187 protein-coding genes, 1 tRNA gene and 3 pseudogenes (1 of these 191 running past the window's edge) are annotated in these 226,209 nt (G+C 53.2%); 118 read left to right on the plus strand and 73 right to left on the minus strand.

What is annotated here, in order from left to right; translation table 11 throughout:
* Together NMC31_RS01375 and mntS are read right to left on the minus strand one after the other, a co-directional pair.
* Positions 1–1,450, minus strand: partial view of a phosphoethanolamine transferase gene (locus NMC31_RS01375; RefSeq protein WP_253896815.1) — the 5' portion only. Its footprint begins 134 nt before the window's first position; only the first 1,450 of its 1,584 coding nucleotides appear in the window; the start codon lies at positions 1,448–1,450; its stop codon lies off the left edge, out of view.
* A 270-nt stretch (positions 1,451–1,720) separates the two neighbouring features.
* Positions 1,721–1,846, minus strand: coding sequence for a manganase accumulation protein MntS (mntS, locus tag NMC31_RS01380; protein WP_015965200.1), 126 nt, complete (start codon positions 1,844–1,846; stop codon positions 1,721–1,723).
* Between the two features lie 181 nt (positions 1,847–2,027).
* Here mntS and mntR point away from each other — a divergent pair, with 181 nt between their 5' ends.
* The 4 genes from mntR to NMC31_RS01400 all read left to right on the plus strand — a co-directional run bounded on the left by mntR (position 2,028) and on the right by NMC31_RS01400 (position 5,837).
* On the plus strand, positions 2,028–2,501 hold the full coding sequence (mntR, locus tag NMC31_RS01385) for a manganese-binding transcriptional regulator MntR (protein ID WP_015965199.1): 474 nt from the start codon (positions 2,028–2,030) through the stop codon (positions 2,499–2,501).
* On the plus strand, positions 2,498–3,616 hold the full coding sequence (locus tag NMC31_RS01390; RefSeq protein WP_253896698.1) for an anion transporter: 1,119 nt from the start codon (positions 2,498–2,500) through the stop codon (positions 3,614–3,616). The genes mntR and NMC31_RS01390 overlap by 4 nt, the downstream gene beginning before the upstream one ends.
* Before the next feature lie 107 nt (positions 3,617–3,723).
* The gene (locus NMC31_RS01395; protein ID WP_253896699.1) at positions 3,724–5,100 is read left to right on the plus strand and encodes a glycoside hydrolase family 1 protein; all 1,377 of its coding nucleotides are present in this window, start codon (positions 3,724–3,726) and stop codon (positions 5,098–5,100) included.
* 20 nt (positions 5,101–5,120) lie between these two features.
* Positions 5,121–5,837, plus strand: coding sequence for a GntR family transcriptional regulator (locus tag NMC31_RS01400; RefSeq protein WP_253896700.1), 717 nt, complete (start codon positions 5,121–5,123; stop codon positions 5,835–5,837).
* Positions 5,838–6,012: 175 nt separating this feature from the next.
* Here the strand turns inward: NMC31_RS01400 and ldtB are convergent, their stop codons facing one another.
* Positions 6,013–6,933 (minus strand): L,D-transpeptidase, encoded by a 921-nt coding sequence (gene ldtB, locus NMC31_RS01405; protein WP_149464550.1) that lies wholly within the window; start codon positions 6,931–6,933, stop codon positions 6,013–6,015.
* A gap of 217 nt (positions 6,934–7,150) precedes the next feature.
* Here ldtB and NMC31_RS01410 point away from each other — a divergent pair, with 217 nt between their 5' ends.
* Together NMC31_RS01410 and NMC31_RS01415 are read left to right on the plus strand one after the other, a co-directional pair.
* Positions 7,151–8,743 (plus strand): ABC-F family ATPase, encoded by a 1,593-nt coding sequence (locus tag NMC31_RS01410; RefSeq protein ID WP_253896701.1) that lies wholly within the window; start codon positions 7,151–7,153, stop codon positions 8,741–8,743.
* Positions 8,744–8,956: 213 nt separating this feature from the next.
* Positions 8,957–10,867: a M48 family metallopeptidase gene (locus tag NMC31_RS01415; RefSeq protein ID WP_253896702.1), complete on the plus strand. Its 1,911-nt coding sequence runs from the start codon at positions 8,957–8,959 to the stop codon at positions 10,865–10,867.
* A 67-nt stretch (positions 10,868–10,934) separates the two neighbouring features.
* On the opposite strand, the gene NMC31_RS01420 is transcribed toward NMC31_RS01415, so the two are convergent.
* The 3 genes from NMC31_RS01420 to NMC31_RS01430 form a co-directional block, all read right to left on the minus strand.
* Positions 10,935–11,444 carry a hypothetical protein gene (locus NMC31_RS01420; protein WP_253896703.1) on the minus strand — a complete coding sequence of 170 codons (510 nt, stop codon included), beginning with the start codon at positions 11,442–11,444 and terminating at the stop codon, positions 10,935–10,937.
* A 431-nt stretch (positions 11,445–11,875) separates the two neighbouring features.
* The gene (locus NMC31_RS01425; protein ID WP_253896704.1) at positions 11,876–14,245 is read right to left on the minus strand and encodes a glycoside hydrolase family 31 protein; all 2,370 of its coding nucleotides are present in this window, start codon (positions 14,243–14,245) and stop codon (positions 11,876–11,878) included.
* A gap of 14 nt (positions 14,246–14,259) precedes the next feature.
* The gene (locus NMC31_RS01430; protein WP_253896705.1) at positions 14,260–15,561 is read right to left on the minus strand and encodes an MFS transporter; all 1,302 of its coding nucleotides are present in this window, start codon (positions 15,559–15,561) and stop codon (positions 14,260–14,262) included.
* 299 nt (positions 15,562–15,860) lie between these two features.
* Between NMC31_RS01430 and NMC31_RS01435 the strand changes: the two genes are divergently transcribed.
* A complete protein-coding gene (locus NMC31_RS01435; protein WP_253896706.1) occupies positions 15,861–16,964 on the plus strand; it encodes a LacI family DNA-binding transcriptional regulator in 1,104 nt (367 codons plus the stop codon).
* Here NMC31_RS01435 and NMC31_RS01440 read toward each other — a convergent pair.
* The 5 genes from NMC31_RS01440 to NMC31_RS01460 all read right to left on the minus strand — a co-directional run bounded on the left by NMC31_RS01440 (position 16,931) and on the right by NMC31_RS01460 (position 23,746).
* The gene (locus NMC31_RS01440) at positions 16,931–18,196 is read right to left on the minus strand and encodes a DUF1479 domain-containing protein (protein ID WP_253896707.1); all 1,266 of its coding nucleotides are present in this window, start codon (positions 18,194–18,196) and stop codon (positions 16,931–16,933) included. The two genes, NMC31_RS01435 and NMC31_RS01440, sit on opposite strands and share 34 nt — an antisense overlap.
* Before the next feature lie 162 nt (positions 18,197–18,358).
* A complete protein-coding gene (locus NMC31_RS01445; protein WP_149461423.1) occupies positions 18,359–19,174 on the minus strand; it encodes a Cof-type HAD-IIB family hydrolase in 816 nt (271 codons plus the stop codon).
* A gap of 96 nt (positions 19,175–19,270) precedes the next feature.
* Complete coding sequence (locus NMC31_RS01450; RefSeq protein ID WP_149461424.1) at positions 19,271–20,161, minus strand: Rpn family recombination-promoting nuclease/putative transposase; 891 nt, start codon at positions 20,159–20,161, stop codon at positions 19,271–19,273.
* 248 nt (positions 20,162–20,409) lie between these two features.
* Positions 20,410–22,842, minus strand: coding sequence for a formate C-acetyltransferase/glycerol dehydratase family glycyl radical enzyme (locus NMC31_RS01455; protein ID WP_253896708.1), 2,433 nt, complete (start codon positions 22,840–22,842; stop codon positions 20,410–20,412).
* A gap of 4 nt (positions 22,843–22,846) precedes the next feature.
* A complete protein-coding gene (locus tag NMC31_RS01460; RefSeq protein WP_253896709.1) occupies positions 22,847–23,746 on the minus strand; it encodes a glycyl-radical enzyme activating protein in 900 nt (299 codons plus the stop codon).
* A gap of 133 nt (positions 23,747–23,879) precedes the next feature.
* On the opposite strand from NMC31_RS01460, the gene fsa reads away from it, so the two are divergent.
* Together fsa and NMC31_RS01470 are read left to right on the plus strand one after the other, a co-directional pair.
* Positions 23,880–24,542 (plus strand): fructose-6-phosphate aldolase, encoded by a 663-nt coding sequence (gene fsa, locus NMC31_RS01465; protein WP_253896710.1) that lies wholly within the window; start codon positions 23,880–23,882, stop codon positions 24,540–24,542.
* 164 nt (positions 24,543–24,706) lie between these two features.
* Positions 24,707–25,192, plus strand: coding sequence for a hypothetical protein (locus NMC31_RS01470; RefSeq protein WP_253896711.1), 486 nt, complete (start codon positions 24,707–24,709; stop codon positions 25,190–25,192).
* A 55-nt stretch (positions 25,193–25,247) separates the two neighbouring features.
* Here the strand turns inward: NMC31_RS01470 and NMC31_RS01475 are convergent, their stop codons facing one another.
* Positions 25,248–27,239 carry a heparinase II/III domain-containing protein gene (locus NMC31_RS01475; RefSeq protein ID WP_253896712.1) on the minus strand — a complete coding sequence of 664 codons (1,992 nt, stop codon included), beginning with the start codon at positions 27,237–27,239 and terminating at the stop codon, positions 25,248–25,250.
* Positions 27,240–27,258: 19 nt separating this feature from the next.
* Entirely contained in the window at positions 27,259–28,488 is a 1,230-nt protein-coding gene (locus NMC31_RS01480) for an alginate lyase family protein (RefSeq protein ID WP_436649184.1), read from the minus strand.
* 501 nt (positions 28,489–28,989) lie between these two features.
* On the opposite strand from NMC31_RS01480, the gene NMC31_RS01485 reads away from it, so the two are divergent.
* The 6 genes from NMC31_RS01485 to NMC31_RS01510 all read left to right on the plus strand — a co-directional run bounded on the left by NMC31_RS01485 (position 28,990) and on the right by NMC31_RS01510 (position 35,399).
* Positions 28,990–30,279, plus strand: coding sequence for an ABC transporter substrate-binding protein (locus NMC31_RS01485; protein ID WP_253896713.1), 1,290 nt, complete (start codon positions 28,990–28,992; stop codon positions 30,277–30,279).
* Between the two features lie 32 nt (positions 30,280–30,311).
* Complete coding sequence (locus NMC31_RS01490; RefSeq protein WP_253896817.1) at positions 30,312–31,229, plus strand: carbohydrate ABC transporter permease; 918 nt, start codon at positions 30,312–30,314, stop codon at positions 31,227–31,229.
* Between the two features lie 9 nt (positions 31,230–31,238).
* Positions 31,239–32,078: a carbohydrate ABC transporter permease gene (locus NMC31_RS01495; protein WP_149461431.1), complete on the plus strand. Its 840-nt coding sequence runs from the start codon at positions 31,239–31,241 to the stop codon at positions 32,076–32,078.
* A gap of 10 nt (positions 32,079–32,088) precedes the next feature.
* Entirely contained in the window at positions 32,089–33,180 is a 1,092-nt protein-coding gene (locus tag NMC31_RS01500) for an ABC transporter ATP-binding protein (protein ID WP_253896714.1), read from the plus strand.
* Between the two features lie 10 nt (positions 33,181–33,190).
* On the plus strand, positions 33,191–34,342 hold the full coding sequence (locus NMC31_RS01505) for an alginate lyase family protein (RefSeq protein ID WP_253896818.1): 1,152 nt from the start codon (positions 33,191–33,193) through the stop codon (positions 34,340–34,342).
* A gap of 376 nt (positions 34,343–34,718) precedes the next feature.
* Positions 34,719–35,399, plus strand: coding sequence for an oligogalacturonate-specific porin KdgM family protein (locus NMC31_RS01510; protein WP_253896715.1), 681 nt, complete (start codon positions 34,719–34,721; stop codon positions 35,397–35,399).
* 262 nt (positions 35,400–35,661) lie between these two features.
* Here the strand turns inward: NMC31_RS01510 and moeB are convergent, their stop codons facing one another.
* Together moeB and moeA are read right to left on the minus strand one after the other, a co-directional pair.
* Positions 35,662–36,411 carry a molybdopterin-synthase adenylyltransferase MoeB gene (gene moeB, locus NMC31_RS01515; RefSeq protein ID WP_149461434.1) on the minus strand — a complete coding sequence of 250 codons (750 nt, stop codon included), beginning with the start codon at positions 36,409–36,411 and terminating at the stop codon, positions 35,662–35,664.
* Positions 36,411–37,646 (minus strand): molybdopterin molybdotransferase MoeA, encoded by a 1,236-nt coding sequence (gene moeA / locus NMC31_RS01520; RefSeq protein ID WP_253896716.1) that lies wholly within the window; start codon positions 37,644–37,646, stop codon positions 36,411–36,413. Before moeA ends, moeB begins: the two co-directional genes overlap by 1 nt.
* 163 nt (positions 37,647–37,809) lie before the next feature.
* On the opposite strand from moeA, the gene iaaA reads away from it, so the two are divergent.
* The 6 genes from iaaA to NMC31_RS01550 all read left to right on the plus strand — a co-directional run bounded on the left by iaaA (position 37,810) and on the right by NMC31_RS01550 (position 45,704).
* Entirely contained in the window at positions 37,810–38,748 is a 939-nt protein-coding gene (gene iaaA / locus NMC31_RS01525; protein WP_253896717.1) for a beta-aspartyl-peptidase, read from the plus strand.
* 11 nt (positions 38,749–38,759) lie between these two features.
* Positions 38,760–40,607 (plus strand): glutathione ABC transporter ATP-binding protein GsiA, encoded by a 1,848-nt coding sequence (gene gsiA, locus NMC31_RS01530; protein ID WP_253896718.1) that lies wholly within the window; start codon positions 38,760–38,762, stop codon positions 40,605–40,607.
* A 32-nt stretch (positions 40,608–40,639) separates the two neighbouring features.
* Positions 40,640–42,178 (plus strand): glutathione ABC transporter substrate-binding protein GsiB, encoded by a 1,539-nt coding sequence (gene gsiB, locus NMC31_RS01535; protein WP_253896719.1) that lies wholly within the window; start codon positions 40,640–40,642, stop codon positions 42,176–42,178.
* Positions 42,179–42,218: 40 nt separating this feature from the next.
* Positions 42,219–43,139 (plus strand): glutathione ABC transporter permease GsiC, encoded by a 921-nt coding sequence (gsiC, locus tag NMC31_RS01540; protein WP_253896720.1) that lies wholly within the window; start codon positions 42,219–42,221, stop codon positions 43,137–43,139.
* Positions 43,140–44,051: a glutathione ABC transporter permease GsiD gene (gene gsiD, locus NMC31_RS01545; RefSeq protein WP_253896721.1), complete on the plus strand. Its 912-nt coding sequence runs from the start codon at positions 43,140–43,142 to the stop codon at positions 44,049–44,051. It abuts the gene before it with no gap.
* 417 nt (positions 44,052–44,468) lie between these two features.
* Entirely contained in the window at positions 44,469–45,704 is a 1,236-nt protein-coding gene (locus tag NMC31_RS01550; RefSeq protein WP_149461440.1) for a hypothetical protein, read from the plus strand.
* A gap of 130 nt (positions 45,705–45,834) precedes the next feature.
* Here NMC31_RS01550 and NMC31_RS01555 read toward each other — a convergent pair whose 3' ends face one another.
* The 4 genes from NMC31_RS01555 to rimO form a co-directional block, all read right to left on the minus strand.
* Positions 45,835–46,374, minus strand: coding sequence for a DUF2058 domain-containing protein (locus NMC31_RS01555; RefSeq protein ID WP_253896722.1), 540 nt, complete (start codon positions 46,372–46,374; stop codon positions 45,835–45,837).
* A 45-nt stretch (positions 46,375–46,419) separates the two neighbouring features.
* A complete protein-coding gene (locus NMC31_RS01560; protein ID WP_149461442.1) occupies positions 46,420–46,902 on the minus strand; it encodes a cold-shock protein in 483 nt (160 codons plus the stop codon).
* A gap of 158 nt (positions 46,903–47,060) precedes the next feature.
* Positions 47,061–47,459 (minus strand): hypothetical protein, encoded by a 399-nt coding sequence (locus tag NMC31_RS01565; protein WP_253896723.1) that lies wholly within the window; start codon positions 47,457–47,459, stop codon positions 47,061–47,063.
* A 179-nt stretch (positions 47,460–47,638) separates the two neighbouring features.
* Positions 47,639–48,946: a 30S ribosomal protein S12 methylthiotransferase RimO gene (gene rimO, locus NMC31_RS01570; RefSeq protein WP_253896724.1), complete on the minus strand. Its 1,308-nt coding sequence runs from the start codon at positions 48,944–48,946 to the stop codon at positions 47,639–47,641.
* 228 nt (positions 48,947–49,174) lie between these two features.
* Between rimO and NMC31_RS01575 the strand changes: the two genes are divergently transcribed.
* Both NMC31_RS01575 and NMC31_RS01580 read left to right on the plus strand, forming a co-directional pair.
* Positions 49,175–49,558, plus strand: coding sequence for a biofilm formation regulator BssR (locus tag NMC31_RS01575; RefSeq protein ID WP_188016803.1), 384 nt, complete (start codon positions 49,175–49,177; stop codon positions 49,556–49,558).
* Positions 49,559–49,665: 107 nt separating this feature from the next.
* Positions 49,666–50,778 (plus strand): PQQ-dependent sugar dehydrogenase, encoded by a 1,113-nt coding sequence (locus NMC31_RS01580; RefSeq protein ID WP_253896725.1) that lies wholly within the window; start codon positions 49,666–49,668, stop codon positions 50,776–50,778.
* Here the strand turns inward: NMC31_RS01580 and NMC31_RS01585 are convergent.
* Complete coding sequence (locus NMC31_RS01585; protein ID WP_253896726.1) at positions 50,775–52,064, minus strand: ABC transporter substrate-binding protein; 1,290 nt, start codon at positions 52,062–52,064, stop codon at positions 50,775–50,777. The genes NMC31_RS01580 and NMC31_RS01585 overlap by 4 nt on opposite strands.
* A gap of 24 nt (positions 52,065–52,088) precedes the next feature.
* Complete coding sequence (locus NMC31_RS01590; protein ID WP_253896727.1) at positions 52,089–53,177, minus strand: glycoside hydrolase 5 family protein; 1,089 nt, start codon at positions 53,175–53,177, stop codon at positions 52,089–52,091.
* Between the two features lie 142 nt (positions 53,178–53,319).
* On the opposite strand from NMC31_RS01590, the gene NMC31_RS01595 reads away from it, so the two are divergent.
* Positions 53,320–54,330, plus strand: a complete 1,011-nt coding sequence (locus tag NMC31_RS01595; RefSeq protein WP_149461450.1) for a LacI family DNA-binding transcriptional regulator — start codon at positions 53,320–53,322, stop codon at positions 54,328–54,330.
* Positions 54,331–54,336: 6 nt separating this feature from the next.
* On the opposite strand, the gene NMC31_RS01600 is transcribed toward NMC31_RS01595, so the two are convergent.
* Positions 54,337–54,963: a glutathione S-transferase family protein gene (locus NMC31_RS01600; protein WP_253896728.1), complete on the minus strand. Its 627-nt coding sequence runs from the start codon at positions 54,961–54,963 to the stop codon at positions 54,337–54,339.
* Between the two features lie 240 nt (positions 54,964–55,203).
* Between NMC31_RS01600 and dacC the strand changes: the two genes are divergently transcribed.
* Complete coding sequence (gene dacC, locus NMC31_RS01605; RefSeq protein ID WP_253896819.1) at positions 55,204–56,406, plus strand: serine-type D-Ala-D-Ala carboxypeptidase; 1,203 nt, start codon at positions 55,204–55,206, stop codon at positions 56,404–56,406.
* 32 nt (positions 56,407–56,438) lie between these two features.
* Here the strand turns inward: dacC and deoR are convergent, their stop codons facing one another.
* Positions 56,439–57,197, minus strand: coding sequence for a DNA-binding transcriptional repressor DeoR (gene deoR, locus NMC31_RS01610; protein WP_149461452.1), 759 nt, complete (start codon positions 57,195–57,197; stop codon positions 56,439–56,441).
* A gap of 69 nt (positions 57,198–57,266) precedes the next feature.
* Positions 57,267–57,875, minus strand: coding sequence for an undecaprenyl-diphosphate phosphatase (gene ybjG / locus NMC31_RS01615; RefSeq protein ID WP_015965162.1), 609 nt, complete (start codon positions 57,873–57,875; stop codon positions 57,267–57,269).
* Positions 57,876–58,142: 267 nt separating this feature from the next.
* Between ybjG and NMC31_RS01620 the strand changes: the two genes are divergently transcribed.
* Complete coding sequence (locus NMC31_RS01620) at positions 58,143–59,378, plus strand: MFS transporter (RefSeq protein ID WP_149461453.1); 1,236 nt, start codon at positions 58,143–58,145, stop codon at positions 59,376–59,378.
* Positions 59,379–59,412: 34 nt separating this feature from the next.
* Here NMC31_RS01620 and NMC31_RS01625 read toward each other — a convergent pair whose 3' ends face one another.
* Together NMC31_RS01625 and NMC31_RS01630 are read right to left on the minus strand one after the other, a co-directional pair.
* Complete coding sequence (locus tag NMC31_RS01625) at positions 59,413–60,225, minus strand: Cof-type HAD-IIB family hydrolase (protein ID WP_253896729.1); 813 nt, start codon at positions 60,223–60,225, stop codon at positions 59,413–59,415.
* A complete protein-coding gene (locus tag NMC31_RS01630) occupies positions 60,222–61,388 on the minus strand; it encodes an MFS transporter (RefSeq protein WP_253896820.1) in 1,167 nt (388 codons plus the stop codon). Before NMC31_RS01630 ends, NMC31_RS01625 begins: the two co-directional genes overlap by 4 nt.
* Positions 61,389–61,505: 117 nt before the next feature.
* Between NMC31_RS01630 and NMC31_RS01635 the strand changes: the two genes are divergently transcribed.
* Positions 61,506–62,054: a TetR/AcrR family transcriptional regulator gene (locus tag NMC31_RS01635; protein WP_253896730.1), complete on the plus strand. Its 549-nt coding sequence runs from the start codon at positions 61,506–61,508 to the stop codon at positions 62,052–62,054.
* Positions 62,055–62,214: 160 nt separating this feature from the next.
* Here NMC31_RS01635 and NMC31_RS01640 read toward each other — a convergent pair whose 3' ends face one another.
* Positions 62,215–63,900, minus strand: a complete 1,686-nt coding sequence (locus NMC31_RS01640; protein ID WP_108474643.1) for an aspartate:alanine antiporter — start codon at positions 63,898–63,900, stop codon at positions 62,215–62,217.
* 274 nt (positions 63,901–64,174) lie between these two features.
* Here NMC31_RS01640 and NMC31_RS01645 point away from each other — a divergent pair, with 274 nt between their 5' ends.
* Complete coding sequence (locus NMC31_RS01645) at positions 64,175–64,582, plus strand: inner membrane protein YbjM (RefSeq protein ID WP_149461457.1); 408 nt, start codon at positions 64,175–64,177, stop codon at positions 64,580–64,582.
* Here NMC31_RS01645 and NMC31_RS01650 read toward each other — a convergent pair.
* On the minus strand, positions 64,579–64,842 hold the full coding sequence (locus tag NMC31_RS01650; protein WP_015965155.1) for a GrxA family glutaredoxin: 264 nt from the start codon (positions 64,840–64,842) through the stop codon (positions 64,579–64,581). The genes NMC31_RS01645 and NMC31_RS01650 overlap by 4 nt on opposite strands.
* 182 nt (positions 64,843–65,024) lie before the next feature.
* On the opposite strand from NMC31_RS01650, the gene NMC31_RS01655 reads away from it, so the two are divergent.
* From NMC31_RS01655 to NMC31_RS01710, 12 genes are all read left to right on the plus strand, one after another.
* Positions 65,025–65,315: a DUF1418 family protein gene (locus tag NMC31_RS01655; RefSeq protein WP_149461458.1), complete on the plus strand. Its 291-nt coding sequence runs from the start codon at positions 65,025–65,027 to the stop codon at positions 65,313–65,315.
* A complete protein-coding gene (gene nfsA, locus NMC31_RS01660) occupies positions 65,299–66,021 on the plus strand; it encodes an oxygen-insensitive NADPH nitroreductase (RefSeq protein ID WP_253896821.1) in 723 nt (240 codons plus the stop codon). Before NMC31_RS01655 ends, nfsA begins: the two co-directional genes overlap by 17 nt.
* A gap of 162 nt (positions 66,022–66,183) precedes the next feature.
* The gene (rimK, locus tag NMC31_RS01665) at positions 66,184–67,086 is read left to right on the plus strand and encodes a 30S ribosomal protein S6--L-glutamate ligase (protein WP_253896731.1); all 903 of its coding nucleotides are present in this window, start codon (positions 66,184–66,186) and stop codon (positions 67,084–67,086) included.
* 118 nt (positions 67,087–67,204) lie between these two features.
* Positions 67,205–67,687: a type III secretion system chaperone family protein gene (locus tag NMC31_RS01670; RefSeq protein ID WP_253896732.1), complete on the plus strand. Its 483-nt coding sequence runs from the start codon at positions 67,205–67,207 to the stop codon at positions 67,685–67,687.
* Positions 67,688–68,092: 405 nt separating this feature from the next.
* Positions 68,093–69,205: a spermidine/putrescine ABC transporter substrate-binding protein PotF gene (gene potF / locus NMC31_RS01675; RefSeq protein WP_149461461.1), complete on the plus strand. Its 1,113-nt coding sequence runs from the start codon at positions 68,093–68,095 to the stop codon at positions 69,203–69,205.
* A 106-nt stretch (positions 69,206–69,311) separates the two neighbouring features.
* Positions 69,312–70,445: a putrescine ABC transporter ATP-binding subunit PotG gene (gene potG, locus NMC31_RS01680; RefSeq protein ID WP_149461462.1), complete on the plus strand. Its 1,134-nt coding sequence runs from the start codon at positions 69,312–69,314 to the stop codon at positions 70,443–70,445.
* 9 nt (positions 70,446–70,454) lie between these two features.
* Positions 70,455–71,408 (plus strand): putrescine ABC transporter permease PotH, encoded by a 954-nt coding sequence (gene potH, locus NMC31_RS01685; protein WP_253896733.1) that lies wholly within the window; start codon positions 70,455–70,457, stop codon positions 71,406–71,408.
* Positions 71,405–72,250 carry a putrescine ABC transporter permease PotI gene (gene potI / locus NMC31_RS01690; protein WP_015965147.1) on the plus strand — a complete coding sequence of 282 codons (846 nt, stop codon included), beginning with the start codon at positions 71,405–71,407 and terminating at the stop codon, positions 72,248–72,250. Before potH ends, potI begins: the two co-directional genes overlap by 4 nt.
* A 48-nt stretch (positions 72,251–72,298) precedes the next feature.
* The gene (locus NMC31_RS01695) at positions 72,299–72,796 is read left to right on the plus strand and encodes a YbjO family protein (protein ID WP_253896822.1); all 498 of its coding nucleotides are present in this window, start codon (positions 72,299–72,301) and stop codon (positions 72,794–72,796) included.
* 42 nt (positions 72,797–72,838) lie between these two features.
* Positions 72,839–73,972 (plus strand): 23S rRNA (uracil(747)-C(5))-methyltransferase RlmC, encoded by a 1,134-nt coding sequence (gene rlmC / locus NMC31_RS01700; RefSeq protein ID WP_253896734.1) that lies wholly within the window; start codon positions 72,839–72,841, stop codon positions 73,970–73,972.
* A gap of 73 nt (positions 73,973–74,045) precedes the next feature.
* A complete protein-coding gene (locus tag NMC31_RS01705) occupies positions 74,046–74,753 on the plus strand; it encodes a response regulator transcription factor (protein ID WP_253896735.1) in 708 nt (235 codons plus the stop codon).
* Complete coding sequence (locus tag NMC31_RS01710; protein WP_253896736.1) at positions 74,750–76,228, plus strand: sensor histidine kinase; 1,479 nt, start codon at positions 74,750–74,752, stop codon at positions 76,226–76,228. Before NMC31_RS01705 ends, NMC31_RS01710 begins: the two co-directional genes overlap by 4 nt.
* 90 nt (positions 76,229–76,318) lie before the next feature.
* On the opposite strand, the gene artJ is transcribed toward NMC31_RS01710, so the two are convergent.
* The 6 genes from artJ to NMC31_RS01740 form a co-directional block, all read right to left on the minus strand.
* Positions 76,319–77,050, minus strand: coding sequence for an arginine ABC transporter substrate-binding protein ArtJ (gene artJ / locus NMC31_RS01715; protein WP_253896737.1), 732 nt, complete (start codon positions 77,048–77,050; stop codon positions 76,319–76,321).
* 181 nt (positions 77,051–77,231) lie between these two features.
* Positions 77,232–77,900, minus strand: coding sequence for an arginine ABC transporter permease ArtM (gene artM / locus NMC31_RS01720; protein WP_149461469.1), 669 nt, complete (start codon positions 77,898–77,900; stop codon positions 77,232–77,234).
* Complete coding sequence (gene artQ / locus NMC31_RS01725; RefSeq protein WP_149461470.1) at positions 77,900–78,616, minus strand: arginine ABC transporter permease ArtQ; 717 nt, start codon at positions 78,614–78,616, stop codon at positions 77,900–77,902. Before artQ ends, artM begins: the two co-directional genes overlap by 1 nt.
* A gap of 6 nt (positions 78,617–78,622) precedes the next feature.
* Entirely contained in the window at positions 78,623–79,354 is a 732-nt protein-coding gene (artI, locus tag NMC31_RS01730; protein WP_149461471.1) for an arginine ABC transporter substrate-binding protein ArtI, read from the minus strand.
* Positions 79,355–79,374: 20 nt separating this feature from the next.
* Positions 79,375–80,103, minus strand: a complete 729-nt coding sequence (gene artP, locus NMC31_RS01735) for an arginine ABC transporter ATP-binding protein ArtP (RefSeq protein ID WP_149461472.1) — start codon at positions 80,101–80,103, stop codon at positions 79,375–79,377.
* Between the two features lie 362 nt (positions 80,104–80,465).
* The gene (locus tag NMC31_RS01740; protein ID WP_149461473.1) at positions 80,466–80,981 is read right to left on the minus strand and encodes a lipoprotein; all 516 of its coding nucleotides are present in this window, start codon (positions 80,979–80,981) and stop codon (positions 80,466–80,468) included.
* A 306-nt stretch (positions 80,982–81,287) separates the two neighbouring features.
* Between NMC31_RS01740 and NMC31_RS01745 the strand changes: the two genes are divergently transcribed.
* Positions 81,288–81,611: a heavy metal-binding domain-containing protein gene (locus NMC31_RS01745; protein ID WP_108474624.1), complete on the plus strand. Its 324-nt coding sequence runs from the start codon at positions 81,288–81,290 to the stop codon at positions 81,609–81,611.
* Positions 81,608–82,438: an N-acetylmuramoyl-L-alanine amidase gene (locus NMC31_RS01750; protein ID WP_253896738.1), complete on the plus strand. Its 831-nt coding sequence runs from the start codon at positions 81,608–81,610 to the stop codon at positions 82,436–82,438. The genes NMC31_RS01745 and NMC31_RS01750 overlap by 4 nt, the downstream gene beginning before the upstream one ends.
* Before the next feature lie 88 nt (positions 82,439–82,526).
* Here the strand turns inward: NMC31_RS01750 and NMC31_RS01755 are convergent, their stop codons facing one another.
* From NMC31_RS01755 to poxB, 4 genes are all read right to left on the minus strand, one after another.
* Positions 82,527–83,540, minus strand: coding sequence for a 3-beta-hydroxysteroid dehydrogenase (locus NMC31_RS01755; protein WP_253896739.1), 1,014 nt, complete (start codon positions 83,538–83,540; stop codon positions 82,527–82,529).
* Positions 83,541–83,625: 85 nt separating this feature from the next.
* On the minus strand, positions 83,626–85,068 hold the full coding sequence (locus tag NMC31_RS01760) for an SDR family oxidoreductase (protein ID WP_253896740.1): 1,443 nt from the start codon (positions 85,066–85,068) through the stop codon (positions 83,626–83,628).
* A gap of 10 nt (positions 85,069–85,078) precedes the next feature.
* Positions 85,079–86,080, minus strand: coding sequence for a low-specificity L-threonine aldolase (ltaE, locus tag NMC31_RS01765; RefSeq protein WP_253896741.1), 1,002 nt, complete (start codon positions 86,078–86,080; stop codon positions 85,079–85,081).
* A gap of 36 nt (positions 86,081–86,116) precedes the next feature.
* Entirely contained in the window at positions 86,117–87,835 is a 1,719-nt protein-coding gene (gene poxB, locus NMC31_RS01770; protein WP_253896742.1) for a ubiquinone-dependent pyruvate dehydrogenase, read from the minus strand.
* Between the two features lie 137 nt (positions 87,836–87,972).
* Here poxB and NMC31_RS01775 point away from each other — a divergent pair, with 137 nt between their 5' ends.
* Positions 87,973–88,407, plus strand: a complete 435-nt coding sequence (locus tag NMC31_RS01775) for a DoxX family protein (RefSeq protein ID WP_253896743.1) — start codon at positions 87,973–87,975, stop codon at positions 88,405–88,407.
* 74 nt (positions 88,408–88,481) lie between these two features.
* Here the strand turns inward: NMC31_RS01775 and hcr are convergent, their stop codons facing one another.
* From hcr to aqpZ, 4 genes are all read right to left on the minus strand, one after another.
* A complete protein-coding gene (hcr, locus tag NMC31_RS01780; RefSeq protein WP_253896744.1) occupies positions 88,482–89,450 on the minus strand; it encodes an NADH oxidoreductase in 969 nt (322 codons plus the stop codon).
* Between the two features lie 10 nt (positions 89,451–89,460).
* The gene (gene hcp, locus NMC31_RS01785) at positions 89,461–91,113 is read right to left on the minus strand and encodes a hydroxylamine reductase (protein ID WP_253896745.1); all 1,653 of its coding nucleotides are present in this window, start codon (positions 91,111–91,113) and stop codon (positions 89,461–89,463) included.
* Between the two features lie 145 nt (positions 91,114–91,258).
* Positions 91,259–92,158: a LysO family transporter gene (locus NMC31_RS01790; protein ID WP_149461483.1), complete on the minus strand. Its 900-nt coding sequence runs from the start codon at positions 92,156–92,158 to the stop codon at positions 91,259–91,261.
* Between the two features lie 311 nt (positions 92,159–92,469).
* The gene (gene aqpZ / locus NMC31_RS01795) at positions 92,470–93,165 is read right to left on the minus strand and encodes an aquaporin Z (protein WP_015965127.1); all 696 of its coding nucleotides are present in this window, start codon (positions 93,163–93,165) and stop codon (positions 92,470–92,472) included.
* A gap of 480 nt (positions 93,166–93,645) precedes the next feature.
* Between aqpZ and NMC31_RS01800 the strand changes: the two genes are divergently transcribed.
* Positions 93,646–95,304, plus strand: a complete 1,659-nt coding sequence (locus tag NMC31_RS01800; protein ID WP_015965126.1) for an ATP-dependent endonuclease — start codon at positions 93,646–93,648, stop codon at positions 95,302–95,304.
* Here NMC31_RS01800 and NMC31_RS01805 read toward each other — a convergent pair.
* Positions 95,301–96,251 (minus strand): VirK/YbjX family protein, encoded by a 951-nt coding sequence (locus NMC31_RS01805; RefSeq protein WP_253896746.1) that lies wholly within the window; start codon positions 96,249–96,251, stop codon positions 95,301–95,303. The two genes, NMC31_RS01800 and NMC31_RS01805, sit on opposite strands and share 4 nt — an antisense overlap.
* Positions 96,252–96,413: 162 nt before the next feature.
* Between NMC31_RS01805 and macA the strand changes: the two genes are divergently transcribed.
* Entirely contained in the window at positions 96,414–97,529 is a 1,116-nt protein-coding gene (gene macA / locus NMC31_RS01810; protein ID WP_253896747.1) for a macrolide transporter subunit MacA, read from the plus strand.
* Positions 97,526–99,466: a macrolide ABC transporter ATP-binding protein/permease MacB gene (gene macB / locus NMC31_RS01815; protein WP_253896748.1), complete on the plus strand. Its 1,941-nt coding sequence runs from the start codon at positions 97,526–97,528 to the stop codon at positions 99,464–99,466. The genes macA and macB overlap by 4 nt, the downstream gene beginning before the upstream one ends.
* 65 nt (positions 99,467–99,531) lie before the next feature.
* Here macB and cspD read toward each other — a convergent pair whose 3' ends face one another.
* Positions 99,532–99,756, minus strand: a complete 225-nt coding sequence (gene cspD / locus NMC31_RS01820) for a cold shock-like protein CspD (RefSeq protein WP_015965122.1) — start codon at positions 99,754–99,756, stop codon at positions 99,532–99,534.
* A 309-nt stretch (positions 99,757–100,065) separates the two neighbouring features.
* On the opposite strand from cspD, the gene clpS reads away from it, so the two are divergent.
* Together clpS and clpA are read left to right on the plus strand one after the other, a co-directional pair.
* Positions 100,066–100,386 carry an ATP-dependent Clp protease adapter ClpS gene (gene clpS, locus NMC31_RS01825; RefSeq protein ID WP_015965121.1) on the plus strand — a complete coding sequence of 107 codons (321 nt, stop codon included), beginning with the start codon at positions 100,066–100,068 and terminating at the stop codon, positions 100,384–100,386.
* 30 nt (positions 100,387–100,416) lie between these two features.
* Entirely contained in the window at positions 100,417–102,696 is a 2,280-nt protein-coding gene (gene clpA, locus NMC31_RS01830) for an ATP-dependent Clp protease ATP-binding subunit ClpA (protein ID WP_149461488.1), read from the plus strand.
* A 123-nt stretch (positions 102,697–102,819) separates the two neighbouring features.
* On the opposite strand, the gene infA is transcribed toward clpA, so the two are convergent.
* From infA to trxB, 5 genes are all read right to left on the minus strand, one after another.
* Complete coding sequence (gene infA, locus NMC31_RS01835) at positions 102,820–103,038, minus strand: translation initiation factor IF-1 (protein WP_002211347.1); 219 nt, start codon at positions 103,036–103,038, stop codon at positions 102,820–102,822.
* A 271-nt stretch (positions 103,039–103,309) separates the two neighbouring features.
* Positions 103,310–104,014 carry a leucyl/phenylalanyl-tRNA--protein transferase gene (aat, locus tag NMC31_RS01840; RefSeq protein ID WP_253896749.1) on the minus strand — a complete coding sequence of 235 codons (705 nt, stop codon included), beginning with the start codon at positions 104,012–104,014 and terminating at the stop codon, positions 103,310–103,312.
* A 39-nt stretch (positions 104,015–104,053) separates the two neighbouring features.
* Positions 104,054–105,775, minus strand: coding sequence for a heme ABC transporter ATP-binding protein/permease CydC (cydC, locus tag NMC31_RS01845; protein ID WP_253896750.1), 1,722 nt, complete (start codon positions 105,773–105,775; stop codon positions 104,054–104,056).
* Positions 105,776–107,542 (minus strand): heme ABC transporter permease/ATP-binding protein CydD, encoded by a 1,767-nt coding sequence (cydD, locus tag NMC31_RS01850; protein WP_253896751.1) that lies wholly within the window; start codon positions 107,540–107,542, stop codon positions 105,776–105,778.
* Positions 107,543–107,658: 116 nt separating this feature from the next.
* On the minus strand, positions 107,659–108,627 hold the full coding sequence (gene trxB, locus NMC31_RS01855) for a thioredoxin-disulfide reductase (protein ID WP_041686280.1): 969 nt from the start codon (positions 108,625–108,627) through the stop codon (positions 107,659–107,661).
* A gap of 548 nt (positions 108,628–109,175) precedes the next feature.
* On the opposite strand from trxB, the gene lrp reads away from it, so the two are divergent.
* From lrp to NMC31_RS01900, 9 genes are all read left to right on the plus strand, one after another.
* Entirely contained in the window at positions 109,176–109,670 is a 495-nt protein-coding gene (gene lrp / locus NMC31_RS01860) for a leucine-responsive transcriptional regulator Lrp (protein ID WP_000228469.1), read from the plus strand.
* A 120-nt stretch (positions 109,671–109,790) separates the two neighbouring features.
* Complete coding sequence (gene ftsK, locus NMC31_RS01865; RefSeq protein ID WP_253896752.1) at positions 109,791–113,891, plus strand: DNA translocase FtsK; 4,101 nt, start codon at positions 109,791–109,793, stop codon at positions 113,889–113,891.
* Positions 113,892–114,011: 120 nt separating this feature from the next.
* A complete protein-coding gene (lolA, locus tag NMC31_RS01870; protein ID WP_253896753.1) occupies positions 114,012–114,623 on the plus strand; it encodes an outer membrane lipoprotein periplasmic chaperone LolA in 612 nt (203 codons plus the stop codon).
* Between the two features lie 9 nt (positions 114,624–114,632).
* Positions 114,633–115,976: a replication-associated recombination protein RarA gene (gene rarA / locus NMC31_RS01875; protein ID WP_253896754.1), complete on the plus strand. Its 1,344-nt coding sequence runs from the start codon at positions 114,633–114,635 to the stop codon at positions 115,974–115,976.
* A 91-nt stretch (positions 115,977–116,067) separates the two neighbouring features.
* Positions 116,068–117,360 (plus strand): serine--tRNA ligase, encoded by a 1,293-nt coding sequence (gene serS, locus NMC31_RS01880; RefSeq protein WP_253896755.1) that lies wholly within the window; start codon positions 116,068–116,070, stop codon positions 117,358–117,360.
* 200 nt (positions 117,361–117,560) lie between these two features.
* The gene (gene dmsA, locus NMC31_RS01885) at positions 117,561–120,005 is read left to right on the plus strand and encodes a dimethylsulfoxide reductase subunit A (RefSeq protein WP_253896756.1); all 2,445 of its coding nucleotides are present in this window, start codon (positions 117,561–117,563) and stop codon (positions 120,003–120,005) included.
* Positions 120,006–120,015: 10 nt separating this feature from the next.
* A complete protein-coding gene (dmsB, locus tag NMC31_RS01890; protein ID WP_015965110.1) occupies positions 120,016–120,633 on the plus strand; it encodes a dimethylsulfoxide reductase iron-sulfur subunit DmsB in 618 nt (205 codons plus the stop codon).
* 1 nt (position 120,634) lies between these two features.
* Positions 120,635–121,498: a dimethyl sulfoxide reductase anchor subunit family protein gene (locus NMC31_RS01895; protein ID WP_253896757.1), complete on the plus strand. Its 864-nt coding sequence runs from the start codon at positions 120,635–120,637 to the stop codon at positions 121,496–121,498.
* Positions 121,499–121,774: 276 nt separating this feature from the next.
* On the plus strand, positions 121,775–122,923 hold the full coding sequence (locus tag NMC31_RS01900) for an MFS transporter (RefSeq protein ID WP_149461499.1): 1,149 nt from the start codon (positions 121,775–121,777) through the stop codon (positions 122,921–122,923).
* Between the two features lie 51 nt (positions 122,924–122,974).
* Here NMC31_RS01900 and NMC31_RS01905 read toward each other — a convergent pair whose 3' ends face one another.
* A complete protein-coding gene (locus NMC31_RS01905) occupies positions 122,975–124,048 on the minus strand; it encodes a linear amide C-N hydrolase (protein ID WP_253896758.1) in 1,074 nt (357 codons plus the stop codon).
* A gap of 88 nt (positions 124,049–124,136) precedes the next feature.
* Here NMC31_RS01905 and NMC31_RS01910 point away from each other — a divergent pair, with 88 nt between their 5' ends.
* Entirely contained in the window at positions 124,137–125,036 is a 900-nt protein-coding gene (locus NMC31_RS01910) for a LysR family transcriptional regulator (RefSeq protein ID WP_366938198.1), read from the plus strand.
* 28 nt (positions 125,037–125,064) lie between these two features.
* Here NMC31_RS01910 and pflA read toward each other — a convergent pair whose 3' ends face one another.
* The 4 genes from pflA to ycaO form a co-directional block, all read right to left on the minus strand.
* Positions 125,065–125,805, minus strand: coding sequence for a pyruvate formate lyase 1-activating protein (gene pflA / locus NMC31_RS01915; protein WP_149461501.1), 741 nt, complete (start codon positions 125,803–125,805; stop codon positions 125,065–125,067).
* A 207-nt stretch (positions 125,806–126,012) separates the two neighbouring features.
* Positions 126,013–128,295: a formate C-acetyltransferase gene (gene pflB / locus NMC31_RS01920; RefSeq protein ID WP_253896759.1), complete on the minus strand. Its 2,283-nt coding sequence runs from the start codon at positions 128,293–128,295 to the stop codon at positions 126,013–126,015.
* 56 nt (positions 128,296–128,351) lie between these two features.
* Positions 128,352–129,209: a formate transporter FocA gene (focA, locus tag NMC31_RS01925; RefSeq protein WP_149461503.1), complete on the minus strand. Its 858-nt coding sequence runs from the start codon at positions 129,207–129,209 to the stop codon at positions 128,352–128,354.
* A 400-nt stretch (positions 129,210–129,609) separates the two neighbouring features.
* Complete coding sequence (gene ycaO / locus NMC31_RS01930) at positions 129,610–131,376, minus strand: 30S ribosomal protein S12 methylthiotransferase accessory factor YcaO (protein WP_253896760.1); 1,767 nt, start codon at positions 131,374–131,376, stop codon at positions 129,610–129,612.
* A 373-nt stretch (positions 131,377–131,749) separates the two neighbouring features.
* Here ycaO and NMC31_RS01935 point away from each other — a divergent pair, with 373 nt between their 5' ends.
* The 14 genes from NMC31_RS01935 to NMC31_RS02000 all read left to right on the plus strand — a co-directional run bounded on the left by NMC31_RS01935 (position 131,750) and on the right by NMC31_RS02000 (position 147,617).
* Positions 131,750–132,442 carry a DUF421 domain-containing protein gene (locus NMC31_RS01935; protein ID WP_253896761.1) on the plus strand — a complete coding sequence of 231 codons (693 nt, stop codon included), beginning with the start codon at positions 131,750–131,752 and terminating at the stop codon, positions 132,440–132,442.
* A 189-nt stretch (positions 132,443–132,631) separates the two neighbouring features.
* Complete coding sequence (gene serC, locus NMC31_RS01940) at positions 132,632–133,720, plus strand: 3-phosphoserine/phosphohydroxythreonine transaminase (protein ID WP_149461506.1); 1,089 nt, start codon at positions 132,632–132,634, stop codon at positions 133,718–133,720.
* 67 nt (positions 133,721–133,787) lie between these two features.
* Positions 133,788–135,071, plus strand: a complete 1,284-nt coding sequence (gene aroA / locus NMC31_RS01945) for a 3-phosphoshikimate 1-carboxyvinyltransferase (protein ID WP_253896762.1) — start codon at positions 133,788–133,790, stop codon at positions 135,069–135,071.
* Between the two features lie 142 nt (positions 135,072–135,213).
* Positions 135,214–135,981 (plus strand): metalloprotease LoiP, encoded by a 768-nt coding sequence (loiP, locus tag NMC31_RS01950; protein ID WP_149461508.1) that lies wholly within the window; start codon positions 135,214–135,216, stop codon positions 135,979–135,981.
* A gap of 174 nt (positions 135,982–136,155) precedes the next feature.
* Positions 136,156–136,839, plus strand: a complete 684-nt coding sequence (gene cmk / locus NMC31_RS01955; protein ID WP_253896763.1) for a (d)CMP kinase — start codon at positions 136,156–136,158, stop codon at positions 136,837–136,839.
* A 114-nt stretch (positions 136,840–136,953) separates the two neighbouring features.
* Positions 136,954–138,627: a 30S ribosomal protein S1 gene (gene rpsA / locus NMC31_RS01960; protein WP_015965095.1), complete on the plus strand. Its 1,674-nt coding sequence runs from the start codon at positions 136,954–136,956 to the stop codon at positions 138,625–138,627.
* A gap of 153 nt (positions 138,628–138,780) precedes the next feature.
* Positions 138,781–139,065 (plus strand): integration host factor subunit beta, encoded by a 285-nt coding sequence (gene ihfB / locus NMC31_RS01965; RefSeq protein WP_015965094.1) that lies wholly within the window; start codon positions 138,781–138,783, stop codon positions 139,063–139,065.
* A 238-nt stretch (positions 139,066–139,303) separates the two neighbouring features.
* Positions 139,304–141,571, plus strand: coding sequence for a ComEC family protein (locus tag NMC31_RS01970; protein WP_253896764.1), 2,268 nt, complete (start codon positions 139,304–139,306; stop codon positions 141,569–141,571).
* Between the two features lie 36 nt (positions 141,572–141,607).
* The gene (gene msbA / locus NMC31_RS01975; protein ID WP_149461511.1) at positions 141,608–143,356 is read left to right on the plus strand and encodes a lipid A ABC transporter ATP-binding protein/permease MsbA; all 1,749 of its coding nucleotides are present in this window, start codon (positions 141,608–141,610) and stop codon (positions 143,354–143,356) included.
* Positions 143,353–144,333, plus strand: a complete 981-nt coding sequence (lpxK, locus tag NMC31_RS01980) for a tetraacyldisaccharide 4'-kinase (RefSeq protein WP_253896765.1) — start codon at positions 143,353–143,355, stop codon at positions 144,331–144,333. The genes msbA and lpxK overlap by 4 nt, the downstream gene beginning before the upstream one ends.
* A gap of 41 nt (positions 144,334–144,374) precedes the next feature.
* The gene (locus NMC31_RS01985) at positions 144,375–145,604 is read left to right on the plus strand and encodes a winged helix-turn-helix domain-containing protein (RefSeq protein ID WP_253896766.1); all 1,230 of its coding nucleotides are present in this window, start codon (positions 144,375–144,377) and stop codon (positions 145,602–145,604) included.
* A gap of 53 nt (positions 145,605–145,657) precedes the next feature.
* Positions 145,658–145,840, plus strand: a complete 183-nt coding sequence (gene ycaR, locus NMC31_RS01990; RefSeq protein ID WP_015965089.1) for a protein YcaR — start codon at positions 145,658–145,660, stop codon at positions 145,838–145,840.
* On the plus strand, positions 145,837–146,583 hold the full coding sequence (gene kdsB / locus NMC31_RS01995) for a 3-deoxy-manno-octulosonate cytidylyltransferase (RefSeq protein ID WP_149461514.1): 747 nt from the start codon (positions 145,837–145,839) through the stop codon (positions 146,581–146,583). Before ycaR ends, kdsB begins: the two co-directional genes overlap by 4 nt.
* Positions 146,584–146,723: 140 nt before the next feature.
* Complete coding sequence (locus NMC31_RS02000; protein WP_149461515.1) at positions 146,724–147,617, plus strand: YcbJ family phosphotransferase; 894 nt, start codon at positions 146,724–146,726, stop codon at positions 147,615–147,617.
* Here NMC31_RS02000 and elyC read toward each other — a convergent pair.
* Positions 147,594–148,373, minus strand: coding sequence for an envelope biogenesis factor ElyC (elyC, locus tag NMC31_RS02005; protein WP_149461516.1), 780 nt, complete (start codon positions 148,371–148,373; stop codon positions 147,594–147,596). The two genes, NMC31_RS02000 and elyC, sit on opposite strands and share 24 nt — an antisense overlap.
* A 122-nt stretch (positions 148,374–148,495) precedes the next feature.
* Here elyC and cmoM point away from each other — a divergent pair.
* The 7 genes and pseudogenes from cmoM to NMC31_RS02040 all read left to right on the plus strand — a co-directional run bounded on the left by cmoM (position 148,496) and on the right by NMC31_RS02040 (position 159,141).
* Positions 148,496–149,282 (plus strand): annotated as a pseudogene (gene cmoM, locus NMC31_RS02010) (tRNA uridine 5-oxyacetic acid(34) methyltransferase CmoM).
* The gene (gene mukF / locus NMC31_RS02015) at positions 149,279–150,601 is read left to right on the plus strand and encodes a chromosome partition protein MukF (RefSeq protein WP_149461518.1); all 1,323 of its coding nucleotides are present in this window, start codon (positions 149,279–149,281) and stop codon (positions 150,599–150,601) included. Before cmoM ends, mukF begins: the two are co-directional and overlap by 4 nt.
* Positions 150,582–151,286 carry a chromosome partition protein MukE gene (mukE, locus tag NMC31_RS02020; protein WP_149461519.1) on the plus strand — a complete coding sequence of 235 codons (705 nt, stop codon included), beginning with the start codon at positions 150,582–150,584 and terminating at the stop codon, positions 151,284–151,286. The genes mukF and mukE overlap by 20 nt, the downstream gene beginning before the upstream one ends.
* Positions 151,286–155,734 carry a chromosome partition protein MukB gene (gene mukB / locus NMC31_RS02025; protein ID WP_253896767.1) on the plus strand — a complete coding sequence of 1,483 codons (4,449 nt, stop codon included), beginning with the start codon at positions 151,286–151,288 and terminating at the stop codon, positions 155,732–155,734. The genes mukE and mukB overlap by 1 nt, the downstream gene beginning before the upstream one ends.
* Before the next feature lie 210 nt (positions 155,735–155,944).
* Positions 155,945–157,744: a L,D-transpeptidase gene (ldtD, locus tag NMC31_RS02030; RefSeq protein WP_149461521.1), complete on the plus strand. Its 1,800-nt coding sequence runs from the start codon at positions 155,945–155,947 to the stop codon at positions 157,742–157,744.
* 182 nt (positions 157,745–157,926) lie between these two features.
* The gene (mepK, locus tag NMC31_RS02035) at positions 157,927–158,478 is read left to right on the plus strand and encodes a peptidoglycan L,D-endopeptidase MepK (RefSeq protein ID WP_253896768.1); all 552 of its coding nucleotides are present in this window, start codon (positions 157,927–157,929) and stop codon (positions 158,476–158,478) included.
* A 15-nt stretch (positions 158,479–158,493) separates the two neighbouring features.
* Positions 158,494–159,141, plus strand: a complete 648-nt coding sequence (locus NMC31_RS02040) for an MBL fold metallo-hydrolase (RefSeq protein WP_231827821.1) — start codon at positions 158,494–158,496, stop codon at positions 159,139–159,141.
* A 199-nt stretch (positions 159,142–159,340) separates the two neighbouring features.
* On the opposite strand, the gene NMC31_RS02045 is transcribed toward NMC31_RS02040, so the two are convergent.
* From NMC31_RS02045 to pncB, 4 genes are all read right to left on the minus strand, one after another.
* Positions 159,341–160,531 carry an amino acid aminotransferase gene (locus NMC31_RS02045; RefSeq protein WP_149461524.1) on the minus strand — a complete coding sequence of 397 codons (1,191 nt, stop codon included), beginning with the start codon at positions 160,529–160,531 and terminating at the stop codon, positions 159,341–159,343.
* 185 nt (positions 160,532–160,716) lie between these two features.
* Positions 160,717–161,799 carry a porin gene (locus NMC31_RS02050; protein ID WP_149461525.1) on the minus strand — a complete coding sequence of 361 codons (1,083 nt, stop codon included), beginning with the start codon at positions 161,797–161,799 and terminating at the stop codon, positions 160,717–160,719.
* A 598-nt stretch (positions 161,800–162,397) separates the two neighbouring features.
* Positions 162,398–163,798 carry an asparagine--tRNA ligase gene (asnS, locus tag NMC31_RS02055; RefSeq protein WP_253896769.1) on the minus strand — a complete coding sequence of 467 codons (1,401 nt, stop codon included), beginning with the start codon at positions 163,796–163,798 and terminating at the stop codon, positions 162,398–162,400.
* A 165-nt stretch (positions 163,799–163,963) separates the two neighbouring features.
* Positions 163,964–165,166 carry a nicotinate phosphoribosyltransferase gene (gene pncB / locus NMC31_RS02060; protein WP_253896770.1) on the minus strand — a complete coding sequence of 401 codons (1,203 nt, stop codon included), beginning with the start codon at positions 165,164–165,166 and terminating at the stop codon, positions 163,964–163,966.
* 265 nt (positions 165,167–165,431) lie between these two features.
* On the opposite strand from pncB, the gene pepN reads away from it, so the two are divergent.
* On the plus strand, positions 165,432–168,044 hold the full coding sequence (pepN, locus tag NMC31_RS02065) for an aminopeptidase N (protein WP_253896771.1): 2,613 nt from the start codon (positions 165,432–165,434) through the stop codon (positions 168,042–168,044).
* Between the two features lie 39 nt (positions 168,045–168,083).
* Here the strand turns inward: pepN and ssuE are convergent, their stop codons facing one another.
* Entirely contained in the window at positions 168,084–168,653 is a 570-nt protein-coding gene (gene ssuE / locus NMC31_RS02070; RefSeq protein ID WP_253896772.1) for an NADPH-dependent FMN reductase, read from the minus strand.
* 346 nt (positions 168,654–168,999) lie between these two features.
* Here ssuE and NMC31_RS02075 point away from each other — a divergent pair, with 346 nt between their 5' ends.
* The 9 genes from NMC31_RS02075 to zapC all read left to right on the plus strand — a co-directional run bounded on the left by NMC31_RS02075 (position 169,000) and on the right by zapC (position 177,566).
* Positions 169,000–169,551 carry a fimbrial protein gene (locus tag NMC31_RS02075; RefSeq protein ID WP_253896773.1) on the plus strand — a complete coding sequence of 184 codons (552 nt, stop codon included), beginning with the start codon at positions 169,000–169,002 and terminating at the stop codon, positions 169,549–169,551.
* A gap of 68 nt (positions 169,552–169,619) precedes the next feature.
* Complete coding sequence (locus NMC31_RS02080; RefSeq protein WP_253896824.1) at positions 169,620–170,303, plus strand: fimbrial biogenesis chaperone; 684 nt, start codon at positions 169,620–169,622, stop codon at positions 170,301–170,303.
* Between the two features lie 24 nt (positions 170,304–170,327).
* Positions 170,328–172,922, plus strand: a complete 2,595-nt coding sequence (locus NMC31_RS02085) for a fimbrial biogenesis usher protein (protein ID WP_253896774.1) — start codon at positions 170,328–170,330, stop codon at positions 172,920–172,922.
* Positions 172,919–173,986, plus strand: a complete 1,068-nt coding sequence (locus tag NMC31_RS02090; RefSeq protein ID WP_436649308.1) for a fimbrial protein — start codon at positions 172,919–172,921, stop codon at positions 173,984–173,986. The genes NMC31_RS02085 and NMC31_RS02090 overlap by 4 nt, the downstream gene beginning before the upstream one ends.
* A 12-nt stretch (positions 173,987–173,998) precedes the next feature.
* Positions 173,999–174,541, plus strand: coding sequence for a fimbrial protein (locus NMC31_RS02095; protein ID WP_366938200.1), 543 nt, complete (start codon positions 173,999–174,001; stop codon positions 174,539–174,541).
* Between the two features lie 10 nt (positions 174,542–174,551).
* Positions 174,552–175,061 carry a fimbrial protein gene (locus tag NMC31_RS02100; protein WP_253896825.1) on the plus strand — a complete coding sequence of 170 codons (510 nt, stop codon included), beginning with the start codon at positions 174,552–174,554 and terminating at the stop codon, positions 175,059–175,061.
* Positions 175,054–175,737 carry a fimbria/pilus periplasmic chaperone gene (locus NMC31_RS02105; RefSeq protein WP_253896776.1) on the plus strand — a complete coding sequence of 228 codons (684 nt, stop codon included), beginning with the start codon at positions 175,054–175,056 and terminating at the stop codon, positions 175,735–175,737. Before NMC31_RS02100 ends, NMC31_RS02105 begins: the two co-directional genes overlap by 8 nt.
* Positions 175,738–175,847: 110 nt before the next feature.
* Positions 175,848–176,858 (plus strand): quinone-dependent dihydroorotate dehydrogenase, encoded by a 1,011-nt coding sequence (pyrD, locus tag NMC31_RS02110; protein WP_149461530.1) that lies wholly within the window; start codon positions 175,848–175,850, stop codon positions 176,856–176,858.
* Between the two features lie 165 nt (positions 176,859–177,023).
* Positions 177,024–177,566 carry a cell division protein ZapC gene (zapC, locus tag NMC31_RS02115; RefSeq protein WP_253896777.1) on the plus strand — a complete coding sequence of 181 codons (543 nt, stop codon included), beginning with the start codon at positions 177,024–177,026 and terminating at the stop codon, positions 177,564–177,566.
* Here zapC and NMC31_RS02120 read toward each other — a convergent pair.
* On the minus strand, positions 177,563–178,672 hold the full coding sequence (locus NMC31_RS02120) for a YcbX family protein (RefSeq protein WP_253896778.1): 1,110 nt from the start codon (positions 178,670–178,672) through the stop codon (positions 177,563–177,565). The two genes, zapC and NMC31_RS02120, sit on opposite strands and share 4 nt — an antisense overlap.
* A gap of 98 nt (positions 178,673–178,770) precedes the next feature.
* Here NMC31_RS02120 and rlmKL point away from each other — a divergent pair, with 98 nt between their 5' ends.
* The 6 genes from rlmKL (at position 178,771) to rmf (ending at position 186,693) form a co-directional block, all read left to right on the plus strand.
* Positions 178,771–180,876: a bifunctional 23S rRNA (guanine(2069)-N(7))-methyltransferase RlmK/23S rRNA (guanine(2445)-N(2))-methyltransferase RlmL gene (rlmKL, locus tag NMC31_RS02125; RefSeq protein WP_253896779.1), complete on the plus strand. Its 2,106-nt coding sequence runs from the start codon at positions 178,771–178,773 to the stop codon at positions 180,874–180,876.
* A 12-nt stretch (positions 180,877–180,888) separates the two neighbouring features.
* Positions 180,889–182,796, plus strand: a complete 1,908-nt coding sequence (locus tag NMC31_RS02130; RefSeq protein WP_253896780.1) for an ABC transporter ATP-binding protein — start codon at positions 180,889–180,891, stop codon at positions 182,794–182,796.
* Positions 182,797–182,811: 15 nt separating this feature from the next.
* Positions 182,812–184,065, plus strand: a complete 1,254-nt coding sequence (pqiA, locus tag NMC31_RS02135; RefSeq protein ID WP_253896781.1) for a membrane integrity-associated transporter subunit PqiA — start codon at positions 182,812–182,814, stop codon at positions 184,063–184,065.
* A 4-nt stretch (positions 184,066–184,069) separates the two neighbouring features.
* Entirely contained in the window at positions 184,070–185,710 is a 1,641-nt protein-coding gene (gene pqiB, locus NMC31_RS02140) for an intermembrane transport protein PqiB (RefSeq protein ID WP_149461536.1), read from the plus strand.
* Positions 185,707–186,270, plus strand: coding sequence for a membrane integrity-associated transporter subunit PqiC (gene pqiC, locus NMC31_RS02145; protein WP_149461537.1), 564 nt, complete (start codon positions 185,707–185,709; stop codon positions 186,268–186,270). The genes pqiB and pqiC overlap by 4 nt, the downstream gene beginning before the upstream one ends.
* A 255-nt stretch (positions 186,271–186,525) precedes the next feature.
* The gene (gene rmf / locus NMC31_RS02150) at positions 186,526–186,693 is read left to right on the plus strand and encodes a ribosome modulation factor (protein WP_015965056.1); all 168 of its coding nucleotides are present in this window, start codon (positions 186,526–186,528) and stop codon (positions 186,691–186,693) included.
* A gap of 57 nt (positions 186,694–186,750) precedes the next feature.
* Here rmf and fabA read toward each other — a convergent pair whose 3' ends face one another.
* Positions 186,751–187,269, minus strand: a complete 519-nt coding sequence (gene fabA / locus NMC31_RS02155) for a bifunctional 3-hydroxydecanoyl-ACP dehydratase/trans-2-decenoyl-ACP isomerase (RefSeq protein ID WP_010429339.1) — start codon at positions 187,267–187,269, stop codon at positions 186,751–186,753.
* A gap of 69 nt (positions 187,270–187,338) precedes the next feature.
* Positions 187,339–189,102: an AAA family ATPase gene (locus tag NMC31_RS02160; protein WP_253896782.1), complete on the minus strand. Its 1,764-nt coding sequence runs from the start codon at positions 189,100–189,102 to the stop codon at positions 187,339–187,341.
* Between the two features lie 183 nt (positions 189,103–189,285).
* Here NMC31_RS02160 and matP point away from each other — a divergent pair, with 183 nt between their 5' ends.
* Positions 189,286–189,738: a macrodomain Ter protein MatP gene (gene matP / locus NMC31_RS02165; RefSeq protein ID WP_253896783.1), complete on the plus strand. Its 453-nt coding sequence runs from the start codon at positions 189,286–189,288 to the stop codon at positions 189,736–189,738.
* A 67-nt stretch (positions 189,739–189,805) separates the two neighbouring features.
* On the opposite strand, the gene ompA is transcribed toward matP, so the two are convergent.
* Both ompA and sulA read right to left on the minus strand, forming a co-directional pair.
* A complete protein-coding gene (gene ompA, locus NMC31_RS02170) occupies positions 189,806–190,855 on the minus strand; it encodes a porin OmpA (RefSeq protein WP_149461540.1) in 1,050 nt (349 codons plus the stop codon).
* 351 nt (positions 190,856–191,206) lie between these two features.
* Positions 191,207–191,716: an SOS-induced cell division inhibitor SulA gene (gene sulA / locus NMC31_RS02175; protein ID WP_253896784.1), complete on the minus strand. Its 510-nt coding sequence runs from the start codon at positions 191,714–191,716 to the stop codon at positions 191,207–191,209.
* Between the two features lie 208 nt (positions 191,717–191,924).
* Between sulA and NMC31_RS02180 the strand changes: the two genes are divergently transcribed.
* A complete protein-coding gene (locus NMC31_RS02180) occupies positions 191,925–192,548 on the plus strand; it encodes a TfoX/Sxy family DNA transformation protein (protein WP_253896785.1) in 624 nt (207 codons plus the stop codon).
* Here the strand turns inward: NMC31_RS02180 and yccS are convergent.
* Together yccS and NMC31_RS02190 are read right to left on the minus strand one after the other, a co-directional pair.
* On the minus strand, positions 192,545–194,671 hold the full coding sequence (gene yccS, locus NMC31_RS02185) for a YccS family putative transporter (protein WP_253896786.1): 2,127 nt from the start codon (positions 194,669–194,671) through the stop codon (positions 192,545–192,547). The genes NMC31_RS02180 and yccS overlap by 4 nt on opposite strands.
* Positions 194,672–194,689: 18 nt before the next feature.
* Complete coding sequence (locus tag NMC31_RS02190) at positions 194,690–195,136, minus strand: YccF domain-containing protein (protein WP_149461544.1); 447 nt, start codon at positions 195,134–195,136, stop codon at positions 194,690–194,692.
* Between the two features lie 120 nt (positions 195,137–195,256).
* On the opposite strand from NMC31_RS02190, the gene helD reads away from it, so the two are divergent.
* Complete coding sequence (gene helD / locus NMC31_RS02195; RefSeq protein ID WP_253896787.1) at positions 195,257–197,311, plus strand: DNA helicase IV; 2,055 nt, start codon at positions 195,257–195,259, stop codon at positions 197,309–197,311.
* Between the two features lie 34 nt (positions 197,312–197,345).
* On the opposite strand, the gene mgsA is transcribed toward helD, so the two are convergent.
* The gene (gene mgsA, locus NMC31_RS02200) at positions 197,346–197,804 is read right to left on the minus strand and encodes a methylglyoxal synthase (protein ID WP_253896788.1); all 459 of its coding nucleotides are present in this window, start codon (positions 197,802–197,804) and stop codon (positions 197,346–197,348) included.
* 168 nt (positions 197,805–197,972) lie between these two features.
* On the opposite strand from mgsA, the gene NMC31_RS02205 reads away from it, so the two are divergent.
* Positions 197,973–198,386 carry a CoA-binding protein gene (locus NMC31_RS02205; protein WP_188016811.1) on the plus strand — a complete coding sequence of 138 codons (414 nt, stop codon included), beginning with the start codon at positions 197,973–197,975 and terminating at the stop codon, positions 198,384–198,386.
* Positions 198,387–198,445: 59 nt separating this feature from the next.
* Here NMC31_RS02205 and NMC31_RS02210 read toward each other — a convergent pair whose 3' ends face one another.
* Positions 198,446–199,423 carry an NAD(P)H-dependent flavin oxidoreductase gene (locus tag NMC31_RS02210; RefSeq protein WP_253896789.1) on the minus strand — a complete coding sequence of 326 codons (978 nt, stop codon included), beginning with the start codon at positions 199,421–199,423 and terminating at the stop codon, positions 198,446–198,448.
* A 137-nt stretch (positions 199,424–199,560) separates the two neighbouring features.
* Here NMC31_RS02210 and NMC31_RS02215 point away from each other — a divergent pair, with 137 nt between their 5' ends.
* The gene (locus tag NMC31_RS02215; RefSeq protein ID WP_253896790.1) at positions 199,561–200,454 is read left to right on the plus strand and encodes a LysR family transcriptional regulator; all 894 of its coding nucleotides are present in this window, start codon (positions 199,561–199,563) and stop codon (positions 200,452–200,454) included.
* Positions 200,455–200,522: 68 nt separating this feature from the next.
* Here NMC31_RS02215 and hspQ read toward each other — a convergent pair whose 3' ends face one another.
* Both hspQ and rlmI read right to left on the minus strand, forming a co-directional pair.
* Positions 200,523–200,840: a heat shock protein HspQ gene (hspQ, locus tag NMC31_RS02220; RefSeq protein WP_108474540.1), complete on the minus strand. Its 318-nt coding sequence runs from the start codon at positions 200,838–200,840 to the stop codon at positions 200,523–200,525.
* A 60-nt stretch (positions 200,841–200,900) separates the two neighbouring features.
* Entirely contained in the window at positions 200,901–202,091 is a 1,191-nt protein-coding gene (gene rlmI, locus NMC31_RS02225) for a 23S rRNA (cytosine(1962)-C(5))-methyltransferase RlmI (RefSeq protein WP_149461550.1), read from the minus strand.
* Between the two features lie 156 nt (positions 202,092–202,247).
* On the opposite strand from rlmI, the gene yccX reads away from it, so the two are divergent.
* Entirely contained in the window at positions 202,248–202,529 is a 282-nt protein-coding gene (gene yccX, locus NMC31_RS02230) for an acylphosphatase (RefSeq protein ID WP_253896791.1), read from the plus strand.
* Here yccX and tusE read toward each other — a convergent pair.
* The gene (gene tusE / locus NMC31_RS02235) at positions 202,526–202,855 is read right to left on the minus strand and encodes a sulfurtransferase TusE (protein WP_108474537.1); all 330 of its coding nucleotides are present in this window, start codon (positions 202,853–202,855) and stop codon (positions 202,526–202,528) included. The genes yccX and tusE overlap by 4 nt on opposite strands.
* 86 nt (positions 202,856–202,941) lie before the next feature.
* On the minus strand, positions 202,942–203,601 hold the full coding sequence (gene yccA, locus NMC31_RS02240) for an FtsH protease modulator YccA (protein ID WP_015965039.1): 660 nt from the start codon (positions 203,599–203,601) through the stop codon (positions 202,942–202,944).
* Positions 203,602–203,802: 201 nt separating this feature from the next.
* On the opposite strand from yccA, the gene NMC31_RS02245 reads away from it, so the two are divergent.
* From NMC31_RS02245 to NMC31_RS02325, 17 genes and pseudogenes are all read left to right on the plus strand, one after another.
* Entirely contained in the window at positions 203,803–205,425 is a 1,623-nt protein-coding gene (locus tag NMC31_RS02245) for an ABC transporter substrate-binding protein (RefSeq protein ID WP_253896792.1), read from the plus strand.
* A gap of 144 nt (positions 205,426–205,569) precedes the next feature.
* Positions 205,570–205,657, plus strand: a tRNA-Ser gene (locus tag NMC31_RS02250).
* A gap of 357 nt (positions 205,658–206,014) precedes the next feature.
* Positions 206,015–206,314, plus strand: a complete 300-nt coding sequence (locus tag NMC31_RS02255; RefSeq protein WP_253896793.1) for a DUF2502 domain-containing protein — start codon at positions 206,015–206,017, stop codon at positions 206,312–206,314.
* A gap of 394 nt (positions 206,315–206,708) precedes the next feature.
* Positions 206,709–208,316 (plus strand): ShlB/FhaC/HecB family hemolysin secretion/activation protein, encoded by a 1,608-nt coding sequence (locus NMC31_RS02260; RefSeq protein ID WP_253896794.1) that lies wholly within the window; start codon positions 206,709–206,711, stop codon positions 208,314–208,316.
* 11 nt (positions 208,317–208,327) lie between these two features.
* Positions 208,328–219,514, plus strand: a complete 11,187-nt coding sequence (locus NMC31_RS02265) for a hemagglutinin repeat-containing protein (protein WP_253896826.1) — start codon at positions 208,328–208,330, stop codon at positions 219,512–219,514.
* A 3-nt stretch (positions 219,515–219,517) separates the two neighbouring features.
* Entirely contained in the window at positions 219,518–219,982 is a 465-nt protein-coding gene (locus NMC31_RS02270) for an SMI1/KNR4 family protein (RefSeq protein ID WP_253896795.1), read from the plus strand.
* Positions 219,983–220,156: 174 nt separating this feature from the next.
* Entirely contained in the window at positions 220,157–220,636 is a 480-nt protein-coding gene (locus NMC31_RS02275) for a hypothetical protein (protein WP_253896796.1), read from the plus strand.
* Positions 220,637–220,646: 10 nt separating this feature from the next.
* Positions 220,647–220,946 (plus strand): hypothetical protein, encoded by a 300-nt coding sequence (locus tag NMC31_RS02280; protein ID WP_253896797.1) that lies wholly within the window; start codon positions 220,647–220,649, stop codon positions 220,944–220,946.
* Positions 220,947–221,486: 540 nt separating this feature from the next.
* Positions 221,487–221,705 (plus strand): hypothetical protein, encoded by a 219-nt coding sequence (locus tag NMC31_RS02285; protein ID WP_253896798.1) that lies wholly within the window; start codon positions 221,487–221,489, stop codon positions 221,703–221,705.
* Positions 221,706–221,714: 9 nt separating this feature from the next.
* The gene (locus NMC31_RS02290) at positions 221,715–221,912 is read left to right on the plus strand and encodes a hypothetical protein (protein WP_253896799.1); all 198 of its coding nucleotides are present in this window, start codon (positions 221,715–221,717) and stop codon (positions 221,910–221,912) included.
* A 194-nt stretch (positions 221,913–222,106) separates the two neighbouring features.
* Positions 222,107–222,613: pseudogene (locus tag NMC31_RS26250) on the plus strand (VENN motif pre-toxin domain-containing protein); the annotation flags it as partial.
* A gap of 237 nt (positions 222,614–222,850) precedes the next feature.
* Complete coding sequence (locus NMC31_RS02300) at positions 222,851–223,048, plus strand: hypothetical protein (protein WP_253896801.1); 198 nt, start codon at positions 222,851–222,853, stop codon at positions 223,046–223,048.
* Entirely contained in the window at positions 223,045–223,320 is a 276-nt protein-coding gene (locus tag NMC31_RS02305; RefSeq protein ID WP_253896802.1) for a DUF6966 domain-containing protein, read from the plus strand. Before NMC31_RS02300 ends, NMC31_RS02305 begins: the two co-directional genes overlap by 4 nt.
* Positions 223,321–223,398: 78 nt before the next feature.
* Positions 223,399–224,064 (plus strand): annotated as a pseudogene (locus NMC31_RS02310) (VENN motif pre-toxin domain-containing protein); the annotation flags it as partial.
* A gap of 639 nt (positions 224,065–224,703) precedes the next feature.
* On the plus strand, positions 224,704–225,192 hold the full coding sequence (locus NMC31_RS02315) for a hypothetical protein (RefSeq protein WP_253896804.1): 489 nt from the start codon (positions 224,704–224,706) through the stop codon (positions 225,190–225,192).
* On the plus strand, positions 225,192–225,416 hold the full coding sequence (locus tag NMC31_RS02320; protein WP_149461555.1) for a hypothetical protein: 225 nt from the start codon (positions 225,192–225,194) through the stop codon (positions 225,414–225,416). The genes NMC31_RS02315 and NMC31_RS02320 overlap by 1 nt, the downstream gene beginning before the upstream one ends.
* Before the next feature lie 236 nt (positions 225,417–225,652).
* Positions 225,653–226,021: a hypothetical protein gene (locus NMC31_RS02325; RefSeq protein ID WP_253896805.1), complete on the plus strand. Its 369-nt coding sequence runs from the start codon at positions 225,653–225,655 to the stop codon at positions 226,019–226,021.
* Positions 226,022–226,209 lie beyond the last annotated feature (188 nt).

Below are 226,209 nucleotides of genomic sequence, written 5' to 3' on the forward strand. Positions count from 1 at the left end.
CTTTGATGCCCGTCCACTGGGCGAAGAACCCAAGGAAATCATTCGCTGAACGACGCGCTTTAATCACTTTATGCGCTTTGTCATCACTCGACAGCACCATAAAGGGCACCTGGAAATTCTGCTGGAATTTATCGTCGTGCGCCAGGTACTGCACCTCTTTTCCGCGCTCTTTAAACGCCAGCCCGTGATCGGAGAAGTACACCAGCGAGAAGCTGTCGCCGCTGTTGCGTAGCTGATCGTACAGCTGGCGCAGCAAATCGTCGGTTTGCGTCATGGTGTAGAGATAACAGGATGTCTCTTTCGATTGCACAAACACATCATACTTGCCGTGCGTGCGGTCGCAGGCCTGTGGGTGAGAACCCATCAGATGCAGCACGATAAGCTGCGGTTGAGTACGCTGTGACGCGAAGACCTGTGCGGTCATCTTCAACAGCGCGGTGTCCTGCGTATTCTTATCGGCTTCAAAATCGCCGCTTTTGAGGAACTGCACTTCATCTGCGCGTTTCGCGATGCTGGCGATTGCCGTGTCATATTCGCCGATTTGCCCCTGGTTGGAGAACCACCAGGTCTGGAAACCTGCGCGGTTAGCGAGAGTAACAAAGTTATCCTGATACTGTGGTTTGCCATCGACCACGCGGTTAAGGGTCAGCCCCAGGGATTTCTGCGTGGAACCGCTGGCGGCAATGTAATCGCTAAACAGATAGCCATTTACCGAGCTGGCAAACGGTGTGTTGTCCCAGTGGCCGCCAAACGCGCCGAGCGCATCGCGACGCGCGCTCTCGCCAATCACCACGACATAGGTGTGATATTTCGGCTTCACGGCGGTCACCGTCCAGGTATCCTTCATTTGCGCGAACTGCGCCATGCGCTGCTGCTCGTCAATCACCTCATTGTTGTTAACGATGACATCCTTCACGAAGCGAAATGCCGGGTAGCCGGTATCTTTGAATTTAAAAACGCCGCCCCATGCCAGGTTTTGAATCGGCTGCACGAAGAAGGCGCAGACGCTGAATATCAGACATAGGGTTTCCATTTTACCCCAGCGTTTTACCGGGCTGGCCTTGCGGCGCACGGCAATGACGCCAAGCGCAAAAATAAACAGCGCCACCAGATAGCTGTACCAGGGGAAGATGGTAAACATTTCGGTGGATTCTTCGACGTTCGTCGAGTGCAGCGCCAGCAGGGTATTAAAGTTCGGCGCGCCGTAGGCCTGGCTGAACGGGAAATAGAGCGCCGCCACCAGTGAATAAAGACCCAGCACCACTTTCTGGACTGTTGGTGCGGCTCGCCACACTAAATGGAGCACGCAGGTAAATGCCACCGCATACAACAGGCTGAAAGGGTAACCCAGCGCCAGGTTGATCAGCAGTGATTGCAGGAAATAGAGACCCGTCCACGGACTCAGGGTAATTCCACGGGCGGCGAGAGTTTCTTTCAGCGTGACATTCATAAATCGCAACTATAAAAACGCCATGTGCGTCCCCTGGCGTCAAGGGGCTTTTTTGCCGGACATTATTGCGTAAAGAGAAGGGGAAGCTCCGCATCTGCGAGCCGCAAAAGTGCAGGGCCGCACGAAGATAAAGCGCGCGCTGTTTTTGGTCAACTACCCATAACAAAATGTTTTGCGAAGGCGATTACAAAAGCGGAAGAAATGTGGGGTTTTTAAGCATGACAGGGAAGACTGCCAGAGAAAAATGAAGCGGCGTACCGCGACGCCGCGTTAATTGGGTTTGTTGTCCTGCTGAGGTTTGCTGTTGATCATGTCACACAGCATGTTAACCAGCATTAAGCGGACTTTAAAAGGAGAGTGACTAAACACGCGTAAACACCTCTTGAATTCGTTCATGATAACCTCCTGCTTTTGCGCTCGTCGTTCCGTGATGAGTGATTGCATTACATACAGATATAGCACAGGCTATATTTTATAGCTATGGCTAAACGTTAAATTTTTGTACTCAGAGCACGATCCATTACAATGGGGGCAATTTATAAGATGCTTTGACGCGTCACACCGATGAGGAAGTGCTATGAACCGCCGCGCAGGTAAGCCAACAACAAAAAAAGTGACGCAGCTGGTGAATGTGGAAGAACACGTTGAAGGGTTTCGTCAGGTGCGTGAAGCGCATCGCCGCGAGCTGATTGATGACTATGTCGAGCTGATTTCTGATTTGATCCGTGAAGTGGGCGAGGCGCGTCAGGTGGATATGGCCGCGCGACTGGGCGTGTCACAGCCGACTGTCGCGAAAATGTTAAAACGTCTGGCGGGCGTGGGGCTGATCGAGCAGATCCCATGGCGTGGCGTTTTTTTAACGCCTGAAGGCGAGAAGCTGGCTCAGGAGAGCCGCGAGCGTCATCAGGTTGTCGAGAGCTTTTTACTGGCGCTGGGCGTCAGCCAGGATACCGCCCGTCGTGATGCCGAAGGCATTGAACATCATGTCAGCGAAGAGACGCTGGACATGTTCCGTCAGTTTACCCAAAAACATGGGCAGTACGTTGAATGACACCTCCTTTTATTCGGTCGCTGGCGCGCGATCGTTTTCTGCATCTGTTGCTGCTCATTGGCATAATCCTCACGTTTCTGGTTCCGTTTGCCCCGGCGCGCTGGCCTGCCGCGATTGACTGGCACACCATCATTACCCTGAGCGGTTTAATGCTGCTCACTAAAGGCGTTGAGCAGAGCGGTTATTTTGATGTGCTCGGGCGTAAGATGGCGCGGCGTTTCGTTACCGAGCGACAGCTGGCTATCTTTATGGTGCTGGCGGCGGCGTTGCTATCGACCTTTCTGACCAATGATGTGGCGCTGTTTATTATTGTGCCGCTCACGCTGACGCTCAAAAAATGGTGCGCCATTCCGGTTAACCGCTTGATTATTTTCGAGGCGCTGGCGGTGAATGCCGGTTCACTGCTCACGCCCATCGGCAACCCGCAGAATATTTTGCTGTGGGGCCGCTCCGGCCTGAGCTTCCCGGCTTTTACATTGCAAATGTTACCGCTGGCGCTGGCGATGATGGCGACGCTGCTCGTTCTCTGCTGGTGCTGTTTTCCGGCGAAAAAACTGCAATTTCAAAGCAGCGATGCCACACCGTCATGGCGGCCAAAGCTGGTGTGGTGCTGCCTGGCCTTCTATCTGGTTTTCCTCGCGGCACTGGAGATGAAGCTCGAACTGTGGGGGCTGGTGTGCGTGGCCGTGGGCTTCCTGCTGCTGGAGCGGCGCGTGGTTTACAGTGTCGACTGGTCCCTGCTGCTGGTCTTTATGGCAATGTTCATTGATGTGCATCTGCTGACGCAACTGCCTGCATTGCAACATTCACTGCAAGGCGTTGGGCAACTGTCGAATGTTTCTTTATGGCTCACGGCGATCGGTCTTTCCCAGGTGATCAGCAACGTGCCGTCAACGATTTTGCTGCTTAATTATGTCCCGCCCTCCATTCTGCTTGCCTGGGCGGTGAACGTCGGTGGTTTTGGCCTGTTGCCCGGATCGCTTGCCAACCTGATTGCGCTACGCATGGCGAACGATCGTCGTATCTGGTGGCGCTTCCATCTCTATTCTCTGCCCATGCTGCTGTGGGCGGCGTTGACAGGCTACGGTCTGCTACATCTCCTCGGTCAACTTTAATCTTTCGGACAGGCTCACAAAATGTGAGCCTTTTCATTGCGCCGCACGCTGTCTTCTAATATGACTAGCCATATATATTATTTGACTAGTCATATTTTGAGGGCGTCATGATGAATACACTGCCAGCTGATTTTCTTTGGGGAAACTCTGTTTCCAGCATGCAAACCGAAGGCGCATGGAACGAGGGCGGTAAGGGGATGTCGGTGTATGACATTCGCGAGCCGAAAGAGCATGCCTCTGACTGGAAGGTCGCCACCGATAGCTACCATCGCTTCGACGAAGATTTTGATTTAATGCAGGATCTGGGCATGAACTGTTATCGCTTCCAGATTGCCTGGAGCCGCGTTTGCCCGGACGGCGATGGTGAGTTTAATGACGAAGGGATCGCGTTTTATCAACGCTTTATCGATGGGCTTGTCGCGCGCGGCATCGCGCCGATGATTTGCCTCTATCATTTCGACATGCCGCTGGCGCTGGCGGAAAAATACAACGGTTTCACCGATCGCCGGGTAATGGACGCGTTCATCCGCTATGGCAAGAAGATGATCGATTGCTTTGGCGACCAGGTGACCTGGTGGCTCACCTTCAATGAACAGAACCTTTACCATATGCCGGAAGCATTTTTGATTTCCGGTTATATGCAGGGTGAGAAAACGTTACGCGAGCTTTATCAGATTCAGCACCACGTGATGATGGCGCACGCACATCTCACACACTATCTGCATGAAACCAAACCCGGCAAGCTGATGGGCGGCATGCTGGCGCACGCCCAGGTGTACCCGGCAACCTGTAAACCGCGCGATGTGTTCTGCGCCCGTCAACTCGACGAATTCTTCAATCAGAATCTGTTACGCGCGTTTGCGGGGCAGGGCTACAGCCCGGAAGTGATGGCATTTGTCGAGAGAGAAGGTTTGCGTGATATTTATCGCGAAGAAGACCTCGCCGCATTGGCGACGCTAAAAAATGATTATATGGCCTTCAGCTACTATGCCAGCCGCACGTTGAGCAGCGATCCCATTCCGGAAGGCACTGCTGTCAATAACTATATGATCTTTGGCGATACCCCCAACCCGCATCTGAAAGCCACCGAATGGAACTGGCAAATCGATCCGCTTGGGTTCCGCAGCATCATAACGCGATACTATAACGACTGGCGTCTGCCGGTCTTCCCGATAGAGAACGGCATCGGGGTGATTGAATCCTGGGATGGCGAAACGCCCGTCGCCGATGATTATCGCATCGCCTACCATCGCGACCACATCAACGCTATGAAAGAGGCCATTTTTGAGGATGGCGCACAGGTGATAGGCTATCTGGGCTGGGGGTTAATTGATATTCTCAGCTCCCAGGGCGACATGCGTAAGCGTTATGGCGTGGTGTATGTGAACCGGGAAAACCATGATTTGAAAGATTTGCGCCGCGTGCCGAAGAAAAGCTACGCGTGGTTAAAGCGGGTAATTCACAGCAACGGCGAAGAGATGTAACACCTATTAAGGAGCGGAAGATGGCGGCGAAGTATCTCTCCATCGCACAGGAAATTAAGCAGCGTATTCTGAGCCAGCGCTACCCGGCGACAGAACCGCTGCCCGATCAGCTGGCGCTGGCGGCTGAATTCAACACCAGCCGCATGACCATTCAGCAGGCGATGCGGCAGTTGATTGTTGAAGGCATTATCTATGCGCGTCAGGGGCAGGGGACGTTTGTGCGTAAAAACTTTCGCCAGCTTTCGCAGTGGGATGTCGCAGGTAGTGACTATTTCGGCGCAACGGAAACCTGGCGACATCTTGGTGAAGTAACAAGCCAGGTGATTGCATTTGAGGTGCGCTTCCCGGATGAAAAAGAACAAACCTCGCTGCTGATCAGTGCCGATGCGCCGGTGTATGACTTTATCCGCCTGCGTTTAGTCAACGGTGAACCGATTTCGCTGGATATGACAGTAATGCCGGTCGCGTTGGTGCCGGGGTTCAATAAATCACATCTGGAAAGTTCGGTATTTCGCTACGTGCGCGAAACGCTGGGCTTAAAGATGATGGGCTCATATCGTGTGGTGCGCGCCTGTAAACCGAATGCCCGCGACAGAGAGTATCTCAACTGCGACGAGACTGACCCGGTGCTGGAACTGGAGCAGGTTATCTATCTGGAAGACGGTACGCCACTGGAGTACGCACACTGTCATTATCGTTACGATCATGGCGGGTTTGTGATGGTGAATAATGGGTGAGGGGAGTGCGCGCTGGTGCCCTCACCCTAACCCTCTCCCACAGGGAGAGGGAACCGAATGTGCTCGTTTTTCTCCCTCTCCCTGTGGGAGAGGGCCGGGGTGAGGGGAAAAAAACGCACCAATACCCAAAAAAATGGCGAAGCATCAGCTTCGCCATTTTCACATCTGAACCGAATCAGTTCAGACGAATCGGCACACCGGCACGGTTCTGAATCGCCTGACTCAGCACGTCCTGATCTACGTCAGACTGAGAGGTCACTTTCTGCACCGCAGAGTTCAGTGTAACCGGAACGGTTTCACCGCCTTCAAACTGGGCTTCAGTCGTTGACAGCGGATTGTGAACTTCAATGAAGCGGCTACCATCGGGTTCTGTGGTGGCTTTCACCGGCTCATCAATAAACTGGACGCGAGTACCGACTGGTACGCTTTCGAACAGGAACTTGATGTCTTCGTTACGCAGACGCACACACCCGTGGCTTACGCGCAGACCGATACCAAAGTTGGCGTTAGTGCCGTGAATCGCATACAGGCGACCGATGTACAGCGCGTAGAGACCCATCGGGTTATCCGGGCCAGCCGGAACCACTGCTGGCAGTGGGTTACCCGCGGCGCGATATTCCGCGTGCATTTTCGCTGTCGGCGTCCAGGTCGGGCCCGCTTTCTTACGTTCTACTTTGGTGGTCCAGTTAATCGGCGTGTCTTTGCCCAACTGGCCGATACCGATTGGCAGCACGATGACCGTGTTAGTGCCTTTCGGGTAGTAGTACAGACGCATTTCCGCGCTGTTGATCACGATACCTTCATGCACGGTATCCGGCAGAATCAGCTGCTGTGGAATGGTCAGTACGGTGCCGCCTTTTGGCAGATACGTATCCACGCCCGGGTTAGCTTCCAGCATGTTGGAAAGCCCCATCTGATACTGCGCCGCAAAGTATTCCAGCGGCTGCTTGTTGTTTTCAGGGATGGTGATCACCTGATTCTGACCAATGACACGACTACCATCCGTCGGTAACGGATATGTCACTGCGGATGCGGTTTTACAGAAGCCAACGACTGCAAGCGCCGCAGCGAAAAGTGTTGTTAATTTCATGTTCATGTTGTTCGAGATATCAGTGCCACTCAGGCTGTGGTTGGAAAATCGGATGTATGATGGAAGCGCATTATATGTGCATTCCCGGCAACAGGGAATTCAGATGTGTACGAAATCACATTTTTTTCACTTAGGTGACAGTTTAGCCCGTTACGAAGGCGGGCGATTTTAATTCGGAATTGTGGCATAATAGGCGGTTTGTCACATTCCTCAGGATACTTCCGTGTTAGTTACCAGCAACGTTACCATGCAGTTTGGCAGTAAGCCGCTGTTCGAAAACATCTCCGTCAAATTTGGCGGCGGCAACCGTTACGGCCTGATTGGCGCTAACGGGAGCGGCAAATCTACCTTTATGAAAATCCTCGGCGGCGACCTTGAGCCGACGCTGGGCAACGTCTCTCTCGACCCGAACGAGCGCATTGGTAAGCTGCGTCAGGATCAGTTCGCCTTCGAAGAGTTCAGCGTTCTGGATACGGTCATCATGGGACACGGTGAGCTGTGGGAAGTTAAACAAGAGCGCGACCGCATCTATGCACTGCCGGAAATGAGCGAAGAAGACGGCTATAAAGTGGCCGATCTCGAAGTGCTCTACGGTGAAATGGACGGTTACTCCGCTGAAGCGCGCGCCGGTGAACTGCTGCTGGGCGTGGGTATTCCGCTGGAACAGCATTACGGCCCGATGAGCGAAGTCGCACCTGGCTGGAAACTGCGTGTGCTTCTGGCGCAGGCGCTGTTCTCTAACCCGGACATTCTGCTGCTCGACGAACCAACGAACAACCTGGATATCGACACCATTCGCTGGCTGGAGCAGGTGCTGAACGAACGCGACAGCACCATGATCATCATTTCGCACGACCGTCACTTCCTGAATATGGTCTGCACCCACATGGCGGATCTCGACTACGGTGAGCTGCGCGTCTACGCCGGTAACTACGACGAATACATGACCGCCGCGACCCAGGCGCGTGAACGTCTGCTGGCCGATAACGCCAAGAAAAAAGCGCAGATTGCTGACCTGCAATCCTTCGTCAGCCGCTTTAGCGCCAACGCCTCTAAATCTCGCCAGGCAACGTCCCGCGCGCGTCAGATTGATAAAATCAAACTCGACGAAGTCAAAGCGTCGAGCCGTCAGAACCCGTTCATCCGTTTTGAACAGGATAAGAAACTGTTCCGTAACGCGCTGGAAGTGGAAGCCCTCAGCAAAGGTTTTGATAACGGCCCGCTTTTTAAAGGCGTTAACCTGCTGCTGGAAGTGGGCGAGAAACTGGCGATTCTGGGGACCAACGGCGTCGGTAAATCCACGCTGATGAAAACCCTGGTCGGCGATTTAACCCCCGACACCGGTACGGTGAAATGGTCCGAAAACGCGCAAATCGGCTACTATGCGCAGGATCATGAATTCGAATTTGAAAATGACCTGACCGTCTTCGAATGGATGAGCCAGTGGAAACAAGAAGGCGATGATGAACAAGTGGTGCGCAGTATCCTCGGTCGTCTGCTGTTCAGCCAGGACGATATCAAGAAACCGGCGAAAGTGCTTTCCGGTGGTGAGAAAGGTCGTATGCTGTTCGGTAAACTGATGATGGAAAAACCGAACGTGCTGGTGATGGATGAACCGACCAACCACCTGGATATGGAATCCATTGAATCCCTGAACATGGCCCTGGAAATGTATCCGGGCACGCTGATCTTCGTCTCTCACGACCGTGAGTTTGTGAGCTCTCTGGCGACACGCGTGATTGAAATTACGCCGGAGCGCGTGATTGACTTCACCGGTAATTACGAAGATTACCTGCGTAGTAAGGGTATTGAGTAATAGGAAGGCTGGAAGCGCAGAGCGCGATTTGTGTTTCCAGCCACTTTTTATTTTCCCCCGTTTCAACGCTATTCTTTTATAAAAACCAAATTTTAATTTCAACGCATTGCTGAGTTATAATAAATTTTGCAATGTGATTTATTTATTAAATATATAAAGCGATGCAATTGGATTGATTAAAAGTATTCTTCATTTAAATGGATGACGTTTTCTATGGAAAGAAAAAGAGTGTTTAATCTTTTTTATACCCCGCTGTTTCTCTTTATATATGGATTATGGAAATGCTGGCGGGCAAGTGATACTTCTGATGATATAGAAATCGTCCAGTTTGGATTAGCCATGCTGGCGCTTCTCTTAAGTCTGGTCGCGATGTTTATTCTGGGGAGCGCGGTGATAGCGTGTAAGGCCAGTGCACGCACTTCGCAACGTTCCCAGGATGTGCTCATCCAAAAGTTTACTCTCTGCCGACGACTACTGCCCTTCATGATGGTTGGTGAAATTCTTTTTTGTGGCCTCGCGTCCGTTGCCTTAGTGCTCTCAGAAATTATCTGGACTATGGGTCATGTAGAGATGAATGGCGGCGGTATGAAATTGCTGTTCGCCATGGTATTAGCGGTATTTGCCATACTCTGGATGATCATTAAAAGTTTCTTTTCTGTGCGTAAATGCTTTGCGCTATTTGAGCCTGAAGATTTGCGGGTGTCAGGCGTCAACCTGCCGGAAATGCAGGCGCCTGAACTTTGGCAGTGGGTTAGACGCCTTATCTCCCAGGGGCGGCTTACGCTACCGGATAACATCGTCGTCGGTTTTTTTGACGGCTTTTATGTCACGGCCAATCCCGTACAAATTGAAAAGGGCGAGCGCTTAACGGGTAATACACTCTATTTACCGCTAACATATTTGTCGCTCCTTAATGAAGCAGAGATTGCCGCCGTTGTGGGGCATGAGTTAGGTCACTTTACCGGCGAGGATACGCAGTACAGCCTGCGCTTCGCGCCACTCTACGCGGGCATGCAAAATAGCCTGCAACAGATGGCCAAAAATATGCAGGATGCCTGGATAGACCGCCTGGTACTGTATTCCGCCCTGGATATGGCGATGTGGTTTTTACAAACATTCCATGAGACGGTGAACCACTGGAGCCGCATCCGGGAACTGGCCGCAGATGAGGCCGGGGCTCGCGTATCATCCTCAGCGACCTTCGCCTGCGCATTGCTAAGAATTACGGCGCTAAGTGAACCTGTCGAACGCTACCTGGAAGCCGTCCTTCGCGGACGCGCGAACAGTGATAATTGGGCTAATGGGCTTGTACTTGCGTTGCAAAAGCAGGGGGGGCTTGATGTCCTTACCAGCATTGATAATGAAATATCGCATCCCATGGATAGCCATCCCACGACCCGCGCGCGTATCACTGCCCTGAATCTTTCTCTCAATGAAGAGCTGCTTTCCCGCGCTTCTCGTGTTATTACGCCAGAGGAGAACCTCTTCTTCCCTGCGTTGCTGGGGCCTGTGGCTACCGCTTTATCTTGCGAGATCTCTCAGGAGATTGAACCACTGCGCGCCGAGATACGCGAGGAACTCGAGGCAGAAGCATCACTGGCGACAGAAGCGAAGGCCATATGGTCCTCCTCATCGGTTGCATGGGCTATAATGATCGTGGGTATTGTGCTGATATTCGGTGGGGGCTATCTGGTGCTCTTTCAACACCTTAGCGCAATATGCTGGCTGTTTACCTTAATCGGGCTCCCGCTGGGTATACTGGGTAATGTGACATTAAACCGGGCACGTCAGCCGTTGTTCATGTTGACGCCGCAAAGTATTACCAGCCCCTATCTTACGCAGCCACTACCGCTGGAATACATTGAACGTTATGAGGTAGTCGTCATCTCCGGCGTCGCGATGCTTCATCTTTATGTGCGACATGGCGATAAGCTTAATATCACCACCAAACGCTTTATGCAGGTATTCCGTTATGAACCTCAGGAAAGCCGGGTCGTTGTCGTGGTGAACAGCCCCTGGTATGAAAAAGAGGGGCAAAAAGTTAAGCTTGATGCTGTAACGATGTCGCAGATCGTTGGGCAATATATTTCATCTGCGTATGCGCGCGCGGAATTGAGTAAATAGTAGAAGTGTTCTTGCTGTGATGCCGGACTGAGTCCGGCATTTTTTATTTGTAATCGATGAAACTATATCACGGTAGTGAGTAAAATTTTATATTATTCGCTTTTGCAAATTTTTCTTGCTCTTTGCTGAACACATCGGCTTGCTGGCTAATTTTCTCAAAAGATTGTGTTAGTTGTTCTTTCTTTGTCTGAAGTACATCATCCTTAATATTTTTATCACCGGCCAGTACAGTGAGTGCCTCCAGGCTTTCATCTGTTTTAATGACTTGTTCTAAGTAATGATAAGTCGCATTTTGAAGATCTCGGGCATCATTGGGCACACCCTTTCTTTCTTCAATTTCATGCCATGATTTCAGGGTGTCCTGGAAATTTTTTTTATGACGAACTACATAATCATGGGAATTCGCAAGATCTTCACGCGAGTCATTATGAGATAAGTTCGTAACCAGGTTTTCAATCTCACTACTGGTCGAATTCCACATTGCGACGTTCTCACTGAAATAGGTTTTAGGATCGGGCCCGCATCCCGTCAACCACAGACATGACAGGCTAATTAATAACATTTTTAGATATTTCATTAAAATAAATTCCTTTTATTTATGGGTTAATTAAAGTCGCAGCGTGACAAAGTGATAAAAGTTATCTTGATACGGGTGAGTTTTGCTTAAACATTAACTGCATTGATGGATTATAACTTTTCGCTTTTTATTTTCAATTTGCATTTTGCCTGGCATGTTTGGGATAAAGAGAAGTAATTAATTATATTGTTTGTATTGTTTTTTTATATGGCTTTGTCTCTGATCAGAGATAAGTCACTACACACGTGCCTTATCTCCATAATGATTGTGAGCGTTAGTTAATACCTGATTCCTGATCGGACGCGTCAGTATTGAGAGGATTATTTATAATTAACCCCGGCGATGGCTTTTGCCGGGGTTAATGGATGGGAAAAATGAAGGGTAGTGAAAACAGAACGGCCTACCATCGGGACGCTCTCTTTTTTACAGCGCTATTCCGCGAGTTTCCACGCGTCAATTAACTGACCGTTGACGCGCAGCTGGCGTTTCTCATCCTTCGGCAGAGAAATTGTTAACGTTTTCCACGCCGGGCGATAATCACCACGGGAGTTGATGTTCAGGTTAATAGTTGTGCCATCGCACACCATCTCCCATTCTACCCACAGCGCATTCCCGTTCTGATAACCCCACGATTCGCCATCATCTTCAAACAGCAGGCCGGATGTGGTGCCCACACCTTTTACCGGGAAGAGTTTCAGTTCACGCGTATCATCGTCTTTGGCGCTGACAAAGCTAATGCGCTCGCTAAACGGCAGGGCGGCCCCGGCGCGAACCAGCAGCGGCAATTTTTCCAGCGGTGCATCACGCGTAATCCACTGGCCGCTGCTAAACCACTCGCCGGTGTAAAAATCGTACCAGCCGGTTTCGTTATCAGGAAGCCAGACGCGGCGCTCGCGCTGGCCGGGTTCAACCACGCTTGCTACCAGTAAATCACGCCCAAGCAGGAAGTCATCACACTCCTCGAACGTTTGTGCGTCGTGCTCGTGGTCGAGGAACGTCGGGCGCAGCATCGGTTCGTCGTCTGCGTGAGACTGCCACAGCAGGGTGTAGAAGTAGGGCAGCAGACGATAGCGCAGTTCAATGGCGCTGCGGATAGCTGGGGTAATCGCCGGATACATCCACGGCTCGTTTACCGTGTGATCGTCATTCCATGAGTGAATGGTAAAGCGAGGATGCATCACGCCGTTCTGAACCCAGCGTACAAACAGTTCCGGATCCGGTTTATCGCCGGAGAAGCCACCGACGTCATGGCCCAGGTTATAGAGGCCAGAAAGGCTCATCCCCAGCCCCATCCGCGTGTTATAGCGTAGGGTGTCCCAGTTGGTGCGGTTATCGCCGCTCCAGGTTTGCACGTAGCGCTGCATGCCCGCACAGCCTGAGCGAGAGATAAGATAAGGGCGCTTGTTCGGCGCAAACTGCTGCTGCGCTTCCAGCGAGGCGCGCATCATCAGCAGCGGCATCACCGGGCGGATGTGTTTGATGGCAATCTGCTGGCCGAAGCCGTGACAGCGCGCTTCCCCGTCCCACACTTCAAATTCGTTATTGTCATTCCAGGTGGAATCGATCCCCATCTCCAGCAACTGGGTGGTGACGCCGTCTTTCCACCAGTTAACGGTTTGTGGGTTGGTGAAGTCGAGGTGGGAACCTTCGTCATCCCAGAAACTGGAGCGCTCCGGCGCATCGCTTTCTGAATCACCAATAAACAACCCTTTTGCCGCCACCTCTTCATAACGCGGATGATCCTGCAACAGACACGGTTTGATGTTGGCCGCCAGATGCTGCCCGGCATCGTGAAACGCCTGGCTCATCACTTTCGGCTGCGGCACCTTGTCATAGTTCCAGTTGAAGACGTAGCGCTTACCGTTGATCGAGGTATAGCCGGATGAAAGCTGGAACGAGTCGCACGGAATAGCGTGCTCGTCGCACAGGCGGATAAAGTTCATCAGCTGATTTTGCGCATCCGGCGCATCGGTGTAATGCATGGTGGAACCGCTGTAACCCAGGCTCCATTTCGGCCCGAACAGCGTTTTCCCGGTCAGGCGCACAAATGCTTTGGTGACGTCGAGCACGCGCTCGCCGGTAAAGATGTAGTAATCGATATCGCCCGCTTCCGCCTGCCAGCGACGGTACGCGGTGTGATAGTTATCGATCTCATTACCGAGGTCCAGCCAGCAGCTGCTCAGATTGTCGTAAAACAGGCCGAAACTGATATCATCGCGGCGCGTGATGGTGAACGGAATATGTTTATAGAGTGGGTCGGTACTGATGGCGTTATAGCCCATCGCGTCCAGGTTACGCATCTCATAGCGTTTACCGTTGCGTTGCAGGTCGCCCGCTTTATCACCGAGCCCATAAAAACGCTCACCTTTGCGACGGCTTTGATAGTGCGCCACGCCGTCGCCGTGGGCGTTCAGCAGATAGGCGCTGGTGGGGCGATCGTTGACTAACGGCTGCCATTCGCCTTCGGCATTGCGATAGTGCCACTCCAGCCACAACGGCTGGTGGACGGTCGCGCGCAGGGAGTCGGTGGCGACGATGACGGTGCCATCCTGCTCGGTCAGCGTCCAGCCGGGCAGGGTAAAGCCGTTGAGGTCTTCGCGTTGTCGGCCTTCCCATGGCACGTCCTGTTGCGGAGCGATGCTCCAGGTTCTGTCCAGCGACAGCTCGCCTTTGCGTTTAATCAGCACGCGGAACAGCGTGTCTTCCAGCACGTACAAACACAGGGTGTGCTGGTCATCGACCAGCAGTTCAATGTGGTGGTCAGATTGCTTTTGCAGGGTCCAGTTTTTCAACGTTTTCATTTTTACATCCACTCTCAGGCGCGTTTAGCGCGACGTTCAGCAATAAATGCCACCAGGAAACAGGCGCCGATCAGGTCGAAGAAACCCATGGCGACAAACAGCGGGTTGAAGCCGATTTTGTCGGCGGTCACCCCGATAATCAGGGAAAAGAGGAAGCTGGCGATCCAGGCCGCCGAGCCGCGCATACCGTTAACGGTTGCCATTTGGCCTTTATCGAAAGACTCCACCACCAGCGCGCTGAGCATGCAGGAGATGATCTGGTGGCCGAAGCCGCCGATGGACATCAGCACCACGGCAATAATCGGATCTTTAGTGAAGGCGACTACCGCCAGCGAAATCATCATAAAAGCGCCGGTAACGGAGCTGGCGACGGTCGAGTTGACGCGGGAGCAGCCAAACAGACGCGTATAAAGGCGGGTTAAATAGCCGCTCGCCACGCTGCCGAGGTCTGCCGCCAGGAACGGCAGCCAGGCGAACAGGGCGATCTGCTTGAGATCCATGTTGTACTGTTTTGCGAAGTAGAGCGGCATCCAGAAGCTGAACACGGCCCAGGCCGGTTCGGCCATAAATGCCGGGATGGCGATACCGTAAAAACGTTTGTTTTTACCGACGGTTTTCAGCGCGGTTAAGAAGGGAAGCTTCACCGGCGGCGCTTCGTTATCCTGGCGGATGTATTCCAGCTCGCTCTTGCTCAGATTCGGGTGCTTGTCAGGGTTATGGTAGAACGCCCACCACAGCACAACCCACAGCATCGCCAGCACGCCGGTAAACATAAACGCGCCCTGCCAGCCAAATGATGCGTGCGCAAAATAGATAATCGGTGGCGCCAGCATCGCGCCAATAGAGAAGCCCACCCCCGCCCAGCCAGAGGCAATCGGGCGCTCGGTTTTCGGGAACCATTCGCCGATGGTTTTGGCGTTGGCGGGTGTCGCTGCGGCTTCCGCGCCCCCCATGAAGAAGCGCAGAATCGCCAGATGCAGCCAGCTCCCGGCCCCGGCGTGCAGCAGGCAGGCCAGCCCCCACAGGGAGGCGCAAATCATAAAGCCGAGCTTCAGGCCGATAACGTCGATCAACCATCCGCACAGCGGCTGGAAGAGGGTATAGGCAATCTGGAACGCGCCGACGATCCAGGAGTATTGCTCGGTGGTGATGCCGAGGCTGGTTTTCAGCTCGGGAGCCAGAATACCCAGCGAATTACGGGTGATGTAGTTGACGGTTACGCCAAGTAAAAACAAGATCAGCATCCACCAGCGCAGGTTTTTCACCACCCGACGGGTTTTGCTGACGGTCATATCGTTATTGATGCCCTGACTCATAGGGAGCTCCACAGAATTTTGTAGGGAAAGGTGGGGCAACTCCGTGGAGAGTTATCACACCAATCTAATTAACCTTCTGATATCTATATTTATTAGTTTTAGACACTTCCGCTATTCTTGTATGGAAGTTGTTCTACCAATTCAGACTAAGAGACAAAAAAAGCCAGGGAAAGCGGGTTTTGTGCACGTTTTTTCATGAGTGGCTGAGTTACATTATGAATGACTTTCTCAGGCCTTATGACATAGGGTTTCTGCCTTATGAAAATTCTTTCATTCGCGAATTTGAATCGGATCACAAAATGGAAAAGAAGCTGAAAATCGCCGAAATTGCCCGGCGCACCGGGCTTTCCGCCAGCACTGTTTCGCGTGTGCTGGCGGGAAAAGCCAACACCAGCCCGCGCGCGCGTGAACTCGTACTGAACACGGCGCGTGAACTGGGGGTAATGGATGGAATGGCGGCGGGACGTTTGCTGCTCAACAGCCTGATGGTTTTCGCGCCCCCGCGTGCCTTCGACGAACGTTCGGATATCTTTTACTACCGCGTGATCCAGAGCATCAGCAAAGCGCTTGCCCCGCACGAAGTCCGCCTGCGCTATTGTCCGCTGGAAGAAAATGACAGCGACCCGACGCTGTTTCTCTCAAGGATGAATGAAGCGGAAACGCAGGCGGCGATCCTGCTCGGTATTGATGATCCGCATATCCACGATCTGGCCGCCGATCTTGGCAAACCTTGCGTGTTGATCAACTGTCGCGATGAGCGCATGCGTTTGCCGGCGATCGCCCCGGATCACCGTATGATTGGCGCATTTGCTGCACGCTATTTGTTTGAAATGGGTCATCGGGAAGTGCTGAATGTGATGTGCCTGCGCCGTTACACCATGGAACAGCGGCTGGCTGGCATTCGTGAGTCCTGGGCGCAGCATAATCTGCATTTTCAGCACCACAGAGATCTGCTTAATATCAACAGTTTCAGTGCCAAAGCCACGGAAGAGCGCGTGGGGGAGTGGCTGGATGCACATAAAGGGCAAAACCTGCCGACAGCGTTTCTGGTGGGAAGTGATTTTATGGCTGCCGGGACCATTAATGCGCTGCGTCTGCACGGCTTGCGCGTGCCGCAGGACATCTCGGTGATGAGTATTGATGGCTTTAATCTGGCGGCCATCGAAGATGTTCCGCTGACCGCAGTACACGTCCCCCGTGATGAGTTGGGCAGTGAAGCGGTGCAGATGCTGCAACAACGGTTGATTCGCCCGGATGCGCCGGTCGGTTCGCTGCTGCTACATGGGCGCTTAGTTGTGCGGGAATCGGTGCGGCGAGTGCGCCCCGGAAAAATGCACACCGCCGTCGATCGTGAAGGGCTCTACGATAATCAGGCTTCCATGCCCAGCGCCCGTCTGCCGTGAATATTCAGGTCGCTAAGGGTAAAGCGGCCCTCCCAGTTGACCTCGTAGTCTTCGCGCGGGAAATCGCCCGGCGAAGTACCTTTCTCCAGTGCTGCCCGCACTTTATGGGCGTAGGCGAGGTTTTTCTCACACATGGGCGCGGCGGGAATGTACATCACGTTGCCCCAGCCTTGCTGATTTTCCACAGGCGCGACGGCGTGAATAACATCGCAGTGCCACCATACCGAATCACCGGCCTCCACTGCCGGTATTGACGTCAGCGCCTTGATAAGCAATGGATGCCATTTTTCGGAAATTGGCAATACTCTGCCTGGCGCGACGCCACACAGCTCATCTTCCGGCACATCATCAAGCAGCGGACGCAGCAGCACGTAAGCCATCGCTTCCGGGATTGGCACTACGTGGAGCAGGCCTTGATCGGCAATCATATCCGAGAGCGCGGTCCAGCCCTGGAAGGTGCGGAAGACGGAGCATTTGGTGGTGTTATCGACGGTGTACTCTTCCACATCAGTACGGTGCGCCGCATTCCATGGATCGTATTCGTCAATCCTGCCGTTAAACACATTGGCAAACACCTGCTGATAAGCGGGCAGCAACCAGCGTTCCAGCGCGCCGGAATCCGTATGTGCGCCCAGACCTTTCGAGGTGGTGCCCGGCGGGCGGCGGCGGATGCGATCCGGATAAATCACGCTGACGTCCGGGTTAAACCACTGTTTGCCATCACTCTCGACCTGCCAGAGGCGGTTCAGGAACGACTGCACGGCGGCCATATTGTTGCTCTGTCGGGCTTGCATTTGCGCCTGCGACCAGTAGATCGGGTAGATTTCCGGGCGCGACGCTTCCAGCGAGCCGAAGAAGCTGTCGCCAGGGCCTTTGTAGATATCATCAAAGTGGTTGGCATCCAGATAATCCAGCATGGCGCGATCCCACGCCAGCGCCTGCTCACGCGGGAAGTGACCTTTGATCACCGCACAACCGCGTCGCTTGATCTCTTCGCGTGTTGCGTCGCTGACGCTACCCGATGCAATTTCAGAAAAAGGGATCTCCGGCCATATCGGCAGACCCTGCGCTTTTCGAGCCTCAATATCTGCAACACGGGCTTCAATTTTTGCGGTCAGCTTATCGAAAACCTGCTGTACGTCGCCGAGTTGAGCACGCAGCGCGGTTTTCATCTGGCGGATAGCCATTTGGGGATTATCGGGCAGCGTGTCGTGGGTAAAGGTAAGAGCCATATCAACCTCGCAATCTTTCATTCGAAAGTAAAAATGATTACAAGTGATACTTTAAGTTAAAAATAAGTTAATGCAAGTTTAAACTGTTGCTGGCTGATTCGGCAGGGATCGGTAGGCCGGATAAGGCAAAGCTGTTATCCGGCAATATACGAGGGCGCAGGTTTACGCCTGGAAGGGACCGGTTTTGTCCAGCACGGCCTGAATAACATTTAACGCGCCGTGATGGTTGTTATCATCCGTTTGATAATCGGCAATCGATTTAATGCTCTCGGCCGCATTTTCCATCGCAAACGCGTATTTCACCAGCTTCAGCATCTCGGCATCGTTGCCGCTGTCGCCAATGGCTACGCATGCCTGCGGGGAGATATCCCAACGCTTGAGCAGACGGCTGATGCCGTTGGCTTTGTGAAGGCCAGGAATAATCAGATCGATAAAGCCAAAGCCGCTGGTGACCGGCTTCATCACACCGTCAAGGGCGATGCGCAGTTTATCAATCAGCACAGGAATCTGTTCATCGGGCAAGTTGAGCGAGAATTTAAACAGCTTATCGTCGATATCCGTATAACGGGCGACGCGCTTGAGGCGGTAGTAGTGCTTTGACATCAGCGCCACAAACTCATCGGGCGCGTTTTCGCTGACATACGCGCTTTCCAGACCGCAGGCCACAAAGTTGAGCGTTTTATCCTTCAGCAGCTCGCCAATCACGGTTTGCGATTCGTGATGGGTCAGTTCACCGTGGAAAAGCTGTTGCCCGTGCTCATACACCAGCGCGCCGTTTTCAGCGACGAAAGAGATGCGGTTCTGGATTTCCGGGAAGAAGGTGATGAGCTGGTAATACTGATTACCGCTGGCAACGACGAACTCAATGCCACGCTGTTGAAGCTGTTCAAACTGCGCCAGAAAACGGTCACGATCGTACTTTTTGGCGTCATTAAGAAAAGTTCCGTCCATATCGGTGACGATAACTTTAACGGTCATACTCAGTGCTCCTGATGTAACTGCGACCAGAAACATTCTAATTACAATGTGACCGAAACCACAAATTTATTTCATATGAAAGTATGAGGGTGTGGGTTAATGTGCTTGTTGTTGCAATTCCTCCACCGCCACGCCGGTTATCGCACTGACTTTTTCACGATCGAGGCCTTCTTTGAGCAACGTTTGTGCGATGCGTTGCGCGGCGATTCGCTGGCCTTCTTCACGACCTTTCTGCTCAAGCTGTTCCGCAATTGTCATCAGAGTCTCCCTGTGCTTTGGCGCTCGCTGCGCCAGTTTCTCCAGCAGTGCGCTACAGTTCTCGGTATTGCCTTCCACGAACATATAGCTCACCAACGCTTTTAACTGCGTTTCCGTAGTGTATCCCAACAGCAAAAGGGTCACCAGTTGCTCAAGCAAACCTGAGAGGTCGCGCTGGCGAATATGTTTTTGTAGCAGCTCGAGCAGCGCCATTCTCCGGTGCTGCATGATGTCGTCATCCGGTGTGATAGTGATATCCACCAGCGGGAAGGCATTGTAGAAAACCTGGCGTGCCAGGTCGGGATCGTCAAACTCGTTAATCCAGTCCATTGAATGGGGATAGGGGCTTTCCTCGCCGTGATAAAACAGAATCGGAATGACCAGTGGAATAGTTTTATGGCCGATATCCAGATGACGTTGCATCGCCGCGATGGCGTAGCGCATCAGGCGAAAAGCCATATGATCGTCCGGCGAGCTTTGGTGTTCGATGATGACGTAAATATAGCCTGCACCGTTCCCGGTTTGCAGAGAGTAGAGCACATCGGAATAGCGCGAGCGCAGTTTTTCATCGAGAAAACTTTCGGGCTCGAGCTTAAGCGTATCGAGGTTGCAGTGGGGGCGTAAAAAGGGTGGCAGATGCGCTTCAAGAAAGTCGCGCGCGGTTTCACCGTGACGCAAAAACGTTTTGAAAATCGCATCATGAGGTGTAGCGGGAAATTTGGTTTTCATGGCTGTCCGTGCCGGTTGTTGAAGATGGGCGGACTGTAGCACTCGTGAAATGATATGTGTTTTTGGCGTGATTATCCTGCGAGGCGACTCGGAAAACGGCCCCGTAAGACGTAAAAAAGCCGGGTTTCCCCGGCTTAAAACATTGCCTGATGCGCTGCGCTTATCAGGCCTACAAAGATTCTGCAATATATTGAATTGGCAGTATTTTGAAGGCCGGATGAGGCGTTTGCGCCGCATCCGGCAAGGGCTTACAGCGTATGCTCCGTACGCGCGATGATATCGTCCTGCGCATCGGGTGACAGGGCAGTGAAGAACGCCGAGTAACCTGCCACGCGCACCACCAGATCGCGATACTGATCCGGGTGTTTTTTTGCCTCCAGCAGCGTTTCGCGCGACACGATGTTGTACTGAATATGCCAGCCTTTATGGACTTCGAAGAAGGTCCGCAGCAGCATCATCAATTTCTGTTTATCGCTCTCGTTATCCAGCGTCGCCGGGTTCAGCTTCTGGTTCAGCAGCACACCGCCAAGGATTGCGGAGGTCGGCAGCTTGCCCACGGAGCTAATAACAGCGGTCGGCCCCAGATGGTCAGTTCCCGAGGCCGGGCTTGCGCCTTCCGCCAGCGGGGTTTTGGCTTTACGTCCATCCGGCGTTGCCATGGTCTGCGCGCCAAACGGCACGTTTGCTGAGATGGACGACGTGCCTGCGTAATAGTTGCCGCCAATCGGGCCACGGCCATAACGCGGGTTGTGATACTGCTTCAGTTCGTCGATATAAGTCTGGTAAGCGCGAGCGAGAAGGGTATCGACGCTGTCATCGTCATTGCCGTACTTCGGCGCGCCGTTGATCAGGCGTTGACGAAGCTGCTCGTGCGTCAGGCCTTCGTAATCTTCTGCCAGCGCTTTTGCCAGTTCCTGCTGACCAATTACGCCCTGATCGAAGACCAGTTTTTTCACTGCCGCCAGGCTGTTGCCGAGGTTGGCGATACCCACCTGCAAGCCGGAAACCCAGTCATATTTCGCGCCGCCTTGCTTGATGCTTTTCGCGCGCTCGATGCAGTCATCAACCAGCGCCGAACAGAGAATATCGTGCACGTTCTCTTCAAGCATGGTGTCAACGACGTACTCAATTTCGATCGACTTGCGCGTGTAGTAGCGAATTTGTGTATCCCAGGCTTCCATCACTTCATCGAAGTTATTGAAGTTGCCCGCCGACAGCGCTTTCTGCTGACCGAGGAACACCTGCTGGCTGGTGGCATCGCGCCCGCCTTCCATTGCTGCCAGCATCACGCGAGCGAAGTTTATAAAGCTCATGCCGGTGCAGCGATAGCCCCATTTGCCGCCGACGGCGGTTTCGATGCAGCCGATGGCGGCATAGTCATACGCGTCCTGCTTTTCAACGCCCAGCTTGATAAATTCCGGAATAACGATCTCATCATTGTTAAACGCCGGCATGCCGAAGCCGCAGCGAATCACCTGTACGCAGGCGTCGAGGAAGTCGTTGCTCATGCCTGCGTGGTAGCGCACGCTCAGGTTCGGCTGGGTGGAGCGCAGGCGACCGCAGGATTCGAGAATAGCGTAAGAGAGTGGGTTCACCGCATCCTGCGCCTCGCCGTTGACCAGTTTCTGACCGCCAATGGTGACGTTCTGATACAGCGGGCTACCGGCAGAGGCTTTAGAGTGCGAGCCAGAGCGGATTTTGTTCACTTCCAGCAGCTTCAGCCAGCAGCAATGTAACAGTTCAATGGCATGCTCGCGGTCCAGCGTCTGTTCCAGCTCGACATCGCGACGATAGTACGGATAGAGATACTGGTCCATACGGGCGAAGGAAACCGAGTGGCCGTTGGATTCAATTTGCAGAATCAACTGTATGAAGTAGCACAGTTGCAGCGCCTGCCAGAAGGTTTTCGGCGGCTCATGCGCAATGACATCGCAGTTTTCCGCCATCGCCAGCAGTTCATCGCGGCGGTTTTCGCGGGTCTCTTCTGCGGCCATCTTACGTGCCAGATCGGCGAAACGCGCGATGTGCAGGCTTACCGCGTCGAGAACGATATCAATCGCTTTAAGGAACTGCTCGCCGTGCAGATCCTCCAGCACTGTCAGGTTAATGCGCGTGCGGCGCTCGGCCACTTTGGCGCGCATACCGTCGAGGCCTTTTTCCAGCAGCAACGGGAAGTTCACTGCCAGGTGCGCGTCGCCGGAGGTCATATTGCCTTCGGCTTTGATAATTCCGGTGGCCAGCAGGGCTTTTTGTTCATCGGTAAACATACCGTAACAGCGATCCTGTACGGTCTGGCCGCGCCACCACGGGCACACTTCGTGCAGCACACGTTTATTTTCTTCGCTCACCGCGAAACCTGCACCCGGGCGATCCGCCAGGTCGTCAATCTCTTTCTCAATCCAGCTTACGGTATATTCCGGGAAGATGGGGGCGGCGCGTACTTCGCTGGCCTGGTTGCCGATGATCAGTTCGTCGTGCTTGATCCAGATGGTACGTTCCGCCAGATGATGCGCCAGCGCCAGCGCGCGACGAACCGGAATCGGTTTATCCAGATGTTGCTGATAGGCTTCTGTGTAGTGGCGTGCACGTTCAGTACAGACCGGCGGCTTGACGATATTTACCAGCGCCAGTTTATGCGCTTTGATACGGTCGGTCAGTTTGTCGAGCGTCAGAGTGGTCATCAGATTATCCTCGTAGGGTCGCCGTTAAGCCTTTTTCGCGCGCATACTGCTGGGCAAAATCCAGCAATTCCGGGTCGTCGAGCGGCTTGTCGGGCGCATTGTAGGGTTGGCCAAGCAGCGAATATTTATTGATGCCCAGCGTGTGATACGGCAAAAAGTGAATCTCCTGCGCGCCCAGTTTGTCGGCAGCAAATTCGGTAATGGCTTTGATGGAATCAACATCCGCGTTAAAGCCCTGAATCAGCGGTACGCGAATGGTCATTTTTTTACCTGCCGCCGCTATACGTTGCAGATTATCGAGCACGCGTTTGGCGGAGCCATCGGTCCAGGTTTTGAAGCGCGTGTCGTCAACGTGTTTCAGGTCGGCGAGAAAGAGATCGATATAGGGCAGCGCAGGTTCCAGATAATGCCACGGTACGTGCAGGCAGGTTTCCACCGCCGTGTGAATACCTTGCTGATGCGCGTTCTTCAGCAACGCCAGCGCCAGTTCCGGGTTCATAAACGGCTCACCGCCGGAAAGCGTCAGCCCGCCGCCGCTGCGATCGTAAAACGGCTTATCGCGCAGAACCGTCGTCATAATGTCCTCGACGCTTTTCTCCTCACCGCACACGGTAAGCGCCTGGGTGGGGCAGCAATCGCTAAGCACGGCAAGATGCGTTTGATTAAGCTTCTCGCGATGGATAAGCACACCATTCAGCGCGCGTTCAATTACCTCAGGCACCGCCTGATGGCAAAGGTCGCATCCTTCAAGGCACAGACGCGGATCGAACAACAGATCCTGCTCGCGGGAGCGACTTTCCGGGTTCTGGCACCAGCGACAGCCGAGTGAACATCCTTTCAGGAAAACAACGGTGCGGATGCCTGGGCCGTCATGGGTGGAATAGCGCTGAATATTGAAAATCATAGGTCGCCCTCATCTTTCGTATAAAGATTTAAATACTTTCGAATGAAAGTTATTTTGACGCAAATCAACCAAACGTGAGGTTTACCCGTGGTAGTGTTAAAGCATGCTCAATCTCACGGTTTAAGGAACGGTGATGGAACTCTATCTCGACACTTCTGATGTAGCGGCAGTTAAAAAGCTGGCGCGGATTTTTCCGCTGGCAGGTGTAACGACGAACCCAAGTATCGTCGCGGCTGGTAAACAAAGCCTCGACGTTTTACTGCCTGCGCTGTACGAAGCAATGGGCGGTAAAGGTCGTCTGTTTGCACAAGTAATGGCGACCACTACCAACGGCATGGTGGCAGATGCCCATAAACTGCGGGCGATTATTCCTGATCTGGTGGTAAAAGTACCGGTCACCGCGGAAGGCCTGGCGGCAATTAAGCTGCTAAAAGAGGAAGGTATTCCAACTCTGGGCACCGCCGTTTATGGTGCGGCGCAGGGCTTATTGTCGGCGCTGGCGGGGGCGGAGTATGTCGCGCCTTATGTCAATCGTGTGGATGCGCAGGGCGGCAACGGTATTCAGACCGTGTGTGAATTGCAGGAACTGCTGACGCTGCATGCGCCACGTTCGAAAGTGCTGGCAGCGAGCTTTAAAACTCCGCGTCAGGCGCTGGATTGCCTGCTGGCGGGCTGTAAATCGATTACGTTGCCGCTGGATGTCGCACAGCAACTGATTAGCTACCCGGCAGTGGACGCTGCGGTGGCGAAATTTGAACATGACTGGCAAACAGCGTTTGGTCGTACTTCGCTGTAATCGTATTCTTCCCGACAGCGGGCGCTGTCGGGACTCGCTAAGCACTATTCCTGGTTTTCTTCGCTTCCCTATCAAACACTAGCCGCTGCATTCGCATTCGTTATCTAATGGATCTGTTCTTCTTTTTGTGTTCACAAAGACGTTAAAAGATAAGGAATATCTATATGGAGAAGGCGTACGCGTTTGTAGAGACTTTTATGCAGCAAAGAGACATTGAACAGATTTACGTAGAAGATAGCCCGGCGTTTTGGGTCGACTGGCGTGAGTATGATGAAGATATTGCCGACTACTGTCACATTGATGGCCTGACTGCCGAAGTATGTGATGCGGACAACGATCTAGGCTATGACCTGTTTTTTAGCTACAAAGACAGAAAAACCCAAGTGCTCTTTGAAGAAGAAGAAATTACCCGAGATCCTGCATTGCAGGCGATCAATCGGGTTATTATGCCTGATTACGAACTCCGTTTTATGACGGATACGCTGGGTGGCGATGGGCTGGCGTTTATTGTCCTGGAGGGACAAAGATGGCAGACATTAGCGGCTAAGTACGGTAAAGATGCGCTGGACTCACGCTTTTTGCCTATTACCGATGATACAACCATGTTTGGGCTGTCGTTTGATGAAGTGATGCAGTCGATTAAAGTGTGAATGCGTTAGGTAGAATAGAATGCCACCTCTTTTCAGGGAGGTGGCAATAAGCAGATCATGTCCGAATCGGTAGCAGCCCCGTCGATGCAGGCAGGGTGATTCGGCTGACCGCTTCACCCCGCCAGCAGCTAAAATAGCTACCTTCTGCATCCTGTGTGAGCTGGATATCGGTAATCGGGCTGGTTGTGTTGAAATCCCACACACAAACAAACTGCGCGTTTTTTTTCTGGCTGCGTAAAATCACGTAACTCAGGTCGCTAATTGCCGGATTTCCCGGCGCATTACCTTGCCATATCTCCCCATCGCCCGCGAACCAAAGGATGATTTCCCCCCGGGGATGGCGGAACTGACGCCGCTGAAAATCATTCAGCGGCGAAACCACGCCATTACGCAGGATGCTAAGCGGGCCGGTCGCCGCAAAGGTTGCCCGTTCCCCCTGACTATCTGTCGCCTGCGCATCCAGATGCAGCGTCCAGTCAAGCTGTTGCTCATGCGGATTCACCACATCAGAAATATCGAGCAGCGCATCCTCCACCCACAACACCCGGCGGCGGAACTGAATGTCTTTCCAGGCATCGACATCCCACTCCACGCGTGTGTGGCTGTTCAGCTGCGGCGCAGGTTCTCGCCAGTCGACGTGGCTGTCGAGCCAGAAATAATCGGCGCCCTGATGCCAGCCAGAAACCTGCGGCGTCGCGGGCGGTTGATTAGTTTGATTTACGCTGATCGTGTTATGCGTCGCACTATTTTTATAATACGCGTAATGCATCGCCGCGCCGTAGCCGGTGGTGCCGAGATCCGGCAGGATGGGGAAATGGTGATCCCAGATCATCACGCTCAAACGATCGTAATGATCGTGCTCGCCGCCATAGGGGGAGTGCTTGATCAGCACAGCCTGGCCGTTTTGCGGTTTACGCCACAGGCTTATGCCCGCGCCCGGCGCGTACAGAGAGGTTTCTGGAATCACCGACGTGAGGAACTCCGGCAGGGCATTATCACGCCAGAGCACCGTTTCCATATCCTGAGTCTCTTCGCCGAGGAAATGCAGTACCTGGGCGTAGCGCGGTTCGTGATACAAAAACCACGCGAATTCATAGACATCGCGATGGTGTAACGTCTCCTGTCCTGCGATGCAATCATTCAGGCGGGGGAAGGTGCCGTCGGGCATCAGCAGGGAAAGCGGAAAATCGAGCATCTGCCGATAGTAAGGGAGATGCCGCAGGCTCCAGTAGGTGCCATACGCCATTTTTTCAAAGGCCATAAAACCTTGTAGCGCGTAGTAGTGATAATGTATCGAACCTTCGAACCACAAGCCTTCCTCCAGCAGGCCATGTTCCAGCTGCCAGCGAAGCCCGTAGGGCTGATTGACGGCAAAATCAAGTAGCGTATCGTCTTCAAGAATAAAGCCGATCACCGCAATTGCCGCATTAATCTTGACCTCATGGTTATGAATTTGTGGGCTGCGGTGCGCCATCAAAAACGTGGCGGCTTCGCGCAGCAGGCGCTGGCAAATTGCGTGCCGCTCAGAGGGTGATAACGCATCGGCGATAAAATCGTAGCCCAGCGCCATGTCCAGTACACAGTTGGCTTCGCACAGGGTTTGTGCGTTCATCTTGCCAGGACCGTTGTGCGGAATATTGCCGTGTTCCTGATAGCCGGGATAGTACTCGGCGTAGCGGGTTAATATTTCCGCCGCTTTATCGGCATAGCGCCTTTCCCCGGTGAGTTGCCACAGCAGGCCCAACTGGTAACAGGCCTGTGCATTACGCCCATTCATCTCGCGCCACCACGCGCTGTCATAGGGTTCGCCGCCGAATATCTGGTTATCAATCGGGCAGCGATGCTGTGTCGGGGAGTAGCGATCCCATACCAGCCTTACGCCGTGTTCGGGGCAAAAGTAGTAGAGATTCCAGCTGGCAATTCCCGTCTCTGGCACTTGCGCAGGGGCGCTGATAACGGGGTTAAGCCCACGTATTAACGCTTCAACCTGGGAACCGCGTAAGGCGCGTTCGCGAATCGCATCCCAGCGATGAATAAATTGCTTCATGGTTTGCTTATCCTTTGCATTAATGCGCGAGCGGCAGCGGGCTGATGAGCGTGGTGATGTCGTCCGGGTATTTCGCCTGCAACCATCGTGCTTTCTGGGTAAAGGCCGCATCGTCAGGCCAGGCATGCGCGGCGGAAGAAACGTTGAACAGCGCCTTTTTATCATCCCATTTATCGATGTCTTTCCACGGCCACGCGGTTTTACCGTCAACGAACTGAGCAACGTAGGCGTAGCCCTTACGCAGGCTGTGATCGTCGAGGGAAAAGTTCCAGATATCGACGCCCACTTTCTCGCCCAGACGCCCCAAACGGCTATAAGCTTCGAGATTAAAGTTGCTGTAGTGCCACGGGCGGGTGCGTTCGAGTTCGGCGGTCTGTCGGCCCTGAATATCAAAATGCCCGGCGATGCGGCGAAGTTGGGTGATTTGCAGTTGTTTTTTCGCTTCTTCCGGTTTTCCGCTAAACCAGGCGAATGTCGCTGCCTGCAAATCAAACCAGGAGCCATGGTTGTTATGCCAGTTCTGCTCTTCAAAACCGTTCTGACTGGTCATCATCCAGTGCCAGAAATCGCCATACCACACCTGAAGTTTCTGATAATCGCTATCGGAAAGCTGATGTGTGCCATGCAGCAGTTCAATGGCATCCACGACGTCAACCAGTGCGCGGCTGTCGATGATGCCGATACCGCGGCCATTGTTAATGCCTGGAATCGCCTGCGCGTATTGCAGATTAGCGTTCATTTTGGTTTGTGAGTTGAGGAACCAACTGTTGATTTGCGCCACGGCTTTTTCGGCATAGCGTTTATCCTGTGTGAAGTACCAGGCCAGCGTCAGCGTATAGACATCGTTGCTCATTTTGACCAGACGATTTTTATCTGTGGCGTCACTGTTCGCCGCCGGGTTGGTTTCGCCATCTTTGCGGATGTAAGGCAGGCCATCTTTTTTGTCTGGATCGGGCCACCAGTAGGGCGGGAAACTGTAATAGTCATGTTTATCACCGCTCACCGCGACCAGCGTTTTATCCATCACCGAAAAAAGTGGATGCTTAAGCGCGGCGTCGGCACGTTTCACCAGCGTATCACGAGCCTGGATAAACGCGGGGGATTTTGCCGTAATCTGCTGTTGACTGTATGCCAGGTCATCGGGTGAGAGAATAGCCGGTTTTAGCGGTGTGACTGCGTGCAATGAGGCGCTCATGCTCAGGGAGAGCATCGTCAGACATAATATTCCACTATATTTCACAACTTTCATATTTATACCCTTAGTTAATGTCTGGGTGACTGCCGGAAAATATGTTCATGGCGTCACCGATTTGTTATGTGATGAGTAAAAAATAAAGACCCTGCAGTATTTAAATACCGCCTGAAACAATGTTCTGGATTTAATTTGTCGCAGTGTAAAAGAGCATGCAGGAAAAAATGTGATGCAGATCCAACCTGACGTTAGAACGTAAAAACGGGGATGAAATTGTGTTCTTCATCACAAAATATGACAGAAATCAAAAAAAGTGAAAAACATAAATAAAAAACATAATTACACAACCAATTGAAAATAAAACGTATTTTTCATTTGTATAAAATTTAACCGATTTTTAGTGTGATCGGAGACAAACTTTTCAATTTCGAAACGCTATTTCTATTTTGCCCCGTTGTATTTGAAAAACGCATTCTATTAAATGAGGGTTAATATTGAATCGGTCTGATTTAACTGAATCGGTAATACCACGCTGCCCTACAAAAAAAGGATATGAAAATGTCTGGAAATAAAATTCGCTCGATACTTCTGTTAACAGCTTTAGGACTGGGATGTGGGCAAACCTTTGCCAGTACAACGCTGAATGTCTGGATTCGTGCGGGCAATGACTCAAAAAATATCTATAAAAATGAGGCGCAAGCCTTTGAGAAAAAAACGGGCGTCAAAATTGAGTACTTCAACGCCACGACGGATTTTGAACAACGTCTGGCACGTGCCGCGGCGGGGAATGCACTGCCTGATTTGATCTTCAACGACGCCACGGCGTTGGGGCAATTTATTCAGCTCGGCATTGTCGAGGAAATAAAACCTGAGTCGATTGCCGGCAGTCAGGATCTGTTCCCCACGGCATGGGAAAGTACCCGTTATGCGGACGGCAAATACTACGGTGTGCCAACTTCCGCGCAAACTTTTGCCCTGTTTGTAAGAAAAGACTGGCGCGAAAAACTCGGCCTGCCTCAGCCGAAAACCTGGGACGACATCTTAGCGATGGCGAAAGCCTTTACCACGCAGGACCCGGACGGCAACGGAAAGCAGGATACCTACGGGTTTATCGTTCCGGGCTCAACCACGCGCGGTTACGCCAGTTGGTTTATGAGCAGCTTTATCTGGCAGGCAGGCGGCGACTATGTCGAGAAGAAAGGCGATAAATTTACCGCCACGCTGAATACACCGGAGGTGGCGCAGGCGACGCAGTTTGTGCGTACGCTGCTGTGCGAAAAAGTGGCTCAACCGGGGGCGATTAACGCCACAACGGCAGATGTCATACCGTCTTTCCGGTCCGGTCAGTCCGGGATGTTCTTCACGGGACCTTATCACATTGCGTTGATGGATAAAGATCCCGGCAAAGATAATTACGAAATCGTCAACATCCAGGGGCCAAAAACGGAAGCCACACTGGCGGAAGGCACCACGGTATTTCTGATGAAAAGCAGTAAGCAGAAGGAAGATGCGCGTAAATTCATCGAGTTTATGATCTCGAAAGAAGGGCAGGAGATCGGCATGGGTAAAGGCAGCAAAAACATTCCGGTTGTTCGCCTGCCGGTGAACAAAAACGTCAATGTCGAGCAGGTCTATCAGGACTCACGCTGGAATAACTTTGCCGTCCTCTATAGCAGTCATGGTCGCTATGTTCCGCAGATCCCAAACTGGACGCCAGCGCGCCAGGTCACGGCTGACGGCTTTAACCGCATTTTTGCCGATTGTTCAAGCGACATTCCTGAAGAACTGAATGCCATGAATGAAAAGCTTAATCAGGAACTGGCAAAGCAAAACGTGCTGGCTAATTGAGGTCCCGATTAATGACACTACACGAAAGTAAAATGGTGACGCCTCAATGCAAAGAGGCCGATGGCGTTCGCTGGTTGACGCCCGCCCGCAAGCGCGCGCTAATCCCATGGATATTCCTCGCCCCGGCGCTGATCATTTTTACCTGGTTCAAATTCATCCCCATGATTCAGGGGCTGGTGATGAGTTTCTACAAGGTGAACTTTAATCAGCCCAATGAGTGGGTCGGCGGCGCAAACTTCGCGCGCGCGTTTGCTGATGCGGAATTACATTCGGCGGTGGCGAATACCTTCCTGTACGTACTGGTCACCATGGTGGTGGCTGCTGTACTGGCTTTTTTCCTTGCGATGCTGCTCGAAGGTCCTGCGCGCCATTTGCGGTTCATTCGAACCGCTATCTTTTTGCCTGCGGTCACCAGTGCGGCAATCGTGGCAGAGATGTGGCGCATTCTGTTTAACCCCACGCCGAACGGCGTGGTGAACCATATTTTGAGCTGGTTTGGGGTGGCGGATCAGGGATTCCTCGCCAGCAGTGACCAGGCGCTGTGGGTCATTATGCTGCTGCATATCTGGAAAGCGGTGCCGTACAACATGGTTATCTTTATCGCCGGTCTTGCGGGTATCAGCCGCGACTTATATGACGCGGCGAACGTGGACGGCGCGAACTGGTGGAATCGCCTGCGTTACGTCACGCTCCCGGGAATGATTCCGGCACTGTCCGTGGTGTTGATGTTGTCATTTATTCGTGGTTTCCGCGTGTTTGCCGAAGTCTACGCCACGACCGGCGGTGGGCCATCTAACGCCACCGAGATGATCATGACGCATATCTACAAGCTGGGCTTCGAGCAGTTCGATTACGGCTATGCCTCAGCCGTGTCGTTCCTGTTGTTTGCCTTTACCGTGGTGCTGACCATTTGCCACCTGACGTTGAAAAAACGCATTGCGCGTTACTAAGGAGACAACATGATAAGTAAACGTTGGGACACGGCAGGACGCTGGTGTATCTATCTGTTGTTGTTAATTGTCTTTGTAGGCCCGTTCTGGGGCATTGTCGCCACGGCATTCAGCGGCGCGCCGGTTAAACCCGGCGAACTGCTGGCCTGGCCAAAATCCTTCTCGCTGGAGAACTTTATCTTCGCCTGGCAGGATATCGGCGTCTGGCAGTATCTGCTGAACTCCATTCTGGTGGTCTTTTTCGGCACCATATTGCAGGTTTCGGTGAGTGCGCTTGCCGCCTACGCGCTGGCGCGTAAGAAGTTTCGCGGTGTTGCGCTGGTGAGCCTGGTTATTCTTTCAACCATGATGTTACCGGAAGAGGTGATCGCCATTCCGTTGTACATGATCATCAACTGGCGCCTGCCGTTTATTGATGCTTCGCTCTATAACAGCTATCTCGGCATGATCCTGCCGGTTGTGGGCTGGGCGTTCTCAATCTTTGTGCTGACCGAGTTTATGTCGGCAATCCCGAAAGAGCTGGAAGAAGCCGCGCGCATTGATGGTGCGAACGAATGGCAGATCTTTTTCCACGTCATTTTGCCGCTGGTCAAACCGGCGCTGGGTACGGTAGTCACCTTTGGTTTCATCATGATTTGGGACCAGTATCTGCTGCCGCTGATTGTCATTAACCAGGACAGCCTGAACACCATTCCGGTGATTCTGGGGACGCTGCGTACCGATGAAAGCATCACGCCGAATATTTTCATCGCCATTACGCTGCTGGCTATGCTGCCAAGCATCATTGTTTACCTGGGTCTGCAAAAACATTTCAATCGCGGGATTATGTCCGGCGCGGTTAAAGGATAAGGAGTCTGTTATGGGATCGGTTGTACTGAATAATGTCCGTAAATCCTACGGCGACGCGCATGTGATCAAAAATGTCTCTTTGACGATTCCGGATGGCGAATTCTGCGTGCTGGTAGGGCCAAGCGGCTGCGGGAAGTCGACGCTGCTGCGCATGATTGCCGGGCTGGAGGAGATCTCCGAGGGCGATATCCATATTAATGAGCGCGTCGTTACCGATGTGGAACCGAAGCTTCGTGATATTGCGATGGTCTTCCAGAGCTACGCGCTGTATCCGCAAATGACGGTACGCGAAAACATGGGCTTTGCGCTAAAAATGGCGAAGCTGCCGAAAACGGAAATTAATCAGAAGGTGGAAGAGGCGGCGGAATTATTAAACCTGACGCCGCTGCTGGAACGTCTGCCGAAAGATCTCTCCGGCGGCCAACGCCAGCGCGTGGCGATGGGGCGCGCCATCGTGCGCAAGCCGCAGGTTTTCCTGTTCGATGAGCCGCTCTCCAACCTTGACGCCAAACTGCGTACTCAGGTGCGCGGCGAAATTCGTGAATTGCACCGTCGACTGAAAACCACCTCGGTGTACGTCACCCACGATCAAATAGAAGCAATGACCATGGGGCAGATGATTGTCGTGCTGCGCGACGGTCGCATTGAGCAGGCCGGGACGCCGCTGGAGCTTTACGACCGTCCGGCAAATCTGTTTGTTGCCGGGTTTATTGGTTCGCCTGAAATTAATCAGCTTAAGGGTGAGATTGTGCTGGATGGCGATATTGCTCAACTACGGCTGCGCGACGGTTCGCTGCTGCGTCTGCCAGACGACATCAATGTCACTCAGGGGCAGCAGGTGGTTTACGCCATTCGCCCGGAGCAGGTCAATGTCGTGGGCCAGGCCCAGGAGGATGCGCTGGGCGCGGTGATCACCGCCATTGAAAATACCGGTTCAGACATGCAGCTATTTTGCGACACTGGCGGCGGAGCCTTTACCTCAGTATTTAAGCAGCGCTTGGCGGTGAAAGAGGGCGAGAAAGTGTGGTTACAGCCGAAGCTTTCCGGCGTGCATTTGTTTGATGCCGCAACGGGCGAGCGTATTGCCAACAAAGGGGAGTAGCGTCGTGGCGATGAAACTCTACACGCTTGATGAAATCTGTCTGGAAAATGCCCGGCTGGGGCTGAAACAACCGTTTTCACCGCTTCAACTGGCGTTGAGTCGCTTGATCAATGATGCCGACGCTTTAAAACGGATGCCGCCGGAAAGTGTGGTACATAAAAAACTGCGCCCGGCTAGCGGGGATGCTCACGATTATTACAGTCTGGGCACTTACTGGTGGCCGAATCCGCGCAGGCCCAACGGCTTACCCTATATCCGTCGCGACGGGCATACCAATCCGCAGTGCGAAAATAATGATACGGACACCACGCGTATTATCCGCATGTGTGAGCGCTGCCTGACACTAGGGCTAGCGTGGTATTTCAGCGGGCAAAAACAGTATGCTCAGGCGGCGGCGGTACAAATACGCTGCTGGTTCCTTGATAGTGATACACGAATGAACCCGCATCTGAACTACGGCCAGGCGATCCCCGGCGTGGTCTCCGGTAGAGGTACAGGGCTTATCGATACGCGCCTGCTGTGGATGGTAATCGATACTATCGGCCTGATTTCACCCGCAGGTGTTCTCGATACCGATGATATCATTGGCCTGCATCAGTGGTTCCGCGATTTTAACCACTGGATGTACTACAGCGATATCGGCCATTCAGAATATGTCTGGCACAACAATCATGGCACCTGGTACGACGTGCAACGGACGGTGAATGCGCTGTTTTACGGTGATAAAGGTCTGGCGGCGCGAATTATTGAGCAAGGATTCACCCAGAGAATGGCGGCGCAAATTGATCAGGATGGTAAACAGACCATGGAGCTGGAACGCACCATGCCTTTCCACTATTCCCTTTTTAATCTGGAAGCCCATTTATTATTAAATCGCTACGCCGAACATGTTGAAATCGATCGCTGGAATCATATTCGCGATGGGCGTGGAGTGAAAAAAGGCATCGATTATCTGGTGCCTTTTATCCGCGAACCTGATCTATGGCCATACAGTGATTTACAGGGCATTGTTTGGGATAGCGCCACCCGCGTATTACTACAAACATTGCGTGGCTATCATAAATATTCAGAGCAATATCGCGATTTATTAACGACCTTCCCACAGGAAACGATGAGTCTGAAAGAACAATTGATGTGGTGCCCACCTTTACGCAGAGTCTGACATACCTATTTACAGGCTGGGTGCGGCGTTAACGCCACACCCAGCCTGCTGTTGTACGCCATTAAACGCTACGTTAATGCCCGGATATTCCGGGCATTTTTGTATTTATTATTTTATATGCTAATAATTATAAATAGCCCGTAATTATGTATTTTTTAATAAAAACAAAATCAAAACAATATTTTAAATTAACTTGATAGCGATCTCATTTTTATTTTTAGTTAAATGACAATGTCGTTTTTTATATTTAAAATCCAGCCAGTAGTACAGGATGAATGTCTGCGGCATGCTTAATGATTTTATTATTAAGTAACAGGGAGCTATTACTTCTAAAAAATACTTCTGCCGCCTTTTTATAATATCAGAGGAAAATAGTGTGAAAAAAATTGTTACCTTTATTGCACTTGCCCTGGTCAGTGCATCGGCAAGTGCTGTCACTATCGACTTGCGTCATGAATATACCGACGACAGTCAGGTTCAGAAAGATCGTTTATTGATTTCTCACCGCTTTGCCAATGGCTTCGGTATTTCGATTGAGGGCAAGGTGAAGTCGGGTGGTGATGATCAGGATAAGGCGTTTAACGACGTCGTTGATAACGGAGATGAATATGTTGTCAGCTACCAGTTTAACGCAGCACCGGGCTTAACGGTGCAACCCGGCTTTGCGCTGGAAACATCATCTTCAAAAGCGATTTATAAGCCTTATATTCGCGGCCAATATACATTTGAAAATGGCATTTATATCGCTGGGCGTTATCGCTATGAATACACGCGTGATACTTCGGCGGATAAGGACGATGAACATATCAACCGCGGCGACCTGTGGCTGGGGTATAAGATCAAGCAGTGGGCCTTTGAAGGCAATTATTTGTATAAGAAGAGCGAAGACTACGATCGCTTTAATAACGGTAAAGACGATTACGAGTTGAACTTAAAAGTAGCTTATAGCATTGATAAAAACTGGAAGCCCTATGTGGAACTGGGGAACGTCTCCGTGCGCTCGACCACAGATGAACGCCAGACACGTTACCGTGTTGGCTTGCAGTACACATTCTAAAGCTGAATACTTTCAGGCAGGTTATTGTGCCTGACCCGCCACCCGGCGGCGTCGCCAGCACAATGCCTGATGGCGCTGCGCTTATCAGGCCTACCCGCACCTGACCCGTAGGCCGGGTAAGGCGCAGCCGCCACCCGGCAATGATGCACAATAGCTAACCGTAGGTCGGGTAAGGCGAAGCCGCCACCCGGCAATGATGTACAATAGCTAACCGTAGGCCGGGTAAGGCGCAGCCGCCACCCGGCAAACAGACCGCACCGGGTTACCCGCAAACCTCACACCCTGGATGACGCATCAGCTTCATTTCGCGGAACTGGCAGCTCATCGCGTCATACATCACGATTTTTCCGGCGGCAGGCGTGCCGTAGTGGGTGAGCACTTTAATCGCCTCCATCGCCTGTAATGAGCCAATCACGCCAATTAGCGGCGACATGACGCCCGCTTCTACGCAGGTCAGCGCATTCTCGCCGAATAGACGGCTCAGGCAGCGGTAACACGGTTCCCCTTCCTGCCAGGTGAAGACGCTGATTTGCCCCTCCATACGAATAGCGGCGCCGGAAACCAGCGGCGTTTTATGGCGGAAGCAGCCCGCGTTAAGCTGATTGCGAACCGCGACGTTATCGGTGCAATCGAGCACAAGATCGTGCTGTTCGATCAACGCCCACAGCGCGTCGTCGTCAAGCATCGCATTATGCGTTACCAGATGCGTATGCGGGTTAATCCGCGCCAGTGCATCGCGTGCGGAATCCACCTTTGGCTGACCAATGGTGGCGTCACTGTGCAGCGTCTGGCGCTGAAGGTTAGAGAGCGCCACGGTGTCGAAATCGACCAGCGACAGTTGCCCGATACCCGCGGCGGCCAGATACTGCGTTGCCGCGCAGCCCAGCCCACCGAGGCCGACGACCAGCACTTTCGCCTCTTTCAGCCGCTCCTGCCCGTCGAAATCAAAGCCGCGCAGAATGATTTGTCGGTTATAGCGCATCATCTCCGCATCGCTGAGTTCCGCTGCCATTACAGGCCTCCCAGCAGATGATTAAACGGTTCCACCTCAACCCATTCGCCTGCTTCGACATGACCGCGCTCGCGTTCCAGCACGATAAAGCAGTTACCCTGGCTGAAGGAGCTGAAAATGTGCGAGCCCTGATGGCCGGTGGTGCTGACGGTCAGTTCACCGTTAGCGTCGCGCTGCAAAACACCGCGCTGGAAATCGAGACGGCCAGGCGATTTTTTCAGGCGTGCGGCGGCACGCACGCGCAGGCGTGGCGCTTGTGTGGAGCCGGTGAAACCGCTCAGTTTCGCCAGCAGCGGCTGTACCAGTTGGTAGAAGGTGAGCGCCGCAGAGACCGGGTTACCCGGCAGACCACAGAACCAACTGTGGCTCAGTTTGCCGAACGCGAAAGGTTTGCCCGGCTTAATCGCCAGCTTCCAGAAGCCGATTTCGCCCAGTTCGTCGAGAATGGTTTTGGTGTAGTCCGCTTCGCCAACGGAGACACCACCAGAGCTGATGACCACGTCAGCTTCGCTATCCGCTTTGATAAACGTCTGACGCAGCTGTTCCGGGTCATCGCGAATAATGCCAAGATTAATCACCTCACAGCCCAGTTGTTCCAGCATCAGATGCACCGCCAGACGGTTGGTATCGTAAATCTGACCGTCACCCAGCGGCTGGCCAGGCAGTTGCAGTTCGTCACCGGTGGAGAACAGCGCCACGCGGATTTTGCGTATCACATCTACCTCAGGGATTCCCAGCGAGGCCAGCACAGGCAGTTCAGCAACGGTCAGGCGCGTACCTGCCGGGAAAACCACCGCGCCGTTGGCGATGTCTTCCCCGCAACGGCGGATGTTCTGGCCCGCTTTCACCGGGGCGGTAAAACGCACGCCCGTATCGGTTTGTTCGGTTTGTTCCTGCATCACAACTGCGTCACAGCCCGCAGGAACCGGCGCACCGGTCATAATGCGGATGCAGCTTCCGACAGGCCATTCACCGTGATACGGCTGACCTGCAAAGGCTTTCCCCGCGACCATCAGCGGTGCGTCGGTGGCGATATCGCTCAGGCGCACGGCGTAACCATCCATCGCCGAGTTATCAAATCCGGGTACATCCAGCGGTGAAACCACATCGCGCGCCGTGATACGGCCAAAGGCCTGCACAAGGGGAACAGATTCTGAAGTATTGAGCGGGGTGATTCTTCCGAGCATCTGGCTCAGCGCATCATCAAGCGGGATCAGGCCGGCGGTAAAATCCATGGGTAAACTCCTGGGAAAACATCGAATCCGCCCATTATGGCAGAAAAGCGCGGCTCACTGTATTCCACCAGAGGCGTATCTTTATTCAAAAATCGAATAGGTTTGATGCCACGATAATGATATTTATAGATAAAGTTATTTAATGATAGGCAATGAAGAATCCATGGGAAAAGCAGTGATTGCGATTCATGGCGGGGCGGGGGCGATTTCCCGCACGCAGCTCTCGACGCAGAAGGAACTGGAGTATGTTGAGGCGCTTTCCGCAATTGTGGAACACGCGCAGCATAGCCTGGAGGCGGGCGCGAGCGCGCTCGACGTCGTTACCGAGGCGGTACGCCAGTTAGAGGAGTGTCCGCTGTTTAACGCCGGAACAGGGTCTGTGTTTACCGCCGATGAGACCCATGAACTGGACGCCTGCGTGATGGACGGTTATTCGCTGAACGCCGGGGCGGTGGCAGGGGTAAAACATCTGCGTAACCCGGTGCTGGCGGCGCGGCAGGTGCTGGAAAACAGCCCGCACGTGCTGCTGATTGGCGAGGGCGCTGAAACCTTTGCGCAGCAGCAGGGTATTGAGCTGGTGAATAACAACATGTTCTCTACGCCTGAACGTTTTCAGCAGCTTCAGGAAGCAAAATCTCAGCGTTCTGTTTGCCTCGATCATGACGCCCCACTCGATGAGCGCACCAAAATGGGCACCGTTGGCGCGGTGGCGCTGGACAAACACGGCAATCTGGCGGCGGCGACCTCCACGGGCGGTATGACCAACAAGCTGCCTGGTCGCGTCGGTGACAGCCCGCTGGTGGGTGCCGGATGCTACGCGAATAATGCCAATGTGGCGGTCTCCTGTACCGGTACGGGGGAAGTCTTTATCCGTGCGCTGGCGGCTTACGATATCGCGGCACTGATGGAATATGGTCATCTTAGCCTGCACGATGCCTGCGAACGTGTGGTAATGGAAAAACTGCCCGCACTGGGCGGCAGCGGCGGCCTGATTGCTATCGACAACGAAGGCAATGTGGCACTGCCGTTTAACAGTGAAGGGATGTATCGCGCCTGGGCCTATGCAGGCGACACGCCAACCATCGGCATTTATCGGGAATAAGGAGACATTGCTTGCCGCACTCTGAACACCTCGATGCACAGAATGTCCTGAGCGTTCAGGATCTCTGCGTGACCTTCGGCCAACAGCAGGCCGTTCGCCAACTGAGTTTTAGCCTTAAACGGGGTGAGACGCTGGCGATCGTCGGCGAATCGGGATCCGGGAAATCCGTGACCGCGCTGGCGCTGATGCGCCTGCTGGAGCAGGAAAATGCGCGCGTGCGCAGTAAACAGATGCTGTTGCGCCGCCGCAGCCGCGATGTCATCGAGATAACAGAGCAGTCGTCTGCGCAGATGCGCAAAGTCCGCGGTGCGGATATCGCGATGATTTTTCAGGAGCCGATGACTTCACTGAATCCGGTGTTCACGGTCGGTGAGCAAATTGCGGAATCTATTCGATTGCATCAGGGGATGAGCCGCGAAGAGGCGCTGGCGGAAGCGAAGAAAATGCTGGAACGCGTGCGCATCCCTGAAGCGCAGGCGATGCTGGCGCGTTATCCGCATCAGCTTTCCGGTGGCATGCGTCAGCGGGTGATGATCGCGATGGCGCTCTCCTGTCGCCCGGCGGTGCTGATTGCCGATGAACCCACAACGGCGCTGGATGTCACTATTCAGGCGCAAATTTTACAGTTGATCGACGTGTTGCAAAAAGAGATGTCGATGGGGGTTATCTTCATTACCCACGATATGGGCGTGGTGGCGGAAATTGCCGACCGCGTGCTGGTGATGTATCAGGGTGAAGCGGTCGAGACAGGCAGCGTTGAGGCGATTTTCCGTGATCCTCAACATCCTTATACCCGCAAACTGCTGGCGGCGGTGCCGACGCTTGGCGAAATGCGCGGCAGCGATTTGCCGCGCCACTTCCCGGAATTTAATTCGCCCGCGTCTGACATTGAAGAACAAAATACTGTGGTTGCCGGCGAGCCTGTGCTTCAGGTGCGCAATCTGGTTGCGCGCTTTGATATACGCAGCGGCTGGTTGAATCGCGTGACCCGCGAAGTGCACGCGGTTGAAGATGTTAGCTTTGATCTCTGGCCCGGCGAAACGCTGGCGCTGGTGGGGGAATCGGGCTGCGGAAAATCCACCACCGGACGCGCGTTGCTGCGGCTGGTCGAGGCGCAGAGCGGCACCATCACCTTTAACGGCGCGCGTATTGACACGCTCTCCGCGCATCAGCTTCAGCCTCTGCGTCGCGATATTCAGTTTATCTTTCAGGACCCTTATGCGTCGCTCGACCCGCGCCATACGGTGGGTTACTCAATTATGGAGCCCCTGCGCATCCACAAGAAGCTGGAAGGCGAGGCCGCGCAACAACGCGTGGCCTGGCTGCTGGAACGTGTGGGCTTGCAGCCGGAGCACGCCTGGCGGTATCCGCATGAGTTTTCCGGCGGCCAGCGTCAGCGCATCTGCATTGCCCGCGCGCTGGCGCTGGAGCCGAAAGTGGTGATTGCCGATGAATCGGTTTCGGCGCTGGATGTGTCGATTCGCGCGCAAATTATTAATCTTCTGCTTTCCTTACAGCGGGAGATGGGCATTGCGTTTTTGTTTATTTCACACGATATGGCGGTGGTGGAGCGCATCAGCCACCGCGTGGCGGTGATGTACCGGGGGCGAATTGTTGAAATTGGCCCCCGGCGCGCCGTCTTTGAAAACCCGCAGCACCCTTACACCCGTAAATTACTGGATGCCGTACCGGTAGCCGATCCCACGCATCGTCGGCCGCAGCGCGTGCTGCTCTCTGACGAACTGCCGGGCAATATTTATAAGCGGGGAGACGCGGTGGTGAGCGTTCCGTTGCAGCAGGTTTCGCCGGGGCATTTCGTGGCCCGCGAACCGACGGCAAATGCGCTCTTGCGAGAATAATAATGACAGGCAGGGTACTTCAGGAGAACAACATGACACAACGCGTATCAGGTAAATGGCTTCTGGCGCTGGGCGTGGCCTCCGCGCTGGCCGCGTCCCCGGCGTTTGCCGCCAAAGATGTGGTGGTGGCGGTCGGCTCGAACTTCACCACGCTCGATCCGTATGACGCCAACGACACCCTGTCGCAGGCGGTAGCGAAGTCGTTCTATCAGGGGCTGTTTGGCCTTGATAAAGAGATGAAATTGCAGAACGTGCTGGCGGAAAGCTACACGGTGTCTGATGATGGGCTGACCTATACCCTCAAACTACGTGAAGGCGTGAAGTTTCAGGATGGCACCGATTTCAACGCCGAAGCGGTGAAAGCCAACCTCGACCGCGCCAGCAATCCGGAAAATCATCTCAAACGTTATAATCTGTATAAAAATATCGCCAAAACCGAGGCGGTGGATGCCGGTACCGTCAAAATTATCCTGAAACAGCCGTTCTCGGCGTTTATTAATATCCTTGCTCACCCGGCGACGGCGATGATCTCCCCGGCGGCGCTGAAAAAATACGGCGATGAAATTGGATTCCACCCGGTGGGAACCGGGCCGTATACGCTCGAAACCTGGAATCAGACCGATTTTGTGAAGGTGAAGAAGTTTGACGGTTACTGGCAAAAGGGGCTGCCGAAGCTGGATACCATCACCTGGCGTCCGGTTGTTGACAACAATACCCGTGCGGCGATGCTGCAAACGGGGGAAGCGCAGTTTGCCTTCCCGATCCCTTACGAACAAGCCCCGTTACTGGAAAAGAATAGCAACCTGGAGTTGGTTGCCAGCCCGTCAATCATGCAGCGTTACATCAGCATGAACGTGACGCAAAAGCCGTTCGATAATCCAAAAGTACGTGAAGCCATTAACTACGCGATCAACCGGCAGGCGCTGGTGAAGGTGGCGTTCGCCGGTTATGCCACCCCTGCGACGGGCATCGTCCCGCCGTCGATTGCCTATGCACAGAGCTACCCTGCGTGGAAGTACGATCCGGCGAAAGCGCGCGAACTGCTGAAAGAGGCGGGCTACCCGAACGGCTTCAGCACCACGCTGTGGTCATCGCATAATCACAGCACCGCGCAGAAAGTGTTGCAGTTTACTCAGCAGCAACTGGCACAGGTGGGCATTAAAGCGCAGGTGACGGCGATGGATGCCGGACAGCGTGCGGCGGAAGTTGAGGGCAAAGGGCAGAAAGAGAGCGGCGTGCGCATGTTCTATACCGGCTGGTCCGCCTCGACGGGTGAAGCGGACTGGGCGCTGTCGCCGCTGTTTGCCTCGCAGAACTGGCCGCCAACCCTGTTTAACACCGCGTTTTACAGCAACCCGCAGGTGGATAAAGACCTGACCGAGGCGCTGAAAACCACCGACACGAAACAGAAAGCCAGCCTCTATAAAGCGGCGCAGGATACGCTCTGGAAAGCGTCGCCGTGGGTGCCGCTGGTGGTTGAGAAACTGGTTTCCGCACACAGCAAAAAACTGACTGGCTTCTATATCATGCCGGATACCGGTTTTAGCTTCGATGAGGCGGATCTGAAGTAAGGTTCTGCCCCCTGCGCGGGGGCTGAACACAAGGAGAGTCATGCTCAACTATGTCATTAAACGCCTGCTGGGGCTTATCCCGACGCTGCTGATTGTGGCGGTGCTGGTGTTTCTGTTTGTTCATATGCTACCGGGCGACCCGGCGCGCCTGATTGCCGGGCCGGAGGCCGACGCTGAGGTTATCGCGCTGGTGCGCCAGCAACTGGGCCTCGATCAGCCGCTATACGTGCAGTTCTGGCACTATATTACCAACGCGATTCAGGGCGATTTCGGCCTGTCGATGGTTTCGCGTCGCCCGGTGTCAGAAGAGATCGCCAGCCGTTTTATGCCCACACTGTGGCTGACGCTTGCCAGCATGGTCTGGGCGGTAATTTTCGGTATGGCGATGGGGATTGTCGCCGCCGTCTGGCGTAACCGCTGGCCCGACCGCCTTGGCATGGCGATTGCCGTTACCGGGATTTCCTTCCCGGCTTTTGCGCTGGGCATGCTGCTGATGCAGATTTTCTCCGTCGAACTCGGCTGGCTGCCCACGGTGGGCGCGGATAGCTGGAAGCACTACATTTTGCCATCGCTGACGCTGGGCGCGGCGGTGGCCGCCGTCATGGCGCGCTTCACCCGCGCATCGTTTGTTGATGTGCTTAACGAAGACTATATGCGCACCGCTCGGGCGAAAGGCGTCAGCGAGCGGTTGGTGGTGCTCAAGCACGGCCTGCGCAACGCGATGATCCCGGTCGTCACCATGATGGGCTTACAGTTTGGCTTCCTGCTGGGCGGCTCGATTGTGGTGGAGAAAGTGTTCAACTGGCCGGGGCTGGGCCGTTTACTGGTCGACTCGGTCGAGATGCGCGATTATCCGGTGATTCAGGCGGAAGTGTTGCTTTTTTCGCTGGAGTTTATTCTTATCAACTTAGTGGTGGATGTGCTCTACGCCGCCATTAACCCGGCTATCAGGTATAAATAAGTGCGACTACTCAACTGGCGACGCCAGGCCGCTCTCAATGCGATGCCGACGATTCACAGTACGCAACCGCGCACGCCATGGCGCGAGTTCTGGCGTCGATTCCGTCATCAGCCAGTGGCGATGGCGGCAGGGATATTTATTCTGCTGCTGATTGCGGTCGCGCTGGTCGCGCCGTGGATTGCGCCATTCGATGCTGAAAACTATTTCGACTATGACAGGCTCAATGAGGGTCCGTCATTAATACATTGGTTTGGCGTCGATTCGCTGGGGCGCGACATCTTCAGCCGCGTGCTGGTGGGGGCGCAAATCTCGCTGGCGGCAGGCGTCTTTGCCGTACTGATTGGGGCGGCGATCGGCACGGTGCTTGGGCTGTTGGCGGGATACTACGAAGGCTGGTGGGATCGCATCATTATGCGCATCTGCGATGTGCTGTTCGCCTTTCCGGGGATCTTGCTGGCGATTGCCGTGGTGGCGGTGATGGGGAGCGGCATGACCAACGTGATTATCGCTGTCGCGATTTTCTCGGTGCCCGCCTTCGCGCGCCTGGTGCGCGGTAATACGCTGGTGCTCAAGCAGCAAACCTTTATTGAATCGGCGCGCAGCATTGGCGCGAACGATCTCACGATTATTTTCCATCATGTTTTGCCAGGAACGGTGTCGTCGATAGTGGTCTATTTCACCATGCGAATCGGGGTGTCAATTATCTCGGCGGCGAGTCTCTCTTTCCTCGGGCTGGGCGCACAACCGCCGACACCGGAGTGGGGCGCCATGCTCAACGAAGCGCGCGCGGATATGGTGATGTCGCCGCACGTCGCGCTCTTTCCTGCAATTGCGATATTCCTGACGGTACTGGCGTTTAACCTGCTGGGTGACGGGCTGCGTGATGCGCTTGATCCGAAAATTAAAGGCTAGAAGTCTGTTGGCGTGTTTAATCGTTAATTAAAACACGCCAACAGTATGAAACTATATTCTAACTGGATAATGTCCTTAGGGGATAATTTTAGGGGTTAAATTATCCTGATGCATATATTTACTTGTGGTTAGTTATTTATTTGCATATATCTGGATTGATCTAAATTAATGTTTGTGAGGATGGTGTTGTAATTCGCATTTTTTGCCAAAGCAATAAGTGCATATAAATGTTTATAAAAACCAAATTGTATGTATCTATATTTTATTGTTACAGAATATAGAGCATTATTTGTCTAATTTTGAGCACGTTTCGCAAATATTTCCTCGTCTCGCTAAGCCACCATTATATCAAGACTAAGTATTATCTGAATTTTGATGTCGCTAAGCGGCTTTTACGTTGAAAAAAGGAAGTACAAAATGAAACGTTCAACACTCGCTCTATTCATTTCCTGCGCAATGTTTTCCACGGCGAGCTTTGCTACGCCGGTTCAATTAGCTTCGGTAAAAAATCTCTCTACCGACACTGAAGTCAATGGTTTCCAGAGCTCTTTGTTTTATAGCGATACTGGCACGGTGAACGGTTTTGATCTGCCTATTCTCGGCTATACGGAAATGGACCAGGTTAACGGTTTCCAGCTTGGTGCCGCGGCGGGTTCTCATGTACGTAACGGCGTCAACGGGGCGGCGATTGGCTTATTCAACTGGCACGGTGGTGAAGACAACGGCCTGAACATCAGCCTGGCAAACCAGGTTGGCGTAATGAACGGTGCCAGCGTCGGTATTTACAGTGCCGCTGACGAACTTAACGGCCTGAATATCGGTGCAGCGAACGCCGTCGGTAACCTGAATGGCACGGGTGATATTAACGGTATGAACGTTGCGGGCCTGGGTAACTATAATAAAGGCCGGATGTACGGCCTGAATGTTGCCGGTCTGGGTAACTATACCGAAGGTACTATGCGCGGCATGAACGTTGCTGGTATTGGTAACTATATTGGCGGTGACATGAAAGGTTTCAACGTCAGCCCGTTCAGCTGGGTTGAAAAAGATATTACCGGCGCCAACGTTACCCTTGCTAACCATAGCCGGAATGTCGAGGGCCTGAACGTTGGTGGTATCGCGAACTGGAGCGAAGGCGATATTAAAGGTATGAACGTGGCCGTCGTGAACGTTTCCGAAAATATGACCGGCCTGAACGTTGCGCCATTTAACAAATCAAAAGAGACGGTCGGTGCGAATATTTCCGCCTTCAACTGGTCTGAAAACACCACCGGTTTTAATATGGCGGCGTTTAACCGCACTAACGATATGACCGGTTTCAACCTGGGTGCTTTCAACGTAGCGAATAATGTCACCGGTATGAATCTGGGCGCGGTGAACTTCAACGGCGGGAATGTTGAGGGTCTGAACATGGGGGCGGTGAACGTAACGTCTGAAAATGTTACCGGTTCAAACATTGGGGCCATCAACGTGACGTCTGGCAGCAGCTCCAGCGACTTTGGTGCCTTTAACTATGCCGATACCACCAACTTCCAGTTTGGCCTGATTAACGCCACTAAACACCTGGAAGGTTTGCAGATTGGTGTGATCAACGTTGCGATGAACGCCACGGTGCCGGTGTTACCCCTGGTTAACTTCCACCGCTCATTCTGATTCGGTGCCTGAGTGCCTGATGCGCTTCGCTTATCAGGCCTACAAGGTTTAGCAAAATTTTTTAGGCCGGATAAGGCGTTTACGCCGCATCCGGCAGGAAAGCCCGAGAGGGCTTTCTTTTACTGCAGAATTACCACATCAAATCATCCGGTACTTTAAAATCAGCGTACGGATCGTCTTCATCCTGCTCTTCCTGACTCAATGCGCTGTTTAATACAATGCTGTCCGCATCACGCTGGGCAATTTTATCTGCCACACTCGCCGGGATAATCGCGTATTGCGCATCGCCATTCGCATCGATCAGCAAACGGGCGATCGCGAGACGGCCATTTATCAGCTGGGTCTGTGTCACTTTATCGACAACGACTTTCTTGATGAGGTTATTGTCGGTAAAGTTAAAATCGATATTGCCTTTGCTGATGGTGATACGGTTCATTTCAATCAGCTGTTTAACCTGCGCCTTCATCTCTTTTGATAAAACGGCCTGTTTTTGCTGCTCGCTCAGTTGCTTATCGCGCTCAAGCTGCGCTTTTTTGTTTTCCTCGACCGCTTCGCGCGCCTCACGCGCCTGCACGCGTGATTTCTTTGCCGTTCTCTGGACTTTGGCCATTTTTTTGCTGGTCACTAAGCCCGCTTTGAGCATCTGCTCTTGTAAGGTAAGTTTTGTCATCTTGCTTGTCAGTCCGTTAAGAGGGTCAGGGTGAAAACGTCAGGCTTACACCTTAAGCATTTTCACCGTGGCATCGATATCAATTTCGTCTTCCGAGAAGATGTGCGTGGTCCCCTGGAAGGTGGTGATAGCCAGTTTTTTCAGCGTGCGCGTTTCACCGGGTTTGGCCTCATTTTTGGGCCGAATGCTGTTCATCAGCACGCCAACAGAAAGCACTGCGTTCTCTTTGTCGATACGCGTATCGGCAGGCACATCTTCGCTGAACACCACATAAGACTTAATCGAGGTAAGCTTCAGGCGCTCGCCCGCAATGTAGATATATTTGCTTTCCGGCAGCACTTTGACCGCATACGCCGAGAGCCCTTTGTTGTTGGTGGTGGGCTCAAAGGTTACGGCTGCATCTTTCTTGATAAGATCAGGATTGGCGACCTTGATCACATGAAAATAGCGATTGTCGCCGTTCTCATCTTTGATAAATCCAAAACCTTTATCTTTAAACCACGTTGTGATTGTTCCGTTCATCGCCATTACCGCCTGATTGTTTATCTACTCAGTTTTGCAGCGCGCAGTTTAATGCACAATGCCTGCGCAGACCATGCCTTTGACTTAAGTTTGGGTGAGAAAGTGTGGGTTTGCGAGGGCGTGGGAGTCGTCAGACTCTCTGCGCTGTGCAAGCGAAGACGTGACTAGGGCGCACAGTTCACGCCTGCAATGACGCGCTGCTGGTCATCGGCCTGAATGGTCAATTGGATAGTGGCCATTTTATTGTTCTCTTTAATGCTGACGAGTTCCATCCGTGCCGCTCCTGTATCGATAAGACCTGTGCGCATTTGCATCTTAGAATCTTCTGTCCACTCTTCATTACGTACTGGAGTTGTCTGGAAATCAAAATCATTTCCGTTAATGCTCACAGAAAGGATATTACCTTGTTCCTGATAAACCAAAGGATATTTAGCCTTACCGCCATTGATAAACTCGCCGGTGCTGATTTTTGTATCTTTAATGATGACGCCATTACATTGGTCAGCTATAGCAATACCCGAGGAAAATAGTGAAATGAGAATGATAGATAATAATTTTTTCATGGTTAGGAGGCCAATTTAATAAATGCGGATAAGTAATGCCTTATCTTTATTGGAAATTATAGTCCCCTGATATTTATTTTGGTAAAAAAAAGAGAGAATTGACGCAATGGCAGCGCTGAGATTCCTTTCTCATGATAACTCATCCAGAGTCAACGCTGCCCGATTTACAGAGCGAGGTCTTAAACCCGGCTACCCCACAGGTCGTACTCGTCGGCGTTATCCACTTTCACGCGGATAATGTCGCCCGGCTTGACGTTGGTTTCGCCATTCAGATACACCGCGCCGTCGATTTCCGGGGCGTCGGCCATGCTGCGGCCAATCGCGCCTTCTTCATCCACTTCGTCGATGATGACCATCACTTCACGGCCGACTTTCTCCTGCAATCGCTCGGCGGAGATCTGCTGCTGCAGCTGCATGAAGCGGTTCCAGCGATCTTCTTTCACGTCGTCAGGTACCTGATCCGGCAGATCGTTGGCGCTGGCGCCTTCAACCGGGCTGTACTGGAAACATCCGACGCGATCGAGACGCGCTTCTTTCAGGAAATCGAGCAGCATCTGGAAATCTTCTTCCGTTTCGCCCGGGAAGCCGACAATAAAGGTCGATCGCAGGGTCAAATCAGGGCAGATTTCACGCCACTGTTTGATGCGTGCCAGCTGACGGTCAACGGAGCCAGGGCGTTTCATCAGTTTCAGAATACGCGGGCTGGCATGCTGCATCGGGATGTCGAGGTAGGGCAGAATTTTGCCTTCAGCCATCAGCGGAATCACGTCATCGACATGCGGATACGGATACACGTAGTGCAGACGCACCCAGACGCCCAGTTTTGCCAGCTCTTCACACAGGCTAACCATGCTGGTTTTGACCGGGGAACCGTTATGGAAACCGGTGCGGTGTTTCACATCGACGCCGTATGCGGAGGTATCCTGAGAGATAACCTGCAGCTCTTTTACGCCTGCGTCGGCCAGACGTTTCGCTTCAGAGAGCACATCGCCAATCGGGCGGCTGTCGAGGTCGCCACGCATGGACGGAATGATGCAGAAGGTGCAGCGGTGGTTACAGCCTTCGGAAATTTTTAAATAGGCGTAATGACGCGGCGTCAGCTTCACACCCTGTTCCGGCACCAGGCTGGTAAACGGGTTGTGCTGCGGCTTCGGCGCATAGTGATGGACGTGCTCCAGCACCTGCTCGTAGCTGTGTGGGCCGGTAATCTCCAGCACTTTAGGATGCACTTCGCGAATTTGATCTTCTTTGGCACCCAGGCAGCCGGTGACGATCACCTTGCCATTTTCTTTCAAGGCTTCGCCAATCGCTTCCAGGGATTCCTGGACGGCGCTGTCGATAAAACCGCAGGTGTTGACGATAACCATATCGGCATCATCGTAGCTCGGGACCACGTCGTAACCTTCAGTACGCAGCTCCGTTAGAATACGTTCGGAGTCCACCAGGTTTTTCGGGCAGCCCAACGATACAAAACCAATTTTGCTCATTTTATATACTATTCATTGCTCGGAATCGGGAGATTATACATACGGCGCGCCATGACAGCCAGATACGTCAATCACCATTTTTCAGGCCCGGAGTGGAAGATTACCGGCAGTGTAGAAAAAGTGTTTCCGGCGCGTTTCAGTTGTTGAATTATTGACCTTACGCATCGTTCTGTACGAAAAATGACCTTATAATAAATATGCCAAATGGATGAGGAGGGAGGAAATCACATGAGTGGAATGACGCTGAAACGCAACATGATGAATAAAATCATCAATGCGCGCATCGATCTCGACGCTTACCTGCAACTCAGAAAAGCGAAGGGATACATGTCGATCAGCGATAACGAGCATCTGCGTACTAACTTGTTTGATTTATGTGGTGAATTGCGTAGCAAAGCACCACAGCTGATACAGTCCGCAACGCCGAAAGAAAGGGATGCTTTGCGGCAGGCAGGCGAAGCAATCGCTTCTGCGGCTGTGTGTTTGATGACCGGGCACCATGACTGCCCGACCTCTATCGCCGTTAACGTGGAATCGCTCGAACGCTGTCTGACGACGTTGAGTGAAAGCATTTATAGCATGAATGCCCACATCGACCCTCTGCACGCCTGACCTCAGGGGGAGTTAGCTCCCCCTGTTAAAGGTTTTGTAAAATCTCCCGCATAATCAATGACGTTGTCTAACCTTAAGCCAATCAATGATGGCTACCGGAGTGGGCTATGCGTCGTACTTTTCTTACTTTGACCTTAAGTTCTCTGCTGTATGTCGCTTCCGCTCAATCGGCGGAGGTTAATGTTCAGGTGTTGCAGGATAAGCTTGAGCACCCCTGGTCGCTGGCTTTTCTGCCGGATGGTCACGGCATGCTGATTACGCTTCGTGGCGGCGAACTGCGTCACTGGCAGCAAGGAAAAGGGCTCTCAGCACCCATTTCGGGCGTGCCGAAGGTATGGGCAAACGGGCAGGGCGGGCTGCTGGATGTCGCGTTGGCCCCGGATTTTGCCCAGTCGCGCCGCGTGTGGCTGAGCTTTGCGGAAGCGGGTGACGATGGCAAAGCCGGAACGGCAGTCGGTTACGGAAAATTAAGTGCCGATAACCAAACCCTGAGTGATTTCAGCGTGGTGTTCCGACAGATGCCGAAGCTCTCTACCGGTAATCATTTTGGCGGCAGGCTGGTGTTTGATGGCAAAGGGCATCTCTATATTGGCCTCGGTGAAAACAATCAACGCAGCACCGCGCAGGATCTCGATAAACTTCAGGGCAAAGTCGTGCGCCTGACTGAGGAAGGGAAGATACCGGGCGATAACCCGTGGGTGAATAAATCAGGTGTGCGTCCGGAAATCTGGTCTTACGGTATTCGTAACCCGCAGGGGATGGCGATGAATCCGTGGAGCGAGACATTGTGGCTAAATGAGCACGGCCCGCGTGGCGGTGATGAAATCAACATTCCGCAAGCAGGCAAAAACTATGGCTGGCCGCTGGCGACGCACGGCATTAACTACAGTGGGCTGCCAATCCCCGAAGCCAAAGGGGAAACAGCGGCTGGCACCGAGCCACCGCTTTATGTGTGGAAGAAATCTCCGGCGTTGAGCGGTATGGCGTTTTACGATGCGAAGACGTTCCCACAGTGGCAGCACAAACTGTTTATCGGCGCGTTGAAGGATGAATCGGTGATTGTGATGCAGGTGGATGGCGATAAAGTGACGGAAGAGATGCGCATTCTCGGCGAGCGCAAACAGCGCATCCGCGATGTACGCGTCGGACTCGACGGTTATCTGTATGTCTTAACCGATGAGTCCGACGGCGAGTTGCTGAAAATCAGTCCTAAAAATTAACGCATAATGCGACGTAAAATACGGTTCGCCTGCTCTTCGAAGGTGGTTGCAGCTTCGTCGATAGAGGCTTTACCGTGGTCGATGCTTTCTCTGGCGGCGGTGAACAGTGCGCCAAATTGCGGATCTTCCAGATACGGCATGGCTGTCGATTTGTTTGGCATTGACTTCGACTGAATCAGCCCGGCAATCACCGGGTCTTCATCTTTCAGGATGCCAGCATCGCGGAGGATTTTTTCTCCGTCATGGCTCAGCGGTGCGCCGCGTTCAAGTCCGACCGGGAGAACACCTTCAGGTTCACTCATCAGGAAGTGCAACAGTAGAGCCGCTTCCTGCGGATGTTTGGTGTTGCGGCTGATGGAGTACATCAGCGCGGTTTTACTAAACTGCCCGGCATCTTTTGCGTCTTTATGCATCGGATAGGGGCCCATCACCAGGTCTGACGGGTTTTTCAGGTTCTGCGATTCTGCGGTGTACAATACGTTCCAGTTATAAACGCCGCCCCATTCGCCGTTGATCCACGGCTTCATTTCGTAATTCACGCCTTTACCAAACGAGGCCATCGCTTTGGTGTCCGGGATAACGTGGTTATCCGCCAGCTTGCGGTAGAAGGTTAACGCCTCGACCAGTTCCTCATGTGACCAGGCGATCTTCTTCGTTTTCTCGTCGATCATCTCTTTCTGGTTCTTCTGGTACATATAAGAACGCAGCATCAGCAAAGCATCCTGCTCGGAGAGGATCAGCGGATAATAGTTATCGCCCAGTTTCTGTTTAAATACCGGGCCAGTCGCCAGCAATTCATCCCAGGTTTTTGGGAACTCGACGCCCGCTTTTTTCCATGTAGCGGCGTTGTAGAAGAACAACATGACGTTGGACGAAATAGGAATGGCGTTGATTTTGCCATTTACGGTGGTCGTTGCCAGCGCTTCAGGCGGGTATTGATCCAGACCCAGCGGTTGACTCAGTTTGTTGAGATCGTAAAAACCATCGCCTTTTTTCGACAGCAGCGTCAGCCAGTTCCAGTTGGTCTGGATAACATCGGCTTCGGTGTTGCTGTTCATCTGCGTGGTCAGGCGAGGATAAAAACCGTCCCAGCCGGTATATTCGGCTTTCACCTTAATGTTCGGATATTTCGCCTGGAAAGCTTCCAGCGCTTTCATGGTCGCCTGGTTACGGGCTTTACCGCCCCACCAGGCAAAACGCAGTTCGACCTGATCGGCGCTGTGCGCAAGGATTGGCATCGCGCTGAACGCGCAGCAGGCCAACATCAATAGAACTGATTTTTTCATTGAAGAATTCCTCCGTGTAAAAGATCAGCGGCTTTCTCTGCGCTGTTGATGGTAGGCAGATAACGCTTTTACCAGTGTCATTTCCTGTTGGCACCACGGTTTACCGTCGGCGTGAAGCACATCGTGGAACCACAGCGACTGCGGATCTGGATGCGTTTTTTGCACGCCCGGCCAGGGGATCCAGGTTTGGGTTTTTCCGGCGACCAGCCCCCAGTGGTAGCAGCCCGTTTCGAAGGCGCTGAACAGTGGAAGTTGTTCACTGAAGTTGCAATCGACATGGCGGGCAAGCCATTCGGTGCACAGTACCGGACGGTTGCGCTGGGCCAGTTTTGCCAGAATGTCCAGTTGACGGGCGGCGGTATTGTAGTTGTGGTAGCTGACGATATCAGACAGCGCCAGCGCGGTGGCATCAATGGGATGTTCAAACGTGTCGTATTCATCGTGATCCACATGCCATGCGCCAACGGTCAGCGGCTGGCTCGGGCGGATGTCATGCGCCCAACTGAATACGGAGACCATGAGTGTTAACGCGAACTCTTCCAGCGCTTCATCTACTTCGCCAGATTCGCCGGGGCCGCTAAATACGCCTCGGTTGCCGGGTTCATTGTAGAGATCCCAGATAGCCACGCGGTCATCATTTTTAAAGCGGGTTAAGATGTCGCGCACATAGGCTTCGACACGTGGCCAGAGGCTTGGGCTCATCACGATAGCGCGCCCCGGGCTGGCTGCCGCCTGACTGTTATGCAGGTTCGGTACTGGCTCTTTTTGCGGGCCAAGATAGGGTTCGTCGCCGGAGAAACCACAATCATCCATCAGGGTCAGCATCACCTGGATTTTATGTTTTGCGGCAAGTGTCAGAAAGGTGTCGATACGCGACAAAAGACCATCGCGGTCGTCTTCCCAGACAATGAACGGCAGGTTGGTACGCAGGGCGTTATAGCCATAATTGTGCGCCCACTCCAGCTCCTGATCGATAGTGTGGGCGTCGAAGGTATCGGCCTGCCACATTTCCGTCCAGTTCACCGCCGTGCGCGGTAAATAGTTAAATCCACAGGCCCATCCATGATTCTTGTACCACTCCTGCGCCTGTGACTTACTCCACTGAGATTGCATGAGTCTTCTCCATTGGTAATAATATTAGCTAATATTTATTACCTGCGTGACTCACGCAATAAAATTCCTGGCATTTTGCCGTTTTGTTCACAAAAAAGTCGTAGATGTTTTGTGCTATAGTCGGCAGCGATAAGGAGCCGAAATGCAAAAGAAAAATAAGATAACCATGAGCGATATAGCCAGAGAAGCGGGGGTGTCGCAGGCCACCGTATCGCTGGTGCTGAACAATAGTCGGGCGGTGCGTTTGAGCGACGATACGCGTGAGCGTGTTTTCATTGCGGCGCAAAAGCTGGGTTATAAGAAAATCGCCGTGGCGCACCGCCAGGAAGGGCAGGAAGAGATTGCATTGCTGTTGTGCGGAATGGACGGTTACGATCCCTTTATTGATGCGCTGAGTGAGGCCAGCGGTACGGCCTGGCAGCGGGATACGTTGCTGACAGTATATGACTATGGCGATGATTTTGAGATGGCCCGGCAAATCATCCAACAGCTGGCGGGGCGTAAATGCGCGGGCGTGATTCTGGCGAGCCCAACGACACGAGCGTTCGATTTTTCTCCGTTTGAGCCGCTGCTTAATGTCCCGGTGGTATTACTGAATCAGTACGACCCTGCGCGGCCACTGCTGCCTACCTTTTTGCCAGACGACCGCGCGAATGCCTGCCAGATAGTAAATCATCTGCTGGAGCAAGGCGTGACGCGTATCGCACACATTACCGGGGATGAATGGATGGACGCCAGCGTCCTGCGCCTGGAAGGCTATCGACAGACGCTTGAGCAGGCGGGGATAGCCATTGATGACGCGTTAATCAAGCCGACAGACTGGTCGTTGAATGCCACCTTCAACGCCACGCTGGAATTAATGAAATTACCGCAGCCACCGCAGGCTATTTTCTGCGCCAGCGACTGGATGACGCTCGGCTGCTACCAGGCGCTGGCGACGCTGAATATTAAGGTGCCGGATGACATTCTGGTGTGCGGCTACGACGATCAGCGGATTGCGCATCAGCTTACGCCGAGGCTCACCAGCGTACAGTTAGCTTACAGCGAGCTGGGCCGAATGGCGGTAGCTTACTTATGCGACGGTGATGATGTTGCCACTCACGTCCGGCTGGTGGGGAAATTACAGGTACGCGGCAGCAGCCAGCGTACCTGAGGGGCATCAGGTGACGGGGATCATCACCACATTCTTGAAGGCCGGGCGATCTGCAAGCTGCTGATACCAGCGCGTCAGATTCGGATACGGCTGCCAGGTTTTTACCGTTTCCAGCAGGTTGTAAACGAACGGTGCAACAGCGATATCGCCGGGGCCAAAGTCGTCACCGGATAACCAGCGATGCTTCGCCAGTTCGGCGTCAAGCATCGCCAGCAACGGTTCACACTGGGTGATGGCTTTTTCAATCGCCGCGTGATCGCGTTTTTCCGGCGGCGTTCTGACCAGCCCCATCAGGATCAGGCGGTGGCTGGGGGAGAGCGTATCATTGGCCCAGTCCATCCACTTCTCGCCCTGTGCGCGCTTCACGGGTGATTCCTGCCACAGACGACTCTGACCGTACTGGGCTATCAGATAACGCACGATAGTATTTGACTCCCACAGCACAATACCCGCCTCGTCATCTTTCAACAGCGGCACCAGACCATTGGGATTGAGTGCCAGGAATTCGGCATCGTGGTTCAAACCAAATTCCATGCCCGCCATAATCTGCTGATAAGGTAATTCCAGTTCCTCCAGCGTCCAGCGGACCTTTTTCACGTTCGTTGAGTTATTGCGTCCCCACAGCGTAATCATAATCACCCCAATGTTTCGTATCAGTACGTATCAGCATGGTGATTCAATCCTGAGCATTAGGCAATCTCGATCAAAAAATTGTTCAGGATTTTCGCACATCAGGGGGATCTTGCGTAAACTTAACAAACTTTACCAACTCACTGTTTCATTGAGAGAGTTTATACGTTATTACTCACCGCCTGGTGCAGCACGGTAACGGTAGTGGCGTGTTTTTTTGGAATGGATACTTGGGTGGCTTTTATGACGCGTGATGCTTTTTCCCTTCGAGGCCTGGTGACGGGCTCTGCTCTTTTACTTCTTGTCGCACCTGCTGTGCAGGCGGCGGAACAACTTCCTGATGCGCCGTCGATTGACGCACGTGCGTGGATCCTGATGGATTACTCCAGCGGTAAAGTGTTAACCGAAGGGAATGCGGACGAAAAACTGGACCCGGCCAGCCTGACCAAAATCATGACCAGCTACGTGGTGGGCCAGGCGCTGAAAGCGGGGAAAATTAAGCCGACCGATATGGTCACCATCGGAAAAGATGCATGGGCGACAGGTAACCCGGCACTGCGTGGCTCTTCCGTCATGTTCCTGAAGCCAGGCGAACAGGTTTCCGTTGAGAACCTGAATAAAGGTGTGATTATCCAGTCCGGTAACGACGCCAGTATCGCCATTGCGGATTATGTCGCAGGCAGCCAGGACTCCTTCGTGAGCCTGATGAACGGCTATGCACAGAAAATTGGCCTCACCAATACCACCTTCAAAACCGTCCACGGCCTCGATGCGCCGGGGCAGTTCAGTACTGCGCGCGACATGGCCTTGTTGACCAAAGCCATGATCCACGATGTGCCGGAAGAGTACGCGATTCACAAAGAGAAAGAGTTCACCTTTAACAATATTCGTCAGCCAAACCGTAACCGTCTGTTGTGGAGCTCAAGCCTGAACGTCGACGGCGTGAAAACGGGCACCACCGCAGGGGCGGGCTATAACCTGGTGGCGTCTGCCAGTCAGGGCGAAATGCGTCTGATTTCCGTGGTACTCGGCACCAAAACGGACCGTATCCGCTTTGGCGAATCAGAAAAACTGTTGACCTGGGGCTTCCGCTTCTTCGAAACCGTGACGCCGATTAAACCGGACGCCACCTTTGTGACGCAGCGCGTCTGGTTCGGCAATACCAGCGAAGCGAAGCTGGGTGCAGGCGAAGCGGGCTCAATTACTATACCGAAAGGGCAACTGAAAAACCTGAAGGCCAGTTACTCACTGACACAACCGCAGCTCACCGCGCCGCTCAAGAAGGGCCAGGTTGTTGGGACTATCGACTTTAAACTGAATGATAAAACTATTGAACAGCGTCCGCTGATCGTGATGGAAGCCGTGGAAGAGGGCGGGTTCTTTAACCGGATGCTCGATTTCGTGCTGATGAAATTCCACGAATGGTTTGGTAGCTGGTTCTCTTAATTGACGATAACAGGCCGCGCCAGCTGGCGCGGTCAGTAAAGTAAGGATATCTGCGTTTTTTTCGCCAGCGCGACAATATCATCATCCGGGCGAATATCACTGGCAATTACATCAAACTTCTCCAGCGCGCCCATTCTTGCCGGGCGTACCTTACCAAATTTACTGTGATCCGCCACCAGCACGTGGTAGCGCGCCTGACGCATCGCCCAGTGTTTTACGGGTAACTCTTCAAGATTAAAGCAGGTTGCGCCCTGAATAATGTCGATGCCAGCCGCCGAATAAAAGGCGATATCCGGGCAGAGATGGGCCAGCGTGTCGTGTTCGCTCAGCGGTTTAAAGATGGCGTTGCTGGCATGAAACTCGCCCCCGCAGAGGATAACTTTGCAGTTGGGTTTTTCCTGTAACGCCAGGAAGGTGTTCAGCGAATAGCAAACCCCGGTAAAAGGCAGCTCATTATCAATAGCGTCAATGATCCACGGTGTCGTCGTACCGCAGTCAAAAAAGGCCATCTGGTGTGCTTTCAACAACTGCGCAGCATGCTGAGCCGCACGCTTCTTTTCGTCCACCAGGCGTGTTTTTTGATCGCTTAAGAGATAATGCGAGGCGCTACGCGGTTCGAGGACGATGTAGCCGCCGAGTAGCACCACTGGCCCGCTCTGGCTATTCAGGTCACGGCGAACCGTCATTTCTGAAACGCCCAACAGCGCTGCGGCTTCTTTAAGGTGCAGTTTATCGCTGCGTTTTAATGCCTGAATGAGTTGACCAATCCGCTCGTCGCGTCGTGTTTCCATGTTTCCTCTGCCGGGCCAGCTCCGGCAGGGCGCCGGAGTCAGCCTGTCATATTACCTGTGCCTGACGGCTTAGTCACGCACCCAACCCTTGCGAATGGGAAGGGAGAAAAGCATACGGTAGAGTGATTGCAGGCGTTGATAGACCTGAGAGCCAAAGCGATGCCAGAGCATTTGTGAGGTCAGGCAGCCAATCAGGCCGCTCAGGAAACCGCCGAGCATATCGATAGGCCAGTGCACGCCAAGATAAACCCGTGACCAGGCGATCGCGCAGGCAATAACCATTAATATCGCGCCGGACCACAAACGGTGCCAGAACAGGAAGGCGAGGGCAAAGGTGAAAATCACCGTACCGTGATCGCTTGGGAAGGAGTCGTCTGCGGCATGCGGCAGGAAGTTGTAGCCTACGCCATCAACAAAGGGACGATCGTGCGGGAAAAGATGGCCCACAACCCATGAAAGCGTCAGGGCGACGACTATTGCCAGCGCGGTTTTAACCACCAGTTGACGCTGGGCGCAAACCTGTTGTTTCGGCCCCCAAAGCCAGAGCGCAGCCGCCAGGAAGGGAACGATAGAGATAAGGTCGCGGGCGATAAAGGTCGCCAGAGTGATTAACCACTGTGCCGAAGCGGGGGTGGCATTCAACAGCGCGAAGAGTTGGTGGTTCAGGATTTCCAGCATAATATCCAGACTTTTATGACAGATTAATGACCGATACCTTAAAAAGCTTAACCGCAGCGGTAAAGGGGGATTGTCTTAATTCCGCTCCCATGCACGCGTACTAATCAGGTTAACTCGTTGAAATCAGCACACTATACCCATCCAAAGTTAAGTAAACCTTAAACGAGTAAATTTGTGCGGAATTATTACATCTGAGCGATAATTTACTATCGTCACTACGACCTGTGGATTAAACTTGCGCGTTTTTACACTGAGTTAGTTTTGGTAATGAGTAATCCCTCTCTTTCCGGCAAACGTCTGGGCCGTCAGGCGCTGCTTTTTCCGCTCTGTCTGGTGCTGTACGAATTCTCCACCTATATCGGCAACGATATGATTCAGCCGGGTATGCTGGCGGTGGTGGAACAATTCAACGCGGGCAACGAGTGGGTTCCCACCTCAATGACGGCTTATATGGCAGGCGGCATGTTTTTACAGTGGCTGCTGGGGCCGCTGTCGGACCGTATTGGCCGCCGCCCGGTGATGTTGACCGGCGTGGTATGGTTTATTGTCACTTGCCTGGCGACGCTGCTGGTACACAATATCGAACAGTTTATTTTCCTGCGTTTTCTGCAAGGGGTCAGCCTGTGCTTTATCGGCGCGGTAGGCTATGCGGCAATTCAGGAATCTTTCGACGAAGCCACCTGCATTAAGATTACCGCGCTGATGGCAAACGTTGCGCTGATTGCGCCACTGCTTGGCCCGCTGGTCGGTGCGGCCTGGGTGCACGTTGCGCCGTGGGAAGGTATGTTTGTGCTGTTCGCCTTGCTCTCGGTTGTCGCTTTCGGCGGCTTGTTCCGCGCAATGCCGGAAACCGCAACGCGTATCGGCGAAAAACTATCGCTCGGTGAGTTAGGTCGTGATTACGCGCTGGTGCTCAAAAATGGGCGTTTCCTGGCGGGCGCGCTGGCAACGGGCTTTGTTAGCCTGCCGTTGCTGGCGTGGATTGCCCAATCACCGGTGATTATTATCAGCGGTGAGCAGGCCAGCAGCTATGAATATGGCCTGTTACAGGTGCCGATCTTCGGCGCGCTGATCGCCGGTAACCTGACGCTGGCGCGCCTGACCTCTCGCCGCTCTGTGCGTTCACTGATTATCATGGGCGGTTGGCCGATTATGGCCGGTTTAGTGCTGGCGGCGGCGGCAACGGTCGTTTCCTCGCACGCCTATCTGTGGATGACGGCGGGATTGAGCGTTTACGCGTTTGGCATTGGTGTGGCGAATGCCGGCCTGGTGCGTTTGACGCTGTTTGCCAGCGAGATGAGCAAAGGCACCGTTTCGGCGGCGATGGGCATGTTGCAGATGCTGATTTTTACCGTCGGTATCGAAGTCAGCAAACACATGTACCTGCAAGGCGGGAACGGGCTGTTTAGCCTCTTCAACCTGGCGAACGGCGTGCTGTGGCTGGTGGCGGTTGTTTTCTTCCTGAAAGACAAATCGGTCGGCAGCAGCAACCAGCCGCAATAATGTTTAAGCCCGGCAAGCGCTGCCGGGCAGTCATTCAGGCGAACGGGGCTTCGCCGTTCAATGCTTTCTCAATAATGTCCAGCACACCCTCTTCGTTATTATGCGGCGCACGATATTTCGCTACTGACTTCACCACGTCCGACGCATTCGCCATCGCAAAACCGTACCCCGCCTGTTGCAGCATTTCGATATCGTTACCGCTGTCGCCAAAGGCCAGAACGTCGCTGTCGTCAATGCCCCAACGCGCCTGCAGCAGACGCAGGCCGTTCGCTTTATGAACGCCAGGGACGATAAGGTCGATACTGCCATGGCCGGTCGTGACGGCGGTGAGCATATCGCCCACTTCTTCATGAATCAGTTTTTGCATCTCGGGCACCAGAGTATCCGGGACATTCAGACCAAACTTCAGGAAAGTATCTTTAATATTGTCGAAGTTATCGACTTCTTCCAGACGATGATAGTAGCGGATGGCGATATCCTTGAATGCCTGATCGTAGCGTTTTAGCGTGTAAGCGCTCTGTTTTCCGCAGGCAATGATCTCCAGTTCGGTACGGGTTTGCAGATAGCGCACCACGTCCAGGAAATGCTGCTCTGGAATACTGCAGTTGAAAATATCTTCACCGGCATCCACTACCCAGCCGCCGTTTTCGGCAACAAACGCGATTTCATCAACAATCTCCGGGAAGAAGGAGATGAGCTGATAATACTGGTTGCCGCTGGCGACGGCGAAGCGGATACCTTGCTGTTTCATGCGCTGATACTGAGCCAGGAATCGCTCCCGATTATAGGTTTTTGCATCGCTGAGAAAGGTGCCATCCATGTCGACTGCAATCAGTTTGATACTCATCCATTACTCTCCATCACAACGTTGGGTTCAGGTTTAGCCACCGCACGCGCTACCAGCGCAGCGACCAGCACCAGCGCCAGCACGGCGAGCATGGCGCTGCGCAGACCATAATGTTCGCCGAGGAAGCCCAGCAGCGGCGGCCCGACAAGAAAAGCAAGATAACCGGTGGTGGCGACGACGCTCACGCGGGTCGGCGCATCCGGGCCGGTATCGCTGGCGGCGGAAATGGTTAACGGGAAGCCCAGCGACGCGCCCAGCCCCCATAAAATTACGGATACGCCGGCAACCCAGTCGATATCGACAAAGATTATCAGCGCGATACCCAGCGCGCCCATCAGCGCACTGGCACGAACCACCGTCACGCGGCTGTAGCGATCAATGAACCAACCGCCGGTAAAGCGGCCAAGGGTCATGCCCAGGGTGAATCCGGCATAAATTAAGGCGCCGGATTTCGCGCTAAACCCGTGACCGTCAACCATCAGCAACGGCAACCAGTCATTCGCCGAGCCTTCGGCAAATGCCATCGCCAGCACCACAACGCCTATCAGCATCAGTTGCATATCGCGCCAGAAGGGAACGCCTTTCTCACTATGCTGTGTGCCATCCGCGGCATTTTTGCCGGTACCTTCGGGGATAGCCCGTATGGCGATAGCGATAGGTGCGATGCCCACCAGCGCTGCCAGGGCAATATGCCACATTGCGGGTAGACCAAACGCGGTTAACGCCATCCCCACGCCTGCGCCCACCAGGGTTCCGAAGCTGTAAAAACCGTGCATCATCGGCAGTACGGTTTTTTTCATCTCTTGTTCAACGGCAGCGCCTTCAACATTAATGGCCACTTCCGCCGCGCCAAAGCTGCCGCCAAACACTGCCAGCCCGGCGGCAAATATCCATGCTGAGCTGAACCAGAGTGCGATACTTAAAATCAGCATCCCGATAATGGCACAGGACATAGTCGTGCGAATCACCGTGCGCGTGCCAAAACGTTTCACCAGTGGAGCAGAGCAAAGAATACCGCTCATTGAGCCCACCGACAGCCCGAACAGCACAATGCCCATCTCCGCCGTCGACACCGATAAAATATCGCGGATAGCAGGCGTACGTGTCGCCCATGAGGCCATTAGTAAGCCCGGTAAAAAGAAGAACATAAACAGCGCATACATGCGCAACTGAAGGGTCTTGCGGGGCGTCACATTGTTATCCATTAGCGAAGTTGACGAAATGATGCGACAACACTAGCAAGGCTGTGTACATTTGTACATAAACAAACGAGGAGAAATATGGCCCGTCGACCCAACGATCCGCAGCGCCGGGAGCGCATCCTGGACGCCACGCTGGAAACCATCGCCGCCCACGGCATCAGCGCCGTCACGCACCGCAAAATCGCCAGTTGTGCCGATGTCCCGCTGGGTTCGATGACCTATTACTTTGACGGCATTGAAGCATTGCTGGTGGAGGCGTTCACGGTATTCACCGAACGGATGTCTCAGGAGTATCGTGACTTTTTCTGTGGGGTTGAAAACCCTGCCGCCGCCTGTGATGCAATCACTCAGCTTATCTATAGTAGTGAAGTCACCACGCCGCGTAACATGACGCTGATGTATCAGTTGTATGCTTTTGCCAGCAATCGCCCGGCGTTAAAAGGCGTGATGCAAAACTGGATGCAGCGTAGCCAGCAAACGCTGGAGCAGTGGTTTGACCCGGCAACCGCCCGCGCGCTGGATGCGTTTATCGAAGGGATGACGCTACATTTTGTCACCGACCGCCAGCCGCTGACAAAGGCGCAGATACGGGAAACGGTGGGAAGGATTGCGGGAGAGGGGCTGTAGAAAACAAAAAACCCATCAACCTTGAACCAAATCTGGCGGGGTTGATGGGCTCCACAAAATGGGGACATCAAAGAAAAGCAGTGGCATAAGTTATGACTGACGCTTATGCGAAAAGTTCTCTGTATCCCTAAAAATTTTTCTAAACATTTAAGACTAAGAATTATCCTAGCCCAGGCCAAATGATGATAATCAGTGTACCGGCCAATGTTAACAACACGTTAGCAATTGCGTAGGTGCCGGCATAGCCCAGCGCTGGAATGTTGCTTCGTGCAGTGTCGCTTATGATTTCCATCGCCGGTGCGCAGGTACGTGCGCCCATGATGGCACCGAACAGCAGCGCGCGGTTCATGCGCAGAATGTACGCGCCGAACAGGAAGCTAATCACCACCGGCACCAGGCTGACAATCAACCCCGCGACCAGCATCTGGCCGCCGACCGCGCCGAGGCTATTGCCGATGCCGCTGCCTGCGCTTAAACCCACGCCCGCCATAAACACCATCAGGCCGAACTCTTTCACCATGTTCAGCGCACCCTGCGGGATGTAACCGAAGGTCGGATGGTTCGCTCGCAGGAAGCCGAGCATGATGCCGGCAAACAGCAGACCCGCTGCGTTACCAACGCCGAAACTAAAGTTGCTGAACTGGAAGGTGATCATGCCGATCATCAGGCCAACAATAAAGAAGGCGCAGAAGGCCAGCAGGTCAGTGACCTGACTGTGAATAGAGACGAAGCCAATGCGGTCGGCAACGGTTTTAACGCGTCGTGCGTCGCCGCTCACCTGAAGCACATCGCCTTTATTCAGCACCACGTTATCATCGATGGGCATTTCGATCTGGCTGCGAATGACGCGGTTGAGGAAGCAACCGTGGTCGGTGAGTTTCAGTTGCGCCAGGCGACGGCCAACGGCATTGTGGTTTTTGACTACGATTTCTTCGGTGACGATGCGCATGTCGAGCAGGTCGCGGTCAAAGACTTCTTTACCGTTACGGAAGCTCGGGTCGAGACGAGCATGCGCGTCCGGATATCCCACCAGCGCAATTTCATCGCCCATTTGCAATACCGCATCACCGTCCGGGTTCGCCAGAATACCATTGCGTCGAATACGCTCGATATAGCATCCCGTCTGGCGATAAATACCCAGTTCGCGCAGGTTTTTACCGTCGGCCCACGCGACCAGTTCCGGGCCAACGCGATAGGCGCGGATAACCGGCAGATAGACTTTACGATTAGTGTCCGTATCCAGGCCACGTTCGCGGGCGATTTGCTGGGCGCTGGTTTGCAAATCCTGATGTTGCAGTTTTGGCAGATAGCGCGCGCCAACAATCAAGCTGACCAGACCAATCAAGTAGGTAAGGGCGTATCCGAGGCTTAAGTGATCCTGGGCGATAGCCAGCAAGCCCGGTTCCATGCCCGAATGGCGAAGCGTATCGCCTGCGCCAACCAGCACCGGGGTGGATGTCATTGAACCTGCGAGCATACCGGCCGTCAGACCGATGTCCCAGCCGAATAGCTTACCAAGGCCCAGGGCAATCAGCAGTGCGCTGCCTACCATCACCAGCGCCAGCATCAGATAATTTTTGCCGTCGCGGAAGAAAATTGAAAAAAAGTTAGGTCCGGCTTCTACGCCCACGCAGAAAATAAACAGCATAAAGCCAAGATTGAGCGCCTCCGTGTTAATGCTGAAATGCTGCTGGCCTAATAACAGGGAGACGACTAAAACGCCAATAGAATTACCGAGTTGAACGGAACCCAGACGTAATTTCCCCAGGCAAAGGCCAAGTGCCAGCACCACGAATAATAACAGGATGTAATTCCCATTTAACAAATCTGCGACGTTTATATTCACGGAGACTAACTTCTTGTTTACCAGTAACTTGTTGAAAGAGTTGGTTATTTAGTCTAATGTTTTGGTTCAGACAGCCGCGTAGTTGCCTCTGTTCTGTACCTACAAAATAACCAAAAAATTGAAGCCGTTAGTTTAATCGTTCCTTATCGCTTCGGCTAGCAACAATCGCTTTTTGTACTTAAGTGTTTTGGCACGGATGGCCAGATGCTTTATCTGACTGGGCGCCCAATGGGTGAAATGTTGAGTTTGATAGAGAATTTTTCAGGAGGATCCTTTGAGATCTGAACGCGGCTGGACCGGCGTGATCTGCTGTTTCCTGCTTTTTATCGTGGTTTTCTTTTCATTGCTGCTGCATATGAAGGGCGCATTTCGTGCGTCTGGCGCGCCTGAGCTGGGGTTATTGTTCTTTTTAATTCCCGGTGCGGTCGCCAGCTTTATCTCCCCAAGACGTCGCTTGTTACGGCCACTGGTCGGTGCGATTCTGGCTGCGCCATTATGTATGGTGCTGATGAGGTTGTTTTTCTATTCTGAGCGTTCGTTCTGGCAGGAGCTGGCGTGGTTGTTTAGTGCGGTATTCTGGTGTGCACTGGGGGCGTTGTGCTTCTTGTTTGTGACAGCCCTATTACGGCTGAAAAACCGTGATGAGGATGCCCACCCGCTGGATGGGCATCGGAAGGATTAAGCGTACAGGCCGAGGGTCTCTTTTGCCCAGGCTTCAAAATCCGTACAGCCACCGATGTGCTGCTGATCAACGAAGATCTGCGGCACCGTCTCAACCGGTTTACCCACTGTTTTTTCCAGATCGGCTTTGCTGATGCCTTCCGCGTGAATATCAACGTAGCGATAGTTGAAGTCGTCGCGTTCCTGCGTCAGTTTTTCAGCCAGTTCTTTTGCGCGAACACAGTACGGGCATCCCGGGCGACCAAAAATTACGGTGAACATCGTTTCTCTCCTCAACCTTAAAATAAGGCGCTCATCATGACCTGATTACGTCTGGTGCGAAAGAAGGTTCTGCCTGTTGCTTCGATTCATTCTGACTATGTGTGGCGAATTGCCCTGCAACAATCGCTTTGTGTGAGATAGACTTGAGGTCTGATAAAGCAACACGGTTAAGCGGAGGACGCATGCGTTCGCTCGGGGCGTTACCCAAAAGCGTTTTGATTCTGGAAGCAATCGGCATGGTGTTGTTAGGGGCCGCCTGGCTCTCTCTCAACGGCTATGTCACATTGCCTGCGCCTGTTGCCAGCCAGGAGGCGGCGGCGGTGATGATTTTCGCCGGGATAATCCTGATGCTCCCCGCCGCTTTTGCCCTGTTTTGGGGCATGGCGCAAACCGTTGCACCACAATTGATGGGGCGTAGTGCCAAAACGCCCCCTAAACAAGAAAAGGAAAAACATGATGACGCCGACCATTGATCTGCTTCTCAGCCATCGTTCTATTCGCCAGTTTACCGATAAGCCCATCAGTGACGAGCAACGCGCGGCGATTATCGCCAGCGCCCAGGCGGCATCCAGTTCGAGTTTTTTACAGTGCAGTTCGATTATCCGCATCACCGATAAAACAATGCGCGCGCAACTGGTCGAGATGACCGGCGGCCAACAGCATGTCGCGCAGGCTGCGGAATTCTGGGTTTTCTGCGCCGATTTTAATCGCCATCTGCAAATTTGCCCGGACGCGCAGCTCGGCCTGGCGGAGCAACTGCTGCTGGGCGTGGTCGATACCGCGTTGATGGCGCAGAATGCCTTTACCGCCGCAGAATCCCTTGGGCTCGGCGGTGTTTACATCGGCGGAATTCGTAACAGCATTGAGGCAGTGACCGAGCTGTTGAAGCTACCTGAACACGTGCTGCCGCTGTTTGGTTTGTGCCTGGGCTGGCCGGACAGCAACCCGGATATCAAACCGCGCCTGCCTGCCTCTATCGTGGTGCATGAAAACCATTATCAACCGCTGGATGTTAACGAACTGGCGAAATACGACGAACAGCTTGCGGAATATTATCTCTCGCGCGGCAGCAATAACCGTCGTGACACCTGGAGCGACCATATTCGCCGCACCATCATCAAAGAGAATCGCCCGTTTATTCTCGATTATCTCCACAAGCAGGGCTGGGCGACCCGCTAATAATCTTCATCCTTCAAATTGTCTCTGCGTTGGCTGCGCGCGTTGATACGATTCGAATGATTTGATTATTAGAAAGAAAAAAAGGCCGCCGGACGCCATTTTTCTTCCGGCGGTGCGTGTATGATACGCGGGCTTTTTTCAGGTTTTTTAGCGAGGTAAAAGGTGAAAATTGCCATTTTGTCCCGGGATGGAACGCTCTATTCCTGTAAGCGTCTGCGTGAAGCGGCAATGCGCCGTGGTCATATCGTCGAAATTCTCGATCCGCTCTCCTGCTATATGAACATCAGCCCGTCGGCGTCGTCCATCCATTATAAAGGGCGCAAGCTCCCGCATTTTGACGCGGTGATCCCGCGTATTGGTTCGGCGATTACTTTTTATGGCACAGCGGCGCTGCGTCAGTTTGAACTGCTGGGCAGCTATCCGCTTAATGAATCTGTCGCAATCACCCGCGCGCGTGACAAGCTGCGATCGCTGCAACTGCTGGCTCGTCAGGGTATCGACCTGCCTGTGACCGGTATCGCCCATTCGCCCGATGACACCAGCGATTTAATCGATATGGTCGGCGGCGCACCGCTGGTGGTTAAACTGGTGGAAGGCACGCAGGGTATTGGCGTTGTGCTTGCTGAGACGCGTCAGGCAGCGGAAAGTGTGATTGACGCCTTTCGCGGCTTAAACGCGCATATTCTGGTTCAGGAATATATTGAAGAAGCGAAGGGATGCGACATTCGTTGCCTGGTGGTCGGCGATCGTGTGGTGGCGGCGATTGAGCGGCGAGCGAAAGAGGGGGATTTCCGCTCTAACTTACATCGCGGCGGCGTGGCGACGGTGGCGGAAATTACGCTGCGCGAGCGCGAAATTGCCGTGAAGGCCGCACAAACGCTGGGGCTTGATGTCGCCGGTGTGGATATTCTGCGGGCTACGCGGGGGCCGCTGGTGATGGAGGTAAACGCCTCGCCGGGGCTGGAAGGCATTGAGAAAACCACCGGTATTGATATCGCGGGCAAAATGATCGAGTGGATTGAGCATCAGGCACATCCTGGCTTTTGTCTGAAAATCGGCGGCTGAGACTGTTTTTTCGGCTTTCGTGGTATACGCGTGCAATTTTGCGTAAGCTATAGCGATCGAATGCCGGGCCCATTGCCCGGTTTTGTTCTGTTTTAAACCGCATGAGGTCATAGGTCATATGGATTCACTCGTCGTCCCGAGTCTGGATACGTTACGTCAGTGGCTCGACGAATCAGGCATCAGCTTCTATGAATGCGATACCTGTCAGGCGTTGCACCTGCCGCATATGCAAAATTTTGATGGCGTGTTTGACGCTAAAATCGACCTTATTGATAACACCATTCTCTTCTCTGCGCTGGCGGAAATTCGGCCAACCGCACTGTTAGCGATGGCGGCGGATCTCTCTGCGATTAATGCCAGCTCGCTGACGGTCAAGGCGTTCATCGATGTACAGGATGATAATCTGCCAAAGCTGGTGGTTTGCCAGTCTTTATCTGCCTCTGTGGGCGTGGCCTACGAGCAGTTTGTGGCCTTTATGCGTCAAAGCGAAGAACAGGTGTCGATGGTGATTCTGGAGGCTTTCGCGCAGCAATTGCTGTTCAAAACGGAAGAAGAGGAAGAGCAGCCATCTGAAGAGATTCAATACCACTTTCTCCACTGATCCTACCCCCGAATAGCGCAGCCATTGCCAGCGCGGCTGCGTATCACGTTCGTTTATTCCGTATTTAACCTAATTTTAAAGATTCATTCACTATCTGATAGGCCCTTTTGGCCTATCAGATAGAGTGATCTTGCATAAAAAATTGATAAAAGGCGTTTTTAACGCTGAGCTATAGCCTCTATCTCTGGCTACAGTTATTCTTGCGATGCCCGGATGATTCCCCCTCACTAGCCAAATCTTTTGCAGATTTGGCGAGGTTTTTGCATCCGTTAAGCGAGCAACGACTGCAGCGAGAGGAACCATTTCTTCTTCAATGCGGTACGACAAAATATGCATGATTATTGCATACCTCCGACTGCGTGTATTTGGTCCAAATGTTAACGGACGTTGAGAAGGAAAAGAGATATGGCCGCTTTCAGTAAAAAATGGTTAACGGGTCTGGTGACGGGTGTGCTGATGGCCACCTCGGCAAGCGCGCTCGCTGCGGAGCAAAAAACGCTGCATATCTATAACTGGTCTGATTATATCGCGCCGGATACGGTGGCGAATTTTGAAAAAGAGACCGGCATAAAAGTGGTGTATGACGTTTTCGATTCCAACGAAGTGCTGGAAGGAAAACTGATGGCGGGCAGCACCGGGTTTGACCTTGTCGTGCCCTCGGCGAGCTTCCTGGAGCGCCAGTTAACGGCGGGCGTGTTCCAGCCGCTGGATAAAAGCAAACTGCCGAACTGGAAAAATCTCGACCCGGAAGTGCTGAAGCTGGTGGCGAAACACGATCCGGACAACAAATACGCGATGCCCTATATGTGGGCAACGACCGGTATTGGCTACAACGTTGATAAAGTGAAAGCGGTGCTCGGTGCGGATGCGCCCGTGAACAGCTGGGATCTCATCTTCAAACCTGAAAATCTGGAGAAGCTGAAAAGCTGCGGCGTTTCCTTCCTCGATGCCCCGGAGGAGGTCTTTGCCACCGTGCTGAATTATCTGGGCAAAGATCCGAACAGCACCAAAGCAGATGACTATACCGGCCCGGCGACAGACCTGCTGCTGAAGCTGCGTCCGAACGTGCGGTACTTCCACTCTTCCCAATATATCAACGACCTGGCGAACGGCGACATCTGCGTGGCCATCGGCTGGGCGGGTGATGTATGGCAGGCGGCTAACCGCGCGAAAGAAGCGAAAAATGGCGTGAATGTTTCCTTTAGCATTCCGAAAGAGGGGGCTATGGCGTTCTTTGATGTCTTCGCGATGCCTGCCGATGCGAAAAATAAAGATGAAGCCTATCAGTTCCTCAACTACCTGATGAAGCCTGATGTGGTGGCGCATATCAGCGATCATATTTTCTATGCCAACGGCAATAAAGCCTCTACCCCGTTAGTGAGTGAGGCGATCCGCAATAATCCTGGCATTTATCCGCCGCCGGATGTCTTCGCCAAACTCTTCACCCTGAAAGTGCAGGAACCGAAGATTGATCGCGTGCGTACCCGCGCGTGGACCAAAGTAAAAAGCGGTAAATAACTGACGCAATCCGCCCGGCGCGCGCGACCGGGCGGATTAGCAGAGCAGTTTTTCGTATGGCAACCGGGCCATCACGAGTGTGTTTTTTTTGCCGGAGAGCACCCCATTGAACGACGCGACCCCCCGCCCACAGGCGAAAATCCGTAAAGCGCTCACCCCGCTGCTGGAGATACGTAATCTGACCAAATCTTATGACGGCCAACATGCCGTGGATGACGTCAGCCTCACCATTTATAAGGGCGAAATTTTTGCGCTGCTTGGTGCATCCGGTTGCGGAAAATCCACGCTGCTGCGTATGCTGGCTGGCTTTGAGCAGCCCAGCGCTGGGCAGATTATGCTCGACGGTGTCGACCTGGCGCACGTTCCGCCCTATCAGCGTCCGATCAACATGATGTTTCAGTCCTATGCCTTGTTTCCCCACATGACCGTTGAGCAAAACATTGCTTTTGGCCTGAAGCAGGACAAACTGCCGAAAGCGGAAATTAGCGCCCGTGTCGCGGAAATGTTGGCGCTGGTACATATGCAGGAATTTGCCAAACGTAAACCACATCAGTTGTCCGGCGGTCAACGTCAGCGTGTAGCACTGGCCAGAAGCCTGGCGAAGCGGCCAAAGTTATTGCTGCTGGATGAGCCGATGGGCGCGCTGGATAAGAAACTGCGCGACCGGATGCAACTGGAGGTGGTCGATATTCTGGAGCGTGTTGGCGCGACCTGCGTGATGGTGACGCACGACCAGGAAGAGGCGATGACCATGGCTGGGCGCATCGCCATTATGAATCGCGGCAAGTTTGTGCAGATTGGCGAGCCGGAGGAGATTTACGAGCATCCGACTACCCGCTACAGCGCGGAGTTTATTGGCTCAGTGAATGTCTTTGAAGGGCTACTGAAGTCGCGCGAAGACGACGGGCTGGTGATTGATTCTCCGGGGCTGGTGCATCCATTGAAGGTCGATGCCGATGCGTCGGTGGTGGATAACGTCCCGGTATACGTCGCGCTGCGGCCGGAAAAAATCATGCTCTGCGAGGCGCCGCCTGAAAATGGCTATAACTTTGCCGTGGGTGAGGTGGTGCATATTGCCTATCTCGGCGACTTGTCGATTTATCACGTTCGCCTGAAAAGCGGGCAGATGATCAGCGCGCAGCTACAGAATGAACATCGCTATCGAAAAGGATTACCCACCTGGGGCGATGAAGTGCGTCTGTGCTGGGATGCTGATAGCTGTGTTGTTCTGACGGTGTAAGGAGGGCGGATGAGTGCTTTAGAATCGCCAGCCCGCGCCGCGAAACCGGCGGGTTTTGCCCGGTGGCTCACGCGTATGAACGTCGCGCACGGGCGTAAAATAGTTATCGCGCTGCCGTTTATCTGGCTAATTTTGCTGTTTTTGCTGCCATTTCTGACAGTATTCAAAATCAGCCTGGCCGAGATGGCGCGAGCTATTCCTCCGTATACGGATCTCATGTCGTGGGACGACGGGCAGCTTACGCTGTCGCTTAATTTTGGCAATTTCCTGCAATTAACCGACGATCCCCTGTACATTGAGGCCTATTTCCAGTCGTTGCAGATGGCGGGTATTTCGACGATCTTCTGCCTGCTGTTGGGCTACCCGCTGGCGTGGGCGGTGGCGCACAGTAAACCATCGACGCGCAATATTCTGTTATTGCTGGTGATCCTGCCGTCGTGGACGTCGTTTTTGATTCGCGTTTATGCCTGGATGGGTATCCTGAAAGGCAACGGCGTGCTGAGTAATTTCCTGCAATGGGCCGGCATTATCGACCAGCCGCTGGAGATCCTGCACACCAATCTCGCGGTGTATATCGGCATTGTGTACGCCTATCTGCCGTTTATGGTGCTGCCTATCTACACGGCGTTGACGCGAATTGATTACTCGCTAGTGGAAGCGTCCCTGGATCTGGGCGCAAGGCCGCTGAAAACCTTCTTCAGCGTGATTGTGCCGTTAACGAAAGGCGGGATTATTGCCGGATCGATGCTGGTGTTTATCCCGGCGGTGGGGGAGTTTGTTATTCCGGAACTGCTTGGCGGCCCGGATAGCATTATGATTGGTCGCGTGCTGTGGCAGGAGTTCTTTAACAACCGCGACTGGCCGGTGGCATCGGCGGTGGCGATCGTCATGCTCCTGCTGCTGATTGTGCCGATCATGTGGTTCCACAAACATCAGCAAAAACAGATGGGAGAACACGGATGAACAACTTACCGGTCGTCCGCTCACCATGGCGAATTCTGATTCTGGTGCTCGGGTTTACGTTTCTGTATGCGCCGATGCTGATGCTGGTCATTTACTCGTTTAACAGCTCAAAACTGGTAACCGTGTGGGCGGGGTGGTCAACGCGTTGGTACGGCGAATTGTTCCGCGACGATGCGATGATGAGCGCGGTGGGGCTTAGCCTGACCATTGCCGCCTGCGCGGCAACCATGGCGGCGATTCTGGGCACGATTGCGGCGGTGGTGATGGTGCGTTTTGGCCGTTTTCGCGGCTCCAACGGCTTTGCCTTTATGATAACCGCACCGCTGGTAATGCCGGATGTCATCACCGGTTTATCGTTATTGCTGCTGTTCGTTTCGCTCGGTCACGCGATTGGCTGGCCGTCCGATCGTGGCATGCTTACCATTTGGCTGGCGCACGTCACGTTCTGTACGGCGTATGTGGCGGTGGTGATTTCGTCGCGTCTGCGTGAGCTGGACCGCTCGATTGAAGAAGCGGCGATGGACCTCGGGGCGACGCCGCTGAAAGTGTTCTTTATCATTACCTTGCCGATGATTATGCCGGCGGTGATCTCGGGCTGGCTTCTGGCGTTTACGCTGTCACTGGACGATTTGGTGATTGCCAGCTTCGTTTCCGGGCCGGGGGCGACCACGCTACCGATGCTGGTCTTCTCCAACGTGCGTATGGGCGTCAACCCGGAAATTAACGCTCTTGCGACGCTCATTCTCGCGGTAGTCGGAATTGTCGGATTTATCGCCTGGTATTTGATGGCACGCGCAGAAAAGCAGCGTACGCGTGATATCCAACGTGCAAGACAAGGATAATCCTCTTAAAATTAAGCAAGGTTGTATTCGGTTCCCTGTCAGCAGGGAATCGTTTTCACGGAAGACGACATCTTGGGATTCTTTGCTAAAACCAGCCGTTCACATGCCAGCTTAAACGTTCCTGCTCTGGTGCAGGTGGCCGCGCTCGCCATTATTTTGATTCGCTGCCTCGATCTGTTGATGATTTTTAATCTGCTGGGTTTGCGCGGGCTCCTTGATTTTATTCATCGCAGCGTGCAAACCTGGAACCTGACGCTGGTGTTTCTGGCGAGCCTGACTCTGGTGTTTGTTGAGATCTGGTGTGCGTTTTCGGTGGTGAAAGGGCGCAACTGGGCGCGCTGGCTCTATCTGCTGACGCAAATTATCGCTGCCAGCTATTTATGGGCCGCCTCGCTGGGTTATGGATACCCGGAACTGTTCAGCATCGCCGGGGAATCAAAACGTGAAATATTCCGTTCGCTGGTGATGCAGAAAATGCCGGATATGCTAGTCCTGTTCCTGCTTTTTGTCCCGGCACACAGTCGACGGTTTTTCCGCTTCCAATAACGATGATACAATCGCCGCCCCTGAATTTCTGAAGGTCTTTGTATGCAGTGCGCACTTTATGACGCGGGTCGCTGTCGCTCCTGTCAGTGGATTGAACAGCCGGTAAACGATCAACTCGCCGCTAAGATGAACGATCTCCACACGCTGCTGGCCGGGCAGGCGGTAGAGGCGTGGTGCGCACCCGTCAGCGGGCCGGAGCAGGGTTTTCGTAATAAAGCCAAAATGGTGGTCAGCGGCAGCGTGGAAAAACCGCTGTTGGGCATGCTGCACCGCGACGGCACACCGGTTGACCTGACCGATTGCCCGCTGTATCCCGATTCTTTCGCGCCGGTTTTCGCCGCGCTCAAGCCGTTCATTGCCCGCGCCGGGCTGACGCCCTATAACGTCGCGCGTAAACGTGGCGAGCTGAAGTATCTGCTGCTGACCGAAAGCCAGCGCGATGGCGGCATGATGCTGCGCTTTGTGCTGCGCTCAGAAAGTAAGCTTGAACAACTGCGCGCCGCGCTGCCAGCCTTACAGGCGCAGTTACCGCAGCTAAAAGTAATCACCGCCAATATTCAGCCGGTACACATGGCGATCATGGAAGGCGAGCAGGAGATCTTCTTTACCGAACAGCAGGCGCTGGCGGAAACGTTTAATGGCGTGCCGCTGTGGATCCGTCCGCAAAGTTTCTTCCAGACCAACCCGACTGTTGCCAGCGCCTTATACGCGACGGCGCGCGACTGGGTGCGCGCACTGCCGGTCACGCACATGTGGGATCTCTTCTGTGGCGTCGGCGGCTTTGGCCTGCACTGCGCGACACCGGAGATGACGCTTACCGGTATCGAAATTGCCCCGGAAGCCATCGCCTGTGCGAAGCAATCTGCGGCACAACTGGGGCTCACTAAGCTTCAGTTTCAGGCGCTTGATTCCACGCAGTTTGCCACCGCCCAGGGTGACGTGCCCGAGCTGGTGCTGGTCAATCCGCCGCGACGGGGCATTGGTAAAGCGCTGTGCGATTACTTAAGCCAGATGGCCCCGCCGTTTATTATCTACTCCAGCTGTAACGCCCAGACGATGGCAAAAGATATAGCTAATCTGCCGGGTTATCACATCGCGCGGGTTCAGCTGTTCGACATGTTCCCGCATACTGCCCATTACGAAGTGCTTACGCTGCTGGTAAAAAGCGGAAGTTAAACAAAATGTGAACTTTTGTCGGGTGGAAATCAGGTAAGCTTTATCTTAGAAGAGATGGAAAAGGCACTGATTAATGACGGCAAAACAGATCCTGCTGGTGGAAGACGATCGCGATATCGCCACGCTGCTGCAACTCAACCTTGAAGATGAAGGCTATACCATCGTCCATGAAGAGGACGGTGGCAGGGCGTTGCAGCGCCTGGAGCAGACGCAATGGGATATGGTTATCCTCGATTTAATGCTGCCTAACGTCGATGGGCTGACGATTTGCCAGCGTATTCGTGAGCGCGGGCGCTATCTGCCGGTGATTATCATTAGCGCGCGCAGCAGCGAAACGGAACGCATTCTGGGCCTTGAAACCGGGGCCGATGATTATCTGGCAAAGCCGTTCTCGGTGCAGGAGCTGGTGGCGCGTATTAAAGCGCTGTTCCGCCGCCAGCAGGCAATGGGGCAGGATGTGCAGCAAACCAGCGGCACCATTATGGCCCATGGATTGGTGATCGACCCGCTGGCGCGCAGTGTGCGTTTGCGCGGTAATCTGGTCGATCTCACCCCGCGTGAATTCGATTTACTGTGGTTCTTCGCCCGCCATCCGGGGGAGACTTTCTCGCGCCTTGATCTGCTGGAGAAGGTGTGGGGCTATCAGCATGAAGGCTACGAACACACGGTGAATACACACATTAACCGCCTGCGCGTCAAAATAGAACATAACGCCGCCGAGCCGGAAATCATTCTGACCGTGTGGGGCAAAGGGTATCGTTTTGTTGGAGGCCCGGCATGAAAGTGAAACTTAGCCTGAGCCAGCGCTTAACGCTGCTGTTTATTCTGCTGTTGGTGTTGTGCGCGACCATTGCCGGGGCAGTGCAACTCTACAGCAGCATGCAGTTTGGTAATGCCATGGTGCAGCGGCTGTCGGGGAATCTGGCGCAGCAAATTGTGCGCAGAGAGCCGCTCATGGATGCGCAGGGCAGGGTGGATCGCAACATGCTAAAACCGCTATTTGACCGTCTGATGACCTTTAATCCCAGCGTGGAACTCTATGTTATCTCGCCCGACGGCGAGATTCTGGCCGATGCCGCGCCGCCCGGGCATATCAAACGCCAGCGCGTCGCGCTCGCACCCGTAGAACAGTTTCTGAATCAGGCCGCGATGCCGGTGTATGGCGATGACCCGCGCAGTGCTGATAAGCATAAAGTCTTTAGCGCCGCACCGCTTCGTCAGGACGGTGAACTGCGCGGGTATCTGTATATCATTTTGCAGGGTGAAGAACTCAACGCACTGGCAGAAAATGCCTGGTACAAGACCCTGTGGAGCACGCTGCTGTGGGCGCTGCTGTTAGTGGCGGCCGTTGGGGGCCTGGTGGCGGTGCTGGTGCGTCAGTGGGTGACCCGTCCGGTGAATGCCTTAACGCGCGAAGCCAGCCGTATCGATCAGGACAGCATTAGCGCGATTAAACATCTCGCCGCCCAGCCGACGGTCGATGAGCCGGGCGATGAAGTGGCGTTGCTGCGCAATACGTTTATTGAGCTGGCACGTAAGATTGCCTCGCAGTGGGATGAACTGGCTGACAGCGATCGCCAGCGCCGTGAGTTTATCGCCAATATTTCGCACGACCTGCGTACGCCGTTGACCTCGTTATTGGGGTATCTCGAAACCCTGTCAATGAAAGCCGCTACGCTGACGCCAGAAGAATCCCGGCATTATCTGGAAATCGCCCTGCGCCAGGGGCACAAAGTACGTCACCTTTCACAGGAGCTGTTTGAGCTGGCCCGGCTGGAGCATGGGGCAATTAAGCCGCAGCGGGAGCGTTTTGCCCTGAGCGAACTGGTTTCCGATGTGGTGCAGAAATTTGATCTTCCCCTTGAGACACGCAAAATCACCTTACAGACGGAGATCCCCGGGCATTTACCGCTGATCAACGCCGATCTCTCGATGGTGGAGCGCGTGGTCACCAATTTGCTTGATAACGCGATTCGTCATACGCCGCCGGGTGGAACAATCCGCCTGAAGATTTGGCAGCAGGAGGAACGGTTGCAGATGGAAGTGGCCGACAGCGGGCCGGGCATTGATGCGGCGGTGCGGGAACAGCTTTTTGTGCGTCCTTCGGCGCTCAGTCAGCAGGCAACGCGCGAGAAGCGCGGTGGGTTAGGTTTGCTGATCGTAAAAAAAATGCTGGAGCTACACGGTGGGGGCATTGGGCTGGAGGAATCAACGGGCGGGGCGTGTTTTCGGTTTTGGCTTCCGTGCGGGCGGTAATTGCGGGATGGCGGCGTTGTCTTATTCAGCCTACGGATGTGAATCCTTTGTAGGCCGGATAGGGCGCAGCCGCCATCCGGCGAAGAGCGATTACTCAGGGAACCACTGATTGCTGATTTTCTGATAGGTGCCATCAGCTTTAATCGCTTTCAGCGCGCCGTTCAGTTTTTCCAGCAGGGCTTTGTTATCCGGACGAACCGCGATGCCCAGACCAGTGCCGAAGTATTGCGGATCGGTCACTTTCTCGGTCGCCGCGCCCAATTGCGGGTTAGTTTTCAGCCACTCGTTCACCACCGCGGTATCACCAAATACGCCATCAATACGGCCATTTTTCAGGTCGATAATCGCGTTCTGGTAGCTGTCATAGGCCACGGTTTTCACTTCCGGATGTTTATCCATCAGGTATTTCTGGTGGGTGGTGCCGTTTTCCATCCCGATGCGTTTGCCTTTCAGGTCAGTGAAGGTTTTATAGGTATCTTTCTTCGCGATCACCAGCGCGGAGTTGGCATAGTACGGTTCGGTGAACGCCACCTGCTTGCTACGTTCCGGCGTGATATCCATACCGGAAATCACGGCGTCATATTTTTTGAATTTCAGCGCCGGGATCAGGCTATCAAACGCGTGGTTAGTGAAGGTGCACTCTGCCTGCATCTGTTTGCACAACGCTTTCGCCAGATCGATATCAAAGCCGACAATCTGATTGCTGGCATCCATCGACTCAAACGGTGGGTAGGTTGCGGAAACGCCAAAGTTGATTTTATCTGCGGCGCTGGCGCCAGCGGCGAAGGTGGCGAGTAATGCGGCCAGAACAAACTTTTTCATCGGTAAGGCTCCCGTCTGTCAAAATTAAAAGATGCTGCCCTGCGTGTGGCATGAATACATCCTGCCTGTTTTTGAATTTATATTCAATAAAAATGATTTTTTATTTTATTGAATATAAAAAAAAGCGGACAACTTAGAAGGTTGCCCGCTCTGTGATTGTGCCTTTATGCAATCAGCGTCATCAGTTTCTGCGCTCAAACACCAGCGCTTTTCGCTCAATCAGACGCATCAGCAACGTCAACAGACCGTTAACGATAAGATAGACTACGCCTGCCGCGCCAAAGACCATCACGTCGTAGGTGCGACCATACAGCAACTGCCCATGGCCCATCACTTCCATCAGCGTGATGGTGTAGGCCAGAGAGGTACTTTTGAAGACCAGCACCACTTCGTTTGAGTAGGAAGACAAGGCACGTTTCAGCGCGTACGGCAGCAGAATCGCCAGCGTATCTTTCTTGCTCATTCCCAGCGCGCTACAGGATTGCCACTGCCCATCAGGAATGGCGCGAATCGCCCCGTAGAACAATTGAGTGGTATACGCGGCACTGTTCAGCGAGAGGGCGATTAACGCGCACAGCCACGGTTCAGAGAGCAAATGCCACAGGCCCGGATAATCCTGCAACGACGGGAACTGGCCCGGGCCGTAGTAAATCAGGAAGATTTGCACCAGCAGCGGTGTGCCGGTAAACAGGGTGATATAACCGCGCACAATCCAGACCAGCACCGGCGTTTTCAGCGTCAGAACGATGGTGAAAATCAGCGACAGGATCAGCGCAACGGCAATAGACGCCACGGTTAGCGTCAGGCTGGTGTGCAGCCCTTTCATCAGTTCCGGTAAATACTCGAGCATCAGCCTGGTCTCCGTTCGAAGCGAGTGGTACGCAGGTCAATGCGTTTGAGGATGTACTGGCTGAGCAGGGTGATCACCAGGTAAATCGCCGCTGCGACGATGTACCAGGTAAACGGCTCCTGCGTACGCGTGGCGATACTTTTGGTTTGCAGCATTAAATCGTTCACGCTAATCAGCGACACCAGCGCGGTATCCTTCAGCAGCACCAGCCACTGGTTACCGAGCCCCGGCAGCGCATGACGCCACATTTGCGGCATCACCAGACGGAAGAAAATCGCCGCTTTCGACAGGCCCAGCGCCTGGCCAGATTCCCATTGGCCAATTGGCACCGCTTTCAGCGCGCCGCGCAGGGTTTGCGAGGCATAGGCAGCATAAAGCAGCGACAGCGCAATCACGCCGCACAGGAACGGGCTAACGTCGAAGTTTTCGATCTGCATCTGTACCGGAATTTGCACCACGCCAAGGTTAAGCGTGAAGCCGTCCGACAGCATCAGCAGCAGCTGTGAGGAACCGAAATAGATAAACAGGACCACCAGAATTTCCGGCAGCCCACGCAAAATGGTCACGATAGCGGAGCCCGCCCACGCGACAGGGCGCCATTTTGCTGACTCCCATACCGCGAAGAACATCGCCAGCGCCAGCCCAATGACCAGAGCACAAACGGCAAGGCCGACGGTCATCCCGGCGGCGCTTGCTAATGGAAAAAATTCGTTCATCAGATCTTACTTCTGGAACCATTTGCTGTAGATGGTTTGATAAGTGCCATCTTTTTTCACTTTTTCCAGGGCTGCGTTGAATTTCTGCTGCAGCTCGGTGTTGCCCTGACGAACCGCGATGCCAAGACCGGTGCCGAAGTAGTCTTTATCCGTCACTTTGTCGCCGATGGCGGCCAGTTTGGCGTTGGCTTTCAGCCATTCGTTCACCACGGCTGAGTCACCGAAGACTGCATCGATACGACCGTTTTGCAGGTCCAGCTTCGCATTCTGATAGCTGTCGTACGGTACGGTGGTGATTTCCGGATGTTTATCCATGATGAATTTCTGGTGAGTGGTGCCATTCTGCACACCCACTTTCTTGCCTTTCAGCGCATCAATGCTGGCGACTTTACCCTGCTGGCCGATGAACAGCGCCGAGTTGTCGTAATACGGAGTGGTGAAGAGCACCTGTTTTTCACGCTCAGGCGTGATGTCCATCCCTGCCATCACCGCGTCTACGCGGCGGAATTTCAGGCTTGGGATCAGGCTGTCGAAGGACTGGTTAGAGAAGGTGCAGGTGGCATCAATCTCTTTACACAGCGCATTCGCCAGGTCGACGTCAAAACCAACAATCTTGTTGTTGGCATCCATCGATTCGAACGGAGGATAGGACGCTTCGGTTGCGAAACGGATGGTCTGAGCGGCGCCAGCAGAAAGGCTTACGCTTGCGAGCAGTGCGGCAATCAGTACTTTTTTCATGGTCATTGTCCCGGGTCTCTTCAGTGAGAAAGGTAATTCTTAAACGCTTCAGTCTGTGGCTGGGTGAAGCAGCTGTTATCGCCCTGTTCAACGATATAGCCGTTTTCCATGTACACCACGCGGCTGGCGGTTTTACGCGCCACTTCCACTTCGTGGGTGACGATCACCTGAGTAATGTTGGTTTCCGCCAGTTCGCGAATGATGCTGACGATCTGGGCGGTGATTTCCGGGTCAAGAGCCGCGGTCGGTTCATCAAACAGCAGAACCTGCGGTTCCATCATCAGCGCGCGGGCAATCGCCACACGCTGTTGCTGACCACCCGAAAGGTGCAGCGGATAACGATCGCTGTAGGGCTTCAGGCGTAAACGCTCGAGCAGTTTCTCGGCGCGCGCCATCGCGTTTTCTTTGCTCAGGCCCAGCACGCGGCAGGGCGCTTCAATCAGATTTTGCACCACGGTGAGGTGTGGCCAGAGGTTGTACTGCTGGAACACCATGCCGACGTTCTGGCGCAGTTCGCGAATGGCTTTATCCGACGGTGCTTTGGCGAAATCAAAGTGATTACCGGCGATGCTCAGCGTCCCGGAGCGCGGCATCTCAAGGAGATTCAGCACGCGCAGCAGCGAGCTCTTACCCGCGCCGCTTGGCCCCAACAGTACCAGGGTTTCACCCTGCGGGCACTCAAGCGTGATGTCGAACAGCGCCTGATGCGCGCCGTAGAAGCAGTTAATGCCGTTTAATTTAATGCTCATCGATACTCGTCAAGATGCGTTAGCTGTAGGTACTTACCCTGAACGTCCGTTCAGCGGCTCACTCAGTTGCTGCGGTATCCGGAGGCTTAGACAGAATAACCTTCTGTTCAACCCGGCTTTGCCCGCTCATCATGTAATGAAAATGTTGCTAAATTCTCGAAGGTTTTCAGCAATTGAGGCCGCAAATAGTACCTTTGACAGAATAGTTATGCAATATTTGTGCGTTAAAACTTAAATATAAACCAGCGTTACACTTAAAGTTAGCACAAAATGTTGGGTGGGCGAGGCGGAAGGCGGAAATGTCGGCATTCCTCACGGAATGCCAGACAATTTACCCATGACAGGGGAATAGCGGGGAAGACTTAACGTTTTTCAAGCGACTGGCGCAGCGTTCCGGCTGGCGCGTGGACGCTGCCGCCAAGGTAACGCACATCATCAACCGCCCAGCACTGGCCTTCGCGGATCATCAGCACTTCGTCCTGCCAGCTTTGCGTACCCTGCTTGAGAGTCACACGCAGCGGAATATTTCGTGCATCCGTATTTGGGATTGTGGACGCACTGGCGACACTGGCGCTATCGGCAGGCGTTGTGCGGCTGGAGAACGGATCGGACTGCAACAGCGCACTGTGGCTGGCGTCGCTGCGGCTGTCATTCAGCACTTTTGCCAGATCGTCGCTCAGGTAAGGGCGCAGTGCCGCAAGGTCATTATTACGGTGCTGAATGCGATAATCGTAAAACTTTTGTGCCACGGCGTCCGGCCCGCCTTCCACGCAGGGCCCGCTTCGTGTACCAATATCTTTAAAGGCTGGCGTCACGGTGGTACAGGCGCTCAGCAGCATGACGCCAGGGAGAAGGAGTGCAAGAGTGGAGTAGCGCATAATTTTTCCTTTTAAGCAGCTCAACACATCCTCCTTCAAACGTGTCGTTTGTGCGATGCAGTCTGAAGGATTTGTGTATACGATTATGATGTTTACACTAAATCCTTCAAGTTACATCAAGGCGGCAAGGGAGTGAATCCCCGGGAGCTTACATGAGTAAGTGACCGGGGTGAACGACTGCAGCCAACGCAGAGGTAGCTTGAAGGATGACGTGTATAATCCCTTTCCAAGCATAGCGCATCGGTCCGATAATGGGAGAGGACAGTTTGCGCTAAGGCATTGAACGTTAAAAGAAGGAGTACAACGATGCAATTCTCAACCACCCCGACGCTGGAAGGCCAGACCATTGTGGAATATTGCGGCGTGGTCACCGGTGAGGCGATTCTCGGGGCCAATATCTTCCGCGATTTCTTCGCCGGTATTCGTGACATTGTGGGCGGTCGTTCCGGTGCCTATGAAAAAGAGCTGCGTAAAGCGCGTGAAATCGCTTTTCAGGAACTGGGCGAGCAGGCAAAAGCGCTGGGGGCTGATGCCGTTGTTGGTATCGACATCGATTATGAAACCGTCGGCAAAGACAGCAGCATGCTGATGGTGAGCGTCAGCGGCACGGCGGTGAAAACGCGCCGATGAAACGCTTCCTGACGCTGGCTTTACTCGCGGGGCTTTTAGTGGGCTGCGCGGGCGAAAAGGGCGTAATAGATAAAACCGGGTATCAGCTTGATACCCGCCATCCGGCGCAGGCCGCGTATCCACGCGTAAAAGTGCTGGTGATTCACTACACAGCGGACGATTTTGACGTCTCGCTGGCGACACTCACGGACAAACATGTCAGCTCGCATTATCTCATCCCCGATGTGCCGCCAATCCACAACGGCAAACCGCGCATCTGGCAATTAGTGCCGGAAGATAAACTGGCCTGGCATGCCGGGATCAGCTTCTGGCGAGGGGCGACGCGGATTAACGACACTTCGGTGGGGATTGAGCTTGAGAACCGCGGCTGGCAGAAAACAGCGGGTGTGAAGCATTTTGCGCCATTCTCACCTTCTCAAATTGATGCGCTGATCCCGCTGGCAAAAGATATTATCGCCCGATACGACATCCAGCCGCAAAACGTGGTGGCGCATACCGATATTGCCCCGCAGCGCAAAGATGATCCCGGCCCGCTCTTCCCGTGGCAGCAGCTTGCCGCGCAGGGCATTGGTGCCTGGCCGGACGCACATCGGGTCGCGTTTTACCTGAACGGACGCTCGCCGTATCAGTCTGTTGATACTGCCGGGTTGCTCGATCTGTTGTCACGCTACGGTTACGACGTGACGCCGGATATGACGCCCGCGCAGCAGAAAAGGGTGATTATGGCCTTCCAGATGCACTTCCGCCCGACGCTGTGGAATGGCGTGGCGGATGCGCAAACTCAGGCGATAGCGGAAGCATTGCTGGAGAAATATGGGCAGGGGTGATGGTTTTTGCCGGGGGCGCTGCGCTTGCCCGGCCGACATTAACTGCTCGTTGTAGGCCCGATAAGCAAAGCGCCATCGGGCATTTTCACTAGCGGTGCAGCTTCCCGTGATCTTCCAGCCACGCGGCGGTGCGCACGATACCGTCGTCCAGCGTAACAATCGGCGCATAACCCAGCTCTTCTTTCGCGCGGGTGATATCCAGCGTGAAATCAAAGTTCAGTTTCGAAACGCCATAATGGGTGAGAGCCGGCTCTTTAGCGGATTTATTGCCAAAGCGTTCCATGCTGCGCGCCACCATATCCAGCATCGGGTAGGGTACGGAACGGATCCGGCACTTGATATCCAGCTCGTCAATTAAACGCTCGACAATGCTGCGCAGGGTGCGCGGTTCATCGTTGGTGATGTTATACGCGCGGCCAGAAGGCAGGCCGTCGCACTGCGGCTGGCTGGCCAGCCACATGGCATGCACCACGTTTTCGTAATAAGTCATATCGACCATCGCATGGCCGCCGCGCGGCAGCAGCACGCTGCCGTAGTGGTGCATCATTTGCGCCAGACGCGGGATAAACACTTTATCGTGCGGCCCAAAAATGCTTTGCGGACGCAGAATGGTAAAGCGCGTATTTGGGTTAGCCTGCGCCAGCAGTTGCACGACTTCTTCACCTGCTGCCTTGCTGCGGGCAAATTCGCAGGCAAAACGGTGCGGACGAAAATCTTCTTTGATATCGCGATGGTGGTGATAATCGAAATAGAGCGACGGAGAGGAGATATGAATAAAGTTGCGCACGCCCCAGGCCACGGCCCATTCGCCCAGACGGCGCGTGGCGCGCACGTTTGCGAGATCAAACGCTTCCTGGGTTCCCCACGGAGAAGTAAAGCTGGAGCAGTGCCACAGCGTATCGACACCGGCGAGCATCACTTTCGCCTGAGAAGAGACCAGTTCCGTTAAATCGGCGTGGACGAACTCCGCACCCATTTTCTCCAGCAGTTTGCCCATCGCCTCATTGCGACCGCTCGCTCTGACGCTGATGCCCTTGTTGCGCAAATACTCGACGGCATTTCTGCCGAGCCCGCTGGTCGCGCCGGTAACCAGTACCTTCATATCGATCCACTGTGTAAAAAGAATTTCGTGCGCATTTTTCCGTGAATTTCACTCTCATGCAATGGGAAACTAAGAAGAAATGAGCTTATGCCTCTTTTTTGCCCGTGATTTCTTCTGCAAGCCTGGCAATTCGCCGCGCCATACCGCGAAAAATGAACAGATGCGCGGGGATCATTAACAGCCAGTAGAGTAATCCTGGCATACCGTGTGGATGCCACCAGGCGCGAACGTCAAGTTCACGATGGTCGCCTTTATCCACCAGTGTAAAACTGAGTCGCCCCAAACCCGGTGCTTTCATACCGAACAGCAGTGACAATTGTTTCTCCGGCTCGACGATAATCACTTTCCAGCTATCGACGCTATCGCCTGTTTTCAGCCGTGCGTGCGCCGGGCGGCCTTTTGCCAGTTTATGCCCTACCAGCAAATCCATCGCAGCACGCGTTTTCCACAGAATATTGCCAAAGAAATAGCCTTCGCGACCGCCCAGCCGATTCACCACTTGCCACAATGCCGCCAGGCTTGCCAGGGTTTTAACCGTATAACCTGCCTGTTTGGCAAAATAGCCGTATTCGGGCCGCCAGCGGGCAAACGCGTGTTCGTCGTAGCCCCAATCGCTGGAGTTCACCAGCTTCTTTTCTTCTTCCAGCGTCTGGCGTACGGCTTCATCAAACGTTATCAATTTCTGCGGGATCAACGCACGCAGTTCGCGATCGTCGGCCAGAAGATCGTGCTTTAAACCCTGGATCAGCGCTTTCGCAATTGTCGGCGGCACAGAGGTGATCACATTTAAGAACCACACCGAGATCCAGCTTGTCGGAAAAGGTATGGGAATTAAGGGGCGATGACGCCCGCTTACCGCCATAAAGCGCTCAAACTGTTGCTGATAGGTCAGCTCTTCCGGGCCAGCCGCTTCTAAGACGCGATTCTCTGAGGCTGGATGCTCCAGCAACCCCGCCAGATACACCAGCAGGTTCTCCAGTGCAATCGGCGTTGTGCGCGAACGCACCCAGCGCGGCGGTGTCAGTACGAGCAGGTTGTAAACCATATCGCGCATCACTTCGAAAGCGGCAGAGCCCGCGCCGACGATGATCCCCGCGCGCAGTTCAGTCAGCGGAATGCCCGCTTCACGCAGAATATCCCCGGTGGCCTGACGGGCGCGCAGGTGCTCAGATTGTTCATGCGCGGGAGCCTGTAATGAGCTTAAAAAGATGATCTGTTTAACCGGAACCTGGCGTAGCGCATCGCGCACATTGAGCGCCACCTGGCGTTCATGGGCGAGAAAATCGCGGCTCTCACCCATGCCGTGTACCAGGTAATAGAGCGTATCCACGCCCTCAAGCAGGGCGGGAAGGGAAACCGGCCATTCAAGATCGAGCGAGTGACAGGTCACGCCGGGAAGCTGCTGCTTTTCCAGACGTTCGATATGCCGCGCCGCCGCCCCCACGGTGTACCCGCGCGCGCTCAGTTCCGCCACCAGATGCTGGCCGATATACCCACTTGCACCGAGGACTAAAACGGTTTGCGGCACGTCATTCTCCTTATTTAGCTAAAAACGCTTTCCAGTGGCTGACGACGTCGCTGAGCTGCTCGCGGCTGACGTCCAGATGCGTCACCAGACGCACTACCGGCGAGGCGTTGATCAGCACATCACGTTCAAGCATATACGCACCCAGCGCCGCTGCCTGCGCGTCACCCACGCGGACAAACAGCATATTGGTGTCGTGACGCGTTACGTCCGCGCCGATCTCACGCAGTTGTGTTGCCAGCCAGGCGGCGTTGTCATGATCGTCCTGCAAACGCGCGACGTTATTTTTCAGTGCATAAAGCCCGGCGGCGGCCAGAATCCCGGCCTGACGCATTCCGCCGCCGGTCATTTTACGCCAGCGCATCGCACGCTTGATATAGTCGTGATTGCCGACCAGCAAGGAGCCGACAGGCGTGCCGAGACCTTTCGAGAGACAAATAGTGAACGAATCGCAATACTGCGCAATTTCTTTCAGTTCACAGCCGTATTCCACCACGGCGTTGAAAATGCGCGCGCCATCGACGTGCAGCCCCAGCTTGCGCTCGCGGGTGAATTCCCACGCCTGGCGCAGATAATCTCGCGGTAACACTTTACCGTTATGCGTGTTTTCAATGCTCAGCAGTTTGGTGCGAGCAAAATGGATATCATAGGCTTTAATTTTCGCTGCGACTTTATCGAGCGGCAGGGTGCCGTCGGCAGCGGCGTCAATTGGCTGCGGCTGAATACTGCCCAGCACTGCCGCGCCGCCGGCTTCATACAGATAATTATGCGCACCCTGACCGACGATATACTCCTCGCCGCGTTCGCAGTGGCTGAGGAGCGCCACCAGATTCGCCTGGGTGCCCGTGGGTAAAAAGAGGGCGGCGTCCTTTCCGGCAAGATCGGCAGCGTAGCGCTGGAGTTCATTGACGGTAGGATCGTCGCCATAAACATCATCCCCAACCGGGGCGGCCATCATCTCTTCGAGCATGGCACGGCTCGGCCGGGTAACGGTATCACTGCGTAAATCGATCATGACATTTCCTTGTAACTGAGGAGAATGTCGATAGTTTTACCTGAGCCAGTTGGTTTTCGCCAGCTCCATCACTTCATCGCCGCGTCCGTTAATAATGGCGCGCAGCATATAGAGGCTGAAGCCTTTGGCCTGCTCCAGTTTAATCTGCGGCGGCATGGCCAGCTCTTCTTTAGCGACCACCACATCGACCAGTACCGGTCCGTCGATGCTGAACGCTTTCTGAATCGCTTCATCGACATCAGCCGATTTTTCCACGCGGATCCCTGAAATACCGCAGGCTTCGGCGATACGGGCGAAGTTAGTGTCGTGCAGCTCGGTGCCGTCGGTGAGGTAACCGCCCGCTTTCATTTCCATCGCCACAAAGCCGAGAACGCTGTTATTAAAGACGAAAATTTTCACCGGCAGTTTCATCTGCACCACGGAGAGGAAATCGCCCATCAGCATGCTGAAGCCGCCGTCGCCGCACATTGCCACCACCTGGCGACCGGGGTGAGTCGCCTGTGCGCCCAGCGCCTGCGGCATGGCGTTTGCCATCGAGCCGTGGTTAAACGAACCAATCAGGCGGCGTTTGCCGTTCATCTTCAGATAACGCGCGGCCCAGACGGTGGGGGTGCCAACATCGCAGGTGAAGATGGCATCATCGGCAGCGAAATGGCTGATTTGTTGCGCCAGATATTGCGGGTGAATCGCTTTATCGCTGGGTTTGGCAAGGTCATCGAGCCCTTTGCGCGCGTCGCGATAGTGCTCCAGCGCTTTATCGAGGAATCGACGATCGGTTTTCTCTTCCAGTTTCGGCAGCAGGGCGCGAAGCGTCGATTTGATATCACCGACCAGTGCCATATCAACCTTACTGTGCGCGCCAATGCTGGCGGGGTTAATATCAATCTGGATGATTTTGGCATCTGTTGGGTAGAACGGACGATACGGGAATTGTGTGCCGAGGAGGATCAGCGTGTCAGCGTTCATCATGGCGTGGAAGCCTGATGAAAAGCCAATCAGCCCGGTCATGCCCACATCGTAAGGGTTGTCGTACTCGACGTGCTCTTTACCGCGCAGGGCGTGAACAATCGGTGCTTTCAGTTTGGCCGCGAATTCGACCAACTCTTTATGCGCCCCGGCACAGCCGCTGCCGCACAGGAAGGCGATGTTGCTGGAGTAGCGCAGCAGTTGCGCCAGTTTATCAAGTTCTTCTTCGGCGGGCGTCACAACCGGAAGCGGAGCGTGGTACCAGTGGCTGCTGGCGCTTTCCGGCGCGGCCTTCAGCGCCACATCGCCTGGAAGCACAACCACCGATACGCCGCGATTGAGCACGGCTTTGCGCATGGCAATGGCCAGTACCTGAGGAATTTGGTCGGGTGACGAAACCAGTTCGCAGTAGTGGCTACATTCGCGGAACAACTCCTGGGGGTGCGTTTCCTGGAAATAGCCGCTGCCGATTTCGCTCGACGGAATATGAGCGGCTATTGCCAGCACCGGCACGTGGTTGCGGTGGCAATCAAACAAGCCGTTGATTAAATGCAGGTTGCCTGGCCCGCATGACCCCGCGCAGACGGCAAGTTCGCCGGTAAGCTGCGCTTCTGCGCCGGCGGCAAAGGCGGCGACCTCTTCGTGACGTGTGGGCATCCAGTCGATAGTCCCCATTCTGTTGAGACTGTCACTTAGCCCGTTCAGGGAATCCCCGGTTACTCCCCAAATCCGTTTCACTCCCGCTTGTTCAAGTGTTTTAGCAATAAAAGCGGCAACCGTTTGTTTCATGGTTTTCCATCTCCTTAATTGTGATACCGGTTACAAGTTTAGATGAAGATAATGATTATGCTTCCGGCCGCAGCGGCTTCTCCTCACTACAAACGAGGATAAGACGTATAACAGGGAAGAATAAGGAGAAAGTTCAGATGGTTGCGACGGTGCAAGGATCGTTTAATCGGATGTTATCCCATGAGGATTTTGGCAAGCTGTTGTTACGCCTCGCTGTAGGCGGATTGATGCTGTTTCATGGCCTGCATAAGTTGTTTGCGGGCATCGACGGTATTAGCGCAATGCTGGTAGCGAAAGGATTTCCGGGGTTTATTGCTTACGGCGTTTTAGTCGGTGAGGTTGTTGCGCCCGTTTTGATTATCCTCGGCGTTCTGACGCGTCTTTCCGCTTTGGTGCTGGCATTTACCATGGTTGTTGCCTGGCTGATGGTGGCAATGGGGAAAACTTTTGCGCTGGACGCTGTGGGGGCATGGGCGATTGAAAGCATCGTCTATTACTTTATCGGTGGGATGGCGATAGCGTTCTTGGGCGCAGGGAAATACGCCCTGGCAAAAGGGTCTGCCTGGCAGTAAGGCATTGTTGCGAACACTAAAAAAACGGCCACCGTTTCCGATGGCCGTATCTGTTTCTGTACTGCAAGCCAGCCTTACGCCAGGACTAAATCACCCTGCGGATGGCAGGAGCACGCCAGCACGTAGCCGTCGGCGATTTCCTGCTCGCTCAGCGTCATGGTGCTGGTCACGGTGTAATTACCCGATACCACTTTGGTTTTGCAGCAGCCGCACACGCCTGCGCGGCAAGCGGCCTGTACCGGCACGTTGTTGCTTTCCATCGCCTCCAGAAGCGTCGTACCCACCGGGCCGTAAAACGTCTGCGCCGGTTGCAGTTTGGTGAACTTCAGACCGCTGTTAACGGCGTCCGCCACCGGCGCAAAGAATTTCTCTTTAAAGAAACGAGTCACGCCGAGCGCTTTCACCTCTTTCTCCACCATGTCCATGTACGGCGCGGGGCCGCAGGTCATCACGGTGCGGGAAGCGATATCTGGCACGCTTTGCAGCAGTTCGCGGCTCAAACGGCCAGAGACAAAACCGTGAGTGGCGTTGTTCTCTGCAACCAGGGTGACCGGATAGTTGCGCCATTCGTCTGCGAAAATCACATCCTGCGGTGAGCGAATGTTGAAAATCACCTGCACGTCGGCCTGCGGGCGATATTTTGCCAACCAGCGACGCATCGACATAATCGGCGTCACCCCGCAACCGGCTGCCAGCAGCAGGAAACGGTCGTTCGGCTCATTGTCACAGGTAAACTCACCCATCGCCTCAGACAGCCAGATGTAATCGCCGCGTTTAACATCGCGGGTCAACCACTGGGAGCCTGCGCCATCGTCGATACGACGAACGGTCAGCGTAATGTATTCGCTCACGCCCGGCGTCGATGAGAGGGTATACGCGCGCAGGGTATCGGCAGAGTTACGCACGCTCACCAGCGCATGCTGACCTGGGCGATACGGATAGTAGTCATGGCACAGCAGTGACAGCGTCCACACATCCGGTGTTTCCTGGTGGATGTGGTGTACCTGCATCCGCCACGGACATTGAGGGGTTGGCATCGTCATTATTTACTCCTTACGCGCTCAGCAGCTGCTTCATATCTTCTTCAACGGTGGTCACAGAACGCAGACCAAACTTCTCGTTGAGGATTGCCAGCAGGTCCGGCGTGAAGAAGCCCGGTGCGGTTGGGCCAGTAACGATGTTTTTCACGCCCAGAGACAGCAGAGTCAGCAGAATGACGATCGCTTTCTGTTCGAACCAGGAGAGTACCAGCGAGAGCGGCAGGTCATTGACGCCACAGCCCAGTTTTTCCGCCAGCGTCACCGCCAGGATAATGGCGGAGTATGCATCGTTACACTGACCGGCATCCACCAGACGCGGCAGACCTTCGATATCGCCGAAGTCCAGTTTGTTGAAGCGGTATTTCCCGCACGCCAGGGTCAGGATCAGGCAATCGTCCGGCACGCTGGTGGCGAAATCGGTGAAGTAGTTACGTTCGCCGCGCGCGCCATCGCAGCCGCCGACCAGGAAGATGTGACGCAGTTTTTCGCGGCTCACCAGGTCAATCAGGGTATCGGCGGCGCCCAGCAGTGTCTGGCGACCGAAACCAACGGTGATCAGGTGCGGGATTTCGCTGTACGGGAAGCCCGCCATCTGCTGTGCCTGGGCAATAACCGGCCCGAAGTTGTCGCCTTCAAGGTGGCTCACGCCCGGCCAGCCGACGATACTACGGGTCCAGATACGGTCGTCGTATGCGCCAACAGTTGGGTCGATGATGCAGTTAGAGGTCATCACGATAGGACCCGGGAAGCGGGCGAATTCCACCTGCTGGTTTTGCCAGCCGCTACCGTAGTTACCGATCAAATGTTTGAATTTACGCAGTTCCGGATAGCCGTGTGCCGGCAGCATTTCACCGTGGGTATAGACGTTAACGCCGGTGCCTTCGGTTTGTTCCAGCAGATTGTAGAGATCTTTCAGGTCGTGACCGGAAATCAGAATACATTTCCCTTCGGTCGCTTTGACGTTCACCTGAGTCGGCGTCGGGTGACCATATTTGGTGGTTTCACCGGCATCCAGAATGCTCATTACTTTGAAGTTCATCTGGCCGATTTCCATTGAGCACTCCAGCAGAGCGTTCATATCGGAAGGCCAGGTGCCCAGCCACGCCATGATTTTGTGATACTGCGCGTAGATATCGTTGTCGTACTGACCGAGAACGTGCGCGTGCTCCATGTAAGCTGCCGCACCTTTCAGACCGTACAGGCACAACAGACGCAGGCCGAGGATGTTCTCGCCAATCGCAGCTTTGTCTTTGTTCGGGGTAAATTCAGCGGCCTGCTGTTGCAGTGCACCTAAATCATCGCTGACCAGTTGCAGATCGGCCATCGGGTTATTCACGCTTGCGCTGGCATCAACGGCCAGGCATTGGGCTTTTAGTGCATCACGTAGGGCGATGGCTTCACGTGCGTAGCCGACGATGCGGGGAGAATCGAAGTTAACGTTGGTCAGCGTGGAGAAGAAGGCGCGCGGCGCAAAGTTATCAATTGCATGATCGACAATGCCGTATTCACGTGCTTTCACCGCCCATGCGGAGAGGCCTTGCAGAGCGGCAATCAACAGGTCCTGAAGATCGGACGTTTCGGCGGTTTTACCGCACATACCCTGCGAGTACGCGCAGCCGTTTCCTGCCGGAGTACGGATGGTTTGTTCACATTGCACACAAAACATGGTCACACCTTTTAAAGTTATATTTAATATACATGTTTAAGGGTAAGCCTGTGCCATGTGCATGAAAAGCGGTTTTTATCGCTAGTTACAGGGAGGTTGATTTAGCGCAATTTTGGCGGCAGCAAAGGCTACCGCCATGGGGGTATCAGGCGGTGAAGAAGGCCATCAGCAGGGGAACCAGCAGGCTCAACACAAAGCCGTGAACGATCGCGGGCGGCACCATTTCCACGCCGCCGGAGCGCTGAAGAACGGGGAGAGTAAAGTCCATTGACGTCGCACCGCATAAACCCAGTGCCGTAGAGCGGCTACGCTGCACCAGCGCTGGAATGAGCATAATGGCAATGAGTTCGCGTGCCAGATCGTTAAAGAAGGTGGCGCTGCCAATTACCGGGCCAAAAGCATCGGTGGTCATAATGCCGGAAAGGGAGTACCAGCCAAATCCGGACGCCATCGCCAGCCCGGTTTTTAACGGCAGACCGAGAATCAGGGAATTAATCGCTCCACCAATTAAAGAACTCGCCATCACCACCACGGAAATAATCATCCCACGGCGATTGAGGACAATCTGTTTTAGCGTCATGCCGCTATTGCGCAGTTGAATACCCACAAGGAACAAAAGGAAAATAAGCGTATATTCGCTGGCGGCAGTCGCGTGTTGTAAAAATGAAAGGCCACTTAAACCCACGACAAAACCACCGACCACTACAAAACACAGCTTTAATGATTCCAGTGCCATTGCCAGTCGCGAAGGTAATTTTTCCTGCTGATGGTGGTGACGCCAGGGCAGAGACTTTTCGAGCCAGAAAAGTGCTGCAATATTACACAGTAAAATAACCACAATACTGATAGAGGAATAGTAGAAAATAGCCAACAGATTACTGGCCAGATTATCGAGAAAAGCCAGGCTCACGCCCATCAAAAAGAGAATGACGTAAACAATCCAGCTAAGAAGACGATTAATCAGCTGGAGTGTAGGGCGATGGGTGAGGGGGATCAGGTAACCCAGAATCAGGGGTACAAGAATGATCAGCAGTCCCGACAACATGAGCGGCATATTCCTTGCAGTGTGTATTAAGCGGCAATGACACTACCGAAATTGGCTTCAAATATCAAACGTGCCCGGTGGCGCTGCGCTTAACGGGCCTACGGGATGCAGTGATCAAGTAGGTCGGATAAGCGTAGCGCCATCCGGCACAAAAAAGCCCGCACAGCGGGCTTGAGACTGATGACAAACGCTACATTGCCTGATGCGCTGCACTTATCAGACCTACAAAGTTTCTACAATTTATTGAATTTGCAGTATTTTGTAGGCCGGATAAGGCGTTTACGCCGCATCCGGCAAGAACAAGGCGTAAATTAGTCGCGTTTTTCCAGCAGAGTACGGTAGATAAGGCCACCGAGGATACCGCCGATAATCGGCATAACCCAGAACAGCCAGAGCTGTTGCAGTGCCCAGCCGCCCTGGAAGATAGCGACTGCGGTGCTACGCGCCGGGTTAACAGAAGTGTTGGTTACCGGGATGCTGATCAGGTGAATCAGCGTCAGGGCCAGACCGATAGCAATTGGCGCAAAGCCCGCCGGTGCGTGTTTGTCGGTCGCGCCGTGGATAACCAGCAGGAAGCCACAGGTCAGCACGATTTCAATGACGATAGCGGAAAGCATAGAGAAGCCGCCCGGTGAATGTTCGCCGTAGCCGTTAGACGCGAAGCCGCTTGCCGCCGCGTCGAAGCCGGCTTTACCGCTGGCCACCAGGTACAGCACTGCCGCTGCAACGATACCGCCGATAACTTGCGCCACGATATAACCGATAACGTCTTTCGCCGGGAATCGACCGCCCGCCCACAGGCCCAGCGTGACTGCCGGGTTAAAGTGACCGCCTGAGATATGACCGACTGCGAACGCCATGGTCAGCACGGTCAGACCGAATGCCAGCGCCACACCCGCGAAACCGATACCCAGTTCCGGGAATGCCGCAGCCAGAACGGCGCTACCGCAACCACCAAACACCAGCCAGAAAGTACCGAAGAACTCTGCAGCTAATTTTCTAAACATAACCACCTCAATAAAAAGCACGTACAGGATGAGTAAATTCTCTCTGTACATTATTTATCGTCAGAAAGGGGTGACGACACAATTTATACCCACGCATAACCGCTGGCAGAGAAAGTGAACAGAATCACCGCACTGCCAACAGAATTAAGCCGAGTATAGAAGTCGTTATTTTAAAAACGTTATCATCCCTTCACCAGTTAAATTTGTACGTTAAATTTGATGTAAGGCAATGTGATGTTATTCCTTAAACAATCTGCGTAGTTGAATAGAGTGTAGTGCATTTTTTTAAGAATATTCATTGGTGGCATTATCTGTTTGCTATCCCATTTTTGTGCTAGCCAAAAGCATCGTCGCGTCGTGACCGGGCAGTCCGGAACCGTATCAATGCCGCACTCTCTGAACGGCTTGACGCAACTTGAATGTTTTTGCGTATATACTGCCGATAACAGAAGGAAAAGGCGGTAACGAAACGGAGGGGACATGCTTCTTGAACGCGTAGAAATTGTCGGTTTTCGTGGCATTAATCGATTGTCATTAATGCTGGAGCAAAACAACGTCCTGATTGGCGAAAACGCCTGGGGCAAGTCGAGCCTGCTGGACGCGTTAACCCTGCTGTTATCTCCTCGTGATGAGCTCTATCACTTTGTGCGCAATGATTTTTGGTTTCCGCCGGGGGATGTGAAGGGCCGTGAACATCATCTGCATATTATTCTGACCTTCCGAGAGTCTGAGCCGGGGCGTTATCGTGGGCGACGCTATCGCCCGCTGGCTGATTGCTGGTCGCGTGGTGAAGATGGTTATCATCGTCTGTTTTATCGTCTGGAAGGTGAGCTGGGCGCGGATGACAGCGTCATGACCCTGCGCAGTTTTATCGACAGCAACGGGCACGCGCTGGAACTGGACGATATCGATGCGATGGCGCGCCATTTGATTCGCCTGATGCCTGTGCTCCGCCTGCGCGACGCGCGCTTTATGCGCCGCATTCGCAACGGCACTGTGCCCAATACGCCAGACGTCGAAGTGACCGCGCAACAGCTTGATTTTCTCTCCCGCGAACTGGTGTCCAGCCCGCAAAATTTGAGCGATGCACAGATTCGCCAGGGGCTGTCGGCGATGGTGCAACTGCTGGAACATTATTTTTCTGAACAAGGCTCGGATGAAGCGCGCAACCGCCTGATGCGTCAGCGCTCTCACGATGAACAGCGCAGTTGGCGTTATCTTGACATCATCAACCGAATGATTGATAAACCTGGCGCACGCAGCCACCGGATGATCCTTCTCGCGCTCTTTTCTACGTTATTGCAGGCAAAAGGCACCGTGCGCCTCGATAAAGACGCGCGTCCGTTGCTGTTAATTGAAGACCCGGAAACGCGACTACACCCGATCATGCTGTCGGTGGCGTGGAATTTACTCAATCTGCTGCCGCTTCAGCGCGTGACCACCACCAATTCTGGCGAGCTGTTATCGTTGACGCCGATGGAGCATGTTTGCCGCCTGGTGCGTGAATCCTCCCGCGTGGCGGCGTGGCGTTTAGGACCGGGCGGCATGAACCCCGACGACAGCCGCCGCATTTCGTTCCACATTCGCTTTAATCGCGCGTCGTCGTTGTTTGCGCGCTGTTGGCTGCTGGTGGAGGGCGAAACCGAAACCTGGGTCATTAACGAACTGGCGCGCCAGTGTGGTCATCACTTTGATGCCGAAGGCGTTAAAGTCATCGAATTTGCCCAGTCAGGCCTGAAGCCGTTGATTAAATTTGCCCGGCGAATGGGAATTGAGTGGCACGTGCTGGTGGATGGCGATGAGGCCGGTAAGAAATACGCCGCGACCGTGCGCGGCCTGCTCAACAATGATAGGGAACAGGAGCGTCACTACCTGACGACGCTCCCGGCGCTGGATATGGAACACTTTATGTACCGTCAGGGCTTCTCTGATGTCTATCATCGGGTGGCGCAGTTGCCGGAGAATATTCCCATGAACATGCGCCGGGTGATAACGAAAGCGATTCATCGCTCCTCAAAACCTGACCTGGCCATTGAGGTGGCGATGGAGGCAGGGCGGCGCGGCGTGGATGCCGTGCCGACGCTGCTGCGTAAAATGTTCTCGCGGGTTATCTGGCTGGCGCGCGGGAAAGCCGACTAAATATTGAAGCGCTGCTGGATCTGGCTGGTGATGCTGTCCAGCAGTGCGTAACGGCGGCGATATTCCGCGCGTTTTTTACTGGCGATATCCGCTTCGTCTTTACGGGCGACGCAGAGCGGTAAATGGTAATAACCGCGCTCATCGTTCACGCCGCCGACCGCTTCCCAGAAATTGTCATAATCCGCGTGGATTTTTTTCCCTTTATCGCGATAACGCAGGCTGCGGTAGATATGCGCCTGGTTGCTGACCGCGAGAATTTGCTCCATCTGCCAGCGCTGCGCAAAGCTGCACACCGCTTCCATCACCACGCGTTTCGGGAACAGGCCGTGACAGGCTTTGGTCGCCTGATGAATATCCTGCTGTGACTGCTCGGTTTTCCCGCCCTGTAAGCCACCAATAAATAGCGTGCGTTTGCCTTCATATTCGCAAATGGTGAAAGTGATTTCCGCCAGCATTTCATTGCGCGCGTTGCGCAGCAAAATGGTGCTTTCTCCCTCTTTATCCAGCGAGATAACGGACGCAAAATGGAGGGTATAGATTTCGCCTTCTTTGCCTTCGATTTCAGCCAGTGGGATGCCCGCGTGGGCGAAGTAGCGCTGTAACTCATCCGTGGTCAGCGCCTGGCGCAGCGTGCGGTAGTGGTAGCGCAGTGCATCCAGCAACTGTTGGCGATCAAGATTGACGGCCAGATAAGGGCGGTGCAGGCGAACGGGAAGACGTGGCTGAATTAACAGCAGACGTTCGAGGTCCGGCCATTTCGCCATTTCTGCCATCCATTGGCGGGATAAACGCGGCATCCACAGCGAACGCAGCATAAACTTTCTACGAAAGCTGCGCTGATGCCAGAACTTACCGGGGCGCCACAGCCCGCTCCATAAGCAGAAAAACAGGCCAACGCTGGAAGTGGGGAGTGTCGGGTAGTGGGAGTTTTCAGTGGTTTGCAACATATCAGCAATCCGCGTAATGGATGATGCGTTGATTTCACCACTGGCAAACTTAACCAATTCTCAATAACTCTGTTACCCTGTTCACCTTTACTTATTTGTTTAGTAACGGTTGATGTTGATGCTCTCACTCTGGCTGAAACAACGAAAAATATCAGGATAGGTATGCGTATTAAGGGAAAAATAAAAAAACGATATGTGCTGCTTGCGGTGGTGGTCATCGCGGGGCTGGTTGCCGTCTGGCGCACGCTGAATGCGCCGCTGCCGCAGTATCAAACGCTGATTGTTCGTCCGGGCGAACTGGAACAAAGCGTGCTGGCGACCGGTAAGCTTGATGCGTTGCGTAAAGTTGACGTCGGCGCGCAGGTCAGCGGGCAGTTGAAAACGCTCTCTGTTGAGATTGGCGATAAAGTTAAAAAAGGGCAGTTGCTGGGGGTCATTGACCCGGAGCAGGCCGAAAACCAGATTAAAGAAGTTGAAGCGACGCTGATGGAACTGCGCGCACAACGTGCTCAAGCGGATGCCGAACGTAAGCTGGCGCAGGTGACGCTGTCTCGTCAACAGCAGCTGGCGAAAACGCAGGCCATTTCGCGCCAGGATCTCGACACCGCGACGACCGAGTTGGCAGTGAAACAGGCGCAAATCGGCACGATTGATGCGCAAATCAAGCGGAATCAGGCCTCGCTTGATACAGCAAAAACCAACCTCGACTATACGCGGATCGTCGCGCCAATGGCCGGAGAGGTCACGCAAATTACGACGCTGCAAGGGCAGACGGTAATTGCGGCGCAGCAAGCGCCAAACATTCTGACGCTGGCGGATCTCAGCACCATGCTGGTGAAAGCACAGGTATCTGAAGCCGATGTGATTAACCTGAAACCTGGGCAGAAAGCCTGGTTCACCGTTCTCGGCGATCCGCTGACGCGCTACGAAGGCACGTTGAAAGATATCCTGCCGACGCCGGAAAAAGTTAATGATGCCATTTTCTATCATGCGCGTTTTGAAGTGCCTAACCCACAGGGCGTATTGCGTCTGGAGATGACCGCTCAGGTCCATATCCAGCTCACCGGCGTGAAGAACGTGCTGACCATTCCGCTCAGTGCGCTGGGCGATAGCGTGGGCGATAACCGCTATACCGTGCGCCTGCTGCGTAACGGTGAGGTCAAACCGCGCGAAGTCTCCATAGGTTCGCGCAACGACACGGAAGTGGAAATTGTGAAAGGCCTGGAGGCGGGCGACGAAGTGATTATTGGCGAGGGCAAAGCGGGAGCCGCGAAATGACGGCACTGCTGCAGCTCAAGGATATTCGCCGTAGTTATCCTTCCGGTGACGGAAATATCGATGTCCTGAAAGGCATTACGCTGGACATCAACGCCGGTGAGATGGTGGCGATTGTCGGCGCATCCGGCTCCGGGAAATCCACGCTGATGAATATCATTGGCTGCCTCGATAAACCGACCAGTGGCACCTACCGCGTGGCGGGCGTTGACGTCGCCACGCTCGATAGCGATGCGCTGGCGCAACTGCGGCGGGAACACTTTGGGTTTATCTTCCAGCGTTATCATTTGCTCTCGCATTTGACGGCGGTGCAAAACGTGGAAGTACCTGCAGTGTATGCGGGTATGGAGCGCAAAGCCCGCCTGCTGCGCGCGGCGGAGCTGCTCAAGCGCCTCGGTCTGGAAGAGCGCGTGGATTACGCTCCTTCACAGCTTTCTGGCGGTCAGCAGCAACGTGTGAGTATTGCGCGTGCGTTGATGAACGGCGGGCAGGTGATCCTTGCGGATGAACCGACCGGGGCGCTGGATAGCCGCTCCGGCGAAGAGGTGATGGCGATTCTGCACCAGCTCAAAGAGCAGGGGCACACGATTATTATCGTTACCCACGATCCGCAGGTGGCCGCGCAGGCCGAGCGGGTGATCGAAATTCATGACGGTGAGATTTTGCGTAATCCACCGGCAAAGGCGGCGACGGGCGAAGCGCGACGCCTGACTGGCGAGCATGTCTCCGGATGGCGGCAATTCAGCAACAGTTTCCGCGAAGCGTTGTCGATGGCGTGGCGCGCGCTGGCGGCCAATAAAATGCGCACGCTGTTAACCATGCTCGGCATTATTATCGGTATTGCCTCGGTGGTGTCGATTGTGGTGGTGGGCGATGCGGCAAAACAGATGGTACTGGCGGATATCCGTTCCATTGGTACCAACACGATTGATGTGTATCCCGGTAAAGACTTTGGCGACGACGACCCGCAGTATCAGCAATCGCTGAGATATGACGACCTGCTGGCAATTGAAAAACAGTCGTGGGTGAGCTCTGCCACGCCCGCGGTCTCGAAAAATCTGCGGTTGCGCGCGGGCAATATTGATGTTGCTGCCAGCGTGCAGGGCATTGGCCAGCAGTACTTTAATGTTTACGGCATGACCTTCAGCGAGGGCAACACCTTTAACGCGATTCAGGCCGCTGAGCGTGCGCAGGTGGTGGTGCTCGATAACAACACTCGCCGCCAGCTTTTCCCGAATAAAACCAGTGTAGTGGGTGAAATTATTCTGGTCGGGAATATGCCTGCCACGGTCATTGGGGTGGCGGATGAGAAACAGTCGATGTTTGGCAGCAGCACGATTTTGCGCGTCTGGCTGCCTTACTCAACGATGGCGGGGCGCGTAATGGGGCAGTCGTGGCTCAATTCGATCACGGTCCGCGTGAAAGAGGGCTACGACAGCAGTTTTGCCGAGCAACAGCTCACGCGTCTGCTTAATCTTCGCCATGGGAAAAAAGATTTCTTCGTCTGGAATATGGACAGCGTCTTGAAAACGGCGGAACGCACCACACATACATTACAGCTGTTTCTGACATTGGTGGCAGTCATCTCACTGGTGGTAGGTGGTATAGGCGTGATGAATATCATGCTGGTGTCGGTGACTGAACGAACGCGCGAAATCGGCATTCGTATGGCGGTGGGCGCGCGGGCCAGCAATGTGCTGCAACAATTTTTGATTGAAGCGGTTTTAGTGTGTCTGGTAGGCGGTGCGCTAGGAGTGACGCTATCCTTAATGATAGCGCTGGCGCTGCAACTGGTTTTACCGGGCTGGGAAATCGGTTTCTCGCCCGTCGCGTTGCTTACGGCGTTTATCTGCTCGACACTCACTGGCGTACTGTTTGGCTGGTTACCCGCTCGTAATGCGGCCAGGCTTGACCCGGTGGATGCGCTGGCGCGAGAGTAAAAGAAAAATGCCAGTCGAAGGGACTGGCATTTTGACGGCGGGATGTACACAATGAAGCATGAAGGCTATGCGGCAGTTTCTGCCTCGACGACGGGAATAATCACGCTGGCGTGGTTACCCTTCGGGCCTTCATGAACATCAAACTGGACCGATTGCCCGGCTTTTAGCGTTCTGTAACCATCCATCTGAATGGTGGAGTAATGGGCGAATATGTCATCGCCACCGCCTTCCGGGCAGATAAAACCAAACCCTTTGGCATTGTTGAACCACTTAACAGTACCCATTTCCATACTTCGACATCCTTCGTAACGCTTATATGTAGATGGAATGAACCGGTGGTGGAGTCAGGAGCTGTTTAAAACCTCGCCAACTCTCGCCACTACAATTTAGAGTTTTCGCGCCAAGCGTCAAGGGTTTGAAGGGTGAGATGGACGGAAAATGAATCAAAATTTGAAGCAGTTAACGCTATTGACGGGAATGTGACAGAGTTCGCTAATGACAGCTATAGGTGATAGTTATCTATGATCTACAGTAGATTTAGTACCTGTATAAACAGAGGTCAGCGACTGCGCACTTGCCACCGAAGATGATGACTGACAATGAGTAAGAGCAGAGACTGGCTGGATTTTGACCAGCTAACGGAAGACAAACTCCAGGATGGGCTAAAACCCCCATCGATGTATAAAGTGATTTTAGTCAATGATGATTACACGCCAATGGAGTTTGTTATTGACGTGTTACAAAAATTCTTTTCTTATGATGTAGAACGTGCCACACAACTCATGCTCACCGTTCACTATCAGGGTAAAGCTATTTGTGGTGTTTTTACTGCCGAGGTGGCAGAAACCAAAGTAGCCATGGTGAACAAATACGCGAGGGAGAACGAGCATCCATTGTTGTGTACGCTGGAAAAAGCCTGAAATCAGGCATGAAAATTGGGGGAGGTGCCTATGCTCAATCAAGAACTGGAACTCAGTTTAAACATGGCTTTCGCCAGAGCGCGCGAGCACCGTCATGAGTTTATGACCGTCGAGCACTTGCTGCTGGCACTGCTTAGCAACCCATCGGCCCGTGAAGCGCTGGAAGCGTGTTCTGTAGACCTTGTCGCGCTGCGTCAGGAACTCGAAGCCTTCATCGAACAAACCACGCCGGTTCTGCCGGTCAGTGAAGAAGAGCGCGACACACAGCCGACGCTCAGCTTCCAGCGTGTCCTGCAACGTGCGGTCTTCCACGTCCAGTCTTCTGGTCGTAGCGAAGTGACCGGCGCAAATGTTCTGGTCGCCATTTTCAGCGAGCAGGAGTCGCAAGCTGCGTATCTTCTGCGTAAACATGAAGTGAGCCGCCTCGATGTGGTCAACTTTATCTCTCACGGTACGCGTAAAGACGAACCGAGCCAGTCTTCCGATTCCGGAAGCCAGGCCCCGAACAATGAAGAGCAAGCAGGCGGGGAGGAACGTATGGAAAACTTCACCACCAACCTTAACCAGCTTGCTCGCGTTGGCGGTATTGACCCGCTGATTGGTCGCGACAAAGAGCTGGAGCGCGCCATTCAGGTGCTCTGCCGTCGTCGCAAAAACAACCCGCTGCTGGTGGGCGAATCCGGCGTCGGTAAAACCGCTATTGCCGAAGGTCTGGCATGGCGCATTGTGCGCGGTGACGTGCCGGAAATCATGGCCGACTGCACCATCTACTCACTTGATATCGGCTCGCTGCTGGCGGGGACCAAATATCGCGGTGACTTTGAGAAACGCTTTAAAGCGTTGCTCAAGCAGCTTGAGCAGGATAACAACAGCATTCTGTTCATCGACGAGATCCACACTATTATCGGTGCGGGTGCAGCGTCGGGTGGCCAGGTGGATGCCGCTAACCTGATTAAACCGCTGCTCTCCAGCGGTAAAATTCGGGTAATGGGCTCAACCACTTACCAGGAATTCAGCAATATCTTTGAGAAAGATCGTGCCCTGGCGCGCCGTTTCCAGAAAATCGACATTACTGAACCTTCTGTCGAAGAAACCGTGCAGATAATCAACGGCCTGAAACCGAAGTATGAAGCTCACCATGACGTGCGCTACACCGCGAAAGCGGTACGTGCGGCGGTTGAGCTGGCGGTGAAATACATCAATGATCGTCATCTGCCGGATAAAGCGATTGACGTGATTGATGAAGCGGGTGCGCGTGCGCGTCTGATGCCCGTTAGCAAGCGTAAGAAAACGATCAACGTGGCGGACATTGAATCCGTGGTCGCGCGTATTGCGCGTATCCCGGAGAAAAGTGTCTCCCAGAGCGATCGCGATACGCTGAAAACGCTGGGTAATCGCCTGAAAATGCTGGTATTTGGTCAGGATAAAGCCATCGATGCGTTAACCGAGGCGATCAAAATGAGCCGTGCCGGTCTCGGTCACGATCATCGCCCGGTCGGTTCATTCCTGTTCGCCGGTCCAACCGGGGTCGGGAAAACCGAGGTGACGGTCCAGCTGGCAAAAGCGATGGGCATTGAACTGCTGCGCTTTGATATGTCTGAATATATGGAACGTCATACGGTGAGCCGCCTGATCGGTGCGCCTCCGGGATACGTAGGTTTTGATCAGGGCGGTCTGCTCACCGATGCGGTTATCAAACATCCGCACGCGGTACTGCTGCTTGATGAAATCGAGAAAGCGCACCCGGACGTCTTTAACCTGCTGTTGCAGGTCATGGACAACGGCACGCTGACCGATAACAACGGCCGCAAAGCCGACTTCCGCAACGTGGTGCTGGTGATGACCACCAACGCCGGGGTGCGTGAAACCGAGCGTAAATCCATCGGCCTGATCCAGCAGGATAACAGCACCGATGCGATGGAAGAGATCAAAAAGATCTTTACGCCGGAATTCCGCAACCGTCTGGACAACATTATCTGGTTCGATCACCTCTCTACCGAGGTCATCCATCAGGTTGTCGATAAGTTTATCGTCGAGCTACAGGTGCAGTTGGATCAGAAAGGCGTTTCGCTGGAAGTCACTCAGGAAGCCCGCAACTGGCTGGCGGAGAAAGGCTACGACCGCGCAATGGGCGCACGTCCAATGTCCCGCGTGATTCAGGATAACCTGAAAAAACCGCTGGCAAACGAGCTGCTGTTTGGTTCGCTGGTGGATGGTGGCCAGGTGACGGTGGCGCTGGACAAAGAGAAAAATGAGCTGACCTACGGGTTCCAGAGTGCGCAAAAGCACAAACCGGAAGCGGCGCATTGATTCTCTGAATTTAGTCATTTTAAACCGGGCGAGAGCCCGGTTTATTTATTTTTATAAAATAGAAAAGGCCGGGGATTTCCCCGGCCTTTCAGCATCTGGTTGCCACGAAGGGCTCAGGAACGATCAGCGACTACGGAAGACAATGCGGCCTTTGCTCAGGTCGTACGGGGTCAACTCAACAGTCACTTTGTCGCCCGTCAGAATGCGGATGTAGTTTTTGCGCATTTTACCGGAGATGTGCGCAGTTACCACGTGACCGTTTTCAAGTTCTACGCGGAACATAGTGTTAGGTAACGTATCGAGTACGGTACCCTGCATTTCAATATTGTCTTCTTTGGCCATCTAGTCCTCGGGGTATCACTACCATAGTTTTTAACCGGCAAGATAATGCCGAACTTCATCAAGTAAGTAAAGATTTTGCGAATGAATCGCCGAAAGTCGTTTTTGCGCATTACCCCAATGCCACGCGAAAAGAGCGTGCGAGGGACGCAGATCGGGTTGGATACTGCGGGAGATCTGACTCGAATGATTCCCAAACGGCGGCGGGGCAAAAGGCAGAAGCGACTCTCAGCGGACAATTATATCATCCCGACAAAAATTGTGCTGAAAACATTTACACTTCCGGTGAAAAGAGTGTCCGGGGTACCCAGAAATGTTCTGGCAGGCGATGCATGCGTAATATATCAAGTTGTTCAAGGTAGTCGCGTCGCGCTATTTCTACCGCGCCCAATGAGGCGGTATGACTATTCAGCACCTGGCAGTCGATAAGTTTTCCGCCGCTTTGCTTAAACGTATCGCAAAAGACTAACAGCGCCGTTTTTGAGGCGTTTTCCGCGCGGCTGAACATGGATTCCCCACAAAAGAGGGCACCCAGCGAAACACCGTACATGCCGCCAACCAGCTCGTTACCTTTCCACACTTCAATAGAGTGCGCATGACCCAGTTCGTGCAGACGATGATAGGCCTGCACGATGCCGGGGGTAATCCAGGTGCCTTCGTTGCGGTCTTGCGCGCAACCTTCAATCACCTGGCCAAACGCATAATTCAGCGTGATGAGATAGGGTGAACGGCTGTGAAAACGCTTCATGCTGCGGCTGATGTGAAAGGTATCTGGCCACAGCACCGCGCGGGGATCGGGCGACCACCATAAGATTGGGTCACCCGGTGAGAACCACGGGAAAATGCCGCGCTGATAGGCCATCAGCAGGCGAGCGGGGCTCAAATCGCCCCCTAAGGCCAGTAAACCATTCGGCTCGCGAAGTGCCCCTTCCGGGGAAGGAAACGCTATCGAGTGACGTGAGAGCTGAACAAGGCGCATGTTTCTACTACCTCAAAATACCGATCGCTCAATAATAGCCTACAAACGCTGCTTGAACTGGTAATAACGCCCCTGTTGCGACAGCAATTCTGCGTGAGTACCTTGCTCAATGATTTGCCCGTTGTCCATCACCACGATGCGATTAAAACGCGCCAGCCCACGCAGGCGATGCGTCACCATCAGCACGGTTTTATCACGCATTAACTCTGCCAGTAAATCAAGGATCTGGCTCTCTGTCGTGGCATCCAGCCCTTCGGTGGGTTCATCCAGCAGCATCAGCGGCGCATCGTGCAGTAATGCGCGGGCGATTGCCAGACGACGCAGCTCACCACCGGACAGCTGGCGTCCGCCTTCGCCCAGCCAGCTGTTGAGACCGCTATCTTCCAGCAGTTTGCTAAGGCCCGTCTGTTCCAGAACGCCACTCAGTTCGGCATCGCTGGCGTCAGGACGTGCCAGCAGAAGGTTATCGCGCAGTGTGGCGCTAAAAAGATGCACACGCTGCGGCACGACGCTCATGGTGCGGCGCAGTGTCGATTCGTCCAGATTGCCGAGCGGTTGCTCATTAAGCAAAATCGCCCCTTGCTGCGGATCCCATGCGCGCGTAATCAACTGAAGCAACGTCGATTTACCACAACCTGTACGCCCCAGAATGGCAATATGTTCACCTGCGTTGATCTGCAGGGAGATATCGCTCAGCGCTGACTGCGCCTGCTCCGGATAGCGGAAAGTCACTTTCTCAAAGCGTAGCGCAACCTGGGTTGGTACAGCGGCTTTTGTATGTGGGAACGTCACTTCAGGTTTTTGCTCGATAATCTGCGTCAGACGCAGCGCTGAAGCAATCACCTGACCAAGATGCTGGAACGCGCCGGTAACCGGGGCCAGCGCTTCAAACGCGGCCAGCGCACAGAAGACAAACAGCGCAATCAGCGCGCCAGGCTGCGAGTTGCCGCCTACGCCACCGGCGGCCAGCCAAAGCATGGCGATGACAGCTAAGCCGCCAATCAGCAGCATCAGCGCTTGCGACAGAGCCGTCAGCTCCGACTGGCGACGCTGTGCGTCATGCCAGTTTACTTCTGTCTGTTCCATCTGTTCGCGGTATCGCGTACTGGCGTTAAAAATCGTCAGCTCAGCCTGACCCTGTAACCAACTGGTCAACTGCTGGCGATAGCGCCCACGCAGGTGCGTTAATTGCTCGCCGGTGGGTTTGCCGGCGCGATAGAACAGCGGCGGCAGCAAAAAGAGCGTCAGCAGCATAATACTGCCGAGGGTCAGTGCCAGCGTGCCATCCAGGAAACTCAGCCCGAAGGTCACGACCAGAATAACCACCAGCGCGCCGACTAACGGCGAAATCACGCGCAGGTAAAGATGGTCCAGCGTATCAACATCAGCCACCATACGGTTAAGCAGTTCGCCCTGACGAAAACGTGCCAGCCCGGCAGGGGAGAGGGGAAGCAATTTGCTGAAGGTGAAGACGCGCAGGTGCTGCAACACGCGGAAGGTGGCGTCGTGACTGACCAGACGCTCGAAATAGCGTCCGGCGGTACGGATAATCGCTGAACCGCGTACGCCTGCCGCCGGCAGCATGTAGTTAAAGCTGTAGACGCCCGCCACGCCGACGACGGCGGAGGCCGATAAGAACCAGCCAGAAAGCGTGAGCAAGCCAATGCTCGCCAGCAGGGTGACAATCGCCAGCACCACGCCAAGCGTCAGCAGCCATTTATGGCGTTTATACAGCGCCAGGTAGGGGAGTAACGCGCGCATTTAGATTTCCTCCTGACGGTTGGCGAGCAGATGCGCAAACGGTCCTTGCGCCCCGGCAAGTTGCTGATAGCTGCCTTGCTCAACAATCTGACCGTTATCCATCACCCAGATAGCATCCCAGTCGGTAATTTCTTCCAGTTGGTGCGTTACCATCAACGTAGTTTGCTGCGTAGAGGCGAGCGTCAGCGCCTGCATGACACGCTGCTCACTGTGCGCGTCAAGGCTGGCGGTGGGCTCATCGAGCAACAATAACCGACAGGGCATCAGCAACGCGCGTGCAACGGCAACACGCTGCGCCTGGCCGACGGAGAGACGTGCGGCCTGATCGCCTACCACGGTGTCAAGGCCCTGCGGAAGCTGCGGTAAGAACTCGCTGACCCAGGCGTTATCCAGCGCGGCCTGTAACTGTTGCTCGCTGGCGTGAGGATTGGCCAGCAGAACGTTTTCGCGCAGCGTGGCGGCCGGGAGCTGCGGGTTTTGCCCGACCCAACTCATCATGCGCCGCCAGCTTTCGGGATGGAGCTGACTCAGTTCCACACCATTAACCTGTAAAGAACCGGTATAAGGCAGAAACCCTGCCAGCGTGTTCAGCAATGAGCTCTTTCCGGAGCCGCTTTGCCCCACCATCACCACGCGCTGCCCGGCCTCCAGACTAAAGTTCAGTGGCCCGGCAAGGGTTTTCCCTTCTGGTGAGGTAATGAACAGATCCGTTGCGGTTAGGGTCACAGGCTCTTTATCATTGATTTCTCGCTCACCTTGTTCGGGATGCGCCAGCGGCGTTTCCATAAAGGTTTTTAAACTGTCGGCTGCGCCAACGGCCTGCGCTTTGGCATGATAGAAGGTGCCTAAGTCGCGCAATGGCTGGAAAAACTCGGGCGCGAGGATTAATGCGAGGAAGCCTGACGAGAGCGTGACTGCCATCCCATAGCTGCCAAAATTGAGTTCGCCGAGATAAGAGAAGCCAAAATAGACCGCAACCAGGGCAATCGAGAGCGAGGTAAAGAACTCCAGCACGCCGGAAGAGAGAAACGCCATGCGTAATACTTCCATCGTGCGCTGACGGAAATCCTGTGAGGCTTCGCGGATATTTTCGGTTTCAGCTTCCCCGCGACCAAAGATACGCAGTGTTTCCATCCCACGCAGACGGTCAAGGAAATGGCCGCTCAGGCGAGCCAGCGCCTGGAAGTTGCGACGGTTAGCATCCGCCGCGCCCATACCGACCAGCGCCATAAACAGCGGGATCAACGGAGCGGTGAACAGCAGAATCAGCGCGGCCGCCCAGTTCGATGGGAAGATTGCGACCACAATCAGCAGCGGTACACATACGGCCAGCGCCATTTGCGGCAGATAACGTGCATAGTAGTCGTGCATGTCGTCGATCTGCTCAAGAATCAACGTCGCCCAACTGCCCGCAGGCTTGCCCTGTATCCATGCCGGGCCTGCCTGTTGCAGGCGATCAAGCACCTGCTTACGGATTTCGAAGCGAATATGCTGCCCCGCGTGGAACCCCACGCGTTCGCGCAGCCACACCACCCAGGCGCGCAGAATAAAGACCAGCACCAGCAGCACAAAAGGCAGCAGCAGCGCCTCGCGCGGAATATTTTCCATAATCATGTGGTGCAGAATGCGGGCCAGAAGCCAGGCTTGCGCGATAATTAATGCGCCGCTGACAAAGCCCAGCAAACGGGAAATTATCAACCAGCGACGGGAGATCAAACTTTGCTGTTTTAACCAGCGGGTGAGTTCTTGTTGGCGGCTTTTATTCATTGCGTGCTTCGCAGGTGCTTGTAATGAGAATTTTTAGGCACGGCAATGTTACATCGCGGCAAAAATAAAGGCGACCGATAGTCGCCTTATTTACCTTTGTTACTGACTTGTAAAGATTATTTACATGCGTCAGCCAAACCGTCGAGATAACGCTCTGCATCCAGCGCCGCCATACAGCCAGTGCCCGCAGAGGTAATCGCCTGGCGGTAGATGTGGTCCATGACATCGCCTGCGGCGAAAACGCCAGGGATGCTGGTTTGGGTGGCGTTACCATGAATACCCGATTGTACTTTGATGTAGCCGTTTTCCAGTTCCAGCTGACCTTCAAAGATAGCCGTATTCGGGCTGTGGCCGATGGCGACAAACAGACCGGCAACGTCCAGCGTTTCAATGTTGTCGCTGTTTTGCGTATCGCGCAGACGCAGGCCGCTCACACCCATCTGATCGCCCGTCACTTCTTCCAGCGTACGGTGGGTGTGCAGCACGATGTTACCGCTTTCCACTTTATCCATCAGACGCTTGATCAGGATTTTTTCCGCGCGGAAGCTGTCACGACGGTGAATCAGATGCACTTCAGCAGCGATGTTAGAGAGATACAATGCTTCTTCAACCGCGGTGTTACCCCCGCCGATGACCGCAACTTTCTGGTTGCGATAGAAGAAACCGTCGCAGGTCGCGCAGGCGGAAACGCCGCGGCCTTTGAACGCGTCTTCAGAAGGCAGCCCCAGATAGCGAGCAGATGCACCCGTGGCAATGATCAACGCATCGCAGGTGTATTCGCCGCTGTCGCCAATCAGGCGGAACGGACGATTTTGTAAATCCACGCTGGTGATGTGATCGAACAGAATTTCGGTTTCGAATTTCGTCGCATGCTCGTGCATACGTTCCATCAGCAGCGGCCCGGTCAGGTCGTTTGGATCGCCAGGCCAGTTTTCCACTTCTGTGGTGGTGGTCAGCTGACCGCCTTTTTCCATGCCGGTAATCAATACCGGATGCAGGTTTGCGCGTGCGGCGTAGACCGCTGCGGTGTATCCCGCAGGTCCTGAACCAAGGATAAGCAGCTTACTGTGTTTGGCCGTGCCCATGAGATCCCCATAATTGTTGGCAGACATTGGGCAGGATTGTAGGGAATTTGTTGACGTAAAAAAAGGGCAGAGCGATTTTGTTAACGATATGTGCAATAGCAAGAACCGATGAATTGATGGTTTTTGCTACAGGAAATATAACTATTCCTACTGTCAGTCGCCCAATTATAAGACGATTTGCTATCAATTTTGCCCCACTGATAATGAATATCCGGCATGTTGTACTAAAAAACGATGTTTTGCTTTGACAATCCCCTGTGCTTTTGCGAAAACATTCAAGGAAGAAGAAAAGCAGTGTTGGCAGTGTTACGAATTTTAATGCACTGAAACACCATTTTTACCCGGTTCGCTGAAATCTACTTATGGTGTGGACAGACATCATACGTGATGTCAGCGGTGCTTTGCGGCGCCGGGCTTCTCATACACGTACCCCTGGGTTATGCGCTGTCAATGAATAGATTGCGCATGGACAACGGGTTCAGGCTCTGAACAGTGAAGTGCACAGGGTCAAGACAGGAGTAGGGAAGGAATACAGAGAGACAATAATAATGGTAGATAGTAAAAAGCGCCCCGGCAAAGATCTCGACCGCATCGATCGTAATATTTTGAACGAATTGCAAAAAGATGGGCGTATTTCCAACGTCGAGCTTTCAAAACGAGTAGGGCTTTCTCCGACGCCGTGCCTTGAGCGTGTGCGCCGACTGGAACGTCAGGGCTTCATTCAGGGCTATACTGCACTGTTGAACCCGCATTATCTGGACGCTTCACTGCTGGTTTTTGTTGAGATTACTCTGAATCGCGGTGCGCCGGATGTGTTTGAACAATTTAACGCCGCTGTACAAAAACTTGAAGAAATTCAAGAGTGTCATCTGGTTTCCGGTGATTTCGACTACCTGTTGAAAACCCGCGTACCGGATATGTCGGCATACCGTAAACTCCTGGGCGAAACCCTGCTGCGCCTGCCTGGCGTGAACGACACCCGTACCTATGTTGTTATGGAAGAAGTTAAGCAGAGTAATCGTCTGGTAATTAAGACTCGCTAATACGGAACAGGTGCAAAATCAGCTCAGTTTGATTACACTCCTGTTAATCCATACAGCAACAGTGCCGGGGAGACCCGGCGCTGTTGTCCGTTTTAGCATTTGGCACCTGGAGAGCCTTTCTTGAGCCAGGAATATACAGAAGACAAAGAAGTCAAACTGACAAAACTGAGCAGTGGACGCCGACTCCTTGAGGCGTTACTCCTCTTATGTTCCCTTTTTGCCATCTGGTTGATGGCGGCACTACTGAGCTTCAATCCTTCCGATCCCAGTTGGTCGCAAACAGCCTGGCATGAACCTATCCATAACTTGTGCGGCGCATCGGGCGCATGGCTTGCTGATACGCTGTTCTTTATTTTTGGCGTAATGGCTTACACCATCCCGGTGATTATCGTCGGCGGTTGCTGGTTTGCCTGGCGACACCGCGCCAGCGATGAATACATCGATTACTTCGCGGTCTCGTTACGCCTGATTGGCGTGCTGGCGATGATCCTTACCGCCTGCGGCCTGGCCGCGATTAACGCCGATGATATCTGGTACTTTGCCTCCGGCGGCGTGATTGGTAGCCTGCTCAGCACTGCGCTGCAACCGATGCTGCACAGCAGCGGCGGCACCATTGCGCTGTTATGTATCTGGGCAGCGGGCTTAACGCTGTTCACCGGCTGGTCCTGGGTCAGCATTGCCGAGAAAATCGGTAGCTGGATCCTCAATATTCTCACCTTCGCCAGTAATCGTACGCGCCGGGATGACACCTGGGTGGACGAAGAAGAGTACGAAGATGACGAAGAGTACGAAGATGATGAACCCGTTGCGAAACGTGAGTCTCGTCGGGCGCGTATTCTTCGTGGCGCGCTGGCGCGCCGTCAGCGTATCGCTGAAAAATTCTCTAACCCGATGGGGCGCAAGACCGATGCGGCGCTTTTCTCGGGTAAACGCATGGATGACCCGGAAGAGGCGGTGCAGTATAGCGCGCGTGGTGTCCAGGCCGATCCTGATGATGTGTTGTTCTCTGGCTCTACCGCATTGCGCCCGGATGCCGATGATGTGTTGTTCTCTGGCTCAAGTGCAGTGCGCAGCGAAAGCGATGAATACGATCCGCTGCTGAACGGTCATTCCGTGAACGAACCCATTGCCGCCGCTGCCGCCGCTGCCGCTGCTACAACGGCGACACAGGCCTGGGCGGCCCCGGCTGACCCTGTGACGACAGCTCCGAGCGCAGTCGATGGCGCAGCGCAGCCTGCCGTTGAATGGCAAACGGTCTCTGCTGCAAATCCGGTGGAACCATCAATCGCGCCTGCGCCAGAAGGTTGGCCGCCTGCGCAATCTCAGCAGTATCAGGATGACCCGCTGTTGCAGGGCTATCAACAACCTCAGCCGTTTGTGCAGGAACCGGTTTATCAGCAACCTGAGCCGGTGTACGAACAGCCGCAGCAATACGTTCCAGAGCCGGTCTATCAACAGCCGCAGCCGTACGCGCCAGAGCCTGTCTACCAACAACCTCAGCCGCAGACGTCAGAACCTGTCTACGAACAGCCGCAGCCGTATACATCGGAGCCGGTTTATCAACAGCCGCAGGTTGAGCCTGCTGCGCCTGAACCGGTTGTAGAAGAAGAGCCGAAGCCACATCAGCGTCCTCCGCTTTACTATTTCGAAGAAGTGGAAGAAAAACGTGCACGCGAGCGTGAGCAACTGGCTGCCTGGTATCAACCGATTCCAGAGCCGCTGGCCCCAGTTGAGCAGCATATTGCGCCAGCCGTTGCGCCAGCGATAGACCCGACGCCTGCCGTCGCGCCTGTTGCCGCCAGCGTGCGTGAGGCTTCCTCCACCGTTGCAGCCGCCGCCACGGCAGCCGCTGCCGCACCGCTCTTCAGCCCGGTTGATGGTCCGCGCCCACAGGTGAAAGAGGGCATAGGTCCGAAACTGCCGCGCCCTAACCGCGTACGTGTGCCTACCCGCCGTGAGCTGGCATCTTTCGGAATCAAACTACCGTCACAACGAATGGCAGAAGAACGTGCCCGTGGCATGGAGCGCGATCAGCACGATGTTGATATCGACAACCTGACTGATGATGAAGCCGATGCGCTGCATCAGGATGCTTTAGCGCGTCAGTTTGCGGCAACGCAGCAGCAGCGTTACGGCAGTAATACAGATATTGATAGCGCAGAAGACGATGCAGATGATGCCGCCGAAGCGGAACTGGCACGCCAGTTTGCCGCCAGCCAGCAGTCGCGTTATGCCAGTGAACAGCCGGAAGGCGCGCATCCATTCTCGCTGGATGACTTCGATTTTTCGCCAACTAAAGCGCTGGTTGATGACACTCCGAAAGCCCCGCTGTTTACGCCGAGCGTGACACAGCAGGAGCAGCCGCAGGTGCAACAACCGCAGCAGTCAACGTACCAGCCCCAGGTGCAACAACCGCAGCAGTCAACGTTCCAGCTGCAGGTGCAACAGCCGCAGCAGTCAACGTACCAGCCGCAGGTGCAACAGCCGCAGCAGTCAACGTACCAGCCGCAGGTGCAACAGCCGCAGCAGTCAACGTACCAGCCGCAGGTGCAACAGCCGCAGCAGTCAACGTACCAGCCGCAGATGCAACAGCCGCAGCAGTCAACGTACCAGCCGCAGGTGCAACAGCCGCAGCGGTCAACGTATCAGCCGCAGCAGCCAGTCGCGCCACAGCCGCAGGAAAGTCTGATTCATCCGTTATTAATGCGTAACGGTGACGATCGTCCGGCGCTTAAGCCGACCACACCGCTGCCGTCATTAGATTTGCTGACCCCGCCGCCAACGGAAGTTGAGCCGGTGGATACCTTCGCGCTGGAACAAATGGCGCGTCTGGTTGAAGCACGTCTGGCCGATTTCCGTATCAAAGCGGATGTCGTGAACTACTCTCCAGGCCCGGTCATCACTCGCTTCGAGCTGAACCTGGCACCGGGTGTGAAAGCGGCACGTATCTCTAACCTGTCGCGTGACCTGGCTCGTTCACTCTCCACCGTCGCTGTGCGCGTGGTGGAAGTCATTCCAGGTAAACCGTACGTTGGCCTGGAATTGCCAAATAAAAAACGTCAGACCGTCTATCTGCGCGAAGTGCTCGACTGTGCACGTTTCCGCGATAATCCGTCGCCACTCTCTGTGGTGCTGGGTAAAGACATCGCCGGTGAACCGGTGGTAGCGGATCTGGCGAAAATGCCGCACCTTCTGGTCGCCGGTACCACCGGTTCTGGTAAGTCGGTCGGCGTGAACGCGATGATCCTCAGCATGCTTTACAAAGCGCAGCCTGAAGATGTGCGTTTCATCATGATCGACCCGAAAATGCTGGAGCTTTCCGTTTATGAAGGTATTCCGCATCTGTTAACGGAAGTGGTTACCGACATGAAAGACGCGGCCAACGCCCTGCGCTGGAGCGTTAACGAGATGGAACGTCGCTATAAGCTGATGTCGGCATTGGGCGTGCGAAATCTTGCAGGCTACAACGAGAAAATTGCCGAAGCGAAACGCATGGGGCGTCCGATTCCGGACCCATACTGGAAGCCGGGCGACAGCATGGATGCCACGCATCCGGTGCTGGAAAAACTGCCGTACATCGTGGTGCTGGTGGATGAATTTGCTGACCTGATGATGACGGTCGGTAAAAAAGTGGAAGAATTGATCGCTCGTCTGGCACAGAAAGCGCGTGCCGCGGGTATCCACCTGGTGCTGGCGACCCAGCGTCCGTCAGTTGACGTTATCACTGGCCTGATTAAAGCGAATATTCCGACGCGTATCGCGTTCACCGTGTCGAGCAAAATCGACTCCCGCACCATCCTTGATCAGGGCGGCGCAGAATCGCTGCTGGGGATGGGTGACATGCTCTACTCCGGGCCTAACTCCAGCACGCCGGTGCGTGTTCATGGCGCGTTTGTGCGCGATGAAGAAGTTCACGCCGTGGTGCAGGACTGGAAAGCGCGTGGTCGCCCGCAGTATATCGACGGCATCACCTCCGACAGCGAAAGTGAAGGCGGCGGTGGCGGCTTAGACGGTGGCGAAGAGCTGGACCCGTTATTCGATCAGGCAGTGAACTTTGTGACCCAAAAACGCAAAGCCTCGATCTCTGGCGTACAGCGCCAGTTCCGCATCGGTTATAACCGTGCGGCGCGCATCATCGAACAGATGGAAGCGCAAGGTATCGTGAGCGAGCAAGGGCACAACGGTAACCGCGAAGTGCTTGCGCCACCGCCGTTCGAGTGATCGTAAAACCAGGTAAATAAGTCAAAATTCAGTATTTTCTTCTGTCGCCTCGCCGGGCTTAGGCCTAAAGTGAGCGACAGAAGACTCCCGTCGGGAGCATGATGCGATTAAGGATTAACGATGAAAAAGGCAGCAATCACGTGTGCATTACTTTCCAGCTTTGTTGTCAGTAGCGTCTGGGCAGATGCTGCCAGCGACCTGAAAAGCCGTCTTGATAAAGTAAGCAGCTTCCACGCGAGCTTCACCCAGAAAGTGACTGACGGTAGTGGCAATGCGGTACAGGATGGTCAGGGCGATCTGTGGGTAAAACGCCCGAATCTGTTTAACTGGCACATGACTCAGCCGGATGAAAGCATTCTGGTGTCTGATGGTAAAACCCTGTGGTTCTACAACCCGTTTGTGGAGCAGGTCACCGCCACGCGTCTGAGCGATGCAACGGGGAATACGCCGTTTATGCTGATCGCCCGTAACCAGTCCAGCGACTGGGCGCAGTACAACATCAAACAGAGCGGCGATGACTTTATGCTGACGCCGAAAGGCAGTAACGGCAACCTGAAGCAGTTCACCATTAACGTTGGCCGCGATGGTACCATCCATCAGTTCAGCGCCATTGAACAGGACGACCAGCGCAGCAGCTATCAGCTGAAATCGCAGCAAAATGGCGGGGTGGATGCGTCTAAGTTTACCTTTACGCCGCCAGCCGGGGTGACGGTGGACGATCAACGTAAGTAGAGGTAAGTCGTGAGCAACATGTCGCTCGACTTTTCAGATAATACCTTTCAACCTCTGGCCGCCCGTATGCGGCCAGAAAATTTAGCGCAGTACATCGGCCAGCAGCATCTGCTGGCGGCCGGGAAACCGCTGCCGCGCGCTATTGAAGCCGGGCATTTGCACTCGATGATCCTGTGGGGGCCGCCAGGCACCGGTAAAACGACCCTTGCGGAAGTGATTGCCCGCTACGCCAGCGCGGATGTCGAACGCATCTCTGCGGTGACGTCTGGGGTGAAAGAGATCCGCGAAGCCATTGAACGCGCCCGGCAAAATCGCAATGCCGGACGTCGCACCATTTTGTTTGTCGATGAAGTCCACCGTTTCAATAAAAGCCAGCAGGATGCCTTTCTGCCGCACATTGAAGACGGCACTATTACTTTTATCGGCGCGACAACCGAAAACCCCTCGTTTGAACTGAACTCGGCGCTGCTCTCCAGGGCGCGCGTCTATTTGCTGAAATCGCTCACTACTGAGGATATTGAGCAGGTTCTGGCTCAGGCGATGGAAGACAAAACGCGCGGCTACGGCGGACAGGATATTGTGTTGCCGGAGGATACCCGCCGGGCGATTGCCGAACTGGTGAACGGCGATGCGCGTCGTGCCCTGAATACACTGGAAATGATGGCCGATATGGCCGAAGTGGATGATTCCGGCAAGCGCACGCTTAAACCTGAACTGTTAACGGAAATCGCCGGTGAGCGCAGCGCGCGCTTTGATAACAAAGGCGATCGTTTCTACGATTTGATTTCCGCGCTGCATAAATCGGTGCGCGGTAGCGCGCCGGATGCCGCGCTTTACTGGTACGCACGCATCATCTCCGCCGGTGGTGACCCGCTGTACGTCGCGCGTCGTTGCCTGGCAATTGCCTCAGAAGATGTTGGCAACGCTGACCCGCGCGCGATGCAGGTCGCCATTTCCGCATGGGATTGTTTCACCCGCATTGGCCCGGCGGAAGGTGAACGGGCAATTGCCCAGGCGATTGTGTATCTCGCCTGTGCGCCAAAAAGTAATGCCGTTTATACCGCTTTCAAAGCCGCAATGGCCGATGCGCGTGAACGCCCGGACTACGACGTGCCAGTTCACCTGCGCAATGCGCCGACCAAACTGATGAAAGAGATGGGCTACGGGCAGGAGTATCGCTATGCCCATGATGAGCCAAATGCCTATGCTGCCGGTGAAGAGTACTTCCCACAGGAAATGGCACAAACGCGCTATTATCGTCCAACTAACCGTGGCCTTGAAGGCAAGATTGGCGAAAAGCTCGCCTGGCTCGCTGAACAGGATCAAAATAGCCGCACAAAACGCTACCGCTAGCGCAGGCGTTGCGGTAATGTTGGCAATGTATCTTTGCAACCGCAGGCTGCGGTTGCATTCCCTTTTTTAATTCGATAAGCACAGGATAAGCATGCTCGATCCCAATCTGCTGCGTACCGAGCCAGACGCAGTCGCAGAAAAACTGGCACGCCGGGGCTTTAAGCTGGATGTAGATAAACTTCGCGCTCTTGAAGAGCGTCGTAAAGTGCTGCAGGTAGAAACCGAAAACCTGCAGGCAGAGCGCAACTCGCGATCGAAATCCATTGGCCAGGCGAAAGCGCGCGGGGAAGATATCGAGCCATTACGCCTGGAAGTGAACAAACTCGGTGAGCAGCTTGATGCCGCGAAATCTGAGCTGGATGTGCTGCTGGCAGAAATCCGCGATATCGCACTGACTATCCCGAACATTCCGCACGACGATGTGCCGGTCGGTAAAGACGAAAACGACAACGTTGAAGTCAGCCGCTGGGGTACACCGCGTGAGTTCGATTTCGACGTCCGCGACCACGTGACGCTGGGCGAAATGCACAGCGGCCTCGATTTCGCTGCGGCAGTGAAACTGACCGGTTCCCGCTTTGTGGTGATGAAAGGCCAGATCGCGCGCATGCACCGCGCACTGTCTCAGTTCATGCTGGATCTGCACACTGAACAGCATGGCTATAGCGAGAACTATGTGCCGTATCTGGTTAACCAGGACACGCTGTACGGTACGGGTCAACTGCCGAAATTTGCCGGTGACCTGTTCCATACGCGTCCGCTGGAAGAAGAAGCCGACAGCAGCAACTATGCATTGATCCCAACGGCTGAAGTGCCGCTGACCAACCTGGTGCGCGATGAAATTATCGACGAAGACGACCTGCCGATCAAAATGACCGCGCATACGCCGTGCTTCCGCTCTGAAGCCGGTTCTTACGGTCGTGATACCCGTGGTCTGATCCGTATGCACCAGTTCGACAAAGTTGAGATGGTGCAGATTGTTCGCCCGGAAGACTCTATGGCTGCGCTGGAAGAAATGACCGGTCATGCAGAGAAAGTGCTGCAGCTGCTGGGTCTGCCATACCGCAAAATTATTCTGTGCACAGGGGATATGGGCTTCGGTGCCTGCAAAACCTATGACCTGGAAGTGTGGGTTCCGGCGCAGAATACCTACCGCGAGATCTCTTCCTGCTCTAACGTCTGGGATTTCCAGGCGCGCCGTATGCAGGCTCGTTGCCGTAGCAAGTCTGATAAGAAAACCCGTCTGGTGCACACCCTGAACGGCTCCGGCCTGGCAGTAGGTCGTACGCTGGTAGCGGTGCTGGAAAACTACCAGCAGGCCGATGGTCGTATTGAGGTGCCGGAAGTTCTGCGCCCGTACATGAATGGCCTCGAATATATCGGTTAATTCACCTTTCTTATGTAAAAAGCGCCTGCGGGCGCTTTTTTTATGCCCATCATTGATACTGAGCAATACCTTAACCATTCAAAAGAGAAATACTCCCTTCGAAGTAACCCGCAGCATATAAAACTAAAAATTAAAAATTTCGCTATATATACATCTATATAGCGATGGTGTTTTCAATGTGAGCAACGAAGTGAGTATCCATGAAAATTAAGACCCCCGATGCCATTCTGGCAGCCGAGGTCAGCCGTCGCGGTTTGATGAAAACCTCGGCAATTGGCGGCCTGGCGATGGCCAGCAGTGCCTTCACGCTCCCGTTTAGCCGTATGGTAAGCGCTGCTGATGCGTTAGCCCCGGCAACTGCCGCTGAGCGTCTCACCTGGAGCGCGTGTACCGTAAACTGTGGTAGCCGTTGCCCGCTACGCATGCACGTTGTGGATGGTGAGATCAAATATGTCGAAACCGACAACACCGGTGATGATAACTACGACGGCTTACATCAGGTTCGCGCCTGTCTGCGCGGGCGTTCTATGCGCCGCCGCGTCTACAACCCGGATCGCCTGAAATACCCGATGAAACGCGTAGGCAAACGCGGCGAAGGGAAATTTGAGCGCATCAGCTGGGAGGAGGCGTTCGATACCATCGCCACCAACATGCAGCGCCTGATCAAAGAGTACGGTAACGAATCTATCTATCTCAATTATGGTACGGGTACGCTTGGCGGCACCATGACGCGCTCATGGCCGCCGGGAAACACCCTGGTTGCCCGCCTGATGAACTGCTGTGGCGGTTATCTGAACCATTACGGTGACTACTCGTCCGCACAGATTGCAGAAGGTCTTAACTACACTTACGGCGGTTGGGCCGACGGCAACAGCCCGTCTGATATCGAAAACAGCCAGTTGGTCGTGCTGTTTGGTAATAACCCTGGCGAAACGCGTATGAGCGGTGGCGGGGTAACGTACTATCTTGAACAGGCACGTCAGAAATCGAATGCGCGCATGATCATCGTCGATCCGCGCTATACCGACACCGGCGCCGGGCGCGAAGATGAATGGATTCCCATTCGTCCGGGTACCGACGGGGCGCTGGTTTCTGCACTGGCGTGGGTGATGATCAATGAGAACCTGGTCGATCAGCCGTTCCTCGATAAATACTGTGTCGGTTACGACGAGAAAACGCTGCCCGCGGGCGCGCCAGCCAATGGGCACTATAAAGCGTACATTCTGGGCCAGGGCAACGACGGTGTGGCCAAAACGCCGGAGTGGGCGTCTGCTATCACCGGTATTCCGGTGGACCGCATTGTGAAGCTGGCGCGTGAAATTGCAACCGCTAAACCAGCGTTTATTTCTCAGGGCTGGGGACCGCAGCGTCATGCCAACGGTGAAATCGCCACCCGTGCGATCTCTATGCTCTCTATCCTGACCGGTAACGTCGGGATTCACGGTGGTAACAGCGGCGCGCGTGAAGGATCTTACTCTTTGCCGTTCGTGCGCATGCCGACGCTGGAAAACCCGATTCAGACCAGCATCTCCATGTTTATGTGGACCGATGCCATCGAACGTGGCCCGGAAATGACCGCGCTGCGCGACGGTGTGCGTGGGAAAGAGAAACTCGATGTGCCGATCAAAATGATCTGGAACTATGCGGGTAACTGCATTATCAACCAGCACTCGGAAATCAACCGTACCCACGAAATCCTACAGGATGACAAGAAGTGCGAGCTGATTGTGGTGATCGACTGCCATATGACCTCGTCTGCGAAATACGCCGATATCATCCTGCCGGACTGCACCGCATCTGAACAGATGGACTTCGCGCTGGATGCGTCCTGCGGCAACATGTCGTACGTCATCTTTGCTGACCAGGCGATTAAACCGCGCTTCGAGTGCAAAACCATCTATGACATGACCACAGAACTTGCCAAACGGATGGGTGTGGAGCAGCAGTTCACCGAAGGCCGCAGTCAGGAAGAGTGGATGCGCCATCTGTATGAACAGTCACGCAAAGCAATTCCTGAGCTGCCGGACTTCGACACCTTCCGTAAGCAGGGGATCTTCAAACAGCGCGATCCGCAAGGACATCACGTTGCGTATAAAGCCTTCCGTGAAGATCCTCAGGCCAACCCGCTGACCACACCTTCGGGCAAAATCGAAATTTACTCTCAGGAACTGGCGAAAATTGCCGCAACCTGGGAACTGGCGGAAGGCGATGTTATCGATCCGCTGCCAATCTACACGCCGGGATTTGAAAACTATAACGATCCGCTGACCGAGAAATTCCCGTTGCAGCTGACCGGTTTCCACTATAAATCCCGCGTCCACTCAACCTATGGCAACGTTGAAGTGCTGAAAGCGGCCTGCCGTCAGGAAATGTGGATCAACCCGCTGGATGCGAAACAACGCGGTATCGCCAATGGCGATCGTGTGCGCATCTTTAACGACCGTGGCGAAGTGCATATCGAGGCGAAAGTCACGCCGCGTATGATGCCGGGCGTTGTCGCACTGGGCGAAGGGGCATGGTATGACCCGGATGCTAAAGGTGTGGATCAGGCGGGCTGTATCAACGTTCTGACGACGCAGCGTCCATCGCCGCTGGCGAAGGGCAACCCGTCACACACAAATCTCGTTCAGGTTGAAAGGGTGTAAGGAGTAATCGATGACAACCCAATACGGTTTTTATATTGATTCGAGTCGTTGCACCGGCTGCAAAACCTGCGAGCTGGCGTGTAAAGACTACAAAGATTTAGGCCCGGACGTCAGCTTCCGTCGTATTTACGAATACGCGGGCGGCGACTGGCAGGAAGACAACGGCGTCTGGCATCAGAATGTCTTTGCTTACTATCTCTCTATTTCGTGCAACCACTGCGAAGATCCGGCCTGTACCAAGGTTTGCCCGAGCGGCGCGATGCACAAACGCGAAGATGGTTTTGTGGTCGTCGATGAAGATGTCTGCATCGGCTGCCGCTACTGCCATATGGCTTGCCCGTACGGTGCGCCGCAGTACAACGCAGCGAAAGGGCACATGACGAAATGTGATGGCTGCCACGACCGCGTGGCAGACGGTAAAAAGCCAATCTGTGTGGAATCCTGTCCGCTGCGCGCGCTCGATTTCGGCCCGATTGACGAACTGCGCAAAAAACACGGTAACCTTGCCGCCGTTGCGCCGCTGCCGTCTGCGCATTTCACCAAACCGAGCATCGTCATTAAGCCGAATGCCAACAGTCGCCCAACCGGCGACACCACGGGCTACTTAGCCAATCCGAAGGAGGTGTGAGATGGGAAGTGGATGGCATGAATGGCCGCTGATGATCTTTACGGTCTTTGGTCAATGTGTGGTGGGGGCGTTTATCGTACTGGCATTGGCGCTGTTAAAGGGCGACTTACGTACTGACGCACAGCAACGCGTGGTGACCGGGATGTTTGCGCTGTGGGTGCTGATGGGTATTGCGTTTATTGCCTCGACGCTTCACCTGGGTTCCCCAATGCGCGCATTCAACTCGCTGAACCGCGTGGGGTCATCGGCGCTGAGTAATGAAATTGCCAGCGGCGCAATCTTCTTTGCGGTCGGCGGCCTTGGCTGGCTGCTGGCGATGATGAAAAAACTGTCGCCAGCGCTGCGTGGGCTGTGGCTGATTGTCACCGCAGTGCTGGGCGTAGTATTCGTCTGGATGATGGTGCGTGTGTACAACAGCATTGATACCGTGCCGACCTGGTACAGTGTCTGGACGCCGATGAGCTTCTTCCTGACGCTGTTCATTGGCGGCCCGCTGCTGGGCTATCTGCTGCTGCGTGCGGCCGATGTCACCGGTTGGGCGATGCGTCTGCTGCCTGCCGTTAGCATCGTTGCGCTGGTGGTGAGCGTGGTGGTTGCGCTGATGCAGGGCGCTGAACTGGCGACGATTCACAGCTCTATTCAGCAGGCGTCAGCACTGGTGCCGGATTATGGTTCGTTGATGGCCTGGCGCGTGGTGCTGATTGCCCTTGCGCTGGTGTGCTGGGTTGCGCCGCAGCTGCGAGGCTATCAGCCCGCGCTGCCGCTACTGAGCATCGCCGTGGTGCTGGTTATTGCGGGTGAGCTGATTGGTCGCGGTGTCTTCTATGGCCTGCATATGACCGTTGGCATGGCGATTGCCAGCTAAGTTATTGCGGGTATGAAAAAAGCCAGGGCATCGCGCCCTGGCTTTTTAATGCTTTTTATCATGAAATTTTTCGACCAATCGTTCCGGCACGTTCCGGTAATAAACGAATAAAAACAATGAAATGATTGGTGGCGTGAATTTATTTCCGCTTCGTTGGATAAGAAACATCAATCGTCGCCCTATATTCCCCGCAGCCCCCGTCAGACGGGCGATTGACTTTAATCATGGCCGTGGCATGATGCGCTCGAAATCTGATCATCCTCACGGTTTTTACCCATGAACACCTATACTCGCCCGGTGCAGCTGTTGCTCTGTGGCTTACTTTTGTTGACTCTGGCGATCGCGGTATTAAATACGCTCGTCCCGCTTTGGCTCGCCCATGAAAACTTGCCAACCTGGCAGGTCGGGATGGTCGGATCCTCCTATTTCACCGGTAACCTGGTGGGAACACTGCTGACCGGACGCCTGATCAAGCGTATGGGGTTTAACCGTAGCTACTACATTGCCTCCGCGATTTTTGCCGTGGGCTGCGTAGGCTTGGGGGTGATGGTCGGGTTCTGGAGCTGGATGTTCTGGCGCTTTGTTGCGGGCGTGGGCTGCGCAATGATTTGGGTGGTCGTGGAAAGCGCGTTGATGTGCAGTGGCACATCGCGTAACCGTGGGCGTCTGCTGGCGGCCTATATGATGGTGTACTACGTCGGTACCGTGCTGGGTCAAATCATGGTCAGCAAACTGCCAACCGATCTGCTGACCGTGTTACCGGTGATGACGGGACTGGTACTGGCCGCCATTTTACCGATGCTGTTTACGCGTATTAACAATCAGCAAGATGAAACACATGTTTCGACCCGCGTGTGGTCGATGTTCACGCTGCGTCAGGCACGCCTTGGCGTTAACGGCTGCATTATCTCCGGGATTGTGCTGGGCTCACTTTACGGTCTGATGCCACTCTATCTGAACCACCAGGGCGTCAGTGATTCCGGTATCGGTTTCTGGATGGCGGTGATGGTCAGCGCGGGCATTGTGGGGCAGTGGCCGGTTGGCCGCCTGGCGGATCGCTATGGCCGTCTGTTAGTACTGCGTGTTCAGGTCTTCGTGGTGATCCTTGGTTGCCTTGCAATGCTGAGCAATGCAGCAATGGCGCCGGCGTTATTTGTTCTCGGTGCCTCCGGCTTTACGCTTTACCCGGTGGCGATGGCCTGGGCCTGCGAAAAAGTGGAACATCATCAACTGGTATCGATGAACCAGGCGCTGCTGCTGAGCTATACCATCGGTAGCCTGCTCGGCCCGACGCTGACGGCAATGCTGATGCAGAATTATTCCGATAACCTATTGTTCGTGATGATTGCCTGCGTCTCGTTTGTCTATTTGCTTATGCTGCTGCGTAAAGCCGGGCATCATCCGACGCCCGTGGCGCATGCCTGATCCGCACTCAAAGTGAAAGCCCGATAATTCAAATATTATCGGGCGTTACGATTATTTCGCCTGCGCCAGAATATTCCCTTCCCAGCCTTTCTGTGCATAGTCATTAAGACCGCTGATGGTTTTCACCGGCTGACCCGCACTGAAGTTGATTTGTTTTAAATCCACCCACACCTGTGAGGCGGCAAAGGTCGATTTAAAGTGATATTCCTGATGCGAGAGGTCAGATATCGTTGTCCAGTACGTGCCAATACCTTTGTTGTTTTCCGGTTTCTTACTGTATTTCGCGTACATATCTATGACTTTTTGCTCGCTACTTTCTGCCGGAATACCGATCGGGTAGGCCACGTTATTGATGACCGACAGGACAAATCCCTGAGCCTGGTTCTTGTTTTCCGGTTTTGGAAGATTTTGCAAGTTCCAGCTGGCGCGTACCAGACGCTGGTCTGCGTCAAGCCCGGTTGGAATAGCGTCGCGTTTCGCGTGGCTGAAGCGCGCGAGATTCGCTAACTGTTTATCGTAAGACGGTGGGTTAGTCATGACGCGGTAATTTTTATCGTGGTAGATATTCACTTTGCCATTATCAATTTCAATGATGGCCGAGTCGCCGCTCTTATCCTCGATCGCGATATGTTTAGTATCCGTCGCGTAATCCACCGGCAGTTTAGCCGCAGCCAGACGCACGTTATGGCGAATTCCTTCGACGGCATCGTTAACCGTCGCATAGTTATCAAGGATATAGCTTAACCACGCCCGGCTTTCCAGCACTGGCTTTTCCTGATTATCCTGCTGTACCTGCGAGCCATTCATATAAAACAGCGTATGCCCCGCCAGGCCGGCTTCATTCATACCATCCATTGGAAAGACACCATCGGCATAAACTACGACGCTGCCATAACGTGTGGTCCAGTGCGCCGCTTTAGCGCTGTCTCCGCCATTATGGGCGATGCCTTTTGGGGTGATTACCAGTGACGGATCGACAGGGCCAAAGAAATCCAGGTTGCGGGCGGTGACCATATAGCCCGGAAACATGTTCATAAATGCGCGGGTACAGGCATCGGCGCTGACACTTACCCCCGCAGTGAGTACCAGACCCAATGCGACGGCGGAGATTTTTTGATTCTTCATTTTTCTTCCTCAGTTAAGTTCACCCGTCTATGTTAGGGTTAATATGCCCAGCACGATAAATCACTTAACGGGGGAATATCCCCCGTAAATGGATAAGAAACCTATGGAGCCGATTAATTTTTCTCTGGCGCAAATTGAAGCGTTTGCCTGCGTTTGTGAGTGTGGAACCCTGACACAGGCGGCGAAAAAACTAAAGAAGGACAGGACGACGGTAAGTCAGCTTATTGATTATCTTGAAATAGATTTAGGTTATGTCCTGTTTGATCGCACTAAGCGTCCGCTTGAACTGACCGATTCCGGCAAACGCCTGTATCGCCAGGCACGATTGTTTTTGCATGAAGCTCAGGCTTTTTCGCAGGTTGCTAAGCAACTGCCCGATCAGCTCAAGACACAACTGACGCTGTGCTATGACCCTTTCACGCCGCGTGATTTTTTACTCAGACTGGCAAGCACTCTCGCGCAGCAACATATTTCACTGGATCTGCTGATGTGTGAACGCCAACAGGCGGAGCGTTGGCTGGATGAAGGGAAGGCGGACATCGGTATATATCAGGCTCTGAATCGTTCGGTTAACGATCATCTTAAATGGCGAGCGGTGGGGGCTATTTCGCTGTCTGTCTGGGCGCGAAAGGGCTTTTTCCCGGTCTCGCCGGTATCGATGTTACACCTCGCCGCCAGCCCGCAACTGGTGCCGTTCTGCATGTTGCAGCAGGCGCTGGCGCAGCGTATTCAAATTGCCGACCGTATCATTCGCGTTAATGAAATCACGTTGCTGCAAAAACGGTTGTCCGCCGGAGACGGCTGGGCTTTTTTACCGCGCCATTTTGGCGTAGAAGGGTGGGAAAATGTTGAACGTCAGGAGACCGAGGCGGGCGATAAGGGGTTAACGCATCCGATGGTTGCGCTGTGGAAGCCTGGGCAGATACAACCTAATCAACTGGAGCAGGTTTGGGATGCGATTGATATGACGTGGAGAGAGGATGCGTGACTCCTGATGCGGAGTCACGCTAAGGGTTTTAGTACATCACCTTATGACCATACTGTTCCAGAATGCCTTTTACGCGTTCCATGGTCTCTTTTTTCGGCGGATGGACGCCATCCAGTTTGTATTCTTCGCCCATCGCCACCCATTTATGTTTACCCAGTTCATGATACGGCAGCAGTTCGATTTTCTCGACGTTGCCCATATCGCGGGTAAATTCGCCCAGACGGTGCGCGGAATCGTCATCGTCTGACCAGCCCGGAACCACCACGTAGCGGATCCAGACGTTGATCTCTTTTTTCGACAGATACTGTGCAAATTCCAGCGTGCGATGGTTGGAGACGCCAACCAGATTCTGGTGAATTTCATCGTTCATCTGTTTGAGATCGAGCATCACCAGATCGGTGACTTCCAGCAGTTCATCGATGACCGGATCGTAGCGACGCACAAAACCATTGGTATCGAGGCAGGTGTGGATGCCTTCTTTCTTACAGGCGCGGAACCAGTCACGCACGAACTCTGCCTGAAGAATGGCTTCGCCGCCGGATGCGGTCACACCGCCGCCGGACGCGTTCATAAAGTGGCGATAGGTCACCACCTCTTTCATCAGTTCTTCAACAGTCACCTCTTTACCGCCGTGTGTATCCCACGTATCACGATTATGGCAATAGAGGCAGCGCATCAGGCAGCCCTGGAAAAAGGTGATAAAACGGATACCTGGGCCATCAACGGTGCCACAGGATTCAAAGGAGTGAATGCGACCAGTTACAGACATTGCAGTGTTATCTCCAGTTTTTCCCCGCGTCCGGCAGGGGCGACGATCATGACTTCAGGCCGTCTTGAGTTTATTTTGCACGTTAATTTCATTATAGAGATTAACCCGCAAAATAGGCTCGGAGAGAGTAGGGCACTTATAAGAAAGGCCCCACTTACGCGGAGCCTTTATTGTACGCTTTTTAAATCGCGATTTCAGTCAAATCCATTACATGGACTGAGTGAAGGTACGAGTAATAACGTCCTGCTGCTGTTCTTTAGTCAGGGAGTTAAAACGTACTGCGTAGCCAGATACGCGGATGGTCAGCTGCGGATATTTTTCCGGGTTTTCCATCGCGTCGAGCAGCATTTCGCGGTTCATAACGTTAACGTTCAGGTGCTGACCACCTTCGATAGACGCTTCGTGGTGGAAGTAACCATCCATCAGGCCTGCCAGGTTGGTTTTACGAACGTCGTCGTCTTTACCCAGTGCGTTCGGAACGATAGAGAAGGTGTAAGAGATACCATCTTTAGCGTAAGCAAACGGCAGTTTTGCAACGGAGGTCAGAGAGGCAACAGCACCTTTCTGGTCACGGCCGTGCATTGGGTTAGCACCTGGTCCGAACGGAGCGCCTGCGCGACGACCGTCTGGGGTGTTACCGGTTTTCTTACCATACACAACGTTAGAAGTGATGGTCAGAACAGACTGAGTCGGGATAGCGTTACGATAAGTAGTCAGTTTCTGAATTTTCTTCATGAAACGTTCTACCAGGTCAACAGCCATGTCATCGACGCGAGCATCGTTGTTACCAAACTGCGGGTATTCGCCTTCGATTTCGAAGTCGATAGCCAGACCGTCTTCGTCACGAATCGGTTTAACTTTCGCATATTTGATTGCAGACAGGGAGTCAGCCGCTACGGACAGACCCGCGATACCGCAAGCCATGGTACGGATAACGTCACGGTCGTGCAGCGCCATCAGAGAAGCTTCGTAGCTGTATTTGTCATGCATGTAGTGGATGACGTTCAGTGCGGTGACGTACTGTTTAGCCAGCCAATCCATGAAGTGATCCATACGGTCGATAACTTCGTCGTAGTTCAGCACATCGCCTTTGATCGGTTCAGATTTCGGACCAACCTGCATTTTCAGTTTTTCATCAACGCCGCCGTTGATTGCGTACAGCATGGTTTTCGCCAGGTTAGCACGCGCACCGAAGAACTGCATTTGTTTACCAACGATCATCGGGCTTACGCAGCAAGCGATAGCATAGTCATCGTTGTTGAAGTCTGGACGCATCAGATCATCGTTCTCATACTGCAGAGAAGAGGTATCGATGGACACTTTCGCAGCGTATTTTTTGAACGCCAGCGGCAGTTTTTCAGACCACAGGATAGTGATGTTCGGTTCCGGAGACGGGCCCATGGTGTACAGGGTGTTCAGGAAACGGAAGCTGTTTTTGGTAACCAGAGTACGGCCATCAACGCCCATACCACCGACGGATTCAGTTGCCCAAATCGGGTCACCGGAGAACAGTTCATCATATTCAGGAGTACGCAGGAAGCGAACCATACGCAGTTTCATGACCAGGTGGTCAATCATTTCCTGAGCTTCTTGTTCAGTGATTTTGCCTGCTTTCAGGTCACGTTCGATGTAGATATCCAGGAAGCTGGAAGTACGACCGAAGGACATTGCAGCGCCGTTCTGAGATTTAACCGCAGCCAGGTAGCCGAAGTAAGTCCACTGGATAGCTTCCTGAGCGTTAGTAGCCGGACCAGAGATGTCGTAGCCGTATTTAGCAGCCATCTCTTTGATCTGACCCAGCGCACGGTGCTGTTCAGAGATTTCTTCACGCAGACGAATAGTCGCTTCCAGGTTCACACCGTTTTCCAGGTCAGACTGGAGAGAAGTGAACTGAGCGAATTTGTCTTTCATCAGGAAGTCGATACCGTAAACGGCGATACGACGGTAGTCACCGATGATACGACCACGACCGTAGGCATCCGGCAGACCAGTCAGGACGCCAGATTTACGGCAACGCAGGATGTCCGGAGTATAAACGTCGAACACGCCCTGGTTGTGAGTTTTACGGTACTCGGTAAAGATTTTTTTGATCATCGGGTCCAGTTCGCGATCGTACGCTTTGCAGGAACCTTCGATCATTTTGATGCCGCCAAACGGAATCAGCGCGCGTTTCAGCGGAGCTTCAGTCTGCAGACCAACGATTTTTTCCAGCGACTTGTTGATGTAGCCCGCGTCGTGGGAGGTGATGGTAGAAGCAACAGCGGTGTCGAAGTCAACAGGCGCATGAGTGCGGTTTTCCTGTTTAACACCTTCCATTACTTTGTCCCACAGCTCGGTAGTTGCTTTAGTAGCACCTGCCAGGAAGGACTCGTCACCCTCGTATGGAGTGTAGTTTTTCTGGATGAAGTCACGTAAGTTGACTTCATTCTGCCAGTCACCTTTAGTAAAACCTTCCCAGGCTGTGGCTAACTTTTCATTAAGCTCGGACATGTAACACCTACCTTCTTATGTGGATTTTTTATTTACTGCCTGACACAACGCTCACTTTAGTGATGGTCGCCTTCACGCAGGTAAATGACCCAGTATGTCAGCCCAACTAACAGGCCTCCGCCAATGATATTCCCGATAGTCACCGGAATGAGGTTATCAGTGATGAAGTTCATGATAGTCAGGTGAGAAAAACTATCCGGGGTTGAACCAACTGCGGTCCAGAACTCCGGGCTTGCAAAGTTGCGAATCACAATCCCCATTGGGATCATAAACATGTTTGCAATACTGTGCTCAAAGCCGCTGGCGACGAACATGGCAACCGGAAGAACCATAATCATGGCTTTATCTGTCAGGCTGCGGCCAGAGTAGCTCATCCAGACGGCCAGGCAAACCATCAGGTTAGCCAGGATGCCGAGTGCTACGGCTTCGATGAATGTGTGGTGCAGTTTGTGGTCAGCGGTTTGCAGGACGTTCAGGCCCCAGCCACCGTTGGCGGTCATATACTCGCCGGAAAGCCACATCAGCAGAACAAAGAGCAGACATCCTACCAGGTTACCAACATAGACGTTCAACCAGTTTTTCGCCAGTTGACCCCATGTGATGCGACCGCTGGCTTTCGCCACTACGATCAGTACCGTGGAGGTGAAGAGGTCGGCCCCGCAAATGACGCAGAGAATCAAGCCCAGTGAGAAGCAGATACCCCCAATCAGTTTCGCGACGCCAAAAGGCATTCCCGCGGTTCCTGTGGTGGCAGTAATGTAGAAAACAAAAGCAATCGAGATGAACACGCCCGCAGTAATCGCCAGATAAAAGGTTTTCAGCGGATGCTTCGTTGCTTTATAGACACCTGCTTCTTCGGCAACTTTGGCCATCGCGGCAGGAACAAGTAGATCAAAAGGGTTGTCAGCTTTCACACTAACTCTCTCTTTATTAAGTCGGCGACGAGATACTAACAAAGCATTATAGATGAGAATTTGATGTAGATCATATCTCGCCTGGCTTATAGGCCCGCAAATCGAATGGTTTTTCATCGAAAGCGGCATAACTTTTTGATTATCAAAATAAAAATAAATTTTAAAGTTTGCAATATCAGTTGATTTATTTCGTCCCCCTCCCGTTTTGCCAGTTAATTAAAATGGAGTAATGATCATTTAAATTAACATTATTGGTAAGCTACCAATAATAGTGTTTACTTGTGCGTAACGTAATTATCACATATTAATTTACGGCATTTTAGAAATAAAAAAAGGGCCGTTAAACGGCCCCACAATATAGCGTAGAGTAATCTTTAAACCTACTTATTCTCCGGTCTTTTTAGCCCTGCTTTGACCAAAACGCAGCTTTTGCACACTGCAATTTTTCGTAGGCCGCCAGTAGCGACTGGTGCGCCGGGAAGGCCACCAGATCGTTGTCAACGGCCTGCAAACCATAGAACGGCGCTTCTCCGCTCAGCGCAGCGCTGGCGGCTTCAACGGCTTCAGCACCGTACATACGAATAAACGCGTTCAGGTATTGCAGCGGCTGACGTTCTTCTTCCTGAGACAGCAGTAATAAGGTTTGCAGGCAGCGATAATAATTCGCCCGCTCAGCGCTAAAGATGGATGCGTTGAATTCCATTGTCCATTCGGTCCAGATCAGCGCCTGATCCAGATCGCCACCGGCCAGTGCAAGCATCGCTTTCAATTCACCGACACGCAGCGTATACCAACCATTGTCTTTGCCCGTTGCCAGGCCAAGCAGTTCACGCACGCGGGTGAAGTCGTCCAGACCTTCTTCATCAAGCTGCTCTATCAGATTCAGGTACTCTTCTTTTTCCCACTGACTATTTGGCAGGGTCATAATCGTTTCACGCAGGTGGCTACCCATATTATTGTTTGCCAGCCACAGATCTTCCGCAGGATAGATATCCGACATTCCCGGCACCAGAATACGGCAGGCGTACACGCCTAAATGCTCGTAATCCGCGATATACACTTCTTTATCCTCCGTGTTGAAGATCGCCATAAGGGTAGCGAACTCTTCTTCAGTGGTGCCGGAGAAGTTCCAGTCCACAAACGGATAGTCGGCATCCTGCTTAAAGAGATCCCAGGAGATCAAACCGCTGGAATCGATAAAGTGAGTTTCCAGGTTGGCATGCTCGGCGACTTCTTCATCATCAAAGGTTGGCGGCGTGAACACGTCCAGATCTTTCAGACCACGGCCCTGAAGCAGTTCCGTAACGGTACGCTCCAGCGCGACGCCAAAGTCCGGGTGTGCGCCGAAGGAGGCAAAGCAGGTGCCGTTTGCCGGGTTGAATAGCACGACGCAGATAACCGGGTATTTCCCCCCTAAAGAGCCGTCGTAAGCGAAGATAGGGAACCCTTCCGCTTCCAGTTTTTCAATAGATGCTACGACGCCAGGATAGCGCGCCATCACCTCTTTCGGGATTTCCGGCAAGCTGATGCTCTCGGCGATAATGCGGTTTTTAATGTGACGCTCAAATACTTCCGACAAGCCCTGCACGCGCGCTTCGTTAGCGGTGTTGCCCGCAGACATACCGTTAGAAACGTACAGGTTGCCGACGATATTCATCGGGATATAAATGGTTTCACCGTCAGACTGGCGAGTAAACGGCAGGCCGCAAACACCACGATCGGTATTGCCCGATTGCAGATCGACCATCAGGCTGCCGGTCAGTTGATCGTCAGGATCGTAGAACGCACGTAGTCGCGCATCAAGCAGGCCTTCCGGCAGTTCGTCATCTTCCGGAATAGGGAACCATTTTTCATTCGGATAATGCACAAATGGACCGTTAGCGATTTTCTCGCCCAGCCAGAAATCGGCGAAGAAGTAGTTGGTTGACAGGCGCTCGAAATATTCCCCTAACGCAGACGCCAGCGCGGCTTTTTTGGTTGCGCCTTTCCCGTTGGTAAAGCACAGCGAGCACGCCTTGTCGCGGATATGTACTGACCAAACATTTGGCACCGGATTCAGCCAGGAGGCCTCTTCGATGTCAAAGCCCAGGTCGAGCAGTTTTTTCTGGAAGCGAGCGATGGAATCTTCCAGTGCGGCATCTTTGCCGGGGATATAGGTTTGCGTCATGACGGTCTCATTTTTATCGTACGGAAAGCGCGCAATGATACGGGGTTTGGATTAATGACGCCATATTCATTGAAACTAAGATCGAATCGGGACGGATCGTGACTTCAGAAAGCGAGATGAAGACATGAATATTCAGTTAGCCACGGAACCTTTTTTTGTGGATGCGCGTAATTTGTTGATTTTTTAGCCTGCGATTATGGGGTGAGAAAAATAGGTTGAAATGATAGGTATTAGATTTTTTCTTTAAGAAAACAGTCGGATAGAATGGAATGGATTGTGTTCACTGCCGTGCAACCAGCTTACAAAATCCCCATCCCCACAGTGTCTCCCCGCCTGGTCTATCCTTATCGCAACTCCCCATTCAGGTAATAAAATGAAATCGTTCGATCTACACCGCATGGCGCTGGATAAAGTCCCGCTCGACTTCCTTGGCGAAGTGGCGCTGCGTTCGCTCTACACCTTTATATTGGTTTTTCTGTTCCTGAAAATCACCGGTCGGCGCGGCGTGCGGCAGATGTCGCTGTTTGAAGTGCTCATCATCCTGACGCTGGGCTCAGCCGCTGGCGATGTGGCATTTTATGACGATGTGCCGATGCTGCCAGTGCTGGTGGTGTTTATCACGCTGGCTGCCCTTTATCGGCTGGTGATGTGGCTGATGTCGCGTAGCGAAAAACTGGAAGATTTGCTGGAGGGGAAACCGGTCATTGTCGTGGAAGAGGGCGAGCTGGCGTGGGAACGTTTGCAATCTGAGAACATGACCGAGTTTGAGTTTTTTATGGAACTGCGGCTGGGCGGCGTTGAGCATCTCGGGCAGGTACGGTTAGCCATAATGGAAACCAATGGGCAGATTAGCCTCTACTACTATCCTGATGATGACGTAAAAGCCGGTTTGGTGATTCTCCCGGCGAGCTGCACGTCGCGCTTTACGACGATTCCCGAGGCAGCGGATTACGCCTGTGTCCGTTGCAGCGCAATTTTTCACTTTAATGCCGGGGAGCATCAATTATGTCCCCGCTGCGCAAATCCAGAATGGTCGAAGGCCAGCACCGCAAAACGCATCACCTGATAGCGGATTTCTCCATTTTCACTCGTCAATGCGGAAGATTCTGTTGTGTGACGTATGACGCATTTTATGACCACTCCGTATTACCCATTGCGGCGCGTGTCACTGAATGATAAAACCGATATCCACAGGAATAACTTATATCCGGGTGAAAACACCCGGGTAGACAACATTGCAACGTGGTGAGGGGAAATGGCTCAGGTCTTTAATTTCAGTTCGGGTCCGGCAATGCTACCGGCAGATGTCCTTAAACAGGCGCAAAACGAATTACGCGACTGGAACGGATTGGGTACATCAGTAATGGAAGTCAGCCACCGTGGGAAAGAGTTTATCCACGTGGCGGAAGAAGCAGAAAAGGATTTTCGTGACCTGCTCAACATCCCTTCCAACTATAAAGTGTTGTTTTGCCACGGCGGCGGTCGCGGCCAGTTCGCTGGCGTGCCGCTGAACATTCTGGGTGATAAAACCACCGCAGACTATGTTGACGCGGGTTACTGGGCAGCCAGCGCAGTAAAAGAAGCGAAGAAATACTGCACGCCGAACGTGATTGACGCCAAAATCACCGTTGACGGCAAGCGTGCCGTGAAGCCGATGAGCGAATGGCAGCTTTCTGACAATGCTGCTTATCTGCACTATTGCCCGAATGAAACCATTGATGGCATCGCTATCGATGAAACCCCGAATTTCGGTAAAGACGTGGTCGTTGCCGCTGACTTCTCCTCTACCATCCTTTCCCGCCCGATTGATGTCAGCCGTTTTGGTGTAATTTATGCGGGTGCACAGAAAAATATCGGTCCGGCAGGCCTGACGCTGGTGATTGTGCGTGAAGATCTGCTCGGCAAAGCCAATACCGCTTGCCCGTCGATTCTGGATTACTCCGTTCTGAACGAGAATGATTCCATGTTCAACACGCCACCGACCTTCGCCTGGTATCTGGCGGGCCTGGTCTTCAAATGGCTGAAAGAGCAGGGCGGCGTGGCGGCGATGGATCGCATCAACCAGCAGAAAGCTGAACTGCTGTATGGCGTCATCGACAACAGTGATTTCTATCGTAACGACGTTGCGGTGTCGAACCGTTCTCGCATGAACATTCCGTTCCAGTTGGCCGATAGCGCACTGGATAAAGTCTTCCTTGAAGAGTCCTTTGCGGCGGGTCTCCATTCGCTGAAAGGTCACCGCGTTGTGGGCGGGATGCGTGCGTCAATCTATAACGCAATGCCGCTGGCAGGCGTTCAGGCACTGACCGATTTCATGCAAGATTTCGAACGTCGCCACGGTTAATTTTTCGTTTTCATCCCCCGCAATAGTCGGCGGGGGTTTTTATTGTCGATTTTGAGAGTTGAGTTTCATGGAATCCCTGACGTTACAACCCATTGCGCGTGTTGATGGCACTATTAACCTGCCTGGTTCAAAGAGTGTCTCTAACCGCGCCTTGCTGCTGGCGGCTTTGGCACGCGGCACCACTGTCCTGACTAACCTGCTGGACAGCGACGATGTTCGCCACATGCTGAATGCACTGAGTGCGCTGGGAATTCAATACACCTTGTCTGCCGATCGCACCCGTTGTGAAGTCACGGGTAATGCAGGTCCGTTGCAGGCCAATGAATCACTGGAATTATTCCTCGGGAATGCCGGAACGGCGATGCGTCCTCTGGCGGCTGCGCTTTGTCTGGGTCACAACGATATCGTGCTGACCGGCGAACCGCGCATGAAAGAGCGTCCGATTGGCCACCTGGTTGACGCGCTGCGTCAGGGCGGGGCGCAAATTACCTATCTTGAGCAGGATAATTATCCACCGCTGCGTTTGCAGGGCGGCTTTAGCGGCGGCAACGTTGAGGTTGACGGTACCGTCTCCAGCCAGTTCCTGACAGCACTGCTGATGACCGCGCCGCTGGCATCGAATGACACCACCATTACTATCAAAGGCGATCTGGTTTCTAAACCGTATATCGACATCACCCTGCATCTGATGAAAACGTTTGGTGTTGAAGTGGAAAATCAACATTATCAGCGCTTTGTCGTGCGTGGCGGTCAGCAGTATCAGTCTCCGGGCCAGTATCTGGTGGAAGGTGATGCCTCGTCTGCGTCCTATTTCCTGGCAGCGGGCGCTATCCGCGGCGGAACCGTGAAGGTGACCGGGATTGGGCGTAACAGCGTGCAGGGCGATATCCGCTTTGCCGATGTGCTGGAAAAAATGGGTGCGACAGTTACCTGGGGCGATGACTACATTGCCTGTACCCGTGGTGAACTGAATGCCATTGATATGGACATGAACCATATTCCTGATGCGGCGATGACGATTGCCACCGCAGCGCTGTTCGCTAAAGGTACCACCACACTGCGTAACATCTATAACTGGCGCGTCAAAGAGACTGACCGTCTGTTTGCCATGGCGACAGAGCTGCGCAAAGTCGGCGCAGAAGTGGAAGAGGGTGAAGATTACATTCGCGTTACGCCGCCGACAAAATTGCAGTTTGCTGAAATTGGCACCTACAACGATCACCGCATGGCGATGTGCTTCTCGCTGGTGGCGTTGTCTGACACGCCAGTGACTATCCTTGATCCGAAATGTACGGCGAAGACTTTCCCGGACTATTTCGAACAGCTGGCGCGTATTAGTACGCTGGCTTAATTAACATCCTAATTCCAAAACGCCGACCTTGTGTCGGCGTTTTTTTTCGGACTTTCTGCGACTTCTTCATAGTGATAATCTTGATTGCTTTTGTAACATATTGATATTTAGATAAATTATATATAATCAATGGATGATTCACATGAAGAATACTAAACTTCTGCTGGCGCTGGCTGTCTCCGCTACGCTGCTCAGTGGATGTCAAAATACTCACGGTATCGACACCAACATGGCTATCAGTTCAGGTATGTCAGCTTATAAAGCGGCAACGTTGACTGATGCTGATGCCAAAGCCATGGCTAATCAGGGCTGTAAAGAGCTCGACAGCCAGAATCAGATGGCTGGCGCATCCAGCAAATACAGCAAACGCCTGGCGAAAATCGCCAAAGCGCTGGGTAATAACATCAACGGTACACCGGTCAACTATAAGGTTTACATGACCAGCGATGTGAACGCATGGGCGATGGCTAACGGCTGTGTGCGCGTGTACAGCGGCCTGATGGACATGATGAACGACAACGAAATCGAAGGCGTTCTCGGTCATGAACTGGGTCACGTCGCGCTCGGTCACTCTCTGGCTGAAATGAAAGCGTCTTATGCGGTGGTTGCTGCGCGTGATGCCATCTCTGCAACCAGCGGCGTGGCAGCTCAGCTCTCTCGCTCTCAGCTTGGCGATATCGCAGAAGGTGCCATCAATGCGAAATACTCGCGTGATAAAGAGTCTGAAGCCGATGACTTCTCTTACGATCTGCTGAAAAAACGCGGTATCAGCACTCAGGGCCTGGTCGGTAGCTTCGACAAACTGGCAAGCCTGGACTCCGGGCACACCAAATCGATGTTTGATTCGCACCCGCCTTCAACCGAACGTGCGCAGCATATCCGCGAACGTATCGCCTCTGACAAAAAGTAAAACATTGTCATCTTTTGGGCTGGTCCTGTGCCAGCCCGCTATAATTAGTGTTCACAATTCCTACCATTTTTGGCGTTAATTCCGTAATTCGCAGACAAAGGTAACTGTCAGGCGTAGACATGCGTATAATGCGCGCGTTTAGGTTCTATACGCCTTGTGTTGAAGGAGATAAAGATGACGGCAGTTGCCCCGGTAATCACAATTGATGGACCAAGCGGTGCGGGTAAAGGCACCCTGTGTAAAGCGATGGCTGAGGCTTTACAGTGGCATTTATTGGACTCGGGAGCCATCTATCGTGTTCTGGCGCTGGCCGCGTTACATCACCACGTCGACGTGACGTCGGAAGATGCGCTGGTTCCGCTGGCCGCTCACCTGGATGTGCGTTTTGTCTCAACGGAAGGCAACCTGGAAGTGATTCTGGAAGGGGAAGACGTGAGCGGTGAAATCCGCACCCAGGAAGTGGCGAATGCCGCTTCACAAGTGGCGGCTTTTCCTCGCGTTCGCGAAGCGCTTCTGCGTCGTCAGCGCGCGTTTCGTGAAGCGCCGGGCTTAATCGCCGATGGCCGTGATATGGGTACGGTGGTATTCCCTGATGCGCCAGTAAAAATTTTCCTCGACGCCTCATCGGAAGAGCGTGCGAATCGCCGCATGCTACAGTTGCAGGAAAAGGGCTTTAGTGTTAACTTTGAACGCCTTTTGGCCGAGATACAGGAACGAGACGACCGCGATCGCAACCGCGCCGTGGCGCCGCTGGTTCCGGCTCCTGATGCTTTAGTGTTGGATTCCACCACCTTAAGCATTGAGCAAGTGATTGAAAAAGCGCTACAATACGCGCGCCAAAAGTTGGCTCTCGCCTAATACGCGACCGAATTTGCAGTACCCCCGTTGCAATGGAGTGACAGCGGGTATGTTAAACAACCCCATCCGACACGGAGTCAGGTGGACGTTAAATATGAAACCTGAAGATTAAACATGACTGAATCTTTTGCTCAACTCTTTGAAGAATCCTTAAAAGAAATCGAAACCCGCCCGGGTTCCATCGTTCGTGGCGTTGTTGTCTCTATCGACAAAGACGTCGTTCTGGTTGATGCGGGCCTGAAATCTGAGTCTGCAATTCCGGCAGAACAGTTCAAAAACGCAGCTGGCGAACTGGAAATCCAGGTTGGTGACGAAGTTGACGTTGCTCTGGATGCAGTAGAAGACGGCTTCGGTGAAACCCTGCTGTCCCGTGAGAAAGCTAAGCGTCACGAAGCCTGGATCACGCTGGAAAAAGCATACGAAGAAGCTGAAACTGTTACCGGTGTTATCAACGGCAAAGTTAAAGGTGGCTTCACTGTTGAGCTGAACGGTATTCGTGCGTTCCTGCCGGGTTCCCTGGTAGACGTTCGTCCGGTTCGCGATACTCTGCACCTGGAAGGCAAAGAGCTTGAGTTCAAAGTAATCAAGCTTGATCAGAAACGTAACAACGTCGTTGTTTCCCGTCGTGCCGTTATCGAATCCGAAAACAGCGCAGAACGCGATCAGCTGCTGGAAAACCTGCAGGAAGGCATGGAAGTTAAAGGTATCGTTAAGAACCTCACTGACTACGGTGCATTCGTTGATCTGGGTGGCGTTGACGGCCTGCTGCACATCACTGACATGGCATGGAAACGCGTTAAGCATCCGAGCGAAATCGTAAACGTTGGCGACGAAATCACTGTTAAAGTGCTGAAATTCGACCGCGAACGTACCCGTGTATCTCTGGGCCTGAAACAGCTGGGCGAAGATCCGTGGGTAGCTATCGCTAAACGTTATCCGGAAGGTACTAAACTGACCGGTCGCGTAACCAACCTGACCGACTACGGCTGCTTCGTTGAAATCGAAGAAGGCGTTGAAGGCCTGGTTCACGTTTCCGAAATGGATTGGACCAACAAAAACATCCACCCGTCCAAAGTTGTTAACGTTGGCGACGTAGTGGAAGTTATGGTTCTGGATATCGACGAAGAACGTCGTCGTATCTCCCTGGGCCTGAAACAGTGCAAAAACAACCCATGGCAGCAGTTCGCGGAAACCCACAACAAGGGTGACCGTGTTGAAGGTAAAATCAAGTCTATCACTGACTTCGGTATCTTCATCGGCCTGGACGGCGGCATCGATGGCCTGGTTCACCTGTCTGACATCTCCTGGAACGTTGCAGGCGAAGAAGCAGTACGTGAATACAAAAAAGGCGACGAAATCGCTGCAGTTGTACTGCAGGTTGACGCAGAACGTGAACGTATCTCCCTGGGCGTTAAACAGCTCGCAGAAGATCCGTTCAACAACTGGGTTGCTCTGAACAAGAAAGGCGCTATCGTAAACGGTAAAGTGACTGCAGTTGACGCTAAAGGCGCAACCGTAGAACTGGCTGACGGCGTTGAAGGTTACCTGCGTGCTTCTGAAGCATCCCGTGACCGCGTTGAAGATGCAACTCTGGTTCTGAGCGTTGGCGACGACGTTGAAGCTAAATTCACCGGTGTTGACCGCAAAAACCGTGCAATCAGCCTGTCTGTACGTGCTAAAGACGAAGCTGACGAGAAAGATGCAATCGCGACTGTTAACAACAAACAGGAAGACGGCAACTTCTCCAACGCAATGGCTGAAGCATTCAAAGCAGCTAAAGGCGAGTAATTCTCTTACTCTTCGGTCGGATTATCAGCCGAAGAATCATGAGATTACTTGACAGATTACGGTTTTCGTTCTGTAATCAAGCACAAAGGGCGGCTACGGCCGCCCTTGTTTAAGCTGTTAGCTAATTTTCCTTGAAAGGAAACCGGAGGAATTATGACCAAGTCAGAATTGATTGAAAGACTTGCCAGCCAGCAATCTCACATCCCTGCAAAAGCAGTGGAAGATGCGGTAAAAGAGATGCTGGAGCATATGGCCTCAACCCTCGCACAGGGTGAGCGCATTGAAATCCGCGGTTTCGGCAGCTTCTCCCTGCACTATCGAGCACCACGTACCGGGCGTAACCCGAAGACTGGCGATAAAGTGGAACTTGAAGGCAAATATGTGCCGCACTTTAAGCCGGGTAAAGAACTGCGCGATCGCGCCAATATTTACGATTGAGTTTGTGCCGTGCGTTAACGGTTTAACTTGATTGCGAAAAAAGCACCTGCGGGTGCTTTTTTCATTTCTTGCGTTCCCGCATCACCGTCACTCCCCACGCTTTCTGAATCCCCCTCGCAAAATCTTTTGCCGTTTGCTGCAAACTCAACATTGTCTGGAAGACGCCTCGACGCATCCGATTTTGCCCCACGACAAGGCATGACGCCCGCGCGACACTCGGCACAACAAGGAGGTGTTGATGCGTGTACCACAGTTTGCCTGCTGCGTGATTCTGGGGATGCTCCCTTTGATTTGGCTGCCTGTGCTTCCGCCGTTACCGATCATTAAAGCGGCCATTATAGTGCTTAGCCTGGTAGCGTTTATTCGCCCAAAACGAGGTGTGCGGATTCTGTGTCTACTGGGATTACTTTTTTGCTGGGGCGTGCTGGCCGCCTGGCAGGTGCAACTGTCTGCGCTGCGTATTCCTGGAAAAAATCAGACCGTCGAGATAGTGCTTAGCCAGACTGACGGACAAACTACGCATCAGGGTAACATTACCCGTTTCAACGGGCAGCGGCTTTTCCCGACGCCGCTCATCACGTTGTATGGCAACTACTTGCCACAGCCACCGTGCGCAGGTCAACGCTGGGCAATGACGATTCGCGCACGCGCGGTGCATGGTCAGCTTAATGATGGTGGATTTGATTCTCAACGCTACGCGCTGGCGCAGCATCAGCCTCTGACCGGACGATTTATCGATGCCACGCCGCTGGATCTCACGTGTACTCTGCGCGCGCGGTTACTGGCGTCATTACAGGCCTCTCTTACAGATTATCAATGGCGCGATGTGCTGCTGGCGTTAGGGCTCGGCGAACGTCTGCGCGTTGACCCGGAAATTAAACGGCTGATGCAACAAACCGGCACTTCGCATTTGATGGCGATTTCCGGGTTACATATCGCGCTTGGCGCATCGCTGGGCTGGATGATTATTCGCGCGTTACAGTTTTTCCTGCCGTGCCGCCTTATTAACTGGCGCCTCCCGCTGATTGGCGCATTAGTCTGCAGTTTCCTTTACGCCTGGCTCACCGGGTTACAGCCCCCGGCAGTACGTACGGTAGTGGCAGGTGGGATTTGGACGCTGCTGCGGCTATCCGGGCGGCGATGGCGTGGCTGGGACGTATGGCTGTGCTGCATTGCGACTATCGTATTCATTGACCCATTAGCGGTGTTGTCCGACAGCCTGTGGCTCTCTGCTTTCGCGGTAGCCACGCTAATTTTCTGGTATCAGTGGGTGCCACCGCCGCGCTGGAAGGGATGTAGGGCGTGGTGTTTTCTGAAAGAAATGTTCTATCTGCAGTCAGGATTGATGCTATTGCTAATGCCATTGCAGGTGCTGATGTTTCACGGCGTCAGCACCACCTCGCTGGTGGCGAATTTGCTGGCGGTACCGGTGGTGACGTTTGTGATCGTGCCGTTGGTGCTTTTGGGAATGTTACTTCACCTAAGCGGGCCAATGGCACTTGAGACGGTGGTCTGGGTTTGCGCTGACACGGTGATGGGATGGGTATTTGCGTATCTGCGTAGCTTGCCAGATGGATGGCTAAGCGTGGATTCGCGCTGGGCGTGGGCAACGCTCATTCCGTGGATGCTGATCATCGTCTGGCGTCTTCACGGCTGGCGTACTTATCCTGCGCTCTATCTGTCTGGCGTAGCGCTGTTAACCTTCCCCCTGTGGCGCTCGACGCCCAATGACCGTTGGCAGGTCACCATGCTGGATGTGGGGCAGGGGCTTTCCGTCGTTATCTCGCGACATAATAGAGCGATTGTTTATGATACGGGTCTCGCGTGGCCTGGCGGCGATAGCGGAACACAGCTGATTATTCCCTGGCTGCGCTGGCGTAATCTGACCCCGGAGGGGATTATCCTGAGCCATGAACATCTGGACCATCGAGGCGGTTTTGACAGCCTGCATAACGCCTGGCCGAAAAGCTGGGTACGGAGCCCTTTAGGTTGGAATGGGCATCAGGGCTGTTTTCGCGGTGACGCCTGGCAATGGCAGGGATTATCTTTTCGGGTGCTCTGGCCGTTATCAGCAAACAGACAAACCGGTAATAATGGTTCCTGTGTTATTCGTATCGATGATGGTAAAAACAGCGTCTTGCTGACTGGCGACATCGAGTTATCGGCAGAAATGGCCATGCAAAGCCATTACTGGGAGCATCTTAGGTCTACAATTATTCAGGTGCCGCACCATGGCAGTAATACCTCGTCAGGCATCGCATTATTACAGCAGGTTAACGGGCAAGCCGCGTTGGCTTCCGCATCCCGCTATAACGCGTGGCGTCTGCCTTCGGCGAAAGTGAAGACGCGCTATCAACAGCATAATTATGCATGGTTCGACACCCCGCATCAGGGGCAGATTACGGTCACTTTTTCTGCCAGTAAGTGGAAAGTAGAAGGCTTACGGGATCAACTTTTACCTCGTTGGTATCATCAGTGGTTTGGCGAGGGGCAGGATAACGGGTAGAATATGCGGCTATTTCAACATAAGCTGGTTTTTTGAATGCAGAACGACAAAGATCTTTCCACGTGGCAGACCTTCCGCCGACTCTGGCCGACTATTGCGCCATTTAAAGCAGGGCTGATTGTGGCTGCGGTTGCGTTAATCTTCAACGCAGCCAGCGATACCTTCATGTTATCGCTCCTCAAACCATTACTGGATGATGGTTTTGGTAAAACGGACAGGTCAGTGCTGTTATGGATGCCATTGGTGGTAATCGGTCTGATGGTGCTTAGGGGCATCACCAGTTATGTCTCCAGTTATTGCATCTCCTGGGTTTCCGGCAAGGTTGTTATGACCGTGCGCCGTCGCTTATTCAGTCATATGATGGGGATGCCTGTCTCCTTCTTCGATAAGCAATCCACCGGGACGCTGCTTTCTCGTATTACTTACGATTCTGAGCAGGTGGCATCGTCTTCTTCCAGTGCACTGATTACCGTCGTGCGTGAAGGCGCGTCGATTATCGGCTTGTTCATCATGATGTTCTACTACAGCTGGCAGCTGTCGCTGATCCTCATCGTACTGGCGCCGATTGTGTCGATTGCTATCCGCGTGGTTTCTAAGCGCTTCCGAAACATCAGTAAAAATATGCAAAACACGATGGGGCAGGTGACCACCAGTGCAGAGCAAATGCTGAAAGGGCACAAAGAGGTGCTGATTTTCGGTGGTCAGCAGGTAGAGACCAAACGCTTCGATAAAGTCAGCAACAAGATGCGTATGCAGGGTATGAAAATGGTATCTGCATCTTCCATCTCTGACCCGATCATTCAGTTGATTGCTTCTCTGGCGCTGGCTTTTGTCCTGTATGCCGCAAGCTTCCCGAGCGTTATGGAAACCCTGACCGCCGGTACTATCACCGTGGTCTTTTCATCCATGATTGCCCTGATGCGCCCACTGAAATCGTTGACTAACGTCAACGCGCAGTTCCAGCGCGGGATGGCTGCCTGCCAGACACTGTTTGCTATCCTTGACACTGAGCAGGAAAAAGATGAAGGCACTCGCGTGGTTGAGCGTGCGAAAGGCGATCTTGAGTTCCGTAATGTCACCTTTACCTATCCTGGTCGTGAAGCGCCTGCGCTGCGCGATATCAACCTGTCTATTCCGGAAGGCAAAACGGTAGCACTGGTGGGGCGTTCGGGCTCAGGTAAATCAACCATTGCGAGCCTGATCACCCGTTTCTACGATATCGATAAAGGCGAAATTCTGCTTGATGGGCATGACCTGCGTGAGTACACCCTGGCGTCATTGCGTAATCAGGTTGCGCTGGTGTCACAAAACGTTCACCTGTTCAATGATACCGTTGCCAATAACATTGCTTATGCGCGTACTGAAGAGTTCAGCCGCGAGCAGATCGAAAAAGCCGCAGAAATGGCCTATGCCATGGATTTCATCAACAAGATGGATCAGGGGCTGGATACGGTTATCGGTGAAAACGGCGTGCTGCTTTCCGGCGGTCAGCGTCAGCGTATTGCCATTGCCCGTGCGCTGCTGCGCGACAGCCCAATCCTGATTCTTGATGAAGCGACCTCTGCGCTGGATACGGAATCTGAGCGTGCGATTCAGGCAGCCCTTGATGAGTTGCAGAAAAACCGCACCTCGCTGGTGATTGCTCACCGCCTGTCCACTATCGAGCAGGCTGATGAAATTGTGGTCGTAGAAGATGGTCGAATCGTTGAGCGCGGTAGCCATGCGGATCTCCTGGCCCACCGTGGCGTCTATGCGCAGCTGCACAAGATGCAATTTGGCGAATGATAGCGCGCATCTGGTCGGGCGAATCACCGCTCTGGTTGTTGCTGTTACCGCTCTCCTGGCTATACGGTCTGGTGAGCGGGCTTATCCGACTGAGCTATAAGCTGGGCCTTAAAAAGGCCTGGCGCGCACCGGTACCGGTTGTCGTTGTAGGTAACCTGACGGCGGGCGGTAACGGGAAAACGCCGGTAGTGATTTGGCTGGTCGAACAGCTCCAGCAACAGGGAATTCGCGTGGGTGTGGTGTCCCGTGGTTATGGCGGTAAAGCGGAAACGTATCCGCTGCTGCTGGACCCGGAAATCACCACTGCCCAGGCCGGTGATGAACCGGTGCTTATTTTCCAGCGTACGGGCGCGCCGGTCGCGGTGTCGCCTGTTCGTTCTGACGCGGTCAAAGCGCTGCTTGCTGCGCATCCTGTACAACTCATCATCACCGATGACGGCCTGCAACACTATCGCCTGGCGCGAGATAAAGAAATTGTCGTTATTGATGGCGTGCGCCGTTTTGGCAATGGCTGGTGGCTGCCTGCCGGGCCGATGCGCGAACGTGCATCACGTTTAAAATCCGTCGATGCAATCATAACCAACGGCGGTACGGCGCTGGCGGGAGAAATCCCGATGCGTTTACAACCCGGTCAGGCGGTAAACTTGCTGACCGGCGAACGTCGGGCGCTCACCGAATTACACGATGTGGTGGCGATGGCCGGTATCGGTCACCCGCCACGTTTCTTTGCAACGCTTGAAAACAGCGGCCTGCAACCGGTCAAAACCGTTGCACTGGCCGATCATCAGGCGCTGACGCTTACGGATGTCGAGGCGCTAACTGCGCCGGGGCAAACGCTCATTATGACCGAAAAGGATGCGGTGAAATGCCGCGCGTTTGCTAAGTCCAACTGGTGGTATTTGCCGGTTGATGCCGAACTGAGCGGCGAGCGGGCGCAACGTTTACTTCAGGAACTGGTCGCTCTGGCGCAACAATAGCCGAAACGGTAAGGCGCGCGGGCGGAATACGGGGATGTGACATGTCAGAGTTGCACTTGACCCTCAGCGCCGCGCGTCATCTCCATCTGGCTGCGCAGGGGTTACTCAAACGCCCACGGCGTAAGGCAAAACCGGCGGATATTCTTGCCACTATTCAACGCATGTCACTGCTGCAAATCGACACCATTAACGTTGTCGCCCGCAGCCCCTATCTTGTTCTCTTCAGTCGCCTGGGCGCGTATCCGCAAAGCTGGCTGGATGACGCGCTGCTTCGTGGCGAGCTGATGGAATACTGGGCGCACGAAGCCTGTTTTCTGCCTCGCTCGGATTTCCCGCTGGTTCGTCACAAAATGCTCTCGCCGCATAATATGGGCTGGAAATATCATCCGGAGTGGATGGCTGAGCATGCTGACGAGATTGACTCGCTTATCGCCCATATTGCTGAAAACGGCCCGGTGCGTTCTGCGGATTTTGTCCACCCGCGAAAAGGCGCAAGCGGCTGGTGGGAATGGAAACCGCACAAACGTCATCTGGAAGGGTTATTTACCGCAGGCAAGGTGATGGTGGTGGAGCGCCGCAACTTTCAGCGCGTCTACGACCTCACGCATCGCGTGATGCCAGGCTGGCAGGACGAACTGCATGCACTCTCGCAGGAAGATGCGGAAGCGTTAATGCTGGAAAACAGCGCGCGCAGCCTGGGAATATTTCGCCCGCAGTGGCTGGCTGATTACTATCGCCTGCGTCAGCCGAATCTCCCCGCACTGCTCAAACGCTGGCAGGATAAAGAACAGGTAGTGCCCGTACAGGTTAAGCAACTGGGCGAAATGTGGGTGCATACCGACATGCTACCTCAACTGGCGTTGGCGGAAGACGGCAAACTGAACGCCACGCACAGCGCCGTGCTTTCTCCCTTCGACCCTGTTGTCTGGGATCGCAAACGCGCGGAACAATTTTTTGATTTTACCTATCGGCTGGAATGCTACACCCCGGCCCCCAAACGTCAGTACGGCTATTTCGTGTTGCCGCTGTTGCATCAGGGTAAGCTGGTGGGTCGCATCGACAGTAAAATGCACCGTAAAGAGGGCGTCCTGGAAATTTTTGCGCTTTTTCTGGAGGACGGGACTCGTGTGAGCGCCTCGCTGGAAAAAGGCCTGAAACAGGCGCTGGATGACTTTGCCCGTTGGCAAGGCGCTAACCGGATCCGCCTGCAACGGCTGCCGGAAAAGCTCTTTTTGCATCAGCGGGATGGCTGGGAAATTGACGTTGCCTGAGATGGCACTATGATAAGCTGCATCGAGGCCCACCCGGTGCATCAGGAGGAACCATGGATCACCGTTTATTAGAAATTATCGCCTGCCCGGTTTGTAACGGCAAACTCTACTACAGCCAGGATAAGCAGGAACTGATTTGCAAGATTGATAACCTGGCGTTCCCGTTCCGTGATGGGATCCCGGTTCTGTTAGAACATGAAGCACGCCCGCTGGCGGCAGAAGAGAGCAGACCATGAGTTTTGTTGTTATTATTCCAGCGCGATTCGCTTCCACGCGCCTGCCGGGTAAACCCCTTCAGGATATCAACGGCAAGCCAATGATTGTTCACGTGCTGGAACGCGCGCGTGAATCGGGTGCGGATCGCATCATCGTCGCGACCGACCATGCAGACGTTGCGAAAGTCGTGGAAGCGGCGGGTGGCGAAGTGTGCATGACCCGTGCCGATCATCAGTCCGGTACCGAGCGCCTGGCGGAAGTAGTCGAGAAATGTGGCTTCAGCGATGACACCATCGTGGTGAACGTGCAGGGCGATGAGCCGATGATCCCGGCGGTTATCATTCGTCAGGTGGCGGAAAACCTCGCGGCCAGCAAAGCCGGAATGGCCACACTTGCCGTGCCTATCGACAATGCGGAAGAAGCGTTTAATCCGAATGCGGTGAAAGTGGTGATGGATAAAGAGGGTTATGCGCTCTATTTCTCCCGCGCCACCATTCCGTGGGATCGCGACCGCTTTGCCAAAAGCCGTGAAACGGTGGGAGATTCCCTGCTGCGCCACATTGGTATTTACGGCTACCGCGCCGGATTTATTCGCCGCTACGTTGGCTGGGCGCCGAGCCCGCTTGAGCAGATTGAAATGCTCGAGCAGCTGCGCGTGCTGTGGTATGGCGAAAAAATTCACGTTGCCGTTGCCGAGGAAGTACCGGGTACGGGCGTCGATACGCTGGAAGACCTGGAGCGCGTTCGCGCAGAAATGAAGTAATCCTCTCGCCCCTGCTTTCGCGGGGGCCGTTTACCGCTACGTATTCTTCTGTTTTCTGTAACAGTTTTGATCTTATCCGGTGACATCTGCCTTGCATATGCTCATTATGAAAGCAGTAGCTTTTATGGGGGCAATCTGAAATGGAACAACTGCGCGCCGAACTAAGTCACCTTCTGGGGGAAAAACTCAGTCGGGTGGAATGTATCAATGAGAAGGCCGATACCGCGCTGTGGTCTCTGTATGACGCTCACGGCAACCCGCTACCTATACTCGCCAGGAGCTTCACCACGCCTGGCCTCGCCCGTCAGCTGGCGTGGAAAATCTCGATGCTCGCTCGTAGCGGCACTGTGCGAATGCCTGTTGTTTACGGCGTCATGACCCACGAAGAACATCCCGGCCCGGATGTCCTCCTGCTGGAACGTCTGCGCGGCGTACCGGTCGAAGCGCCAGCTCGTACTCCGGAACGTTGGGAACAGCTCAAAGACCAGATTGTTGAGGGCTTGCTGGCCTGGCACCGTCAGGATAGTGGTGGGTTGGTCGGGTTCGTCGACAGCACGCAGGAAAATCTGTGGTCATACTGGTATCGCCAGCGCGTCGAAGTACTTTGGGGTACCCTCAATCTTTATCAAAACACCGGCTTAACGATGCAGGATAAGCGTATTCTGTTTCGCACCCGCGAGTGCTTGCCTACGCTGTTCGAGGGTTTTAACGACAACTGCGTGCTGATCCACGGAAACCTTACCCTGCGCAGTATGCTGAAAGATGCACGCAGTGACCAACTGCTGGCGATGGTTGGTCCTGGGGCGATGTTGTGGGCGCCACGCGAGTTTGAACTGTTTCGTTTGACCGAAAGCGGCCATGCGGAAGGGCTACTGTGGCGATATCTTCAGCGCGCACCGGTGGCGGAATCGTTCCTCTGGCGACGATGGCTGTATCTGCTATGGGATGAAGTCGCCCAGCTTGTGAACACCGGGCGGTTTAGTCGCGAGAATTTCGATCTGGCGGCGAAATCACTCCTTCCCTGGCTCTCCTGAAATCCCTTTCAGCCACTGCCAGATTCGCCCGAGCGTTTCATAGCCGACGCGATCGCTGTGCATCAGCCAGACCGGGGACGGGATCGCTTTCTCCCACGGGTTCAGCGGCGATTCGATTGCCAGCTGGTTGGCGGGGGCTGGCAGGGGATTTAGCCCTGCATGCTGAAAGAAGATCATCGCGCGTGGCAGATGCGACGCAGAGGTTACCAGCAGGAACGGTGCATCGCCGATCGCTGCTTTCACTGCGGCGGCTTCTTCCTCGGTATCTTTTGGTGTGTCGAGGACGATAATCTCGCTTCGCGGCACGCCGAGGCTTTCCGCCACCCGCGCGCCGGCTTCACCGGTACTGACCGGGTTGGTCAACGCGCGTGCGCCGGTAAAGATCATTTTTGATCCCGGATTCGCCTGCCACAATCGAATCCCTTCATTCAGGCGCGGCAGGCTGTTGTTAATAAGGTTTGAGCTGGGCGCCCACGCCGGATTCCAGGTGTATCCGCCGCCCAGAACCACGATATATTCAGCGTGTTGCTCGCCGCGCCAGGTGGGATATTTATCCTCAATAGGTTTCAGTAACCCATCGGCAACAGGCTGTAGACTTAACAGCAGTATCAAGAGCCAGCCAAGGGTGATCGCCGTTTTGCCCGTCTTCTGAAAACGCGTAAACCAAACCAGGAATAATCCTAGCCCTGTCAGTAAAAGCAGCAGCGGCAGTGGCAACATCATTCCGCCAATATACTTTTTCAGCATAAAAAGCATCTGAATGGGTCCTTTTTTAACCATCTAGGTGGATCAACGCAGGGATATTACACCAGATAGCTTCATTATCGCCGTGGGTGTGACAAAATAGCCGCCTTGTTGTTGGCGAGTGAGGTCGTCCTGTGCAGGATCGCAATTTTGATGACATCGCGGAAAAATTTTCGCGCAATATCTATGGCACAACGAAAGGGCAGTTGCGGCAGGCCATTTTGTGGCAGGATCTCGATCGTCTGCTGGAAACCTTTGATTCTCGTCCACTGCGCGTACTGGACGCCGGTGGCGGAGAAGGGCAGACGGCGATAAAAATGGCCGAGCGTGGCCACAAGGTCATTCTGTGCGATCTTTCTGCAGAAATGATCGCCCGCGCAAAACAGGCTGCCAGCGACAAAGGTGTGAGCGACAACATGCATTTTATACAATGCGCGGTCCAGGACGTGGCTCACCATTTGGAAACCCCGGTTGATCTGATATTGTTTCATGCTGTGCTGGAGTGGATAGCGGAACCGAAAGACGCCTTGAATGCGTTATGGTCCGTTCTGCGTCCGGGCGGCGCATTATCGTTAATGTTCTACAATGCAAACGGCTTGTTGATGCATAACATGGTGGCCGGTAATTTTGACTATGTCATGATCGGTATGCCGAAAAAGAAAAAGCGGACGTTATCGCCGAACTATCCGCGCGATCCGCAACAGGTCTATGGCTGGCTGGAAGAGGCTGGCTGGCAGGTCACCGGGAAAACCGGCGTGCGAGTGTTTCATGATTATCTGCGCGAAAAACATCGGCAGCATGACTGCTATGAGATGTTACTGGAATTAGAGACGCGCTATTGCCGTCAGGAGCCTTACATTAGCCTGGGGCGCTATATTCATGTCACCGCGCGCAAGCCGCAGAAGCAAGGATAAACTATGAGTGAATTTTCCCAGACAGTCCCCGAACTGGTTGCCTGGGCCAGAAAAAATGATTTTGCCATCTCGCTTCCGGTCGACAGGCTCTCATTTTTGCTGGCTGTCGCAACGCTGAACGGCGAGCGACTGGAGGGTGAAATGACGGAAGGCGAGCTGGTGGACGCGTTTCGTCATGTGAGTGATGCGTTTGAGCAAACCAGTGAAACCATCAGTACGCGTGCCAACAACGCGATTAACGATTTGGTTCGCCAACGTCTGCTGAACCGCTTTACCAGCGAAGTGACCGAAGGCAATTCTATTTATCGCCTGACGCCGCTAGGGATCGGTATAACCGATTACTATATCCGCCAGCGCGAATTCTCGACTCTGCGCCTCTCCATGCAGCTGTCGATTGTGGCCGGCGAACTGAAACGCGCCGCCGATGCGGCAGCGGAAGGCGGCGACGAGTTCCACTGGCACCGTAACGTCTATGCGCCGCTGAAATACTCGGTGGCCGAGATATTCGATAGCATCGACCTGACCCAGCGCATTATGGATGAGCAGCAACAGTCGGTAAAAGATGATATCGCCCAGTTACTGAACAAAGACTGGCGCGCGGCGATCTCCAGCTGCGAAATGCTGCTGTCCGAAACGTCCGGCACACTGCGTGAATTGCAGGATACCCTGGACGCGGCAGGCGATAAGCTACAGGCAAACCTGTTGCGTATTCAGGATGCGACGCTCAGCCACGATCATCTGCACTTTGTCGACCATTTAGTGTTCGACTTGCAAAATAAACTCGACCGCATCGTGAGCTGGGGCCAGCAGGCAATTGACCTGTGGATCGGTTACGATCGCCACGTGCATAAATTTATCCGTACCGCTATTGATATGGATAAAAACCGCGTCTTCGCCCAGCGTTTGCGCGTGTCGGTACAAAATTACTTCGATGCGCCATGGGCGCTCACCTATGCCAGCGCCGATCGTCTGCTGGATATGCGTGACGAAGAGATGACTCTGCGCGACGAAGAGGTAATGGGTGAACTTCCGCCTGATTTAGAGTACGAAGAGTTTAACGAAATCCGCGAACAGCTGGCGGCGCTAATTGAAGAGCAGCTCGCTATCTATAAAACCAAAGCGATCCCGCTTGATCTGGGGCTGGTGGTAAAAGAGTATCTGCTCCAGTACCCGCGCGCGCGGCACTTCGATGTGGCGCGTATTGTGGTCGATCAGGCGGTTCGTTTAGGCTTTGCACAAGCAGATTTCACCGGGTTGCCAGCAAAATGGCAGCCAATTAATGATTACGGAGCCAAGGTACAGGCGCATGTCATCGACAAATATTGAACAAGTGATGCCAGTTAAACTGGCGCAGGCCCTGGCCAATCCTATTTTTCCGGCGCTGGATAGCGCGTTGCGTGCGGGTCGGCATATCGGTCTGGATGAGCTGGATAATCACGCCTTTTTAATGGATTTCCAGGAATACCTGGAAGAGTTTTACGCGCGCTATAACGTTGAGCTGATTCGCGCGCCGGAAGGGTTTTTCTACCTGCGCCCGCGTTCCACTACGCTGATTCCACGCTCGGTATTGTCCGAGCTGGATATGATGGTCGGCAAGATCCTCTGCTATCTCTATCTGAGCCCGGAGCGCCTGGCAAACGAGGGGATCTTTACCCAGCAGGAGCTCTACGATGAGTTGCTGACGCTGGCGGATGAAGCCAAATTGTTGAAGCTGGTGAACAACCGCTCCACCGGTTCTGACCTTGACCGTCAAAAGCTGCAGGAAAAAGTCCGTTCATCCCTGAACCGTCTGCGTCGTCTGGGCATGGTGTGGTTCATGGGCCATGACAGCAGTAAATTCCGTATTACCGAATCCGTGTTCCGCTTCGGCGCGGACGTGCGTTCGGGCGATGATGCGCGTGAAGCGCAACTGCGTATGATCCGCGACGGCGAAGCGATGGCGATTGAAAACCATCTGCAACTCAATGATGAGAATGAAGACAATCAGCCGGATAGCGGGGAGGAAGAATAATGATCGATCGCGGTAAATTTCGTTCGCTAACGCTGATTAACTGGAACGGGTTCTTTGCCCGCACTTTTGACCTTGATGAATTAGTCACCACCCTGTCGGGCGGTAACGGGGCGGGGAAATCCACCACCATGGCGGCCTTCGTCACGGCACTGATCCCTGATTTAACCCTGCTGCACTTCCGTAACACCACCGAAGCGGGCGCGACCAGCGGCTCGCGCGACAAAGGTCTGCACGGTAAGCTGAAAGCGGGCGTCTGTTACTCGGTACTGGACGTCATGAACTCGCGCCATCAGCGCGTGGTCGTGGGGGTACGTTTGCAACAGGTCGCCGGGCGCGACCGTAAAGTTGACATCAAACCGTTCGCCATTCAGGGGCTGCCAACCTCTATGCAGCCGACGTCGTTGCTCACCGAAACGCTCAACGAGCGTCAGGCGCGCGTACTGACCCTGCAAGAGCTGAAAGACAAGCTCGAAGCCATCGAAGGCGTGCAGTTCAAGCAGTTCAACTCCATCACCGATTACCACTCGCTGATGTTCGATCTGGGCATCGTGGCGCGTCGTCTGCGTTCCGCGTCTGACCGTAGCAAGTTCTATCGCCTGATTGAAGCCTCGCTGTACGGCGGGATCTCCAGCGCCATCACCCGTTCTCTGCGTGACTACCTGCTGCCAGAAAACAGCGGCGTGCGCAAAGCGTTCCAGGACATGGAAGCCGCGCTGCGTGAAAACCGCATGACGCTGGAAGCGATTCGCGTCACCCAATCTGACCGCGACCTGTTCAAGCATCTGATTTCCGAAGCGACAGATTACGTGGCGGCGGACTACATGCGTCACGCCAACGAACGCCGTATCCACCTCGATAAAGCGCTGGAATATCGTCGCGAACTGTTTACCTCTCGTCAGCAGCTGGCAGCGGAGCAGTATAAACACGTCGATATGGCCCGTGAGCTGCAAGAGCACAACGGCGCGGAAGGCGATCTTGAAGCCGATCACCAGGCGGCAAGCGATCACCTGAATCTGGTGCAGACTGCGTTGCGCCAGCAGGAAAAAATTGAGCGCTACGAAGCGGATTTAGAAGAGTTACAGGTCCGCCTTGAAGAGCAGAATGAAGTGGTTGCCGAGGCGGCAGAGCAGCAGGAAGAGAACGAAGCCCGCGCCGAAGCCGCTGAACTGGAAGTGGATGAGCTGAAAAGCCAGCTTGCCGACTACCAGCAGGCGCTTGACGTACAGCAAACCCGCGCCATTCAGTACAACCAGGCGCAACAGGCGCTGGCCCGTGCGAAAGAGCTGTGCCATCTGCCCGATCTAACGCCTGACAGCGCCGACGAATGGCTGGAAACGTTCCAGGCCAAAGAGCAGGAAGCCACAGAAAAACTGCTTACTCTCGAACAAAAAATGAGCGTGGCGCAAACCGCCCATAGCCAGTTCGAACAGGCCTACCAGATTGTCGTTGCCATCAACGGCCCGGTAGCCCGCGATGAAGCGTGGAATGTGGCGCGTGAATTACTGCGTGATGGTGTCAATCAGCGTCACCTTGCCGAGCAGGCGCAGTCTCTGCGTGGTCGACTGAACGAGCTGGAACAGCGTCTGCGTGAGCAGCAGGAAGCCGAACGTCTGCTGGCCGAATTCTGCAAACGCCAGGGGAAACACTACGATATTGAAGACCTGGAGTCGCTGCATCAGGAACTGGAAGCACGTATCGCTACGCTCTCCGACAGCGTTTCAAGCGCCAGCGAACAGCGTATGTCACTGCGTCAGGAACTGGAAACGTTGCAATCGCGCATCTCCGCGCTGATGCACCGCGCGCCGGTATGGCTGGCGGCGCAGAACAGCCTGAACCAGTTGTGCGAACAGAGCGGCGAGCAGTTCGAATCCAGCTCGGATGTCACTGAATATCTGCAACAACTGCTGGAACGCGAGCGTGAAGCGATTGTTGAGCGTGATGAAGTTGGCGCGCGTAAACGTGAAATCGATGAAGAGATTGAGCGTTTAAGCCAGCCGGGCGGCTCGGAAGATCAGCGTCTTAATGCGCTGGCCGAGCGTTTTGGCGGCGTGCTGCTGTCTGAAATTTATGACGATGTCAGCCTGGACGATGCGCCGTACTTCTCTGCCCTGTATGGCCCGTCTCGTCACGCAATCGTGGTCCCGGATCTCTCGCAGATCGCCGAACAGCTTGAAGGGCTGGAAGATTGCCCGGAAGATCTGTATCTGATCGAGGGTGACCCGCAGTCGTTCGATGACAGCGTCTTCAGCGTCGATGAGCTGGAAAAAGCGGTGGTCGTGAAAATTGCCGATCGCCAGTGGCGTTATTCTCGTTTCCCAAGCCTGCCGCTGTTTGGCCGTGCGGCACGTGAAAACCGCATCGAGACCCTGCATGCCGAGCGCGAAGTGCTTTCTGAACGCTTCGCCACGCTCTCCTTTGACGTGCAGAAAACTCAGCGTCTGCATCAGGCGTTCAGCCGCTTTATCGGCAGCCATCTGTCGGTAGCGTTTGACGATGATCCGGAAGCAGAAATTCGCAAACTCAATACTCGTCGCGGTGAGCTGGAACGCGCGCTGAATACGCACGAAAGCGACAACCAGCAGCAGCGCACACAGTTTGAACAGGCGAAAGAGGGCGTAGCGCAACTCAACCGTCTGCTGCCGCGTCTGAGCCTGCTGGCCGATGAAACGCTGGCAGACCGCGTCGATGAAATTCAGGAACGTCTGGATGAAGCGCAGGAAGCCGCGCGCTTTATTCAGCAGCACGGTAACCAACTGGCGAAACTGGAGCCGGTGGTGTCGGTTCTGCAAAACGACCCGGAACAGTTTGAACAGCTAAAAGAAGATTATGCCTGGTCGCAGCAGGTGCAGCGTGAAGCACGCCAGCAGGCGTTTGCCCTGACGGAAGTGGTGCAGCGCCGCGCGCACTTTAGCTACTCTGATTCGGCTGAAATGCTGAGCGGCAACAGCGATCTTAACGAAAAACTGCGCCAGCGTCTGGAGCAGGCGGAAAGCGAGCGTACGCGTGCCCGCGAAGCGATGCGTACCCATGCCGCGCAACTGAGTCAGTACAGCCAGGTCCTGGCGTCGCTGAAAAGTTCTTACGACACCAAGAAAGAGCTGCTTAACGATCTCTATAAAGAGTTGCAGGATATTGGCGTACGCGCCGACAGCGGGGCGGAAGAGCGTGCGCGTATTCGCCGCGATGAACTGCATGCGCAGTTAAGCAACAACCGCGCGCGTCGTAATCAGCTGGAAAAAGCGCTGACCTTCTGCGAAGCAGAAATGGATAACCTGACCCGTAAGCTGCGTAAGCTGGAACGTGATTACCTGGAAATGCGCGAGCAGGTGGTGAGCGCGAAAGCTGGCTGGTGCGCGGTGATGCGTCTGGTGAAAGACAATGGCGTAGAACGTCGTCTGCACCGCCGCGAGCTGGCGTATCTTTCTGCCGATGACCTGCGTTCGATGTCGGATAAAGCGTTGGGTGCGCTGCGTCTGGCGGTGGCTGACAACGAACACCTGCGCGATGTGCTGCGCATGTCGGAAGATCCGAAACGTCCTGAACGTAAAATTCAGTTCTTCGTGGCGGTGTACCAGCATCTGCGCGAACGTATCCGTCAGGATATTATCCGCACCGATGATCCAGTCGAAGCTATCGAACAGATGGAAATCGAACTGAGCCGCCTGACCGAAGAACTGACCGGGCGTGAACAGAAACTGGCGATTAGCTCTCGCAGCGTGGCGAACATCATTCGCAAAACCATTCAGCGCGAACAGAACCGTATTCGTCAGTTGAACCAGGGGCTGCAAAGTGTGTCGTTTGGTCAGGTGAACAGCGTTCGTCTGAACGTAAACGTGCGTGAAACGCACTCGACGCTGCTGAATGTGCTTTCTGAGCAGCATGAACAGCACCAGGATCTGTTTAATAGCAACCGTCTGACCTTCTCCGAAGCGCTGGCGAAGCTCTATTCTCGCCTCAACCCGCAAATCGATATGGGTCAGCGCACGCCGCAAACCATCGGTGAAGAACTGCTGGATTATCGCAGCTACCTTGAGATGGAAGTCGAAGTTAACCGTGGTTCCGATGGCTGGCTGCGTGCCGAATCCGGCGCGCTTTCTACCGGTGAGGCGATCGGTACCGGGATGTCGATTCTGGTGATGGTGGTACAGAGCTGGGAAGACGAAGCGCGTCGTCTGCGCGGAAAAGACCTCTCACCGTGCCGTCTGCTGTTCCTCGATGAAGCCGCCCGTCTGGATGCCCGTTCTATCGCGACGCTATTCGAACTGTGCGAGCGTCTGGAGATGCAGCTGATTATCGCTGCGCCAGAAAATATTAGCCCGGAAAAAGGCACCACTTATAAACTGGTGCGTAAGGTGGTTGGCAGCCATGAGCACGTTCACGTAGTCGGTTTACGTGGTTTTGCCGCACAACTGCCAGAGACGCTGCCGGGAACGGCTGACGCTTCGTGATGTAAAAGGGCGTAAATAAAAAACCCGGCGCGAAAGTGACCGGGTTTTTTCTCATTCAGGGAGAAGCGCCGTTTTAGCTATCTGCTTTTGAGGCTGGAAGAGGTATCATCTTTAGACTTCTTTACATTTGGTCAGGCAGAATTTTTTTGTCTTTATATACTGAGAGTAAGCCCGTTTTACGAGCATTAATGCAATAACAGGGGGCAAGGGATGTTGCTTAATAAAAAGAATGGTCGTCGATTGTCGGTCGTGAGTATGTGTCTGGCAATGACGTTTGCTCCACTGTTTAACGTGCTGGCTGATGAGCCAGAAGTCGTGCCTTCAGACAGTTCCGCCACGGTTGCGGAAACCGCGCCTGCGCTGGCGGTGCCGGGAAGTCAGGCATCCGCGATGGCGAATCTATTGGGAACGCAGCCGCTCCCGGATGGCGCAGCGGCGAAGAGCCGTGCCGATATTCAGTCCTGGCTGCCGGCAGGCTACACGCCGGTTTATCTGAATCCATTGGTTACACTTTACGCCGCACACGATATGAAACCGATGTGGGAAAATCGTGATGCCGTACGCGCGTTCCAGCAGCAACTGGCCGAAGTCGCTATCGCCGGTTTTCAGCCGCAGTTTACTAAATGGGTTGAGCTGTTAACCGACCCGAATGTCAGCGGGATGGCACGGGATGTCGTGCTTTCTGATGCGCTGATGGGCTATCTGCACTTCATCAGCGGTATCCCGGTTCAGGGCAATCGATGGCTCTACAGCGCGAAACCGTACACCCTGGCGACGCCGCCGCTGTCGGTTATTAACCAGTGGCAACTGGCGCTTTCTGATGGCACGTTACCGCAGTTTATCGCCGGGCTTGCCCCGCAGCATCCGCAGTATGAAACCATGCATCAGACACTGCTGTCGCTGCTCTCCGATACCAAACCCTGGCCAACCCTGAAGGCTGGCGCGTCGCTGCGTCCGGGGCAATGGAGTAGCGATGTGCCTGCGCTACGTGAAATTTTACAGCGCCATGGCATACTCGATGGCGGGCCCACTATCACGCTGCCGGGCGATGAGCCGGCTGTCAGTCCATCGGCCCCATCCAGAAAAACCGCGAAATCGGGCCCACAAGTGTATGACCGAACGCTGTCTGATGCCGTTAAACGCTTCCAGACATCGCAGGGGCTCGGCAGTGATGGTGTCATTGGAGGCGCCACGCGCGATGCGCTCAATCTTTCTAACGCCGAACGTGCAGGTGTGGTGGCGCTGAATATACAGCGTTTGCGTCTGCTGCCAGGCAAACTCTCAACGGGCATTATGGTGAATATTCCGGCGTATTCGCTGGTCTATTATCAGGACGGAAATCAGGTGCTGGCGTCGCGCGTCATCGTGGGCCGCCCGGATCGCAAAACGCCGATGATGAGCAGTGCGCTGAATAACGTGGTGGTCAATCCGCCGTGGAACGTGCCGCCAACACTGGCGCGCAATGACATTCTGCCGAAACTGCGCAATGACCCAGGCTATCTTGAGCGTCACAACTATACGATGATGCGCGGCTGGAACAGTAGCGAAACCATCGATCCATGGCGCGTTGACTGGTCAACGATTACGCCGTCGAATCTGCCGTTCCGCTTCCAGCAGGCCCCAGGGCCACGCAACTCGCTTGGGCGATATAAGTTTAATATGCCGAGTTCGGACGCCATTTATTTGCACGATACGCCAAACCATAATTTATTCCAGAAGGATGCCCGCGCGTTAAGTTCTGGCTGTGTGCGTGTGAATAAAGCCTCTGAACTCGCCGGTATGTTATTGGGTGATGCTGGATGGAATGACACGCGAATTTCCGATGCACTGAAGCAGGGTAATACCCGTTACGTGAATATCCGACAGAATATCCCGGTGAATCTTTATTACCTCACCGCCTTTGTGGATGCTGATGGAAAGACACAATATCGCACAGATATTTACAATTATGATGTAACAGCGCGATCTGGCGCACAAATTCTGCCAAAAGCGGAACAATTAATCAGATAAATGAAGTAGTTCAGGTAATTTAGTGGTCCTATCTATGTCGCAACCTTCGCCCCGGAAAGCCCTGGTGGCGCGGGTTGCGCTGGGATGGTCGCCTTGACGCTGGCAGAAATGCCCGGTAAGGTGCCCTACGTGCGCCAGAAGTGCATAAATTTCGATCACATTTACTTGTAGACCTGATTATCATGGACAAATTTGACGCTAATCGCCGCAAACTGCTGGCACTGGGTGGGGCTGCGCTGGGCGCTGCTGCCATCTTGCCGACGCCTGCACTTGCTACCCTCTCGACCCCACGTCCGCGGATCCTGACGCTGAACAATCTTCATACGGGTGAGTTGATAAAAGCCGAGTTTTTTGACGGCAGAGGCTATATTCAGGATGAATTAGCAAAACTCAATCATTTCTTCCGTGATTATCGCGCGAATAAAATAACCACTATCGACCCCTCATTATTTGACCAGCTTTATCGGTTACAGGGCTTATTAGGCTCTAATCGCCCGGTACAGTTAATCTCTGGCTATCGTGCCATAGACACCAATAATGAATTACGTGCCCATAGCCGTGGTGTAGCGAAAAATAGCTACCACACGAAAGGACGGGCGATGGATTTCCATATTGAAGGCGTTTCGTTAAGCAATATTCGCAAAGCCGCGTTATCTATGCGCGCAGGTGGTGTAGGATACTACCCACGTAGCAACTTTGTGCATATTGATACCGGGCCGGTGCGGCACTGGTAACGAAACAGGAGCCTTATGAACTATCGTATTATTCCGGTCACCGCGTTCGCGCAGAACTGTTCATTGATTTGGTGCGAGCAGACGAAACTTGCTGCGCTGGTCGATCCTGGCGGCGACGCAGAGAAAATCAAAGAGCAGGTTGAGGCCGCTGGCGTTACCCTGGTTCAGATTTTACTCACTCACGGGCATCTCGATCACGTAGGCGCGGCGGCAGAGCTGGCAGCGCATTACGGTATTCCCGTGATTGGGCCGGAAAAAGAAGATGAGTTCTGGCTGCAGGGATTACCGCAACAGAGCCGGATGTTTGGCCTCGAAGAGTGCCAGCCGCTGACGCCAGACCGTTGGTTGAACGAAGGCGAAACGGTGAGCGTGGGTAACGTGAAGCTGCAGGTGCTTCATTGTCCGGGACACACGCCAGGCCACATCGTCTTTTTCGATGATGCGTCGCGTCTGTTGATTTCCGGCGATGTTATCTTTAAAGGCGGGGTGGGGCGCAGTGATTTTCCGCGCGGTGACCACGGCCAACTGATCGACGCGATTAAACGTAAGCTGTTGCCGCTGGGTGATGACGTGACGTTTATTCCAGGTCATGGGCCGCTGTCGACGCTCGGTTATGAGCGGTTGCACAACCCGTTCCTGCAGGATGAAATGCCTGTCTGGTAATTGAAAAAAAGGCCGCGAAAGCGGCCTTTTTTGCCTGATGCGCAGCGCTTATCAGGCCTACAACGTTTCTGCAATATATCAAATTTGCACTATTTCGTAGGCCGGATAAGGCGTTTACGCCGCATCCGGCAAGAACCGCGCGCACTTTGTCAGCAATATGAGGCCGCTTTTGCGGCCTTTTTATTTCATCTGACTCGTCTTACAACACGGCGACAATGGCTTCGCACAGCGGGGCCATGTTGTCCGGGGTCATACCCGCGACGTTGATACGGCCAGAAGCTACCGCATACACGCCAAACTCTTCACGCAGACGCAGCACCTGATCTTTGGTCAGGCCGCTGAACGAGAACATCCCGTTTTGTTTAGTGATAAAGCTGAAGTCGCGGTTTGCGCCTTTCTCCTGCAGCGTGTTCACAAACAGCAGACGCATGCGCTGAATGCGTTGACGCATGTCGGTCAGTTCCTGTTCCCAGATAGCGCGCAGAGCATCATTGCTGAGAATGGTCGCGACAACGGATGCACCGTGAGCTGGCGGATTCGAGTAGTTAGCACGAATCACCGACTTCATTTGGCTAAAGGCGCGATCGGCGTTGTCCGCATCACGGGTGACCAGTGTGCAGGCGCCAACACGTTCGTTGTACAGACCGAAGTTTTTAGAGTAGGAGCTGGCAACAATCAGCTCATCATGCAGCGCGGCGAACGCGCGCAGACCTTCAGCATCTTCTTCCAGACCGCGAGCGAAGCCCTGGTAGGCGAAATCGAACAGCGGCAGCCAGCCTTTCTCGGCAGAAATCTTCGCCAACTGTTGCCACTGTTCCAGCGTCGGATCGATACCGGTCGGGTTATGGCAGCAGCCGTGGAACAGCACCACATCGCCGGCCTGAGCATTGTTCAGGCTGGCAACAAGGCCATCAAAATTGAGCGCATGGTTCTGTGCGTCATAGTAGTCATATTCGCAAACTTCCAGACCCGCAGCGTTAAAGACGCCTTTATGGTTTGGCCAGCTCGGGTTGCTTACCCAAACGCGTTTCGCGCTGGTGTTTTTAGCGAGGAAATCTGCCGCCACGCGCAGTGCGCCAGTACCGCCAGGCGTTTGCGCCGTGCGGGCGCGTTTGGCATTGACGATCTCACTTCCTTTACCGAACAGCAGCTCTTGCGTGCAACGACCAAACTCTGGAATACCATCAATACCGAGGTAGTTTTTGGTCGTTTCATTTTCCAGCAGATAAAGCTCCGCTTTTTTAACGCTGGTCAGAACCGGGGTTTTACCGGTCTCATCTTTGTAAACTCCAATCCCAAGGTTGATTTTGCTCGGGCGGTCGTCGGCACGAAACAGATCGGCCAGGCCCAGAATTGGGTCGGCAGGGGCGGCTGTAATGTTCTCAAACATGACGGGTTCCATTTATGAGTGACTTGGAGAAATCCGCTATCAGGTTAACGGCAGATTTACAAAATGCCAACCGTTTGCAATGAAAAGCGCGAGCCTTTTCAAAAGTCGCGATTTTTAACTGGCTGAAATATAAAAAACAGGGCCGAAGCCCTGTTTCCTGTGCATATAACAAAGTGGCGTACTGATTAGAACTGGTACACGATACCCACGGCTGCCTGATCGTCGGTAGACAGACCAGTGGCTGCGGTGTACTCGTTTTCGTCCAGCAGGTTGAATTTATACGCTGCATAGACGTTCATGTTTTTGTTGAAGTAGTACCAGGTGCCCACTTCGACATATTTCTGCAGGTCAGCAGTGCCGCCTTCGAAGCCAGGGCGGGAAGCCAGGTTTTTACCTTTAGACTGTACGTAGCCAACGGAGGGACGCAGGCCGAAGTCGAACTGGTACTGAACCACTGCTTCAATGTTCTGGGTTTTGTTGGCAAAGCCAGTGTCTTCCGGGGTCATGTTGTATGTCTGAGAGTACATGACAGCCGCATAGACGTTGTTGGCATCGTACTTCGCAGAGGTCGCCCACGCTTCAGCTTTGTCGCCGCTGGCGCTGAAGGCCTGGGTTTTCTGATCGATGGTGCGGTTAGAGTTTGCATAGCCCGCGGAGACCGCGAAGCCTTCACCAAAGGCATACGTTGCAGAGGTGCTGATGCCGTCGCCATTCTGCTTCTGAATGTTACGATCTTCGTTTTTACCCTGATACTGTACCGCGAAGCTCAGACCATCGACCAGGCCGAAGAAGTCAGAGTTACGGTAGGTTGCTACGCCGTTAGTACGTGCAGTCATGAAGTTATCGGTGTAGTTCCAGCCGTCGCCGCCCCACTCAACCAGCATATCGGTTGCGGATTCAACGTCGTAGATAGCGCCGTAGTTACGACCGTAGTCGAAAGAGCCGAATTCACCGGCTTTCAGGCCTGCGAAGGCCAGACGGGTTTTAGTGGTTTGGGAGCCTTCAACATTGGATGCATCCATGTTGTATTCCCACTGACCGTAACCGGTCAGCTGTTCGTTAATTTGCGTTTCCCCTTTCACACCAATACGGGCATAGGTGGTATCAGAGTTGCTGGTGTCACCATTGGTGGTCCACACATGCTCACCGACCATTTTGCCGTAAAAGTCCAGTTTGTTGCCGTTTTTGTTGTAGATTTCTGCAGCGTTAGCTGCACCGGCTACCAGCAGGGCAGGGATCACCACTGCCAGGATATTGCGCTTCATCATTATTTATTACCCTCATTAGGTTTTTTTTATATCGACACTCGCCACTGCCGCCAATAACTTCTGTCAATAAAAATTTACAGAAACATTGATGATAGTTTGGTGTCTTTTTGTGTCTGAGAGGCATATTTCCATTCAAACCACCGTTTCGCTAGCCTGAAAGTGCTACAAATATCCTAATTAAGTAACAAAAAGAAATTATGTGTAACAAAAATTTAAAAATAAGGAACTTTGTGAGACAACTCAAAGTTCTGTTGGAGTTAGGGAAGTATTAAGCGAAATGATGGATATCTATATGAATTTCTTATCTTTAATCTCTGGCATGGTTGTTTATTGAGCATGTTGATGTAAATATGAGCTGCCAGAAATGTTAAAGTTAAGTATCGAAATGGCGGTGGTTTCGCTTAAAAATAATGCTATCTGCTCAGGTATTTCTAAAATCCATAAGAAATTGCACATTTTTTGTGCGCAAACGTTAACAGAAATGGGATGTAACAAACTACGTGGCGTAGGGGGTTGATCCTTAAGGTAATTGACGAAGATTTACGTTAAGGGCATAAAAAAGGCCAGCATTTGCTGGCCTTATTGGGAGTACGGAGATTTAGAAGCTGGCGTTACGCGGCGTTCTTGGGAAGGCAATCACGTCACGGACGTTTTGTACGCCTGTTACATAGGCAATCAGACGTTCGAAGCCCAGACCGAAGCCAGAGTGCGGAACGGTGCCGTAACGGCGCAGATCGCGGTACCACCAGTAATCTTCTTTGTTCAGGCCCATCTCTGCCATGCGGGCATCCAGCACATCCAGACGCTCTTCACGCTGTGAACCACCGATAATTTCACCGATGCCCGGGGCCAGCACGTCCATCGCCGCGACGGTTTTACCATCGTCGTTAAGACGCATGTAGAACGCTTTGATCTCTTTCGGATAGTTTTTCACTACCACCGGCGCTTTGAAGTGTTTCTCAGCGAGGTAACGTTCATGTTCGGAAGAGAGGTCAACGCCCCAGTAAACCGGGTTTTCGAAGGTCTGGCCGCAGTTTTCGAGGATGGCGACCGCGTCGGTGTAATCCACCTGTGCGAAATCCGCCTCGATAAAGCGTTGCAGACGTTCGATGGCTTCTTTGTCCACGCGTTCAGCGAAGAATTTCATGTCATCCATGCGTTCTTCAAGGACCGCTTTGAAGACATATTTCAGCATGGCTTCCGCCAGCGCGGCGTTATCTTCCAGATCGGCAAAAGCCACTTCCGGCTCCAGCATCCAGAACTCGGCCAGGTGGCGGCTGGTGTTGGAGTTTTCAGCGCGGAAGGTCGGGCCGAAGGTGTAGATTTTTGACAGCGCGCAGGCGTAGGTTTCGCCGTTCAGCTGGCCGGAAACGGTCAGGAAAGACTCTTTACCGAAGAAGTCTTTATCGAAATCGACTTTCCCCTGGTCGTTACGCGGAAGGTTTTCCATATCCAGCGTGGAGACGCGGAACATTTCGCCAGCGCCCTCGGTATCGGATGCGGTAATCAGCGGGGTGGACACCCAGAAGAAACCCTGCTCATCGAAGAAGCGGTGCAGCGCCTGTGCCAGCGTATGGCGAACGCGTGCCACCGCGCCAATCAGGTTGGTGCGCGGACGCAGGTGCGCCACTTCACGCAGGTATTCGATGCTGTGACGTTTAGCCGCCATCGGGTAGGTATCAGGATCTTCCACCCAACCGGTCACTTCCACGCTTGTCGCCTGGATTTCGAAGCTCTGGCCCTGGCCCTGAGACGCCACGACTTTACCGGTGACGACCACGGAGCAACCGGTGGTCAGACGCAGGATTTCCTGATTGTAATTGGGCAGAGAATTATTAATAACGGCCTGTACAGGATCAAAGCAGGAACCGTCATAGACGGCGAGGAAGGAAAAGCCAGCTTTTGAATCTCGGCGAGTACGTACCCATCCGCGCACGGTGACTTCGCTGTCAACGGCGGCACGGCCCTGGAGTACGTCGGCTACAGGCACAACGCTCATAATAGTCTCTCTGTAAAGTTGTCCAATAAAGAATAAGTTGCTCCCTGAAAAGGGAGGTATCTATGTTACCTGTCATCCGCCATCAGACAAGCAGATTTCGCACTGTGAAGGAGAGAATTCAGAAATTAATAAAGAAGAAGGGAGCCAAATGGCTCCCTTTGGTGATTAACTCGCCTTTTTGACCTGTGGCAGGTCGAAGGCTTTGCGCAATGCGCGAACGAACGCCTTGTCGTGACAGATGGTTTTCCCTGGGCTATCAGAGAGTTTTGCGACCGGCTTGCCGTTACATTCCACCAGTTTAATGACGATATTCAGTGGTTTTACCTGGGGGATATCGCAGGTAAGACGGGTACCAATACCGAAGCTCAGGTTAACGCGTGAAGAGAAATGACGATAGAGGTCGACCGCTTTGGGCAAATCGAGATTATCCGAGAACACCAGCACTTTGCTGTGCGGGTCGATACCCAGTTTCTCATAGTGGGCGATCGCTTTTTCGCCCCATTCAACCGGGTCGCCAGAATCGTGGCGTAGCCCCTGATAACGGGTCGCAAATTCCGGCCCGAAATCACGCAGGAACGCGTCCATGGTAATGCAGTCGGTGAGCGCGATCCCCAGCTGATCTGGATACTCGGCAAGCCAGGCCGCCAGTGCCGCACGCTGGCTGGTCGCGAGGTCGGGGCTGATTTGCTGATGCGCCTGGAACCACTCGTGCGCCTGTGTACCCATTGGGGTAAGGTCAAGACGACGAGCGAGATCGTAGTTGCTGGTACCAGTGAACCACGTCTCCTGCTGGAGACGTTTGACGATCGCTTCCTGCACCTCGCGGGAGAAACGACGACGGGTACCGAAATCCATCAGGCGGAACGCGGACATATCAAGGTCTGCGGTCATACGCGTGAAATCAGTGAGTTTATGCTCAAGCATTTCAAGCGCCTGCGGTACGCCTTCTTCCGGCGAACGATAGCGATGAACCAGCTCGCTTATCACCGCCAGTAGCGGCACTTCCCACATAATGACTTCACGCCACGGGCCATCGAGCCGAATGTTCAGCTTGCCGTTATCATTGGTGACGGTCACCTGTTGCGGGTCATAGCGAAAATCGCGCAGCCAGGTCAGGTAATCTTCTTTAAAGAAGGGCAGCCCGGAAAGCCAGTGATATTCCTCATCACTGAGCCTCAGCGAGCGCATAGCGTCTACCTGTTCCCGAATGGCATCAGCATAAATGCCCAGCAGATCGTCACCACGGCAGCGGAATTCCGCCGCGACGTTTACGTCGTAGTAGTGGTGAAACACCGCCTGCTGCATGTGCAGTTTGTAGGCATCCGTATCAAGCAACGAATGCAGAACAGGAGTCACGAATTGAGTCATGGTGCGCAATAGCATCCTCTCACAGGAGCGTTTAGTAAAATAAACAACAGGGAGATTAGCAGGAGTATACCTTGTTTATTCATTTATTGAACCCCGATCACATCATAAGGCCTGCTAACGGGCTAGGGCATTTCGTGCCAGTGTGTTATCCAAATGTAGCAATTTTTGGTATTTGTCTGGAAAAGATGAAGATTCTGCGTAGCGCGATTTAAACAACAGGAATAGACTGGATACGACATTTTACAAACGACGCTAAAGGTTTTTTATGACACAACAGCCCCAAGCCAAGTACCGCCACGACTACCGTGCGCCGGACTACCTGATCAGTGATATCGACCTGGCCTTTGACCTGGATGCCGCAAAAACCGTCGTGACGGCCCAAAGCCAGGTTTCCCGTCATGCAGCGTCCGATGTGCCGCTACGTCTGGATGGCGAAGATTTGACGCTTATTTCCGTACATGTGAACGGCGAGCAGTGGACGAACTATAAAGAAGAAGAGAAGCAACTGGTTATCAGCGGCTTGCCAGAGCGTTTTACGCTGCTAATTGTGAATGAAATCAGCCCGGCGTCGAACACCGCGCTGGAAGGGCTTTACCAGTCTGGCGAAGCGCTGTGTACGCAATGCGAGGCGGAAGGTTTCCGTCACATCACTTATTATCTCGATCGCCCGGACGTTCTGGCGCGTTTCACTACCAAAATTACCGCCGATAAAGCGAAGTATCCGTTCCTGCTGTCTAACGGCAACCGCGTCGCGCAAGGCGAGCTGGACAATGGCCGTCACTGGGTGCAGTGGCAGGATCCGTTCCCGAAACCGTGCTATCTGTTCGCGCTGGTGGCGGGCGACTTCGATGTCCTGCGCGATACCTTCACCACCCGTTCCGGGCGCCAGGTGGCGCTGGAGCTGTTTGTCGATCGCGGCAACCTTGATCGCGCGCCGTGGGCGATGACCTCACTGAAAAACTCCATGAAATGGGATGAGGAGCGTTTCGGCCTCGAATACGACCTCGACATCTATATGATTGTCGCCGTTGATTTCTTTAATATGGGCGCGATGGAGAATAAAGGTCTCAACATCTTTAACTCCAAATATGTGCTGGCGCGTACCGACACCGCGACGGATAAAGATTATCTCGATATCGAACGCGTCATCGGTCACGAATATTTCCATAACTGGACCGGGAACCGCGTCACTTGCCGCGACTGGTTCCAGCTCAGCCTGAAAGAAGGCTTAACCGTTTTCCGCGACCAGGAGTTCAGCTCCGACCTCGGTTCGCGCGCGGTGAATCGCATCAATAACGTGCGTACTATGCGCGGGTTGCAGTTTGCAGAAGATGCCAGTCCGATGGCGCATCCGATTCGCCCGGATAGTGTTATCGAGATGAACAACTTCTACACCCTGACCGTCTACGAGAAGGGCGCGGAAGTGATTCGCATGCTGCATACCCTGCTGGGGGAAGCGAATTTCCAGAAAGGGATGCAGCTCTACTTCGAACGTCATGACGGCAGTGCCGCAACCTGTGATGATTTTGTACAGGCGATGGAGGATGCCTCCAACGTTGATCTGTCGCATTTCCGCCGCTGGTATAGCCAGTCTGGTACGCCAATTGTCAGCGTGCATGATGATTACAACCCGGAAACCGAACAGTACACGCTGACCATTAGCCAGCGTACGCCGGCGACGGCAGAGCAGCAGGAAAAACAGCCGCTGCACATCCCATTCGATATCGAACTGTATGATAACGAAGGTAAGGTGATCCCGTTGCAGAAAGACGGGCATCCGGTACATAACGTGCTCAACGTCACCCAGTCAGAGCAGACCTTTATCTTCGATAACGTCTACTTCCAGCCGGTGCCGTCGCTGCTGCGCGAGTTTTCAGCCCCCGTTAAGCTGGAATATAAGTGGAGCGATCAGCAGTTAACCTTCCTGATGCGTCATGCCCGTAACGACTTCTCCCGCTGGGATGCGGCGCAAAGCCTGCTGGCCAACTACATCAAGATTAACGTCAACCGTCACCAGCAGAATCAGCCGTTGTCGCTGCCTGTGCATGTGGCTGATGCGTTCCGCGCCATCCTGCTGGATGAGAAAATCGACCCGGCGCTGGCGGCTGAGATTCTGACCCTGCCGTCGGCCAACGAAATCGCAGAACTGTTCGATGTTATCGACCCGATCGCCATCGCTGCCGTTCGCGAAGCGCTGACCCGCACGCTTGCCAATGAACTGGCAGATGAATTCCTGGTTATCTATAACGCCAACAAATTGCCGGAGTATCGCGTTGAACATGAAGATATCGGCAAGCGTTCGCTGCGTAACACCTGTCTGCGCTACCTGGCATTTGGCGAGCGTGAGCTGGCGGACAAACTGGTACGTCAGCAATATCATCAGGCCGACAACATGACCGATGCGCTGGCGGCACTGGCTGCATCCGTTGCGGCAGAGCTGCCGTGCCGCGATGCGCTGATGCAGGAGTACGACGACAAATGGCATCAGGATGGCCTGGTGATGGACAAATGGTTCATCCTGCAAGCCACCAGCCCGGCGGATAACGTGCTGGAAACGGTGCGCAAGCTGTTGAATCACCGCTCATTCACCATGAACAACCCGAACCGTATACGCTCACTGATTGGCGCATTCGCCAGCAGTAATCCGGCTGCGTTCCACGCGCCTGACGGTAGCGGCTATCAGTTCCTGGTTGAGATGCTGACTGAACTCAATAGTCGTAACCCGCAGGTGGCTTCACGCCTGATTGAGCCGCTGATCCGCCTGAAACGCTATGATGCAAAACGTCAGGCGCTGATGCGTGCGGCGCTGGAACAGCTGAAAGGGCTGGAGAATCTTTCCGGGGATCTGTACGAGAAGCTCACCAAAGCGTTAGCGTAATGACATTGCCGGGTAAGGCGTCACCGCCACCCGGCATTTTTACGCATGTTCAAATTGCTGATGGAACGCCGGAACGCGAATATCGCGACGGTGCAACGCCTGCCAGAATGTCTCCAGCGCACTATCCAGACGCCCCTGCAGGTTAGGGCTGAAGTTCGGTTTGTGCTGGTAATCCGTAACCTGACTGTCGTCGGCAAACACGCCATGCAGGATCTCCTGCGCTTTCAATGCGCTCAGTACCGGTTTCAGCGCGTAATCCACCGCCAGCATATGAGCAACCGTCCCGCCTGTTGCCAATGGCAACACCACTTTCCCCTCCAGCGCGCGCTCGGGAAGCAGATCCAACAGCGTTTTTAACGCACCGGAAAATGATGCTTTGTAGACAGGCGTGGCGACGATCAAGCCATCGGCCTGGGCCAGTTGCTCGGTCAACGTTTTCAGCGCCGGGCTGTCAAAACGTGCATAAAGCAAATCCTCTGGCTCGAAATTTTGCAAATGCCAGTGGCAAACCTCAACGTCTACCGCTGCCAGTTTTTCACGTGCGTACTCCAGCAATGCGCTGGAACGTGAGGGAAAACGCGGGCTTCCCGCTAAGGTGATGACGCGCATACAACCTCCTTGCAACTATAATGTGTGTTTTGCTTAACAGTGTTAAGGGAAGTTTCGCAGACAATAATACGATTTCTAAATGCTTTTTCAGCTAAACGAATTCTGATAAATGGATATGCGCTAACGTATTTTATGTTCGTGACAAACGCCGGAAAGTTTTCAGAATGCTTTAAGTTTGTTGGATTGATGTGAAAATGAATTTGCCTGTTAAATATATCACTCAGCAATAATCAATTAATTTTTTCTAAAAACTCAATTCAGTTGCATAAGGACGAGTGTATCTGTTTATATGCACCAATATTTTATTTTAATCAATGAACCATGTGTTTATTAAATGGAGGTATACATGCGGACAAACATATTGATTTTATCAATGGGCACGATTCTGGGATGTGGTAGTGCCCTGGCAGCCGATGATAATGCTGTAACAGATGGTAGCCTGACGATCACTGGGGAAGTTGTTGCCCCGGCCTGCACCATTGCACCAGAGAGCCAATCCGGCTCTGTTGCGATGGAAAAGGTGAGTGCGACAAAACTACAAACCCTGGGCCAGGAGTCTGGTGTGAAAAAAGATATTCCGATTAACCTGAAGGACTGTGACAACACGGTGACCAGCAATGCGGCATTCACCTTCACCGCAGAAGCTGATCCCGCAGTCATCACCGCGTTTAAGAATCAGAATTCTGGCGCTGGCGCGGCGACGAATGTCGCGGTACAGATGTATATGCCTGATGGCACAACGAAAATTATGCCTAATACCGAAACTGCACAAAATGGTATTACGCTCGCGGCTACATCTGACCAAACGATAACCTTCAAAGCAGATTACGTCGCGACGGGGAAAGCCACGGCGGGTACCGTTGAGGTTGCGACCACGTTCCATATTAACTACTACTGATTTTTTGCCTTTTATTCTTAAAGGTCAAAAAACGCGAAAGGTACCTTCCAGTGAACACCCGTAGAGCGATGAGCAGGGCTACCGTGAGTTTTATTGGCGTATTAACACTCAGTGCTTCCGCCTGGGCTGCCGATAGCGGCGGTGTGGGAGTAGGCGCGACACGGGTCATTTACAACGAGGGTGATGCGCAGGTTGCATTGAGTGTCAGAAATACCAGTAAAACCGTACCGTATTTAATTCAGGCATGGGTGATGATGCCCGATAATAAAAAAACGCAGGACTTTATCACGACGCCACCGTTATTTGTACTTAACCCTACCAGTGAAAATTTACTGCGAATTATGTACGTCGGGCCTGTGTTACCTAAAGATCGTGAATCGTTATTTTACGCAAGCGTGCGCGCGGTACCATCAACGACAAAGAAAGAAGAGGGGAGCATGTTAAAAATTGCCACCCAGAGCGTCATTAAGTTGTTCTGGCGACCGAAAGGTCTCTCAATTTCTGTTAATCAGGCGGCAGAAAAACTGCGTTGCGATTGGTCTGGGCAGAGCGTCACTATTCATAATCCTACACCCTATTACATCACGCTGACCGGGTTGACGCTTGGCGGTAAGAGTGTAAAGAACCAGATGGTATCGCCGCTTAACAGCTTCCGTTTTGATGTGCCAAAAGGCGCTGCTAATCAGAAAGTAAGCTACCGAACCATCAATGACTATGGCGCTGAAACGCCGTCTATGACGTGCAAATCCTAACGGATTGACACTTCCGGACGTGAAATGCCGAGTACCCAACGCCAGCGCTGTCATCTGCTTGTCAGTACGATTACCTGCTTTTTAGGCGGGATGGCGATATTTGCCTCAACATCACTGAGTGCGCTGGCTGAGACTTGGTTTGATCCCGCATTCTTTAAAGATGATCCGTCGCTGGTCGCTGACCTTTCACGTTTTGAAAAAGGGCAGCAAATTGCGCCTGGCAGGTATCGGGTTGATGTCATCTTCAACCAAAGCTTCGTTGCCACTCGCGACATCGAATTTGTCGCCAATGAAGACAATCATCAAATTGAACCTTGTCTGAATAAGGGCTATCTCAGCGAGATTGGCGTGAACACTACGGTGTTTCCAGCGTTTAACGCGCTGGATGACGACACGTGTGTCCAGCTTGCAAAAGTCATCCCCGACGCCGGCGTCAAATTCGATGCCCGGCAGCTTCGACTGGAGATTTCCGTGCCGCAAATTGCTGTCAAAAATGATGCCAGGGGATTCGTTCCACCCGAACGATGGGATCGTGGAATCAATGCCTTTCTGCTGGGATATTCCTTTAGTGGCGCGAATGGCGTGCAGAGTAGCAATGAAAACGGCGGCGATAGCAACTACTTCCTGAACCTTAACAGTGGATTGAATCTTGCGGGCTGGCGATTACGCAATAACTCTACCTGGAGCTATGGTCAGGATGAATCGGGCCAGTGGCAGAATATCAGCAGCTACGCACAGTATGCGATTATTCCCCTTAAAGGCGAATTAACCGTCGGAGACAGCTACACCGGGGGCGATTTTTTTGATAGCGTCGGTTTTCGCGGCGTGCAGCTGTCCTCGGACGACAACATGCTGCCCGATAGCTTGCGCGGTTTTGCGCCTACCGTTCGCGGTATCGCCCAAAGCAATGCGCAGGTGACCATTAGACAAAATGGCTACACGGTATATCAAACCTATGTACCTCCCGGTGCATTCGAAATTAACGACCTGTTTTCCAGCGCCTCCAGCGGCGACCTGCAGGTTGAAGTAAAAGAGTCCGATGGCACCCTCAATCGTTACACCATCCCCTACTCCAGCGTACCGCTTCTTCAGCGGAAGGGGCGATTAAAATACGCCCTGAACATTGCGAATTATCGCAGCAACAGTAACGATCAGGATGAAAAAGCGTTTGTTCAGGCGACGCTGCAATGGGGCGGCCCCCTGGGCGTAACCTGGTATGGCGGCGGGCAATTCTCAGAAGATTATCGTGCGGCTATGCTGGGGCTGGGGTTCAACTTCGGTGAACTTGGCGCTATTTCAGTGGATGGCACATGGGCGAAGAGTACGCTTGCCAACAATCAGGATTATCAGGGGCAATCCTGGCGGTTTTTGTACGCGAAAACGCTGAACCCCTACGGTACCAATTTCCAGTTGATGGGTTATCGCTATTCAACGTCCGGCTTTTATACCCTTGCCGATACCATGTATCACCGTATGGAGGGGTATACGCAGAGCGAGGACGATGACACGCCGTTGTGGGCGCGTTACTACAACCTTTACTACAGCAAGCGCGGGAAGCTGCAAATTAACATTTCCCAGCAGCTTGGTGACTATGGCTCATTCTACCTGAGTGGTAGCGAGCAAACTTACTGGAACACGGATGAGCAGGACCGGTTATTGCAATTCGGTTACAACACGCAGCTCAAGGACATCACGCTGGGATTATCGTGGAACTACAGCCAGTCTCACGGGCAACCGTCTGCTGATCAGGTCTTCGCGCTTAATGTCTCACTGCCACTGGGCCAGTGGCTTTCGTCGTCCAGAGGCAATATGAACAACCGGGGCCACTCCTCCTGGATGACCTTGAATACCAGCGCCGACAACGATGGCAACGTGACGCAAAACGTCGGTGTTTCCGGCTCATTACTGGATGACGACAATCTCAGCTATAGCGTGCAACAGGGTTATGTCAGTCAGGGAGAAAGCGCCAGCGGAAACGCGAGTCTGGATTACAAAGGATCGTGGGGCGAATCGAAAGTCGGCTACAGCTACAGCGACAACGGCAATCAGCAGCAGGTGAACTATGGAGTATCCGGCAGCGTGATTGTGCATTCCGAAGGCGTCACGCTTGGTCAATCGCTGGGCGAAACCAACGTGCTGCTCTCGGCGCCTGGCGCAGAAAAAACCAAGGTCGCCAACTACACCGGCATCAGTACGGATGGGCAAGGCAACTCACTGCTGCCCTACGCCACGCCGTACCGTGAAAACCGTATTGCGCTGGATACCGCCTCTTTAAAACAAAATGTGGATATCGAAAACGCGGTAGTGAACGTAGTGCCAACTAAAGGTGCATTGGTTCGTGCGAGATTTAACGCACATGTCGGCGCGCGGGTGCTGTTTAGCCCCCTGATGAAAGGTAAACCCTTACGCTTTGGCGCGATGGCAACCCTGGACAATGCCGACAAGGTCAGCGGCATTGTGGATGATGACGGCTCGCTTTATATGTCAGGCCTGCCCGAAAAGGGGAGTATCACCATACGCTGGGGCGACGCGCGTGAGCAACAGTGTCAGTTGAAATTTACCTTGACGGCGCAACAGATAACCGCGCCGATTACGCGCAGAAATGCAGTATGCGAATGAGTAGAGGAAACAGTTGCATGCAACGAATTATGACGATGCTTTTGATGGGCATTCTCATGTTGGTAAGCGCGAGAACGATGGCTTACACCGGGAAATGCCACACAGCCAGCGGAAATCCTTATATAGGCGTAAATTTTGGTGTCAGTACGCTTTCGGAAGAAGATAACCAGGCCGGAGCCGTTAAGACGCATTTTTATAGCTGGAATGAGGCCAACGATTATTACGTATCCTGCGATTGTGATGGAAATGCGGTGAGAAATGGACTCTGGGCATTCGCAGCGGATTCCCCGCTCCCTGTGCTGGGCGATAGTTGGTATAAAATCAACGATTATCTGGCCGCGCAGGTATGGTTAGGCGTTAAAGGTAATTCGCCGAGTGAAGTTCCCTTCGAAAATATCGGCACCAGTGCAGATACACGCTGGCATATTTGTGATCCCGGCGGTCAACGACTGGGTGGCACCGGATCCAGTGGCAACAGCGGCTATTTTTCGCTCAAGATACTGCAACCTTTCGTGGGGACGGTGATTATCCCTAATATGGTGCTTGCGCGCCTTTATGAGTGTTACAACATTCCATCCAGCAATAGCTGTACCGCGACGGGGGCTCCGGTGCTGACCTATTTTCTCTCAGGCACCATTAATTCGCTTCAATCCTGCTCGGTAAACGCCGGAAAGACGATCGAGGTCGATCTGGGCGATGTTTTCGCCGCTAATTTTAAAGTGCAGGGGCAGAAACCGACGGACGCAAAAACGGTGGCGCTTTCGATACCGGTGAGATGCAATACCGGCAACAACGGGTTGGTGAATGTGAATCTCAGCCTTACCGCAACCCGTGACAGCGACTATCCGCAAGCAATTAAAACCTCCCGGCCAGGAGTTGGCGTATTGGTGACGGATTCGCAGGGCAATGTGGTATCGCCAGATGGCGGCGCTATCTCACTGTCGATACCCGATAACCAGGATGCTTACGCAAAAATGAATGTTTTTCCCGTCAGCACCACGGGCATTCCGCCGGAAATTGGCAGTTTCGAGGCGACGGCATCGGTTCGTATCGATTTTGACTGAGGTGCGAACTAAATGACTTACCGATCGTTATGTCTTCCTGTCCTGCTTGCATTGTATGCGTGTTGCGCGTTTGGCAATCTAAAAGGCACTGATCAGGTGAATATGCACATCTACGGTAACATTATCGATCAGGGTTGTGACGTGGTTACCAGTAGCGCGATGCAGAATGTTTTCATTGGCGATTTCAATATCAGTGATTTTCAGGCGGCCAATGCCGTCAGCGCGTCAGCGGATTTAACGATTGGTATTACCGGTTGTGCGGCAGGTATACAGGATGCCAGAGTTTATTTTAGCGGTGAATCCGATCCGCTGGCCCCCACGTTGCTTAAGCTGACCGATACCGGCGGTAACGGTAATATGGCAACCGGTATCGCGGTGCAAATTATTGACGCGCAAACCCAGGAGGAGATCCCGCTGAACAGCCTGACTGCGCGTAGTCCTCTCAAGGCCGGAGATAATGAGCTGAAATACAAGCTGCGCTATAAATCCACGAAAGAGGGGGCAACGGGCGGAAATGCCACCGCGGTGCTCTATTTTGACCTGGTGTATGAGTAGGCCGATGACGATGAAAAGCGCGCAATATCTTACTTTTGCTCTGGTAATGTGTTCTCGCCTTGCCTTTGCTCACGATGGCACCATTAATATTAGTGGCACATTCCATAGCAACACCTGCATTTTGGCGCAGGACAGTAAAGCGATTCAGATCCCTCTTGGCACACTTTCCGTTAGCCAATTTGTTCAGGGACGCCCATCGGCAGAAAAGGTGTTCACTATCAATCTTGAACAATGTGGCGCCGATGTGAACGCCGCCAATGTTACTTTCTCTGGCGACCCGGATACCACCCAACCTGATTTGCTGGCGATAGACGCCAGCAGTGATGCCGCAACGGGGCTGGCGGTAGCAATTCTTGATGACGCGCAATGTCTTATACCGTTAATGCAGGAGAGCAAATCTTATCCATTGAAACAGGGTAAAGTGGCGCTGACATTTTATGCGCAGCTTCGCCCGACAGCCGGAAAAATTAACTCAGGGGCTGTGAACGCCAGCGCGACTTTTGTGGTGCGCTATGACTAGACTTGCCCTGTTAGTGCTGTGCATGGTATCGGGTATCAGCGATGCGGGCGTGGTAGTGGGGGGAACACGCTTCGTTTTTCCGTCTTCTGTCGAGACCCGAACTATTTCAGTTACCAATACCAGCAATCAACCCTGGCTGATTAACAGCAAAATCAGTACGCCCACCGTATGGGCAGGGGTGAATGCTTTTCACGGGCAGCTACCGGTTTTAGCCACGCCCCCACTGTTTTTACTACCGCCAGGCTCGACCGGGACGATTCGACTGGTAAAAACGGATGCCTCCATGCCGAACGATCGCGAAATGCTGTTTGCACTGAGTGTCGCGTCGATTCCGTCGGGGAGGGTTGAAGATCGTAGCGTGAAGGTGGCGCTACGCTCCTCTTTTAAACTTTTCTGGCGTCCAGCCTCATTGAAAGGAGATCCTGAGCAAGCGTGGCAGAAAGTAACCTGGCGCCGTGAGCCACAGGGCGTGATAGCTGAAAACCCGACGCCTTTTTATATCAATCTGACGCAGGTAACTGTGAACGGTCAGTTGGTTAATGATGCGGGTGTTCTTCCGCCATTGGCGCAGCGCCACTTTAGCTGGTGCGCCACACAAACGACCTGTACTTTACGCTGGCGTACGTTTAACGATCTGGGCGGTTTTACGCCGATAACCGAACAGCGTCTTCCCTGAAGATTTGGATGAAAACGTTTGCGTTTTTTTTGTTCCTGGTCAATTCCCTTTTTGTGCACAATCGCACATAATACGCCCCCGGTTTGCACACCGGGAATCCAGGAGAGTTCATGTACTACCCCTTCGTTCGTAAAGCCCTTTTCCAGCTCGATCCTGAGCGCGCTCATGAATTTACTTTTCAATCATTACGCCGGGTAACCGGAACGCCGTTTGAAGCGCTGGTTCGCCAGAAAGTGCCTTCAAAACCGGTGAGCTGTATGGGATTGACCTTCAAAAATCCGCTGGGTCTGGCGGCCGGTCTGGACAAAAATGGCGAGTGCATCGATGCGCTCGGTGCGATGGGGTTTGGTTCGATCGAAATCGGCACCGTTACCCCGCGTCCACAGCCGGGGAACGATAAGCCGAGGATCTTCCGTCTGGTTGATGCCGAAGGTCTGATCAACCGTATGGGCTTTAATAACCTGGGTGTTGATAACCTGGTTGAGAACGTTAAAAAAGCACATTTCGACGGCGTGCTGGGTATTAATATCGGTAAAAATAAAGATACGCCGGTTGAGCAGGGTAAAGATGACTATCTGATTTGTATGGAAAAAATCTATGCTTATGCTGGATATATTGCCATCAATATCTCTTCGCCAAATACCCCTGGGCTGCGTACACTGCAATATGGTGACGCGCTTGACGATCTGCTTTCCAGTATTAAAAATAAACAGGCTGAACTTCAGGCGAAACATCATAAATATGTTCCTGTGGCAGTGAAGATCGCGCCGGATCTTTCTGTTGAAGAGTTGATCCAGGTTGCCGATAGTTTAGTTCGCCATAATATTGATGGGGTGATCGCAACGAATACCACACTGGATCGTTCTCTGGTCCAGGGGATGAAAAATTGCGATGAAACCGGTGGACTGAGTGGTCGTCCATTGCAATTAAAAAGCACCGAAATTATCCGTATGCTTTCCGGCGAATTAAACGGGCGCTTGCCTATTATTGGCGTAGGCGGAATTGACTCCGTTATTGCCGCCCGTGAGAAGATTGCTGCCGGGGCGACACTGGTGCAGATCTATTCCGGGTTTATTTTTAAAGGCCCACCGCTGATTAAAGAAATCGTTACCCACATCTAATCTTTTATCTCATTATGTGAACCAGGGCTTTATTTTAAGCCCTGGTTGCTTTATATTTCCTCATTGTTGCTTATTTAAACATTTTAGTCTTTTATTATTTAGGTAGTAAAAACGACGCGGGAAAGATTACACAGCAAACGGATGCTGAAATGAGGGGAGCGGACAATGCGAATTAAACCAGACGATAACTGGCGTTGGTATTATGATGAAGAGCACGATCGTATGATGCTCGATTTAGCCAATGGCATGTTGTTCCGTTCGCGTTTTGCTCGCCGGATGTTAACTCCCGATGCCTTCGACCCTACCGGATTCTGCGTTGACGACGCGGCGCTCTATTTCTCCTTTGAAGAAAAATGCCGCGACCTCGAACTCTCTAAAGAACATCGCGCTGAACTCATTCTTAATGCGCTGGTGGCGATTCGCTTCCTGAAGCCGCAAATGCCGAAAAGCTGGCATTTCCGCGCCCATGGCGATTGTTGGTCCCCGGTGACGGGTGATGCGGCATGCGTTTGGCTGAGCGATACCGATCAACAGGTCAATCTGTTGGTGGTCGAGCCGGGTGATAACGCCGCGCTATGTCTGCTGGCCCAGCCTGGGCTGGTGCTGGCCGGGCGAACGATGCAGTTGGGCGATGCTATCAAAGTGATGAATGACAGGCTGCAACCCCAGCCAGGCCTGGCGGGTTACAGCCTGGAGCAGGCGGTTTAACTGCGCAATTTCAACGCGGTTTTTGGCACACAGCTACAGCACAGGATGGTGCCATCGTTGCCAATCGCGCTCTTCTTGAGCGGGCTCACTTCACCTTCTTCCAGCGTAATGCGGCAGCTCCCACAAATTCCCGCGCGGCAGGAGTAGGGAACACGAATTCCCTGCTGTTCAAGCTGTTCCAGTAACACTTGCTGGTTATTCCCGTTAAAGGTTTGTCCCTGCCAGTCAATTTTCACTTTCGTGGCCGCGTTATCTTCGACGGCGAGCGCGTCGTCATCTGCCCCCGCCCCGTAGAGTTTGCCTGGCCCGGTGGAAAGGATTTCCACTTCATCACCCACGCGAACCACGCCGCTGTTACGCGGGATCAGGTTCTGGCCGAAATCGACGTCGCCATTATCCTGCGCGGTGCGGAAAGCCTGCAGCGTATGCAGCGGTTCGCCTGCCGGATGCTTCTGGCCTCGTTCCGGGCTAATGGTGGTGAAAATGCAGCGACTGCACGGCTTCACCACGTCAAAAACGACTTCGCCAATGCGAATGGTCTTCCAGGTATCTTCATCCCATGCCTGCGCACCGGTCACCACCAGATTCGGACGGAACTGCTCCATTTTGACGCTGGCCGGGCAGCGCTGCTGTAAATCGCGCAGCGAGGCTTCGTTGGTCAGCAGGTAGGGGAAACCATCGGCAAAGGAGAGCGGCACCGCATCGTGACGTTTTACGCGGCGAGTGAGCGTGTCGCCAAGCCAGCGCAACTGCACATCGCGTTTAAAGAATGGCGAGAGCCATTGATTGATCGCATCCGGAGCGATGTGGGCGGTAAAATGGTTGCCCCACACTTCCGTTGGCGCAGCCTGCGCAGTGAAATCGGCAAAACGCACCAATGCGCTGCTACCATCGGGTGCGGTTAAATGCAGACCGTCGCGGAGAATAGCGGGGGTGAAGCGCACCATCGCCGGGTACTGTCGCGCGGTGATAAACGTGCCATCGGGTTCGGTCACCATAAAGATGCGGTCGAATGCCATTCCGCTGATATCAGCAAAGGCGTGAGTGAGCCCGATACCCCTCATGGATTTCACCGGGTGAATGAAAAGTCGCGATAACGTCAGCATGACGCATTCCCTGAGTCAGAAATAAGCCTTTAACTTTATGACATGGGGCCGAGATTGGCTATAATGCGCAACAATTTTCTGCAAGTAAAAGTGATGATATGAATTCTCTGTTTGCCAGTACGGCCCGTGGGCTGGAAGAGCTGTTAAAAACTGAACTGGAAGGTCTGGGCGCGCAAGAGTGCAAAGTAACCCAGGGTGGGGTCCATTTTCAGGGAGACACGCGCCTTCTTTATCAAAGCCTGATGTGGAGTCGCCTGGCGTCGCGCATCATGATGCCGCTGGGCGAGTGCAGTGTCTGGAGCGATCTTGACCTCTATCTCGGCGTGCAGACGATCAACTGGACGGAGATCTTTACCCCGAACGCCACTTTTGCTGTGAGCTTCAACGGGCTGAACGATGAGATCCGTAACAGCCAGTACGGTGCGCTGAAAGTAAAAGACGCCATCGTCGATGCGTTTACGCGCAAGAATTTGCCACGCCCGAATGTCGATCGCGACAATCCGGATCTGCGCATCAACGTGCGTTTGAACAAAGAGAAGGCGTTTATCTCTCTCGATCTGAGCGGTGAGGGCCTGCATCTTCGCGGCTACCGCGATCGCACTGGTCTGGCACCCATCAAAGAGAACCTGGCGGCGGCAATTGTCATGCGTTCTGGCTGGGTGCCGGGTACGCCACTGCTCGATCCGATGTGTGGTTCCGGAACGCTGCTGATTGAAGCGGCGATGTGGGCGACCGATCGCGCGCCAGGGCTGCATCGCGGCCACTGGGGCTTTGGCGGCTGGGCACAGCACGACGACGCTATCTGGCAGGAAGTGAAAGCCGATGCGCAAACCCGCGCACGGGCAGGCCTTGCGGCTTACGAGTCCCGTTTTTATGGCTCTGATACCGACCGCCGTGTTGTGGATATTGCGCGCAGTAACGCCCGCCGCGCCGGTATTGGCGAGCTGGTTACCTTCGAACAAAAAGATGTGGCGCAACTGACGAATCCATTGCCGAAAGGCCCGTACGGTACCGTTATCAGCAACCCGCCATACGGTGAGCGTCTGGAGAGCGAACCGGCGCTGATTGCCCTGCACAGCCTGCTGGGCCGCATCATGAAAAACCAGTTTGGCGGCTGGAATCTGTCGCTGTTCAGCGCCTCGCCGGAACTGCTGAGCTGCGTGTCGCTGCGTGCTGAACGCCAGTTTAAAGCCAAAAACGGCCCGCTGGATTGTATCCAGAAGAACTATCACGTGTCGGAAAGCACCGGTGAGGTGAAGGCCACTGTCGCGGAAGACTACGCCAACCGTCTGCGCAAAAATCTCAAGAAACTGGAGAAGTGGGCGAAGCAGGAAGGCATTGAGTGCTATCGCCTGTACGATGCTGACCTGCCGGAGTATAACGTGGCGGTCGATCGCTATGCTGACTGGGTCGTTGTGCAGGAATATGCGCCGCCGAAAACCGTTGATGTGCACAAAGCACGTCAGCGCCTGTTTGATATTATTGCCGCAACTATCGCCGTGCTGGGCATCGCGCCAAACAAGCTGGTGCTGAAAACCCGCGAGCGCCAGAAAGGCAAAAATCAGTACGAGAAAATGAACGAGAAGGGCGACTTCATGGAGGTGAGCGAATATAACGCCCGCCTGTGGGTTAACCTGACGGATTATCTCGATACGGGCCTGTTCCTCGACCACCGCATCGCCCGTCGCATGCTGGGTCAGATGAGCAAAGGCAAAGATTTCCTTAACCTCTTCTCCTACACCGGTAGCGCCAGCGTTCACGCGGGCCTCGGCGGTGCGCGGTCCACGACCACGGTGGATATGTCACGCACCTATCTTGAATGGGCCGAGCGTAACCTGCGTCTGAATGGCCTGACCGGTCGTGCTCATCGTCTGATGCAGGCGGATGTGCTCGCCTGGCTGCGCGATACAGACGAACAGTTTGACGTGATCTTCATCGATCCGCCGACCTTCTCCAACTCAAAACGTATGGAAGATGCGTTTGATGTACAGCGCGATCACCTGCGCCTGATGAAAGACCTGAAGCGTCTGCTGCGTAAAGGCGGCACCATCATGTTCTCGAACAACAAACGCGGTTTCCGTATGGATCACGACGGCCTGACCGAACTGGGACTGAAAGCACAAGACATTACCCATAAAACACAGTCTCAGGATTTCGCCCGTAACCGTCAGATCCACAACTGCTGGCTGATTACCGCAGCCTGAAAGGAATAAAGAATGTCATTAATTAGTATGCATGGCGCGTGGCTGTCGTTCAGCGATGCGCCGCTCCTCGATAATGCCGAACTGCATATCGAAGATAACGAACGAGTCTGCCTGGTTGGTCGTAACGGCGCGGGCAAATCGACGTTGATGAAGATCCTTAACCGCGAGCAGGGTCTGGACGACGGACGCATTATTTACGAACAGGACCTGGTTGTGGCGCGTCTGCAACAGGACCCGCCGCGCAACGTCCAGGGCAGCGTGTATGATTTCGTTGCCGAAGGTATTGAAGAACAGGCTGTTTATTTGAAGCGTTATCACGATGTCTCGCAATTGGTGATGACGGACCCAAGCGACAAGAATTTGCAGGAACTGGCGAAGATCCAGGAACAACTGGATCACCACGGTTTATGGCAGCTTGAAAACCGTATCAACGAAGTGCTTGATCAGTTAGGGCTTGAGCCGAATATGGAACTGGCGTCGCTTTCCGGCGGTTGGCTGCGCAAAGCGGCGCTGGGCCGGGCGCTGGTTAGCGCACCGCGCGTGCTGTTGCTTGACGAACCAACAAACCACCTCGATATCGAAACCATCGACTGGCTGGAAGGGTTCCTGAAGACATTCAAAGGCACCATTATTTTCATCTCGCACGACCGTTCGTTTATCCGCAATATGGCCACCCGTATTGTCGATCTCGATCGCGGCAAGCTGGTTACCTACCCGGGGAATTACGATCAGTATCTGCTTGAGAAAGAAGAAGCGCTGCGCGTGGAGGAATTACAAAACGCTGAATTCGACCGCAAACTGGCCCAGGAAGAAGTGTGGATCCGCCAGGGCATCAAAGCGCGGCGAACCCGTAACGAAGGCCGCGTTCGCGCACTGAAAGCGATGCGTAATGAACGTAGCGCACGCCGCGAAGTGATGGGCAGCGCCAAAATGCAGGTCGAAGAAGCGTCTCGCTCCGGTAAAATCGTCTTTGAAATGGAAGACGTGAATTACCAGGTCGACGGTAAAGTGCTGGTGAAAGATTTCTCTGCGCAGGTACAGCGCAGCGATAAAATCGCGCTGATTGGCCCGAACGGCTGCGGTAAAACCACCTTGTTGAAACTGATGCTGGGTCAATTGCAGGCCGACAGTGGGCGCATTCACGTTGGAACCAAGCTGGAAGTCGCCTATTTTGACCAGCACCGTGCAGAGCTGGACCCGGATAAAACGGTGATGGACAACCTTGCGGAAGGTAAGCAGGAAGTGATGGTGAACGGGAAACCGCGCCACGTTCTTGGCTACCTGCAAGACTTCCTGTTCCATCCAAAACGTGCCATGACGCCTGTGCGAGCGCTATCTGGTGGTGAACGTAATCGTCTTCTGCTGGCACGCCTGTTCCTCAAACCCAGCAACCTGTTGATTCTCGATGAACCGACCAACGACCTGGATGTCGAAACGCTCGAACTGCTGGAAGAGCTGATTGATGGCTATCAGGGCACCGTTTTACTGGTGAGCCACGATCGTCAATTTGTTGATAACACAGTGACGGAATGCTGGATCTTCGAAGGCGACGGTAAAATTGGTCAGTATGTCGGCGGTTATCACGATGCGCGTGGACAACAGAGCCAATCACAGGCGCAAAAACAAGCTATTGTTAAGAAAACAGCCGAAGCGACGCAGCCTAAAGCAGAAATTGTCAAGCGAACCAGTACCAAATTAAGCTATAACCTGCAGCGCGAGCTGGAACAGCTTCCGCAAAAGCTGGAAGATCTTGAGGCGAATCTGGAATCGTTGCAGGTCCAGGTGGCTGATGCCTCCTTCTTCAGCCAGCCGCACGACCATACGCAAAAAGTGTTGTCTGAACTGGCGCAGGCCGAGCAGGCGTTAGAAGAGGCGTTTGAACGCTGGGAATATCTGGAAGCGTTAAAAAACGGTGCCTGATACTGAGGAGTTTTCATGTGCGATCAACATCATGCCGCGCGGCATATTCTGTGCCGTCAATGTGACATGCTGGTGGCGTTGCCGCACCTTGAACATCGACATAAAGCGGAGTGCCCGCGCTGCGGCACGACGCTGACCACTGTATGGGACGAGCCGAGAACGCGTCCCACTGCTTATGCCATTGTCGCGCTTTTCATGCTGGTGCTGGCTAATCTCTTCCCCTTCATTTACATGAAGGTGGCGGGGGTTAACAGCGAAATTGAGCTGCTGGAAATTCCGCGCGTGCTGTTTACCGAAGATTACGCCAGCCTGGGCACCTTCTTTATGCTGTTTGTCCAGCTCGTGCCTGCTTTTTGCCTGGTCACCATTTTATTGCTGGTGAATCGGGTAAAAATGCCGGTTCGTGTGAAAGCCTATCTGGCCAGAATCCTCTTCCAGTTAAAATCCTGGGGCATGGCAGAAATCTTTCTCGCTGGGGTGCTGGTCAGTTTTGTGAAGCTGATGGCCTACGGTGATATTGGTATTGGCAGCAGTTTCATTCCCTGGTGTCTTTTCTGCCTCCTGCAATTGCGCACTTTTCAGTGCGTCGATCGCCGCTGGTTATGGGACGACATTGCCCCGATGCCGGTGCTTCAAACCGAACCTCAGCCCGGTGTAACGGGGATTCGCCAGGGGCTGCGTTCATGTGCGTGTTGCACCGCGATTTTGCCTGCTGATGAACACGTTTGTCCGCGTTGTCATTCAAAAGGATACGTGCGCCGCAAAAACAGCCTGCAATGGACGATGGCGCTGCTGGTGACTTCTATCATTCTTTATCTTCCGGCGAATATTCTGCCGATCATGATTACCGATCTGCTGGGCGACAAAATGCCTTCGACGATTCTCGCCGGGGTGATTTTGCTGTGGAGTGAAGGCTCATACCCGGTGGCAATGGTCATTTTTATTGCCAGTATTATGGTGCCTACGCTGAAGATGATTGCTATCGCGTGGCTCTGCTGGGATGCGAAAGGGCATGGCCGTCGTGACAGCGAGCGCATGCATCTGATTTATGAAGTGGTGGAATTCGTAGGGCGCTGGTCGATGATTGATGTGTTTGTCATCGCAGTGCTTTCTGCATTAGTAAGAATGGGCGGACTGATGAATATCTACCCGGCGATGGGCGCACTGATGTTTGCGCTGGTCGTGATAATGACCATGTTTTCCGCAATGACCTTTGATCCTCGACTGTCGTGGGATCGGGATCCGGAATCAAGCCATGAGGAATCGTAATAGCATGGAAACGAAGAGTGGGGAGGCCAAAGTGCAAAAGGTGAAGAACTGGTCTCCGGTCTGGATCTTCCCGATTGTCACTGCGCTGATTGGTGCATGGATCTTGTTTTACCACTATAGCCACCAGGGGCCGGAGGTGACGCTCATCACCACCAATGCCGAAGGTATTGAAGGCGGTAAAACCACGATTAAAAGTCGTAGCGTTGACGTGGGCGTGGTGGAAAGCACTACGCTGACGGACGATCTTACGCACGTGGAAATTAAAGCACGCCTGAATGCCGGCATGGAGAAACTGTTGCACAAAGACTCCGTTTTTTGGGTCGTGAAGCCGCAGGTTGGGCGTGAAGGAATCAGTGGGCTGGGTACCTTACTCTCCGGCGCGTATATCGAGTTGCAGCCCGGTAATAAAGGCGGTCAACAGGAAGATTATCAGTTGTTGGATCAGCCGCCGCTGGCGCCGCCGGATGCCAAAGGTATCCGCGTGATCCTCGACAGTAAAAAAGCCGGGCAGTTGAATCCGGGCGATCCGGTTCTGTTCCGTGGTTACCGTGTCGGATCTGTCGAAACCAGCACCTTTGATGCGCAGAAGCGGACGATCAGCTATCAGTTGTTTATCACTGCGCCAAACGATCGTCTGGTGACCAGTAATGTTCGCTTCTGGAAAGACAGCGGTGTAGCGGTCGATCTCACCTCTGCCGGGATGCGCGTAGAGATGGGTTCGCTCACCACGCTGTTTAGCGGTGGTGTCAGTTTTGACGTGCCGGAAGGGCTTGACCTCGGTCAGCCGGTAACTGAAAAAAGCGCTTTCCGCCTCTATGACGATCAAAAAAGTATTCAGGACTCTCTCTATACCGAGCATCTTGATTACCTGATGTTCTTCAAAGATTCCGTACGTGGCCTGCAACCCGGCGCGCCCGTTGAGTTCCGCGGTATTCGCCTGGGGACGGTCGGTCAGGTGCCGTTTGATGTGAAAGGTCTGCGTCAGGCGCTGAATAACGACTATCGTATTCCGGTGCTGATCCGTATCGAACCAGAACGTCTGGCAAATCAGTTGGGCGAGCACCCGGATTTGGGCAAACATCTTGAAGAGCTGATGAAACGTGGCCTGCGCGGCTCGCTTAAAACCGGTAACCTGGTGACCGGCGCGCTGTATGTGGACATGGACTTCTATCCGAAAGAGCCGCAGATGACCGGTATCCGTGAGTTCAGCGGTTATCAGATTATCCCAACCGTAAGTGGTGGTCTGGCGCAGATCCAGCAGCGTCTGATGGATACGCTGGATAAATTCAACAATTTGCCGTTGAATCCGATGATTGAGCAGGCAACCAATACGTTGACCGAAAGCCAGCGCACGATGCGTCAGCTGCAAACGACGCTGGATAATCTGAATAAGATAACGGCCAGCCAGTCTATGCAGCAGTTGCCGGAAGACATGCAGAAAACGCTGCGCGAGCTGAATCGCAGTATGCAGGGCTTCCAGCCGGGCTCGGCCGCTTACAACAAGATGGTCGCGGATATGCAACGTCTGGATCAGGTACTGCGTGAGCTGCAACCGGTTTTGAAAACGCTGAACGAGAAGAGTAACGCGCTGGTGTTTGAAGCGAAGGATAAAAAAGATCCAGAGCCTAAGAGGGCGAAACAATGAAAAAATGGATAGTACTGGCGGCGGCCTGCCTGCTGGCAGCCTGTAGCAGTAGCGGTGAGAATAAAACCTACTACCAGTTGCCGGTGGACAAAGGCACGGTGCAAAACAGCGCCAGTGCCGGTCAACACCTGTTATGGGTAGAGCAGGTTACCGTTCCGGATTTCCTCGCCGGGAGCGGCGTGGTGTATCAGACCAGCGACGTACAGTATGTGATTGCCAGCAATAACCTGTGGGCCAGCCCGCTTGACCAACAGCTACGTACCACGCTCATCGCCAACCTGAGCAACCAGTTGCCAGGTTGGGTGATTGCTTCGCAACCTCTGGGCCACGATCAGGATACGCTTAACGTGTCGGTGAATGGGTTCCATGGGCGCTATGATGGCAAGGTCATTGTCAGCGGTGAATGGTTGCTGAACCATCAGGGACAACTGATTAAGCGTCCGTTCCACATTGAACTGGCGCAACAGAAAGATGGTTATGATGAGATGGTGAAAATGCTGGCGCAAGCCTGGAGCCAGGAAGCGGTCTCTATTGCCCGCTCTGTCAATCAGCAACTATAAGTAGAATTAATCATGCTAAGACCGCCGTGGGTGTGAAACCCACGGCGTTTTTTTTGTTTTTATGCTCAGCAGGTTAGTTGTCCCGTCTCACATTTTTTGTACAAATGAACTCGTAGATAGCTCACAAATATGACACTGGCGTGAATTTTGCGCATTGACGATAGTGATGATTCAGGTTATTCGTAATGTGTGGTTGCACACTTTGTAATCACTGTTTTCATTTCCACCAGATAAAAGTAATGAGGGAAACGAGGCATGAAGAGACAAAAACGAGATCGCCTGGAACGGGCACATCAGCGTGGGTATCAGGCCGGTATTGCCGGTAAGTCGAAAGAAATTTGTCCTTACCAGACGTTAAATCAACGTTCACACTGGCTCGGAGGCTGGCGAGAAGCCATGGAGGACAGGACAGTTATCGCCTGACGCTGTCTCTTTAGAAGAAACCTCCGCGATGCGGAGGTTTCGCGTTAATGCGGAGTCTTAGAACGCAGAAGTATCCTGGAACAACCCAACCTTCAGGTCGTTAGCGGTATAGATAAGACGACCATCAACCAGTACTTCGCCATCCGCCAGGCCCATGATCAGACGGCGGTTAACGATGCGCTTGAAGTGAATACGGTAGGTCACTTTCTTCGCGGTCGGCAGTACCTGACCGGTGAATTTCACTTCACCCACGCCCAGCGCACGGCCTTTGCCTTCACCGCCAAGCCAGCCAAGATAGAAGCCTACCAGCTGCCACATGGCGTCCAGACCCAGACAGCCTGGCATCACCGGGTCACCGATGAAGTGGCAGCCGAAGAACCACAGATCCGGGTTGATATCGAGTTCTGCTTCAACATAGCCCTTATCAAAATTGCCGCCAGTTTCGGTCATTTTAACGACACGATCCATCATCAGCATGCTAGGGGCTGGTAACTGCGGGCCTTTCGCACCAAACAGTTCACCGCGACCAGAGGCAAGAAGATCTTCTTTTGTATAAGATTCGCGTTTATCTACCATGTTTTCAGTAAGCCTTATTTTGAGTTCGGGACGCAGGATAGCTAACACGTGTACGCTGAACAAGTCCGATCAGTTCGAATTGAACCAGCCCAGCCAGCGCAACGGCCACGGATAACGATGCCGCGCGTCGGGCTGTGAGGCCTGCGCGATACGTTCCTGAATCGTTTGCAACAATGTCGTCTGCCCTTCAGCATCCCAGTTCAACTGGGTGAGAAGCGGCAGGGCCTCGGTCACATCATCGACCGCCCAGATAGAAAATTGTCCGGCTTCAACCGCTTCCTGCACTTCCACTGACAGACTTAAATGGCGCACGTTGGCGTTGGGAATAATCACGCCCTGTTTACCGTTCAGGCCGCGCTGTAGACAGATAGCAAAGAAGCCTTCGATTTTTTCATTCAAACCGCCAACCGGCTGAGCGCGTCCAAATTGATCGACGGAACCGGTGATGGCAATGCCTTGATTGATAGGTACGCCGGAAAGAGCGCTTATCAAGGCACACAGCTCAGCCATGGACGCGCTATCGCCATCCACTTCGCTGTAAGACTGTTCGAAGGTTAATGATGCGGAGAACGGGATTTGCTGATCGAGTTCGAGTTCCGACATCAGAAACGCCTGCATGATCATCATGCCTTTAGCGTGAATGTTACCGCCAAGCTCGGCCTTGCGTTCGATATCTGTGACTTCGCCGTCGCCAATGTGCACAACGCAGCTAATACGAGAAGGTTCACCAAAGGCGCGAGGGTGACCTGGGAATTCAATCACCGACAGGGCGTTAATCTGCCCGATACATTCACCTTCTGTTTCAATGAGAATCTGCTCAAGCAGGATCTCGTCCTGCATCCGCTCGGCCAGATAACCTTCACGCCACTGACGCTGCTCAAGCATGGTTTTGAGCTGCTCGTCGCCAATGGTTTCACCTTCACAGAACGGCGCGGTTTCGCGCAACTGACGGCTTATCCACAGCGGACAAAGCGGCAGCGTTTCCTGATCGCCGGTGTAGCGAGCGCCTTCCTGAATCAGACGCGGCCAGGCATCGGCCGCGAGCATCGGCAGGTTTGCATCACGCGCGACCTGCTGAACCCACTGACACCACCGCTTGATGGTCTCTTCATCGGTGAGCTGCAAATTGTCTTCATACTCGCAGTAGAGTGACTTTTCCGCCAGCTCAGGTTCCATTTCCTGGAAATCGGCCAGCGCGTCACGATCGCCAACCAGCATCACCTTCAGCGACAGCGGCATGGAAGGGATCGTGACGGGTAACGGACGTGACTCATCAAAGGAGAGCCACTCAAAACGCTGCTGGGTCACCTGCGATTTTAAACGCATCCACAACAGGGGCTGAGCCAGTAAGGCGCGCAGAGAGAGAATCAGCACGCCACCGTTGGCTTTGTGCACCAGACCAGTCTGAAGCGAAATATCGCCATTAAACTGACGCACGCAGCCGAACAGCTGCTCGGCTTCCACCCAGTCGGCAAAAATGACCGGGCCAGAGCTTGCGAAATTATCGTCCGGCGACGTTGCCGGAGAGACACTGACCTGGCCTGCGGCGATGGAATAGTTCACGCCGGTCAGGCGAGACGCTGAATCACCACGCAAGGCGTTGGTCGTGTTGTTAAGCAGTTGCAGGTACGCTTTTTCTTCTGGCGCTTTCACCAGTAAAAAGTCGCTGACGCCCTGAGGGTGCAGAAACTGCTCCAGAGCATAGTGCAAACGAGCCTGCAGCTCGCTGAATAAGGATTCATTAACTGACGAGATTTCAGGCAGGGTAAATAGCGCCTGGTATGCATCAGTCGCAGGGGCAAGGTCGCGCCGGGAAAGAGTATTTATGGTCAAAGTCGCTATTTTTAGTCAGATGTAAAGCACGAGATTATACCTTATGCCGCAGGGAAGCTCACGGAGAATAGGGCGGTTATTCTGATATCGCCGACATTGTTTTCACACTCACAGATTTCTTCTCAGCACATTGGCAAAAAACTGATATCCTGAAAAGAGTTACACGGTCACCTTGGGATCGCAATGAAATATCAACAACTGGAAAATCTTGAGAGCGGGTGGAAGTGGAAGTACCTGGTGAAGAAGCACCGGGAAGGCGAACAGATCACCCGTTACATTGAAACCAGCGCCGCGCAGGAAGCGGTTGATCTCCTGCTGAAACTTGAGCACGACCCGGTACAGGTGAATGAGTGGATTGCGCAGAATATCAATCCCGGCCTGGTGAATCGCATGAAGCAAACAATTCGTGCGCGCCGTAAACGTCATTTTAACGCCGAACATCAGCATACGCGTAAGAAGTCGATAGATCTGGAATTCGCCGTCTGGCAGCGTTTGGCCGGTCTGGCTCAGCGACGCGGCAAAACCTTATCAGAAACCATTGTGCAGTTGATCGAAGACGCGGAAAACAAAGAGAAATATGCCTCGAAAATGAGCACCCTGAAGCAGGACCTACAGGCGCTATTAGGCAAAGAATAATCGTTTAAACCTTTTGTTCAGGCCAAAAAAAACCCCGCAATGCGGGGTTTTTTCATAAGACGATAACTTAAGCCTGCGGCTGAGCTACAACGTCTTTGATGCCTTTAACTTCGATCTCTACGCGACGATCCGGGGCCAGGCAGTCGATCAGTGCAGCGCGAGCTTTCACGTTGTCACAGGTGTTGCCAGTAACCGGGTTGGATTCGCCCATGCCACGTGCAGAGATTTTGTCAGAAGGAATACCTTTAGAGATCAGGTAATCAACAACGGACTGAGCACGTTTCTCGGACAGACCCTGGTTGTAAGCGTCAGAACCGATGCGGTCAGTGAAGCCCAGAACAACTACGGAACCGTCTTTCGGATCCAGGTTGCTCAGCTGGCTGTACATCTGATCCAGAGCCTGCTGGCCTTCTGGTTTCAGAGTTGCTTTGTTGAAGTTGAACAGAACGTCAGACTTCAGAGTGAAGTGTTTGGTCTGTACTTCTGGAGCCGGAGCCGGAGCCGGTGCAACTACTGGAGCTGCATCTTCCTGCTGGCCGAAACGGTAGGAAACACCTACGCTCAGCAGGCCGTTGTCCGGACGACCACCAACGGTGTTCGCGTCACCGATGTTGTTAGTCCACTGGTATTCCAGACGGGTAGCGATGTCACGGGTAACCGCGTATTCAACGCCGCCAGCGAATACTGGGGATACGCCAGTGTCGTGGTCTTTGAAGCCGGTGTTGTTTTTAGCGTCTGCACGCCAAACCATACCACCCAGACGAGTGTAGATGTCCAGATCGTCAGTGATTGGGTAACCCAGTTTAGCGGTCAGCTGAACGCCCTGAGCTTTGAAAGCACCGTTCTGCTCGCTGCCTTTGTACGGCATGCGGCCTAACCAGTCATAACCCATTTCGAAACCAACGTACGGGTTAACCTGATAACCACCGAAGGCACCTGCGCCCAGCTGGCTTTCATGGGTCGGACCGTTGTTGTCGATCTGGTTGTTACCGACATCGTGGAACTGAGACCAGCCCAGTTTAGCACCAGCATACCAGGTGTTATCTTTCGGAGCGGCCTGCGCTACGGTAGCGAAACCAGCCAGTGCCACTGCAATCGCGATAGCTGTCTTTTTCATTTTTTGCGCCTCGTTATCATCCAAAATTTGCCATGAAAATCTAAAAGACTCACGGTTAAATCCTTCACCGGGGGCGTGACTTATTAATTACTCAGCAGATCTCTGCGGCGTAAGCTGATCACCCCTGGCGATGTAAAGTCTACAACGTAGTTGGAAACTTACAAGTGTGAACTCCGTCAGGCATATGAAAAAAAAGGGGTTGTATACACAATATTTAACATTTACGGCTAGAATTTATGCGAGATAAAATTCTGAGAACCGCATCACATCAGCGTTCTCAGGAATTTCAGCTCCTGAAACATGCTCTTAACGAGAGCGCAAAAAAATTTCCAGGAAAATTCCTAATTTCGTTTAATGATACAAATTTGAGTGAATTTTTAGCCCATTCAGTTGTCCTGCTGGATGAGAGGAAGAGTTAACCGGGCGCATGATAAACGCCATGGCATTTCCTTCCTCGGCCGCATTCATCAAGCGGGCATGTTCCTGCTCCGACAATTCTTCCGCCACCCAGGCGATAACCACACTATAGTTCCCTGTACGTAATGCGCGCTCCATGGCGTCAAGCATGTTGTACGAGGACATCTGGCGAAGCTGCATGACTTTGGATAATGGCAGACCGGAAGCCTGAACCCACTGGCGACTCAGTTTTTGCTGAGGCGTAAGCCACAGCTGCCAGCGCGATTGCTGACCGAGCTGTTGTAATAAAGGCAGCAGGAGTAACTGCGCCATCATGGGTTGATCTTCGCGATAAACCACCTCGCTTACCAGGGCAGGGGAGGCCTGTACATGAGACGCGAAACTGTGATGAGTCGCAGACGCTGCCGCGACAGAAGAACGATTTACAACACCAGATGTATACATAGCTCATCCAACCTTGTGGGTTACTGTATGAATATACAGTACTACCCCTGACACTAAAGATCAACCCCATTTTCTGAAAGCGACTCGCAAATTCGCACACCAAATTCACGCAGTTCTTGCCGTGTCGACGGAAGTTACTTATGTTGCTCATTACCGGATCTATTAACAGTTCTAATGTTTGCAACCGCATGATTAGTAAAGGATAATCATGAAAAAAATATCATATAAACGGATTTATCAATCCCAGGAATATCTTGCGCCGCTTGGGGTCGTGCGTTCCCGATCGCTCTTTGGGGGCTATAGCCTCTCGGTAAACAACACGGTGTTTGCCATGGTCTCAGAAGGAGAACTGTATTTGAGGGCTTGTGAAGAAACGGCTGTTTATCAACGTAAAGTGAAAACGCCACTCTTAACGCTTAAGAAGAGAGGCGGCCCACTGCAGCTTAACTATTTTCACGTTGATGAAAACTTATGGCAAAACCACAAATTATTGCTGCGCTTAAGTAAGCTCTCATTAAAAGACGCACTGCGAGAGAAAAACGGTCGTCAGGTTTCACAGCGACTGAAGGACTTACCCAATCTCTCCTTCCACATGGAGTTATTAATGGCTGAGGCGGGAATCAAAAACGTGGCCGATTTACGCCAGTTAGGCGCAAAAAACGCGTGGGCAAAGTTACGCCGTCTGCGCGAGAATCTGAGCGTAGGGTTTATATTATCGCTCGAAGGGGCGTTGACCGGCGTTCACGCTGCAGCCGTTCCTTTGAGCCGACGCGATGAGTTGATTGACTGGGCAAGCGCGTTGAACATCCACACGCCCGCCCAGGTCGATTAAGCGAGCACGCGTTGCTGAAGACGGCAAATTTCCGGTAGCAGGGCAACCAGCAAGCCGATTTGTTGCACAACCAGCGGCTCTTTACTGTCCGGGCGTGGCTCAAGATGGCGGATGCGTTCCGCCAGCCCAACCAGCGCTTCCTGAACACGATCTTCATCCGTAGGCAGATGATGGAAAGCGTCGTCGACATAGCACACGGCATCGTCCAGCAGGGCCAGGATATCTGGGTTAGTGAGCTTTTCACGGTGTGCGCCGAGCGCGGAGATATAGCTGGTGAGCGTATGGTTCAGGCACAACAAACGGAAGGCTGTTTCTCGCATCTCATTGGTGACCTTGGGTTCCGTCGACATATTTGATACGACCGACGCCAGTTCAGCATCGCGATTATGTGCGTCGCGGCGGGCAATACGATAGGCAAGACGGTTATCGCGTCCCTGATGATACTGTTCGAGAATCGCATCCAGATAGCGACAGTTCGCATTCACCGCACGGGCAAGTACCCGAGGGAGGTCTCGGAACTTCCAGTCCGGCCAGATAAAACTGACAGCGAACCAGGCGATACCACAACCGATCAGCGTATCGATAACGCGCGGCAGCGCTACCTCAAAGCCTTCTCCCAGCAGGTTGAAGCACAAAAGCACCAGCAGGGTAATGAACATCGTGGCGTGGGCGTATTGGACATTACGAAAGGCGAAGAACAGCACCCCGGTTATTACAATCAGCACCAGTTGCCCTTCCAGCGACGGCACCAGCAAGAGAACAGGAATACCCAGCGCCACGCCGACCAGTGTACCGATAATACGCAATGCCAGACGATGGCGCGTGGCGTTGTAGTTTGGCTGGCAGACAAACAGGCTGGTGAGCAAAATCCAGTAACCGTGGTTCAGGCCGGTAAGCTGGATAAATGCATACCCGGCGCAAAGCACCAGCGACATTCTTACCGCGTGGCGGAACAGGGCAGACTCCGGAGACATATTCATGCTCAGACGCAGGCGAATATCGCTAAAGCCGTGCAGGCCGTCATCGGCGAGCAGGGTTTCCGTTTCGCTTTTTGCCTGAGCTTGCGCCTGTTCGGATTCGATAGTGGCCAGCTGTGCGTCAATCGCCCGCAGGTTATTGAGCAGAAAGCCCAACGCTTTCATCTGTTCTGGTGACGCACCACTTGCCCGGACGCGATCTAACGCGGCATCCAGATGGGTAAACGCCCGTTCAAAACGGCTGTCATGCTGGTAAGGCGTTCGCAGCAAAATCGCTTTCGACAGCTGCTGGCAAGCCTGCGCCTGCATAGAAAGCAGACGCTGGAAGCGGAACATCACGTCACTGTAGCGGAAAGTATCGCGCAACGTCTGATACTGGATATGCGAGGAGCTGGCCCGCTCGTGGATATCCTGCGCCACAAAGTAGTAGTGCAGTGTGCGACGCGTCCCGCGCTGGCCACGGTCGCCGCGCAGACGCGTCAGCAACGAGGTTTTGGTCTGGTTGAGCGTCGCCATCAGCTTGCCGTTTGCCAGTGCCAGTTCATACAGCGGAGCCTGGTTTTCTTCTTCAATGTCTGGATCGAACAGACGTGATTTCAGTTCCAGATAATGTGCCAGCTGTTCGTAGGTACGGGCGATATTATCCTGTAACGGACGGATCGGGAAAATCAGATGCCCGGTGAGGGTTAGCAGGTTATACCAGACAGCGCCGGCGATCAGCAGCATCGGTTGCTGATACCACTGGGAATAGAGGGAAACGCCCAGCATGGTATAGATGGCAATCAGCAGCGCGCCAAAGGCTATTGTGGCGTAGCGCTGCCCCAGGCAACCTAAAAGAATAAACCCGGTAGTCGATACCGTCAGCCCCAGCGCAAACAGCCATGGCCAGGGGAAGAGCAATTCGACGGATGCGGAAGCAATAAAGAAGCAGATTAGCGTAATGACCAGATTACGCAGACGTCCAGCTAAACGATCGTCAAGGTCGGTCAGCGCCGCCGCAACGACGCCGAGAGTTAATGGAATGGTCAGTTTTGAATCGCCGAGCCACCACGGCAGCGCCGTGGTGCCACACAGGGCGATAAAAATCCTGACGTTATAAAGCCATGCGCTGTTCCATGTATAGCGGCGTAGCAGGGGACTTAACATAAAGAGAATCAGCCCCGATTACTGAAAGCGACGACGCGCATTGGCTTCGCGCGCGGCGCGAGCTACTTCAACCGGTACTACGCGACGGCCAACTGGCCACAGCGCAATCGCGGCAATCTTGAAGTTGGCGATGCCCACCGGAATCCCGATGATGCTGATGCATTGGGTGATACCTACCGCGATATGCGACAAGCACAGCCACCAGCCAAACAGCACCAGCCAGACGATATTGAGCACGGTGCCCCCCGCATTCAGCACGCTGTTTTTCGACTGCGGCTCAAGCTCATCAACATGCACCGCTTCGTTGCCGTAAGGGATCAGCGACAGTTTGGTTATCTCCCAGCAGGAACGGGTGAGCGGCAGAGTGATAATAAAAATGACACTAAAGAACGTTGCTACCAGCCAACCTAAGGTTGTAGCAAAACCACCTAATACAAAATTTAAAATATTCAGAACGGTACGCATAAATCCTCTGTGCGGCCTGTGAATAATAAGTCCGGGTAATTGTAACGTTTTTTTGCGCTGGAGCACCTATTCTCTGGCGGTTACACTGTGTGATATCGAAAAAGTCAGGATTCGGCGAAGATGGAATTAAGAGCGACAACATTGGGCAGGCGCATGGCGCAGCATCCTTACGATCGGGTTGAGCTTCTCAACGCGGGGGTTAAGGTATCGGGCGAACAGCATGAATATCTCATTCCTTTTAATCAATTGTTGTCGATTAACTGCAAGCGCGGTTTAGTGTGGGGTGAGCTGGAATTTGTCCTCCCTGAAGATAAAGTTGTCCGTCTGCACGGTACAGAATGGGGCGAAACTCAACGTTTTCATCGTCACTTAATCACCCGCTGGCAGGCATGGAGCCAGGAGATGAGCGACATTTCCGCCGATGTGTTACAGCAACTGCTGGCGGAAATTGCTGACAATAACGACGCCGGGAAATGGCTTACCCGCCAGCAGACTGCGACTATCCGTCAGCGGATTTTGCATGCGCTGGAAGGTTTGCCGGTGCCGGTGAGTCGTCTGGACAGCTTCGACAATTGTCGCGAGGCGTGGCAACAGTGCCAGGCCTGGCTTAACGATGTGGAAGCCAGCCGTCAGGCGCATAATCAGCGCTATACCGACTCGATGCTGGAGCAGTACGCCGATTACTTCGAACAGGTTGAATCCTCACCGCTTAACGATTCGCAGGCGCGTGCGGTGGTGAACGGTGAACGCTCGCTGCTGGTGCTGGCGGGCGCAGGTAGCGGTAAAACGTCGGTGCTGGTGGCGCGCGCAGGCTGGCTGATGACACGCGGTGAAGCGGCAGCAGAGCAAATCTTACTGCTGGCGTTTGGGCGCAAAGCGGCGCAGGAGATGGATGAGCGTATACAGGAGCGTCTGCGTACGGATGCGATATCCGCGCGAACCTTCCATTCCCTGGCGTTACACATCATTCAGCAAGGCAGTAAAAAAGTGCCGGTGGTCAGCAAACTGGAAAATGACACCGCCGCCCGCTACAAACTTTTCACCGACTGCTGGCAGCAGCAGTGCAAAGAGAAAAAAGCCCAGGCCAAGGGCTGGCGCTTATGGTTGCAGGAAGAGATGGGCTGGGAGGTTGGCGAAGACAATTTCTGGAACGATGCGAAGATCCTCAAACGGATGGGCAGTCGACTGGACCGCTGGGTTAGCCTGATGCGCATGCATGGCGGTACGCAGGCTGAGATGATCGACAACGCGCCGGAAGAGGTTCGTGAACTGTTCGGCAAGCGCGTTAAGCTGATGGCCCCGCTGCTGAAAGCGTGGAAAACCGCGCTAAAAGAAGAGAACGCGGTGGATTTCTCCGGGCTGATTCATCAGGCCATTAACGTGCTGGAAAAAGGGCGCTTTGTCAGCCCCTGGAAACACATTCTGGTCGATGAGTTTCAGGATATCTCCCCACAGCGTGCGGCCTTGCTGGCAGCACTACGTAAGCAGAATTCACACACTACGCTGTTTGCCGTGGGGGATGACTGGCAGGCCATTTATCGCTTCAGCGGTGCACAGTTGTCGCTTACCACCGCTTTTACGCACTATTTCGGTGAGGGCGATAACTGCGCGCTGGATACCACCTATCGCTTCAACGGTCGCATCGGTCAGATAGCCAACCGCTTTATTCAACAAAACCCGCACCAATTGCATAAGCCATTAAACAGCCTGACGGCCGGTGATAAAAAGGCGGTTACCCTATTGCCGGATGATCAGCTTGATGCGCTGTTTGATAAGCTAAGCGGTTATGTCACCGCGGATCAGCGTATTCTGGTGCTGGCGCGGTATCACCATCTCAAACCACCTGCACTGGAAAAAGTCGCCACCCGTTGGCCGAAGCTGAATATCGATTTTATGACCGTGCATGCCAGTAAAGGCCAGCAGGCGGATTACGTGATTGTGCTGGGGTTGCAGGAAGGGCAGGATGGTTTCCCGGCACCTGCGCGGGAATCAATCATGGAACACGCGTTGCTGCCGGAGCCGGAGGATTTTATCGACGCCGAAGAACGTCGTTTGCTGTACGTGGCGATGACCCGCGCCCGACACCGCGTGTGGTTGATGTTCAATAAAGAGAATCCATCGCCGTTTGTCGACATTCTTAAACAGCTGGATGTACCGGTGGCGCGTAAACCGTGAAAAAGAAACCCGGCGTGATCGCCGGGTTGATGAATTACTTCAGACGATCGGCCAGATAACGCTGATAATCCGGAATCAAAATATCCACCGGGTCGCTGAAATGCGGCGACTGAATAATGAGATCGGCCGTTGAGGCGTTGGTGGCGACCGGAATGTTCCAGACGGTCGCCAGACGCAACAGCGCCTTGACGTCCGGATCGTGCGGCACGGCGTTTAGCGGGTCCCAGAAGAAAATCAGCACATCAATTTTCCCTTCAGAGATGAGCGCGCCAACCTGCTGATCGCCGCCCATCGGGCCGCTCAGTAGCGCATTCACTTCCAGACCTGTGGCGCGCGCCACCAGGTTTCCGGTCGTGCCGGTCGCCGATAACGCGTGCTGTGCCAGCACGGCTTTGTGGCGATCGACCCATTTCATAAGCATATCTTTGCAGTGGTCGTGGGCAACAAGCGCGATGTGTTTGCGCGCCGGGAGCGTGCGAGTAGTGAGTTCCATAGCGTAATATCCTGATCAATAAATGCTGACAGATTACTGGATGCGAATACTGCTGCAAGCTTTAAGGACAAAAAATATGATGAGTGGCGAAATTGGCGGCAGTGCGCGCGTTTATGGCTGCCCTGTGCGGATTGACGTACACTTAGCGCAAAGGCCAGGAGGATAATGATGACTGAAAGTGATATTGCAGACATTTTGAACACTACGCGCACCATTGCGCTGGTTGGCGCAAGTGACAAACCCGATCGCCCAAGCTATCGGGTGATGAAATATTTGCTGGATCAGGGTTACCGCGTGATACCGGTCTCGCCAAAAGTGGCGGGTAAAGAACTGCTGGGTCAGAAGGGCTACGCAACGCTTGCGGATGTGCCGGAAAAAATCGATATGGTTGATGTTTTCCGTAATTCAGAAGCGGCCTGGGGCGTGGCGCAGGAAGCGGTAGCCATAGGGGCAAAAGTACTGTGGTTACAGCTGGGCGTGATTAACGAACAGGCGGCCGTGCTGGCGCGCAATGCGGGGCTTAGTGTCGTGATGGATCGCTGCCCGGCGATTGAAATTCCGCGTCTGGGGCTGGCGAAATAATTGATTCCGCCCGGTGGAACACTCGGGCGGTCTCTGATTTTCCTGCGTACAGAACGCCGTTAAACGGTCAGCGCATTCACCACGTCGGCGACGCTGACAACGGCTTTAATGCCGCCAATCCCGGTTCCCAGTGAGATATAACCTTCATCCGTATTGCCTTCCAGCATACCCAACCGCAAGCCACGAAGCCCGCCCATCGCGTAGCCAATCTCCTCTTTACTGGCCCCGGACTTGTCCATAGCAACCAGTTTCTCGGTCAGTTTCCCCGGCAGAGAGCGGTAGTAGTCCGGCAGGGTACGGAACAGACTTAAATCCAGCCCGTTTGCCGCGACAATTTTTTCTTTAATCGATTGCGGTACGCGGTTTTCCAGCGTGCTGATAAACACTGAACCCGCGAAGACACCTTCCGCGCCCAATGCGTGGGCGGCTCTGGCTGTACGTTGATCAACAATCCCCCCGGCGGCGAGTACAGGCACGTTTTCTACAGCATCGACGATCATCGGGACGATGGAGAAGGTGCCCAACGCGGTGGCAGGCAGGGTTCCGCCTTCGTCAAAACCGGTCGCTACGATGATATCCGCGCCAGCGCGTTCAGCTTCACGGCTGTTGGCGGGCGTAGGGTTGATATCACGATAAATAATGGCAATGCCGGCGGCTTTTAGCTCAGCAAACAGCGCAGGAATAATCGCGCCTTCACCATAGCCGGTATAGACCACGGCTTTCACCGCTTCTTCTTTGACAACCTGCAAGATGCCCGGCGTCCAGATGTCGTTCTGCGGTGAAGGGATAAGATTCACGGCAAACGGCTTTTCGGTTAATTGCTTGGTTTTGCGGATCTCTTCGCGCATTTTCTCGGCGGTTTCTTGCGGGGTAGAGACCGCCGTTTCAGCGGTAAGACCTGCGTTTGGCCCCAAAACCCCCAGCCCGCCGGCGTTGCTTACGGCGGCAACCAAACGCGCATCGGTTAACCACGAGAGTGGGCCCTGAATAACCGGTTTTTCAATGCCTAAAATCTGGCAGATACGATTCGTTTTCATGATCTTATTTCCTCGTCACGAACTCATTTCTGGTGTGGGAGGGAGTGTATAGCGATTTATTGTTCATAAAAATAGTGAAAAAAGTTCTTCACTGTTATTAAATTAGTAACAATAGAAACTGACGACGGTCATCGCACATGCAATTGAATCTGTTTGAAAATATTAAGATATTCATGGAAATAGTCGACGCCGGAAGCTTTACACAAGCGGCGGAAAACCTGGAACTGCATCGCCCGGCGGTCACCAAAGCGGTGCAGCAACTGGAAACGCAATGCGGCGTCCGCTTACTTCAGCGTACCACGCGGCGCATCGCGTTAACTTCGGAAGGCGAAGAGTTTTACCGCCGTAGCAAACCTTTGTTGTATCAGGCCGATGAACTCCTGGCATCATTTGCACCGGACCGCCCATTACACGGGCAGCTGCGCGTCGATACGCCGGTTGCCTTTGCTCGTCAGTTGGTGGTTCCCCGGCTCGCTGAATTTTATGCCGAACACCCTGACCTTGAGATTATCCTCACCGGTACCGATGTACGGCGCGATATGCTGCGCGAGGGGCTGGACTGCATGCTGCGCGTCGGGAAGCTTGATGACGGCGACTATATGGCGCGCCCGATGGGCGAGGTGAGGAGAATGACCTGCGCCAGCCCAGGGTATCTTGCGCAGCATGGCACGCCGCAGACGCTTGACGATCTGCGTCATCATCAGGCCATTAACTGGATTGTAAGCAATAATCGCGAGATCGTGCCCTGGCACTTTACGACGTCTCAGGGCGTCGAAGAACGCGTTCTGCCGGGGCGATTGATTCTGGATAATGCCGAGGTCTATATTTCGGCGGGTCTTTCCGGGCTCGGATTGTTGCAGGGGATGAATTTCTTCTTACAGCCCTATATCGATAGCGGGCAGTTGGTCGAGGTACTGCCGAATTTTCCCTGCCCATCGCGTAAGTTATCGCTTATCTACCCGCATCGGCATCTGCCGCAGAAGGTAAGGGTATTTGCGCAATGGCTGGAAAGCGTGTTGCAGGCGTTATGACCGAATTAATGTAAAAAAAAACACCGCTCACGCAAGTGAACGGTGTGATTAGGGTGTGTAGCGGGGGGTTAGTTACGCAGTCGCGGCGCCTGAAGCTGCTGGCGAATAGTACGCGCCAGCTCATCCATCGAAGGTTGTTCCGGATGATCTTCACGCACTTCACCACTCAACTGTGCTTCAGCCAGATAGGTGTGAACCGGCTGACCGTCTTCATCTTCCATGACCACGTGGTACCACGGCAGCATACGAAGTTCATCGTTTGCCGCCAGTTCATCGGGCTCAGGTTCATCAAGTGAGTATTCCGGGTCGATATCGACAACCACGCCCAGATACCCTAATAAGGAATGACGGACCTGTTGGCCGATACCGAATTTGCTGGCAATCATAGTCACCTCCCGGGAAACATTAACTACATACAATATGTGGTCGTTGTTTCGCTTTTCAAGTTACATGACGCGACAGGCAAACCCTTTCAGATACAGCCCTTCGGGATAAGTGGCGATCACCGGGTGATCGGCCGCCTGACGGAACTGCTCTATAAATTGTACATCACGACCGGCATCTATTGCGGCATCAGCGATGATTTTCTGGAATAAATCTGTTGTCATCAGCCCGGAGCAGGAGAAGGTCAGCAGCACGCCACCCGGATTCAGCAGTTGGATAGCGAGCATGTTGATATCTTTATAGCCACGGCAGGCGCCCTGAAGCTGGCTTTTATTCTCAACAAATTTCGGCGGATCCATCACGATAACGTCGAATTTTTCGCCCTGATCGCGGTATTTGCGCAGCAGTTTGAACACGTCGTCACGGACGAACTCCGCTTTGCTAAGATCCAGTTTGTTCAGTTCGACATTCTGTTTTGCGATATCCAGCGCTTCCTGCGACGTATCGACGCTGGTGACCTGACGGCAACCGCCCATCAGCGCAGAGACAGCGAAACCGCCGGTATAAGAGAAGCAGTTGAGGACGCGTTTGTCGGCTACATAGCGGCGTGTTGCCAGGCGGCTGTCGCGCTGATCGAGGTAGTAACCGGTTTTGTGACCGTGCTGGATATCCACCAGCAGCTTCATACCGTGTTCCTGAATTGGCAGCAGGGCTGGCGGCAGTTCACCGGTAACCGGGCCTTGCGTCAGTTCCATACCTTCTTTCTTACGCACAGCAACGTCGCTACGATCATAAATCGGGCACTCCGGGTACAGCGTTTGCAACGCGCTGATTAACGCCGCGCGCTGATATTCCGCCCCGGCGCTCAACAGTTGCAGGACGAGGAAGTTGCCAAAGCGGTCGATCGTTACGCCCGGCAACCCGTCAGATTCACCGGCAATCAGACGATAGCTATCGAGGCCATCCTGCTGTGCCAGCCAGTCGCGCCACTGCTGCGCTTGTTGCAGGCGACGGACAAAAAAGGCGATATCAATGGTTTCATCGGCATCGAACGTCCAGACGCGCGCGCGGATTTGCGATTCCGGCGAGTAAGCCCCGCGGGCTAACCATTTCCCTTTGTGATCAACGATATCAATGGTTTCACCGAGGTTGGCTTTGCCTTCCATGCGGGCAACGGCCCCGGAAAAGACCCAGGGATGGCGGCGGAGTAAGGATTTCTCACGCCCTTTGGTTAACACTAAACGTACGCTCATAGATAATTATTCTGGCTATTCGATGGGAAGGGCTGCATTTTCCCGACTTCGCCGTCCAATTGCAATGAACATGGCAATATTGCGGCCCTGCGTTCGGTAAAACGTCTGGAAAATGTCATACTTAACGGAACTTCAGGGATTGCGACGGGAGGCAAAATGACATCAGTGTGCACCATTGCGTGGGTCTATGGCCTGGTTCAGGGCGTAGGGTTTCGCTACAACACTCAGCGAGAAGCGCTACGGTTAGGGCTTAAGGGCTACGCCCGTAATATGGATGACGGCAGCGTGGAAGTGGTCGCCTGCGGCGAACAGGAGCAGGTGGAAGCGTTGCTGGCGTGGCTAAAAGCCGGAGGCCCACGCAGCGCCAGAGTTGACCGGGTTCTGGCCGAACCGCATCAACCCCAGAAAGCGTGGGATGGCTTCAGCATTCGCTATTAAATGCATTTTACCGGTTTAGGCAGGCCGGCAATTTTCGTCGCCTGCTTAGCCGGGCCTTTCGGGAATAAACGATACAGATAGCGGCTGTTGCCTTTCTCTTCGCCAAACTTATTGGCCATCGCCTTCACCAGCATGCGGATAGCGGGGGAGGTGTTAAACTCCAGATAAAACTCGCGAACAAAACGCACCACTTCCCAATGTTCCGGGCTCAGTTCGATACCTTCATTCGCAGCAATGGCAACCGCCATACCTTCGCTCCACAGGGTGGAGTCTTTCAGATAACCGTCGTTATCGGTCTCAATTTCACGGTCTTCGTAGATCAACATAATTTTTCACATGCCATACAAACGGTGGGCAGTGTAGCAAAAAAAAAGGCCCCGCATAAGCGAGGCCTTGTGATGTTCAGTCAGCGTTAATCGCGGCTGGCGAAGCCCAGGATGCTCAGCAGGCTGATAAAGATGTTGTACAGCGACACATACAGGCTCACGGTGGCGCGGATGTAGTTGGTTTCACCGCCGTGAATGATGTTGCTGGTCTCATACAGGATCGCGCCAGAAGAGATCAAAATGAACACTGCGCTGATCGCCAGATGCAGAGCCGGCAGTTGCAGGAAGATGTTTGCCACCATACCAATCAGCACCACCACAATACCTGCCATCAGCATACCGCCGAGGAAGGACATGTCTTTGCGGGTGGTCAGCACGTAGGCCGAGCAGCAGAAGAACACCAGCGCGGTACCGCCCAGTGCCATACCAATCACATCGCCCATACCGGCAGAAAGGTAGGCGTTGAGGATTGGCCCCAGGATATAACCCAGAAAACCGGTGAAGGCGAACGCGGAGATAATCCCGGTCGGTTTGTTCGCGGTTTTATAGGTCAGGAACATCAGGCCGTACATGCCGACCAGCGTCAGAATCAATCCCGGAGACGGCAGCATCAGCACGGTGCTTGCGGTTGCGGTGATCGCCGAAAACGCCAGCGTCAGGCTCAGCAGGAAATAGGTATTACGCAGAACTTTATGCGTGCTCAGCAGGGACGAGCGGTCACGCGATGAGGTAATTATGCGATCCATGATTCACTCTCTTTATGATGGATATTAATAGTGAAACAGCATAAGAAATGTCCTGCATATCCCCTAATCCTTTTACCCATCTTTACTCAGCGCAAAGACCGAGATCAACCTCTTATAGGTGACTGAAAAACATTGCCTTATATCGTTAGCAGGGCTAAGAGTGAAGAGGGTGTCTCAACAATTAAAATAAAGGCAAGGGAAATGAAACCACATCATCACAACCGTATTACCGCCATCATGCTGGCGACAGGGCTGGCGTTCCTCTCCACCTCTGCCAACGCGGCGAACGTACCGCAGGGCACGTTCCTGGCGGAAAAACAGGAACTGGTCAGAAACAACGGCAGCGAGCCCGCCTCGCTGGATCCGCATAAAGTCGAAAGTGACGTTGAATTTAATATCATCAGCGACATGTTCGACGGGCTGGTGGCGGTGAAGCCTGATGGCACGATTGAACCCCGGCTGGCGGCATCGTGGGAAAACAAAGGTAACTGGATATTCCACCTGCGCGAGGGGATTACATGGTCCGACGGCACGCCGATTACCGCACAGGATGTCGTCTGGAGCTGGCAGCGTTTGGTTGACCCGAAAACGGCGTCACCTTACGCCAGCTATCCGGGAAATATGAATATCGTCAATGCTGCTGATATTGCCGAAGGGAAAAAAGCGCCGGATACGTTGGGCGTTAAAGCGCTTGATGATAAAACGCTGGAAATTACGCTCACGCAGCCTACCGCCGCTTTTTTACCAATGCTGGCGCACCCGTCGCTGGTGGCGCTGGATAAGGTGCTGGTTACCCGCTTTGCCGAGAAATGGACTAAGCCTGAACACTTTGTCAGTAGCGGGCCCTATACGTTGTCTCAATGGGTGGTAAATGAGCGCATTGTCGGCAAACGCAATCCACGCTACTGGGATGACGCCCACACGGTGATCAATCAGGTCACTTATCTGCCCATCTCATCGGAAGCGGCAGATGTGAACCGTTATCGGGCGGGAGAAATCGACATTACCTCAACGGTACCGATTAACCAGTTTGCGCTGCTGAAGAAAACGATGCCGGAGCAGCTTGATGTCTCTCCCCATCTGGCGACCTATTACTACGAACTTAACACCACCCGCCCGCCATTTAACGACGCCCGCGTGCGCCGCGCGCTGAATATGGCGCTGGATAAAGAGATCATTGCCGGGAAAGTATTGGGGCAGGGGCAACGTCCGGCCTGGCTGGTGAGTCAGCCAGAGATTGGCGGTATCACGCTAAAAAATCCTGACTACGCCAGTTGGCCGCGCGAGAAGCGGATAGCTGAAGCTAAAAAGTTGCTCGCGGAAGCCGGTTTTGGCGACGACCACCCGCTGAGCTTTAATCTGCTCTATAACACCTCTGAGTCGCATCAACGTATCGCTATTGCCGCCGCTTCGATGTGGAAGAAAAATCTTGGTGTTGAGGCCAAACTGCAAAATCAGGAGTGGAAAACCATGCTCGACGCGAAACGCACGGGAAATTTTGACGCCGTGCGCTACGCCTGGATTGCCGATTATGACGACGCCACCACCTTCCTTAACAACTACCGTACCGGCGATAGCGGTAATACCAGCCGCTACAGCAACCCAGCCTATGATGACGCACTGGTGAATGCAGCGAAAGCCCCTGATATCGCCGCGCGCGGACGTTATTATCAGCAGGCCGAAGATCTGTTAGCGCAGGATGTGCCGTCTATTCCGGTGTACCACTATGTACGATCGCACCTGGTGAAACCGTGGGTGGGCGGTTTTACGCCCGACCGACTGGGTTATTACTTCACAAAAGATATGTACATCAAGAAGCATTGATCAAAATGAGCGCGCTGTAAGTGCCGAAAAACTCGCCATTTTGTTGCAATTTCAGACGAATAACACGTTTTTGACTGTTTTTCAGGCAAACGAACAAAATGGGGCTTTACAGGTCGGAGCGGGATGTTTATAGTGCGCCTCATTGGAAGCGTGGCCGAGCGGTTGAAGGCACCGGTCTTGAAAACCGGCGACCCGAAAGGGTTCTAGAGTTCGAATCTCTACGCTTCCGCCAAATATGAAACCCCAGACAAGAAATTGTCTGGGGTTTTTTGCTTTTCTGTCGGTTTCCTGTATGTCATTTCCGTCAGGCTGGCGTTGGTGAGTTCAGGAATACATCGGACAGATTCGTGACTAGCATCTGTTTTACCTTGCAGCCTGAGTTCCAGGATACTGTCGGGCGATGATGTCATTCAACTAAGCTTTATCTCAGGATGAAAAAATGTGGCCTGAGCAAAGAGCAGTACCGAATGTAATCATACCAGCCGCTGTTAAGGGATAAGAACAGGCAAAAGCAGAATTAGCCTGGATTTCAGGTAACACGGATGTGATAAATTGTATCAATTAATATGCACTTGTTAAGGAGAGGCAAATGCGAAAGATACTATTACTGGCCGCTGTGCTGCTGGCGTCACAGCCACTGGTGATTCAGGCGGAAGAGATAACGCTATTACCTTCAATTAAGCTACAAATTGGCGATCGTGATTCATATGGTCACTACTGGGATGGTAACCACTGGCAAAACCGGGATTACTGGGATCGCCATTATGAATGGCACGATAAGCACTGGCGTAAAAAAGCGAAGAAACAGCGCAAAGCTTATGAGAAAGGCTATAAAGACGGCCAAAAGGCCTATAAGCATGACCGGAAGAAACATCATCACCATCACTGAGTAGGGAAAAGGCCTGTTTCAGGCTTTATCTTTACGGGATGTTCTGGTCTTTGTACGCGTAGTATCAAATAGGATTAAGTTAACAAAAAGCACTGCATTACTTCACGTTTTTAACATGTTTTTAATTAAACTGAGCCTCATCAGTTCCCGCCTGACATACATTCATTCTATTGATAAATAAAGCTATCCAGAAATGTTGCAGTATATCTCCCTGATCTTATGGATAAATACAAACAATTACATTCATTGACTTGATTTTACTTAAAGTGCAATGTCCCTCTTTATCACGTGTCTTTTATTAAGATGATATTGATTATCAGGGAATTGATGGATGGTGTTTTCTCCACGGCAAGCGGCTGTCGCACTTTTTTTTAGCGGTATTTCCTTTTCAGGCATGACGGCCCTTTTATCGCCTGCTGACCGTAATTCGATTCAGCAGCAGCAACAGCAACTGCTGGAACAAAACCAGCAGCAGCGTGATGAGCTTCAGCGCGCCACACCGATACCGCAGGAACGTCCTTCATCCGCACCGGCAGATGCAGTGGGCCCTTGCTTTACGCTCAATCACATTACCCTGCAAAATGCGTCGCTGATGTCCCCACAGGAACAGCAAAAAATGGTTCGCCCGTGGCAGGGGCGTTGCCTCAATATTGCGCAAATCACCCAGCTCACGAATCAGATCTCTGACTGGTATATTCAGCGTGGCTATATCACCAGCCGGGCATATCTGACGGAGCAGGATCTCTCTGGCGGTGAATTACATATCGCCGTGCTGGAAGGTCGTTTGCAACAAATCCGCCTGGAAGGTGTACCTGCGCGTACACTGGCAATGACCTTTCCTGGCCTGGAGGGTAAACCGCTAAACCTACGGGATATCGAGCAGGGTATGGAGCAAATTAACCGCATACGTACCGCTCCCGTACAAATTGAAATCTTGCCCGGAGAGCTGCCGGGCGACTCCATTGTAAACCTCACCGCCACGCCGGAGTTTCCACTTCAGGCATCCGTCACGTTTGATAACAGCGGCCAGAAAAGTACGGGTGTCGGACAAATCTCCGCCTCGCTGGTCGGGAATAACTTGTTAGGTCTGGCAGATAAATGGTTTATCAGCGGCGGGCGAAGCAGCGCGTTTTCTCATTCGCGCGATGCGAAAAATCTTGCCGCAGGTGTCAGCATCCCCTATGGCTATGGTCTGTTTGATTACACCTACACCTGGAACGACTATCTCAACGTCATTGATAACGCCGGCTACAACTGGCGATCCACGGGTGACACGGAAACGCACCGGATAAATTATTCCCACGTGTTGTTTCGCAACGGCGACCTGAAAACCGGCGTTTCTCTCGGTCTGAACCACCGTGTAAACCGTAATTTCCTTGATGGTGTGAAACTGGAAAGCAGCAGCCAGGAGTTCACCAGCCTGCTGTTTGGCCTCAATCATACCCAGAAAATCCTCGGCGGCGTGGCGACATTCAACCCTACCTTCAGCCGCGGAATGCCGTGGTTTAACGCCACTGACGATCACCTTTACCCCGATCAGCCGAAAGCGCAGTTCCGCAAATGGAGCGTTAACGCCAGCTGGCAGCGCGGGCTGACGGATAAGCTGTGGTGGCTTTCCAGCGTCTACTGGCAGTGGTCACCAGACCGGCTTTATGGCAGCGAACGCCTGAGCATTGGCGGTGAAAGTTCCGTACGCGGTTTTAAAGAACAGTACATCTCTGGCGATAACGGCGGCTACTGGCGTAATGAAATCAATTACACCCTGTTCACGATGCCTGTTCTGGGGCAAATCGGCACGATGGCGGCGCTGGACAGGGGCTGGCTGAAAAAGGATGCCAGCGACCAATATGCCGCAGGCACGTTGTGGGGCGGTGCTGTCGGACTGACCAGCGCCGGGCGCAGGTTTTCCAGCCAGTTCACCGTTGGTACGCCGCTGGCGTATCCAGGCTGGCTTTCGCCGGATCATCTCAATATTTATTACCGCATTTCAGTGGCACTTTAAGGGGCAGGATGATGGAAAAGGATCAGGTTCGTTTTTCCCAACGTGTCGTGAGTGGGCTGTTCAGCCTGCTGCTGATTACACAGCCTGTGCTCCCGGCCATTGCGGCCTCCATCACCCCATCCGGCAATACGCAGATGGATAAAGCGGGCAACGGTGTGCCCGTTGTAAACATCGCCACGCCAAATCAGTCCGGTATTTCGCACAACAAATATCACGATTACAACGTTGGCAAAGAGGGGCTGATCCTCAATAACGCCACCGGCAAGCTGAATCAGACCCAGCTTGGCGGCCTTATCCAGAATAACCCCAACCTGAAAGCCGGGCAGGAAGCCAAAGGTATTATCAACGAAGTGACCGGCACGAATCGCTCGCAGCTTCAGGGCTACACCGAAGTGGCGGGGAAAGCGGCTAACGTGATCGTGGCGAACCCCTATGGCATCACCTGTAACGGCTGCGGATTTATCAATACCCCTAACGCCACGCTGACTACCGGAAAGCCGGTGCTCGACGCGAACGGTAAACTCCAGTCGCTCGATGTCACAAAAGGCAGCATTACCATAGAAGGGCTGGGGCTGGATGGCAGCCAGAGCGACGCCGTATCGATTATCGCCCGAGCCACGGAAATCAACGCCGCGCTGCATGCGAAAGATTTAAAGGTCATCGCCGGAGCCAATCGGGTATCGGCCAGCGGTGAAATCACTGCGCTGAAAGGTGAAGGCGATGCGCCAAAAGTTGCCGTCGATACCGGTGCGCTGGGGGGCATGTATGCCAACCGTATTCACCTTGTTTCCAGCGAAAAAGGGCTGGGCGTTAACCTGGGGAACCTGAATGCGCGGCAGGGCGATATTACGCTGGATGCGAACGGGAAGCTGACGGTAAAAAACAGCCTGGCAAGTGGAGCGATGACGGCACAAGGGCAGGATATTGCGTTAAGTGGCGATCATAAGGCGGGCGAGAACGTATTTGTCAGCAGTCAGAACGCTATCGCCCTGAATAACGCAACGCTGGTCAGTGATAAAAACATACAGTTAAGTGCTAATGGACGGCTCACGCAGAACGGCGGCAAGCTTACAGCAGGCCAGAATCTGACAGCCAATGCGCAAACGCTCATACAGAACAACGTAGCTCAGGCAGATGCTGCTGGAAATATTGCGCTCACCAGCAGTGAAAGTATCGCTACTCAAGGAAGTATTATTGCCGGAAAACAGCTTAATGTTGTCGGAAAATCTTTGAGTAACAGTGGGCAGTGGAGTGCTGAGGAAGCTGCGAGCATTAGGGGAAGCAGCCTGAATAACGGCGGGGTTGCGCAGGGGAAATCACTGGCGATTGTCGCCGAACAGGATGTCCGTGTTACAGGGCGACTCAATGCAGCGGACTCACTGAATATCAACGCTAAATCGGTGACGACCGCCGCCAGCGCGCAGGTACAAAGTGGAAACGATCTGACGCTGACGACAGAAATTGCCTCCCTTAGCGGAACCCACGCCGCGAATAATCAATTTACCGTGGCAGCGAATACGCTGACCCATGACGGTAAATCGAATGCCCGAACTGTCTATCTTAACGCGCAAGACACTATCGCCAATAACGGCACGCTGGTGGCTGATAGCCTGAATCTTACCAGCCAGCGGCTCACCAATAGTGGCCTGATGCAGGGCAATGCGGCGCTGTATTTGCAAACGGGTGAATTAACTAACTTCAGTGGCGGTTCGCTCTACAGTATTGCTGCACTGACGCTGGATATTCCCAGTCTGACTAACCGCGGGTTGATCACGACGGATGGCAATTTACGTCTTGGCGGTAGCAGCCTGGTGAATGCAGGTGAGATCAACGGCATCAGTATGCAAAACGATTATGCGACGGTGACAAACGACGCTACAGGTCGTTTACTGGCGGGGAATGCCCTATCCATCTCAGGGCAACATCTCGATAACGCCGGTTTACTGGCGGCGAATAGCATGATGTTGAACAGCCAGTCCATGGATAACCGCGGAAATCTGCTCTCCGTCGGGGCGTTAAATCTCACCAGTCAGACGTTTAATAATGCGGGGTTGTTACAGGGAGATACCCTGACGCTGCAGACAAATGAATGGGTTAATAGTGGAAATGCGTTAGGTGAATCGGGCGTAACGGCTACGGTTCACGATCTCTTCTCCAGCCAGGGGAAAGTGTTAAGTCAGCAAAAAATGGTGTTGGCGGCCACGCGTATTGATAACCAGGGGATGCTGGCAGCGAAGCTCCTTGAGCTGCAAGGTGATCTGAACAATAGCGGGATTTTGCAGGCAAGCCAGACTCTCGCCTGGAACGGTAGCCATTTCAGTAACCTTGCTGGCGCTCAGGTGACTGGGGGCGAGGAGCTGCTGATTAATGCCAATCAGTTCGAAAATAACGGCCTGGTGGAAGGTGCTTCGGCGACGATCACCGCTGACAACCTGCAAAATAGTGGCAGTGTTCAGGCACAAAATGACCTGAAGATTGTGGCAAGCGGGCGGCTTGATAATCAGGGGAAATTACTTAGCCAGAATTTGTTTGAACTGACTGCATCCCGATTGTTTAACGACAATACCATTGCGGCAAAATCGCTCATCATCGGCTCGCCGGAACTGACCAACAACGGTCTTGTGCAGGGAAATAGTGCATTACAGCTCACTTCCCGGAATGTGCTGAATGCTCAACCGGGCCAAATAGTGAGTGGGGCGGGGCTGGTTCTGAATCTCGACAAGCTGGAAAACCACGGCCTGTTGCTGGTTAACAACGGCTTTACCCTGGAAGGCGCGCAGTTGTCTAACGTGGGCAATATTCAGGCAGACAGTGTCGATCTGCAGATGCGTGATGCGTTAAACAACCAGGGGCAGATACTGGCGAAGCACGATGCGTTAGTCAGCGCTGCCACACTGGAAAATGACGGCTCTCTGGCCGCCCAAAATATGACGCTGAGCGGAACATCAATTCGTAACGATGGCCTGGTACAGGGGAATGACAATGTGTCGGTCACTGCGGATATCCTCACAACGAACCCGACAGGCCGATGGTTAGCGGGCAAAGCGCTAACGATGGACGCAAGCCTGGTGGATAACACGGGTGTGATGCAGGGCGATACGATTGCGCTAACGGCAAAGACGCTGAACAACAGCGGGGTGCTTAATGGCCTGAGCGGCATGCAAGGGGCACTGACCGGGCAGCTTATAAACCAGGGGCAGATTCAAAGTGGTGGTGCTTTGTCGCTGGTGGCCGATAACCTGAGCAGCGCCGGACGTATTGCAGGCGATACGCTTTCGCTCACAGCCGGGGCGCTCAGTAATACCGGCCTGTGGCAGGGGATGAAGGGGTTAACACTGACTGGCGATACCCTTGCTACCGGTTCTGCATCCCGCACATTGAGCGGCGGTATGCTTGCCCTCAATGCAGGGAATATGACAACACAAGGCACCTTACAGGGGCAGAACGTTACCGTTGTCGCAAATGACTGGCAGCATAATGGCTCACTGATTAGCCTTGGTGCTCTGACGGCTGATGTTAGTAATACGCTCACTACGCCGGGCGATCTGATGAGTCAGGGAACAATGCGGCTGGTTGCACCGCAATTTGATAATAGCGGTAAGATCCTGAGTGAACGTGGTATTACGCTGGACGGTCAGCAATTGACGAACAGCGGGACAGTACAGGGAAATACGCTGGCGGCGCACCAGAATAGTATCCACAACCAGGGAACGCTGACGGGCCTGCAAAGCCTGACGCTCGAAGCGCGGGAGAATTTGACGGCTCGGGTGGCGATGGCGTCATCACAACAGGAACTGATTAACGCAGCGGGTGGCTCATTGTTGACGCAGGGCGCGCTGACAGTGACGTCCGCAGACGTTACCAATGCCGGAATATGGCAGGGGCAATCGGTGTTACTCAGTGCCCGGTCGCTGAATAATAGCGGTGCAATTCAGAGCGCCGATACGCTGCAACTGACGCTCGCCGATCATTTAACGTCTTCTGCAGGAAGTAAAATTACGGCGCTCGGTAATGCGGCTCTACAGGCGCTCTCGTTAGCTAACCAAGGGCAGTGGGCCGCCAAAAACCTTACGCTGAAGGGAACCTCGTTCGATAACGGTGGGGCGATCAGTGGTGTAAACGGTCTGACATTAGCCATGAGTGGGGCCGTCAGCCAGGCGCGTTCTGGTAGTCTGTTAAGCGGTGGCGTGCTGGATCTGAACGCAGCGTCCGTAGCTAATAGCGGTAAAATTCAGGGCGCGGTGCTTGCTGTAACTTCCGGGGCGTTAACCAACAGTGGAAGGTTGCAGGGCGATAATGGCACCACGCTGACACTTGGTGGCGATTTAACTAACAATACTGACGGAGAAATTGTCAGCCGCGAGGCGATGACGGTAAATACGTCCTCTCTTTTCAATGATGGATTAATTCAGGGTGGCAGTGATAGCCGCCTTAATGCCACAGCCCGACTGCATAATGAGGGCAAACTGCTTGCCGGCGCGGGGCTGACGCTCACCACCCCAGACTACGCCGGGACGGGCTGGCTGCAGGCGACGAATCTTATCGTTAATGCTGCAACGGCCAGTAATGACGGGAACTGGCTTGCGGATAATGCGACGCTGACAGGCAGCGATTTCACGAATAAGGGCACAACCCAGGCAGGCCAGCTTACAGTCAATTACGGCCAGTTGAACAATAACGGCACGTTAATGGGAACGTCGCAACTTCTTGTTAATGCCGTTCAGGTTAACCAGAGTGCCGCAGGCTCGTTGTTAAGCGGCGGTGATTTGTCGGTTCAGAGTACGGGTCTGAATCCTCTCGGTCAGGTGATTGCGCTGGGAAATATAACGCTGAAGCTGGTTAATGCCTTTACCGCCAAAAATACGCTTGCCGCAGGGAAAACACTTTCTGTCACCAGCGATGGTGCAATTGATAACCAGGGTGTTATGCAGGGGCAGGCAGTCAATCTGCACGCTGGCGGGCAACTCAGTAACAACGGGCAGATAACGACGGGTCGCGATGCGAGTTCATTCAGCGGTCGCAATGTCCTGCTGAATGCAGCGGGAACGCTGCAAGGTGGCGGTGATATTGCGGTGACCAGTTTAGGCAATATTTCGGTCGATGGCTTTACCGGCACCTTGGGTTCGTTGACGCTTAATGCGCCGGGCGAAATTATCAATACGGCGTTGCTGTATGCCGCAAATAACCTTGCGCTTTATGCCAACAGTATTACCAATCTGCGTGGCGATATTCTGGCGGGTAATCATCTGTGGATGCAAAAAGATGCGGCAGGCAATGCTAACGTTGAAGTTGTGAATACCTCCGGCACCATTGAGACGCAAAACGGCGACATCACCATTAAGACGGCGGCATTGCGTAATGAACGTGCTGGTTTGCAGTCAACAACGCAGCCGACAGATCTCTCCTCAAACTACGACTGGATTGGGCAATCGGATGTTGATATTCCGGTGGCTGTCCTGGGTCTCGAGACATTAATTCAGGATAAATACAGCACTTATACTCATGATGGGGCGGGTTCCTGCGGAGGCAAACCCTGCTTCCTGTATGAGGATACCCATTTCTATTATCGCCCGGTGGAAGGGTATGAAACGCGTAAATTTGCACTGAGCCAGACTGCACAGATTGTGAGTGCAGAGGGTGGCAGTGCACGTATTGCTTCCGGTAACGATATTCATATTGTTGCGAGTCAACTCAACAACCAGGCGAGCGTAATCCTGGCGAATAATGATATCAACCTGACAGGCCAGACACTCAATAATCAGAGCTACCAGAGTGGTACCTTTACTGAATACGCCGTTTATAAGTATGAACGTGTGATCACTGGGGGTTCCCCATCCTCATCTTCAGGTACCTATTCGCCGACACATCGCGATACTACTTACGAACATAATGTGCCTTATATTTTGGATGGCATTGTTACTGAGACTGAAAATGGCGAGCTGTTTCGTGCAGTGATTCAGGCTGGTGGCGATGTAACGGCAAACTTCACGGATACTATAGGTAACGAAACCGCGATCGCTAATGCCGGACGCGTCAGCAATACTCTCTCTGCACCAACGATGAATTCAATAAGTCAGCAGTCAATCGGTAACGGCGTCCAAAAACAGACACTGGTTGATAGCGGAACGGTCAACGTTAATTCCCCGCAATGGAATGACCAGCTACAAAACGCGCTACAGCAGATCAATGGCGGTGGGGCGCTCGATAATGGGGCGGTATCCGACGCCGGACTGAGTAATATCTCAGGCACACAAAAAGGCAATACCAGTCTCGGCCAACTGACAGGTTCGGTTAATCCTGGTGCAAATGGGGTGGATGTCTCCGGGCAAAATCAGGGAAAAACGGTTGATACCACTGCGTATCCGCTGCCCTCAGGGCAGAACGGTTACTTTGTTGTTTCCGACGATCCGTCAAGCCCATACCTTATCAACGTCAACCCGAAACTCAATGGCCTCGGGGAGCTTGATCCCAATTTGTTTGCTGATTTGAACGCTTTATTGGGTATTAAACCTGGCGATGTACCGCGTGAAACCAACAGCGCATATACGGATCAAAACCAGTTCCTGGGGTCATCCTATATGCTTGGCCGCCTCAACCTGAACCCGGATTATGATTACCGTTTCCTGGGTGATGCCGCTTTTGATACGCGCTATGTCAGTAACGCCATGCTGAACCAGACGGGTAGCCGCTACATTAACGGTATAGGTTCCGAGCTGGATCAAATGCGTTATCTGATGGATAACGCCGCCAGCGCACAGCAGTCGCTGGGGCTGAAATTTGGCGTGGCTCTGACGGCAGAGCAGGTGTCTTCACTTGAGCACAGTATGCTGTGGTGGGAGACCGCTGTCATCAACGGTGAAACCGTCATGATACCGAAACTCTATCTGTCACCGAAAGACGTCACGGTGAATAACGGTAGTGTGATTTCTGGCAATAATGTCCAGCTTACGGGCGGTCATATTACTAACTCTGGCAGCACGCTGCTGGCAAATAACAACCTGGTTCTCGACAGCCAGAACAGTATTAATAATCTCAATAATGGTCTGATGCAGGCAGGCGGTCACCTCGACCTGAATGCAATTGGTGATATCAATAACATCAGTTCCACGATTAGCGGCAAGACTGTCGCGCTGGAAAGTCTGGACGGCAATATTAATAACCTGACGCTGGTGGAGCAGGTTGATATTGCGAGCTTTAAAGATACCCGGCTTGGGGAAACCGCAGCTATTAACGCCCAGGACTCTCTGTCGCTCGCCGCCGGTAATAACATCACCGTGACCGGGGCAAACCTTTCATCCGGCGGCGATCTGCTGATGAATGCGTGGGGTGATGTCGCGGTGAATGCGAATCAGATCAACGATTCGTTCAGTCGTTCCACAGCCTGGCAGGTGCAGACCAGCGATGATGCCGTGAGCTGGCAGGGCAGTTCGATAAGCGCGGGCGGCAACCTGGGTATGAATGCCGGAAACAATCTTGACCTGACAGCGAGCAGCGTTAACGCAGGCAACAGTGTGGTCCTGGCCGGAGGGAACGACCTCAATCTGAATGCAGCAGATACCCGTCAGGACAGCCGTAACGGGAACAGTGAGTCGCACAGTACCGGGCTTGAACGTACCACGGTTTCTGCCGGGGGTAACCTGATTCTGAAAGCGGGCCAGGATATTAACTCTCAGGCCGCAGGCCTCGCTGCAGAAAATGATGTTACCTTGCAAGCCGGGCGTGATGTGAATCTGCAGGCCGAAGCCACGGTCAGCGGCAGCAGTACGCATGAGAAGAAAAAAACCGTCATTGATGAGTCGGTACGCCAGCAGGGTACGGAAATTGCCAGCGGCGGCAACACAACTATCGTTGCCGGGCAGGACGTCAATGCACAGGCTGCGCAGGTCACAGCACAGGGTGATATCGCCGTGGGCGCGGGTCGGGATATTAACCTGACTACCGCAACGGAAAGCGGTTACCACTACTTCGAACAGACCAAAACCAAAAAAGGGTTCCTCAGCAAAAAGACCACGCATACCATCGAGGAAGAGAGCGCCACCCGTGAAGCTGGCACGTTGCTGAGCGGTGATAACGTCACCGTTTCGGCGGGGAACAACCTGCTGCTGAAAGGCTCAAATGTGGTGGGGGACGGTGACGTGTCGCTGCACGGCGGCAATAATGTTGATATTCTGGCGGCAACCAACAGCGATACATCGTGGCGCTTTAAAGAGACCAAAAAGAGCGGCCTGATGGGCTCCGGCGGTATCGGCTTCACCATTGGCAGCAGTAAAACGACACACGACCTGCGTGAAGCAGGTACTACTCAAAGTGAGAGCTTCAGTACCGTGGGCTCGACGGGCGGTAGCGTGGTGATTTCAGCGGGAAATCAGGCGCATATTGGTGGTGCCGATATTATCGCGCAGAAAGATTTGTCGGTTATCGGGGACAGCGTGGTGATTGAACCCGGCCACGATAAACGCACCCGCGATGAGAAATTTGAGCAAAAATCCAGTGGCCTGACAGTTGCGCTCTCCGGTGCGGTGGGTGGTGCCATCAACAACGCCGTCAGCGCCGCGAAAGAGGCGAAGAGTGAGAGTGATAGCCGACTGGCGGCGCTGCAAACGACGAAAGCGGCGTTGTCGGGATATCAGGCCAGTCAGGGCGTGGCGCTGGATGCGGCCAAAGGTACGGCAGATGGGAACAATAACACCATTGGTATCAGTGCGTCTCTGACCAGCCAGCATAGTAAATCAAAACAACATCAGGAAAGTGATGCCATCGCGGGAAGCACTCTGAGTGCCGGGAACGATCTCTCTATTGTTGCCAATGGCAAAAAGGGCGGGGTAAACAGCGGTGACATTCTGATTGGTGGAAGCCAGCTGAAGGCCGGAGGCGATACGCTTCTCAGTGCGCAGAACGATATTCTGCTGAGCGGCGCAGCCAACACCCAGAAAACCACCGGAAGCAACAGCAGTAGCGGGGGCGGCGTTGGGGTTGGGATCGGCGTGGGTAGCGGTGGCTGGGGAGTTAGCGTTTTTGCTAACGGAAATTCCGCGCACGGCAATGAAAAAGGCGACGGTACCGAATGGACCGAAACCACGCTTGATAGCGGCGGCACCACGACGCTCAGCAGTGGCCGTGACACCCTACTCTCCGGGGCGCAGGTCAGCGGTGACCAAATTGTGGCAGATGTTGGCCGTGATCTTTGGCTCATCAGTCAGCAGGACAGCAATGCCTACGATTCAAAACAGAACAGCCTTGCGGCAGGTGGCAGCTTTACTTTTGGCTCGATGACAGGTTCCGGCTACATCAACGCCAGCCAGGACAAGATGAAGAGCACCTATGACTCGGTGCAGGAGCAGACCGGGTTATACGCAGGTAAGGGTGGCTACGATATTACAGTCGGTAACCATACCCAACTGGATGGCGCGGTGATTGCCTCGACGGCGACAGCGGATAAAAACAGCCTCGATACTGGCACGCTGGGCTTTAGTGATATCGGTAATAAAGCTGATTACAAGGTCAGTCACGCAGGGGCCAGTATTAGTGGCGGCGGTGATATTGGTGGTAAGGAATTTACCGGCAATATGGCCGGGGGGATGGCTTCAGCGTTAAGCCACAGTGGTCACGCAGAAGGGACGACCCAGGCGGCGGTCAGTAATGGCACGATTACGATACGTGATACCGCCAATCAGCAGCAGGATGTGGCTGACCTGAGCCGCGACACAGAACATGCCAACGACAGCATCAGCCCGATCTTTGATAAGGAAAAAGAACAGAAACGTCTGCAGGCTGTTCAACTGGTCCAGGACATCGGTAGTCAGGCGTCTGATATTGCCAGAACACAGGGGCAACTGGCAGGGCTGGCGGCACAAAAAGACCCTGAAGCACTGGATAACGCCCGGGCACAGTTACTGGCAGAGCATAAAACCGTAACCGATGAGATGGTGTCGCAGCAGGCATATGATAATGCGATGCAGCAGTACGGTACCGGAAGCGATATCCAGCGGGCCATCCAGGGCGTGACGGCCGGGCTGTCTGGCCTGGCGGGTGGCAATATAGCGGGTGCACTGGCGGGCGCGTCGGCCCCGGAACTGGCCAACCTGATTGGTCACGGGATGGGAATTGATGAAAATGACCATGCGACAAAAGCGCTGGCTCATGCAATTTTGGGTGGCGTGGTCGCATCCTTGCAGGGGAACAGTGCTACCGCCGGCGCGATGGGCGGCGCATCGGGTGAGCTGGTTGCAGCCGCAATAGCAAATGCTCTTTACCCGGGGCAGAAGCCAGCGGAGCTATCGGAAGAGCAGAAACAAACGGTCAGCGCACTGGCGTCGGTATCGGCGGGAATTGCAGGTGGGTTGACGGGTGATAGCATCTCTGGCGCGGCAGCAGGAGCGCAGGCAGGGAAGAATACGGTTGAGAATAATGCGCTTAGTGATATCGCCGAGAACAAAGCCTCAGGGATAACCCAGCAGGAGAAATACCAGAAAGCTCAGGATGCACTGGTTAAGGCGACTGAGGAGTTCAAAGTGAAGAACTGCGCTGGGCTCAGTGCAGAAGCCTGCGGTGCCAAGATGGACGAGCATCGGGATGAATTGCTTGCAGGATTTGCAGAAGCTGGCAGCGATTTTATCCCTGTCTACGGTGATATCAAGAGCTTCCAGGAAGCAGACAGTGCATTAGGCTATCTGGCGGCCGTTGTCGGAATCATGCCGGGGCTTGGTGATGAAGTCGGTGCTCTGATGAAAGGGGCTGACAAAGCCCTTAAAGCGGGCGATCTAGAAACAGCATCAAAACTGATCTCTAAAGCTAGCGATGATGTCAGTTCTGCGAAATACTTTGGTCAGGAGAGAAAATTCTGGTCAGCAGAACCAGTTGAATTTAGTGGTAATAAAGTTTATCAACGTAATGATCTTTTTGATCCTCAACAAGTGTCATCTTGGAAGGAAAAGGGCCAAACTGTGACAGGTACAAACATCGAAAGGATGGCATCGGGAAGGGCTCCGATAGGAGCGGATGGCAAATCTGTGAACCTGCACCATATGACGCAAAGCCAAAATGGCCCTATTGCGGAAGTAACTCAGTCATTCCATCAAGAAAACAGTGCAGTCATTCATATAAATCCTAATACAACGCCATCGGGTATCAATAGGCCAGTGTTTGATAAGTGGAAAAGTCAATATTGGCAGCAGCGTGCTGCGGGATATGGTAAATAAATTATGAGCGAATTTACGTTATCGGATGTTGCCAAACTTATTGCTAATAATAGTGATTTAGTGGATTTTGGTAGTTCTGAAAATGCTGTTGACAGCAAGTGGATTGACCAGGCTGAAAAAATTCTTGGTCTACCGTTTACGTCATCCTACAAAATGTTTTTAAAAGAGTATGTCGGCGGTGAAATTGGTGGCGAGGAAATATATAGTATCTATGGCATGGATTTTGATAATGTCTGTGGTGGAGATATTGTTTATCAGAATCTAACTGATTTAAAAAATGGCACAGCAAAGCAAAAACAACTAGTTGTGAGTGAAACCGATTTCGGTGAAATATTCTATTTTGACTACTCGCAATTTAAAAATGAGGAATGCCCAATATTTCAACGATTGCCATCTGGGAGTTCACTTCATTACGCGAATAACTTCTATGAGTTTTTGTACAAGCGAATTGAGGCTCACTTGAATTAGTATTTATCATTTTTACTTTTCAGCCGATAGATGGCGGTTTTTTTTCTGAGCATGGCACCTTCGGGCCAAAAACTTGCGTCGGGGAAAAATGCCGCCAGCGTCAGAATGCACTGACAAAAATGGTCTTTAACCTGCTGACTGTATAGGGAAAACACCTCTGCGTTCTCAATAATCGTGTCGGAACGGGTTGTTGTTGAGAATAATGCGCTCAGTATCGATGAAGATGAACACGATAAGGAAACAGGTGACCGCCCGGTAAAAGTTTACCCAGTAAATCCGTTTAATCCGGGTATTGTAGATGAGAATGGTGAGCCGCTCAAAGGTGGCGGTGGGATAGCTAAAGGTAAATATTCAAATCTAACTGATTCTCCAGCAGTTGGGCCAGGAAAGAGCTTCACTCGGGCCCAAAAAGCAAAAATTTATCAACAAAATATGAATGATAATGGTGGGGTGTTGCGTTCAGACCTCGATGGGCAAGAACTAGTTATGCCGAGAAAGAGTCAGTCAGGGGTAACACCACCACCTAATGAGGCTCAAATCGATCATATTGTGCCTAAAAAACCTGCAGATTCGAATATTCAACAGGGTACAAATAGTTATAATAATGCTCAAGTTCTGTCGCGAGAACAAAACAGGAAAAATAAAATAGTTTAGGAGAGAATTAATGAAAAAATCAATTTGGCAATTCGATGATCCCCCAAATATGGCCGTTATTGCTAATAGGAAAATTGTGTCTTCAGAAGAATGGATTGCTTACGTTTCTCATGACAGTGACGATGGTGCTTGGCAATTTCATACAAACTCTCAAGAGCCAATTAATGAGAATGATGCTGTTTTAGTTAGTTTGCAAAATATCGTTAACATAGACCAGTCCATTACTGCTTTGGCAGATCTCCCTCTAGGGTGGTGTGCATGGAGGAATTCTAAGGATGATACTTGGCATAAAGCTCAAATACCAGACTAATATTTAGATACCTATTATTGTATATGTAAGCACCTAGACAGCGAATTGTACTGTGGTTCAATCAAAAAATAGGGTGGAAATTCTCCATGGGCGATGATGTTCGTCTGTGTAATATGATGATGCGACAGACACAGGCGTCACCGCCGGGCGGTAGCGTCTGCGGGGCCAAAAACTCTTAACAGCGCAAAAAGTTGGCGGGCAGGAAGTACAGCAGGGAAAATCGGTTGTAACTCACGGAAAGGACAGGAAAAACTGTCATCGTTACGGGAATGTGCACCGGAAAGAGTTGTTGTTGAGAATAATGCGCTCAGTATCGATGAAGATGAACACGATAAGGAAACTGGTGACCGCCCGGTAAAAGTTTTCCCTGTAAATCCGTTTAATCCGGGTATTGTTGATGAGAATGGTGATCCGCTCAAAGGTGGCGGCGGGATTGCTCAAGGCGGTAAGTCAACTTCAAAAATAGATAGCGTTATAAAAGAAACCATCTCTGGAAAGAAAAATTTTACCAGTTCTACGATATTAACGGCTAATGAAGCATTGGCTGCCGGTCTCAAATTTTTGGGACCAAATTATAAGGAAATAGGTAAATCAGGATCTGGTGTTTATCATAGTGCTGATGGAACCAGAGAATTTAGAATTGACTCCGGTTCAATTGGCGGCGCACACGCTCCTGGTGTTCCGCATGTTCACTTTGGAGTAAAAAATCCAGATACAGGTAAATACATATCTAATAACCATGTTCCTTTTAAAGACTGAGGATAATGAATGCTCTTAAAGCAAGGGGTAGTAAGCTCTGGGGAATACGTTGGTTGGGAACTTCAGGTAGTCGATGACACCAATGGAGAAACTGGTGGCTTTTACTTGGTACTGCGCAATGATATTGAAGTTTTTGACTATTGGTTTGAAAAGAAAGAATTTCTTGAAAATCAGCTAGCCGATTTTGATGTTCACTGGAAAACTTAATCAAGATCCCGGTCAAATCGTCGGGACCATTTTATCGATCGCCTGTAATCACCTTATACAGTGCCTGCTTCGTCATTTATACACAGGAACTTCGGCGGTCCATAAGTGCTCCCGGAAAAAGGGTATTAATAATTGATCGTACTGACGCGACTCAACCGCGGCAGCAATCGCTGAAAAATGGAGCCACACTTATTGTTGAGAATAATTATCTGAACCTGAAACAGCAGGCTCAAAAAGAAGAAGAGCTGGCAGAATGTAAAAGTATTGCCTGTAAGGCCCAGACAGAAGCGAAATGGACGGCGATTGATCTAGGGCAGGATGGCAGTTTTGCGGCAGGGATGATCGCGGGTGTTCCGGCAGGGCTGTATGACGTTGTTGATGGTATTGTGAAAACAGCTAGTAGTCCTCTTGAAACCTACGAAGCGCTGAAATCACTATTCAACAGTGGTGACGTGCTGGGTAATGTATCAGATGCGGTAAAACAGTCTTATATTGACCGTATAGAACGGATGGAAGCGGAATACCAGAAAGCCGGAGCCAGCGGTTCGTTTAATGCGGGTGTTGAAGGCGGTAAGCTGGTGACGGATATAGCTGGATTGCTTACAGGTGGGACCGGAGCTGTTAAAATTACCGCAGGCGTAACGGAGAAGATAGTTGCTAAGGTTGCTATTAAAGTTGAGTCAGCCGCTGCGCATGCAGGAAAAGTTACGGTATTAAATTTCCCGAATAAAGTTCTTGGTGAGTACTCAGCTATAAAGCCTGGTCCTTTGGATAATGATCTAGCTAAGACGTTTAGTGGAGCAAAATACCTAGAAGTTGTGTTGAAGGAGGATACGATCCTGTATCGTGGGGGGGGGGTATCAGATAAGCCTTTTGGGCAGTTCTTTAGTTCTGAACCACCTCAAGGTGTCCTGTAAACTAGGATTGATAAGGCTGTATTGCCAAAATGGCCAGAAGGGGGGACTTCGCCAATAGACTCATCAATAGCAATTAAAATACCTGCAGGAACAAAAGTCTATGTAGGTGAAGTTGGCTCCCAAAATAGTTTATATGTTGGCGGAACTCAGCAGATTGTTGTTCCAAAGGCTTGGGCAATTAAAGGTGCTGAAATTATGGAGATTAAGCCATTAAAATGACTACTGAAAAAGAAAAACTTGTCGTAGAAAAAATGGAGCGCATGGCTACTTTATTAGAATTTGGTGGTTATGCAGAATGGTCTGCCAGCATTCTTAAACTGGCTAAAAAATATGTGATGGATCCTGATGATACCAAACATACTTTTCGAAACCTCTATGGTGGAATGGGATCTTTAAACGATCTCGTACTGTATAGAAACGGGAAGGTCTTGATGAGTGAAACCGATGAGTTGGATCAGCTTAGAAGTGACCTGTTCAACCTTCTTTCCTAAGTAAAGAATCTGGAGCGGCTCCAACAAACACCAGACAGTAGATGTATATTAAAATAAGAGTTAGGCTTAAACGTTATTGTTGAGAATAATCTGCTCGGAACGGAAATCGATCAGACTAAAGCTACTCGGGCGCATGGCGCAGATGTCCTTTCCTATAACGATGCTCCTGGTGGTGCAGCCTGTAAGCGAGGCGAAGCAGTTAATAAAGCGTATGCAGGGGCTTTGGCTACAGGTAGTGTAGCTCTCTTGCCCGGTGGTGCTCATGCCATGTGGGGATTGGGGGCTGGAGCTAATGCAGGGATCAGTTATCTGGCAGATGGCACCATTGACCCGACAAGTGCCGTAGTTGCTGGCTGGACTAACGTTATCACGATGGGCAGTGGTTTCTGGTCATCGGTTGGCTGGAATGCTGCAGGTGGAGCACTGGCTAATCAGATAAATGATGACGATCCAGTTTCTGGCGCAATTACAAATGGTATTGGTGCTGGTTTTGGTTATGGCATTGGTAATAGCCTTAAATGGGGGGTTAACGCTGGCGCTAACTGGTTGAAAGGCGGCTGGGATCCGAAGTTTAATGCTGACTTGAGACAGTTTACTGAAGTGAAAGGAGATTATGGGATTTCAAAAGAAATGACACCAAGTAGCATTCCCAGCTCTTTTGGTGATATTGGCGGTAGTATCACTTCAGAAGCTGGAGGTAAGTATACAGAGTACAAAATGAAGCAGGGAGGAGATAATAAATGAAATCTCTAAAATTCATTCTTCCTCTGGTTTTTTTAATTTTATTTAGCATGGTTTCAATTTTTCTAACAGGGATCGTTTTATATGCCTGCGGGGAGATTTTTTTCTTTTTTTATAAAGGAATACCAATGTCTTTTTCATTAAGTATTGTTTTATTTTTAAGCAAGATAAGTCTATATATAGGTAGCTTTGCAGGTTTCATGTTATGGATCGCTAATTTGCTAAAAAGATGATCAATTTTGACTTCAGATAGTTGTTGAGAATAACTACCTAAGCTCTAAAGAAGCACGACGACTGGATCAGGAATTAACTGAATGCAAATCTTCTGGCGGAGACTGCAAATCTGTTGTTCAGAAGTATCTGGATATTAGTAACAAAAACAGCAAGGAGCTGGCTGAGGCCTGTACTGGTGGTGGTGTCGCGTGTATAACCTGGGAGGAGCTGATTCAGGGAGGTACGAATGTTGCTAATGACCCGCAATCAGGACAATTTAGACTGGATGAAAAACTGAAGGATCCCGATGCGGCAGCAATCGTAAATTATCTCAACGGCTCAGACCTTAAGTTTCTTAAAGATAACATTACAGAGGGTGATCGCTTACTGTCTGTTATCAGCGATCCAACTTCATGGCCTGTTGCGGTAATGGGAGGTAAGGCCTTCATCACCAATGCAGTCAATAATACTAAAGAACAGCTTATAGCTGTGGGGGTTGGTGTTGGATTAGGAGCCGGTATGCAATACGGAACGACGGGTGAGGTGAAACTTTCAGATCTGATAGGAACCGGCATGATTGGTGGGATTACTGCCGGTAAAGGTTATAATCCAACCGTGACATGGAATGCAGTAGGTGGTTATTACCAAGCTGAAATCAGTGGTGATGATCCATTTATTTCGTCTTTACTGAGTAAAGTAGGGGCTTCGGCTGGTTATGCTGCGGGTAATGTTCTAAAAGTTCCATTTGATAAAAAATTAAACCCAATATCGAAGCAGTATGAATGGATTCCAACTGGTGTTTGGACAATAACGAAACCAGCACCGCAGCATCCATTGCCATCAATAATGGGTAATGTCGGCGACTCTGCTGTATCGGGTATGGTTCAGGATAAGCTGAAAGATAGTGGAGGTAAGTGATGAAAGATAGCACTAAGTCATTACTTAACCTTTTATCCTTATGCTGCTCTATGAGCTTGGCGTTGTTTGCCCTGACTATGCTTGGCCGCTTATTAGGGGCATGGTTAGCTTGGGATGTGAATGAGAGCTTCCCATTTTCGTTAAAAGATTTAATTACTTGTCTCAAACTAACTTGGATGGGAGTACCTGCTGGATTTGTTTTTTGGTATTTTTATTATCGGTGAGTCTGGTAAAGCATTAAGTCTATATGATGGTGGTGCGGTAGCTTCTCCTGTTAATGAGGGGCGGTAGCGTCTGCGCGGCCAAAAACGCTCAACAGAGCAAAAGTTGCCGCGCCGGAAGCACGGCAGGGAAAACGGTTGTAACTAACTGAAAGTACAGGGAAAAGCCGTTATCATCACAGCAATGTGCACCGGAGAGAGTTGTTGTTGAGAATAATGCGCTCAGTCTGCCATCAGGAATGATGGGTTACGGACAGGCTGTAGCATCCAGAAATCAGTATGCAGATGCTAATAATCTAACTGCAGAACAAAAACAGGTTGGGATGGATAAGCTGGCAAAAGGGGATCTGCCAGAAGGTGCTAATATCACAAAAGTTATTGTTGAAGGCTATCAGGATGGTGTCATGATAGCAGGGGCTTGGTATTTGGGGCCTGCTGCATCGGTTGGCAAGGTAATTAGTGGTGGAGTCGTTGCAGAAATGGCCAACGGAAGCTATCAGTGGTTTGATCTGAGTCAGCCTGGTAATGAAAACAAAAGCTGGAACTGGAAAAGTAGTGCTAGTTCAGGCATTGCAGGTATGCTTGCGCCAGGAAGGACTATTGGATAAAACGTCGGAATTTCTATGGGGAGTGCATTTTTAACTGATGCTCCAGATACTGGTTCTATCGGTGGTGCAGCTATTGATGCATGGTTTGGTGTAAAAATTGGTGAGTTTGCTCCTTTCCCTGGGGAGGTTAATGACCTGATTGGCGGTATCGGTAGGGAAGTTATAAGCAATAAGATTAAGAATAAAGT

This window comes from Pseudocitrobacter vendiensis, from assembly GCF_943590815.1.
GTDB lineage: Bacteria > Pseudomonadota > Gammaproteobacteria > Enterobacterales > Enterobacteriaceae > Pseudocitrobacter > Pseudocitrobacter vendiensis.

Excerpts from the sequence above, each read along its gene's own strand:
- mntS (WP_015965200.1), bottom strand. The coding sequence starts at position 1,846 with ATGAACGAATTCAAGAGGTGTTTACGCGTGTTTAGTCACTCTCCTTTT.
- mntR (WP_015965199.1), top strand. The coding sequence starts at position 2,028 with ATGAACCGCCGCGCAGGTAAGCCAACAACAAAAAAAGTGACGCAGCTG.
- NMC31_RS01390 (WP_253896698.1), top strand. The coding sequence starts at position 2,498 with ATGACACCTCCTTTTATTCGGTCGCTGGCGCGCGATCGTTTTCTGCAT.
- NMC31_RS01395 (WP_253896699.1), top strand. The coding sequence starts at position 3,724 with ATGATGAATACACTGCCAGCTGATTTTCTTTGGGGAAACTCTGTTTCC.
- NMC31_RS01400 (WP_253896700.1), top strand. The coding sequence starts at position 5,121 with ATGGCGGCGAAGTATCTCTCCATCGCACAGGAAATTAAGCAGCGTATT.
- ldtB (WP_149464550.1), bottom strand. The coding sequence starts at position 6,933 with ATGAACATGAAATTAACAACACTTTTCGCTGCGGCGCTTGCAGTCGTT.
- NMC31_RS01415 (WP_253896702.1), top strand. The coding sequence starts at position 8,957 with ATGGAAAGAAAAAGAGTGTTTAATCTTTTTTATACCCCGCTGTTTCTC.
- NMC31_RS01420 (WP_253896703.1), bottom strand. The coding sequence starts at position 11,444 with ATGAAATATCTAAAAATGTTATTAATTAGCCTGTCATGTCTGTGGTTG.
- NMC31_RS01425 (WP_253896704.1), bottom strand. The coding sequence starts at position 14,245 with ATGAAAACGTTGAAAAACTGGACCCTGCAAAAGCAATCTGACCACCAC.
- NMC31_RS01430 (WP_253896705.1), bottom strand. The coding sequence starts at position 15,561 with ATGAGTCAGGGCATCAATAACGATATGACCGTCAGCAAAACCCGTCGG.
- NMC31_RS01435 (WP_253896706.1), top strand. The coding sequence starts at position 15,861 with ATGGAAAAGAAGCTGAAAATCGCCGAAATTGCCCGGCGCACCGGGCTT.
- NMC31_RS01440 (WP_253896707.1), bottom strand. The coding sequence starts at position 18,196 with ATGGCTCTTACCTTTACCCACGACACGCTGCCCGATAATCCCCAAATG.
- NMC31_RS01445 (WP_149461423.1), bottom strand. The coding sequence starts at position 19,174 with ATGACCGTTAAAGTTATCGTCACCGATATGGACGGAACTTTTCTTAAT.
- NMC31_RS01450 (WP_149461424.1), bottom strand. The coding sequence starts at position 20,161 with ATGAAAACCAAATTTCCCGCTACACCTCATGATGCGATTTTCAAAACG.
- NMC31_RS01455 (WP_253896708.1), bottom strand. The coding sequence starts at position 22,842 with ATGACCACTCTGACGCTCGACAAACTGACCGACCGTATCAAAGCGCAT.
- NMC31_RS01460 (WP_253896709.1), bottom strand. The coding sequence starts at position 23,746 with ATGATTTTCAATATTCAGCGCTATTCCACCCATGACGGCCCAGGCATC.
- fsa (WP_253896710.1), top strand. The coding sequence starts at position 23,880 with ATGGAACTCTATCTCGACACTTCTGATGTAGCGGCAGTTAAAAAGCTG.
- NMC31_RS01470 (WP_253896711.1), top strand. The coding sequence starts at position 24,707 with ATGGAGAAGGCGTACGCGTTTGTAGAGACTTTTATGCAGCAAAGAGAC.
- NMC31_RS01475 (WP_253896712.1), bottom strand. The coding sequence starts at position 27,239 with ATGAAGCAATTTATTCATCGCTGGGATGCGATTCGCGAACGCGCCTTA.
- NMC31_RS01480 (WP_436649184.1), bottom strand. The coding sequence starts at position 28,488 with ATGAAAGTTGTGAAATATAGTGGAATATTATGTCTGACGATGCTCTCC.
- NMC31_RS01485 (WP_253896713.1), top strand. The coding sequence starts at position 28,990 with ATGTCTGGAAATAAAATTCGCTCGATACTTCTGTTAACAGCTTTAGGA.
- NMC31_RS01490 (WP_253896817.1), top strand. The coding sequence starts at position 30,312 with ATGGTGACGCCTCAATGCAAAGAGGCCGATGGCGTTCGCTGGTTGACG.
- NMC31_RS01495 (WP_149461431.1), top strand. The coding sequence starts at position 31,239 with ATGATAAGTAAACGTTGGGACACGGCAGGACGCTGGTGTATCTATCTG.
- NMC31_RS01500 (WP_253896714.1), top strand. The coding sequence starts at position 32,089 with ATGGGATCGGTTGTACTGAATAATGTCCGTAAATCCTACGGCGACGCG.
- NMC31_RS01505 (WP_253896818.1), top strand. The coding sequence starts at position 33,191 with ATGAAACTCTACACGCTTGATGAAATCTGTCTGGAAAATGCCCGGCTG.
- moeB (WP_149461434.1), bottom strand. The coding sequence starts at position 36,411 with ATGGCAGCGGAACTCAGCGATGCGGAGATGATGCGCTATAACCGACAA.
- moeA (WP_253896716.1), bottom strand. The coding sequence starts at position 37,646 with ATGGATTTTACCGCCGGCCTGATCCCGCTTGATGATGCGCTGAGCCAG.
- iaaA (WP_253896717.1), top strand. The coding sequence starts at position 37,810 with ATGGGAAAAGCAGTGATTGCGATTCATGGCGGGGCGGGGGCGATTTCC.
- gsiB (WP_253896719.1), top strand. The coding sequence starts at position 40,640 with ATGACACAACGCGTATCAGGTAAATGGCTTCTGGCGCTGGGCGTGGCC.
- gsiC (WP_253896720.1), top strand. The coding sequence starts at position 42,219 with ATGCTCAACTATGTCATTAAACGCCTGCTGGGGCTTATCCCGACGCTG.
- NMC31_RS01550 (WP_149461440.1), top strand. The coding sequence starts at position 44,469 with ATGAAACGTTCAACACTCGCTCTATTCATTTCCTGCGCAATGTTTTCC.
- NMC31_RS01555 (WP_253896722.1), bottom strand. The coding sequence starts at position 46,374 with ATGACAAAACTTACCTTACAAGAGCAGATGCTCAAAGCGGGCTTAGTG.
- NMC31_RS01560 (WP_149461442.1), bottom strand. The coding sequence starts at position 46,902 with ATGGCGATGAACGGAACAATCACAACGTGGTTTAAAGATAAAGGTTTT.
- NMC31_RS01565 (WP_253896723.1), bottom strand. The coding sequence starts at position 47,459 with ATGAAAAAATTATTATCTATCATTCTCATTTCACTATTTTCCTCGGGT.
- rimO (WP_253896724.1), bottom strand. The coding sequence starts at position 48,946 with ATGAGCAAAATTGGTTTTGTATCGTTGGGCTGCCCGAAAAACCTGGTG.
- NMC31_RS01575 (WP_188016803.1), top strand. The coding sequence starts at position 49,175 with ATGAGTGGAATGACGCTGAAACGCAACATGATGAATAAAATCATCAAT.
- NMC31_RS01580 (WP_253896725.1), top strand. The coding sequence starts at position 49,666 with ATGCGTCGTACTTTTCTTACTTTGACCTTAAGTTCTCTGCTGTATGTC.
- NMC31_RS01585 (WP_253896726.1), bottom strand. The coding sequence starts at position 52,064 with ATGAAAAAATCAGTTCTATTGATGTTGGCCTGCTGCGCGTTCAGCGCG.
- NMC31_RS01590 (WP_253896727.1), bottom strand. The coding sequence starts at position 53,177 with ATGCAATCTCAGTGGAGTAAGTCACAGGCGCAGGAGTGGTACAAGAAT.
- NMC31_RS01595 (WP_149461450.1), top strand. The coding sequence starts at position 53,320 with ATGCAAAAGAAAAATAAGATAACCATGAGCGATATAGCCAGAGAAGCG.
- NMC31_RS01600 (WP_253896728.1), bottom strand. The coding sequence starts at position 54,963 with ATGATTACGCTGTGGGGACGCAATAACTCAACGAACGTGAAAAAGGTC.
- dacC (WP_253896819.1), top strand. The coding sequence starts at position 55,204 with ATGACGCGTGATGCTTTTTCCCTTCGAGGCCTGGTGACGGGCTCTGCT.
- deoR (WP_149461452.1), bottom strand. The coding sequence starts at position 57,197 with ATGGAAACACGACGCGACGAGCGGATTGGTCAACTCATTCAGGCATTA.
- ybjG (WP_015965162.1), bottom strand. The coding sequence starts at position 57,875 with ATGCTGGAAATCCTGAACCACCAACTCTTCGCGCTGTTGAATGCCACC.
- NMC31_RS01620 (WP_149461453.1), top strand. The coding sequence starts at position 58,143 with ATGAGTAATCCCTCTCTTTCCGGCAAACGTCTGGGCCGTCAGGCGCTG.
- NMC31_RS01625 (WP_253896729.1), bottom strand. The coding sequence starts at position 60,225 with ATGAGTATCAAACTGATTGCAGTCGACATGGATGGCACCTTTCTCAGC.
- NMC31_RS01630 (WP_253896820.1), bottom strand. The coding sequence starts at position 61,388 with ATGTATGCGCTGTTTATGTTCTTCTTTTTACCGGGCTTACTAATGGCC.
- NMC31_RS01635 (WP_253896730.1), top strand. The coding sequence starts at position 61,506 with ATGGCCCGTCGACCCAACGATCCGCAGCGCCGGGAGCGCATCCTGGAC.
- NMC31_RS01650 (WP_015965155.1), bottom strand. The coding sequence starts at position 64,842 with ATGTTCACCGTAATTTTTGGTCGCCCGGGATGCCCGTACTGTGTTCGC.
- NMC31_RS01655 (WP_149461458.1), top strand. The coding sequence starts at position 65,025 with ATGCGTTCGCTCGGGGCGTTACCCAAAAGCGTTTTGATTCTGGAAGCA.
- nfsA (WP_253896821.1), top strand. The coding sequence starts at position 65,299 with ATGACGCCGACCATTGATCTGCTTCTCAGCCATCGTTCTATTCGCCAG.
- NMC31_RS01670 (WP_253896732.1), top strand. The coding sequence starts at position 67,205 with ATGGATTCACTCGTCGTCCCGAGTCTGGATACGTTACGTCAGTGGCTC.
- potF (WP_149461461.1), top strand. The coding sequence starts at position 68,093 with ATGGCCGCTTTCAGTAAAAAATGGTTAACGGGTCTGGTGACGGGTGTG.
- potH (WP_253896733.1), top strand. The coding sequence starts at position 70,455 with ATGAGTGCTTTAGAATCGCCAGCCCGCGCCGCGAAACCGGCGGGTTTT.
- potI (WP_015965147.1), top strand. The coding sequence starts at position 71,405 with ATGAACAACTTACCGGTCGTCCGCTCACCATGGCGAATTCTGATTCTG.
- rlmC (WP_253896734.1), top strand. The coding sequence starts at position 72,839 with ATGCAGTGCGCACTTTATGACGCGGGTCGCTGTCGCTCCTGTCAGTGG.
- NMC31_RS01705 (WP_253896735.1), top strand. The coding sequence starts at position 74,046 with ATGACGGCAAAACAGATCCTGCTGGTGGAAGACGATCGCGATATCGCC.
- NMC31_RS01710 (WP_253896736.1), top strand. The coding sequence starts at position 74,750 with ATGAAAGTGAAACTTAGCCTGAGCCAGCGCTTAACGCTGCTGTTTATT.
- artJ (WP_253896737.1), bottom strand. The coding sequence starts at position 77,050 with ATGAAAAAGTTTGTTCTGGCCGCATTACTCGCCACCTTCGCCGCTGGC.
- artM (WP_149461469.1), bottom strand. The coding sequence starts at position 77,900 with ATGCTCGAGTATTTACCGGAACTGATGAAAGGGCTGCACACCAGCCTG.
- artQ (WP_149461470.1), bottom strand. The coding sequence starts at position 78,616 with ATGAACGAATTTTTTCCATTAGCAAGCGCCGCCGGGATGACCGTCGGC.
- artI (WP_149461471.1), bottom strand. The coding sequence starts at position 79,354 with ATGAAAAAAGTACTGATTGCCGCACTGCTCGCAAGCGTAAGCCTTTCT.
- artP (WP_149461472.1), bottom strand. The coding sequence starts at position 80,103 with ATGAGCATTAAATTAAACGGCATTAACTGCTTCTACGGCGCGCATCAG.
- NMC31_RS01740 (WP_149461473.1), bottom strand. The coding sequence starts at position 80,981 with ATGCGCTACTCCACTCTTGCACTCCTTCTCCCTGGCGTCATGCTGCTG.
- NMC31_RS01745 (WP_108474624.1), top strand. The coding sequence starts at position 81,288 with ATGCAATTCTCAACCACCCCGACGCTGGAAGGCCAGACCATTGTGGAA.
- NMC31_RS01750 (WP_253896738.1), top strand. The coding sequence starts at position 81,608 with ATGAAACGCTTCCTGACGCTGGCTTTACTCGCGGGGCTTTTAGTGGGC.
- NMC31_RS01755 (WP_253896739.1), bottom strand. The coding sequence starts at position 83,540 with ATGAAGGTACTGGTTACCGGCGCGACCAGCGGGCTCGGCAGAAATGCC.
- ltaE (WP_253896741.1), bottom strand. The coding sequence starts at position 86,080 with ATGATCGATTTACGCAGTGATACCGTTACCCGGCCGAGCCGTGCCATG.
- poxB (WP_253896742.1), bottom strand. The coding sequence starts at position 87,835 with ATGAAACAAACGGTTGCCGCTTTTATTGCTAAAACACTTGAACAAGCG.
- NMC31_RS01775 (WP_253896743.1), top strand. The coding sequence starts at position 87,973 with ATGGTTGCGACGGTGCAAGGATCGTTTAATCGGATGTTATCCCATGAG.
- hcr (WP_253896744.1), bottom strand. The coding sequence starts at position 89,450 with ATGACGATGCCAACCCCTCAATGTCCGTGGCGGATGCAGGTACACCAC.
- hcp (WP_253896745.1), bottom strand. The coding sequence starts at position 91,113 with ATGTTTTGTGTGCAATGTGAACAAACCATCCGTACTCCGGCAGGAAAC.
- NMC31_RS01790 (WP_149461483.1), bottom strand. The coding sequence starts at position 92,158 with ATGTTGTCGGGACTGCTGATCATTCTTGTACCCCTGATTCTGGGTTAC.
- aqpZ (WP_015965127.1), bottom strand. The coding sequence starts at position 93,165 with ATGTTTAGAAAATTAGCTGCAGAGTTCTTCGGTACTTTCTGGCTGGTG.
- NMC31_RS01800 (WP_015965126.1), top strand. The coding sequence starts at position 93,646 with ATGCTTCTTGAACGCGTAGAAATTGTCGGTTTTCGTGGCATTAATCGA.
- NMC31_RS01805 (WP_253896746.1), bottom strand. The coding sequence starts at position 96,251 with ATGTTGCAAACCACTGAAAACTCCCACTACCCGACACTCCCCACTTCC.
- macA (WP_253896747.1), top strand. The coding sequence starts at position 96,414 with ATGCGTATTAAGGGAAAAATAAAAAAACGATATGTGCTGCTTGCGGTG.
- macB (WP_253896748.1), top strand. The coding sequence starts at position 97,526 with ATGACGGCACTGCTGCAGCTCAAGGATATTCGCCGTAGTTATCCTTCC.
- cspD (WP_015965122.1), bottom strand. The coding sequence starts at position 99,756 with ATGGAAATGGGTACTGTTAAGTGGTTCAACAATGCCAAAGGGTTTGGT.
- clpS (WP_015965121.1), top strand. The coding sequence starts at position 100,066 with ATGAGTAAGAGCAGAGACTGGCTGGATTTTGACCAGCTAACGGAAGAC.
- clpA (WP_149461488.1), top strand. The coding sequence starts at position 100,417 with ATGCTCAATCAAGAACTGGAACTCAGTTTAAACATGGCTTTCGCCAGA.
- infA (WP_002211347.1), bottom strand. The coding sequence starts at position 103,038 with ATGGCCAAAGAAGACAATATTGAAATGCAGGGTACCGTACTCGATACG.
- aat (WP_253896749.1), bottom strand. The coding sequence starts at position 104,014 with ATGCGCCTTGTTCAGCTCTCACGTCACTCGATAGCGTTTCCTTCCCCG.
- cydC (WP_253896750.1), bottom strand. The coding sequence starts at position 105,775 with ATGCGCGCGTTACTCCCCTACCTGGCGCTGTATAAACGCCATAAATGG.
- cydD (WP_253896751.1), bottom strand. The coding sequence starts at position 107,542 with ATGAATAAAAGCCGCCAACAAGAACTCACCCGCTGGTTAAAACAGCAA.
- trxB (WP_041686280.1), bottom strand. The coding sequence starts at position 108,627 with ATGGGCACGGCCAAACACAGTAAGCTGCTTATCCTTGGTTCAGGACCT.
- lrp (WP_000228469.1), top strand. The coding sequence starts at position 109,176 with ATGGTAGATAGTAAAAAGCGCCCCGGCAAAGATCTCGACCGCATCGAT.
- lolA (WP_253896753.1), top strand. The coding sequence starts at position 114,012 with ATGAAAAAGGCAGCAATCACGTGTGCATTACTTTCCAGCTTTGTTGTC.
- serS (WP_253896755.1), top strand. The coding sequence starts at position 116,068 with ATGCTCGATCCCAATCTGCTGCGTACCGAGCCAGACGCAGTCGCAGAA.
- dmsA (WP_253896756.1), top strand. The coding sequence starts at position 117,561 with ATGAAAATTAAGACCCCCGATGCCATTCTGGCAGCCGAGGTCAGCCGT.
- dmsB (WP_015965110.1), top strand. The coding sequence starts at position 120,016 with ATGACAACCCAATACGGTTTTTATATTGATTCGAGTCGTTGCACCGGC.
- NMC31_RS01895 (WP_253896757.1), top strand. The coding sequence starts at position 120,635 with ATGGGAAGTGGATGGCATGAATGGCCGCTGATGATCTTTACGGTCTTT.
- NMC31_RS01900 (WP_149461499.1), top strand. The coding sequence starts at position 121,775 with ATGAACACCTATACTCGCCCGGTGCAGCTGTTGCTCTGTGGCTTACTT.
- NMC31_RS01905 (WP_253896758.1), bottom strand. The coding sequence starts at position 124,048 with ATGAAGAATCAAAAAATCTCCGCCGTCGCATTGGGTCTGGTACTCACT.
- NMC31_RS01910 (WP_366938198.1), top strand. The coding sequence starts at position 124,137 with ATGGATAAGAAACCTATGGAGCCGATTAATTTTTCTCTGGCGCAAATT.
- pflA (WP_149461501.1), bottom strand. The coding sequence starts at position 125,805 with ATGTCTGTAACTGGTCGCATTCACTCCTTTGAATCCTGTGGCACCGTT.
- pflB (WP_253896759.1), bottom strand. The coding sequence starts at position 128,295 with ATGTCCGAGCTTAATGAAAAGTTAGCCACAGCCTGGGAAGGTTTTACT.
- ycaO (WP_253896760.1), bottom strand. The coding sequence starts at position 131,376 with ATGACGCAAACCTATATCCCCGGCAAAGATGCCGCACTGGAAGATTCC.
- NMC31_RS01935 (WP_253896761.1), top strand. The coding sequence starts at position 131,750 with ATGAAATCGTTCGATCTACACCGCATGGCGCTGGATAAAGTCCCGCTC.
- serC (WP_149461506.1), top strand. The coding sequence starts at position 132,632 with ATGGCTCAGGTCTTTAATTTCAGTTCGGGTCCGGCAATGCTACCGGCA.
- aroA (WP_253896762.1), top strand. The coding sequence starts at position 133,788 with ATGGAATCCCTGACGTTACAACCCATTGCGCGTGTTGATGGCACTATT.
- loiP (WP_149461508.1), top strand. The coding sequence starts at position 135,214 with ATGAAGAATACTAAACTTCTGCTGGCGCTGGCTGTCTCCGCTACGCTG.
- cmk (WP_253896763.1), top strand. The coding sequence starts at position 136,156 with ATGACGGCAGTTGCCCCGGTAATCACAATTGATGGACCAAGCGGTGCG.
- rpsA (WP_015965095.1), top strand. The coding sequence starts at position 136,954 with ATGACTGAATCTTTTGCTCAACTCTTTGAAGAATCCTTAAAAGAAATC.
- ihfB (WP_015965094.1), top strand. The coding sequence starts at position 138,781 with ATGACCAAGTCAGAATTGATTGAAAGACTTGCCAGCCAGCAATCTCAC.
- NMC31_RS01970 (WP_253896764.1), top strand. The coding sequence starts at position 139,304 with ATGCGTGTACCACAGTTTGCCTGCTGCGTGATTCTGGGGATGCTCCCT.
- msbA (WP_149461511.1), top strand. The coding sequence starts at position 141,608 with ATGCAGAACGACAAAGATCTTTCCACGTGGCAGACCTTCCGCCGACTC.
- lpxK (WP_253896765.1), top strand. The coding sequence starts at position 143,353 with ATGATAGCGCGCATCTGGTCGGGCGAATCACCGCTCTGGTTGTTGCTG.
- NMC31_RS01985 (WP_253896766.1), top strand. The coding sequence starts at position 144,375 with ATGTCAGAGTTGCACTTGACCCTCAGCGCCGCGCGTCATCTCCATCTG.
- ycaR (WP_015965089.1), top strand. The coding sequence starts at position 145,658 with ATGGATCACCGTTTATTAGAAATTATCGCCTGCCCGGTTTGTAACGGC.
- kdsB (WP_149461514.1), top strand. The coding sequence starts at position 145,837 with ATGAGTTTTGTTGTTATTATTCCAGCGCGATTCGCTTCCACGCGCCTG.
- NMC31_RS02000 (WP_149461515.1), top strand. The coding sequence starts at position 146,724 with ATGGAACAACTGCGCGCCGAACTAAGTCACCTTCTGGGGGAAAAACTC.
- elyC (WP_149461516.1), bottom strand. The coding sequence starts at position 148,373 with ATGCTTTTTATGCTGAAAAAGTATATTGGCGGAATGATGTTGCCACTG.
- mukF (WP_149461518.1), top strand. The coding sequence starts at position 149,279 with ATGAGTGAATTTTCCCAGACAGTCCCCGAACTGGTTGCCTGGGCCAGA.
- mukE (WP_149461519.1), top strand. The coding sequence starts at position 150,582 with ATGTCATCGACAAATATTGAACAAGTGATGCCAGTTAAACTGGCGCAG.
- mukB (WP_253896767.1), top strand. The coding sequence starts at position 151,286 with ATGATCGATCGCGGTAAATTTCGTTCGCTAACGCTGATTAACTGGAAC.
- ldtD (WP_149461521.1), top strand. The coding sequence starts at position 155,945 with ATGTTGCTTAATAAAAAGAATGGTCGTCGATTGTCGGTCGTGAGTATG.
- mepK (WP_253896768.1), top strand. The coding sequence starts at position 157,927 with ATGGACAAATTTGACGCTAATCGCCGCAAACTGCTGGCACTGGGTGGG.
- NMC31_RS02040 (WP_231827821.1), top strand. The coding sequence starts at position 158,494 with ATGAACTATCGTATTATTCCGGTCACCGCGTTCGCGCAGAACTGTTCA.
- NMC31_RS02045 (WP_149461524.1), bottom strand. The coding sequence starts at position 160,531 with ATGTTTGAGAACATTACAGCCGCCCCTGCCGACCCAATTCTGGGCCTG.
- NMC31_RS02050 (WP_149461525.1), bottom strand. The coding sequence starts at position 161,799 with ATGATGAAGCGCAATATCCTGGCAGTGGTGATCCCTGCCCTGCTGGTA.
- asnS (WP_253896769.1), bottom strand. The coding sequence starts at position 163,798 with ATGAGCGTTGTGCCTGTAGCCGACGTACTCCAGGGCCGTGCCGCCGTT.
- pncB (WP_253896770.1), bottom strand. The coding sequence starts at position 165,166 with ATGACTCAATTCGTGACTCCTGTTCTGCATTCGTTGCTTGATACGGAT.
- pepN (WP_253896771.1), top strand. The coding sequence starts at position 165,432 with ATGACACAACAGCCCCAAGCCAAGTACCGCCACGACTACCGTGCGCCG.
- ssuE (WP_253896772.1), bottom strand. The coding sequence starts at position 168,653 with ATGCGCGTCATCACCTTAGCGGGAAGCCCGCGTTTTCCCTCACGTTCC.
- NMC31_RS02075 (WP_253896773.1), top strand. The coding sequence starts at position 169,000 with ATGCGGACAAACATATTGATTTTATCAATGGGCACGATTCTGGGATGT.
- NMC31_RS02080 (WP_253896824.1), top strand. The coding sequence starts at position 169,620 with ATGAGCAGGGCTACCGTGAGTTTTATTGGCGTATTAACACTCAGTGCT.
- NMC31_RS02085 (WP_253896774.1), top strand. The coding sequence starts at position 170,328 with ATGCCGAGTACCCAACGCCAGCGCTGTCATCTGCTTGTCAGTACGATT.
- NMC31_RS02090 (WP_436649308.1), top strand. The coding sequence starts at position 172,919 with ATGAGTAGAGGAAACAGTTGCATGCAACGAATTATGACGATGCTTTTG.
- NMC31_RS02095 (WP_366938200.1), top strand. The coding sequence starts at position 173,999 with ATGACTTACCGATCGTTATGTCTTCCTGTCCTGCTTGCATTGTATGCG.
- NMC31_RS02100 (WP_253896825.1), top strand. The coding sequence starts at position 174,552 with ATGAAAAGCGCGCAATATCTTACTTTTGCTCTGGTAATGTGTTCTCGC.
- NMC31_RS02105 (WP_253896776.1), top strand. The coding sequence starts at position 175,054 with ATGACTAGACTTGCCCTGTTAGTGCTGTGCATGGTATCGGGTATCAGC.
- pyrD (WP_149461530.1), top strand. The coding sequence starts at position 175,848 with ATGTACTACCCCTTCGTTCGTAAAGCCCTTTTCCAGCTCGATCCTGAG.
- zapC (WP_253896777.1), top strand. The coding sequence starts at position 177,024 with ATGCGAATTAAACCAGACGATAACTGGCGTTGGTATTATGATGAAGAG.
- NMC31_RS02120 (WP_253896778.1), bottom strand. The coding sequence starts at position 178,672 with ATGCTGACGTTATCGCGACTTTTCATTCACCCGGTGAAATCCATGAGG.
- rlmKL (WP_253896779.1), top strand. The coding sequence starts at position 178,771 with ATGAATTCTCTGTTTGCCAGTACGGCCCGTGGGCTGGAAGAGCTGTTA.
- NMC31_RS02130 (WP_253896780.1), top strand. The coding sequence starts at position 180,889 with ATGTCATTAATTAGTATGCATGGCGCGTGGCTGTCGTTCAGCGATGCG.
- pqiA (WP_253896781.1), top strand. The coding sequence starts at position 182,812 with ATGTGCGATCAACATCATGCCGCGCGGCATATTCTGTGCCGTCAATGT.
- pqiB (WP_149461536.1), top strand. The coding sequence starts at position 184,070 with ATGGAAACGAAGAGTGGGGAGGCCAAAGTGCAAAAGGTGAAGAACTGG.
- pqiC (WP_149461537.1), top strand. The coding sequence starts at position 185,707 with ATGAAAAAATGGATAGTACTGGCGGCGGCCTGCCTGCTGGCAGCCTGT.
- rmf (WP_015965056.1), top strand. The coding sequence starts at position 186,526 with ATGAAGAGACAAAAACGAGATCGCCTGGAACGGGCACATCAGCGTGGG.
- fabA (WP_010429339.1), bottom strand. The coding sequence starts at position 187,269 with ATGGTAGATAAACGCGAATCTTATACAAAAGAAGATCTTCTTGCCTCT.
- matP (WP_253896783.1), top strand. The coding sequence starts at position 189,286 with ATGAAATATCAACAACTGGAAAATCTTGAGAGCGGGTGGAAGTGGAAG.
- ompA (WP_149461540.1), bottom strand. The coding sequence starts at position 190,855 with ATGAAAAAGACAGCTATCGCGATTGCAGTGGCACTGGCTGGTTTCGCT.
- sulA (WP_253896784.1), bottom strand. The coding sequence starts at position 191,716 with ATGTATACATCTGGTGTTGTAAATCGTTCTTCTGTCGCGGCAGCGTCT.
- NMC31_RS02180 (WP_253896785.1), top strand. The coding sequence starts at position 191,925 with ATGAAAAAAATATCATATAAACGGATTTATCAATCCCAGGAATATCTT.
- yccS (WP_253896786.1), bottom strand. The coding sequence starts at position 194,671 with ATGTTAAGTCCCCTGCTACGCCGCTATACATGGAACAGCGCATGGCTT.
- NMC31_RS02190 (WP_149461544.1), bottom strand. The coding sequence starts at position 195,136 with ATGCGTACCGTTCTGAATATTTTAAATTTTGTATTAGGTGGTTTTGCT.
- helD (WP_253896787.1), top strand. The coding sequence starts at position 195,257 with ATGGAATTAAGAGCGACAACATTGGGCAGGCGCATGGCGCAGCATCCT.
- mgsA (WP_253896788.1), bottom strand. The coding sequence starts at position 197,804 with ATGGAACTCACTACTCGCACGCTCCCGGCGCGCAAACACATCGCGCTT.
- NMC31_RS02205 (WP_188016811.1), top strand. The coding sequence starts at position 197,973 with ATGACTGAAAGTGATATTGCAGACATTTTGAACACTACGCGCACCATT.
- NMC31_RS02210 (WP_253896789.1), bottom strand. The coding sequence starts at position 199,423 with ATGAAAACGAATCGTATCTGCCAGATTTTAGGCATTGAAAAACCGGTT.
- NMC31_RS02215 (WP_253896790.1), top strand. The coding sequence starts at position 199,561 with ATGCAATTGAATCTGTTTGAAAATATTAAGATATTCATGGAAATAGTC.
- hspQ (WP_108474540.1), bottom strand. The coding sequence starts at position 200,840 with ATGATTGCCAGCAAATTCGGTATCGGCCAACAGGTCCGTCATTCCTTA.
- rlmI (WP_149461550.1), bottom strand. The coding sequence starts at position 202,091 with ATGAGCGTACGTTTAGTGTTAACCAAAGGGCGTGAGAAATCCTTACTC.
- yccX (WP_253896791.1), top strand. The coding sequence starts at position 202,248 with ATGACATCAGTGTGCACCATTGCGTGGGTCTATGGCCTGGTTCAGGGC.
- tusE (WP_108474537.1), bottom strand. The coding sequence starts at position 202,855 with ATGTTGATCTACGAAGACCGTGAAATTGAGACCGATAACGACGGTTAT.
- yccA (WP_015965039.1), bottom strand. The coding sequence starts at position 203,601 with ATGGATCGCATAATTACCTCATCGCGTGACCGCTCGTCCCTGCTGAGC.
- NMC31_RS02245 (WP_253896792.1), top strand. The coding sequence starts at position 203,803 with ATGAAACCACATCATCACAACCGTATTACCGCCATCATGCTGGCGACA.
- NMC31_RS02255 (WP_253896793.1), top strand. The coding sequence starts at position 206,015 with ATGCGAAAGATACTATTACTGGCCGCTGTGCTGCTGGCGTCACAGCCA.
- NMC31_RS02260 (WP_253896794.1), top strand. The coding sequence starts at position 206,709 with ATGACGGCCCTTTTATCGCCTGCTGACCGTAATTCGATTCAGCAGCAG.
- NMC31_RS02265 (WP_253896826.1), top strand. The coding sequence starts at position 208,328 with ATGGAAAAGGATCAGGTTCGTTTTTCCCAACGTGTCGTGAGTGGGCTG.
- NMC31_RS02270 (WP_253896795.1), top strand. The coding sequence starts at position 219,518 with ATGAGCGAATTTACGTTATCGGATGTTGCCAAACTTATTGCTAATAAT.
- NMC31_RS02280 (WP_253896797.1), top strand. The coding sequence starts at position 220,647 with ATGAAAAAATCAATTTGGCAATTCGATGATCCCCCAAATATGGCCGTT.
- NMC31_RS02290 (WP_253896799.1), top strand. The coding sequence starts at position 221,715 with ATGCTCTTAAAGCAAGGGGTAGTAAGCTCTGGGGAATACGTTGGTTGG.
- NMC31_RS02305 (WP_253896802.1), top strand. The coding sequence starts at position 223,045 with ATGACTACTGAAAAAGAAAAACTTGTCGTAGAAAAAATGGAGCGCATG.
- NMC31_RS02315 (WP_253896804.1), top strand. The coding sequence starts at position 224,704 with ATGGGAGGTAAGGCCTTCATCACCAATGCAGTCAATAATACTAAAGAA.
- NMC31_RS02320 (WP_149461555.1), top strand. The coding sequence starts at position 225,192 with ATGAAAGATAGCACTAAGTCATTACTTAACCTTTTATCCTTATGCTGC.
- NMC31_RS02325 (WP_253896805.1), top strand. The coding sequence starts at position 225,653 with ATGATGGGTTACGGACAGGCTGTAGCATCCAGAAATCAGTATGCAGAT.